The organism is bacterium (assembly GCA_020444325.1).
GTDB lineage: Bacteria > Bacteroidota > Ignavibacteria > SZUA-365 > SZUA-365 > BM516.
Window position 1 is genome coordinate 57,672 of sequence record JAHLLD010000005.1, and the last position, 230,686, is coordinate 288,357.

Annotated in this window: 184 protein-coding genes, 1 tRNA gene and 1 riboswitch (1 of these 186 running past the window's edge); of the genes, 87 read left to right on the plus strand and 98 right to left on the minus strand. The window is 57.3% G+C overall.

Annotated features, from left to right (window positions below):
• Positions 1-108, plus strand: partial view of a hypothetical protein gene (locus KQI65_08355; GenBank protein ID MCB2204747.1) — the final stretch only. It extends 960 nt beyond the left edge of the window; 108 of the gene's 1,068 nt are visible here — the last part of the coding sequence; the start codon falls outside the window, past its left edge; its stop codon occupies positions 106-108.
• 11 nt (positions 109-119) lie between these two features.
• On the opposite strand, the gene lgt is transcribed toward KQI65_08355, so the two are convergent.
• From lgt to KQI65_08370, 3 genes are all read right to left on the minus strand, one after another.
• On the minus strand, positions 120-905 hold the full coding sequence (lgt, locus tag KQI65_08360) for a prolipoprotein diacylglyceryl transferase (GenBank protein MCB2204748.1): 786 nt from the start codon (positions 903-905) through the stop codon (positions 120-122).
• 148 nt (positions 906-1,053) lie between these two features.
• Positions 1,054-4,068, minus strand: coding sequence for a S8 family serine peptidase (locus KQI65_08365; protein MCB2204749.1), 3,015 nt, complete (start codon positions 4,066-4,068; stop codon positions 1,054-1,056).
• A 167-nt stretch (positions 4,069-4,235) separates the two neighbouring features.
• The gene (locus tag KQI65_08370) at positions 4,236-7,241 is read right to left on the minus strand and encodes a S8 family serine peptidase (protein ID MCB2204750.1); all 3,006 of its coding nucleotides are present in this window, start codon (positions 7,239-7,241) and stop codon (positions 4,236-4,238) included.
• Positions 7,242-7,482: 241 nt separating this feature from the next.
• Here KQI65_08370 and KQI65_08375 point away from each other — a divergent pair, with 241 nt between their 5' ends.
• Positions 7,483-9,597 carry a S9 family peptidase gene (locus KQI65_08375; GenBank protein ID MCB2204751.1) on the plus strand — a complete coding sequence of 705 codons (2,115 nt, stop codon included), beginning with the start codon at positions 7,483-7,485 and terminating at the stop codon, positions 9,595-9,597.
• A 139-nt stretch (positions 9,598-9,736) separates the two neighbouring features.
• Here KQI65_08375 and KQI65_08380 read toward each other — a convergent pair whose 3' ends face one another.
• The 4 genes from KQI65_08380 to KQI65_08395 all read right to left on the minus strand — a co-directional run bounded on the left by KQI65_08380 (position 9,737) and on the right by KQI65_08395 (position 12,561).
• A complete protein-coding gene (locus tag KQI65_08380; GenBank protein MCB2204752.1) occupies positions 9,737-10,423 on the minus strand; it encodes a T9SS type A sorting domain-containing protein in 687 nt (228 codons plus the stop codon).
• Between the two features lie 430 nt (positions 10,424-10,853).
• On the minus strand, positions 10,854-11,288 hold the full coding sequence (locus tag KQI65_08385; GenBank protein ID MCB2204753.1) for an NUDIX hydrolase: 435 nt from the start codon (positions 11,286-11,288) through the stop codon (positions 10,854-10,856).
• A complete protein-coding gene (locus KQI65_08390) occupies positions 11,288-11,620 on the minus strand; it encodes a hypothetical protein (GenBank protein ID MCB2204754.1) in 333 nt (110 codons plus the stop codon). The genes KQI65_08385 and KQI65_08390 overlap by 1 nt, the downstream gene beginning before the upstream one ends.
• The gene (locus tag KQI65_08395; protein ID MCB2204755.1) at positions 11,617-12,561 is read right to left on the minus strand and encodes a hypothetical protein; all 945 of its coding nucleotides are present in this window, start codon (positions 12,559-12,561) and stop codon (positions 11,617-11,619) included. Before KQI65_08395 ends, KQI65_08390 begins: the two co-directional genes overlap by 4 nt.
• A 243-nt stretch (positions 12,562-12,804) precedes the next feature.
• Between KQI65_08395 and KQI65_08400 the strand changes: the two genes are divergently transcribed.
• The gene (locus KQI65_08400) at positions 12,805-14,769 is read left to right on the plus strand and encodes a hypothetical protein (GenBank protein ID MCB2204756.1); all 1,965 of its coding nucleotides are present in this window, start codon (positions 12,805-12,807) and stop codon (positions 14,767-14,769) included.
• 127 nt (positions 14,770-14,896) lie between these two features.
• Here the strand turns inward: KQI65_08400 and KQI65_08405 are convergent, their stop codons facing one another.
• From KQI65_08405 to KQI65_08415, 3 genes are all read right to left on the minus strand, one after another.
• Entirely contained in the window at positions 14,897-15,721 is an 825-nt protein-coding gene (locus tag KQI65_08405) for a hypothetical protein (GenBank protein ID MCB2204757.1), read from the minus strand.
• 369 nt (positions 15,722-16,090) lie between these two features.
• Positions 16,091-16,675 (minus strand): SIS domain-containing protein, encoded by a 585-nt coding sequence (locus KQI65_08410; GenBank protein ID MCB2204758.1) that lies wholly within the window; start codon positions 16,673-16,675, stop codon positions 16,091-16,093.
• Between the two features lie 11 nt (positions 16,676-16,686).
• The gene (locus KQI65_08415) at positions 16,687-18,213 is read right to left on the minus strand and encodes a fumarate hydratase (GenBank protein MCB2204759.1); all 1,527 of its coding nucleotides are present in this window, start codon (positions 18,211-18,213) and stop codon (positions 16,687-16,689) included.
• A gap of 184 nt (positions 18,214-18,397) precedes the next feature.
• Between KQI65_08415 and KQI65_08420 the strand changes: the two genes are divergently transcribed.
• Positions 18,398-18,871 carry a MarR family transcriptional regulator gene (locus KQI65_08420; GenBank protein MCB2204760.1) on the plus strand — a complete coding sequence of 158 codons (474 nt, stop codon included), beginning with the start codon at positions 18,398-18,400 and terminating at the stop codon, positions 18,869-18,871.
• 85 nt (positions 18,872-18,956) lie between these two features.
• Here KQI65_08420 and KQI65_08425 read toward each other — a convergent pair whose 3' ends face one another.
• Both KQI65_08425 and KQI65_08430 read right to left on the minus strand, forming a co-directional pair.
• The gene (locus KQI65_08425; protein ID MCB2204761.1) at positions 18,957-20,366 is read right to left on the minus strand and encodes a sodium:solute symporter family protein; all 1,410 of its coding nucleotides are present in this window, start codon (positions 20,364-20,366) and stop codon (positions 18,957-18,959) included.
• Positions 20,367-20,478: 112 nt separating this feature from the next.
• On the minus strand, positions 20,479-20,805 hold the full coding sequence (locus KQI65_08430) for a hypothetical protein (protein ID MCB2204762.1): 327 nt from the start codon (positions 20,803-20,805) through the stop codon (positions 20,479-20,481).
• A 287-nt stretch (positions 20,806-21,092) separates the two neighbouring features.
• Between KQI65_08430 and KQI65_08435 the strand changes: the two genes are divergently transcribed.
• Together KQI65_08435 and KQI65_08440 are read left to right on the plus strand one after the other, a co-directional pair.
• Entirely contained in the window at positions 21,093-23,390 is a 2,298-nt protein-coding gene (locus tag KQI65_08435; GenBank protein MCB2204763.1) for a pullulanase, read from the plus strand.
• A gap of 30 nt (positions 23,391-23,420) precedes the next feature.
• Entirely contained in the window at positions 23,421-24,257 is an 837-nt protein-coding gene (locus tag KQI65_08440) for a universal stress protein (protein MCB2204764.1), read from the plus strand.
• Between the two features lie 43 nt (positions 24,258-24,300).
• On the opposite strand, the gene KQI65_08445 is transcribed toward KQI65_08440, so the two are convergent.
• The 7 genes from KQI65_08445 to KQI65_08475 form a co-directional block, all read right to left on the minus strand.
• Positions 24,301-25,008: a hypothetical protein gene (locus KQI65_08445; GenBank protein ID MCB2204765.1), complete on the minus strand. Its 708-nt coding sequence runs from the start codon at positions 25,006-25,008 to the stop codon at positions 24,301-24,303.
• A 76-nt stretch (positions 25,009-25,084) separates the two neighbouring features.
• Positions 25,085-26,239: a flavodoxin-dependent (E)-4-hydroxy-3-methylbut-2-enyl-diphosphate synthase gene (gene ispG, locus KQI65_08450; protein ID MCB2204766.1), complete on the minus strand. Its 1,155-nt coding sequence runs from the start codon at positions 26,237-26,239 to the stop codon at positions 25,085-25,087.
• 45 nt (positions 26,240-26,284) lie between these two features.
• The gene (locus tag KQI65_08455; protein MCB2204767.1) at positions 26,285-27,106 is read right to left on the minus strand and encodes a rhomboid family intramembrane serine protease; all 822 of its coding nucleotides are present in this window, start codon (positions 27,104-27,106) and stop codon (positions 26,285-26,287) included.
• A gap of 182 nt (positions 27,107-27,288) precedes the next feature.
• Positions 27,289-28,488, minus strand: coding sequence for a phosphoglycerate kinase (locus tag KQI65_08460; GenBank protein MCB2204768.1), 1,200 nt, complete (start codon positions 28,486-28,488; stop codon positions 27,289-27,291).
• A 107-nt stretch (positions 28,489-28,595) separates the two neighbouring features.
• A complete protein-coding gene (gap, locus tag KQI65_08465; protein ID MCB2204769.1) occupies positions 28,596-29,585 on the minus strand; it encodes a type I glyceraldehyde-3-phosphate dehydrogenase in 990 nt (329 codons plus the stop codon).
• A gap of 108 nt (positions 29,586-29,693) precedes the next feature.
• Complete coding sequence (locus KQI65_08470; GenBank protein ID MCB2204770.1) at positions 29,694-31,106, minus strand: LCP family protein; 1,413 nt, start codon at positions 31,104-31,106, stop codon at positions 29,694-29,696.
• Positions 31,096-32,880 carry a B12-binding domain-containing protein gene (locus KQI65_08475; protein MCB2204771.1) on the minus strand — a complete coding sequence of 595 codons (1,785 nt, stop codon included), beginning with the start codon at positions 32,878-32,880 and terminating at the stop codon, positions 31,096-31,098. Before KQI65_08475 ends, KQI65_08470 begins: the two co-directional genes overlap by 11 nt.
• Before the next feature lie 214 nt (positions 32,881-33,094).
• On the opposite strand from KQI65_08475, the gene KQI65_08480 reads away from it, so the two are divergent.
• From KQI65_08480 to KQI65_08520, 9 genes are all read left to right on the plus strand, one after another.
• Positions 33,095-33,622, plus strand: a complete 528-nt coding sequence (locus KQI65_08480; protein MCB2204772.1) for an Rrf2 family transcriptional regulator — start codon at positions 33,095-33,097, stop codon at positions 33,620-33,622.
• Positions 33,623-33,816: 194 nt separating this feature from the next.
• On the plus strand, positions 33,817-35,142 hold the full coding sequence (gene miaB, locus KQI65_08485) for a tRNA (N6-isopentenyl adenosine(37)-C2)-methylthiotransferase MiaB (GenBank protein ID MCB2204773.1): 1,326 nt from the start codon (positions 33,817-33,819) through the stop codon (positions 35,140-35,142).
• A 25-nt stretch (positions 35,143-35,167) separates the two neighbouring features.
• A complete protein-coding gene (locus KQI65_08490) occupies positions 35,168-35,821 on the plus strand; it encodes an SPOR domain-containing protein (GenBank protein ID MCB2204774.1) in 654 nt (217 codons plus the stop codon).
• A gap of 10 nt (positions 35,822-35,831) precedes the next feature.
• On the plus strand, positions 35,832-36,629 hold the full coding sequence (locus KQI65_08495; protein ID MCB2204775.1) for an MBL fold metallo-hydrolase: 798 nt from the start codon (positions 35,832-35,834) through the stop codon (positions 36,627-36,629).
• Positions 36,620-37,774: a sigma 54-interacting transcriptional regulator gene (locus KQI65_08500; GenBank protein ID MCB2204776.1), complete on the plus strand. Its 1,155-nt coding sequence runs from the start codon at positions 36,620-36,622 to the stop codon at positions 37,772-37,774. Before KQI65_08495 ends, KQI65_08500 begins: the two co-directional genes overlap by 10 nt.
• Before the next feature lie 29 nt (positions 37,775-37,803).
• Positions 37,804-38,298, plus strand: a complete 495-nt coding sequence (locus KQI65_08505) for a hypothetical protein (GenBank protein MCB2204777.1) — start codon at positions 37,804-37,806, stop codon at positions 38,296-38,298.
• A 42-nt stretch (positions 38,299-38,340) separates the two neighbouring features.
• On the plus strand, positions 38,341-39,801 hold the full coding sequence (locus KQI65_08510) for a glycosyltransferase family 2 protein (GenBank protein ID MCB2204778.1): 1,461 nt from the start codon (positions 38,341-38,343) through the stop codon (positions 39,799-39,801).
• Positions 39,802-39,950: 149 nt separating this feature from the next.
• Positions 39,951-40,769 (plus strand): tetratricopeptide repeat protein, encoded by an 819-nt coding sequence (locus KQI65_08515; GenBank protein ID MCB2204779.1) that lies wholly within the window; start codon positions 39,951-39,953, stop codon positions 40,767-40,769.
• 15 nt (positions 40,770-40,784) lie between these two features.
• Positions 40,785-41,324, plus strand: coding sequence for a hydrolase (locus KQI65_08520; GenBank protein ID MCB2204780.1), 540 nt, complete (start codon positions 40,785-40,787; stop codon positions 41,322-41,324).
• 128 nt (positions 41,325-41,452) lie between these two features.
• On the opposite strand, the gene KQI65_08525 is transcribed toward KQI65_08520, so the two are convergent.
• From KQI65_08525 to KQI65_08540, 4 genes are all read right to left on the minus strand, one after another.
• Positions 41,453-43,573 (minus strand): insulinase family protein, encoded by a 2,121-nt coding sequence (locus KQI65_08525; GenBank protein MCB2204781.1) that lies wholly within the window; start codon positions 43,571-43,573, stop codon positions 41,453-41,455.
• Between the two features lie 31 nt (positions 43,574-43,604).
• Positions 43,605-44,933, minus strand: coding sequence for an insulinase family protein (locus tag KQI65_08530; GenBank protein MCB2204782.1), 1,329 nt, complete (start codon positions 44,931-44,933; stop codon positions 43,605-43,607).
• Positions 44,934-44,972: 39 nt separating this feature from the next.
• Positions 44,973-45,626, minus strand: coding sequence for an HAD family phosphatase (locus KQI65_08535; protein MCB2204783.1), 654 nt, complete (start codon positions 45,624-45,626; stop codon positions 44,973-44,975).
• A gap of 126 nt (positions 45,627-45,752) precedes the next feature.
• Positions 45,753-46,382, minus strand: coding sequence for a hypothetical protein (locus tag KQI65_08540; GenBank protein MCB2204784.1), 630 nt, complete (start codon positions 46,380-46,382; stop codon positions 45,753-45,755).
• Positions 46,383-46,969: 587 nt separating this feature from the next.
• On the opposite strand from KQI65_08540, the gene KQI65_08545 reads away from it, so the two are divergent.
• Complete coding sequence (locus tag KQI65_08545; GenBank protein MCB2204785.1) at positions 46,970-50,020, plus strand: T9SS type A sorting domain-containing protein; 3,051 nt, start codon at positions 46,970-46,972, stop codon at positions 50,018-50,020.
• A 15-nt stretch (positions 50,021-50,035) separates the two neighbouring features.
• Here KQI65_08545 and KQI65_08550 read toward each other — a convergent pair whose 3' ends face one another.
• From KQI65_08550 to KQI65_08615, 14 genes are all read right to left on the minus strand, one after another.
• Positions 50,036-50,458: a heme-binding domain-containing protein gene (locus tag KQI65_08550; protein MCB2204786.1), complete on the minus strand. Its 423-nt coding sequence runs from the start codon at positions 50,456-50,458 to the stop codon at positions 50,036-50,038.
• Positions 50,458-51,810: a UTP--glucose-1-phosphate uridylyltransferase gene (locus KQI65_08555; GenBank protein MCB2204787.1), complete on the minus strand. Its 1,353-nt coding sequence runs from the start codon at positions 51,808-51,810 to the stop codon at positions 50,458-50,460. The genes KQI65_08550 and KQI65_08555 overlap by 1 nt, the downstream gene beginning before the upstream one ends.
• Before the next feature lie 110 nt (positions 51,811-51,920).
• Positions 51,921-53,927 carry a choice-of-anchor D domain-containing protein gene (locus tag KQI65_08560; GenBank protein ID MCB2204788.1) on the minus strand — a complete coding sequence of 669 codons (2,007 nt, stop codon included), beginning with the start codon at positions 53,925-53,927 and terminating at the stop codon, positions 51,921-51,923.
• A 135-nt stretch (positions 53,928-54,062) separates the two neighbouring features.
• Entirely contained in the window at positions 54,063-55,355 is a 1,293-nt protein-coding gene (gene hemL, locus KQI65_08565) for a glutamate-1-semialdehyde 2,1-aminomutase (GenBank protein ID MCB2204789.1), read from the minus strand.
• Positions 55,356-55,436: 81 nt separating this feature from the next.
• Positions 55,437-56,138: a YceH family protein gene (locus KQI65_08570; GenBank protein ID MCB2204790.1), complete on the minus strand. Its 702-nt coding sequence runs from the start codon at positions 56,136-56,138 to the stop codon at positions 55,437-55,439.
• A gap of 119 nt (positions 56,139-56,257) precedes the next feature.
• Complete coding sequence (gene hemB, locus KQI65_08575; protein MCB2204791.1) at positions 56,258-57,259, minus strand: porphobilinogen synthase; 1,002 nt, start codon at positions 57,257-57,259, stop codon at positions 56,258-56,260.
• 240 nt (positions 57,260-57,499) lie between these two features.
• The gene (hemG, locus tag KQI65_08580; protein ID MCB2204792.1) at positions 57,500-58,888 is read right to left on the minus strand and encodes a protoporphyrinogen oxidase; all 1,389 of its coding nucleotides are present in this window, start codon (positions 58,886-58,888) and stop codon (positions 57,500-57,502) included.
• Complete coding sequence (gene hemH, locus KQI65_08585) at positions 58,885-59,898, minus strand: ferrochelatase (protein MCB2204793.1); 1,014 nt, start codon at positions 59,896-59,898, stop codon at positions 58,885-58,887. Before hemH ends, hemG begins: the two co-directional genes overlap by 4 nt.
• A gap of 158 nt (positions 59,899-60,056) precedes the next feature.
• The gene (hemN, locus tag KQI65_08590) at positions 60,057-61,454 is read right to left on the minus strand and encodes an oxygen-independent coproporphyrinogen III oxidase (GenBank protein ID MCB2204794.1); all 1,398 of its coding nucleotides are present in this window, start codon (positions 61,452-61,454) and stop codon (positions 60,057-60,059) included.
• A gap of 16 nt (positions 61,455-61,470) precedes the next feature.
• Positions 61,471-62,529, minus strand: a complete 1,059-nt coding sequence (gene hemE, locus KQI65_08595) for a uroporphyrinogen decarboxylase (GenBank protein ID MCB2204795.1) — start codon at positions 62,527-62,529, stop codon at positions 61,471-61,473.
• Between the two features lie 166 nt (positions 62,530-62,695).
• The gene (locus tag KQI65_08600; GenBank protein MCB2204796.1) at positions 62,696-63,451 is read right to left on the minus strand and encodes a uroporphyrinogen-III synthase; all 756 of its coding nucleotides are present in this window, start codon (positions 63,449-63,451) and stop codon (positions 62,696-62,698) included.
• 4 nt (positions 63,452-63,455) lie between these two features.
• Positions 63,456-64,391 carry a hydroxymethylbilane synthase gene (gene hemC, locus KQI65_08605; GenBank protein MCB2204797.1) on the minus strand — a complete coding sequence of 312 codons (936 nt, stop codon included), beginning with the start codon at positions 64,389-64,391 and terminating at the stop codon, positions 63,456-63,458.
• On the minus strand, positions 64,388-65,677 hold the full coding sequence (hemA, locus tag KQI65_08610; GenBank protein MCB2204798.1) for a glutamyl-tRNA reductase: 1,290 nt from the start codon (positions 65,675-65,677) through the stop codon (positions 64,388-64,390). The genes hemC and hemA overlap by 4 nt, the downstream gene beginning before the upstream one ends.
• A 56-nt stretch (positions 65,678-65,733) precedes the next feature.
• Positions 65,734-66,567, minus strand: coding sequence for a cytochrome c biogenesis protein (locus KQI65_08615; protein MCB2204799.1), 834 nt, complete (start codon positions 66,565-66,567; stop codon positions 65,734-65,736).
• A 313-nt stretch (positions 66,568-66,880) separates the two neighbouring features.
• Here KQI65_08615 and KQI65_08620 point away from each other — a divergent pair, with 313 nt between their 5' ends.
• The 3 genes from KQI65_08620 (at position 66,881) to KQI65_08630 (ending at position 71,720) form a co-directional block, all read left to right on the plus strand.
• Positions 66,881-68,059 (plus strand): helix-turn-helix domain-containing protein, encoded by a 1,179-nt coding sequence (locus tag KQI65_08620; protein MCB2204800.1) that lies wholly within the window; start codon positions 66,881-66,883, stop codon positions 68,057-68,059.
• Positions 68,060-68,211: 152 nt separating this feature from the next.
• Positions 68,212-68,979, plus strand: a complete 768-nt coding sequence (locus tag KQI65_08625) for a hypothetical protein (GenBank protein MCB2204801.1) — start codon at positions 68,212-68,214, stop codon at positions 68,977-68,979.
• A gap of 446 nt (positions 68,980-69,425) precedes the next feature.
• Positions 69,426-71,720 carry a TonB-dependent receptor gene (locus KQI65_08630; protein MCB2204802.1) on the plus strand — a complete coding sequence of 765 codons (2,295 nt, stop codon included), beginning with the start codon at positions 69,426-69,428 and terminating at the stop codon, positions 71,718-71,720.
• Positions 71,721-71,761: 41 nt separating this feature from the next.
• Here the strand turns inward: KQI65_08630 and KQI65_08635 are convergent, their stop codons facing one another.
• Complete coding sequence (locus KQI65_08635; GenBank protein ID MCB2204803.1) at positions 71,762-72,289, minus strand: hemerythrin domain-containing protein; 528 nt, start codon at positions 72,287-72,289, stop codon at positions 71,762-71,764.
• 270 nt (positions 72,290-72,559) lie between these two features.
• Here KQI65_08635 and KQI65_08640 point away from each other — a divergent pair, with 270 nt between their 5' ends.
• The 6 genes from KQI65_08640 (at position 72,560) to KQI65_08665 (ending at position 76,772) form a co-directional block, all read left to right on the plus strand.
• A complete protein-coding gene (locus KQI65_08640) occupies positions 72,560-73,273 on the plus strand; it encodes a flavodoxin family protein (protein ID MCB2204804.1) in 714 nt (237 codons plus the stop codon).
• A gap of 382 nt (positions 73,274-73,655) precedes the next feature.
• Positions 73,656-74,033: a hypothetical protein gene (locus KQI65_08645; GenBank protein MCB2204805.1), complete on the plus strand. Its 378-nt coding sequence runs from the start codon at positions 73,656-73,658 to the stop codon at positions 74,031-74,033.
• A 157-nt stretch (positions 74,034-74,190) separates the two neighbouring features.
• Positions 74,191-74,574: a nuclear transport factor 2 family protein gene (locus KQI65_08650; protein MCB2204806.1), complete on the plus strand. Its 384-nt coding sequence runs from the start codon at positions 74,191-74,193 to the stop codon at positions 74,572-74,574.
• A gap of 92 nt (positions 74,575-74,666) precedes the next feature.
• Positions 74,667-75,128 (plus strand): VOC family protein, encoded by a 462-nt coding sequence (locus tag KQI65_08655; GenBank protein MCB2204807.1) that lies wholly within the window; start codon positions 74,667-74,669, stop codon positions 75,126-75,128.
• A 40-nt stretch (positions 75,129-75,168) separates the two neighbouring features.
• On the plus strand, positions 75,169-75,645 hold the full coding sequence (locus tag KQI65_08660) for a DUF2306 domain-containing protein (GenBank protein ID MCB2204808.1): 477 nt from the start codon (positions 75,169-75,171) through the stop codon (positions 75,643-75,645).
• Between the two features lie 26 nt (positions 75,646-75,671).
• Positions 75,672-76,772, plus strand: a complete 1,101-nt coding sequence (locus KQI65_08665) for a diguanylate cyclase (GenBank protein ID MCB2204809.1) — start codon at positions 75,672-75,674, stop codon at positions 76,770-76,772.
• Between the two features lie 58 nt (positions 76,773-76,830).
• Here KQI65_08665 and KQI65_08670 read toward each other — a convergent pair whose 3' ends face one another.
• On the minus strand, positions 76,831-78,156 hold the full coding sequence (locus KQI65_08670; protein MCB2204810.1) for a DUF4041 domain-containing protein: 1,326 nt from the start codon (positions 78,154-78,156) through the stop codon (positions 76,831-76,833).
• A gap of 180 nt (positions 78,157-78,336) precedes the next feature.
• On the opposite strand from KQI65_08670, the gene KQI65_08675 reads away from it, so the two are divergent.
• From KQI65_08675 to KQI65_08690, 4 genes are all read left to right on the plus strand, one after another.
• Entirely contained in the window at positions 78,337-79,134 is a 798-nt protein-coding gene (locus tag KQI65_08675; protein MCB2204811.1) for a hypothetical protein, read from the plus strand.
• A complete protein-coding gene (locus KQI65_08680; protein MCB2204812.1) occupies positions 79,131-79,511 on the plus strand; it encodes a DUF5615 family PIN-like protein in 381 nt (126 codons plus the stop codon). Before KQI65_08675 ends, KQI65_08680 begins: the two co-directional genes overlap by 4 nt.
• A 52-nt stretch (positions 79,512-79,563) precedes the next feature.
• Positions 79,564-79,911, plus strand: coding sequence for a DUF3024 domain-containing protein (locus tag KQI65_08685; GenBank protein ID MCB2204813.1), 348 nt, complete (start codon positions 79,564-79,566; stop codon positions 79,909-79,911).
• 97 nt (positions 79,912-80,008) lie between these two features.
• The gene (locus KQI65_08690; protein ID MCB2204814.1) at positions 80,009-80,326 is read left to right on the plus strand and encodes a hypothetical protein; all 318 of its coding nucleotides are present in this window, start codon (positions 80,009-80,011) and stop codon (positions 80,324-80,326) included.
• A 77-nt stretch (positions 80,327-80,403) separates the two neighbouring features.
• On the opposite strand, the gene KQI65_08695 is transcribed toward KQI65_08690, so the two are convergent.
• Complete coding sequence (locus KQI65_08695) at positions 80,404-82,620, minus strand: T9SS type A sorting domain-containing protein (protein ID MCB2204815.1); 2,217 nt, start codon at positions 82,618-82,620, stop codon at positions 80,404-80,406.
• A gap of 202 nt (positions 82,621-82,822) precedes the next feature.
• Here KQI65_08695 and KQI65_08700 point away from each other — a divergent pair, with 202 nt between their 5' ends.
• The 16 genes from KQI65_08700 to KQI65_08775 all read left to right on the plus strand — a co-directional run bounded on the left by KQI65_08700 (position 82,823) and on the right by KQI65_08775 (position 96,425).
• Positions 82,823-83,494 (plus strand): hypothetical protein, encoded by a 672-nt coding sequence (locus KQI65_08700; protein ID MCB2204816.1) that lies wholly within the window; start codon positions 82,823-82,825, stop codon positions 83,492-83,494.
• 185 nt (positions 83,495-83,679) lie between these two features.
• A complete protein-coding gene (locus KQI65_08705; protein ID MCB2204817.1) occupies positions 83,680-84,537 on the plus strand; it encodes a YfiM family protein in 858 nt (285 codons plus the stop codon).
• Between the two features lie 57 nt (positions 84,538-84,594).
• Complete coding sequence (locus KQI65_08710; GenBank protein ID MCB2204818.1) at positions 84,595-85,608, plus strand: AraC family transcriptional regulator; 1,014 nt, start codon at positions 84,595-84,597, stop codon at positions 85,606-85,608.
• Positions 85,609-85,711: 103 nt separating this feature from the next.
• A complete protein-coding gene (locus tag KQI65_08715; protein MCB2204819.1) occupies positions 85,712-86,575 on the plus strand; it encodes an NAD(P)H-binding protein in 864 nt (287 codons plus the stop codon).
• Positions 86,576-86,579: 4 nt separating this feature from the next.
• Complete coding sequence (locus KQI65_08720; GenBank protein MCB2204820.1) at positions 86,580-87,074, plus strand: DUF1772 domain-containing protein; 495 nt, start codon at positions 86,580-86,582, stop codon at positions 87,072-87,074.
• 128 nt (positions 87,075-87,202) lie between these two features.
• Positions 87,203-87,565, plus strand: coding sequence for a YrdB family protein (locus KQI65_08725; protein ID MCB2204821.1), 363 nt, complete (start codon positions 87,203-87,205; stop codon positions 87,563-87,565).
• A complete protein-coding gene (locus KQI65_08730; protein MCB2204822.1) occupies positions 87,565-88,386 on the plus strand; it encodes a CPBP family intramembrane metalloprotease in 822 nt (273 codons plus the stop codon). Before KQI65_08725 ends, KQI65_08730 begins: the two co-directional genes overlap by 1 nt.
• 120 nt (positions 88,387-88,506) lie before the next feature.
• Positions 88,507-90,057, plus strand: coding sequence for a beta-lactamase family protein (locus tag KQI65_08735; GenBank protein ID MCB2204823.1), 1,551 nt, complete (start codon positions 88,507-88,509; stop codon positions 90,055-90,057).
• A 205-nt stretch (positions 90,058-90,262) separates the two neighbouring features.
• Positions 90,263-91,009 (plus strand): hypothetical protein, encoded by a 747-nt coding sequence (locus KQI65_08740; GenBank protein MCB2204824.1) that lies wholly within the window; start codon positions 90,263-90,265, stop codon positions 91,007-91,009.
• 21 nt (positions 91,010-91,030) lie between these two features.
• On the plus strand, positions 91,031-91,504 hold the full coding sequence (locus KQI65_08745; GenBank protein MCB2204825.1) for a GNAT family N-acetyltransferase: 474 nt from the start codon (positions 91,031-91,033) through the stop codon (positions 91,502-91,504).
• A gap of 37 nt (positions 91,505-91,541) precedes the next feature.
• On the plus strand, positions 91,542-91,940 hold the full coding sequence (locus KQI65_08750; protein ID MCB2204826.1) for a RidA family protein: 399 nt from the start codon (positions 91,542-91,544) through the stop codon (positions 91,938-91,940).
• Between the two features lie 60 nt (positions 91,941-92,000).
• Positions 92,001-92,741, plus strand: a complete 741-nt coding sequence (locus KQI65_08755) for a class I SAM-dependent methyltransferase (GenBank protein ID MCB2204827.1) — start codon at positions 92,001-92,003, stop codon at positions 92,739-92,741.
• 43 nt (positions 92,742-92,784) lie between these two features.
• Positions 92,785-92,964, plus strand: a complete 180-nt coding sequence (locus KQI65_08760; GenBank protein MCB2204828.1) for a DUF2200 domain-containing protein — start codon at positions 92,785-92,787, stop codon at positions 92,962-92,964.
• 36 nt (positions 92,965-93,000) lie between these two features.
• Entirely contained in the window at positions 93,001-93,237 is a 237-nt protein-coding gene (locus tag KQI65_08765) for a type II toxin-antitoxin system RelB/DinJ family antitoxin (GenBank protein MCB2204829.1), read from the plus strand.
• The gene (locus tag KQI65_08770) at positions 93,227-93,547 is read left to right on the plus strand and encodes a type II toxin-antitoxin system PemK/MazF family toxin (GenBank protein MCB2204830.1); all 321 of its coding nucleotides are present in this window, start codon (positions 93,227-93,229) and stop codon (positions 93,545-93,547) included. The genes KQI65_08765 and KQI65_08770 overlap by 11 nt, the downstream gene beginning before the upstream one ends.
• Before the next feature lie 229 nt (positions 93,548-93,776).
• Positions 93,777-96,425, plus strand: coding sequence for a hypothetical protein (locus KQI65_08775; protein ID MCB2204831.1), 2,649 nt, complete (start codon positions 93,777-93,779; stop codon positions 96,423-96,425).
• A gap of 302 nt (positions 96,426-96,727) precedes the next feature.
• Here the strand turns inward: KQI65_08775 and KQI65_08780 are convergent, their stop codons facing one another.
• The 8 genes from KQI65_08780 to KQI65_08815 all read right to left on the minus strand — a co-directional run bounded on the left by KQI65_08780 (position 96,728) and on the right by KQI65_08815 (position 109,098).
• The gene (locus KQI65_08780) at positions 96,728-97,162 is read right to left on the minus strand and encodes a hypothetical protein (GenBank protein ID MCB2204832.1); all 435 of its coding nucleotides are present in this window, start codon (positions 97,160-97,162) and stop codon (positions 96,728-96,730) included.
• Positions 97,163-97,650: 488 nt separating this feature from the next.
• On the minus strand, positions 97,651-99,411 hold the full coding sequence (locus KQI65_08785; GenBank protein MCB2204833.1) for a T9SS type A sorting domain-containing protein: 1,761 nt from the start codon (positions 99,409-99,411) through the stop codon (positions 97,651-97,653).
• Entirely contained in the window at positions 99,371-101,065 is a 1,695-nt protein-coding gene (locus KQI65_08790) for a T9SS type A sorting domain-containing protein (GenBank protein MCB2204834.1), read from the minus strand. Before KQI65_08790 ends, KQI65_08785 begins: the two co-directional genes overlap by 41 nt.
• 470 nt (positions 101,066-101,535) lie before the next feature.
• The gene (locus KQI65_08795) at positions 101,536-103,296 is read right to left on the minus strand and encodes a T9SS type A sorting domain-containing protein (GenBank protein ID MCB2204835.1); all 1,761 of its coding nucleotides are present in this window, start codon (positions 103,294-103,296) and stop codon (positions 101,536-101,538) included.
• Positions 103,256-105,016: a T9SS type A sorting domain-containing protein gene (locus KQI65_08800; GenBank protein MCB2204836.1), complete on the minus strand. Its 1,761-nt coding sequence runs from the start codon at positions 105,014-105,016 to the stop codon at positions 103,256-103,258. Before KQI65_08800 ends, KQI65_08795 begins: the two co-directional genes overlap by 41 nt.
• On the minus strand, positions 104,976-106,670 hold the full coding sequence (locus KQI65_08805) for a T9SS type A sorting domain-containing protein (protein ID MCB2204837.1): 1,695 nt from the start codon (positions 106,668-106,670) through the stop codon (positions 104,976-104,978). The genes KQI65_08800 and KQI65_08805 overlap by 41 nt, the downstream gene beginning before the upstream one ends.
• A 306-nt stretch (positions 106,671-106,976) precedes the next feature.
• Complete coding sequence (locus KQI65_08810; protein MCB2204838.1) at positions 106,977-107,411, minus strand: hypothetical protein; 435 nt, start codon at positions 107,409-107,411, stop codon at positions 106,977-106,979.
• A gap of 388 nt (positions 107,412-107,799) precedes the next feature.
• The gene (locus KQI65_08815; GenBank protein ID MCB2204839.1) at positions 107,800-109,098 is read right to left on the minus strand and encodes an aminotransferase class I/II-fold pyridoxal phosphate-dependent enzyme; all 1,299 of its coding nucleotides are present in this window, start codon (positions 109,096-109,098) and stop codon (positions 107,800-107,802) included.
• 240 nt (positions 109,099-109,338) lie between these two features.
• Between KQI65_08815 and galT the strand changes: the two genes are divergently transcribed.
• Positions 109,339-110,334, plus strand: coding sequence for a galactose-1-phosphate uridylyltransferase (galT, locus tag KQI65_08820; protein MCB2204840.1), 996 nt, complete (start codon positions 109,339-109,341; stop codon positions 110,332-110,334).
• A 53-nt stretch (positions 110,335-110,387) separates the two neighbouring features.
• On the opposite strand, the gene KQI65_08825 is transcribed toward galT, so the two are convergent.
• From KQI65_08825 to KQI65_08845, 5 genes are all read right to left on the minus strand, one after another.
• Entirely contained in the window at positions 110,388-111,635 is a 1,248-nt protein-coding gene (locus KQI65_08825) for an ATP-binding protein (GenBank protein ID MCB2204841.1), read from the minus strand.
• 183 nt (positions 111,636-111,818) lie between these two features.
• Entirely contained in the window at positions 111,819-112,607 is a 789-nt protein-coding gene (gene surE, locus KQI65_08830; GenBank protein ID MCB2204842.1) for a 5'/3'-nucleotidase SurE, read from the minus strand.
• Positions 112,608-112,803: 196 nt separating this feature from the next.
• Positions 112,804-113,118: a YbjQ family protein gene (locus KQI65_08835; protein ID MCB2204843.1), complete on the minus strand. Its 315-nt coding sequence runs from the start codon at positions 113,116-113,118 to the stop codon at positions 112,804-112,806.
• Positions 113,115-113,567: a hypothetical protein gene (locus KQI65_08840; GenBank protein MCB2204844.1), complete on the minus strand. Its 453-nt coding sequence runs from the start codon at positions 113,565-113,567 to the stop codon at positions 113,115-113,117. The genes KQI65_08835 and KQI65_08840 overlap by 4 nt, the downstream gene beginning before the upstream one ends.
• Entirely contained in the window at positions 113,564-114,121 is a 558-nt protein-coding gene (locus KQI65_08845) for a sigma-70 family RNA polymerase sigma factor (GenBank protein ID MCB2204845.1), read from the minus strand. The genes KQI65_08840 and KQI65_08845 overlap by 4 nt, the downstream gene beginning before the upstream one ends.
• Positions 114,122-114,432: 311 nt before the next feature.
• Here KQI65_08845 and KQI65_08850 point away from each other — a divergent pair, with 311 nt between their 5' ends.
• The 6 genes from KQI65_08850 to egtD all read left to right on the plus strand — a co-directional run bounded on the left by KQI65_08850 (position 114,433) and on the right by egtD (position 122,491).
• Entirely contained in the window at positions 114,433-115,221 is a 789-nt protein-coding gene (locus KQI65_08850) for a peptidylprolyl isomerase (GenBank protein MCB2204846.1), read from the plus strand.
• A 16-nt stretch (positions 115,222-115,237) separates the two neighbouring features.
• Positions 115,238-116,098, plus strand: a complete 861-nt coding sequence (locus KQI65_08855; GenBank protein ID MCB2204847.1) for a polyphosphate kinase 2 family protein — start codon at positions 115,238-115,240, stop codon at positions 116,096-116,098.
• Positions 116,099-116,275: 177 nt separating this feature from the next.
• Positions 116,276-118,324: a S9 family peptidase gene (locus KQI65_08860; protein MCB2204848.1), complete on the plus strand. Its 2,049-nt coding sequence runs from the start codon at positions 116,276-116,278 to the stop codon at positions 118,322-118,324.
• A gap of 3 nt (positions 118,325-118,327) precedes the next feature.
• Positions 118,328-120,181: a hypothetical protein gene (locus tag KQI65_08865; protein MCB2204849.1), complete on the plus strand. Its 1,854-nt coding sequence runs from the start codon at positions 118,328-118,330 to the stop codon at positions 120,179-120,181.
• 43 nt (positions 120,182-120,224) lie between these two features.
• Positions 120,225-121,541 carry an ergothioneine biosynthesis protein EgtB gene (gene egtB / locus KQI65_08870; protein ID MCB2204850.1) on the plus strand — a complete coding sequence of 439 codons (1,317 nt, stop codon included), beginning with the start codon at positions 120,225-120,227 and terminating at the stop codon, positions 121,539-121,541.
• Complete coding sequence (gene egtD / locus KQI65_08875) at positions 121,538-122,491, plus strand: L-histidine N(alpha)-methyltransferase (protein ID MCB2204851.1); 954 nt, start codon at positions 121,538-121,540, stop codon at positions 122,489-122,491. Before egtB ends, egtD begins: the two co-directional genes overlap by 4 nt.
• Before the next feature lie 99 nt (positions 122,492-122,590).
• Here the strand turns inward: egtD and KQI65_08880 are convergent, their stop codons facing one another.
• The 8 genes from KQI65_08880 to sprA all read right to left on the minus strand — a co-directional run bounded on the left by KQI65_08880 (position 122,591) and on the right by sprA (position 137,025).
• Positions 122,591-125,272: a RecQ family ATP-dependent DNA helicase gene (locus KQI65_08880; GenBank protein MCB2204852.1), complete on the minus strand. Its 2,682-nt coding sequence runs from the start codon at positions 125,270-125,272 to the stop codon at positions 122,591-122,593.
• Between the two features lie 116 nt (positions 125,273-125,388).
• A complete protein-coding gene (locus KQI65_08885) occupies positions 125,389-125,826 on the minus strand; it encodes a DUF1232 domain-containing protein (protein ID MCB2204853.1) in 438 nt (145 codons plus the stop codon).
• Positions 125,827-126,334: 508 nt separating this feature from the next.
• Positions 126,335-126,811, minus strand: coding sequence for a hypothetical protein (locus KQI65_08890; GenBank protein MCB2204854.1), 477 nt, complete (start codon positions 126,809-126,811; stop codon positions 126,335-126,337).
• Positions 126,812-126,879: 68 nt separating this feature from the next.
• Positions 126,880-127,494 (minus strand): hypothetical protein, encoded by a 615-nt coding sequence (locus tag KQI65_08895; GenBank protein ID MCB2204855.1) that lies wholly within the window; start codon positions 127,492-127,494, stop codon positions 126,880-126,882.
• A complete protein-coding gene (locus KQI65_08900) occupies positions 127,491-128,225 on the minus strand; it encodes a class I SAM-dependent methyltransferase (protein ID MCB2204856.1) in 735 nt (244 codons plus the stop codon). Before KQI65_08900 ends, KQI65_08895 begins: the two co-directional genes overlap by 4 nt.
• A gap of 20 nt (positions 128,226-128,245) precedes the next feature.
• Positions 128,246-128,842, minus strand: a complete 597-nt coding sequence (recR, locus tag KQI65_08905) for a recombination mediator RecR (GenBank protein ID MCB2204857.1) — start codon at positions 128,840-128,842, stop codon at positions 128,246-128,248.
• A 57-nt stretch (positions 128,843-128,899) separates the two neighbouring features.
• Positions 128,900-129,238 (minus strand): YbaB/EbfC family nucleoid-associated protein, encoded by a 339-nt coding sequence (locus tag KQI65_08910; protein MCB2204858.1) that lies wholly within the window; start codon positions 129,236-129,238, stop codon positions 128,900-128,902.
• Between the two features lie 170 nt (positions 129,239-129,408).
• A complete protein-coding gene (gene sprA, locus KQI65_08915) occupies positions 129,409-137,025 on the minus strand; it encodes a cell surface protein SprA (GenBank protein ID MCB2204859.1) in 7,617 nt (2,538 codons plus the stop codon).
• Between the two features lie 531 nt (positions 137,026-137,556).
• Between sprA and KQI65_08920 the strand changes: the two genes are divergently transcribed.
• The 12 genes from KQI65_08920 to KQI65_08975 all read left to right on the plus strand — a co-directional run bounded on the left by KQI65_08920 (position 137,557) and on the right by KQI65_08975 (position 159,715).
• Positions 137,557-139,305 (plus strand): LptF/LptG family permease, encoded by a 1,749-nt coding sequence (locus tag KQI65_08920; protein ID MCB2204860.1) that lies wholly within the window; start codon positions 137,557-137,559, stop codon positions 139,303-139,305.
• Positions 139,305-140,411, plus strand: a complete 1,107-nt coding sequence (gene lptG, locus KQI65_08925; protein ID MCB2204861.1) for an LPS export ABC transporter permease LptG — start codon at positions 139,305-139,307, stop codon at positions 140,409-140,411. Before KQI65_08920 ends, lptG begins: the two co-directional genes overlap by 1 nt.
• A 72-nt stretch (positions 140,412-140,483) precedes the next feature.
• Positions 140,484-140,921 (plus strand): 6-carboxytetrahydropterin synthase, encoded by a 438-nt coding sequence (locus KQI65_08930; GenBank protein MCB2204862.1) that lies wholly within the window; start codon positions 140,484-140,486, stop codon positions 140,919-140,921.
• A 119-nt stretch (positions 140,922-141,040) separates the two neighbouring features.
• Positions 141,041-141,694, plus strand: a complete 654-nt coding sequence (gene fsa, locus KQI65_08935; GenBank protein ID MCB2204863.1) for a fructose-6-phosphate aldolase — start codon at positions 141,041-141,043, stop codon at positions 141,692-141,694.
• 122 nt (positions 141,695-141,816) lie between these two features.
• Positions 141,817-142,902 carry a glycine cleavage system aminomethyltransferase GcvT gene (gene gcvT / locus KQI65_08940; protein MCB2204864.1) on the plus strand — a complete coding sequence of 362 codons (1,086 nt, stop codon included), beginning with the start codon at positions 141,817-141,819 and terminating at the stop codon, positions 142,900-142,902.
• Between the two features lie 42 nt (positions 142,903-142,944).
• Positions 142,945-145,770: a DNA translocase FtsK 4TM domain-containing protein gene (locus KQI65_08945; GenBank protein ID MCB2204865.1), complete on the plus strand. Its 2,826-nt coding sequence runs from the start codon at positions 142,945-142,947 to the stop codon at positions 145,768-145,770.
• A 10-nt stretch (positions 145,771-145,780) separates the two neighbouring features.
• A complete protein-coding gene (lolA, locus tag KQI65_08950) occupies positions 145,781-146,413 on the plus strand; it encodes an outer membrane lipoprotein chaperone LolA (protein MCB2204866.1) in 633 nt (210 codons plus the stop codon).
• Positions 146,414-146,893: 480 nt separating this feature from the next.
• Complete coding sequence (locus KQI65_08955; GenBank protein ID MCB2204867.1) at positions 146,894-155,995, plus strand: T9SS type A sorting domain-containing protein; 9,102 nt, start codon at positions 146,894-146,896, stop codon at positions 155,993-155,995.
• 104 nt (positions 155,996-156,099) lie between these two features.
• Positions 156,100-157,095 (plus strand): M20/M25/M40 family metallo-hydrolase, encoded by a 996-nt coding sequence (locus KQI65_08960; GenBank protein ID MCB2204868.1) that lies wholly within the window; start codon positions 156,100-156,102, stop codon positions 157,093-157,095.
• Positions 157,096-157,159: 64 nt separating this feature from the next.
• Positions 157,160-157,918: a 4-hydroxy-tetrahydrodipicolinate reductase gene (gene dapB, locus KQI65_08965; protein MCB2204869.1), complete on the plus strand. Its 759-nt coding sequence runs from the start codon at positions 157,160-157,162 to the stop codon at positions 157,916-157,918.
• Positions 157,899-158,792 carry a 4-hydroxy-tetrahydrodipicolinate synthase gene (gene dapA / locus KQI65_08970; GenBank protein MCB2204870.1) on the plus strand — a complete coding sequence of 298 codons (894 nt, stop codon included), beginning with the start codon at positions 157,899-157,901 and terminating at the stop codon, positions 158,790-158,792. The genes dapB and dapA overlap by 20 nt, the downstream gene beginning before the upstream one ends.
• Positions 158,789-159,715, plus strand: coding sequence for an LD-carboxypeptidase (locus tag KQI65_08975; protein MCB2204871.1), 927 nt, complete (start codon positions 158,789-158,791; stop codon positions 159,713-159,715). Before dapA ends, KQI65_08975 begins: the two co-directional genes overlap by 4 nt.
• A 21-nt stretch (positions 159,716-159,736) precedes the next feature.
• Here the strand turns inward: KQI65_08975 and KQI65_08980 are convergent, their stop codons facing one another.
• Positions 159,737-161,320, minus strand: coding sequence for a sodium-dependent transporter (locus tag KQI65_08980; GenBank protein ID MCB2204872.1), 1,584 nt, complete (start codon positions 161,318-161,320; stop codon positions 159,737-159,739).
• A gap of 296 nt (positions 161,321-161,616) precedes the next feature.
• Here KQI65_08980 and KQI65_08985 point away from each other — a divergent pair, with 296 nt between their 5' ends.
• The 8 genes from KQI65_08985 (at position 161,617) to KQI65_09020 (ending at position 171,339) form a co-directional block, all read left to right on the plus strand.
• Entirely contained in the window at positions 161,617-163,917 is a 2,301-nt protein-coding gene (locus KQI65_08985; GenBank protein ID MCB2204873.1) for a TonB-dependent receptor, read from the plus strand.
• 12 nt (positions 163,918-163,929) lie between these two features.
• Positions 163,930-164,826 carry a DUF4249 domain-containing protein gene (locus KQI65_08990; protein ID MCB2204874.1) on the plus strand — a complete coding sequence of 299 codons (897 nt, stop codon included), beginning with the start codon at positions 163,930-163,932 and terminating at the stop codon, positions 164,824-164,826.
• A gap of 38 nt (positions 164,827-164,864) precedes the next feature.
• On the plus strand, positions 164,865-165,701 hold the full coding sequence (locus KQI65_08995; GenBank protein MCB2204875.1) for an FRG domain-containing protein: 837 nt from the start codon (positions 164,865-164,867) through the stop codon (positions 165,699-165,701).
• A 27-nt stretch (positions 165,702-165,728) separates the two neighbouring features.
• Complete coding sequence (locus KQI65_09000; GenBank protein MCB2204876.1) at positions 165,729-166,145, plus strand: hypothetical protein; 417 nt, start codon at positions 165,729-165,731, stop codon at positions 166,143-166,145.
• Between the two features lie 248 nt (positions 166,146-166,393).
• Positions 166,394-167,911, plus strand: a complete 1,518-nt coding sequence (locus KQI65_09005) for an OmpA family protein (GenBank protein ID MCB2204877.1) — start codon at positions 166,394-166,396, stop codon at positions 167,909-167,911.
• Between the two features lie 164 nt (positions 167,912-168,075).
• On the plus strand, positions 168,076-169,446 hold the full coding sequence (locus KQI65_09010) for a sigma-54 dependent transcriptional regulator (protein MCB2204878.1): 1,371 nt from the start codon (positions 168,076-168,078) through the stop codon (positions 169,444-169,446).
• Between the two features lie 78 nt (positions 169,447-169,524).
• Complete coding sequence (locus tag KQI65_09015; protein MCB2204879.1) at positions 169,525-171,138, plus strand: hypothetical protein; 1,614 nt, start codon at positions 169,525-169,527, stop codon at positions 171,136-171,138.
• 33 nt (positions 171,139-171,171) lie between these two features.
• Positions 171,172-171,339, plus strand: a complete 168-nt coding sequence (locus KQI65_09020) for a hypothetical protein (GenBank protein ID MCB2204880.1) — start codon at positions 171,172-171,174, stop codon at positions 171,337-171,339.
• Between the two features lie 54 nt (positions 171,340-171,393).
• Here the strand turns inward: KQI65_09020 and KQI65_09025 are convergent, their stop codons facing one another.
• From KQI65_09025 to KQI65_09050, 6 genes are all read right to left on the minus strand, one after another.
• Complete coding sequence (locus KQI65_09025) at positions 171,394-172,842, minus strand: PQQ-dependent sugar dehydrogenase (GenBank protein ID MCB2204881.1); 1,449 nt, start codon at positions 172,840-172,842, stop codon at positions 171,394-171,396.
• Between the two features lie 243 nt (positions 172,843-173,085).
• Positions 173,086-173,448 carry a carboxymuconolactone decarboxylase family protein gene (locus tag KQI65_09030; GenBank protein ID MCB2204882.1) on the minus strand — a complete coding sequence of 121 codons (363 nt, stop codon included), beginning with the start codon at positions 173,446-173,448 and terminating at the stop codon, positions 173,086-173,088.
• Positions 173,449-173,460: 12 nt separating this feature from the next.
• Entirely contained in the window at positions 173,461-174,714 is a 1,254-nt protein-coding gene (pepT, locus tag KQI65_09035; GenBank protein ID MCB2204883.1) for a peptidase T, read from the minus strand.
• 272 nt (positions 174,715-174,986) lie between these two features.
• Positions 174,987-175,439, minus strand: a complete 453-nt coding sequence (locus KQI65_09040; GenBank protein ID MCB2204884.1) for a carboxypeptidase-like regulatory domain-containing protein — start codon at positions 175,437-175,439, stop codon at positions 174,987-174,989.
• 135 nt (positions 175,440-175,574) lie between these two features.
• On the minus strand, positions 175,575-176,810 hold the full coding sequence (locus KQI65_09045) for an ABC transporter permease (GenBank protein MCB2204885.1): 1,236 nt from the start codon (positions 176,808-176,810) through the stop codon (positions 175,575-175,577).
• Between the two features lie 243 nt (positions 176,811-177,053).
• Complete coding sequence (locus tag KQI65_09050; protein MCB2204886.1) at positions 177,054-178,232, minus strand: DMT family transporter; 1,179 nt, start codon at positions 178,230-178,232, stop codon at positions 177,054-177,056.
• Positions 178,233-178,382: 150 nt separating this feature from the next.
• Here KQI65_09050 and hypA point away from each other — a divergent pair, with 150 nt between their 5' ends.
• The 4 genes from hypA (at position 178,383) to KQI65_09070 (ending at position 182,603) form a co-directional block, all read left to right on the plus strand.
• Positions 178,383-178,727 carry a hydrogenase maturation nickel metallochaperone HypA gene (gene hypA, locus KQI65_09055; GenBank protein MCB2204887.1) on the plus strand — a complete coding sequence of 115 codons (345 nt, stop codon included), beginning with the start codon at positions 178,383-178,385 and terminating at the stop codon, positions 178,725-178,727.
• Between the two features lie 21 nt (positions 178,728-178,748).
• Positions 178,749-179,621 carry a hydrogenase nickel incorporation protein HypB gene (gene hypB, locus KQI65_09060; GenBank protein MCB2204888.1) on the plus strand — a complete coding sequence of 291 codons (873 nt, stop codon included), beginning with the start codon at positions 178,749-178,751 and terminating at the stop codon, positions 179,619-179,621.
• Positions 179,622-179,769: 148 nt separating this feature from the next.
• Positions 179,770-182,193: a TonB-dependent receptor gene (locus tag KQI65_09065; GenBank protein MCB2204889.1), complete on the plus strand. Its 2,424-nt coding sequence runs from the start codon at positions 179,770-179,772 to the stop codon at positions 182,191-182,193.
• Positions 182,194-182,231: 38 nt separating this feature from the next.
• Positions 182,232-182,603, plus strand: a complete 372-nt coding sequence (locus KQI65_09070; protein MCB2204890.1) for a VOC family protein — start codon at positions 182,232-182,234, stop codon at positions 182,601-182,603.
• Between the two features lie 31 nt (positions 182,604-182,634).
• On the opposite strand, the gene guaD is transcribed toward KQI65_09070, so the two are convergent.
• The 8 genes from guaD to hypF all read right to left on the minus strand — a co-directional run bounded on the left by guaD (position 182,635) and on the right by hypF (position 191,465).
• Complete coding sequence (guaD, locus tag KQI65_09075; GenBank protein ID MCB2204891.1) at positions 182,635-183,900, minus strand: guanine deaminase; 1,266 nt, start codon at positions 183,898-183,900, stop codon at positions 182,635-182,637.
• A gap of 1 nt (position 183,901) precedes the next feature.
• On the minus strand, positions 183,902-184,612 hold the full coding sequence (locus tag KQI65_09080; protein ID MCB2204892.1) for a sulfite exporter TauE/SafE family protein: 711 nt from the start codon (positions 184,610-184,612) through the stop codon (positions 183,902-183,904).
• Between the two features lie 42 nt (positions 184,613-184,654).
• On the minus strand, positions 184,655-185,116 hold the full coding sequence (gene dut, locus KQI65_09085; protein ID MCB2204893.1) for a dUTP diphosphatase: 462 nt from the start codon (positions 185,114-185,116) through the stop codon (positions 184,655-184,657).
• 82 nt (positions 185,117-185,198) lie between these two features.
• Positions 185,199-186,539 (minus strand): T9SS type A sorting domain-containing protein, encoded by a 1,341-nt coding sequence (locus KQI65_09090; protein ID MCB2204894.1) that lies wholly within the window; start codon positions 186,537-186,539, stop codon positions 185,199-185,201.
• A 168-nt stretch (positions 186,540-186,707) separates the two neighbouring features.
• Positions 186,708-187,718, minus strand: a complete 1,011-nt coding sequence (hypE, locus tag KQI65_09095; protein ID MCB2204895.1) for a hydrogenase expression/formation protein HypE — start codon at positions 187,716-187,718, stop codon at positions 186,708-186,710.
• A 55-nt stretch (positions 187,719-187,773) separates the two neighbouring features.
• The gene (gene hypD / locus KQI65_09100; protein ID MCB2204896.1) at positions 187,774-188,865 is read right to left on the minus strand and encodes a hydrogenase formation protein HypD; all 1,092 of its coding nucleotides are present in this window, start codon (positions 188,863-188,865) and stop codon (positions 187,774-187,776) included.
• Entirely contained in the window at positions 188,862-189,119 is a 258-nt protein-coding gene (locus KQI65_09105) for a HypC/HybG/HupF family hydrogenase formation chaperone (GenBank protein MCB2204897.1), read from the minus strand. The genes hypD and KQI65_09105 overlap by 4 nt, the downstream gene beginning before the upstream one ends.
• Positions 189,120-189,122: 3 nt before the next feature.
• On the minus strand, positions 189,123-191,465 hold the full coding sequence (hypF, locus tag KQI65_09110) for a carbamoyltransferase HypF (protein MCB2204898.1): 2,343 nt from the start codon (positions 191,463-191,465) through the stop codon (positions 189,123-189,125).
• 629 nt (positions 191,466-192,094) lie between these two features.
• Between hypF and KQI65_09115 the strand changes: the two genes are divergently transcribed.
• Positions 192,095-194,023 (plus strand): penicillin-binding protein, encoded by a 1,929-nt coding sequence (locus KQI65_09115; protein ID MCB2204899.1) that lies wholly within the window; start codon positions 192,095-192,097, stop codon positions 194,021-194,023.
• 105 nt (positions 194,024-194,128) lie between these two features.
• Here KQI65_09115 and KQI65_09120 read toward each other — a convergent pair whose 3' ends face one another.
• Complete coding sequence (locus KQI65_09120; GenBank protein ID MCB2204900.1) at positions 194,129-195,181, minus strand: hypothetical protein; 1,053 nt, start codon at positions 195,179-195,181, stop codon at positions 194,129-194,131.
• 31 nt (positions 195,182-195,212) lie between these two features.
• The gene (locus KQI65_09125) at positions 195,213-197,171 is read right to left on the minus strand and encodes a TonB-dependent receptor (protein MCB2204901.1); all 1,959 of its coding nucleotides are present in this window, start codon (positions 197,169-197,171) and stop codon (positions 195,213-195,215) included.
• A 106-nt stretch (positions 197,172-197,277) separates the two neighbouring features.
• A riboswitch (cobalamin riboswitch) is annotated at positions 197,278-197,478 on the minus strand.
• 235 nt (positions 197,479-197,713) lie between these two features.
• Between KQI65_09125 and KQI65_09130 the strand changes: the two genes are divergently transcribed.
• Both KQI65_09130 and KQI65_09135 read left to right on the plus strand, forming a co-directional pair.
• Positions 197,714-198,259: a hypothetical protein gene (locus tag KQI65_09130; GenBank protein ID MCB2204902.1), complete on the plus strand. Its 546-nt coding sequence runs from the start codon at positions 197,714-197,716 to the stop codon at positions 198,257-198,259.
• Positions 198,260-198,407: 148 nt separating this feature from the next.
• Positions 198,408-199,982 (plus strand): OmpA family protein, encoded by a 1,575-nt coding sequence (locus KQI65_09135; protein ID MCB2204903.1) that lies wholly within the window; start codon positions 198,408-198,410, stop codon positions 199,980-199,982.
• 267 nt (positions 199,983-200,249) lie between these two features.
• Here the strand turns inward: KQI65_09135 and tadA are convergent, their stop codons facing one another.
• Genes tadA through KQI65_09155 form a run of 4 tightly spaced genes read right to left on the minus strand, consistent with a single transcriptional unit; the run spans position 200,250 to position 203,075 of the window.
• The gene (gene tadA / locus KQI65_09140; GenBank protein ID MCB2204904.1) at positions 200,250-200,705 is read right to left on the minus strand and encodes a tRNA adenosine(34) deaminase TadA; all 456 of its coding nucleotides are present in this window, start codon (positions 200,703-200,705) and stop codon (positions 200,250-200,252) included.
• Complete coding sequence (locus KQI65_09145) at positions 200,705-201,313, minus strand: hypothetical protein (protein ID MCB2204905.1); 609 nt, start codon at positions 201,311-201,313, stop codon at positions 200,705-200,707. Before KQI65_09145 ends, tadA begins: the two co-directional genes overlap by 1 nt.
• A 1-nt stretch (position 201,314) precedes the next feature.
• Entirely contained in the window at positions 201,315-202,010 is a 696-nt protein-coding gene (locus tag KQI65_09150; GenBank protein ID MCB2204906.1) for a DUF1684 domain-containing protein, read from the minus strand.
• Positions 202,011-202,016: 6 nt separating this feature from the next.
• Positions 202,017-203,075, minus strand: a complete 1,059-nt coding sequence (locus tag KQI65_09155) for a PorV/PorQ family protein (GenBank protein ID MCB2204907.1) — start codon at positions 203,073-203,075, stop codon at positions 202,017-202,019.
• Between the two features lie 288 nt (positions 203,076-203,363).
• On the opposite strand from KQI65_09155, the gene KQI65_09160 reads away from it, so the two are divergent.
• A complete protein-coding gene (locus KQI65_09160) occupies positions 203,364-203,942 on the plus strand; it encodes a phosphatase PAP2 family protein (protein ID MCB2204908.1) in 579 nt (192 codons plus the stop codon).
• 213 nt (positions 203,943-204,155) lie between these two features.
• Here the strand turns inward: KQI65_09160 and KQI65_09165 are convergent, their stop codons facing one another.
• From KQI65_09165 to KQI65_09185, 5 genes are all read right to left on the minus strand, one after another.
• Positions 204,156-205,682, minus strand: coding sequence for a trypsin-like peptidase domain-containing protein (locus KQI65_09165; protein MCB2204909.1), 1,527 nt, complete (start codon positions 205,680-205,682; stop codon positions 204,156-204,158).
• Between the two features lie 157 nt (positions 205,683-205,839).
• A complete protein-coding gene (gene recO, locus KQI65_09170) occupies positions 205,840-206,571 on the minus strand; it encodes a DNA repair protein RecO (GenBank protein MCB2204910.1) in 732 nt (243 codons plus the stop codon).
• Positions 206,572-206,622: 51 nt separating this feature from the next.
• Positions 206,623-207,672, minus strand: coding sequence for an S-methyl-5-thioribose-1-phosphate isomerase (mtnA, locus tag KQI65_09175; GenBank protein MCB2204911.1), 1,050 nt, complete (start codon positions 207,670-207,672; stop codon positions 206,623-206,625).
• Positions 207,673-207,698: 26 nt separating this feature from the next.
• Positions 207,699-208,604 (minus strand): bifunctional hydroxymethylpyrimidine kinase/phosphomethylpyrimidine kinase, encoded by a 906-nt coding sequence (locus KQI65_09180; GenBank protein ID MCB2204912.1) that lies wholly within the window; start codon positions 208,602-208,604, stop codon positions 207,699-207,701.
• Positions 208,605-208,637: 33 nt separating this feature from the next.
• A complete protein-coding gene (locus tag KQI65_09185; GenBank protein ID MCB2204913.1) occupies positions 208,638-209,462 on the minus strand; it encodes an inositol monophosphatase in 825 nt (274 codons plus the stop codon).
• A 289-nt stretch (positions 209,463-209,751) separates the two neighbouring features.
• On the opposite strand from KQI65_09185, the gene KQI65_09190 reads away from it, so the two are divergent.
• Positions 209,752-210,798, plus strand: a complete 1,047-nt coding sequence (locus tag KQI65_09190) for a 6-phosphofructokinase (protein ID MCB2204914.1) — start codon at positions 209,752-209,754, stop codon at positions 210,796-210,798.
• 59 nt (positions 210,799-210,857) lie between these two features.
• Positions 210,858-212,813 carry an alpha-amylase gene (locus tag KQI65_09195; protein ID MCB2204915.1) on the plus strand — a complete coding sequence of 652 codons (1,956 nt, stop codon included), beginning with the start codon at positions 210,858-210,860 and terminating at the stop codon, positions 212,811-212,813.
• Positions 212,814-212,828: 15 nt separating this feature from the next.
• Here KQI65_09195 and KQI65_09200 read toward each other — a convergent pair whose 3' ends face one another.
• The 5 genes from KQI65_09200 to KQI65_09220 all read right to left on the minus strand — a co-directional run bounded on the left by KQI65_09200 (position 212,829) and on the right by KQI65_09220 (position 217,242).
• Positions 212,829-213,764 carry a mechanosensitive ion channel family protein gene (locus tag KQI65_09200; protein ID MCB2204916.1) on the minus strand — a complete coding sequence of 312 codons (936 nt, stop codon included), beginning with the start codon at positions 213,762-213,764 and terminating at the stop codon, positions 212,829-212,831.
• Positions 213,765-214,075: 311 nt separating this feature from the next.
• Positions 214,076-214,990 carry an aspartyl protease family protein gene (locus KQI65_09205; protein MCB2204917.1) on the minus strand — a complete coding sequence of 305 codons (915 nt, stop codon included), beginning with the start codon at positions 214,988-214,990 and terminating at the stop codon, positions 214,076-214,078.
• Positions 214,991-215,098: 108 nt separating this feature from the next.
• Positions 215,099-216,085 (minus strand): DUF4097 domain-containing protein, encoded by a 987-nt coding sequence (locus tag KQI65_09210; protein ID MCB2204918.1) that lies wholly within the window; start codon positions 216,083-216,085, stop codon positions 215,099-215,101.
• A gap of 12 nt (positions 216,086-216,097) precedes the next feature.
• Positions 216,098-216,676: a hypothetical protein gene (locus KQI65_09215; GenBank protein ID MCB2204919.1), complete on the minus strand. Its 579-nt coding sequence runs from the start codon at positions 216,674-216,676 to the stop codon at positions 216,098-216,100.
• Positions 216,673-217,242: an RNA polymerase sigma factor gene (locus KQI65_09220; protein MCB2204920.1), complete on the minus strand. Its 570-nt coding sequence runs from the start codon at positions 217,240-217,242 to the stop codon at positions 216,673-216,675. Before KQI65_09220 ends, KQI65_09215 begins: the two co-directional genes overlap by 4 nt.
• Before the next feature lie 333 nt (positions 217,243-217,575).
• On the opposite strand from KQI65_09220, the gene KQI65_09225 reads away from it, so the two are divergent.
• Positions 217,576-218,763 carry a PDZ domain-containing protein gene (locus KQI65_09225; protein MCB2204921.1) on the plus strand — a complete coding sequence of 396 codons (1,188 nt, stop codon included), beginning with the start codon at positions 217,576-217,578 and terminating at the stop codon, positions 218,761-218,763.
• A gap of 90 nt (positions 218,764-218,853) precedes the next feature.
• Here KQI65_09225 and KQI65_09230 read toward each other — a convergent pair whose 3' ends face one another.
• The 3 genes from KQI65_09230 to KQI65_09240 all read right to left on the minus strand — a co-directional run bounded on the left by KQI65_09230 (position 218,854) and on the right by KQI65_09240 (position 222,881).
• Positions 218,854-219,207 (minus strand): hypothetical protein, encoded by a 354-nt coding sequence (locus KQI65_09230; protein MCB2204922.1) that lies wholly within the window; start codon positions 219,205-219,207, stop codon positions 218,854-218,856.
• 9 nt (positions 219,208-219,216) lie between these two features.
• On the minus strand, positions 219,217-221,145 hold the full coding sequence (locus KQI65_09235; GenBank protein ID MCB2204923.1) for an alpha/beta fold hydrolase: 1,929 nt from the start codon (positions 221,143-221,145) through the stop codon (positions 219,217-219,219).
• Positions 221,146-221,450: 305 nt separating this feature from the next.
• Positions 221,451-222,881: a M23 family metallopeptidase gene (locus KQI65_09240; GenBank protein ID MCB2204924.1), complete on the minus strand. Its 1,431-nt coding sequence runs from the start codon at positions 222,879-222,881 to the stop codon at positions 221,451-221,453.
• Positions 222,882-222,972: 91 nt separating this feature from the next.
• On the opposite strand from KQI65_09240, the gene rnhC reads away from it, so the two are divergent.
• Positions 222,973-223,926, plus strand: coding sequence for a ribonuclease HIII (rnhC, locus tag KQI65_09245; GenBank protein MCB2204925.1), 954 nt, complete (start codon positions 222,973-222,975; stop codon positions 223,924-223,926).
• 127 nt (positions 223,927-224,053) lie between these two features.
• On the opposite strand, the gene KQI65_09250 is transcribed toward rnhC, so the two are convergent.
• Positions 224,054-224,130 (minus strand) — tRNA-Pro (locus KQI65_09250).
• Between the two features lie 100 nt (positions 224,131-224,230).
• On the minus strand, positions 224,231-224,626 hold the full coding sequence (locus KQI65_09255; GenBank protein ID MCB2204926.1) for a MerR family transcriptional regulator: 396 nt from the start codon (positions 224,624-224,626) through the stop codon (positions 224,231-224,233).
• A gap of 301 nt (positions 224,627-224,927) precedes the next feature.
• On the opposite strand from KQI65_09255, the gene KQI65_09260 reads away from it, so the two are divergent.
• From KQI65_09260 to KQI65_09270, 3 genes are read left to right on the plus strand one after another with little or no spacing between them, the layout of a single operon-like run.
• Positions 224,928-225,626 (plus strand): DUF4159 domain-containing protein, encoded by a 699-nt coding sequence (locus tag KQI65_09260; GenBank protein MCB2204927.1) that lies wholly within the window; start codon positions 224,928-224,930, stop codon positions 225,624-225,626.
• A gap of 11 nt (positions 225,627-225,637) precedes the next feature.
• On the plus strand, positions 225,638-229,039 hold the full coding sequence (locus KQI65_09265; protein ID MCB2204928.1) for a DUF4175 family protein: 3,402 nt from the start codon (positions 225,638-225,640) through the stop codon (positions 229,037-229,039).
• A gap of 23 nt (positions 229,040-229,062) precedes the next feature.
• The gene (locus KQI65_09270; GenBank protein ID MCB2204929.1) at positions 229,063-229,362 is read left to right on the plus strand and encodes an MTH1187 family thiamine-binding protein; all 300 of its coding nucleotides are present in this window, start codon (positions 229,063-229,065) and stop codon (positions 229,360-229,362) included.
• Positions 229,363-229,475: 113 nt separating this feature from the next.
• On the opposite strand, the gene KQI65_09275 is transcribed toward KQI65_09270, so the two are convergent.
• Entirely contained in the window at positions 229,476-230,525 is a 1,050-nt protein-coding gene (locus KQI65_09275; protein MCB2204930.1) for a BamA/TamA family outer membrane protein, read from the minus strand.
• Between the last annotated feature and the right edge of the window lie 161 nt (positions 230,526-230,686).

The window sequence follows — 230,686 nt, forward strand, 5'->3', positions numbered from 1 at the left end:
TTTGGCGCCTCACCATGGACACCGGGTGCCTGGTGCACCCTGACCGCACAGGGGAAGCTGATGGGAGGAATTACGATGCGATGGGTGCCCGGACTCGGACTGCGATGAAAGCCGCAGGGTTACGATTTCTCCTGTACAACCTCTTTTGCGTCACGCGTGATCAGCCAGACACCGAAGATCACAAGTGGAATACTCAACAGCTGTCCCATGGTAATCGGCATGGAGGGATCGAGGGTAGACTGTCCGGTCTTGAAGAATTCGAGCACAAAACGCGCACTGAATAGCATGGTGACCATGCTGCCCGTCATCTTTCCCTGCTTGTTGCCGAGTCCCCTGCGATACAGCGTCAGCATGATGAGGAAAATAATCAGATAGGCCAGTGCTTCGTATAGCTGTACGGGGTGACGGGGGATGGAGTCGACGCGGGAAAACACGACGGCCCAGGGCATATCGGTCGGCAGGCCGAGGATTTCCGAATTCATGAAGTTTCCGAGGCGTACGAATATCGCTGCCAGCGGTATGACAAGCGAAACCCTGTCCGCCACCCAGAGAAAGCTCGTTCCAGGCGTGCGGCGTGCGAAGAGGAGCAGGGCGATGATGATACCGGCCGCAGCGCCGTGACTGGCGAGCCCGCCTTCCCAGATCTTGAGGATTTCAATCGGATTGCTCAGGTAGAATTCCGGACTGTAGAAGAGACAATGTCCGAGTCGTGCGCCGACAACGACGGCGACGAACACGTAAAGGAACAGCCGGTTCAGTAGTTCATCACTGCGGTGCTCGCGGCGGAACACCCAGGCCATGATGGAGAAACTGCTGAGAAAGGCCAGGGAGAAAAGCAATCCATACCAGCGAATGTGAAGGCCGCCGATGGAGAGCAGTTCGGGATCGGGATTCCAGGTAAACATTGTGCCCAGTCAATAGTAAGGGAGGATGCGTGGCGTTGCGCCTGTCCATCAAGTATAACAAAAATTGCGCGGATTCACGGACAGCAGCGGGGGCAAAAAAAACCGGCGCGGAAACCGCGCCGGCATGCTACTCAGATGTTGTCCATACTCAGTGAATGAGCAGGAGATTGCTGACGGCGGCATGGCCACCGGCCTGCACACGGAGGAGGTAGGAACCCGCTGCGAGGCGACCTGTCGGGAGGCGGTAGCTGTGGCTGCCTGCGTCGAGTACTGCCTCAGCACCTTCGACGGCCAGGCGTCCGAGGTTGTCGTAGATATCCACGCGCACTGTGCTGCGCTGCTGCAGCGTGAATCCGACGGTCGCACCCTGGGCCGAAGCGACGGAGAGCGGATTGGGATACACGTAATCGATCTGGAAACCTTCCGCGGTCACAGGCATGTCAACACCGGTGGTCGGGTTCAGCGGATCGAAATCGGAGCGGTACTTGAAGATGTTGAGTCCCGCCGCATACACATCGGTAAAGGCGGAGTTCGTAAAGGAAGCCGAGGTGGTGATGTTGGAGAAGCCGCCGGGCACTGCCTGCACGGTCCAGCTCTCGCCGAGATCCGTTGTCACCCAGGCATTGCCGCCCTGGATGAACCAGATGCGCCTGCCGTCACGTTCGGCTTCGAGGGAGCCTCCCGTGTTGACTTCGATTGTCTGTATCTGATTCCAGGTGCTTCCACCGTCGGAGGTAACGGCGAGCATGTTGCTGCCGCCCTGGTTTTCCTGCGTGGTGAAGCGGACCATGCCGCGCAGATTATCCGCGAAAGCCATGTCGACACTGTGCTTGCTGGGAGTGGCAATCGCTTCCCAGGTCAGACCGCGGTCCGTCGAGCGGTACACCTTGCTGTTGTTGGTGCCGAACCAGAGCGAGTCTCCCGCTGCACCATAGCTGTTGTTCCACCCGGCCTCACCTGACGGAGCAGCGGGGGGATTCGGAATCTGCGTCCAGCTCACGCCGCCGTCAGTGGTGGTAGCGATACCCCAGACACCGGCTTTCGGGTCACCCTGGAAGATGCCGTTCATGTCATCGAACATGTGGATCCAGTTGACGAAGCCGGTGATGCTGCTGACGGAAACGCCAGTCCAGTTACTGCCACCGTTGGTGGTGCGATAAATCTCGGCGGCGCCGGTTGTCGGACCCGTACCGACGAGGGCGACGTTGCCCGAGCGTCCTTCAACGCAGTACACGCCTTTTCCACTGGGATATCCCGAACCGTTTGCCTGTGCCCAGGAGCCACCGCCGTTGAGGCTGCGCACCATGATATCCTGGTTGGACACATGCGCGTTGCCCCAGGTCGCGGTGAGTGTGGATGCATCGAGTCCGGTAAAATACGGAGCGCCGAATGCGAGCACGGCATGCCATGCGTCGGCCAGATAGATCGTGACGCTTCCGGTAACATAGTCGACGTACTCGCCATCCTCGATACGCACGCGCACGGGGATACTTCCTTCAGATGTGGCAGGAGTCTCCGACAGTGCGATATCGAACTCAATGGTTTTCGTGTCGAAGGTCGACATGCCGCTGATCGAAAACTCGGAGGTGCCGGCGGATGCTATGGACGCATCATCGAGGTCGACGTACGCCATCGCGCCGGATGACGTCGGCGCCAGTACATTTTCGATTTCCATGGTCACATGCGCCTGCTGTCCGGGTTCGGTGAAGCGGTAGCCGCCGCCATCGAAACTGACCTGGAAATCCTTGAGCCGGATTCCGGGAATATCATCCATGTTGGCATTGACCGACACTGCCTTGAAGGCATTGATGCGGCCGTAACGCTTGCTCTCAGGTGCTGTGCCGAAGGGATCACTGGTGACGCGGATCTGCGTTGCCACCTGGTCCGGCGTCCAGTCCGGATGCACGGCAAAAACCAGTGCAGCCACGCCGGCCGCGAGGGGAGAGGAGAAGGATGTTCCGGTAGGACTCGTATATCCACCGCTTTTGCGGGTGGTCAGGATGCCGTTACCGGGCGAGTACACATGCACACTGTTGCCGTAGGTGCACCAGTTCGACGCCGCACCGCTGGATTCGACAGAGCCTACGTTCAGGACGTGATTGAAGGAAGAGGGATAATGCGCCAGGTAGTCGTTGTCGACGGGGTCGTTCCCGGAGGAACCGACTACGAGAGCACCCATGTCGGTGACATCGTCGATAACGTCCTGCAGTGCGCGAATGAAGCTGCCGGTGCTGCCCCATGAGCAGTTGATGACCTTTGCACCCATCTGTCCCGCGTAAAGAATGCCTTCATACCCCGCACCGATTCCGCTGGAATTATCCGCTGCGGCCTTGATGGCGAGGATCTTTGCACTGAAACCACTGCCGGCGATGCCGATACCGTTGTCGGTACGTGCCGCGGCGCAGCCGGAAGTGTTCGTTCCATGTCCGAGTGCACCGTCCATGGGATCGTTGTCCGGGTTCGGACTCTGTGACGAACCGTTTCCGATGAAGTCCCATCCGTGCCAGTCATCGATTTTTCCGTTGCCGTCGTCGTCGACGCCGTTGTTGCTCAGTTCGCCATTCGTTCCCCATTCGCCGGGGTTCGTCCAGATATTCTCGGCGAGATCTTCATGCGTCCAGTCCACGCCTGAATCCACATCGCCGATGACGATGGTCGAGTCGCCTTTGGTAATATCCCAGGCTTCCCGGAGCTTGAGGACGGTCAGGGCCCACTGCGATCCCTGACGGGAATCGCTCGGGATATAATGGAAGGGAAAGATGTAGTACGGTTCCGCATATTCCACAGAAGCATCGTTTTCCAGTTCGTGCGCCAGCAGGGCGGGATGATCGGCTGACGTGTATCGCACCTTGATCATGCGGTCCACGTTGTATTGCTGCGCGGATGTTTTCTGCAGTCCCATCTGGCGGCTGCTGTTCATCAGCTCAACGCGTGTTGCGCCGATACGCTGCAGAATATTGTCGATGCCGGAGATGCCGAGACGGTCACCGCCGGTCGTAAATGTCGTTTGCGGGCGGAGCTTGATGATGATCAGGTTGGGTACAACCTGCATACCGTCACGTTGCTGTGATGCGGCTGACGACCTGTCGGGACTGTCAGCCAGCGTACTGAAGGTGCAGAACAGCAGAAGCACTGCCGTGCACAGAGAGATACAAAACTTCATGAGACACCATGGTTGAGATTTGGAGAGAGAGAGGCTAAATATCAAGGAAAGATAGTAAAAAACCGTGGTGAGAATAAAGTGGAATCGATTTCCGGAATCTGCCTCGCCCGGAAACGAAAGAAGGGTCCCGTGTGGGACCCTTCTCTTCATCTCGCTGCTGCGCAATGTCAGTTGAGAATGCGCACCGTCTTGCTGACGGAAAGATCAGATGATGTCATCCGCAGGACATAGCTGCCCGCGGCAAGTCCGGCAGTCGACAGTCGCGCCGTGTGGCTGCCTGCGTGCAGGGTTGCACGGAAGACGTGACGGACCTTGCGGCCGTTGATGTCGTACAGAGCCATTTCCACGGGCATGCTGTTCGCCACGTTGAACTCCACGGTGATGCCTTCGCCGGCTGAAGAAGCAGGCTGTGGATACAGTGAAGAGATACCGAGCTGCTGCGGCAGCTGCACGCCCGGTTCGTCGACGTCGAGAACCTGGCGGTGGGGACTGGTGTAGCGGAATACTTCGATGCCAGCGGCATAGACCTTGGAAACGGCACCGTCATTCCACTCTGCGGCGTCGCTGATGAAATCGAAATCCCACGGCGCGGGCTGCACTTCCCATGTGACGCCGACGTCCGTAGTCACGTAGGCATTATTGTCGGTGAACACCCAGAGTCGTTCGCCGAAACGCTCCCAGACGATAGAGCCGTAAGGGACGTCGAGGTTGCTGACGATGGTCCAGTTCTCACCACCGTCGGTGGTGAGTGCCAGGGTGTCAGTTCCTTCGTCGTTCTGTCGCGAGAAGCGTGCGGCGCCGACGAGTTCATCACGGAAGCTGATATCGATGGAATTCTTGCTGGGCGTCGGATAGCTCGTCCACGTTTCGCCACCATCGACAGTTTTGTAAATGATACTGCTGTTGGTGCCGAACCAGCCGACGTTCTCGTTGACGAAATCATAGGAATTATTCCAGCCTGCTTCTCCGCTGGCCGCTGTCAGCGGCGTGCTGACGGGTGACCAGCTGAAACCGCCGTCGGTGGTTTTTCCGATGGCCCAGTTGCCATCTTTCGGATCGCCCTGGAACACGCCGTTTGCCTGTGAGAACATGTGAATCCAGTTGACGAAAGGCGTCATGTTCGAAACGCTGGAGCCCGACCACGACTGTCCGCCATCGGTGGTGAGGTAGATCCCCGCGTTGCCGCTGACGGGACCCGTTCCTACCAGTGCGGTGAATTCATCGATACCGTCAATACAGTACACGCCTTCTCCGTTTGGATAGCCTGTACCGAAGGCGAAGAGCCAGCTGTCACCGCCGTCATTACTGCGCACGGCGATATCCTGCGTCGGAACACTGTTTTCGGTGAAGTCGCCGGCCACCCAGACCGTCCAGCGGTCAGGCGAGTCGATGGAATTCCACGGGTAGCGGAGATCGAGAACGGTATGCATCTCATCCGTCAGGTTCACGGTCACGCGGTCCATGTCGAAATCCTGGTAGCTGCCGTCGGTGAAGCTCAGCATGATGGGCACATAGCCTTCCGAGAGCTTGCTGTCGGCATTCAGCGTAAACGTGAAGTTGAGCGTTTTCGTGTCCATGGTCTGCATGGCGCCGAGCGAGGCAGAAGTCATATCGAGGGTGCCGTACATCGGGTCGACGGAAACTGTCACGCTGGCGTCGGTGGTCGGTGCGAGACGGTTTTCGATGACCATTTCGATGTCGACGGTTTCACCTGCCTGCGTTACTTCATTACTGGAGGCGCCCATGACGGTGAACGATTTGATGGCGAGCCCGGGGATATCGCTCATGGTCGCGTTCTGCGTAAGCGCATTCAGAGCGTTTGCGCGTCCATAATACGTGGCGTCGCGGCTGGTCCCGAACATGTCCGAGGTCACGCGAATCTGCTGCAGCACCTGGTCGGGAGTCCAGTCGGGATGGATCGCGAAAATGAGTGCCGCGAGACCCGACATGTGCGGAGCGGAAAAACTGGTGCCGGTGACATTCTGATACCCGAAGCTCATCCGGGCTGCGGTGATGTCGGTTCCCGGCGCGCAGACATGAATGGAGGTGCCGTAGGCGGACCAGGTTGAAGCCTCACCATTTTTTTCGACGGAGCTGACGGCGAGTACGTGATCGAGGCTGGCGGGAACGAAGGGATTGATGTCGTTGTCGATCGCGGAATTACCCGCGCCGCCGACGACCAGCACGCCGTTCGCGTGCGCATAGTTGATTTCATCCTGCAGCACCTGGCTGATCAGCGCATTGCTGCCCCAGCTGGCATTGATGATCTTGCAGCCCATATCGACGGCGTAGCGGATCGCGTTGTAGCCGGCGATGCCGGAGGAAGCGTCATCATTCTGCGCTTTGAGAGCGAGAATCTTCGTGTTATATCCCACACCGGCAATGCCCTTGCCATTGTTGGTACGCGCCGCTGCAATGGACGCGCCGCTTGTCCCATGTCCATCGAAATCCATGGGATCGTTGTCGGGATTCGGCGTCTGCGTCGTGCCGTTGCCGAGGAAGTCCCATCCATGCCAGTCATCGACATACCCGTTGTTGTCGTCGTCGATGCCATTATTGCTGAGCTCGCCATTGGTGCCGTATTCGTCCACATTGATGAACAGGCTGCCGACGAGATCCTCATGATTGTAATTGACACCGGTATCGATGTAGCCGATGACGATCGTGGAATCACCCTTGGTGATATCCCAGGCATCTTCCATTTTAAGCATGCTCAGGGCCCACTGCTGCGACAGACGCGGATCGTCGGGCGTGTGCAGGAGACGGAAATTGAGATAGGGTTCCGCGTACTCCACCGCGGGATCGCGCGCGAGTTCCTGCGCGAGCATGCGGGGAGAAGCATCGGTATCGTAACGCACGAGCATGATACGGGCGAGACTCGCTTCTTCACTGCTGCGATAGCTCTTGCGCAATGCAAGCTGCCGGTGCAGCGGTTCGATCGAGGTCGCACCGACGCGCTGAAGGATGCGGTCGAGGCTGCTGATGCCGAAAGCCGTAGCTCCCGGCTGCACGTTGTTGTGATCTTTGAGTTTTACAAAGACGAGGCCCGGTACGATGTCCGCATCTTTCACAGCGGCGCTGGAGGAGGAGGGACGCTCCACTTCCTTGGCGAAAACGCTGGAGGTAAACGCGAACAGTACGAGCATTGCGAGAATTGGTACGGCTTTTCGCATAAGCAATCCAGAATACTATGTGGAGAAACATGAGCTGTATTGCGATAATATAGTGTATGCGCGAGACAGACGTAAGAGCTTCCATGGAGGATTCCGTGGAAAAATTGGTACCCGGATACAGTCCCTGCCTCAGCACAGGCTGTGGCGAAGAGAGAGCTTGCGGATCGCTCGGCTTCATTTCCTTCACGCTTTGTCACTATTTTAGAGAATGACCATCTATTCTACGCATAGAGGAAACCTCATGAACAGAAAACCATATTTCCTTTTTCTCATCTTCTTCCTGCTGGCCGGTTCGATGGCCGCGCAGGAGGGGGTCACCAAGCGTCCCATTCCCGCCGATCTTCAGCAGAAGCTCAAGGAAAAGATCGAGGCGGAGACAAAGGAGAAGATGCACCTGATCACCGCCGAAGAGCTGCTGGCTCTCAAGCGGGTGTACGCGCCTTCGGTTTCACCGGATGGCAAATGGGTGCTGTACGGTGTCACCACACCGGATATCGAGGAGAACCGCAGCAACAGCGATCTTTACCTCGTTTCGGTGGACGGCAATACCACGAAACAGCTGACGACATCACCCGCAGCCGATTACAACGGCGTGTGGTCGCCGGATGGAAAACAGATCGCTTTTCTTTCCACACGTGAGGGTGCGCCACAGGTGTACGTGATTTCCCTCAGCGGAGGTGAGGCTCGTAAAGTCAGCGACATGGAGAACGGCGTGTCGAATCTCAGCTGGTCGCCCGACGGCGCGTACTTCGCGTTTACGTCGGACGTAAAGATGGATGAAACCGTTGCGGAGAAGTATCCCGATTACGCGAAGGCCAACGTGCGTATTTATGACCACATCCCGGTGCGTCACTGGGATGAATGGAATGACGAAAAATACCGGCACCTGTTTATTCTCCCGGCGGAGGGTCACGGTGAGGCACGTGACCTGATGGCAGGAGAACGCTATGAGACGCCGCTCAAACCGTTCGGCGGAGCCGAGCAGATTGCCTGGGCACCCGACGGCAGCGAAATCGCGTACGTATCGAAGAAAGTGGCGGATTACGCGGAAAGCACGAACTCCGACATTTATGTGGTGGATATTGCAAGCGGGAATACGCGCAACGTCACGGAAGGGATGCAGGGCTTTGATCGCGATCCCCTCTATTCACCCGATGGCCGCTGGATGGCCTTTCATTCGATGAAGCGTGCGGGACACGAGGCGGACAGGAATCGGCTCATGCTGCGCGACCGTTCGTCCGGTACCATCTCCGAACTCTCGAAAACCCTCGATCAGTGGGTGGGACACACGGTGTGGGCACCCGGCAGTGATGCGTTGTACTTCGCGGCGGAAGACGGCGCGACCGTGCAAATCTACCGCATGGAAGTCAGTGACGGCTCGTGGGAAATACTCACAGGCGGAGTGTACAATCATGACGGCGGACTCGATGTCACTCCCGATGGCGACATGCTCGTCTATGGACGCAGAAATTTCAATGCTCCCACGGAAATATATATGCAGGAAGCGGAGAAAGGCGCGCGCGCCTGGCCGCTGACCAGTCAGAACACCGCCAAGCTCATGACGCTGCGCGATGTGCGTATAGAAGAGCGCTGGATTACCAGCACCGACGGAAAGAAGGTGCAGACCTGGGTGGTGTATCCGCCGGACTTCGATCCCGCGAAAAAATATCCCCTGATCACGTACTGCCAGGGGGGACCCCAGGCAACGGTCAGCCAGTTTTTCAGCTTTGCCTGGAATTTCAAACTCATGGCCTCGAAGGGATATGTCGTCGTTGCGCCGAACCGGCGGGGACTCCCCGGGTTCGGGCAGGACTGGAATGATGCGATCAGCCAGGACTGGGGTGGCATGCCCATGCAGGATATTCTGGCTGCGACCGACGTCATGCTTGCGGAACCCTATATCGACCGCAGCCATGTCTCCGCCATCGGTGCCAGTGCGGGCGGCTACGCCGTCTTCTGGCTGGCCGGGAATCATGAAGGACGCTTCAGCAGCTTTGTTTCCCACTGCGGGGTGTTCAACCTCGAAAGTATGTATGGCGCCACGGAAGAATTGTGGTTCACCAACTGGGAAAACGGTGGTCCCTACTGGGATGCAAAGTTCAAGGCCAACTACGACAAGCATTCCCCGCATCGCTACGCGCAGAACTGGGACACCCCGATTCTCATTATTACAGGCGAACACGACTTCCGTGTGCCGTACACCCAGAGCCTCGAAGCATTCACCGTCGCACAGGTGAAAGGCATTCCTTCCGAGCTCATCGTCTATCCCAATGAAAATCACTGGGTGCTGCATCCGCAGGAGCAGCTGATCTGGTTCGATGAATTTTTCGATTTCATCGGGACGTATAAAAAGTAACCGCATCTGCGTCGCGGAAGCTGACGCGCAATGCAGCGAACGCAGCCTGCCGATGAACGTACAGGATACAAAAATGCCCCGTTTCCGCTCATGAACACGACGGATTCGGGGCATTCCTGTGCATGGACTGCCAGTGGTGTTACTTGAGCAGCACCATGCGCCTCATGGAATAAAACTCGTTGGCGCGTAGTCGGTAGAAATACACCCCGGAGGCAAGAAGCCGTCCATCGCCGTCGCGTCCGTTCCAGGTCGTGTTGTAGACACCGGCTTCAAGCTGCCGGTCGACAAGCACGCGCTGAAGTGCGCCGTTGGCGTCGTAGACATCGAGTCTTACGCTGGACGCCTGCGGCAGTTCAAAACGAATGGTCGTACTGGGATTGAAAGGATTGGGATAGTTACCGTCGAGGCTGTAGCCATGTGCCGCGGCATCAAGTCTCTCGACAGCGGTCGTCGAAGGAAAATCCGTAGGGTCGCCGGGATTGGTCACCAGGGAAGGGTCGCCCGGGAAAGGCTGTCCGATACGCCAGCTTCCGTCCGGATCCTGCAATTCCTCACCGTTGGTGAAACCGTCTCCATCAGAATCAAGCGCAGCCAGCGCTTCATTCCATTCAACCTGTCCGGCCGAACCGGGAACAGAGAGATGATTCGCTTCAACTTCCTGGCCGAAGGCGTTGCGCGGTCCGCCCCCGCCGGGATTGACGTGGCAGTTCGCACACGATTTCAGGGTGCCGTTCGGGATCTGCGGCGCGCGGAAGCCGCGGGCAACAAGAAATGTTGCCGAAGCGAAGACCATCAAAGCGGCAACAAGAAGAAACCGTTTGTACATATATCAACTCCGTGCAGTATGTGTGAGAAAACGAGCCATACCGAACGCTCCTCATTTCACATTGCGGAAGGCAGCATCCGGGTGCGCAGCAACGAACAGGAAAACCTCGAGACGAGAGGAGAAAGCTGCTGTTTGATCTGAAGATTTGAGGCGTCCTGTTCGTTGCTGCAACCGGAAAATAGCTGCATGGTACAACCCGCGTGCCGCGTTGACCATGGCTGAGTTCGACAGATGGCGGCAGAATACTCCCAGTCAGGCAACGAAGGATTCGCCGCTTGCGTAACAGATCGTTTGGCTCAGGATGTTCGTTACACCGGAATTTTAATTTGAATTAATTAAAATTCAAAGGAAATTTTTTTTGCCCCGCTGGGAATGTAACTTTTCCCCAATTCAGGATATATGGGGTCCGGGTTTGGGATGGAAGGGGAGATCAGCTGATGAAGCGGTCAAGATTTTTCAGGAAACGTTTGAGCATGCGGCGCAGGGCTTTGCGGTCTATCAGGTTGGCCGCCTCGCTCGCAGGCACCCAGAGGCGCTTCCGGTCGCGTTCTTCCTCCCAGTGTTTCTGTGTGCGTGTGACCTCCATCGCGTAGACCTGGATACGGCAGGTGCCGTTCCATTTTTCGCGATGGTATTCGCCGACAGCCTCCTGATGCACGACACCCTCGACGCCGGCTTCCTCGAGAGCTTCTTTTCGGGCGGAGGCGCGGGGTGAGAGTCCCGGTTCGATCACGCCTTTCGGGAAGATCCAGTGCTTTTTCCCTTTGCTGGTGATAAGGAGTATTTCCACACCGTGTTTCCCGCTGCGGAAAGGTATGACAGAGGATTGTTCATAGAACCAGGAAGGGACGGACGGTCGTGCCATTAGATGAGATAGAGAAGAAGAAAGATGAGATAAAACAGCAGAGTTACCACTGCGGCTACGGCCAGATTGCGTCCGAGCTGCTTCCATGGCGTCGCACCGAGGGCGAAGCCGTAGCGGGCAGCGATGCCCCCGGTAAACAGCATGATGCCGGCGTAGCCGATTGTGGCAGCCCCGAGTGCGGGGAAATCCGCCAGCAGTGCGAGGGCAGGACCAAGAAAAAACAGCAGCACGCCCGCGCCCGCGCAGATAACGTAGATCCGGGAGTCAGCATGATCGGTGCGGGAGTCAGCATGATCGGTGCGGGAGTCAGCATGATCGGTGCGTGCGGTCATTCCGCCTGTCCGCTGTTATCGACATCGCTGTGGTCGACATCGCTGTGGTCGACAGCGCCGCTGTCCTGCATGGCCGGCTGCGTGGCCGGCTGTTCGGGAGGTGCGGATTCAAGGGCTTTCTGCCGGTCGAGTTCGCGGTAGTCGATCTCCGATCCCATCATGCTGTGGGGAATGAGGAAGATGAGCAGCATGACCACCGATGCGCCCACGACGGCCCAGCGGCGCGCAGGATGTTCGCGCAGGCTGTCGGCTTTCCAAATTGTCGCCAGTGCGATCAACCACGCGACCAGTGCGATCAGCGTTTTATTATCCGTGAGATCCATGCCGAAGGGGAAACCCGTCCAATATGCACCAAATGCATATTTCTGGACGATGGGACCGAAGATGAAGCCTCCGATGATCAGGAACACCAGCGTGGAATACAGGAGTTTGCGCGGTTTGCCTTCGCGGCGAATTGCTTCGAGTCCCGCCCTCGTAGAGATCAGCATGGCAAGAAACATGGCGATGACATGGGGAAGCAGAACACCGATCGGCACGGCACCTTTAAAGCGTGTCACCACGGTCTCTTTTCCCGGCACGCGGACAATCCCGTCCTCATGCTCGAGTTCGACGAAGTATTCGAGTTTTCCCGCCGGGGGCTGATGCGGCAGACTGCCCAGCAGCGAATCCCCCTTCTGCACGAGTGCAACTCTGCTCCAGGGATCATCGGTTTTATAGCGGCGGTATACGACGCTGCCCGTCACTTCGCCACTCGGACTCCGCATGGGGATGACCTGGTCGCCATCTCCACCATGTGTGCGTGTCAGGGAGTAATCGACGGATTGTGTTCCCAGCGTCACGCTGCCGTCCACCGGATAGGTGGGACCGGTGGTTCGCTGGTAGTAGGCGGATGCGAGCGTGATGATCAGTGCCAGGATCCAAAGGAGAATACTTCGTGCCATGCTGCCTCTCAGTCTAACGGTTATCGTGCAATATCGTGCTGAAAGGCCGTTGAGTGCAATGTCATGCAGTGGAATTTCACGCGATGGTCCGTATTTTGCCAGATGCATGAACAAGTCTCTCACAAGGAACCGAGGATGTACATGAGAATCCGCTCCGCGTATGTGCTCCCGCTGCTCATTCTTCTGCTGGCAGCGTGCACGCGCACTACAGAACAACCCCAGGATATTCCCGCCAAAAGCATCATGGAGAACACCATCAACGAAACCATTCGACTGCTCGTCGAAGATCATGGAGAAGCCCACCGTGAACGCATCGAACAGGGGGTCAGGCAGACCGCCGCGATGTGGCGGGAAGACGACGGCAGCGCAGACCTGTTCACCGAATTCTGCCGGGCGCAGTTTATCACCGATGAAGATCAGCTGTTTGAAACCTTTCAGCGTTTCCAGCATAATCTCATGCTGATCGACGGGTATCTGACGGAAATGAACCGCGATCTCACCATTCCCCTGCAGCTCGATACCGGTCCCATCATGCCCGTGGACTACCTCTTCGGGGAATTCGCACCGCATGCCCATGTGAGCGAGGACATGTTCAGCACGAAGCTCGCTTTCGTGGCACTGCTCAATTTCCCGCTCACCACCCTCGAGCAGCGCCTGGAGAAAGGCGACGACTGGAGCAGGCGCAAGTGGGCGGAAGTGCGGCTGGCGCAGCGCTTCGGTACGCGTGTGCCCTCAGCCGCATCCCAGGCCGTGGCGGCAGCATACACGACGGCTGACACCTACATCAGCAGCTACAACATCGTCATGCACAATGTGGTCAACGCTGAGGGCGAACGCCTGTTTCCTGAAGGACTCAAGCTGATCTCCCACTGGGGACTGCGCGATGAGCTGAAGGCGCAGTATGCGAAGCCTGACGGACTCGCGCGGCAGAATCTCATCTACGAAATCATGGAGCGCATCATCGCACAGGAAATCCCCGCCGATGTCATCGACAATGATGACGTCGACTGGTATATCGACAACAACGTCGTCGTGCCAGCAGGGACTGCGCCGGATGCCGACGCCAAAGCCGCCGAACGCGAAGCGGATACCAGGTATGCCATGTGGCTCAAAGTATTCCAGGCCGAACGGCATGTAGACCCCTACCACCCGGACAATCCGACACACATTGCGCGGCGCTTCAACGATGATCGCGAAATACCGGAGGAGCAGGTCGAGCAGCTGCTGACGTCCGTGCTGAGTTCGCCGCTCATTGGCGAGACCGCGAAGCTCATCAAGGCACGCCTGGGACGCGATCTGCTCCCGTTCGATATCTGGTATCCGGGCTTCAAGAGCAAACCCCCGCTCACCGAAGACGAACTCGATCGCATCGTCGGAAAGAAATATCCTGACGTGCAGTCCTTCGAAGCGGATATCCCGAATATTCTCGGGAAGCTGGGCTTCGCACGCGAGAAGGCACAGTATCTCGCCTCCAAGATCAGCGTCGACGCTTCACGCGGCGCGGGACATGCGATGGGTGCGGGACGACTTGTCGACAATGCGCATCTGAGGACGCGCGTCCCTGAAGGCGGGATGAAATACAAGGGATACAACATCGCCGTGCATGAACTCGGCCACAATGTCGAGCAGGTGATGTCTTTCCAGATGATGGATTACCCGATGCTGCGAGGCGTGCCGAACACGGCATTTACGGAAGGATTCGCCTTTGTCTTCCAGTCGCGCGATCTCGACCTGCTTGGCCTCCGTGCACATGACCCAGACGCCGAGGCTACGAATGTGCTCGACATTCTCTGGTCGACCTACGAAATCGCAGGCGTTGCCCTGGTGGACATGCGCAGCTGGCGCTGGATGTATGATCATCCCGACGCTTCCCCGGCACAGTTGCGCGAAGCGGTCACCTCCATCGCAAAGGAAGTATGGAATGCATATTTCGCTCCGGTACTGGGAATGAAGGATGAACCGCTGCTCGCCATCTACTCACATACTATCGATGCGGGACTGTATACCCCTGATTATCCCATGGGACATATCATCGCCTTCCAGGTGGAAGAGTATCTCAAGGACAGGAAGCTCGCCGATGAAATGGAGCGCATGTGCAAGATCGGGAATCTGTCACCCGACCTGTGGATGCGCAAGGCCGTGGGTGCTCCCATCTCAGCGGAACCTCTGCTTGAGGCCGCCGCCACGGCACTGCAGCGACTGCGCTGACCGCGCGCGCAAGCAAGACGGATCGAAGTTTGATCAACAAAAAAAGGCGTCCCGGATGGGGACGCCTTTTGCGTTTCACTGTTTCCTGCGATTCTCCGTGTCCTGGGAATTCGCTGTTTCCCGCGAATCAGGACTGCAGCAGGATGAGATTTTCACTTCCGCGCACCGTCGTGATGCGGAGGAAGTACAGACCGGGCTGCAGCTGCGCTGTCCCGAACGGGATGATGTGGTGTCCCGCTTCCATCGGGGCATTGTTCAGCAGCGTGCGAAGCGGCTGTCCGAAGCGATCGAGAAGGGTGAGCGTGACGTCCGTCTGCTGATCGAGACCGAACGACACCGAACCATAATTCTCGAAGGGCATGCTGGAATTTTTCCAGATGCTGAAGGATTTCGGAACATTGTCCGGCGTGACCGAAATGACAGGGGAGACGATGTCCGTGCCACGTGCGCCGATCTGGCGCAGACGGTAGTACACCACCCCGTCGTCATGCAGCCGGTCATTGAACACATAGTTCCTCGCCACGCGCTGCCGGACGCTGTTCCGGAAATATTCGATACGTTCCCATGTGGGATGAGACTGTGTGCGACGCTCAAGCTCAAAACCCACCGACGCATTGTGCGTCGTCGTTTTCCACTCAAGCTGCACGAAATTACCGAAGCGTACTCCCGTAAATACGTGGAGGGCAGCTTCGTGTACGTTTCCAAGCGAACCCGACACATCGAATACCGGCTGCGCTTCAATGCCGCGGAAGCTCACGGGCTCACGAACGGCGGCGGCAGGGTGTGACGGGGTGCTGGCAGGCGAACCGCTCCACTCGGGCGCCTTGACGGTTGCAGGTTCCTCTGCGTGCAGCTCTGCAATCAGAGGAGCAGTGATGCTCTGGTCGAACGCCTGCGCTTTTGAAAGCACCGGCAGAAAGAGCAGCAAAGCGATAATTCCATGGCGAAACATGACAGTAATGTCCTTCGTCTGTGAATGTAACCGTTCGCTGGCAGGCAAACAGGTTGTACCAATACGTGTGTGGAGAGAGTGACGTAATGTACAACATATCTGGAATGAATCCAAATAATTTCATCGCGACATGCGAAAAATGTGCGGACTCTCATCAGGCAGGCGATTGAGACATCTCGCGATGACAGTTGAAGGAATGCAATCGCTGTGCCAATATGCAGAAACTGCATAAAACAGGTTGAAATGGGCAATCCACTGCTGGGCGTAGCGTTCGGAATCCGGACGCGGGACAAATGCGTGTTTGTAATCCGCACAAAAAAAAGGACCGGATTGCTGCTCCGGTCCTCATAATCGACGAAAAAACAATATTTATTTTTCGTAAAGCTGCGGAAACAGCGCGCGTTCCACGGTTTCGATGACGATATGGATGATCTTGATATGCAGTTCCTGGATGCGGTCGCTGGTGCTGCCGGGCACGATGATGGGGAGGTCGCAGAGTGGAAACAGTTTGCCTCCACCTTTTCCCAGCAGTCCGACGGTATACACGCCGCGATCCCTCGCTTCTTCGGCGGCGCGAATGAGATTCGGGGAATTTCCGCTCGTACTGAGCATGAGCAGCAGATCGCCCTCTCTGCCGAGTGCCTCGACCTGGCGCGCAAAAACCTCCGCATAGCCATAGTCGTTCGCCACGCAGCTCATGTGTCCCGGATCGCTGAATGCGAGTGCGGGAAGAGGGGGACGCTCACTGCGATAGCGACCGCTCCACTCTTCGGCGAAGTGCATGGCGTCACTCATCGAACCGCCATTGCCGCAGGACATCGCTTTTCCGTTCGCACGAAAGGTCGCGGCCAGTTTATCGGCAAAGAGCTGGACGCGGGGAAACTGCTCCCTGTCGGCCATAAAAAGTTCGAGGCAATCGCGTGCTTCTGTAAAGGACTGTTCCACCGTCGTCATGCTGTTTCCTGTCATTGTAACACATCCAGCTGCAATCCCTCGAGACGCTGTGCTGAATCATCCAGTACTTCCGCGTGCAGGGAATTGCCGTGGCTGTCCATGGTAACAATTGCGGCGAAGTCTTCGGTTTCAAACTGCCAGAGCGCTTCCGGGATGCCGAATTCCTCGAGGAAATTCACGCCGGTGACCTTTTTGATGGTCTCCGCATAATACTGTGCTGCGCCGCCGATGGCGTTGAGATACACCGCACCGAAATCCTTGAGTCCATCGAGCGTGCGCGGACCCATTCCACCCTTCCCGATAATCGCGCGCAGACCGAATTTCTTGATGATATCCGCCTGGTACGGTTCTTCACGGATACTGGTCGTGGGTCCCGCGGCCATGACGTGCCATTCGCCACTGTCATCCTGCAGCATGACAGGCCCGCAGTGATACAGCACGCCCCCGCTCAAATCCACCGGCGCATCGTGATCCATCAGATATTTGTGCAGGGCATCGCGTCCGGTGAACATTCTGCCGCTGATCAGTACGATGTCGCCTACTTTGAGGCTGCGCACCTGCTCTTCGGTGACCGGAGCCTGCAGACGCACTTCCTTTCCGGTAAGCGGAATTCCTTCGCTTTTCGCCATGCTGCGGGGATCGGCGTCCCGGTACAACCAGTCGTTGATCGCGCCGCTTGCAGGATCGACACGGACACCCAGGCGGCGGAAGGCCCAGCAGTCATAGGCGACCGAAACGAAGAAGCTCGCCGGCAGACGGTGATAGCTCCCGATCTTGCAGCCGATCAGCGTACTCGCGCCGCCGAAGCCCATCGGACCGATGTTGAGCTTGTTGGCGTTCTCCATGATATCCGCTTCGAGTTTTGCAAGCACGGGATCCGGGTTTGTGTCGTCGAGCTCGCGGAACAGCTGCTGTTTTGCCCCGGCATATCCGCCGGCGCGGTCGGATCCGACGGCAACGCCAATGGCGCCGACCGAACACCCCTGTCCCTGCGCCTGCCAGACGGCGTGCAGAATGCATTTGCGTACGCCTTCCAGGTCGCGGCCGGCTTTCCCGAGATGCTCCAGCTCCATCGGAAGGGAGTATTGAATATTTTTGTTCTCGCAGCCGCCGCCTTTGAGCACGAGCTTCACTTCGATGTCATCGCGCTCCCATTGCTCCCAGTAAAAGATGGGCGCGCCGCTACCGATGTTGTTGCCGCTGTTCTTCCCGGTGATCGGGTCCACCGTATTCGGCCGCAGCTTGCCGCGGCGCGTGGCCTCCTCGATCGCCCAGAGAATGTCTTTTTTCATCTCGAGCTGGTTGACGCCCACCGGTGTCTTGATTTTGAACGTCGGCATGCCGGTGTCCTGGCAGATCGCGCCCTCGTTTTCACAGGCCATGTCGATATTCCGTGCAATGGTCGAAAGCGCCATGGCGGCACGAGAGCCCTCTTCCTCACCGTCGAGAATGCCGTTCATCGCGCGGCGAACGTCAGCCGGAAGGTTGGTGGAAGTCTGAATGACAAGATCGAGCATGCTTTGACGAAACTGTTCCATGCGAAGCCTCATAGATTGAGTCGGGATAGCGGATTCATGTAGAAATGATACGACAAGCGGCAATCTGAATCAAACGTGCAGGTCCGGAATGTCATATAAATCACAAAAAGAGCTTTAAATGCTCTTGACATTTATTTGTCATAAAGATAAGTTGATAATAGCAAACTGTTATACGTGAGAACCCATGGAGCACGTAGACATTCAAAAACAAGCAGAACAGCTCGCGGATCTGACGCTGGGACTGGTTGGCACCTGCCACCGGAAACAGGAACGCATCGCGGAACGGGCAAATATTTCTCTCTCCGAGTTCAAGTGCCTCCGGGCCTTCCGGAACGACACGGAACTTTCGGTGAAAGATATCGCTCACCGTATGAGCCTGACCAGCAGCCGCTTGACACGTATTATTGACGGTCTCGTCAAGAAACGCTTCGTCACCCGGCACATTGATCCCGAGGACAGACGCATCATTAACGTTCGACTGACCAAGCAGGGCGAAATTATCGCGCGCAAGGTCAGCAACGACTGCACGCACATCTATGAACAGGTGCTGCAGACTGTCAATCCCGGGGAGCATGAAACGATAATCACCGCTATCTCCCAACTCTTCGACGCCATGCAAATTCGCACGGATTTCCTCGAGGAGTACACAGATAAGTGAATACCACAATAGTTGCAATTCGCAACTAATCGGTTCCTCAAATGTTTATGGACGCACCCATTCTGAAAGGAATGGGTGCGTTGTTTCATGAGCGCAGGCGACGTGTCCAGGCGTACACGTACACGAGCGTGGTGGCGGTGAGTCCGCCGTACATCGGCTCGATTCCGAGAGGGTACATCGGCGCACCATCGGCTGTGAGATGCAGCTGACCGGCGAGAAACGCGGTGCCGCTCAGAAGCAGTCCGGCGAGCATGGCGACGAAGGTCGGGGTTGCACCGATGGCGAGACGGGGATAGTAGCTCGTGGCGAGTGGGAGCAGTAGTGGAGGAATAAACAGCGTTCCGATCACATACCAGAGACTAATGATCGACGGGAACAGGAGCACGGCGGCAATCGAGAATGCGGCAGTGAACAGTATGCCCAGCTGCGTGTAGCGGGTGACGGACGCGTCATCGGTGCGTCCTGTCAGCGTTGCGAGTATATCGCGTCCCGCGGTCATTCCCGCGATGAAAGTCAGTCCGTCTGTCGTGGACATGACGGTGGCGAGCATGCCGATGTAAAACAGTCCTTTCGCCACCGACGGCAGTACTTCTTCCGCCAGCAGGGGAAAGGCCATCGAAGGCTGCGCAAGGTCAGGGAGCAGAGCGCGGGCATAGAGACCGGAGAGCGTTGTAATGCTGTCGAAGATGAACCAGCAGGCGACGGAGACATAGATGCCTCGCCGCGCAGTTTCCGGTGAACGCGCACTGAGCGTGAACTGATGGAACTGCGGTGCTACGAGCGTCCACAGCGCGATGAAGAACCAGACGAGGATGTACTGCCAGCTGTTGCCGCCGGTGAGTGTCAGGTGGGATGCGGGGAGGGCATCGGAGAGGAACGGCGCAATACCATGCACGGGAATGAGAAAGAGCAGCAGTATGAAAAATCCTGCAAACATGAGGAGGAATTGCAGGACGTCGGTACGCACGACGGCACGAAAGCCCCCGGTGAAGACATAGATGACGGACACCGCGGTGCCGACGAGCAAAGCAGGAAGAAGCGGCCAGCCGGTCACGACCTGCAGCAGCACGGCCAGCATGAGGACGTATGGTGCGGGCGAACTGTTGAAGAAAACCAGAACGGATCCGAGCAGTCCCGTCTTGCGGTCATACACCTGGTAGAGCTGGTCGGGGATGGAATAGCGCTCTGTCTTGCGAACCCGGTGCGCGAGGACGAGGGCGAAGACAATGGCGAAGATGTAGTACGGGAAGCCGAACACGAACCAGTTCGCGATGCCGTAGCGATACGTGAATTCGCCGACACCCAGAATGCCGCCGTACCAGGTACTGACCAGGGCGGCGACAAACGCCGGAAGCGTGAGCATGCGTCCCCCCAGAATGAATTCCTCGGAACTCCCCCTGTTTTTTGCTGCCCCGCGAAAACCGAGGTACAGCAGGAACAGGAGATATGCGGAAACGAGTATCCAGTCGACTGGGGAAAAATGAAGAAGGGTCAAGACAGATATATCTCAGATGTCATGCAATGCACATGCAAAATCAGGAGGAGGAGGGGAAAAAACAACGGGGCGTCCGTCGGACGCCCCGCTGCCAGCGAGTGAACGCTGATCATTACCGTAAGATGGTCTTGAGAATTTTCTTCTGAGCGGGATGCCGTTCACGGTAAAGGCGTTCCGAAAGCTGCTTGCTGTGCCTGTCGCTGTCGATCGTGATAAACACCAGTTTCTCCATGCAATGCTTGCATATACGTACCTTTTGCTCGCCCTCCATGTCGAGGAATTTCTTGAAGTACAGATCCTCGGCAGGAATGGGGTGACCGAATGCACATTCATGTTCCTTTTCGGAAACACCGGTGTGCCATTCGTACTGCTGGGAGGAGAGAGCGTTAAACCGTTTCAGGGAACGGAGAAACTCTTTTTCGGAATGATATACCGCCATAGATCAACTCCGGAATGTAACATGAGGTGGGACCAGCTCCCTGCATTCAGGCAAGAAGTGACGAGGATGCTGGCATGGACAGGCAATCTAACAAAAACAATGACAAATACGAGAGGCAGGAAAATTTTTTCTTCGCTGTCACGAAAACACGCCAAAAGGATGAAATCCTCTTCCTAATCCACTATATTGAGCGCAAAGTGTCAGTATAAGTGAGATCAGCAATGATCAAATGGGTCATCTGCGCCGCGATATGCCTTCAGGCATGTGCGGCAGCCTCGGAACATGGAATGGAGTCAGCAGCAGCAGGCATGCGCGCCGAACTGCGGTCTGAGCATGCGGTTCACATTCTGCACGATGTGAACGCATCGATTTCCGGGGAAGCCGGAGATTATCTCCTGCTGCGAGCGGATGGCACACGCATCCCGATCACATCCACAGAACGGGTAGCGGAAGGTGAACTGCAGCTTATACCGGCGTCGCCCATCGACATCCGGCGTGTGCATTATCTGCAGATCAAGGGACGCGAAGGCAGACTGCTCTGCCGTTTCGACGGATGGCTGCGCCATTGTGCTTCGGAGAAAAGACTTGGGGCGTGGTTCGACGAGAACCAGCACCGGACCATCGTGCGGGTATTTTCGCCGCGGGCCGACAGCGTACGGCTGTATCTCTACAAGCAACGCGCAGGAGGAGCCGCAGCGTCTGTGCACGCGATGGCAAGGGACGAGGATGGGATCTGGGAAATCACGCTCCCCCGGAATTATGAAACATGGTGGTATGACTTCACCGTCCATGGACCGGATGACCCGGGTAATGAGTTTTTCGAACAGGTGCCCGTGCATGTGACCGATCCCTACGCGCGGGTGTCGGACGACAGCTTCGGACGCGCCTGCATCTGGCCGCGCTCCGAGCCCGCACCGCCACTGGCGAGCGGTATTCCGCCGATGGAGGATCTTATTTCCTACGAAGTGCATGTGGAGGATTTTACGCTGGGGCTTCCGGGACTCGATCCTGCCCTCAGGGGCAGCTTCGCGGGGTTTGTCACGCCGGGACTCAGGAATAGCCGCGGTGAAGCTGTGGGCTTCGATTATCTCACCGATCTCGGGATCAATGCCGTGCACCTGATGCCCGTGCAGGAGTTCCTGCACTTTCCCGACAGCGAATGGCAGGCGGCGTTCGCAGACAATGATTACATGCGCGAACAGATGATAGACAGCAGTAATTATCAGTGGGGATACCGCACCACGCATGCCTTTGCTCTCGAAACACGCTACAGGCGCAAGGGCACGGAACGGGGCTCACAGAACAGGGATTTTCGCGACCTCGTCGCGGCGTTTCATGCGCGCGACATCGCCGTGATTGTCGACCTGGTGTTCAACCATACCGGGGAGCGCATGGATGGACGCGAGATGTATTTCAACTTCCGCGTTTTCGGCAAACATGCATATTACCGCACGAATGAAAACCTGGATTTCATTGGCGATTACGGGACCGAGACCAAGTCGGAAGATCGACCGATGACCGCGCGATGGATTTACGATCAGTGCCGCATGTTTGTCGATGAGTATGGTGTGGATGGCTTCCGCATCGATCTGGCGGGACTGACCGACGAGCAGACACTGCGCGAACTGCGCCGGAGACTGGGACCGGATATCATCATCTACGGAGAGCCGTGGATTGGATCTTCCGATCCTGCCTTTGAAGCCAATCCGGCATGGGACTGGTACAAGGAGGATGCACCGATCACCTATTTCCAGGATGACACGCGCAATGCACTGTGTGGTCCGCCTGACAACCCGCGCGACAAGCGGCACGACCGCGGATACGCGGGCGGCAATGGCGGACGCGATGCTGCGATGCATGCGATAGCCAACAGCTTTCGCTTTGAAGACAATCCCAACGAGGGTATCAACTATCTCGATATCCATGACAACTGGGCGCTGGCCGACAGGTTTGCAACGCGGGACTGGAATGGACTCGAAGGCGTGGATGAAGCTCGCGTACGTATCGCCGCCGCAATGCTGCTTACCTCACTTGGTCCCATCGTGCTTCATGGCGGAACGGAGATGCTGCGCAGTAAATCCGCGACACCGCTGGTGGAACTCATCGAACACACGGCGAGCGGTCCCATCTACATTCACGGCAAGCGTGATACGTACAACCTGCGCCGTCCCAATCTTTTTCTCTGGGAAACGGTGGGACAAAACACCGAAGATGGCGCTGCCTGTGACTACGGACGCATGCATGATTACTGGAGGGGACTGATACGCCTTCGCCGCAGTGACGACGGCAGCATGCTGCGCAGGGGAGAGCCGGTGCCGGAGGATTACATACAGTGGATTCTTCCTGATGACCCGATGCAACTGGGATATGTCATCGATGAAAGGATGGCTGTCCTTATCAATACGGACGACCGGGAGGCGGTCTTCAACGGTGTGGTACTGCCGGAAGGACGCTGGGAGCTGGTCGCTGCCGGAGACCGTGCGGGAACAGCGCTTCTCGGACAGGTTGAAGACAATGTGCTCGAAAGCGGCCGGCACGATCTTCGGCTCAACGCTACGGATGTGAAAATCTGGATACGTCGGTAGCATTTCTCTCTTCACAACGAGGAGATTGCCATGAGTAAACGCATTGTTGTGGGCCTCGACGGCTCATCGTATGCACAGAGCGCCCTGGAAATGGCGATGCGCCGTGCCAGGGTGTACGGGTCGACGATCATCGGCATGGCAGTCATTGATCGCCCCAGTATTGAACAAATCGCGGCGGGTGCGCAACCCGGGGCATTTCAGATGTCGGAAGTCACCGTGTCTTCCATGCTCAATGACGCCAAGCAGCATGCCGAGGAACTGATACTCCGCTTCCGCGAAACCTGCGACGGAGAATCCATCGCGCATGAGGACATCATTTACACCGGGACGCCGTGCCAGGGACTGCAGGAAGAGGCGAAAACGGCAGACCTGATCGTTATCGGTCTCCGCACCTTCTTTCACTATCCGACCAGGGAGGGTCCGGGCGATACGCTGGAACAGCTACTGAAGGATCCTGTCTGTCCCGTCCTGGCGCTGCCCGAAAAACACGCCCTGCCGCAGAATGTGATCATCGCCTACGATGGTTCGAATGGCGCGGCGCGGGCACTGCAGGCTTACGCGCATATCACGCCCGACATCCCGGAAATTTACCCGGTGACCCTGCTCTGCGTCGCATCGGATTATGACAAGAACAAGTATCATCTCGAGAAGGCCGCACGTTTCCTTCACGCGCACGGCATCGAAGCCCGGATGATGCTTCGGACCGGGAAACCATCGGAAGCCATCAAACAGGTGATCAAGGAATTGCATCCCGCGCTGGTCATTCTCGGACAGCCGCTGCGCCGCGGGCTATCCGAATACCTCTTCGGCAGTACCGCGCGCAGTATCATCCGCGACGGTAATATCCCCGTGTTCGTATACCACTGATCCTGGGCCGCAGGATCCTGGGCCGCACCCGGGCACGATTTCGTCAGTGCCGCGGGGGACGCGCAACTGCGAGCATGCGCACATCACGCACACCGTGCGCGTTGAGCAGATGCACGCAGCTGCTCATGGTCGCACCCGTGGTGATGACATCGTCGAGCAGGATGACCGGACGCTCTCCCAGCTGCTCCAGCGCCCGCGTATCCACTGCGAACGCATTGCGCACATTCACCTGTCGCTCTTCAATACTCAGTTTTGATGCCGACTGCGAAACGGTGTACAGGGGACGCCGAAGCAGGGTTGGCAGCAGTGCACAGCCGCTCTCCCGGCTCACCCCGTCGCAGATACAGGCGGCCTGATTGTAGCCGCGTTCGATTTGGCGGACGCGGTGCAGGGGAATGGGCAGAAGGACGGGTTCACCCGTGAGCAGGGGTGTGCCGAGCAGACGCTCACCGAGCAGGCGTCCCAGCCAGATTCCCACGCTGTGCATGCGGCGGTATTTGAGTGCATGGATGCAGCGCTCGATCACGCCGTCTTCCTCGAACTCATATCCCACATACATCATCGTGGCATCACAGACACATTGCAGCGAAGCAATATTCTGTTGTGAATGTTCAGCCGTCAGGGGCAGCGGATGCAGCTCGAGCATGCAATGGGGACAGAGGACGTCCCTCGCATGAAGACGCCGGTCGCAGCCGAGACAGCGAGGCGGAAACAGCACGTCGCAGAGCGCGTGCCAGATGAAAGGCAGCATATTTCTCCCTATGCTTGCGCGGCGCCATTATACGGGAGGCGCCACTGTTACCCGTGCGGTCCGTGCCGGACCACGATCAGTCCTGGGCCTGTGCGGCCTTTTCCTTCTCTTCTTCTGGAACGAACTTCATCGCTTCTTCATACACCGCGTCGATGATTTCGTCTTCTTTCAGACGGCGTACCACCTCGCCCTTGCGGTAGAGAATACCCACGCCCTTGCCCGCGGCGATGCCGATGTCGGCCTCGCTGGCCTCACCCGGTCCGTTGACCACACAACCGAGGAGTGCGATTTTTACCGGCTTGCGAATGCCGGCAAGACGCTCTTCAAGTTCGTTGGTGATGCGGAAGAGGTCGACTTCCAGGCGTCCGCAGGTGGGGCATGCGATAATTTCCACGTTGCGGGAAGCGAGTCCGAGCGAACGGAGAATTTCTTTTCCTACTTCAACTTCCCTGTACGGCTCGTCCGTCAGCGAGACGCGAATGGTATCGCCGATGCCTTCGGCCAGCAGTGTGCCGATGCCGACGGCAGACTTGATCGAACCGACGCGCGATGTGCCCGCCTCCGTAACGCCGAGGTGCAGCGGATAATCGGTGCGCTCGGCCAGCAGGCGATAGGCCTCGATCATCAGGCGCACGTCCGTGGATTTCACGGAAATGATGATATCACGGAAACCGAAATCTTCGCAGATGGTCGCATGCCGCATGGCGCTTTCGAACAGTGCCTCCGCGGTGGGATAACCGTGCTTTTCGAGGATGTCCTCTTCGAGGGATCCGGAGTTCACGCCGATGCGGATGGGAACGCCGCGATCTTTCGCCGCCCCGAGCACCTGGTGGATGCGATCGATGGAACCGATGTTCCCGGGATTGATGCGCACCTTGGCGACACCGGCCTTGATGGATTCCAGCGCGAAAATGTGATTGAAGTGGATATCGGCAACGACGGGAATGGGTGAGCCTTTCACGATGTCGGCCATCGCGGCGGCGGCTTTCTTGTCGTTGACGGTAATGCGGACGATGTCGCATCCTTCTTCCGCTGCGCGGTTGACCTGTGCGAGCGTCGCATCAACATCCGAGGTTTTCGTTTTTGTCATCGTCTGCACCGAAATCGGCGCATCGCCGCCGACCGGGATGTCGCCGATCCAGACCTTGCGTGTGTTACGACGCACGGTTTTTACCTGTGGCGGCTGCCACACCGGCGCATTCGGATCCTGTATGACGGGAATATCAATCATCGGTTTCGCTTTCTTTCTGTTGTGCTTATTCCGCTTCCGGCGTCCCTACTCCGCATCCTTGTCGGGATGTATACGCTTGCTGGCGTCGAGCAGGATGCTCTTTTCCTTTTCGGTCAGGCTTCCATATCCCGAAACACTGATTTTATCGAGAATTTCGTCAATGGCAGACTGGGACTCGTTGAACTTCTTGTCTTCGGTCTTCTTCCGCCCGCTCTCCTTGAAGTCGTAGAACTTCGCTTCGCGGGGTGAATTGTCCCATGAAGCCCGCTGTTTGGCGGATTTCCGCGCATCGATCTTCGCGAAAAATGAGTCCAGACGTCCTTTGCGATCGAGCAGCACCCATGCGATACCGAGCAATGCGCCCCCGAGATGCGCGACATGCGCGATGCCGTCGGCGGTTCCGGTCACGCCGTTGTAAACTTCGAGCAGCAGGAAAAAGCTGATCATGTACTTGGCGCGGACGGGGAAGAAGAAATACAGGTACACGTAGCGATCGGGGAAGATCATCGCGAAGGCGACCAGCACGGCGTACACGCCGCCCGAAGCGCCGATGGTCGGGCCCGTACCGGTGAACAGGGGTGCGATGAACAGGTTGGCGAGTCCGGCGGTGATACCGGCGGCCAGGTACATGCTCAGAAACTTTCGCGATCCCCAGATGTTTTCAAGTTCCATGCCGAACATCCAGAGCAGCAGCATGTTGAAAAAGATGTGCATGAAACCGCCATGGAGAAACATGTACGTGATCAGCTGCCATGGCATGAAACCCGCATCCAGCGGATGGAGGTACAGGTAGCGGATAATCCAGTAATTGAGCGGGACGCCGCCGAAGACAAGACCGCTGTCCGCGACGAGCTGTATCAGGAACATCGCCACGTTGATCATGAGCAGATTCTTGATCACGGGAGGAAAAAAACTGAATCCGCCAAACTGGGGCCGATAGTTACCGAAGGATCCTGGATAGGGTGACATGGTTTCCTTGTGTACTGTACTCTAGAGAAAAAACAGCCTCCGATCAGCGAACGTTCCGCCTGAGGGGAGGAGAGGGACTTTTACCCTCTGTCCGTCAGCGCTGCGACACCGGGAAGCGTTTTCCCTTCGAGGAATTCGAGGGATGCTCCTCCACCGGTGGAAACGTGTGAAACGCGGTCTGCAAGTCCGATCTGATTGATGGCTGCCGCGGAATCGCCACCGCCGATCACGGTCACCGCACCGTCATCCGTCGCCTCGACCAGCGCGTTGGCGATGGCCATGGTGCCTTTCGCGAAATTCGGCATCTCGAAGACGCCCATCGGACCGTTCCACACCACGGTTTTGCTCTCCTTGATATGACGCGAGAACAGCGCAATGGTTTCAGGTCCGATATCGAGTCCCATCATATTCGCCGGGATATCCGCCGCGCGGACGGTGTGGAATTCTGTGTCATTGTCGAATTTTTCGCCTACCACGGTATCGACCGGGATGACCAGCTGCTTGTTGCGCTGCATGGCCATTTCCATGATCTGCCGTGCGAGTTCCAGCTTGTCTTCCTCAAGCAGGGAATTACCGATTTCCATGCCCTGCGCCTTGAGAAAGGTAAACATCATCCCGCCGCCAATGAGCAGCACATCCACCTTTTCGAGCAGACTGGTGATGACATCGATCTTGCCGGAAATCTTTGCGCCGCCGAGAATGGCGGTGTAGGGACGCGCGGGGTGTCCGACGGCCTGGCCGAGATACTCGATTTCCTTTTCCATCAGGAGTCCGGCGAGATTCAGGTCCATGAAATGCGTCACACCTTCGGTGGATGCATGCGCGCGGTGCGCGGTGCCGAACGCGTCGTTGACGTACACATCGCCGAGCGCCGCCAGCTTCCTGGCAAAGTCTTCGTCGTTAGCAGTTTCCTCCGCATGGAAGCGCAGGTTTTCGAGCAGCAGCACCTGTCCCTTCTGCAGGGATGCAGCCATGCCGCGCACCGTATCGCCGATACAGTCGCCGGCAAAGGCCACCTCGCATTCGAGCAGTTCGGCAAGGCGAGTGGCAACGGGACGCAGGCTCATTGCAGGCTGGACCGTACCCTTGGGGCGTCCGAGATGACTCATCAGTATCACGGCCGCGCCTTTTTCGAGCAGTGCGTGAATGGTGGGCAGCGATGCCCTGATACGGGTGTCATCGGTGATTTCCTGCCGGTCGTTGAGCGGGACGTTGAAGTCCACACGCGTCAGTACGCGCTTTCCCTGAAGATCGGCATCCGATATCGTGCGTTTGTTCATGGGGAGCTCCTTTGCGGTTGCGATGCGAGAGCCCGGTACTGCTGGGCGGAAACGAAAAGTGAGGCCGAATGCCTCGGCCTCACTATATAATGTACGGGAAAAATCTGTTATCCCGCGATTTTCTTGACGAGGTCGACAACGCGGCAGGAATAGCCGAATTCGTTGTCATACCAGCCGACGACCTTGACCATGTTGCCGTTCACCATGGTGGAATCCACATCGAAAATGCAGGAATGCGTGTTGCCGACGATGTCGCTGGAGACGATGGGGTCGGTGCAGTATTCGAGAATGCCTTTCATCGGACCCTCGGCAGCGGCCTTCATTGCGGCATTGACCTCTTCGACCGTCACTTCTTTGTTCAGTGTGGCGACGAAGTCGGTGATGGAGCCGTCGGGCGTCGGCACGCGCAGCGCGAAACCGTCGAGACGTCCCGCCAGTTCGGGGATCACCTTGCCCACGGTACGTGCCGCACCGGTGGTGGTCGGAATGATGTTGGTCGCTGCGGCACGGGCGCGGCGCAGATCCTTGTGCGGGAGATCGAGCAGGCGCTGATCGTTGGTGTAGCTGTGCACAGTCGTCATCAGTCCCTTTTCCAGACCAAACGCGCTGTTGAGCACATGCACCATCGGTGCGAGGCAGTTGGTGGTGCAGGAGGCGTTGGAAACGATTTTTTCTTCACCGGTGAGCGAATCGTCGTTGACGCCGAGTACGATGGTGGCGTCGATTTCATCCTTTGCCGGAACGGTCAGCACCACTTTCTTCGCGCCGTTTTTCAGGTGATTGCTCACCTGTTCGCGCGTGCGGAAAATGCCGGTCGATTCGATGACCACATCCACATCGGTCCAATCCAGGTTCGCCGGATCACGCTCGGCCGTGATGCGGAGGCGATCACCGTTGATGATCAGATCGTTGCCGTCAACATCCACCGTTCCGTTGAAGCGGCCGTGAATCGAATCATATTTGAGAAGATGCGCGAGGGTCGGTGCGTCGGTCAGATCGTTAATGGAGACGAAGTCAAAACCGCCCAGTTCGATAGCCCGGCGGAAGACCAGACGTCCGATGCGGCCAAAACCGTTTATGCCAACTCGGATTGCCATGTTGCGTTCCTGTTCTTGGTGAAAAGGTCAGTGAAATTACTGCTCAGAACATCAAATTATTTCCCACGGGTGAGAATGTCAATTTTCGGACCTCGCGGGTAGGGATTTTTACGGCTGCTGCCGCAGCACACCCCGCTGAATGAGCAGATCTTCCGCTTCGCGTGCGGACCGCACGGCATCGGCGTTCGCCGTCTGTCCGAGCTTGCGGTACGCGAATTCCAGCAGCGAGGTCAGGGTGTCGCGGATGCCGATACGGCTCTGTTCGTCCTGTATCTGCAGCCAGGCGTGCTGTTCGTTGAGTCTGCGCAGGCGATACACGATTTTCCCCGGGTGCGTGCTGTCGCGCATGGCGCGCGTGTAGACGCGGCGGAGGTAGGCGGCGACATTCGGTGAGTCGCCGTTGCTGCCAAGACGGCGTTCCACGCGTGCGAGCGTATTGTGGATGGTGCTCGAATCGGCGACCATCTCCTTGAGCCGGATATTATTTCCGGGAGGCATGCGCAGCCGCACGGCATCTTCGCGATGCTGCGGGAAACCGCGCTTCTTGAGATTGTACACCAGTCCGAGACAGAAATCCTTGGTCAGATTGGTTGTCAGGAAATTGAGTCCCGCGGTAATGATCATATCTCCCGTGGCGCCGGTCAGCAGGGGAAATTTCCCGATGAGGTTCTGCCGCATGAACAGTGCCTGATTGTGTGCGCGCTGAATGTCGCCACCCGGCAGTGTGCGCCTTGTCCGCAGAAACTGCAGCGTACTGACCGGATCGCGGTATCCGAGAATCTCCATAATGCCCATCGCCTGACTGAAACCCACTTCCACGAAGTAGTTGACGGGTCCGCGCTGCGCGATTTTGGCAACCTTGCGCAGCAGGCGCTGGTTGTCGGTGGTCTTCGCGTTGGCAATGATGTTGAACGTCGTGGTGTCGGGGTAGCCGAGATCCGAGTATGTATCGCGGGGAATGGACATGATTTCCACGACGGCGCTGTCGGGATTGATGCTGACAAGATGCAGGGCGTCGGCGCGGGCATCGCGTGCGGAGAGACGGGAGTCGATGCCGATGATGAGGATGTTGATCAGGCGTCCGCCGACCGGGGGACGACGGGAGAGCCGCTGCAGTTGGGCATGCAGTGCGGAATCTCCTTCGATGGGACGCACAGGCAGACGGGCACGGCGCTCGTCTGTCAGCCGTTCGGCGTCTGATACCAGGGTGTCGCTGCGCGGCTGCTCCACTGCGGCGCTGCGCACACGATCCGCCACTTCCTCGAGATGCTCCTCTTCTGCCCACTGATACATCCCATCGGTCACATCCTTGGCAAGATACAGGGTCTCGCGCAGCACGTCACCCGGTCCGGGGATGCTGTGTATGGTGGAAGAGACGAACCACCAGGCGGTGATCACGACGGCGCTCCAGAAAAGGAAACGACCCATGAATCCCAGGAAACGGCGGAAACTGCCCTTCCCTTTCGTTCTTGCGTTTCCTGTGCTTTCGGTGCTCTCGGCGTTGTGGCCGCTATCTGACATTGAAATAACGTGCTTCGGAATGGTGAACGATAATTGCGCTGGTGCTCTGTTCGGGGACCAGCTGGAATTCCTCCGTCAGGGAGATATCAGCGCGCTCGGGGCGCAGCATGTCGAAAAGCTGCACCTGGTCTTCCAGGTTGGGACATGCCGGGTAGCCGAAGGAATAGCGCGATCCCTGGTATCCTTGCGAAAAGAGACGCTTGAGATCAGCGGCGTCACTGCCGGCGATGCCAAGTTCCTGACGGATGATTTTATGCCAGTATTCCGCCAGCGCTTCGGCGCATTCGACGCCGAGTCCATGGACATACAGATAATCCTGGTAACGATCCTGAGCGAACAGTGAAGCGGCGTATTCCGTGGCGCTGCGTCCCATTGTGACGATATGGAAGGCACAGATATCGGGGCCGCCTTCCTCCGCGGTGCGAAAATAATCCGCAAGACAAAGATAACGGTCGCGTTCCTGACGTGGAAATGTAAAGCGCTGCCAGGGTACAAGCTGTTCGATCGCATACTGCTTCCGGGGCCAGACCTCGTGCAGTGCGCTGCCATCGAGATCCGCGGGACGGTAGATGATCAGGTCGTCGCCTTCCGCGTGGCAGGGGAAATACCCGTACACCACGGCAGGCTGCAGCACGGCGTCGCGCTTGAGCTGCAGCTTCAATGCGGCGAGACGGGGATACACGATCTCGTCAAGCTCGCGCTGCACTTCCTCCGCATCGCGTCCGCTGCGGCGGAACTGCCACTGTCCGCGAATAAGCGCGCTCTCGTTGATGTATTCATAGACTTTCTCAAGCGCCACGTCTCGCACGATTTTACTGCCCAGGAACGGCGCGTCAGGCACGGGCACGTTTCGTGCCACCGCCGAGCGCCTGGGCGCCCCCGCAGGTACCGACGGCGGAATCCTGTCTGCCTCCTGCTTGCTCTGCACGCGCTCGGCGGCCGCGATTTTCGCCTCCATTCCCGTCAGTTCTTCCTCTTCGGCAGCTCCGTCGGCAGCGGAAGCGATGGTACCTCCTGCGATATCCTCCATCAGCCGCAGTCCGTCGAAGGCGTCCCGCGCATAGCGGAGTTCGCCGCCGTAGAGGGGACGCAAATCCTCTTCCACATAGCGGCGGGTGAGTGCGGCGCCGCCGAGAATGACTGGCAGCTGCAGTCCGCGCTGCTGCATGATTTCGAGATTCTCTTTCATGATGAGCGTCGATTTCACAAGCAGTCCGCTCATGCCCAGTGCATCTGCCCTGTGTTCGCGTACCGCGGTGAGCATGGTCTCGGCGGGCACCTTGATGCCGAGATTCACCACCCGGAAGCCGTTGTTCGTCAGGATGATGTCGACGAGATTCTTGCCGATGTCGTGCACGTCACCTTTGACCGTGGCCAGCACGATGCATGCCTTCTCGCTCTCCTCGCTCCTGTCCATATGCGGTTCGAGGAAGGTCACCGCGGCCTTCATGGTTTCTGCCGACTGCAGCACGAACGGCAGCTGCATCTGTCCCGAGCCGAACAGCTCGCCGACGGTTTTCATCCCGTCGAGCAGGATGCTGTTGATAATTGCGAGTGGCGGGTGCTCACGCAGGGCCGCTTCAAGATCGGCGTCGAGTCCGATGCGGTCTCCGTCGACAATACGCCGCTTGAGCCGCTCTTCGACCGGTGCATTCTCATCGGTTTCGCGTTCCTGCTGCATCGACTGTCCCGCCGCGTAATGTTCCATGAAGGCGACAAGGGGGTCGTAGCTGCAGGTACGGGAGGAACCGGTGCTCTTTGCGCGTTCGCTCATACAAATCCTTCGGGGTTTTTTTATCTGAAACTTTAAATATATGATTTGATGTTGTATTATCTGTGGTCACTCGATGGAGCAGAATTACCACGCGTCATTCCCGCATGAGTTTTTTACGCAGGACTTGACAAATCCGAAAAAAGCTCTTACATTTCCTACAAAAAGGTAATCAAATCTTTATTTATTAATTGCCCACCATCAAGGAGCGGTTGACGTGTTATACTCAAAGACAGCCCAGTACTCGATCCAGTCCATGTTGTTCATCGCGGCGAACAACTCCGAACAGAACATTCTCGTGCGCGACGTAGCAAAGGAACTGGGGTTGCCCTCATCGTTTCTGAGCAAAATCCTGCAGACGCTCAGCCGGTACGGTTTTCTCAATTCGGTCAAGGGACCCAAAGGCGGCTTTTCGCTTTCGGAGAAGGGCGCCGCATCGTCCATTGCGGAACTCGTCGCCGTTGTTGACGGTCCGATGAATTTCGACATGTGTCTCGCCGGGTTCAGCCCCTGCAGCGAAGAGAATGCCTGTCCGTTCCATAGCGAATGGAAACGTATTCGTGAAGAAATCCGTGAGCTGGTAAACAGCAAGAGCATTTTCGAACTCGCGAAGGAAATGCCCATCCGCTACCGTACGCTGCTGACCGGCGTTGCCGAGGAAGCTCCCGCAAAGAAGAAAAAAGCTGCGAAGAAGGCTCCCGCAAAGAAAGCAGCGAAAAAGGCGACCGCAAAGAAGAAGAAATAACACTTCTCTGCCATCAGATTGTGAAAACCGGACCCGCTCGCGGCGTCCGGTTTTTTTATGCCCGCAATGCGGGAAACAGACCGTATGCCGCAGGTGCGGAAACTCTCTATTGATTCTGCCAATCTGACTATCTATTTTACTAATCTATAAATTTTTCGCGCCGAAACCACTGACATTTTGACATACAGTACAGCATGCACAGATCCATATACATAGAGACTTACGGCTGTCAGATGAACTTCGCTGACACCGAGATCGTCAACGGCATTCTGCGTGAGCAGGGCTACGAGCTTTCGACGGAACTGGAAAGCGCGGATGCCATTTTCATGAACACCTGCGCGATACGCGATAACGCCGAGCAGAGGATTTACGGACGGCTTTCGAACTTCGAGCACCTGAAGAAGAAAAATCCGCATCTCGTCATCGGCATCCTGGGCTGCATGGCCGAGCGTCTGCGCAGCGATCTTCTCGACAGCAATGCATCGGTGGATATCGTGTGCGGACCGGACGAGTACCGCAGGCTGCCCGCGTTGATCGATGCTGCGTTTGAAGGTGAGAAGGGGATTCGCACGCAGCTTTCCCGCGTCGAGACGTACGACGACATCGTACCCCTGCGTACCGAAGGTATCAGTGCCTGGGTCGCCGTGATGCGCGGCTGTGACAAGTTCTGTACGTTCTGCGTCGTGCCGTTTACCAGGGGACGCGAACGCAGCCGGTCACTCGATGGTGTGGTCGGCGAGGTACGCGACCTGGTAGGCCGCGGCTTCCGCGAGGTGACGCTGCTGGGACAGAATGTGAACTCCTATATCGATGAGGGACGCGATTTCGCGGATCTGCTCATCGCGGTTTCCGAAATCGACCCTGCCCTCCGCGTTCGTTTCACGACCTCGCATCCGCAGGATATGTCCGACCGCCTGATCGCCGCCATTGCCGAACACGATAATATCTGCAACTATATTCATCTGCCGTTCCAGTCCGGCTCCGATCCGGTGCTCGAGGCCATGAACAGGACGTACACCCGCGAGCATTATCTGGGACTGGTGCGAAAAATCCGCGCCGCCATTCCCGATGTCGCACTGTCCACCGACGTCATCGCCGGCTTCCCGGGCGAGACGGAAGAGGACCATCAGCTGACGCTTTCGCTGATGGAGGAAGTTCGCTTCGACGGGGCGTTCATGTTCAAGTACTCGCCGCGTGAAAAGACGCGTGCCTGGAAAATGGGTGATACCGTTCCCGACGATGTCAAAGGCAGGCGCCTGGAAGAAATCATCGATCTGCAGCGCAGGATTTCCTATGAAATCAACCGCGAACAGATCGGTAGCGTCGAGGAAATCATGCTCGAGGGACCGAGCAAGCGCTCGGTCGAAGAGTGGATGGGACGTACCGGTACCAACAAAACCGTGATCGTGCCGCGCGGCGACTATCGCGCCGGTGACACGCTGCAGGTGCGTATCAAGAGCGCAACCTCTGCCACGCTGTTTGCTGAGGCTGTTGCCCGGCAGCAGGTCGAAGCCGCCTGAAACCAAACAGAGTCACTGCAAGACCATGCGTAACGCATACCTGATCCTCTTCGCCCTCTGTCTCCCCGCCCTTGTGCATGCGCAGGCGGGACGCAGTCTCGAAGCCCTGCTTGATCGTGTACGCGCCGGAGACCGACAGGAAGTGTCCGCCCTGCTGCCCGATCTGAAAAAAACACATGCCGACAAGGCAGGGGTGCTGTTCCTTGAAGCGCTGTGCGAAGAAAACGCCGAAAAGGCGCTCGATCTGTATCAACGCATTGTTGACGAACACCACGGCAGTTCCTGGGCGGATGATGCATTGCACCGGCTCTACCAGTACAGTTATGCAGTCGGTGCATATCGCACCGCACGCAGCTACCAGGAGCGACTCGACAAGGAGTACCCGCGTTCGCCCTACGCCTCGGCCAAAGCGACCGCGGCTGCGGAGGAAAAAAACGCGTCCGGCGCGAAGCAGTATTCGGTGCAGATCGGCGCATTCACGAAGAAGGAAGATGCGCAGCGCCGTATCGATGAATTGAAGAAGAAAGGATACACTGCGTATCTGCGTGAGAAAAGCGTGAAAGGTAAAACCGTGCACGCGGTTTGGCTGGGGATATTCCCGGAATACTCCCAGGCCCAGGCCTATGCCCGGAAATTCAAGGAACAGCAGGGTATCGACGCACTCGTGGTGCGGCGGTAAACCGATGGCGATGGAACTGACGTTCATCGGAACGGCATCGGGCGTTCCCGTCCCTCACCGGCGCCACAGCGCCGCACTGCTCCGTCACCGCGATAGCGCCGGACACGACACCGTGCTTTTGATCGATTGCGGTGAAGGAACGGCGGCTGCAATGACGGCACAGGAGCTGCAGCCGGATGCATTATGCACTATCTGCATAACGCATACGCATGCGGACCACGTGGCGGGACTTCCGATGTTGCTGCAGGGTCTGCATCTCGCGAAACGGACGGCGCCCCTTGATATTTTTGTGCCAACGGGACGCGAAGACTGGTTCCGCAGCATGCTCACGGGCATGTATATCCTGCCCGAGAAATGGTCTTTCCCGGTGCGGCTTCATCCTCTCGAGGATACGCAGCTGTCCGGCGGCAATCTTCGGATGCTGCCGCTGCCCAACCGTCACCTCGAACGCGTCCGCCCGCTGGCGGCGCAGCATCATATTCCCGCAGGGTCGTTTTCCCTGCGCTTTGAAAGTAAGGAGGAACGCCTGCTGCTCTCCTCCGATATTGCAGGAGTGGAGGATATCGCGGCGCATGCCGCACGGGTGGACATGCTGGTGATCGATTCCACGCATGTCCCTTTTGAAGACATCACACAGCTTGCAGACAGCAATGCGGAACTCGATATCGTCTGCACGCATATTCCCCCGGAGCTCGAAGTCGGGCTGCCCGCACTCGCGCAGGAAACGCGCGAGCGCTACGGTGGCCGCATCCGCTTCGCGGAGGACGGAATGCAAACGCACATCAAGCGGAAGCACGTATGGAAGTGACAGGAGGAGGACATAACATTGCGGCGGCTGATCGTCTGACCTTTCAGCGCAGGCATGGCATCATCGGCAAGTCGGTGGAAATGCGAGAGGTGGTCGAAACCATCATGCAAGTCGCACCGACCGATATCACCGTGCTCATCACCGGAGAAAGCGGTACGGGGAAGGAAGTTATCGCCAAGGCCATTCACAACGCGAGCCAGCGCAGTCACCGGAGATTCATTCCGGTCAACTGCGGTGCCATCCCCGAAGGAATTCTCGAAAGTGAATTGTTCGGCCACGAAAAAGGCGCCTTTACCGGTGCGGTCGAAGCGAGAAAAGGATATTTCGAGCTGGCGGACGGTGGGACGATTTTCCTCGATGAAATCGGCGATACCCCGATCTCAACCCAGGTCAAGCTGCTGCGCGTGCTCGAGAGCGGTGAATTCATGCGCGTCGGCTCGTCCGAGCCGCGGCATACCGACGTCCGTGTCATCGCGGCGACGAACAAGAATCTCGAGGAGGAAGTCCGTGCCCGCCGTTTCCGGCAGGACCTCTTCTTCCGCCTCCGTTCGGTCAACCTGCGTCTGCCGCCGCTTCGCAACCGTCGGGGCGACATTCCCCCGCTCGTCGAAGTCTTCCTCGCCGAACAGAATAACGCGGGCAGGGAAATCATGATTACCGATGACGGCATGAACGCCCTGATGCGGCACAGCTGGCCGGGGAATGTACGCGAGCTGCGCAATGTCATTGAAAGTGTCGCTGTGCTCGAGCGCGGCAACGTGGTCGACGAACAGACCGTGTCCAAATACATCCATGCCATCGAGGAGCCCCTCGATGACCGCGCGCTGCCCGTTCCCCTCGGAAAATCTTCGGAGCAGGCCGAGCGGGAGCTGATTTTCCGCATGCTTGTCGGACTCAAAAGCGACATCCAGGATCTGCATGAGCTGCTTGAGGATTTTCGCCATCAGCGACCCCTTTCCCTCCCCGTGCGCGAAGAGCAGCACGGGGATGAGATCCACCTCGACGGACACACGCTCCGCAGCCTGGAAGAGTCGCTGATTACCCGCACACTCGAACGATTTCACGGAAACCGACGCCTCGCTGCAGAGGCACTCGATATAAGTGAACGAACTTTGTACAGAAAAATCAAAGATTACGGACTCTAATGCATAGCTTGCGTTCGTTTCAGATTTCCTTGTATCTTAGTCTCATTATATTCAGTGCGGCCATCCTGGGTGGCTGCGCCTATTCATTTACAGGCGCTTCCGTCCCGGCTCACTGGAAAACGATTGCGATCCCGTTGTTCGACGACGACAGCGGTTTCGGACAGCCATCACTACGCGAGGATGTGACGAACATCCTGATTCAGAAGTTTCAGCAGGACAACACGCTGCAGATGGCCGACCGTCAGAATGCCAACGTCGAACTCAAGGGTGCCGTTACATCCGTTATCGCGGATCAGCCCATAGCCGTAGGTGAAGGAACGCAAGCGTCCCGCCTGCAGCTCAGTCTCAAAGCCAAAGTCACGCTCATTGATCACGTAAAGAACAAGGAGGTCTGGAGCAAGGATTTCTCCGCCACGGGCGATTACGCTGCGTCGGAGGGGCAATCCGGACGTGAAAACGGCTTACAGCAAGCCATTGAAAACATTACCGATGACATCTTGCTGGAAACCGTTTCTGCGTGGTAAATTTGAGTTTCCTTTTCACACGTGAGAGGTAATACCTTTACTATGGAAGAATTTATACTGGGTGCATACGTATTCTCACTGAGCATCCTGTTCCTGTTCGGATCACACGGCTTCGTGATGATCTACTATTACTTCAAGAACAGGGACAAGCGTCCGGTGGGGAGGTCATCTATGGACGAGTTGCCCAACGTGACCGTTCAGCTCCCGGTGTACAACGAGCTGTATGTCGTGGAGCGTCTGATCGACGCCGTATGCGCTCTCGACTATCCCAAAGACAAGCTTGAAATTCAGGTTCTCGATGATTCCAATGACGAGACCGTCGAAGTCGTTGCCAGCGCTGTTGAGGCGAAGGTGGCTGCCGGATTCGACATCGTCCAGGTTCGGCGTGAGAACAGAGTCGGTTTCAAGGCCGGAGCCCTCCGCCACGGGATGGCCATAGCCAAGGGTGAATTCATTGCCATTTTTGATGCCGATTTTGTCCCCAGGCCCAACTTCCTGCTCGATACGCTGCGTCATTTCACCAATGACCGCATCGGTATGGTGCAGACACGATGGGAACATCTGAACAACGAGTTTTCACTGCTGACGCGTGCCCAGGGTATCGCTCTGGACGGCCATTTCGTTATCGAACAGCAGGTGCGCAACAAGTCTGGCTTCTTCATCAATTTCAACGGTACCGCCGGCGTGTGGCGCCGCAGCTGCATCGAGGATGCAGGAAACTGGGAAGACGACACGCTGACCGAGGATCTCGATCTGAGTTATCGTGCCCAGCTCAAGGGCTGGAACTTCATCTTCCTCAATGATGTGACCTCCCCCGCGGAGTTGCCGTCTGAAATCAATGCGCTGAAATCGCAGCAGTTCCGCTGGACCAAAGGCGCCATCGAAACATCGAAGAAGATTCTCCCGAGAGTCTGGAAGTCCAAACTTCCGCTGCGCGTAAAATTGCAGTCGACCGTACACCTCACCAACAACCTCGTTTTCCCGTTCATTCTCCTGACAGGCATTCTCAACGTGCCGCTGGTGTTCATCAAGTCTACCGGCCGCCATGAGACCTTCTTTGCCTTCATGTCCATTTTCGTGCTGGCATTCATCAGCTCCTTCCTCTTTTATCTGTATTCGCAGAAGGATGTGTATACGGACTGGAAGAAGCGGATTTTCCTCTTCCCCCTCTTCATGTCGGGGAGCATGGGCTTTTCGGTAAACAATACCCGCGCGGTGCTTGAAGGACTCTTCAACCGCAAGAGCGCGTTTATCCGTACGCCGAAATTCCGCATCGAGAATGAGAAGGACACCTGGAAGAACAAGAAGTACCGGGCATCGACGAAGATTTCCCTCTATGTGGTCTTTGAAATCGTGCTCGCCTTGTACTGTTCCGTCGGCGTGGTTGCCTCACTCTGGTTCCTGGAAATCGCCGCCCTTCCGTTCCAGCTGCTCTTTTTCCTGGGCTTCGGACTGGTGGGCTATCTCTCCATTCGTCACGCGCTTTCGCCGCAGAGCACCTGACACGCATTGCGTCGCGCCAGGCGGTGCTGGACGCAGGAGGAAAGAGTACCGGACCTTGAAACTGATCTTCAATTGAAACACGATTCGCCACGGTGGAACGCACTACCGTGGCGAATTGCGTTCCACGCAAAATTCCCGATATTGAAGCAATGCAGGAATCTTACAACGGCATACTGACGGATATTCCCGGACTGGAACGCCATGTGGCGGCGCAGCCTGCGTCCCCGTTGTTCGCCCGGCTGGCATCCGCCTATATCAATGCGAATCGTCCCACCCAGGCCCTCAAGGTGTGTCTGCAGGGACTGCGATACCATCCCGGGTATCCGACGGGACTGCTGCTGACGGCGCGGGCGCAGGTCATGCTCAGGCAATACAGCGATGCCCGACAGAGCCTGCGTGAACTGCTGCGCATTCTGCCGGTATGTCCCGCGGCGCAGGCCCTGATGGAGCGGATGAAAGAGCTGGAACTGCAGTACCCGCCCTTTACCGCGGTCGCGGGCTCAAGCTTCGCGGAAACACCGGTGGAACGCATAGGGGAGCGGGAAGAGAAATGGAGCCGCAAGGAAGACATCCTTCCCGGTTTTGAAGTGCGTCGCCGCGAATCCGAGACGATAGCGGAGTCCGATCCGGCAAATGAACCTCTGCCGTCCACCGGAGGGACGCTGGACCTGGCAGGACTCGCAAGCCGCCTCGAGACCGCGCGCATCCCTGCACTGCCCGAAGAGGATATGCAGGAAGAGGTCGAGGAAGCTGGTCATGCAGAGATCGAAGAAGTGAATCTCGAAGGGAGACCGGTCACGGAAACGCTTATCATGATTTATGTGCAGCAGGGCAAGCTCAGGGAAGCCATCGATGCCTATCGCCGTCTTGCCGCGGTCAACGAAAATCGCCGCGCCGAGTTCGAGGAAAAAATCAGTCAGCTCGAGCTGCAGCTTCAACAGCAACGTCAAAACGAAAATCCAACATAGAGAAAGAGGTCACGCATGTTGACGACAGAACATGCCATGCTGCTCGTCATCGACGTGCAGGGCAAGCTGGCGGAGCTTGTACACCGCTCCGGCCAGGTGCAGAACAACACCCGTATTCTTATCGAGGGCAGCAAAGTGCTCGGACTCCCCGTTGTTGCCACCGAACAGTATCCGAAAGGACTCGGTCACACGGTCGACGCGGTAGCCTCCGCACTGGGCGACGCCCCGGTGATAGAGAAAAGCAGCTTCAGCTGCTGCGGTGAGCGTGATTTCGATCTCAAGCTCAATGAGCTTCACAAGACGGATATCATCGTGTGCGGCATCGAAACGCATGTCTGCGTGTACCAGACCGTACGCGATCTGCTGGCGCTTGGCTACAACGTGCACATCGTCACCGATGCCGTCTCGAGTCGCACCGAGGAGAACTGGAAACTGGGTGTTCGCAAATGTGAAACCCTCGGCGCGAAACTGACCAGTACCGAAATGCTGCTGTTCGAGCTGCTGCAGGTATCGGGTACCGAGCAGTTCAAGGCGATCTCGAAGCTGGTCAAGTAAGCAATTCCCCCCGAAAAAAATCGTCCCTCTGATCCCGGCGCTTCCGATTCGCGGAAGACAGGTGATCAGAGGGACGTTTTCAGTTCAGGTACTGTGGAATACCGTGTGCCGGTATTCCGCCTGCTGCATTAGTTTGCCGAGTAGGTAAAGATGCTTTCGTCGACGTCGATGTTGTGCTTGTAGGAAGTAACATCGGCGTTCATGGTCATCATCGGATTCTCGACAGTCATGTGATACGGAAGCATGACGCCATCGGTATCGCGGTAGTCGGAGTAGCGGTTCATGGTGGTGATCGGGCCCTGCGGCGTTTCCGCCGTTGTCGACTTTCCGATCAGCAGATAATTATCCGCATCGATGTACCATTCCTCCTGGGAATGCTGCTTCTGCATTTCGACGACGTAGACGACGCGTTTGTCCATGGATTTCTTCGCCTTGACCGTTGCGGTCCAGCCGAGTTCAGCCATGCGCAGTACGGGATTGAACTGTTCGTCTTCGATCATCGAGGCGAGTTCTTCACCGCTCATTTTCTGTGCTGGCTGACCGGGCTGCTGCACGGCGGCATGCACACCGTCGACCCACTGCTTGCTCTCCAGCATGCGCGTCTGACCGCCCATGTCGACGGAAAGCGTCACGGTCTGGAACTTCTTGCCGGGGGCCATGGTGGTTTCGCTGAGCACGCCCTCTGCCTGCGCCATGCCGAAATCGAGACTGACGTTCGCTTCCATCTGACGCGACGTGACGTCCTCGAGCTTCTCGCGTCCGCCGATCGCCGCAATGTGCTTCTTGATCAGCGTCGGGGCGTCAATGTCGACCTCGAAGGATTTCTCCGCCGAAACGGGGTGCATGTCGGTGTCGTACATCTTCACGGGACCGAACTGCTTGAGGCGGTCGGCGATGACGCTGGCGTCACCGACGGCAAGCAGCGCCACGTTCTGCGGGTCGAGGTATTTCTGCGCCATGTGCTGGACGTCATCGGTCGTGACGGCCATGAGGTTGCTGACGTAGTTACGGTAGTAATCGTCGGGCAGATCGTACAGATCGATATTCTGCACCATGGAGGCGATGCTGGAAGGATTCTCGAGACCGAGCAGGAAACGGCCACTGGCGTATTCCTTGTGCATGTCGAGAACGTCCTCATCCACTTTCTCATCCCGCATGCGATTCATTTCAAGAAGAATCTGCGTGAAGGCGGAATCGGTTGCGATGCGGCGGACCGATGCTGTGGCGTTCCACATGCCCGCGAAGCGGCGTCCTTCGATGCTGCTGTATGCGCCGTAGGTGAAGCCGTGCTTCTCGCGGAGGTTCGCGAACAGGCGTCCGCTGAAGCCACCGCCGAGGATCGAGTTCATCATCGACAGGGGAATGTAGTCCGGGTTGTTGCGCTGAATGCAGGAGGCGCTGACGGAAATCTCGGTCTGTGTCTGCGTTTTACCGAGATCCACCAGGTGCACGTCGCGTCCCATGATCACTTTCGGATCAGGGAAATTGTTCGTCGGCATGTTGCCCTGTTTCCAGTCGCCGAAATACTGCTTGACAATGGGAAGGATTTCATCCGGCGTCACATCACCAACGATGGCCAGCGAGGCGTTGTTGGGAATGAAGTACTTGTCGTGGAAGGAAACCAGGTCGTCGCGCGTGATGGCTTCAACGTCGGCTTCCGTCTGGAAATTCGAGTAGGGATTGGGGCTGTAGCCCACGGTGATCTGCAGGCGGCTCATGACGGCGTCGGGACTCTTATGCACGGTCTTGAGTCCACTCAGCGTCTGCTTCTGCAGCTTCTCGAGTTCATCCTGCGGGAAGCTGGGATTGTACAGCGCGTCGGTCATCAGTCCGAGCAGCTTTTCCATATGCTTTTTGAGGCCGGAGCCGTAGACGGACATCTGATCATCGGCAGCGGATGCGCCGATATTGAGTCCGAGGAAGTCGGCGGCCTTTGCGAATTCGAGTGAGCTCATGGATTTCGTACCCGAAGTCATCAGGTCGGTCGTGAATTCGGCGACACCGGAATGTGCGCCGTCATTCTCGCTGCCCGACTTGACGAGCAGGCGGAAGTTCACCACGGGCTCCGCGTGATTGGAGACGACGAAGACCTTCAGTCCGTTGTCGAGCTGCGTCTCATAGTATTCCGGGAAGGAGGCCTTGGGGGCCGGACCGGGTTCCGGTTGTTTTGATCGGTCGATCTGTGCCGTTGCCTGTCCTCCGACGAGAAGCAGGACCGCGGCGACGATGAATATGCGTAAGTGTTTCATTTGCTCTTTCCTGATATGCTCGTGAAGGATATTAGCTGTTTTTGTCCATGACGACGTACTTGACCACGTTCTTGCGGTTGGGTTTGAGATATTTCTGAGCAACGCGCTGAATATCTTCACGCGTCACATCCATGTACTTCTCAAGTTCCGTATTGACGAGATCGGTGTTGCCGTAAAACAGCGAATAGGAAGCCAGGCTGCGGAGCTTGTTATCGAGCGACAGGAAGCCGTGCGTAAACGACGTTTCCTTCGCATTGCGCACCTTGGTGAATTCCTCTTCGGTAATTCCTTCCTTCTGTACTTTCTGGATTTCATCGGTAATCGCGTTCTGAATGGTCTCGAAGTCGACCCCTGCGTTGGCGATGGCGATGAAACTGAACATGCCCGATTTGTCGAGCGGCATGCCGAAACTGGAAGCCTGCAGCGCGATCTGATCGGTATCGACCAGGCGCTGATACAGACGGGAGCTCTTGCCGTTCGAAAGCACGTCGCCCAGCAGCTCGAGCGCGTACGCATCGTCATTGCGATAGTCGACGGTGATATACGATTCGATGTATGCCGGAAGCGGGGTGACTTCTTCTTCAACGATCACTTCACGCGGTTCGGTCTGCTCGGGGATGACAACTTTGACGCGCTCCGGCTTGGGTCCGGCGGGAATGGAACCGAAATACTCTTTAATCCACTTCTTGGTCTGCGCGACGTCGAGGTCGCCGCCTACTACCAGGCAGGCGTTGTTGGGGATGTAGAACTTGTCGTGGAATTCACGGAATTCCTCGATGGACGCATTGTTGATGTCCTGCGCCTGACCGATGGGCATCCACTCGTACTGCGTGCCCTTGAAGGTGGTCTTGAACAGGTTGTCACCCAGCGTGCCGAAGGGACGTCCCTCATAGCGCTGCTTGAGTTCTTCCTTGACGACTTTGCGCTGGGTCTCGACGCCGAGGGAATCGATGACGAGATGCATCATGCGCTCGGATTCGATCCACAGTGCCAGCTCGAGCTGGTGGATCGGCACCTTGAAGAAATAATCGGTCTTGTCGAAGGAAGTGGACGCGTTGAGCACGCCGCCGGCTCCGGTGACCAGTTTGTCGATGGTGCCGCGCTTGATGTTTTCGGTGCCCTCGAACATGAGATGCTCGAAGAAATGGGCAAAACCGGTGCGGCCTTCGACCTCGTCCTTGGATCCGACGCGGTAAAGGCAGTAGGTCATGGCCGTCGGCGCGGTGCGGTCGACGTGCAGAATGACGCTGAGCCCGTTATCCAGCTTGTACTCTTCGTACTTGATGGGGGTGAAATCCTGCGCACTCGCGCTCGTGGCGAGCAGGAGGAGCAGGAGCAGAGAAAAAAGACGTTGTGTCATGTGAACAACCTCTGATGAAAAGAAAATGTATCGTGTCGTCTATTGTTCCTGGCGCCGAAACAGCCGGAGCCCCGGCAGTTCGCGGATTTCATGAATGATGATATCCGCCAGTCCGAGATACTCGCGTCCCAGCGTACTCTCCACCGCGACGCAGGTCATGCCCGCGTTTTTGGCGGACTCGATACCGAGCGGGGCGTTTTCAACCACCACGCATTCGGCAGGTTCGAGCTGCATGTGCTGCATCGGGGCGAGATAGGGATCGGGATTGGGTTTGGCGCGGTGGACTTCGTCACCGGTGATGAGGAAATCAAACAGTGCGCGGCGCTCGGGCGGCAGGGCGGCTTCCATGTTCTTTGTCGAAGATGCCGTCACCAGCGCCGTGCGGAAACCGCGATCGCGCATTTCCGCGATGACCTCGAACACATGCGGGAAATACTGCATGTTCACGATGGAACGATAGTACGCGCGCTTGCGCTCGATGAAATCTTCATGCTCTTCCGGGGGCAGCTGCACGCCGGCCTCCTCGAGAAAGGTCGGAAGAATTTCGCGTGAGGCGCGTCCCTCATGCAGCAGCACCGAATGTTCGGATACCGAACCACCCAGCTCCTGGAACATCTTGTCCCATGCCAGATAATGATAGTGGAGGGTATCGGCGATGACGCCGTCGAGGTCAAAAAAAACCGCCTGAATCATATCTTCAGTGTCCGGTGAAACAATATGCGGCGCTGCAGAACAGCAGGAAATCCCCGCACATCCATCAAGATACGAAGAATGGGCAAAAAAGTTATAGGGAGAAAACGGGTAGTATTTCGTGGGATATCAGATGAAAGGAAGGACGAAACGCAGCAGCAGCCAGGCCTGCAGGGAGGTGAAAAGGACGCCAGCGGCCGTGCCTGCAAGCACCTGCGGCAGATCGTGCGATCGCAGTGTGATGCGTGCCCAGCCGAGTGCCACGAGCAGAGGCAGCAGCCAGAGCAGCTGCCATCCGAAAACGGGAATCAGGAAGATGACGGGTCCCGAAAGTCCCATCATATGCGCACTTATCTTCCAGCGCAAATTGATGGCATAGAGCAGCAGCGTGTTGATGGTATAGCACCACATCAGTCCCCACACGAACACCGACGCATCGAGAAAGAGCAGGAACATCAGTCCCCCGAAGCTGATCCCCGCGCTGAGCAGATAGGGCTTGGTGCGCTGCAGCCGCTCGGGCACGTCATAGGCCGTCACCTGCTCCATTCGCTGCAGGTACAGCACATACGCAATCTGCAGTCCCCCGCTGCATGCCGCCGCCACCAGCCATATCACCACACGGTGAAAGATGCTGCCATGCTCATACGCCGCCACCAGCACCGCAAACACCGCCGCCGCCACTACCGGCGGTACCAGCGCCACCGACAGCCTGTGTGCGAATCGCTGCGTGCGTGTATCCGGTATCTGTGTTTCAGTCATGCGGTAAAATGCAGAAAATATCTGGATGGGCACAAAGACACGGAGGAAGTATTTGCCGCTTCGCGGCGGCGTTTGCGCTGCGCGCAGGTGTTTCGCCTTCGGCGAGGTGTTTTGCCCCGGTTCTTCGTCCCGCGTAGCGGGACAACCCCGTCCCGCGCAGCGGGACGCCAGCCGGAGCAACACCGCGAGAGCCGAAGGCGCGAGCATATGACAGCTGTAACCAAATTCCGCTCACCGTGTCTTGAATATGTCCGCCCAAAACTTGAGCTGGGCGCAGCCCATTTCATTGAAAAGCTTTACCTGTCGCGGCATGCTGATGTATGGCATGTCTGCTGATGACATTGCCGACCGGCATTCCATGATTCATTTGCAGCTCGGGTTGTACGATTGATTTGCAGGCCCATGGGAATGGAGGACCAGCAGCTGCAATACACGACGGCGCCAGCCGGAGCAACACCGTCCCGCGCAGCGGGACGCAGGCCGGGGCAACACCGCGACGCGCAGCGGAGCAACTCCCTTGAATGCAGGGGTGGCAAGCGTTATTATATGCTCTGGTTTCCTGCTATCAGCTTGATTACGGGGCGTTTATGTATCGCGTGTTCCTGACATCTTTACTGCTTGCATCCTTCCTGATACTGGCGTTGCGTGGACCAGCGGTCGCGCAGACACCGGAGTATGGAACGGGGACGCTGGAGGCGGGAAGGATGACGCTGACGGTTTCGCGTGCGGGACAGATAGCGCCGACGATTCAGGGTGTGCAGAAGGGATTGCTGTGGCCTGCGGGACCGGAGGGCACGCAGGAGGAGAACATTCGCATGCGCAGCATGCTGTTTTCCGCAACACCGGTGCTGGCAGGACGCGTGCGGGGGCAGCTGCGGGTCTCGGCAAGCTACTATCGGGACAATTATCTTCCCGGACCGATTCTTCCCGGACTCCGTACAGTCAATCCCTATGATTCGCGATACCGCCCGTTTGTTATTCGCATCGGGGGTGAGGCGGACAGGGATTTCGTCGAATGGCCGTATGAACTGGGAGCACCGGTGGACTCGGCGTTCGCGCCCGAGTTCTACGGCTCTCCGCAGATGTTCTGGGTGATGAACGATCTCGACAGCGCGGCCATGCGCGAGAATATCGGGAACGATCCGATGGGACTCGAACTGCGCTGCCTGGCTTTTCCGGCGACGGATCGGTCGTTCATCGGAACGGATGCCATGCTGCTGCAGTACACGTGGATCAACCACTCTCCCGATACCATCCACGATGCGTACGCCGGCTTTTTTGCCGACCCCGATCTGCGCGATGGCGGGGATGAGTACGCAGGCAGCGATTCGCTGGCGGCACTGGCATACGTGTACGACGATGATTACGTCGACCCGAAAGAAGAAGGCATGCCCACCGCATTCGGCATCTCCATGCTGCAGACGCCGGTCGTGCGTGGACTTCCTACCGACAGCGCGCGATGGAGCGCCGGTATGCTGCATGGCTTCCGTAATATTCCGGTGACTGCGGCCATTGTGCCATGGAAATCCCCGATCACGAATCCCGCCGCGGAACCCGAGATCGGCGCCGGGGCTGATGGCTGGTATGCGCTGCTGCAGGGCGAGGGACGCGGAACGGCAATACGGAATCCCCTTACGGGAATGCCCTCACGGTTCTGGTATTCCGGCAATCCCCTCAGCGGGGAAGGCTGGCAGATGGAAGACGGACTGCTGTTCGATAACGGGGAAACCGCCGCCGACGGCAGACCGCATGATCAGCGCATCATGGTGTCTGCCGGACCGTTCACCCTGCTGCCCGGCGATACGCAGCAGGTTGTCATCGCGATGATCGCTTCCCGTGCCGCGACGGGCAGAGCCGCGGCCTACCAGCTCCGCGACCGTGCAGATTTCCTGCGCCAGTATTATCAGCGGCACAATGCCATCGATTCGATCACCGCTGCTTCCGTGATTCCCGAAGCACTTCCTGCCGGTGGCGTGCGTCTGCGCTTCATCCTCCGCGGCGATGATGTGCTGGGAAGCGTACAGGGCGAGATCGTGTCTTCCGACGGCACGCTGCTGCAGCGCCTGCCGCTGACGGAAAGTATCAGCCAGGAATCCGCCAATTATTCCGGCAGCGTGGATATTCCCGAAGGCACCGACGGCGTCAACACGGCCTTTATCGTAACCATTGACGGCGAAACGCATCGGCTGCCCGGACGCGTTTCCATTCCTCTCGCAGGTGCCGTCGACGGTGGTGGCGCCGCTCTTCTGCAGGAGTATGATGGAAACGGCCGCATCGCGCCCGACGAAGATGCACACTGGATTCCCCGCCTGTATAACAGCACGCAGCTCCCGCTCGACCTTCGTCTCGAAGCCAGTCATCTCCCCTACACCGAGTGGATGAATTTCCCTGCATTGCCTGCGCGTACGACATCCCCGTCTGCTTCCTATCCCTGGCAGACGGAATACGGGTACCGCACCGTCCCTGTCGATACCGACAACTGGGGCACGGTGTTCGACAGTGTGCGCTTCGAGTACGATCTCTATGACGTCGAGAAAAATTCGTGGTGGCGGCTCAGCAACTGGGTGCAGGTAGACAGCACGGCGGAGGAGTGGTACGACCTTCTCATGACGCCCGTCATCACTGCGAGCGAGCAGCGTCCAGGGTTGATTCTCGAAAATCTCGAAGCGCTGCGTGACCGCAGCTATCTCGCCCGTATCTCCGAGGGACGCATGCTCTCGCTCTACGACAGCGCCTCCGGCACGCTGCTGTTCGAGGATTTCGGTCTCGATGAATTCAACGGCATGGCACCGATCGTCGATGGATTTCGTGTGGTGCGCGGTACCATCGGATCCTCGCGACAGGGCTATTTCTTCACCGATGTTGAGGGACTGCAGACTTCGGAATACGGGATGTGGCCGGCACCTGCGGGCACAAGTGTTTTCGCGAATGACGAACGAAGGGAATTCCGCATCGACTTCACGCTCGATGGACGCGAATACTGGCTTTTCGCGGACAGGGGATATGAGGGAAGGGTGCGCCTGCCGCTGCGTGCGTATATGAAAGAGGATGACGGGAGCTGGACGGCGGTGCAGGTGGCCCTGGTCGAAATGGGACCCGACATCCCCGATGGCGATCCGAATCCTGACGGCGGCGACTACCTGATGCTCTATCAACTTCCTTACCAGGCGGAGGGAAGACCCGATGTCGGCATTCTGCCGGAAAGTATAGCCGCATTTCCCGCCCCGCTGCTGCTGTACCTGAACGCTCTGCCCACCAGTGGTTCACTCAGCATCGAATATCCCATTCCTGTCATGCCGGGTGATGTGTTCGTGTTCAATCCCCGCCATGTGCTGCTCGCTGAAAGCAACAAGTCCCCCGAAGCCGCCACGCTGCATGCACCGACACCGATGCCTTTCACGCAGTGGACTTCAGTCGTTGTCGAACTGCAGCAGGCCGGGCAATTGCGGGCGGAGGTGTACAATACGCTGGGACAGCGGGTGGACGTTCTTTTCGATGGGATGCAGGAGAAGGGAAAACACCTGATGGTGTGGGATGGCTACTGGAACGACGGACGTATGGCGGAATCGGGCATGTACCTGCTGCGCGTGGAAACGGGAGGAAGGGAAATTTCAAGGAAACTGCTTCTGCTGCGCTGAACCGGCGCTGGAGTCCTATTTGTCAGCCCAGGTATAGATGAGCTGTTTTTCATGCTGCGTCAGCTCCGCTTCGCCATGCATAATGAGGTAAATCTGCAGTGGCATCTCATCCTCTTTCAGTACGTCGACAATCTCGCCCTTGACGTGATACTGCTTCCGTGCCTCGTAGGAAGACCACTCCGAAAAGTTCAGATGCTTGCGTCCTTCGACGACGTCATGACTGACCTGCCAGGCGATGGGGTTGATGTAGCTGTACCAGGGCCAGTTGGTCTCGTTGGAATGGCAATCGTAGCAGGCTTTGCGGAGAATGGTCTGTACCTCAGTTGAAACCTGCAGATCCCCGGTGACGGGAGGATTGCTGCGCTCGGGCTGCGGAATCTGCAGCAGCAGAATCATCAGAATGCCCCCGTAGAAAAAATACTTGATACCGCGATTCATCAGCTCTCCAATCTGCTTTCGTCCGCAATGTGCCGCTGTTCGCCATCAGGGACGCTGATGCGTACGTCGCCCTTGCAGCGGACCTCACTGCCGAAATATACATCGCCTTCTATGCGTAGGGAAGAACAGTGCAGCAGTGAGGGTGCGCCTGATGGAAAATGCGACTCGAGTTGGGATACGAATTTGTAGTGCTGTTTGTCGAGGACGATGTCGATGGTCGGCAGCGTCCGCACGGGATTCTGTACGATGCGATAGTCTTCTGTGAGCACGTAGGCGTCGGACCACACGGCGAGCAGATCGTCGGTGGTCTTCACCGGGGCGAAACGGCTGCGGGGCACCCGCAGTGCGGCTGCATTCTCGAAGAGTGAGATGGCCGCCCCCATGGCAGTTTCGAGCTGATATACCGCCGGCGAATCGGCGTTGCGGGGATCCAGCGTCTTGCTGTTCCGTATCAGCGGAAGCGGGAGAATGTTGTCATACCGCTCCAGTGTTTCCTTGAGTGCGCGCAGATCCAGCCAGAGTGAATTGGTGTTGAAATACCGGAACAGCGCGATATTCTGGAAATCATCTTTTTCGTCATCCGGACACTGTGCGCTCTCGCGGAGGGTAAGGCGCCCGTCTTTCAGCAGTGCCAGGTGTCCGCCCTTGCGGTCCGCCGGCGTGCGATCCGCCACTTCCATCATGAACGGAAGATTCTCGGCAGCGAAATACCCGAGAATGTCGATGTCGATGACAGCACCGAGATTGTCGGCGTTGCTCACGAAGGCATAGCGGATATCCATCGCCAGCAGTTGGTCGAGCAGTCCCGACGTCACCAGCGCGGTATAGATATCCCCATGTCCCGGGGGACACCATTCCAGGTCAGGCGTTTCTTCATGCATCGCAGGCTGCAGGTCTTCGACCAGCACCTTGGGGACGCGATGCTGCAGAAAGTCCAGCGGCAGCTCCCCGCGCAGCTCATCGTAGCCGGCAAGGGCTTCCAGGCTGTCTTCATGCGTGGCGAAACTGTTCATCAGCAGCAGCGGCACGCGGTGATTATGCACTTTCTGCATATGCAGCAGCTGCCGCGCTATCACATCGATGAAGCGCAGCTCATCCTTGACCGGGATAAGACTCTTCGCCCTGTCGAGCCCCATGCTCGTTCCGAGTCCGCCATTCAGCTTGATCACCACCGTATGTCCGAGAGCGTTTTCCCCCGCTTCCGTATATCCGCTCAGTTTTTCAGCATCCGGCACATCGTCGACCGGATCGATCTGCGATCGTGAAATGCTTCCCGTCGAACCGCTGAGCAGCTGCAGGAAATTCCTCTTGAACATGGTCGTGACCAGCGGATGCATGCCGGCCTCACGCATCTTCATTTCAAAGCTGCGAAAACTGTTGAGTCGTTCTCCCGGGTATTCGGACATCGGCGAAAGGTCTTTGGTGAATATGCAGATACTGCATAAAGTACGAAATGAGACCGTTATTTCACCACGATGAAGCGTCGTGTCCTTAATTGGCTGGGTGTTTTGAGCAGCAGGAAATACACGCCGCTGTTGAATTCGTTAACGTTGAAATTGTGCACATGCACACCGGGAGAAAGCGGCTCATGCAGAACGGTTCGAATAATTCTTCCGGCCGCATCATATATGATCAGTGAAGTCCTGCCTTCCTCGATGGTATGAAAGCGCACCTGCATGCTGCCGTTTCCCGGACTCGGATGAGGAGCTTCGAGAGACAGGAAACGTGAACCATCGAACAGTCGGGTGCCTCCGTCCTGGCAGAGGCCGGTCACTGCGGCATTGGACGCAGTGCCCGTCAGAGCAAAGGGACAGCTGCTCTGGATGGAGTCTACCCGCCAGGTCAGGGCGCAGGTCGTGTCGGTGCCGAGAAGGAAGAGAAAAGGAAGCATTGCCACAGTATCACTCTGGCCGGAAAGCTCCGCCTGCAGCGAGATCGTGCGAGTTGGCGCATCCCATGTGCCGCCGTCACCGAAGAGGGGATACAATGCGTGGCAGTCGATCTGCAATTGCCCATACACGACGGTGTTCTCCACGAGCAAGAAGCTGTCCCACTGCCTGATGCGGAGGGGAATCCACACCGTGTCGCCCGGCGTCCCGGTGACGGGGGGAATGTCGAGTGTGGCGGTCTGAAGTTCAGGACAGGCGTAGGCCGTGATTTCTCCAGCCGTTTCACAGTTGTCGATGATCAGTTGGATATCCGCAGACACAGTCCCCGTGCCTTCGGGATTGAACTGTATCTCTACATCCCGGGTGGACGAAGGAGGGATATTCATCGGTACCGGGGTCAGCAGCGTGAGGTTGTCGGAAGGCGTCATCCTCACTTCGAGCAGCACAGCGTTCTGCGTGCTGGAATGATTGATCAGATGCAGGCGCTGGGTGTCAGGGAGTCCATCCACCGAACGAAAGGTCATGGGAAGAGCGTCGATTTCCACGAAAGGACCGTCATACCGGGCTTGGATGGGGACGAGTGTAGTCGAATCCTTTCCGACGATGTTCAGGATAGCGCTGCGCAAGCCTGTGTCGGTAGGACGAAAAACCATGGTGATGTGAAGGCTGTCATGTGCCTGCAGAAGCCGTGGCGCGGGATTGTTGACAAGTGTGAACTCGTCGGCATTGCTGCCTGTCAGATAGAGTTCCTGTAGCGTGTAAAGCTCCGAGGTCGTGTTGTGCAGGACCACATCCGCTGTAAACACCGAATCGTCGAGACAGGGTCGCCGGGGGAATACAGGTCCCGTCCACTCAAGCGCGGGTGTGACCGGGGGCAGGATGTCACATGCGAGCGCTTCCGGGAGTCCGGTAACCACTTCGGGGGCTGTGACGCCGGTGGCCTCCAGGTCGTGTCCATAGCCGCTCGAATCTGCAAAGTTTCCGCAGAAGCTCCAGTAGCCCACGAGTCCGTCGCGTTCATCGAGCGGCAGACGATGGTTCATGTTTCTGCGGATTTCCGCTTCATTGAGATTCCGGCGCCAGTAGCGCACCTCATCGATCTCACCGACGAGGTAGGAGCCGCTCGGACTGTTGTAATAACCGCCAACGGCGAGTCCGGTACTTGCGTCGAAGCTTCGCGGAGAGAAGGTGGGACGTATACTCAGCTCACCGTCGATATACAATTCGGCGTAGCCGGCGGGACCATTGACGACAAGTGCGAGATGATACCAGCGCCCGGGCATGATCGACCCGGTCGGTGTGTAGAAATAAGAGTCCGGTGGGGACTTGGCCGTGATGAACGCCACACGCTGATTCTCATACCAGAGCTGCCAGTCGGACGGCTCTCCGGTGGAAACGTCTCTGGTAAGCAGAAGTCCGCTGCCGAGCACCCGTGTCCAGCATTCGATGGTGAATGACGGCAGCGCGAGATCCGGGGTGTCCCTGACCTGCAGCCACTGGCCTGAGCCGAGTGTCTTGAAGGCTTCGTTGTCACCGTATTCCTGTGCCTGTGCAAGCACGGGCGCAGCGGCAGCGAGCATCAGAGCAAGGAGTAAAACTCGTGCGCAGCGGAAGAGTGTTGTAGCGTAATTGCGCATCATGCCCCCCGGGAGACGATTCTACATCTGATACAGAATCTATGGAAAACGCCCCGGGCGCGAGCCCGGGGCGGATAATCAGCCGTTATTCTTGATAGCCTTGAGACTCTCGCGGTTGGCTTCGATGGTGCGGGCAATGTCTTCATCCGAATGCATGATGGAGACGAAGGCTGCTTCAAACTGCGCAGGAGCAAGATAGATGCCACGCTTGAGCATCTCGGAGAAGTAGCTGCCGTAGAGGCCGGTGTCGCAGGTTTTCGCGTCGTCCCAGTTCTGCACCTTCCGGTCGGTGAAGAACAGCGTCATCATCGAGCCCACACGGTTGCTGGTGTAGGGGAGTCCGAGCTCATCGACATTTGCCTGAATACCCTCGGCCAGCTTGCCCGACTGTGCGTCCAGTTTCAGATACAGCTCGGGATCTTCGGTGAGCAGGCGCAGGGTTTCGAGTCCCGCTGCCATTGCGAGGGGATTGCCCGAGAGCGTGCCGGCCTGGTACATGGGTCCTGCCGGAGCGACCATTTCCATGATATCGCGTCGACCGCCGTATGCGCCGACCGGGAGTCCGCCACCGATGATTTTCCCGAGCGTGGTCAGATCCGGTGTCACGCCATAAAGCTGCTGTGCGCCACCGGCAGAGACACGGAAGCCGGTCATGACTTCATCGAAGATCAGCAGGATGCCCTCACGTGTGCACAGCTCGCGCAGTCCGGTCAGGAATCCATCAACCGGCGGAACGCAGCCCATGTTGCCCACGATGGGTTCGAGGATGATGCAGGACACCTGCTCGGGGAATTCCTTGATCAGCGCTTCGACGGAAGAGATGTCGTTGTAGCGCGCCGTCAGCGTGTCGCCCGCAGTGGCGGGAGTGACGCCAGGGGAGTCGGGGAGTCCGAGTGTCGCTACGCCCGATCCCGCCTTGATGAGAAAGGAATCGCCGTGACCGTGGTAGCAGCCTTCGAACTTGATGATTTTGCTGCGCCCCGTGTAGGCGCGGGCGAGACGAATGGCGGACAGCGTGGCTTCGGTGCCGCTGTTGACCATGCGTACCATCTCGATGCTCGGTACGGTATCAATGATTTTCCGGGCGAGCAGATTCTCGATTTCCGTGGGGGCACCGAAACTGGTGGCGCGGTCGAGCTGCTCATGCAGCGCCTTGACCACACGCGGGTGTCCGTGACCGAGAATGAAGGGACCCCAGCTGCCGATGTAGTCGATGTAGCTGTTGCCGTCGACGTCGTAGAGATGACATCCTTCGGCACGTTCGAAAAACACGGGGTCGCCGCCCACGGCGCGGAATGCGCGCACGGGGGAATTGACACCGCCGGGCATGAGATTCACTGCTTCGGAAAAGAGTTGTGTACTGCGAGTCATGAGTATGGAGCTATGTTCGTGAGAAAACGGTAGAAAACGGCAGGGATAACCCTGCCGCGAAATGTGGGAAACGAAATGGCGTCAGGACATCCCGGCCATGTCGTCGTCGTAAAGATCTTCCTGCATGCCCATGACATCACCCTGTATCGCAGTCAGGATATTGCGGAGATACGTGATGTCTTTCTGCATGAAATGGATGGTTTCCTTGAGTCCTTCGATTTCCTTGCGCAGGGTACGGTGGGACTCTGGAGCCTCGTCAGCGCCTTCCTCGCCTTCTTCGTAGGTGTAGAAGAGATGGCGATAGCGCACTTCCTTTTGTCCCACCATGCGCGGCGCTTCTTCGAGGAAAGGCGTTTCCTTTTCAATGAGGCTGTTGATGCTGTGCTGCACCGCCTCACTGCTGGGGAAGTTGAACTGGCGTCCTGATTTGGCTTTGACTTCGGCTGCGGTCTGCGGTCCCCGCAGCATGATGATGCTCATCACCGTCGCCTGTGCGGGCGAGAGTCCGAGTCCATTTTGTCCCGCGCGGTGCATGTACTTGAGTGAGCGGCCGGTGCCCGATGCGAATGCCACGAGTCCCTTGCTGCGCAGATCCGTCAGCGCATCCTCCACCGTGATCTCATCATACGCGACGACGGGCTCCCTGCTGGTCTTCTGATTGCAGGCTGTCACCAGCGCGTTGAGTGTCATGGGGTAGTACTCGGGCGTCGCCTGGCTTTTCTCGATCAGGCAGCCGAGGACGCGGACTTCCTCGGGTGTCAGTGCGGGCAGTTGCTGTGTCATACGCTCCTCAGATGTGTTCACCAACCCTTCTCAGCTCTATCACCAACGAATTGTCTCATTCCATGCCCGCATGCAGTGCGCACGGATTGCGGACGCCGTGCTGCGTGCAATCGCGGCCGTTACTTCTTCAACAGCGCCGCGGCATCCATCGCGAAGTATGTCAGTATCATATCGGCGCCTGCGCGCTTGATGCTCATCAGCGATTCGAGCATGACGCGGTCGTGGTCGATCCAGTTGTTCATCGCACCGGCCTTGATCATCGCGTACTCACCGCTCACCTGGTAGGCGGCCGTGGGCATGCCGAACTCATCCTTCACCCGGCGGATGATATCGAGGTAGGGTCCCGCCGGTTTGACCATGACGATGTCGGCACCTTCTTCGATGTCGATGGCGACTTCACGCATGGCTTCATTACTGTTCGCGGGATCCATCTGATGCGAGCGGCGGTCGCCGAAAGCCGGGGCCGAGTCGGCCGCGTCGCGGAAGGGACCGTAGTAGCCGGAGCTGTACTTCGCGGCATACGACATGATGGGAAGATTCGTAAAGCCGTTGTCGTCGAGTGTCTCGCGAATCACGGCCACACGCCCGTCCATCATGTCCGACGGAGCCACCATGTCCGCACCCGCTTCCGCATGCGACAGCGCCTCACGCGCCAGCAGTTCCAGTGTTGCATCGTTGACGATCTCCTCACCGCGCACGATGCCGCAATGTCCATGCGAGGTGTATTCGCACATGCACACATCGGTGGTCACCACCAGCTCGGGCACGGCTTTCTTGATTTTTTTCACCGCCTGCTGCACGACGCCATGGGGATCCCAGGCCTCGGAGCCCACTTCATCCTTATGCTCCGGAATGCCGAAGAGAATCACCGACGGAATGCCCAGTTTGTACACCTTGCGGCATTCCTTGACCGCTTCGTCCACGCTCAGGTTGAACACGCCGGGCATGGAAACCACTTCCTTGCGCACGCCCTTGCCGGGCACCACAAACAGCGGGTAAATGAAATCATGCGGCGTCAGCACGGTTTCCCGCACCATCGACCGCAAACCTTCCGTCATGCGCGTCCTGCGCGTACGGATGAAATTTGTATACGGGGTGTAAATGGAATCGCCTGTCTGCATGGGGTATGTCGTCGTATATGTGGGAAAATCGGTATCTACGCGCAAAGTACGGATTCACGGAGTATTGGGAAAGCTCTATCGAAAGATGGAATGATGGAATAATGGAAATACTCATCGTCCCCACGCTCTGCGTGGGGACGGGACATTCCCGCCGCTCTGCGGCGATTCGCGTATTGAATGAACGCAGAGCGTTCCGGATTTGCGTCCCCACGCAGAGCGTGGGGACGATGATGACGATATCTACCGCTCCAGGAGCTTGTCAACCACTGCATGGGCGGACTTCACGCAGTCGCCGACGGAGATGCCGCCGCGGTAGTTGGCGCAGTAGTGGAGTCCTGCAAAGCGCTCTTCGACGGACTCGACCTGGGACATGCGTTCGAGGTGTCCGTGCACGTACTGCGGGATGGCGTGCTTCCAGGCGGTGACGTATGAGAAGTCCGGCTGCATGGGTGTACCGAGCAATGCGCGCTGCTCTTCGAGCGCAGTCTGCAGAATTTCCTCATCGGGCTTCAGCGCTTCTTCGGGCTGACGCATGCCGCCCACAAAGGTGGTCAGATGCACGCGTCCCACGGGTGCGCGATGCGTAAAAATCGTACTCGAGAAAATTGTGCCGAGTATCCGGCGCTGCTCCACTTTCGGGATGAGGAAACCGAAGCCGTCGAGCGCATGCATGTCCGGGGTGGGAGTAAAGCCGGTGATGACTTCCGCCACGGCGGGATAGGGGATAGCGGCGAGAGTCTCCTCCAGTTCAGGAGCGAAGTCGCGGCTCAAGGCGCCGGCGGGAGCCGCGGGCGTTGCAATGATGAGCGCAGGAGCGGTGAATACTTTTTCCTCACCGTCATGCAACGCTTCGATGCGATAGCTGTTCCCTGCGTCCGTTTTTTCCACCCGTATGTGCTGCACGTCGACGGAATGCAGTTTCTGCGGCAGCTTCGCGGCCAGCGCATCGGTGAGCGTCTGCATGCCGTCGACAAACGAGAACATGCGCGCGCGCTGCTTTTCCGCCTCGCCGCTGCGCTTGCGTTCGCGAGCGCCGCGTATCTGTCCCTTGATCAGTCCACCATATTTCTGCTCCAGCGCGAACAGCTTCGGGAAGGCCGCACGCACGCTGAGCTGATCGGGATCGCCTGCATACACGCCGGCGACGAAGGGATTGATGGCGTAGTCGAGAAATTCCTGTCCCAGTCGGCGGCGGACGAACTCGCTGACCGTTTCCTGTGAATCGGGTGCCGAGGCTTTGCGGAAAGGCTCGCCAAACAGCGCGAGCTTGGCGCCGAGGGAAAACAGCTTCGTGGAAAGGAAGGCGGGGGGAGACATGGGTAAGGGACGCAATTCTCCGTCGCGCAGGATGAACCTGTTCTTCGAGGCGTCCGATGCGTAGAGCTTGCGGTCTTCCACCCCGGCATCGCGAATGAGTTCGGTGAGCAGCGGCGTGGTTTCCAGCGTGGAGTTGGGGCCGGCTTCGATCAGCCATTCCCCGTCGCGATCGCTGCGGATGGCGCCGCCGAAACGCGGGGCTTTTTCGAGGAGAAGGACGCGGCGTCCCGCCTCCTGCAGCCGATAGGCGCAGGTGAGTCCGGAAATGCCGGCGCCGATGACAATGACGTCGGGCTGTGATGTGTCGTTCATAGGTGCTTCTTCTGTAATTCTTCCCTGCGCTGCATGCGCGTGATGATCTGCGACGAAAGCGCTTCGATATACTCGTCGGCGTCGTTGAGTGCGGGCATGATTTCGAAATGCTCGATGCCCGCCTGCATGGCGTCCTCTCGCAGATCGATGCCCAGCTCATGCAGCGTTTCAATGTGATCGGTGACAAAGGCAATGGGTACGACCAGCAGATCGCGCACGCCCGCAGCGGCGAGTTCTTTTGTTTTTTCCACGGTGTCAGGCGTCAGCCACTTGGCGGGACCCACTTTACTCTGGAAGCTCAGGTGATAGGGAAGTCCGTCATCGCGCCGCTGCATGACTTCTTCCATCGTTTCACGGATCTGGTGACTGTAGGGATCGCCTTCCTCGACCAGGCTTACGGGCGTGCCATGCGCGCTGAACAGCAGGGTGACGCCCGACCGCCTGTCGGCGGGAAAACGGGCGATACCTTCGTCGATGCGACGGTTCAGCGCCCGGATGAAGGCGTCATGCGTGGGATAGGCTTTCACGCTCTGCACTTTGAACGCGCGATTGCCCTGTGCCCGGTGCAGATCGCGCCAGGTCTTGAAGCAGGATCCCGTGGTGGTTTTCGAATAATGAGGATACAGCGGCATGAGGAAAACGCGGTCGTAGCCATCCTGCTGCAGCGACTGCATGGCTTCCTCAATGAAGGGATGCCAGTAGCTGAAGCCGACTTTCACGCGCACGCGGGTGCGATCGCCGTAGTGGGATTTCAGACGCTCTTCCAGCGCCAGCGCCTGCTGCTGCGAGAGTTCGGCAATCGGCGACTTCCCGCCGATCATCTCATAATTCTTTTTCACCACTTCCGCCCGGCGTTTTGCAATGAAGCGCGCCAGCGGCTTGCGTGCGAATTCCATTGGACCGAAGGAAATGATCTCCCGGTCCAGGAAGAGGTTCTCCAGAAACGGCCGCACGCTCTCCAGCGACGTCGGTCCGCCCATGTTCAGTAGTATGACACCGAGGTTGTCCATAGGGTCGTTTATCTAAGGTACATCGTCCCCACGCTCTGCGTGGGGACGCAAACATGAACGCTCTGCGTTCATCTGAACTGTGAATCGCCGCAGAGCGGCGGGGATGCTACGTCCCCACGCAGAGCGTGGGGACGATGAACACCAAAGACTGCGCCAACCTACACGGTTTTAGAAAACAGCTGCTTCTCCAGCTGCTCGGGCAGGTAGGCGTCGAACGCCATGGCCACGTTGCGGATGACCAGCACGCCCATTTCGCTGGTGGTGATGCGGTCGTCAGTGATCTGCACGATGCCGTCGTCTACCAGCTCGGTGAGACGCGGATAGGCGTCTGCGAAATATTCGTCGAAGACGATGTTGTATTTCTTCTCTATTGCGCGCTTGTCGAGTTCGAAGTCGCACATGAGCGTCATGATCACATCGCGGCGCAGCAAGTCGTCGTCCGACAGACGGTAGCCGACATGGGTGGCGGGACGACCTTCATCCATCGCCTCGTAATACTCGGGCAGCGTCTTCAGGTTCTGCGCGTACATGCGGTCGAACTGCCCGATACTCGTGATACCGAAGCCGTAGAGATCCGCTCCGGCATGTGTCGTGTATCCCTGGAAATTCCGGTACAGCGAACGGTTAGCCTGCGCCACGGCAAGTTCATTGTCGGGCTTGGCGAAATGGTCCATTCCCACGTAGCGGTAACCCGCGGCGTTGAGCATCTCGATGGTGCGCACCGTGATGCGCAGCTTCTCTTCGGGCGTCGGCAGGTCTTCGGCCTTGATGAGGGACATATGCTTTTTCATCCACGGCACATGCGCGTAGTTGAACACGGCGATGCGGTCGGGATCGATGTCGATGATGCGCTCCAGCGTTTCCTCGAAGGTCTCCACGGTCTGGAACGGCAGTCCGTAAATCAGGTCGAGGTTGATGCTCTCGAAGCCCAGCTCGCGCGCCCAGTCAAGCACCTCGCGTGTCATATCCTCAGGCTGGATGCGGTTGACGGCTTCCTGCACGCGGGGATTGAAATCCTGCACGCCCATGGACACCCGGTTGAAGCCGCCTTCCTTCAAGGCCACGAGATGATCGCGTGTCATTTCCCGCGGATCGATTTCCACCCCGGCTTCAATGTTTTCGGCGAAGGGAAAGAGCTTCTGCGTGTGGAAGGCCAGGTCGCGGATTTCGTCGGGATTCAGGTACGTGGGGGTGCCGCCGCCCCAGGCGATCTGCACGACCTCGCGGTCGGAGCGGATCATGGGACGCAGCATATCCATTTCCTTCTTCACGTACTGCACGTAGTTATTGATTTTTTTGCGGTCGCGCGTGACCATCATGTTGCAGCCGCAGAAATAGCAGAGGGTGTCGCAGAAGGGAATGTGGAAATACAGCGAAAGCGGCGGAGGATTTTCCGCGGCGTTCGTGCGTTCGACTTCCGCGAGGTAATCGTCGGAGGTGAAGTCCGTGGAAAACACCGGCGCGGTGGGATAACTGGTGTAGCGGGGACCCGGACGCGAATACTTCTTCAGCAGTCCGGTATCGAGATTCTGAAACTGATGTACGGCCGTACTCATGAGGTCCTTCTTTCTTTTATTCCTGTTCTTCCGCGCGGAGTTCGGTGGAAATTTCTTTCACTGCTTCGATCATGGCTATCGCGTGTGCGGGCGGCACGGTCGGCAGAATGCCGTGGCCGAGATTGAAAATGTGTCCGGGATGATTCCCGAAATATTCGAGAATGCGGCGCACTTCGGCGCGAATGCTGTCGGGGGAGGAATACAGCGCCACGGGATCCATGTTGCCCTGCAGCGCCACATGCGCACCGATCAGCGAGCGCACCTCGCCGATGTCCACGGTCCAATCGAGTCCCACCACATCCGCGCCGCTGCTGGCCATTTCCGCGAAACAGGCATTGGCGCCCTTGGCGAAAAGGATGACCGGCACGTCGCTGTTCGCTTTCACATGCTCGATGATCTGCATCATGTAGGGAAGGGAGAATTCGAGGAAGGCGTCCTTGCTCAGTATCCCCGCCCAGGAGTCGAAAATCTGCACGATGTCCGCTCCTGCTTTTGTCTGCAGCACGAGGTATTCGCTGACAGCCTTCGTCAGTTTCTCGAGCAGCGCATGCAGGGCGGTGGGATTGTCGTACAGCATGCCCTTCACGGTTTCGAAGTTTTTCGAACCACCGCCCTCGACGGCGTACGAAGCCAGCGTCCACGGTGCACCGGCAAAACCGATGAGCGGAACGCGGTCGTCGAGCTGCTTCTTGGTCAGCGCAAGCGCGTCGTACACATACTGCAGACGCTCGGGCGCCGCAGCGGCGTCGAGCTTTGCGATGTCGGCTTCCGAACGCAGGGGAGAGGGGAAACGCGGACCGCCTTTTCCTTCCTCCACCAGCAGTTCCATACCCATCGCTTCGGGAATGACGAGGATGTCGGAAAAAATGATCGCGGCGTCCACTCCCACGAGATCCACCGGCTGAATGGTGACTTCCGCCGCCAGCTCCGGCGTACGGCACAGCGTGAGGAAATCGGCCTTCGCGCGCACCGCGCGGTACTCGGGCAGATAGCGTCCCGCCTGCCGCATCATCCACACCGGTGTGCGTTCCGTTTTCTCCCGTCTCGCCGCCCTCAACAACAGATCATTCTTCATAAGATTCCATATTCCATATTACAGATATCAAATTGCAGATGTCAGATTACAGATTACAAACTCAGTAGGAGCAGGGATTGCTTCCTTCTGTGTGTTCAGGGGTGTTTACTCTTCCGCGGAAGCAATCCCTGAAAATTGCAATCTGTCATTTGCAATCTGCAATCTGTCATTCGTCCTGCATCGCCTCGGCGATGCTCTCCGCCAGGGATTCCGCGGTTTGTTGCGGGGCGATGATGTCGACCCGGAGTCCGCGGGATTCGGCTTCGGCCGCTGTGGTGTCGCCGATGACGGCGATGCGCGTTTCGAGCTGCGTCCACTGCGGGAGCGCCTCGCGAAACTGCCGCACGGCCGAGGGCGAAAAAAATGCGGCGCAGTCGAAAGCGTGCAGCGCGGCAGCCTGCTGCAGCTTCTCAATATCGGCGTCCAGTGCAGGCAGCGTACGATAGGCGGTGACCTGGTCGACGTCGGCTCCGCGCTCGCGAAGGACCTGCACGAGTTCATCGCGAGCGATATCCGATGTCGGCTGTAGGTAGCGCTTGCCGCGTACGTCGGACATTTCCTCGGCCAGCGTTGCGCCGTAGTAGGAGGAGGGGATGTCCTGCGTGTGCAATCCTGCCTCTTTCACTGCTGCGGCGGTTTTGGCTCCCACCACATGCAGCGGTGGAAGCATATGCTCTTCAATCCCGCAGTCCGGCAATCGGCGCGCGAACCAGCGCACAGCCTGCACGCTGGTGAGAATAATGCCGTCGTACTCGGCGAGCCTCGCGAGCGCGTCATCCAGCGGCGACCACGACTCCGGTGCCGCGATGCGGATCAGCGGGATGCGCATCGCCGTGATGCCGGCGTCCCGCAGTATGCGCTCGAATGCGGGCGTCGCTTCGGGACGGGTGTAAAGGACGCTGTGCATGCCGTCCTTCGCCATCGCGCTAGCCCTGCTCCTTGCGGATGGCGTCGAGTATCTCGCGCGCGCCATTGGCGAGCAGCTTGCGTCCCACGCGCCTGCCCAGTGCAGCGGCGGTGGCGGGATTCTGCGTTGTGCCGCGCGTATCGAGGCGCACGGTGCCGTCGACAGAAGCCACCATGGCATCGAGCGTCAGTTTGCCGTCAATCATGCGCGCCCAGGCGCCGATCGGAATCTGGCAGCCGCCTTCGAGTTCGTGCAGCAGCGCGCGTTCCGCAGCGGCAGCGGCGGCGGTGAGGTCATGATTGAGCGCGCGCACATAGCGCGCCGTCATCTCGTCGTCGTCGCGGATCTCGATGCCGAGCGCACCCTGTCCCACGGCGGGAAGCATGAGGTCGGTTGGAATGATCTGCGCGATGCGATTGGCCCAGCCCATGCGTTCGACGCCGGCATAGGCGAGCATCATGCCGTCCCATTTCGATTCCCGGAATTTCTTCATTCGCGTATTCAGGTTGCCGCGGATGTCGACGATTTCGAGATCGGGACGCAGGTGCTTGAGCTGCGCGGTGCGACGCAGACTGCCCGTGGCGATCACCGCGCCTTCGGGGAGGTCCTCAAGCGATTTCCATTTCTTCGAAATCAGCACGTCGTTGACCTTCTCGCGCGTAGTGATGGCCGCGATACGGAGTCCTTCAGGTGTCTCCGTCGGCAGATCCTTGAGACTGTGCACCGCGATATGCGCGCGTCCATCGAGCAGCGCATTTTCGATTTCCTTGGTGAACAGTCCTTTATCCCCGATTTTCGACAGGGCCTGGTCGAGGATTTTATCCCCTTTCGTCTTGAGCTTGAGCAGCTTCACTTCGAGGCTGCGGAAGCGTTTCTGCAGGCGGTCGCGAACGTATTCGGCCTGCCAGAGGGCGAGTGCGCTGTCGCGCGTGGCGATGACGAGCTGTGTTTTCATGAATCCTGTGAAGCTTGGTTATCCGAAGCCGCATCCTCCTCGCTCAGGTCGAACAGGTCGCGCACGAGCTGAATGCGGTTGCTGAGTTCCCCACTGTCCTGCGCCGGCTTGCGTATGCCGACCATGGTGGGATGCAGCAGTTTATTGATGATGCGCCGTGTGAGCATTTCCACGGCGTCGACGGACTCGGGATCGATCTTGTTGAGGAAACGCTGCATCTCGGCGGCGCGCACCTGTTCGAATTTCTCGCGCAGCTGCTGAATGGTGGGCGTGGCTTCCAGCGAATTGTACCAGAGGAAGAAGTTGACCACTTCCTCGGTGACGATGGATTCTGCCCGCGGCAGTTCCTGCCGGCGCTGTTCGAGATTCTGATCGATGATGTTCTGTATGGCGTCAAGGTCCTTGAGAAACACGTTCCCCAGCGTATTGATCTTCGGATCAATATCCCGCGGCACCGCGAGATCGAGCATGAGCAGGGGACGATTCTGCCGCTTCTTCATGGCCGACTTCACCATGTCGTAGGTGATCACCGGCTCAGTGGCCGAGGTGGCGGACACCACGATGTCGAATTCGGAGAGGACCTCACTGAAGCTTTCGAAGCGCAGCGGATGCGCATGCAGTTCTTCGGCCAGCGTGACAGCAGTTTCCCAGGTGCGGTTGGTGATGCTCATACGCTCGGCGCCTTTGCTCAGCAGGTGCCGGGCTGCGAGGGCGGAAGTTTCGCCCGAGCCGACGATAAGCACATTCTTGCGATGGAGGTCGGAGAAAATCTTGGTGGCGAGGTCCACCGCCGCGAAGCTGATGGACACCGCGCCGATACCGATGGCGGTTTCCGCGCGCACGCGTTTGCCCGCATGCAGCGCGCCCATGAAGGCATGGTTGAAAATGTTGCCTACGCTGCCGCGTTCGGCCGAAAGCTCGTACGCATGTTTGACCTGCGCGAGAATCTGCATGTCTCCCAGGATCTGCGAATCGATGGCCGACGACACCTTGAACAGATGGGAAATCGCACCGCAGGTGAAGAGGCGGAAGAAATGTTCATCCTTCAGCTTCTCTTCGGGACGCAGCGCGCGCAACGCATCGATCAGGCGTTGTCCATCAGTCTCATCATCCATCGTCACCGCATACAATTCCGTGCGGTTGCAGGTGGAGACAATGCTCGCTTCCTGAAACAGCGTGCCCGTGTACCGCGCGAGGAAATCACCGATTTCCTCCTCGGTCAGATGCAGGCATTCCCGGAGTTCAACGGGAGCGGTGTGGTGATTGACGCCGACAGCGTAAATCATGCCCGAAGCCCTTTCTCCTCTACTGTCCTGTCATCTCGTGTGCGCACAATTTCCTTTCACATGAAACGGTGGAATTCACTGAGAAACGCATTGACGACCGTCATCGACACAATGGCGAAGGCGAAACCGCCGATGGCGATTTTCACGATGCTCTTTCCGTCGACTTTCATCACGTAATGCGCGAGCAGCATGGCGGCATACAGCAGCCAGGAAATGCCCGTCGCGATGAGTTTGGGGTCGTGATACGAGAAATTATCATATACGAGCGGAAGCGAGATCACGCCGATGCCCATGGAGACAGTGAGGAAAAGGAATCCAACGAGGGACGAGAGCACCGTCATGTTCTCCAGGGTTTCGAGCGAGGGGAGGTTCTTGTAAATCGAACCGAAGCCGCCGCTTTTCAGCTCGCGATACATCAGCAGATACATCACGCCGTGCATGGCGCCGAGGGCGAAGCCCGCATAGCCAAAAATGGCGAAACTGACGTGGAATCCAACACCCATGTTGGAAAGCACGGGATTCGGATCGCCCGAGCTCGGCAGCTTCATGACGACGGAGGACACCAGCTCCAGCACCGCAGCCATGGTGAGTATGAACACTCCCGTCCCACGCTCGCCCGTGCGCAGCTCCAGTACCGTATAGGTCAGCGCCAGCGTAAAGGCGATCAGCGACATGATTTCGAACGGTGTCGTCACCATGCAGCGTCCATATTCCGCCGTATGCATGCCGATATAGAGGAAATGCGTGGTCACGGTGCCCAGCAGCAGCCGCGTCTTCCATTTCCCGGAAATCGCATCGCAGCGCTGGAAATCCATCGCATACATGAAGCTCGTCAGCACATATCCAACGGGCAGCAGCACTTCGGCTATACTATTTAAAAGATGTATCACGTACGCTTCCGTAATTCGGATACTGTAAATCAGAATAAAGTACGGAAAAATAGCAAAATAATGCAGTGCAATCCTCCGCACCTCATCGTCCCCACGCCCCTTCGTCCCCACGCTCTGCGTGGGGACGGGCATTCCCGCCGCTCTGCGGCGATTGCCGGAATATATGAACGCAGAGCGTTCAGGGTTTGCGTCCCCACGCTGGAGCGTGGGGACGATGCATGGAGCGTGGGGACGATGCATGGAGCGTGGGGACGATGCACAATCTGTGATCTGCATTCTGTCATCTGCGATCTGTAATCTGTAATTTGCGATCATGGAACAGATCAACAACGTGGCATTAATCCTGGGCATCGCGCAGAGCGCGTTCCTGGCGCTGCTGCTGAGGCGGCGGCACTGGAAGCTGTATGCGAACCGGGTGCTGGCGGCGCTGATGGCGCTGTATGGATTGATACTGCTGAATCTGCTGCTGCAGGACGTCGGCGCGTTCGAGGCGCATCCGAAGCTGTGGCTGCTGCTGAGCGGATTACCGCTGGCCACGGGTCCGCTGCACTACCTGTACGCCCGGCACCTGATCCATCCCGAGCGGCGGCTGCGTCCTGCGGACGTCATCCATCTCATTCCCTTCTTCCTCTACAAATTCTCCGAAGTCCCTCTGCTGTTCGCGACGGATGCGGCCATGGGACGGCTGCTGGCGGACGTGGCGGCGAGCGGACTCCCCACGCGCTTCCTCTATTTCAACTGGATCATCATCGTGCAGGGGGTGGGATATCTGAGCGGGACACTGCTCATGCTGCAGCGGCATGCGCACGGACTCGAAGATGTGGTTTCCTCCGCCGATCAGCTGCGCCTGACCTGGCTGCGCAATATCACGCTGCTCGCCCTGCTCGCCTGGCTGCTGTTCATGACAGAGTACATTTTCTATCTCAACGACATCCTCCTCGCCGAGCGCTTCGGTATTTCCGGTATTCTCGGCGGCGTGATGGTGTATGCGATGGGGTATATGGGACTCTCACGCTCCGAAGTGCTCGAGGCCCCGGCAATGTCCGCTTCAATGGAAGCCCTCTCGCATTACCGGGAAGCGGGTCCCACCGTCGTCGTTCCCCCGGCGTATGCGCGATCGGGACTCGCCGAAGAGCGCGCCATCGCCGCGGAAGGCGTGCTGCATGCGCTGCTGGAAGAGGAGCACGTGTATCGCGACAGTGGACTCACACTTCCTGCACTCGCCCAGCGCATGGAAATCTCTCCGCACAACCTCTCGGAAGTCATCAACACCCGCTTTGGACAGAATTTCTCGGATCTCATCAACAGCTATCGCGTGCGCGAGGTCAGCGAACGCCTCGCCGACCCGGAATCGCAGCAATTCACCATCCTCGCCATCGCTTTCGACGCCGGTTTCAATTCTAAAACCTCCTTCAACACCATTTTCAAGCGCCATACCGGCATGACGCCCTCCACCTGGCGTGAAACCCGTCTCAAATATGGCAGTGACTAGCCAGTTCTATAAATGACTCGCCAGTCATTATTCTGACCAAGCGGTCATTCGCCGAAAATTCACTCAAAACGCCCCCGAAATCTTGTATCCAGCCGATTTTCTTGCGATGTTTGGCGGAACGCATCCTTCCACGCATCCGGGGGACGAAGCTCATGCGCCATATTTCCATCCTTCTACTTTTCCATCTTTCCATTTTCCTGCTCACGCCCCAGCTCCAGGCCCAGCGGGTGAAGAAGGATACCGTGCCGAGGGATCCGGCCGGGACGTCGATGTTCGTGATGCCGACGGGAAGGACGCTGCCCGGGGGAACGGGGTCGATCGGACTCGCGGCGCCGTACATCCCGTACGCCGCGTACAGTGTTGCCGACAACTGGCAGATCAGTGCGGGCGGGGTGTATGTGTTCACCACCGTCGAGGATGTGGGTGAGGAATACTACTCCTACCTGTTCCTCAAGCACACGCTTTTCGACGACCGCGGCACCAGCATGGCTGTGGGCGGCGCGGTGATGTTCTGGGGAAGGGAGTCCGTCGATGGACCCTATCCCGGGTGGAAGCAGGTCGCCATTCCCGGCGGCTTCGCGGTGATGACATTCGGGACCGAGTCGAGCGCGCTGACGCTGGGACTCGGCTTCGCCAATATCGAAGGTGGCTTCGGGATCGGACTGCAGGAGGGACTGTTCTCGGGAATCGGACTCGGCTATGAAACGCGCATCGCGCCCGAGTGGAAACTCATGACAGAGCATTTCCTGAACGTCTTCGGCTCAGGCACCCTTCACACCTTCGGCGTGCGCTACATGGTCGGACGCGCAGCCTTCGACATGGGACTCATCGTCGTCCCCAATGGCGACGTCCAAATTCCCACCGGCACGAAGATTCCCCGTGCGCTGCCCATGGTGAGCGTGTCGATTCACATCGGGTAAACTTCGAGACCTCGTGCAAGTCTGATAGCAGGTAGTTTCGTCCCGCACGGCGGGACGAGGTGTTTCGCCTGCGGCGAGTTCTTTCGCCTGCGGCGAGGAGTTTCGCCTGCGGCGAGGAGTTTCGCCTGCGGCGAGGAGTTTCGCCTGCGGCGAGGAGTTTCGCCTGCGGCAAGGAGTTTCGCCTGCGGCAAGGTGTTTCGCCTGCGGCGAGTTCTTTCCTCCCCCGCCAAGCGGGGAGGAGGTATTTCTTCAAAAACTGCTCCGCGTCAGCGGAGCAAATGCCTGAGCGGAGCGAAAAGAACGCCGCGACAGCGGCAATACCCTTTTAACGAGTTCAATCCCAGAGGATAGTACTCCCACAGCGGGTTCCAACTGCTGGGATGGGGCTATGCGCGCGCGTATTAAGGCTATGTTGCGGACCTGTTTTTCATCAGGAAAGGAAATCCATGCGTCCGCTGTTCACCGCACTTCTGTTTTTCACCCTCATCATCTCATCCGTCCATGCACAGGAAAGTGCGCACGGCAGCATCCATGGAAGCGTGGTAGATACGCGAAGCGGACAGCCGCTGGCGGGAGCGAATGTGTATCTGCCGGATGCGCAGCGCGGTGCGGCGTCTGATGCGGACGGGAAGTTCAGAATCGAGGATATTCCGGCGGGAAGTTACCGCGTGCGTGTGAGTGCCATCGGTTATGAGACACTGATGCAGACGGACGTTATCGTGCGTCCCTCGCGCGGCACCGAACTCGTGCTGCGCCTTCGCGAGGCGGTGTTCGAAACGGGCGAGGTGGAAATCACGGCGGACTATTTCCGGCAGTCGGAGGAATCGTCCGTCAGCGCTGCGCAGTTTTCGGGGGAGGAAATCCGCCGCGCGCCCGGATCGGCAGGGGACGTCAGCCGCATCATGATGGTGCTGCCCTCGGTGGCCAAGGTGAACGATCAATCGAACAGTCTGATCGTGAGGGGAGGGAGTCCGCTCGAAAACGCCTTCTTCGTCGACGGCATTGAAGTACCCAACATCAATCACTTCCCGGCGCAGGGCGCGAGCGGGGGTCCGCTGGGCATGCTGCCGGTGGACATGATTCGCGAGGTGAACTTCATCGCCGGTGGCTTCCCCGTGCGATGGGGCGACCGGCTGTCGTCGGTAATGGACATCAGTTTCCGCGAGGGCAGCAGGGATGCACTGGAAGCGCAGGCGGATCTGAACTTTGTCGGATTTGGCGGGCTCGTGGAGGGACCGCTGGGCGCCGACGGTTCCTGGTTGCTCTCAGTCCGTCGCAGCTATCTCGACCTCATCGTATCCGCCATAGATATCGGCACCAGCGTCGCTCCGTGGTATGGCGATGCGTCCTTCAAGCTCGCGTATGACATTTCCCCGAAGCATCGCGTAAGTCTGCTCGCGCTGTGGAGCGATGATCACAACGACCCCGACGCCGAGACCGCGGCGGAAAACGACATGCAGTATTTCGGGCGGCAGGACATTTACAACGCGACGTCCGGCATCACCTGGCGCGCGCTGTGGGGAAAGGACACGTGGAGTGAGAGCAGTGTGTCGTGGACCGGCATGCGTTTTCGCGAGCATTTCCTGAAGACCGGATCCGAGGCGCTGCTGCTGGACAACAGGTCGGACGAACACTGGATCTCCCTCCGCACACGCACGCAGCATCGTTTCTCGCGAGAATTCAGCATCGAAGCCGGTGCAGACGCTAAGCTGCTGCGCAACAGTTATGACAATACGTACGGAGGAGTGCCGGATGTGCTGGGGGGAAGTCAGTCCGTCATACGCGCCCGCGGCGACGCCGACGGCAGTCTCTCAGGAATCTACGCGACGCTGCAGTTGACCCCCATCGAACGGCTCGACGTTTCGCTCGGACTCCGTGCCCAGCACAATTCCATCAATGAGAGCACGACGCTCGAACCCCGCGCATCCGCAGTGCTGCAGCTGACGCAGCGGTGGACGCTGAGCGCATCGGGGGGATTGTACACGCAGTCCCTCCCCCTGTTGCTGCTTTCCCAGAATCCTGCGCACCGGAATCTTCCCGATCCTCGTGCGCTGCACGGCGTACTCGGCACATCCTACCTGCTCACCGCCAGCACGCGCGTTTCGCTGGAGGGATACCTCAAGAAGTACGACCGTTTCCCGGTGGATCCCGCCGCGCCCGGACTCTTCGTGGTGGATGAGATGTCCTACCGTTACGGCTTCTTTTCCGCGCATGAACATCTCGTGCCTGAGGGAAAAGCCTTCTCGCGCGGACTCGAGCTCACCGTGCAGAAAAAACTTGCCGAAGATTTCTATGGCATGGCCAGCGCCGGATGGTCCACCGCCCGTTACACCGGACTCGACGGCATCGAGCGTGATCGCGCCTACGACAACCGTCTGCTCTTCAGCATCGAGGGCGGCTACAAGCCCAGTGCGGAATGGGAATGCAGTCTGCGCTGGATATACGCCGGCGGCGTTCCTTACACCCCCATCGACCTGGAAGCGTCGATTGCCGCGCGGCAGGAAGTCCTCGACCCCACCCGCATCAACGCCCTGCGCCACCCCGATTACCACAGCATGAACATCCGCATTGACCGCCGTTTCAATTTCTCCCGTTCCAGCCTCACCGCCTACATCTCCATCTGGAACCTCTACGACCGCCGCAACATCGCCGCCCACATCTACGATGACGAAAACAAATCCATCAAGACATTATACCAATGGGGCCTCCTCCCAATCTTTGGTATCGAATGGGAGATATAGAAGTACGTACACGTTAGCGACGTGCGAGCGAAGCGAGCACCTTATTTCCCTTCGTGACTCGGTGTCTTGGTGTCTTTGAGCTCACAAGATAATTTCTCCCAGTCATACCCGGCCCGTGCAATCATCTCCCTCGCATGCTCCATCGCATCCCCTTCGGGCACGGGCAGCTCCGGATCAGGATACTCCTGCATTTTTGCCAGTAATTCCGGCTGCTCGGTTTGCGAGCATTGATCCAGGACGTCATACATCGTGCGGTTCGTCTCCTCCAGCAGCTTATGCTTGTCGAGCAGTGCGCGTAGCACCGCCAGCACTTCCCCGGTCGGCTCCAGCACCAGCAGCGCGGCAATCGCGCTATGCTCATACTGAATCTGCCGGATGGCGAAGAATCCGCCTTCCGCCTTCTCCTTGATCAGCGGAATCACGAACTCCTCCTCGATCACCGCATGTCTGTACTGATAGAGACGAAAAACCTCGTACGCCTCCCTGTCCACCGTCCCATTTGGCGTTGCCGCCGCCAACAATGCATTGAGCCGTTTGTGATCATCGGTCAGATACGCAGAAGGAAGCATAACGCAGGTACTCTGCATTCGGTGGGACATCAGGCGCGATAAATTATTGAAAAAATAGAAATTATAAAATGCTGGATACGACGTTCCACCTCCGATGATCCTTCAAGTGCATAAGATCCGGACGCTGCTCAGAAGTAGCACTGCAGCAGCAGTGCGTTTCCCTCGGATATCCCCTTGCATTCGCGGAGTCATATCCCAATATTTCTCCTGTCATCATTTTATTGATTTTTTCAGCACGGCTATCGATCCGTGCTCAGAAAGAAGGCCATCATGAACGGATTTACAGACCTCCGTGCTCTATATATCAACACGTCGCTCAAGAAGAAACCGGAAGACAGTCATACGAGGCTGCTTCTCCGTGCCTCCGCCGAAATCATGCGGAAAAACGGGGTTGGTGTCGAATTCATACATTTCGCATCGCACGATGTTGCGCCGGGGGTGTACCCTGATATGACGGAGTACGGATTGGAGCGGGATGAATGGCCGGCGATCTGGGAGAAGGTGAAGGCGGCCGACATTCTGATTGTCGGAACGCCGATCTGGCTGGGAGAAGAGAGCTCGCTGTGCCGCCTGCTTATCGAACGGTTGTACGCAATGTCCGCTATGCTCAATGAGAAGGGACAGTCGATTTATTACGGAAAGGTCGGGGGCTGCGCCATCACTGGAAATGAGGATGGAATCAAACATACAGCGATGACCATCGGGTTCTCCCTCAATCACCTCGGGTACACCCTGCCGCCGCAGGCGGATTGCGGGTGGATTGGGGAAGCGGGTCCGGGTCCCTCATACGGCGATCCCACCGACGATGGGGGACGCGTCGGCTTCGACAACGACTTCACACAGCGAAACACGACCATCATGACCTGGAACTGCATGCATCTGGCACGGATGCTCAGGGAATCTGATGGAATTTCAAACGAAGGAAACAATCGTGAAGCGTGGAAAGCGGGTGAACGTTTCGGCTTCGAAAACCCGGCAGACTAGATTATTTCAACCATCCTGATTTTCACACAACAGCAGAGTGCCATCATGACCTCAGACGCGGAAGCGCACAGGAGCATTGTGATCGCTTTTTGCCACTGAAAGCATGGTTCCGGAAAGCTGGGCGGGGGGAACGTTTAGTGACTCGCTTATGTTATAAGGTAATAAGACGTTAAACCCTGATAAATAGCCGTTCCGGCGCGTCGCCAGATGCGTCCCCCGGCCCCTGCGGCCATTATTGATGAGGAACACTATTTGCGGTATCCGGGCGATTTCGGGGAACTGCTTGAACACCACGACTTGAACACTACCACGCGGCAATACACGGGAGCTGTTCCGCCTGACACCCATTATTCGGGTGAAATGTCTGTAAATAGAGGTTCCCATGTCTTACGAAGTTATCGTCGAAGAGTGTGACGGCGTGCTGCGAGTGCAGGTTAGTGGGGATAGAGCGGTTGGAAGCACTTCAAGGAACGCAGAATCCATGTTTCGCAAAATTTCGATTGCCAGTAAAGAAACGGGTCTTCATCGAATACTCGTGATCTCGAAAATCACGGGATCACTCTCTACGATGAGCGTTTTCGAAACAGCGGCATCGCTGGGTGAATACGGAATTGAGTTGGGATGGAGGATCGCGCTCGTGAATCTGGATTATCCATCTCGGATGCAACTGGAATTTGGAATGACTGTCGCTGTCAACAGAGGCACCGGCATAAAGATGTTCGACACGGAAAAGGAAGCCATGGAGTGGCTGACCAGCTGACACTGCCGAATGGCACTGAAGCTGCATTCCGTCGTTGCGAAGATCACTGCTCGAGTGGCGCCTTGAATTGCATTCCTGTGCGTTCTTGCATTTACAGGCGCAGGTGAGAATATTGACTTCATACCCCGCATATCTCACACAACAGCAGAGTGCCATCATGACTGCAGACGCGGAAGCAAACAAGAGCAACGCGATCGCCTTTTACCGCATGGCGTATTCCGGCGATCCGAAGGGCGCCGTCGAGAAATACGTCGGCGATGACTACATACAGCACAATCCACTGGTAGGGAACGGCAAGCAGTCTTTCATCGACTACTTCACCGAGATGCAGCAGCAGTACCCGGACAAATCAATCGAGTTCGTCCGCGCCGTTGCCGAAGGCGACCTCGTCGCCCTGCACACGCATCAGGTCTGGCCGGGCAACGACGAATGGGTGACGATGGACTTCTTCCGCTTCGACGCCGCCGGCAAAGTCGTCGAGCACTGGGACTGCATCCAGCAAATCCCATCCGAAACCAGGAACGGCAACACGATGTATTGAAACCGTATCCGCGGAACGGATACAATTCACAGTCCAAATGAGCCGGCGGCAGGGCTCAGCAGTATGCATAAAATTCCCAAGGAGATATACCGATGTCAAAAGTGACACCATTCCTGATGTTCAACGATCAGCTAGAAGCAGCAATTGAATTTTATACCGCGACGTTCCCTGATTCCAGAGTGGAGAACATCGCGCGTTCCGGGGATGACGGACCGATCACTTCCGCCGAATTCGTTATTGGCGGACAGTCCTTCATGGGCTACAACGGCGGTCCGCACTTCAATTTCTCCCAGGGATTCTCCCTGTTCGTCGACTGTGAAGACCAGGAGGAGGTTGACGAGTACTGGAACAAGCTCGTCGACGCCGGCGCGACCTCAATGCAGTGTGGCTGGATCACCGATCAGTTCGGTCTCACATGGCAGATTGTTCCGAGGCGTTTCATGGAACTCATCAACGATCAGAACCCTGACAAGGTAAAGGCCGTGATGGATGCCATGTTGAAGATGGTAAAGCTCGACGTTGCGGAACTCGAGGAAGCGTACGAACGGGCATGACGATCAGCGACGACAACGCGTACTTCTTGTGAGGAATCCGATGTGGGTAAAAGATGCAATCCTGACAGCACATGTCGTGTTCGGGACAGTCGCGCTGGTTCTTGGTCCCGTTGCGATGACGGCACGAAAGGTCCGGGGACTGCACACGGAAGTTGGTGAAGCGTATCACTGGGTCGTCCTTGGAGTGTGTTTATCCGCAGGCATCCTCTCCGTGATGGGTTGGAGTCGCATCTGGTGGTTTTTCCCGATCGCATCAGGTTCCTATGCCTTCGCGCTTCTGGGGTATGTGGCGGCCAAACGGCGCTGGAAGGGTTGGCTCGGCGCGCATCTGACCGGCCAGGGAGGTTCTTATATTGCGATGTGTACGGCACTGCTGGTTGTGAACTGGCAAAGCCTGACAGGAATCTATGGTATTGCCGCGCTTATCGCGTGGGTGCTTCCGACAATCATCGGCACACCAATAATTGCCTGGATCAGCCGCCAGGTGGCGCAGGGTAAGCGTCCAAAGCTGCGGTGACCAGGATAACAGTGAAAGGGACGAGAATGCATGCGAAGTGGACGCTCCTGCTGGTGATCCTGCTCTTCAGCTCCTGCTCGAGTCAGGACAATTCGGACGGAGACAGGAGCGAGAATTCAGATGATCGTGCAATGGAAATGAGCGTGGGGGAAAAGGATACGAGCCTGCAGCTGAGGTATACCAGCGGGATCACCGCCATCTACGAGGACAGCAAGGGACGCTTCTGGTTCGGAAGCCAGAACGAGGGCGTGTGCATGTACGATGGCAGCGGGTTCACGTACTATACAATGAGTGATGGACTGAGCAACAATCAGGTCCGTTCGATTCAGGAAGACCGGGACGGCGTCATCTGGTTCGGAACGGCCAACGGGATTACCAGTTTCGACGGAGAGAAGTTGGAGATTCGTACCGGGGGGAATCACGGAATCCCGGATCCCGTCTCAGGGAATACCTGGCAGATGGCGTCCGACGACCTCTGGTTTCTCGGCGACAGCGGGATGCATGCAGGCTACTCCGATGGACAGGGTACGTACCGGTATGATGGTCGATCGCTCACGTATCTGTCCTTCCCTCTGCCACCCGGAGCAAAGCGGGACGATAGCTATCTGGTCACCGGCATCGTGAAGGGACGCAACGGAACGGTCTGGTTCGCAACCTATCCGGCCGTGTTCGGATATGACGGACAATCCTTCACGATCATCAACGACAAGACCGCGGGAACCGGATCCGGAGCTGAACGACTTCATGTCCGCAGCATCTTCGAAGACAGCAGGGGACATCTCTGGATAGGCAACAACGGACTCGGCGTGCTGCACTACGACGGTGAGACCGTCACCAACTTTACCGAACAGCAAGGACTCAGCCTCAGGGAAAAAGGTCCGACCGGCTCCCTCGGCCGCATCTTCTCCATCGCGGAAGACGCCGCCGGCAACATCTGGTTCGGATCACGCGACAACGGCGCCTGGCGCTACGATGGTACGTCCCTGACAAACTTCACCATGAAGGACGGCCTGACCAGCAGCATGGTCTGGACCATCTACCGGGACAGCAAGGACGTCCTCTGGTTCGGCATGGCCGACGGCAGCGTATGCCGCTTCGATGGCGAGGGGTTTGACAGGACCTACTGATTCTCTTAGTGCATGTTTATGACAAAAACGAACGCTGAATTTTTTTATGACAGCAGGGCTATAATTCAGCAGGATACACCTCTTCAACTGGCTCCTTGCTCTTGTTGAGAGACTCGCGGAGCGCCTGAGTTTCCCTGTACTCTTTGGCCTCTGCAAGTTTCGTGAACTCAATTTCCGCATTCTCTTTGCGCACTTCGGTTTCAATGTCTGCAAGTGAAACGTCGAAATACTCTCGTCTCAGGTTAACGAGGTTGACTCGTTTGTCTTCAAATTTCTTGTGCAATGCATTCTCCAGGCTCGGTGCATCCTCTGAGAAAATCATTGCATGAACATCGAAGTTGAAAGGAACGGAAGCGTCGCCCAGCTCTTTTACGCGATCGAGTGGCTCCAATCGGCGAGTCATGCCAATTTTGTATACATTCTCTCCAAAGGAGCCAATGTTGGAGATAACGTACACATGACCTCGTTTGGTCTGCTCTGCCATTGAAAGTGCTCGCTGACCCTTTTCCTCTGCCTCTTTCAACTGCTGTTCTAATGCTTCCATTTCGGCTTTCAGCTTATCCAGTTCTTCGCCGCTCGCTTTCTCCACGTCCGCCCGCGCTTTTTCAAGAGCCTTTTTGTATCGAGCTTCTTCCTGCTCAGCATCTTTTTTCGCTTTTTCGAATTCCCTGCGTGCTTTTTCTTCCTCCCGCATCTCTTCACGGATACGACGCTGTTCCTCCTTCTCGTCCTGCAGTTTCTCCTGGTATTCATGGCTAACGTGAAGCTCGTCGATGCGCACCTGAAGATACTCGTCGGTAAGCCATATATTCATCGGCTCACCGGCTTTGTTTACCGCTTCGAACGACTTCCGGATTCGTGCTTCCATTCGATCGAAATTATTCCATTTTACCTTGGCAATGGCTGCATCGCACTCACCGTTAAAAGCACGTAGCATGAGTTTGGAGCTACGATTAATCATCTTTGTCCCTTCTGCTTTGCTGCCGCCAACTTGCCAGTTCGTCGGACAGATATAAGAAGTTTTGTCCCGAATCATCTGTTTTCTTTTGTCTTGAAGCTCATCGAGCTTCTTCTTGTATTTCTCAGATGAATCGAAACTGTATTGGGGTTCGTAGATACCAAAGGACTTCATTTCAAGATTGTCTTCAAGAATCTGAACCTCTTTCGATAGATTCTCGAAAACCTCTTTTTTCGCCTTGTACGAACTTCGCAGATCCTCGATTTCTTTCTCAGTTTCGCTAACCTGTTTCTTCCGATCGCGAACCTCTTTGTCAACATCGATTACGTCTTTGTACCGATTTTTAAGCTTCAGGTACGTGACCAGCAGAAAAATTGCCACCGCAAGAAACACGACCGCCAGAACGAGACTTATCTCTTCCAACATGCTCCACTCCATAATAGTTAGGCTAATAAGTGTTTATTATCCCGTATTGATGATATTTGGAAGTTAGCTCTGACGTGTTTTGAATGCAATGTCCGGTAACAGAATCGTTTGCTAAGGCTCCTCCGTTCGCAAGGCACGTGTACAGAACCAACAACTTTCTGCCATGCACAGTGAAAGCACTTGCGCAGCTACGGGTACGCGGTTAATTTTAGTCTCATTCAGGAACAACTCCTTGCCGGAGAGATGATAGATAACTTTGCATCAGCCACAGGAACTGTACGGGATCGGGACATCGAAGAGCTGGAAAGTGTGCTGGATGTACCTGCATATCCCGCTGCCGAGGCGGCCCGTCTCATTGGCTTGAAGGCGGACCGGGTCCGTCGCTGGCTGAAAGGATATACGTACGCACTACATGCCAGGCAGGTACATCAGAACCCGGTCGTATCAGGTTCGCAGGCGAGCGAGACGAGCTACGCTTCATTCCTCGATCTCATCGACCTGCTGTTCGTGAAGCAGTTTCTGGATCATGGGATCAGTCTTCAAAGGATCAGGAAAGCTCTGGACGAAGCTTCTCACATTCTTGAAACCCGACATTTCGCCCGGCAAAGTTTTTTCACGGATGGGAAAGATCTGTACCTGCAGGTCAAGGATCAGGGTGATGCGATTCTCGAGCTGTTGTCGGGAGGACAATGGGTTATCCCTGAAATCATCACCGAACTTGCACAGCAGATTGAGTTTGGCGAACATCTCGGGTTGGCGAGAAAGTGGTATCCGCTCGGAGGCGATCGTTCGATTGTGATCGATCCCTCTGTAGCTTATGGCCGACCTTCTATTGTCGGGAAAGGAGTCATGACGGCGAATGTCTATGATTTCTATCTTGCTGAAGGACGTGAGATTCGACCGACATGCAGATGGTTGGATCTTACCCAGAAGCAGGTTCAAGATGCAGTACAATTCGAGGAATCGCTCGCTGCATGAAAGCATTTGTGGACAATAACCTCAGTTCGAAGTTGGCTGCAGGTATGAAGGGATTCGGGGAGGACGTCGTTCATCTAAAAGAAATTTTTCCAGATGACACTCCAGACGCCGACTGGTTGCCATACGTCGGCCAGAATGATATGATTCTCGTTACACGTGATAATAAGATTCGTTGGAATCCTTCAGAGATTGCTGCATTTAAGGCGCATAATGTTGGTGCATTTTTCCTGAGTGGGAAAAAGCGTACAGCTTGCGAGTTGATACAACAACTCGTTCGCAACTACCCCAGAATGAAAGAGCTGGCGGGAAAGACGCGACGCCCTTTCATGTTTCGTGTGCCGCCTAATGGGACGAAAATCGAGCAGCTGCAACCTTGATCCTGCTTTCGGTATGCTTTGAGAATTGTTCATACTCCATCAAGGACCACTTATGGCATTGAGCGAGATTGAAATGAAGCATTGCGAGGCAGCGTTGTCGGCGTTCATCGAGAAGCGACGGCCACCTGCACATCTCCGAAGCCAGCTGGATCTTGCATACAGGATCGAGCGGCAAAGCGTGGAAATTCTGGAGATCCGCGCAGATTGGCGAAACCCCGCAAGAAAAATTGAGCGACCTGTGGCAAAGGCGACGTTCGTGAGGAGCCAGAATGTTTGGAGGATCTTCTGGCAGCGCGCTGACCTCAAATGGCATCGCTACGACCCGGATTCGGGAGTGGATCGCATTGAAGACGTTCTCCGCGTGATCGACATCGATGAGTTCGGCTGTTTCTTTGGATGACTGCTCCGTGCATGTTCCCTAGGCCGGCGGTATTGCGCAGAGTAGGAGACAACGCTGGCATGAATTGATCTACTGAACACGCTACCAAGGAGGGCGCATGAATATCCGCTTTGAATACATGTACCGGGACGCCGCGAACTACAAGCTCAGGGACGATGTGGTGTTTGCGAACAGGAACAACTTATCGGTAGATGCTCTGACCACGGAGATTCAGAAGGGACTGATTGACGGGGAGTTCTTTGTTGCAGAGGACGTTGGGATACCGCCCCTTAAGTTCGAGCGCTACGATCCTGATCTCGATCATGGCTGGCATTGGTTCAGTGAAGTCAGTCTGACGGACGATCAAGTCACGGATTCTGAGGGACGCGATATCAGTGAACTGATCTCTGCACTGCAATCCGTCGTGCAGCTTTAACTGCCGAAACTACTTTTCCGCTACGATTTATGCCACGCACCCACACTATGATGGGTCTGTGTAGTATTGTCGTGCTATCACTGCACGATAACCCTCCTCCTCAACGTCATTCCTTCCATCTGCGCGGTCAGAATGTATGATCCTGGTGGGATTGCAGGAAGCAGTACGTTGCGGGTGAGTTGGTTGGTGAAGTGAAGTTGGGTGTCCTGCCAGACTTGCTTGCCGAGGGTGTTGTAGAGGGTGAGGGTGACGGATTGGGTGCCCTCGGATTGCAGGGTGACGGTGAAGCTGCCGTTGCTGGGGTCGGGGTAGACGTTGAGTTGTGGGGTGTGGGGACTCACGGCGTCCAGGCCGAGTACAGTCACGGCGAAGGGGAGCGACATGGTACCGCAGCCGCTGGTGTCGGTGATGTACACGGTGTAGCTGCCGGGAAAGAGGATGAAGTGGCTTCGGCCGGTGCCGTTGGGGATGGGTTGTCCATCGAGATACCATTGCCAGGTGAGGGCGTCGACGGTGCGGAGGGTGTCGCCGATGCGTGTGATGGGGGGCACGGGGGGCGGATTCTTTTCCTCGATGCCGTACATGGCCGAGCGTCCCCAGCAGCCGTAGGGTCCGCGCACGTACACGTTGTAGTTTCCTCCCTTCGTGACGATGATGCTGCGCGTGGTGTCGCCGGTGCTCCAGCGGTATTGCGTCGAATCACGGTTGGCGGTCAGCAGGACGGTGTCGCCCGGACAGAATTTGAATCCACCGGTCACGGTGACGCCCGGATGGAAGACCGGGTAGTGCATGATGGTCACGCTGTCGGAAAAGGCGATGCGTCCAAGCGAATCACCCACGATCACGGTGTAGATTCCCGCACTTTTCGCGGTGCAGTAGCGGGACTTACTTCCATTGCTCCAGCTGTAGTCCTGCCAGCCCGCGCCGGCGTCCAGCTCGATGCTGTCTCCCTGGCAGATGGTGTGCGTTCCACCGGGTGTGATGGAAATGGGATCCAGCCTCATCTCGGCGCCGGGAACGGTGAACTGCATGGTGCAGGATTCACTCCATCCGGTGTCCGCCAGCACTTCCATGCTCAGGGTGTGCGATTTGTCAAAGCGCTCAAGACGCTGCCGCATTTCCCACTGCACGGTGGCGCTGCCGCCGGGGGGAATGGTTGACGGCTGCGTCAGCTTGGTGTCATTCCCCGGGAAATCGGGTCCGCTGAAGGCGAGGATGGAATACAGCTCTCTCTTCAGTTTTGCCTGCGCGTTGTACACGGTCTTGCTGCCGGGATTGTATACGGTGCCCGTCACGATGAACGGCATGGGTGCGGGCAATCCGGTGGCAGTGTCGATAAGGATATCCTGCACGCTGAGATCGCAGTTCAGCAGCACCGTACCCACGGCGGGAACATTCATCTTCGTGCAGCACGTGCTCCCCTGCGTGTTCGCAAACGTCGCGATCGCGCAGATGTCCAGCGTGTCTCGCTGCGCGCGCGGCTTCGCCCGCAGTATCCATTCCGCGGTAGCCTTGCCGTCGACAGGAACAATGTCCGGTGTCATGGGTTGCAAGGACTGCGCCGGACTGACCAGCGTAAATGCTGTGGTGTCGTAGGACAAACGGGCCATGGCGCCGGTGGCTTCCCGGCTGCCGTTGTTCGATACCTGCATGGAAACGAGAATGGAGTCGGGGTCGTACCTCTGTTGTGCTTCGGACCAGTGGATTCCCCGCGGTGCGCTGATGGAACACAGGATGTTCGGGTTACGCGGAAACAGGCATTGCGCGGAGCTGTCGATGCGCAGCGCATACTTGCTGGTGTCGATCTGCAGGTCGTAGGGATGCAGGGGGCCGCAGGTGAGGGTGTCCGGATCCGCTGTCTGGAATACGAGATGACAAAGTATGCCGTCGTATGGAATGCGCTTCCCCTCGAGGAATTCGATGCGGTGTCCCGCCCCAACCGGCGTAATACGTGACTGCACTCCGTTCAGAAGGAGTCCGTCCGATTGATCAATCCCGGTCAATTTCATCAGGGAAGTATCATAGCTCAGCACAAAGCTGAACGGGGGAATGCTGTCTACATAATTTTCCAGGCTGAGCCATATCGGAACCGGCGATCCGGCCAGTGAGGTTCCACCCATGATGCGCATGTGCAGCGAGGCTTTCGCGGCGGCTGGTGTCAGCGCATCTACACTTTCCTGCGCTTCGAGAGATTGTGGGAAAAGCAGCACGAGCAGCAGCAGGAGTATTCCCGCCAGACCTCTTCCAAGCGAATGATTGAGGGAAAAGGGGCGGACCGCAGGAATACGCAACATCGTTTCACCATGTGTTTGTGGGATCGCAATGCCAGAAAAACACGGAGTGCAGGACAAAGTTACAGCGGTATGATTCCTCAGGCCGATTTCCTAGATTGCCGATCGAGGATAAAGTTGTCGGAATCCGGTTCCACACGCTGTCACGTGAACGGCCGATTTCGAAGGCGATGACAGGTATCAGGCTCACGGAAATTCGAGAGTGATGGACACTGCATTTACTCAGACGGCGCGGCGCTTCGGGATTGCGTCCGCGATTATTCTCGCGACTCTGCTCGTGGCGTACGCGATTACGCTGGCCGTGGGATTCATGTCGCTGGAATCCCCGGATCAGCCCATCGGCGATCCGATGTTCACCATACTCGAAGTGCTCATCCTCACCATGATGCCCGCCATGGTGGCGCTCATGGTGGCGGTGCATACATGGACGCCAGTCTGCTTCAAGGTATTCAGTCTGACCGCGGTCGCGTTCATGTCCATGCTCGCTGTCGTGACATCCGCGCTGCATTTCCTCATACTCACGCTCAGCCGTCAGCCGGAGTTCGCTACGCTGTCTTCACTGCCGCTGCTCGTCGCCTTCAAATGGCCCTCCGTCGCCTACGCACTCGACATTCTCGCGTGGGATGTGTTCTTCGCACTCGCCATGCTGTTCGCCGCGCCGGTGTTCAGCGGCAGTGGGATTGCGCGGTCCGTACGCTACAGCATGATCACGAGCGGAGTGCTGGCATTGGCGGGACTCAGTGGCGTCGTCACCGGCGATATGCAGCTGCGGAATATCGGTATCGTCGGCTACCTCGGGGTGTTCCTCATTGTTGTCGTGCTCCTGGCCGTTCTTTTCCATCGCACTGCGCCGACTCCGTCGGAACGCGCGGAGTGATCAGCATGTGGCATCGATTGCCTCAGCAAAAAGAAGCGCGCAGACGATGCAGCGTTTTGCTTCCTGCCCGAAATCGGATCACGGCGTTCCTGCTGCTCTTCATGGTTTTTGCGCAGACAGCATATCTCGCAGCACAGACTCGTTCGGTAGCGGGGGATGGCAGTGCGATGGTGGAGCACATTGCGATGGCAGATCATCCTGCAATGGGCGACACAACGCACCAGCCATCCATCAACATATACACTGCGGCCGGAGTGACGGGTGCGTACTATGCGGCTTCACTGTTTGTGCTGAGCGAGACGTGGTATAAGGACAGAGAGTATGTGCCCTTCCATTTCTACAACGACAACAGGGCGTACCTGCAGGTGGACAAGATGGGACATGTGTTCGGTTCCTACGTCTACAGTTACATCGGCTTCCACCTTCTTCGGGAGTCGGGATTCAGCCGGGAGCAGTCGCTGCTCTACGGGGCGACGCTGGGACTCGTACTGCAGACGCCCGTCGAAATCATGGACGGTATTCATGAAGGCTACGGCTTTTCATGGGGGGATATGGCCGCCAACGCCGCGGGCTCAGCGCTGGTGTTGCTGCAGGAAGTGCTGTTCCGGGAGCAGCTCGTAACCTACAAGTTCAGCTACAGGGAATCCGACTACGCAGGCAAAGCGAACGGCTACCTCGGGACCAACACCTTCGACCGCGTATTCAATGATTACAACGGTCACACCTACTGGCTGTCCTGTCCCATCAACAAAATCGTACCGAACACGATCACGCCGGACTGGCTCAATATTGCCGTGGGATATGGGGCGAACGGGATGTACGGGGAGTTCACGAACAGAAGCGAATACAACGGCGTCACCATTCCCCCCGCCACGCGATACCGGCAGTACCTGCTTTCCCTCGACATCGACTGGAGCAGGATCGAGACGGACTCCAGCATCCTGAACATCATCCTGAAAGCGCTGACCTTCATCAAGCTTCCCTTCCCCGCACTGGAATACACGTCGGAAGGTGTGCTGAAGGGACATTACCTCTATTTCTGAATTCCCATGCCAATTTCGTAGGTTTGTTCTCTCACACCTATAGATAGGATTCGCGGCATGGGCAGCATCACGGCACTGTTTGTCAGGAAAGTACTGTGTGTTCTCGACACGGAGCGCAGCACGGATGCCATGCTGCGCTCGGTGGGGATTGAGCCGGACAGTCCGGTCGATCCCTCGCAGATGATTCCTGCGGATGAGTACTATGCACTACTCGAACGGGCCACCGAGGTCGATGCGCATCCGACGACGATTCCGTTGCGTGCGGGTGCGGCGATGCGGTGTGAGGACTACGGGGCGTTTGGACTGGCGTGGAAATCGGCTACCGATCTGCGTGGATCCTATGAGCGGGCCGAGCGCTATGCGCGTGTGCTGACAAGCGTTTCCAGGTATGAGGTGGAAGTGGTAACCGGGGGTGCGCTCATGCATCTGCACAGGGAGGGACGAAGACGCCTGGGTCTGCGGCTTTCCAATGAAGCGACTATCGCAAGTATCGCCGCGATCAGCCGCGAGGTTTCCACTGAAGCGTTCGCTCCGATGGCGGTGTACTTCAAGCATCCGGCGCCGGAATCGATCGCGGAACACGAAGCGTACTTCGGGTGTCCGGTACACTTTTCGTCCAATAAGGACGCGCTTCTTGTCTCGGATGCAGCTCTGCGCGTGCCGAACAGCGTTGGTGATGCGGGCATTTCCCGCTTCTTTGAATCGCATCTCGATGAGGAAGTGGCACGCATTGAAGACCATGACACGCTGGACCGGCAGGTCCGTCTGAACGTGTCGCAATCCCTCAGCGGGGGCGTCCCGACGCTCTCGGAAATCGCGAAAGGACTCGGCATGAGCAGCCGCACGCTGCAGCGAAGGTTGTCCGATCTCGGGTATACGTATCAGACGCTGGTGGATGATTCCCGCCGTCAGCTTGCGCAGCATCTGCTGCAGGAAAGCGACTTCTCCCTGGTCGATGTCGCGTTCATGACGGGCTTTTCAGAACAGAGTGCGTTTACACGCGCGTTCAAACGCTGGGAGGGACAAACCCCGCGTTCCTTCCGCATCGCTTCCCAATCCGATTCCCTCTAAAACCTCATCTGGCGCATGCTGCCAAAACGTTGGCGGGATGCGTCAAGAGTTCGTTGCCCGGGACTGGTATTATTCTCCTGTCATTCAACACAAGGAGAATACCATGAGTACTACTCGAAATACATCGCAGCTTCATGAAGGACGTACACTCGTGCTCGGCGGCACGGGGAAAACCGGCAGCAGGGTTGCGAGAGCACTGAAGGAGAAAGGCATGCCGGTTCGCATCGGATCGCGTTCCGCTTCCCCGGCGTTTGACTGGAGCAATGAAGCGGGGTGGGATGCCTGTCTGCAGGAAGTCGACGCGGTTTACATCAATTATGCGCCGGACCTTGCCATGCCCGGGGCGACGGATTCCATACAGGCCTTCGTCGATCGCGCCCGGAAGCATGGCGTCAAAAGGCTGGTCCTGCTCTCCGGCCGGGGCGAGCCGGAAGCGCAGGCCTGTGAACGCATTGTGCAGGAGAGCGGACTCGAATGGACCATCGTCCGCGCCAGCTGGCTCAATCAGAACTTCTCGGAGGGTGCATTTATCGACATGGTGCATGCCGGACAGATCACCCTACCGACAGGTGATGCGAAGGAACCGTTTGTCGATGTCGACGATATCGCTGAAGTCGTCGTCGCCGCGTTGTCCGAAACCGGTCATAGCGGCGAAGTATATGAACTCACGGGTCCGCAACTGATGACGTTCTCGGATGTCGCTGACGAACTCTCAAAAGCGACGGGTCGAGAAATCGCATACGTACAGATTACGCATGAGTCTTTCATCCAGGGCGTGAAGGAATCCGGTGCGCCGAAGGATGTGGTCTGGATGCTCGACTATCTTTTCGCGAGCGTGCTCGACGGACGCAATGCGTACCTGGCCGACGGCATCGAGCGCGCGCTGGGTCGTCCCCCGAAAGCCTTCACCGCCTATGCCCGTGAGGCTGCATCCACGGGCGTGTGGCAGACAGCAGTGCAGGGGTGACATCATGGATATTCTGCACATTGCCATAATACTGTCGGCGTTGCTCTGCTCCCTGGCTGCGGGACTCTCCCTCGCATTCGCCATCATCGTGATGCCGGGGATTCGTACACTTGATGACCATGACTATCTTCGCGCCTTTGCTGCGGTGGATCGCGTGATACAGAACCACAGCCTGCTGTTTATCCTCGTCTGGGGCGGTTCGATCGTCGCGGTCCTGATGATGCTCGTTCTTGGCTCCCTTCACGCGGAGGGAGCCTATCGGATGCTCATCTGGATCGCCACTGCTGCGTACTTTCTCGGCGTGCAGCTGCCGACTGTTGTGGTCAACGTCCCGCTGAACAACGCACTGCAACGCCATGACCTCGCAGCGATGTCCACTGAACAGCTCCGCATCGCTCGTGAAAACTTTGAACCACCCTGGGTCCGCTGGAACGCGATAAGGACGCTCTTCGCCGTACTCACGAGCGCAGTTCTGATCATCCTGGTATTCGGCCTGTGATCAGATCCGGGTTACCGGAACTTCACCCACCCATCGGAACTATTCCACGCCGAATCACGCTGTTTTGTATATGGCTCGATACGGTGGTGATGCATTCACCACCGTATCCGGGCCGGAAAGGACGCAGTATGGATACACTCAGCTTGGCACAGAAGCGCAACCTCACGCTTCGCGCACTGCTGGAAATGGGTATTGTCGCAGCACTCGGGTATTGGGGATATGTAACGGGCGATACGGCGGCATCCAGCATCGTCTTTCTCATCGTCTTCCCCGTCGTCGGCTTCGGAATCTGGGGCGCGATCGATTTTCATCAGCTCGGGAAACACGCCGAGTACTTCAGGCTCGGCGAGGAGCTCGTCATCTCACTACTCGCCGCCTATGGACTTTATGCCGCTGAAGCACCAGCGCTCGCGCTTCTCCTCGCCATCCTCACCATCGTCTATCATACACTGGTATACACATCCGGAGAAAGGTTGTTGAAGGAGCAGTGATGGCCGTCTCCTGGATGTCCATACTTCGCATCGTCATCGCTTATGTGATTTATTTCGCAGGCGCCATACTCACTGCATTCGGCATTCGCAGGTTCGCCGGCGATTTGCAGGACTTCACCGTTCGAAATTCTCCGCGTGTGCTGCTGCTTGGTGGACTCGCCAATGTCGTGATCATGCTCGCGATTCTTTCGCTTCTGCGTTTCTGGGATGAGAGACCGCTCTCCGCGCTAGGACTCGCTTTTGCTCCCACTGACTTCTTCGCCGCCATTGCCGGAATGCTTGCCACCTTCCTCCTGGCAGTTGCGTACCTTGCACTGCTGCATCGCACCAGGCGTATCGAATCGATTGAAATCGTGAAGCCGGTGGTAGTCCACTCGGATGTGATCAATCTGCTCATTGGTCTCAGCGTACTTGTGGCGATTGTGCTGCAGGAAGAAATTCTCAATCGTGGGTATCTCACGCTCAATCTCTTTCCCCTTGACCCGCTCGTGATCATCGTGGTATCCACCGCGACCTTTGTGCTGATTCATTTCCTGACCAATCGTGTGAGTCTGTATCAGGTGGTCAGCTGGACCATGGGTGGCCTGGTGCTGGTGACGGCGTACCTGCTCAGCGGCTCCCTCTGGCTTGCCGCCGCTCTGCATTACGCAAACGATGCCGCGAATATGTTGGTGTTCAACATCACGGGACAGTATTCCTTCATCAGAACGTCACCTTCACTGACCGAAGCGCAGCGCGCTGGATTCCGTGTTCTCTACGGTGTCGTGATTCTTTCTCTACTTGTTAGTTTCTATGGTGTGAAGTTCCATTTACCCGGATAGGAACGAGCACAGACTGTCGTTCCATCCTCCTTCACGAACGATGTTGGTATCCGTCCTACTTGTCCTGTATCTTGGAAATACAAAACTGGACATCTCACATCATGTGCAGGAGGCGGGGATATGCACGCCTTCCGAATTTTCCTTTTCATCACGTTCCCGGTCATCGCCCTGATCGGCTGCGGGAACACGGCCACGATGTCATATCCCGACGGGGAGGAAAGCGGAGTCAGGGAATCGGACCCGATCGAAGGGGTGTGGATCTGTACCGAGGAGACGGCGTCGCATTTCGGCTCGAACGTCGTGCGCAATGCGCTCTATCTTCGGCGGCACGCGGGGGATACACGGGATGCGGGCGATGGGCACAGTGTCCTGCAGGCGCAGGCCTGCTTCGTGCGCGATGGCGACTTCAGCATGACGTGGGAGCTGCGCGATGCGAGATATGATGAGGACGCGCGGCGTCTCACGATTCTCGATGCGGATGAAGACACGCTCATTGCGTATGCGGAAGGCAGCGGAGAGCGTCTCCGTGGCGCGATGCATTTTCAGGATGGCTCTGTCGATTCGCTCAGCTTCGTGCGGATGAACGATCCCGCGCTGGCGCAGCGCTGCTTCTTCCCTCTTCCACCGGATGCGGATGGACACTACACATACCATCCGCCCGACCAGCTCGAAGACGGCGTTCGTACAGCGACGCTGGGTGGACAGCACATGCGTGATGCGATGCGAAAGGTGATGGAGCGCATTCTCGGCATGGAGTTCGGGCATCTCGAGTCGCTGCTTATACTTCACCATGGCGCGCTCGTGGTGGAGGAGTATTTCTACGGCTTCGACCGCGACCGCCTGCATCGCATCAACTCCTGCACCAAAAGCGTCACCTCGCTGCTGCTGGGCAGTGCGCTCGAGCAGCATCCCGAAGTGCGCACCGATCAGCCGCTGTTCAGCCTGTTTCCGCGGCATGCGGAGCTGGGGTCCGGCTGGGGTGGAGCAATGACGCTCGCGCATGTGATGACCATGACGGCCGGATACGATACAGATGAAGGGGACGACCCGGATGAAGCGGACGATTGGGTGCGCGCACTTCTCGTCAGAAAACGAGTCCACCAGCCCGGCTCCACCTTCGCCTATGACAATGGCTGTACAGAGATTCTCTGTGCCCTCATCGAGCAGCTGGAAGGTGTGCCGGTGCATGATTATGCGAAACAGCGCCTCTTCGATCCGATGGGAATATCCACGTACAGCTGGACGCTCGCCGACAACGGGTTCCCGGAGTGTGCGAGCGGACTCCACTTGCGTCCGAGGGACATGGCGAAAATCGGATTGCTCGTGCTCAACAACGGCGCGTGGCAGGGGAAGCCGCTCATTCCTTCGGCATGGATCCGGGAATCCACCACTCCCCACGTCCGCGAAAGCGACTTCTTCGACTACGGCTATCAGTGGTGGTGCCGTTCAAAGGACAATAAGCACTGGTGGGAAAGGTCAGCCACACGCACAACTGAAGAACCCAGACTGGTCACCGCACTCGGGGCGGGGGGACAGTATATCATGGTGCTCCGCGACCTCGACATGGTCGTCGTCACCACGGCTTCGGACTACCACAGCGGGCACATCGCACGCAGTAAAATCCCCATGGTGATCGAAGCCATCGTCCCGGCACTGCTGAAAGGGAACTGATCCGCAGCGCCTCCTCTCTGACAATGGATTGCCATAAATGGAATGCCTTATATTGAAAGGCAACAACCATGAACGCATCTGGAATGCAGAACCATGCTTTGGGCGGTGTCCCCGGCACGAATTCTCATCGCTGGCGGTCTGTCGACATTGCGTTTCAGTGCGGATGTGGAAGGAGAGGAATGACTGCAGGATGAAAGGAGGATGAATGAAAACAGTATTCAGCATTTGCATAAGCGCACTGCTTCTGATCAGCGTGCTGCCGAGGGACGCGCGAGCGCAGGTGGATCTCGACATCGAAACCGGTGTCGCCATCTCCGGCTACAACGACGTTCGCGTGCCCGGCAAGGGCGGGACGGACATATCCCTCTCCGAAGAACTCGAAGCTGACCCCACAGCGTTTTACCGCATCCGCGTGCTGTATCATTTCAGCGAACGCCATCACCTGGGCGCGCTGTACGCACCGCTGACCATACACTCCGAAGGACAAATAAACCGTGCGCTTGTATTCGAAGGCGAAACCTTTCCGTCGAAGACGGCGCTGGAAACCTCGTACAAGTTCAATTCCTACCGCCTGTTTTACCGCTACGATTTTCTGCGCAGCGACGACCTCGAAATCGGCGCCGGTTTCACGGCGAAAATCCGCGACGCGCGTATCGCTGTCGAAGGCGGGGGACGCACATCCGAAAAAACCAACGTCGGCTTTGTGCCCATTATCAATTTCCGTCTGCTGTGGAAGTTCGCTGGCGACTTTGCGCTGTTGCTGGATGGGAACGCCCTCGCAGCACCGCAGGGCCGTGCCGAGGACGTGCTCGCCGCGCTGCTCTACCGCGTCAACGACCGGCTGCAGCTCAAGGCCGGCTACCGCATTCTCGAAGGCGGCGCCGACAACGACGAAGTCTACAGTTTTACCCTGATCAACTATGCCGCGGTCGGGGCGATTTACCAATTCTGACATGTTGGCGAAGGAAAGACGATGACGAGGACCATCCGGAAGTATCGCGAGACAGATCTGGAAGCTGTGATTTCCGCATGGGAAAGCACGCAGTCGCTTGCGCATCCTTTCCTGCCGGATGCGTTCCAGCAGCAGGAGAAGAAGAACATACGCGAACTCTATCTGCCGAATGCGGATACGTGGGTCGTGGAGGAGGACGGTCAGGTCGTCGGTTTCATTGCGCTCATCGGAAATGAAATCGGGGGATTGTTCGTGCAGCCTGCGCATCACGGCAGGAAACTGGGCAAGCAGCTGGTCGACAAAGCACGGGAGCTGCACGGCGATCTCGTCGTCGAAGTATTCGAGAAAAATGCCATCGGACGACATTTCTATGCGCAATATGGCTTCACAGAGATCGAGAGCAAGCTGCACCGGGAAACCGGAGAGGCAGTGCTGCGCCTCGAAATCAATGCAGACATCGCCAGGGAGCAGAGCACCGCTCCCCGATCTGCCTGATACGATCCCACCATTCGAACAACACCGGAGAAAGAGCATGCAACGACAGAACATCACATCAGGTGCGCCGTGGGAAGGCATCGTCGGATACTCGCGCGCGGTACGGGTGGGTCGCCACGTGCACGTGTCCGGAACCACCGCCACGACACCGGACGAAATCGCAGGCATCGGGGATCCGTACTTGCAGACGGTACAGACGATCAGGAATATCGAAGCCGCCCTCGCGCAGGCGGGTGCGACCCTGGCAGATGTTGTGCGCACACGCATCTACGTGACCGACATTTCCCAGTGGGAGGAAATCGGCCGCGCGCATAAGGAGTTCTTCGGCGACGTGCGTCCCGCCACCAGCATGGTGGAAGTGCGCAAACTCATCACACCCGACATTCTTGTCGAAATCGAGGTGGATGCGTATATAAGCGTTGAAGTACCAGCATAATGTGGTTGTCTGTACACACCCGCCCCCATCATTACGAATCACACGACGAAGGAATTCTCCATGGACATCCCACGTATCTTCACCATTACCGAAAGTGCACATCGCATTCACAACCCGTTCACCCCTGATAAATTTGTCACGCTCGGGACGGCGCTGCGATTGGAAGAGGAGCAGCATGTGCTCGACCTCGGCAGCGGGTCGGGGGAGATGCTCTGCACCTGGGCGCGTGACCACGGGATCACCGGTACCGGGGTGGATATGAGTCCGCTGTTCACCGAGCAGGCAAAAGCCCGCGCGGAAGAACTTGGTGTCGCCGATCGGCTCGAATTTATCCATGACGATGCAGCAGGATTTGTGGCCGAGGAGAAGGCCGATATCGCTGCCTGCATCGGCGCTACCTGGATCGGTGGGGGTGTGGCAGGTACCATCGAACTTCTCGAAAACAGCCTGCGCGAGGGAGGAATGATTCTCATCGGCGAACCGTACTGGCGGCAGCTGCCACCCTCGGCAGAAGTCGCGCAGGGATGTCTCGCACACGGAATTGACGACTATCTCCTGCTTCCGGATCTCCTTGCGTCGTTTCGCGATCTTGGCTGCGACGTGGTCGAGATGGTGCTGGCGGATCAGGACGGCTGGGATCGCTACGAGGCGGCCAAATGGCTCACGATGCGCCGGTGGCTGGATGCCAATCCCGGCGACGAGATGGCGGAAGAAGTCCGCACCAATCTGACCACGGAACCCACGCGCTATGCCGCGTACACACGTGAATACCTTGGCTGGGGTGTGTTCGCGCTGATGTGACGCTGATGCGTGCACACTTTGCAGACACGATGCCGAACGGTCCATTTCCTTCTTCGCCGAGGCTCCTGCAATGCATCCGAACACCACGCTCATCAAGGGCGTGGTCTGCGGCGTGCGCGTGGAGGATGTCGAAGACCCGCTCATGCAGAAAATCCGCTACATGGATAAGCTCATCGACGAGCTGGCACGCGGAAAGAAGATGGAGAAAATCCTGCGGGAATAGACTTGCGCATGTAGCACATTCTGACTACATTCGGACATGGCGAGAAAAGACACATATGTGAGAGCGCGGGTCGATGAACGTCTCAAGCGGGAATCTGAAGAGATTCTGCTCGCATTGGGATTGACCACCACCGATGCAATCAGGATTTTTCTCCATCAGGTACGGCTTACTAAGGGACTGCCATTTGATGTCCGTCTGAACGAAGACAACTCGGATATCCTTCTACCGAACTCAATGCGTAGGGAGGCATTGGATTCTTTCTATGACGACTGAACCGGGTCAAGTATTTATCGTTGATCTTGGCATGACCGCGAAACCGCGACCGATGCTGGTCGTTTCAAGGCGTGACGAGAATGCACCAAGAGCTTTAAGCGTTTGTGCACCGATTACAACAAGCAATCGGGGCAGCAGATATGAAATTGCCATCGGCAAACCTCGCTTCCTGCGAAGGCAGAGCTTTGTCAACCTCCAGGGTCTTCAAGCTATCCAGCATCACGAACTTGGAAAGCCACTCGGCATGCTGTCGAAGGAAAAGATGGATGAGGTGAAAAAGGCACTCAGCTGGATGTTAGATCTTCCTTGAGAAAACGTTCTGCAAGATGTACACAGTGATCTATCGCTGATACGATACCATGTGCCAGCTTTATGGGAATGAACCACCTCACCCTGGCAATTTCTTCCAGGTGCACATAAGCCATTGAATTGCTACCAGCTGAATTCGAGTCCGGCAGGATTGTGTGAAGTTTTTATGCAACTTCTGCATATTTCATGGGTTGGTATCACAACAGCCATCCCATAGTCAGCAGGATTCCATGCGCAGTTTCTCCAGCTTTCGACGAGTTTCCCTCCATTCCCTCATTTCCCTCCTTGCCCTCTGCTTCGCTGCCGCTGCAGTGCACGCACAGACCTTCGTCACCGTCGACGACAGCGTACTGGTGAAGGATGTGCGACGCTTCGGTATCAATGTCGGGTCGCGCTCGCAGTGGGGTGCGGCGCAATTCATGAAAAATCTGATCGACAATCCGGGCTTCGAGGCGGGACGATTTGCGTCCGTCGTGCTGGCTGAGGATGGGGCGTCGGTTTCGCTTTTCCCGATGGCGTTCTGGGACCCGGCGTGGAACAACGATCAGTATGGCGTCGGCTGGCCGGAGGATTTCTGGGATGGGGCCGAGTATGAAATCGTCTGGGGTGCGGCGAAGGGACGCAGCGGACAGGTGACGGATTTTTCGATCGCGGGGGGACAGAATGTGTTCACCCTCGATGGCAGCGGTGCGGCACCGGGACGGCTTGATGTGATGCTGCTTCGGGGAAAGGACATCCCGGGTTTCGGCGGGAATACCTCCGTTGCCGATGCCACCACGGTGCGGCCTGGGAGTCCGGGCCGGCAGTCCCTCCGCCTCACAAACGGCGGCTACGTCTACCGCTTTTACATGGATTCCCTCTGGCGCGACGGTGACCGCTCGGCCGGGAAGCTGCTCGTCATCAATGGCCAGTACCATTTCTCCATCTGGGCCAAGGCTGCCGCGGAAGGTGATGAACTGCGCGTGCGTTTCTTCCGCGAAGGTGAAGCGAATTTTCTCGACGAGCGCATCGCACTGACGACCGAATGGCAGCATATTGAGCGCAACTTCTTTGTGGCTGAGGGAGCGGATCCCGTCCGTGAATACACAGAAGAAGAATATCATCCCATCCTCGGCTTCCAGCTCGAGGCGTCCAGCAGCGGCTCCGAAGTGTGGGTCGATGATGTGGAACTGTACTCCACCGAGGATCAGAATCCCACGGTGTTCACCGACAGCTACGTCGACAGGTTGATGGAATTGCATCCGGGCATCCTGCGTTACTGGGGTGGACAGCTTGGCGCGTCGCTGGACGATCAGCTGGCTGCGCCGTTCGCGCGGCGCACGCATGGGTATTCCCCGAGAACACGTAATGCCGGATCCTGGCCGTACTCCCTGCACGAGTTTCTCGAACTGTGTGATTATGTGGATGCGGATCCGTGGTATGTGATGCCACCGACGTTTGCGCGCGAAGAGATTGAAGGACTCGTGGAATACCTTGCCGCTCCGGCAACGGCGGAATACCCGCGCGCGATGCAGCGGGCGGCGATGGGACACCCGGAGCCCTGGACGCGGCGCTTCACACGCATGCATATCGAATACGGGAATGAACTCTGGGGCGCGGCCAGCGGTGGTGATCCTTTCATGGGCGCATCCGTCAACGGCGGCGTGCGCCTCGGCAATATCGCCAGCGACCGCTTCGACCTCCTGCGCGCTGCGCCGCATTTCGATGGGTCCACCATGACACTGGTGATCGGGGGACAGGCGGGATACGCCGGTCGTCAGCGGGAAATCGTGCAGAACAGCAGTTCCCACGACGCTGTCGCACTCGCTCCGTATTTCGGTGTGCTCGATAGCTGGTCGAGCGACGAGGAAATCTTCCTTCCCCTCTTTGCCGCGCCTATTGCTTCAGCAGCGACAGGGGGAATGCATGAAAGCCGGGGATATCTCGATGAGGGTGGCGGGACGGGAATGTCCATCTACGAAATCAACTTCCACACCACGCATGGCAACGCGCCGATCGATGTGCGCAACGATTACCTGACCGGCGCCGGCGGTGCCATTGCGCTGCCGCTGAGCATGCTCGTCTACCAGCGCGATCTCGCGGTGCGGGATCAGTGCGCCTTCTCTTCGCTGCAGTATTCCTTCCGTCTCGAGAACGGCGACATGGCGCGGCTCTGGGGAATGCTGCGCGACGTGGAAGCCACCGGTCGCAAGCGTCCCACCTGGCTTGGCGTCGAACTCGTCAACCATGCCATCAAAGGCAACGCCATGCGCACAACGCAATCAGGCGAAAATCCCACCTGGCTGCAGGAGTCCATCAACGGAGTGGGAGAGGAAACACTGGTGGAGGAGATACAGTCCTTCGCCTTCGCCGACGGAAAACAGTGGTCCCTCGTACTCTTCAACCTCAGTCTCGACACCCCGCACCGGGTGGAATTCACCGTGCCCGGCGTTCCCAACGCCAACGCGCACTGGTATTCCATCGAGCCCGCATCCATACACGACGATAATGAAGACAGCACCACCATCGTCATCGACAGCACGCAGCTGACGGACTTCTACAACGGTTTCTCATTCGAACTGCAGCCGCACACCATACACGTATTCACCTGGGAAAACGAAGCCACATCCAGCGTAAGCATCCCGTTGCCCGGAGAATATGCACTTTCTGCATATTCCTCTGCTGGCAGCGTCCGCGTGCACTACGCGCTTCCCCGTACCCAGCACATCCGCCTCGACGCCTACGACCTCCTCGGCCGCCACATCCACACCCTCGCCGACCGCGAAACCACAGCAGGACAGCAGCAGCTCACCTGGCAGCCCGGTGCGTCCGGCACGTATTTACTGGTCATGCGAAGCGCGGAGGGAATGCGGAGTGTGAGGGTGGTGAGTACACGCTAGAGCCTCCGCTCCGCGGAGGCGCTGGAGCCGCTGGAGGCGCTGGAGCCGCTGGAGGCGCTGGAGCCGCTTCGGCCTTCGGCCTCAGCGTCGATCATCGTCCCCACGCTCCGCGTGGGGACGTCTTCCTCCCGCCGCTCTGCGGCGATTAAGAAGCACAATGAACGCAGAGCGTTCGAAGCGCGCGTCCCCACGCAGAGCGTGGGGACGATGGACGTCGCGTCAGCGACGCTCCCGCGCGCGGTATAAACAAAAGCACCCCGCCTCTTGGAGACGGGGTGCAGTCTTGAGAGACGCCGCGTTACTTACTTGCCCCGGCGGCCGTTGCCCTTGGGACCGGTTTCGTCACATTCGCCCGTGCCCGTTCCGGTACCTTCGCCGGCGTTTCCACCGCGCATACCGCGTTCACCGACGTTACCCGTGCCGGAACCCGGGACGTAGTCAGGATCCTGTCCGTTGGGGATACCGTCGCCGTCGGCGTCCGGTGCGTTGTCATTGATGCCGTCACCATCAGCGTCGACGAATCCGCGTCCGCTGATCGTGCCGGTGTAATCTTCATCGCGTCCGTTGGGGATACCGTCGCCGTCATCGTCCATGGCATTGTCATTGTAACCGTCGCCATTGGCGTCGACGAAGCCCTTACCATCAGGCTTGCCCTGAGCGTAAGTGTCCTGCGTGTTGATGACCGTGAGCGTGAGAGCGAAAGCGAAGAGAGCTGCGAGGGAAAGAATGCGTTTCATGATGAACTCCTGTTGAAAATGATTCGGTGCGTATTTGCGATTCTGTCCCTAAGCAAACCACAACCGTGCCAAAACCGAAAAACGCCGATTCCGGCGCATTTTCGATGATGACTCATCGGATGGAGTTCCATACTTGCAAGATTCGTCGAAGGGGGAGGCAAGGAATGTCGAGGGGGTCCCCCGCTTCGCGGGGGAAGTTGTTTCCACTCGACCCGCTACGCAGGTCTCGTGGAGTTTTTTTCTCCGCTGCGCGGAGAAGGTGTTTCTGCTTCGTCCTGCTTCGCATGACTTCGCAGAGTCATCGCGCCTTCGGCGCGCATTTGACAATCAAAACGCCCCGAAGGGGCAAGAACTCCACAAGTCCCGCGAAGCGGGACGCGGTGGAAAAAACGGCGCAGCCAAAAACTCCGCGACCTGTCCGCCACAGTTCGAGCGAAGCGAGAACGACGGCGGAAGCGGATCGCCGCGGAAACAACGCGCCGAAGGCGCTACCTCACGATAATCCCGCGTCCCTCAATGCTGTCCCCATGCGCAACGCTCACATGGTAGTAGCCTGCGCGTAGTTCAGGGAATGAAATCTGAATCAACGGATCCGGCTTGCTGATTTCGATGTCCTTTCGCAGCACAGTCTGTCCAAGTACATTCCGCAAATGGATGGTCGCTGGACCAGAACCTGAGTTCTTCAATCCGATGGTGAGTTGGCGGGTGCTGGGTGGAACGGGGTTGGGATAGATCTGGAAGGCGTCGCGCGAGGGAACGAAGGGTGTTTCCACATCCGTCAACATATCCGACGAGCCGAGATAAATCTGAAACCTGTGGTCCGCTTTGTTCTCTACTCCTCCGCCGCGCCCGAGTGTGATTACATCGTCATAGCCATCCCCATTCACATCTCCTGCATCGTGAGCGCCTGGTTCTACCCAATCTTCATCAGGTATTGTGCCGAAGTAGCCAATAGGCTCTCGCACCAGTCCCCACGGGGTCATAGGATAGAGGTAATACAATGTGCCCAAGGAGATGAAATAGGTTGCCCATCCAATCAAGATATCTCTCGTCCCGTCACCATTCATGTCTCCGACTGGACATATCACACGAGGACGAATATCCCCTCCGAATTCAGGTCTATAGTTGGGAATGGAATCATCAGGGACGGGATGCTGCGGCAGCTGTGCTGATCCGTGAAAAACGAGGACATCACCATAGGAAGTGCGAACAGCCTGATCAATGATGTCGTCGTAGCCATCCAGATCGATATCCATGATGTGGGAGAAAAACTTACTCGGGCTCCATCCGGAATCTGCGTGTAGCGTCCGGCCGATGCCGGTAAGATCAGCATTGTTCCCGGGGTAATAATCCCAGTATTCGGCTGTCCGCTGCTCAGTTGCGTCGTAGAAACCATAACACAGAATATCATCACAACCGTTGCCATCGAGATCCCCGGTCATCATCGTATGTGCAATCGCGTGGAAGCCGATCCCACGTTTTCTCGCGTAGAACTCCAGATCAGCCTGATCGTCCAGGAGCTTGCCACCGTACAGCAGGACGAGTTTTGCTCTCGATGGAAGGGATGTGTCAAGAACCTTGAACAACAGGTCCGTATATCCATCCCCGTTGAAGTCGAGAGTCTGAATCGCGCTGCGCTGCTCATCCTCGAAATCAAAGCACCCCCATCCGCTGGAATCCGGTCCGCGCAGCTCCATGTCAGGTTCAAAATTGAAATACGGCGGATTCGGATGGCGGAAGAACAGACGCACGCGACCCCGGTAGTCCGCATTGTAGACCTTGTCTCTCCAGCCTACGCCGGTAGCAATGTCGATTCGTCCATCTCCGTTGAAATCCCCGGACGCGAGTCCCGTGGAGCCACCGGGGAGAATGATCGCGGGGTCATGGTCCAGCGGATCCCCACCAAAGAAGATGAATGTCGTATCGAGCGACGCCGAAACAGCGAAATCGTCGTACCCATCGTCATTGATATCTCCCAGCTTGCAGAACCACCGTGCAAATCCTGGATGCTCCCCATGAACAACCTCGTCGTAGAGTTCGATTTGGTGTTTCGGGATGTCCGGCATGGCGGAAGGCGCGTACCCTGTACCTCTGTCCTGCGCGAAGGCCGCCGACCCAACGATTATCGAGAGCATGAGCAGTAGGCCTACGGCATACGCAAATTGCCTGCTGACCACTACGATGTTGAAGTTTATCTGCATGCGGCCCTCATCGTACAATAATTCCTCTTCCCTCAATCCTGTCCCCATGCGCAACGCTCACATGGTAGTAACCTGCGCGTAGTTCAGGGAATGAAATCTGAATCAACTGATCCGGCTTGCTGATTTCGATGTCCTTTCGCAGCACAGTCTGTCCAAGTACATTCCGCAAATGGATGGTCGCTGGACCAGAACCTGAGTTCTTCAATCCGATGGTGAGTTGGCGGGTGCTGGGTGGAACGGGGTTGGGATAGATCTGGAAGGCGTCGCGCGAGGGAACGAAGGGTGTTTCCACATCCGTCAACATATCCGACGAGCCGAGATAAATCTGAAACCTGTGGTCCGCTTTGTTCTCTACTCCTCCGCCGCGCCCGAGTGTGATTACATCGTCATATCCATCCCCATTCACATCTCCTGCATCGTGAGCTCCAGGAACGACCCTGTCTTCATCGGGTATCGTACCGAAGTAGCCGATGGGCTCTCGAACCAATCCCCACGGGGTCATTGGATAGAGATAGTACAACGTGCCCAAAGATATGAAATACGTAGCCCATCCTATAAGTAGATCTCTCGTTCCGTCGCCATTCATGTCTCCTACTGGACATATCACACGAGGACGAATATCCCCTCCAAATTCCGGAGTGTAATTTGGTATGGAATCATCAGGGACGGGATGCTGGGGCAACTGCGCCGATCCGTGAAAAACGAGGACATCACCATAGGAAGTGCGAACAGCCTGATCAATGATGTCGTCGTAGCCATCCAGATCGATATCCATGATGTGGGAGAAAAACTTACTCGGGCTCCATCCGGAATCTGCGTGTAGCGTCCGGCCGATGCCGGTAAGATCAGCATTGTTCCCGGGGTAATAATCCCAGTATTCGGCTGTCCGCTGCTCAGTTGCGTCGTAGAAACCATAACACAGAATATCATCACAACCGTTGCCATCGAGATCCCCGGTCATCATCGTATGTGCAATCGCGTGGAAGCCGATCCCACGTTTTCTCGCGTAGAACTCCAGATCAGCCTGATCGTCCAGGAGCTTGCCACCGTACAGCAGGACGAGTTTTGCTCTCGATGGAAGGGATGTGTCAAGAACCTTGAACAACAGGTCCGTATATCCATCCCCGTTGAAGTCGAGAGTCTGAATCGCGCTGCGCTGCTCATCCTCGAAATCAAAGCACCCCCATCCGCTGGAATCCGGTCCGCGCAGCTCCATGTCAGGTTCAAAATTGAAATACGGCGGATTCGGATGGCGGAAGAACAGACGCACGCGACCCCGGTAGTCCGCATTGTAGACCTTGTCTCTCCAGCCTACGCCGGTAGCAATGTCGATTCGTCCATCTCCGTTGAAATCCCCGGACGCGAGTCCCGTGGAGCCACCGGGGAGAATGATCGCGGGGTCATGGTCCAGCGGATCCCCACCAAAGAAGATGAATGTCGTATCGAGCGACGCCGAAACAGCGAAATCGTCGAATCCATCATCGTTGACATCTCCCAGCTTGCAGAACCACCGCGCAAATCCCGGATGCTCCCCATGAACAACTTCGTCGTAGAGTTCGATATGGTGTTTCGGGATATCCGGCATGGCGGAAGGCGCGTACCCTGTACCTCTGTCCTGCGCAGGATTCAGCTGGGCTTGCAGCTGAGTGCACGGAATGCACAGCTGGAAAACAGCAAAAACAATCACAAAAGCAATGCGCATGAAAACCCCGATATCATGTCGGAAGCATTGTATCAAATTTGCGGCAGCAGGTCAACCCTGCGTACCGGAAAGACACTTGGCCGTGATGGTCTGTTCCCAACGAAAAGTCCCGCGCTTTGCGGGGGCGTTGTTTCCACTCCACCTGCTACGCAGGTCTCGCGGAGTTCTTTTCTCCGCTGCGCGGAGAAGGTGTTTCTGCTTCGTCCTGCTTCGCATGACTTCGCAGAGTCATCGCGCCTTCAGCGCGCTTGAAGAATACCGCTACATCATCGTCCCCACGCTCTGCGTGGGGACGTTTTCAACTCGCCGCTCTGCGGCGACTAAGAGGCACAATGAACGCAGAGCGTTCGAAGCGCGCGTCCCCACGCAGAGCGTGGGGACGATGGCGACGCTACAACGTCCCGCTTCGCGGGAGAACTCCCGCGTGAGCGCAGCGAACTCCCGCGCGTCGCGACAGCGACGCTCCCGCGCTACCTCACGATTATCCCGCGTCCCTCAATCCTGTCCCCATGCGCAACGCTCACATGGTAGTAGCCTGCGCGTAGTTCAGGGAATGAAATCTGAATCAACGGATCCGGCTTGCTGATTTCGATGTCCTTTCGCAGCACAGTTTGTCCAAGGATATTTCGCAATAGAATGGTCGCTGGACCAGAACCTGAGTCTTTCAATCCGATGGTGAGTTGGCGGGTGCTGGGTGGAACGGGGTTGGGATAGATATGGAAGGCGTCGCGCGAGGGAACGAGGGGTGTTTCCACATCCGTCAACATATCCGACGAGCCGAGATAAATCTGGAATTTATAATTTTTATGTGATTCCACACCCCTTCCACGCCCAAGTGTAATTACATCATCATACCCATCTCCGTTTACATCCCCGGCATCATGTGCTCCAGGTACCACCCTGTCTTCATCAGGTATCGTGCCGAAGTAGCCGATTGGCTCCCGCACCAGGCCCCACGGGGTCATTGGATAGAGATAGTATAATGTGCCAGTAGATATAAAATATGTAGCCCATCCGATGAGTAGATCTCTCGTCCCGTCACCATTCATGTCTCCAACCGGGCATATGACACGCGGCTGAATATCACCTCCGAATTCAGGTGTATAGTTGGGAATGGAATCATTCGGCTCGGGATGCTGCGGTAAATCAGCAGTTCCGTGAAAAACGAGGACGTCACCATATGTCTTGTGGACTGCCTGATCAATGATATCGTCGTAGCCATCCAGATCGATATCCATGATGTGGGAGAAAAACTTACTCGGGCTCCATCCGGAATCTGCGTGTAGCGTCCGGCCGATGCCGGTAAGATCAGCATTGTTCCCGGGGTAATAATCCCAGTATTCGGCTGTCCGCTGCTCAGTTGCGTCGTAGAAACCATAACACAGAATATCATCACAACCGTTGCCATCGAGATCCCCGGTCATCATCGTATGTGCAATCGCGTGGAAGCCGATCCCACGTTTTCTCGCGTAGAACTCCAGATCAGCCTGATCGTCCAGGAGCTTGCCACCGTACAGCAGGACGAGTTTTGCTCTCGATGGAAGGGATGTGTCAAGAACCTTGAACAACAGGTCCGTATATCCATCCCCGTTGAAGTCGAGAGTCTGAATCGCGCTGCGCTGCTCATCCTCGAAATCAAAGCACCCCCATCCGCTGGAATCCGGTCCGCGCAGCTCCATGTCAGGTTCAAAATTGAAATACGGCGGATTCGGATGGCGGAAGAACAGACGCACGCGACCCCGGTAGTCCGCATTGTAGACCTTGTCTCTCCAGCCTACGCCGGTAGCAATGTCGATTCGTCCGTCTCCATTAAAATCCCCGGACGCGAGTCCTGTGGAGCCACCCGGAAGAATGATCGCGGGGTCATGGTCCAGCGGATCCCCTCCAAAGAAAATGAATGTTGTATCGAGCGACGCCGAGACAGCGAAATCGTCGTACCCATCGTCGTTGACATCGCCCAGCTTGCAGAACCACCGCGCAAATCCCGGATGCTCCCCATGAACAACCTCGTCGTAGAGTTCGATATGGTGTTTCGGGATGTCCGGCATGGCGGAAGGCGCGTACCCTGTACCTCTGTCCTGCGCGAAGGCCGCCGACCCAACGATTATCGAGAGCATGAGCAGTAGGCCTACGGCATACGCAAATTGCCTGCTGACCACTACGATGTTGAAGTTTATCTGCATGCGGCCCTCATCGTACAATAATTCCTCTTCCCTCAATCCTGTCCCCATGCGCAACGCTCACATGGTAGTAACCTGCGCGTAGTTCAGGGAATGAAATCTGAATCAACGGATCCGGCTTGCTGATTTCGATGTCCTTTCGCAGCACAGTTTGTCCAAGGATATTTCGCAATAGAATGGTCGCTGGACCAGAACCTGAGTCTTTCAATCCGATGGTGAGTTGGCGGGTGCTGGGTGGAACGGGGTTGGGATAGATCTGGAAGGCGTCGCGCGAGGGAACGAAGGGTGTTTCCACATCCGTCAACATATCCGACGAGCCGAGATAAATCTGAAACCTGTGGTCCGCTTTGTTCTCTACTCCTCCGCCGCGCCCGAGTGTGATTACATCGTCATAGCCATCCCCATTCACATCTCCTGCATCGTGAGCGCCTGGTTCTACCCAATCTTCATCAGGTATTGTGCCGAAGTAGCCAATAGGCTCTCGCACCAGTCCCCACGGGGTCATAGGATAGAGGTAATACAATGTGCCCAAGGAGATGAAATAGGTTGCCCATCCAATCAAGATATCTCTCGTCCCGTCACCATTCATGTCTCCGACTGGACATATCACACGAGGACGAATATCCCCTCCGAATTCAGGTCTATAGTTGGGAATGGAATCATCAGGGACGGGATGCTGCGGCAGCTGTGCTGATCCGTGAAAAACGAGGACATCACCATAGGAAGTGCGAACAGCCTGATCAATGATGTCGTCGTAGCCATCCAGATCGATATCCATGATGTGGGAGAAAAACTTACTCGGGCTCCATCCGGAATCTGCGTGTAGCGTCCGGCCGATGCCGGTAAGATCAGCATTGTTCCCGGGGTAATAATCCCAGTATTCGGCTGTCCGCTGCTCAGTTGCGTCGTAGAAACCATAACACAGAATATCATCACAACCGTTGCCATCGAGATCCCCGGTCATCATCGTATGTGCAATCGCGTGGAAGCCGATCCCACGTTTTCTCGCGTAGAACTCCAGATCAGCCTGATCGTCCAGGAGCTTGCCACCGTACAGCAGGACGAGTTTTGCTCTCGATGGAAGGGATGTGTCAAGAACCTTGAACAACAGGTCCGTATATCCATCCCCGTTGAAGTCGAGAGTCTGAATCGCGCTGCGCTGCTCATCCTCGAAATCAAAGCACCCCCATCCGCTGGAATCCGGTCCGCGCAGCTCCATGTCAGGTTCAAAATTGAAATACGGCGGATTCGGATGGCGGAAGAACAGACGCACGCGACCCCGGTAGTCCGCATTGTAGACCTTGTCTCTCCAGCCTACGCCGGTGGCAATGTCGATTCGTCCGTCTCCGTTGAAATCCCCGGAAGCGAGTCCTGTGGAGCCACCCGGAAGAATGATTGCGGGGTCATGGTCCAGCGGATCCCCACCGAAGAAGATGAATGTCGTATCGAGCGACGCCGAGACAGCGAAATCGTCGTATCCATCGTCATTGACATCTCCCAGCTTGCAGAACCACCGCGCAAATCCCGGATGCTCCCCATGAACAACTTCGTCGTAGAGTTCGATATGGTGTTTCGGGATATCCGGCATGGCGGAAGGCGCGTACCCTGTACCTCTGTTCTGCGCGAAAGCCGCCGACCCAACGATTATCGAGAGCATGAGCAGTCGGCCCACGGCATACGCAAATTGCCTGTTGAGTACTACTATGTTGAAGTTTATCTGCATGCGGCCCTCATCGTACAATAATACCTCGTCCCTCAATCCTGTCCCCATGCGCAACGCTCACATGGTAGTAGCCTGCGCGTAGTTCAGGGAATGAAATCTGAATCAACTGATCCGGCTTGCTGATTTCGATGTCCTTTCGCAGCACAGTCTGTCCAAGTACATTCCGCAAATGGATGGTCGCTGGACCAGAACCTGAGTTCTTCAATCCGATGGTGAGTTGGCGGGTGCTGGGTGGAACGGGGTTGGGATAGATCTGGAAGGCGTCGCGCGAGGGAACGAAGGGTGTTTCCACATCCGTCAACATATCCGACGAGCCGAGATAAATCTGAAACCTGTGGTCCGCTTTGTTCTCTACTCCTCCGCCGCGCCCGAGTGTGATTACATCGTCATAGCCATCCCCATTCACATCTCCTGCATCGTGAGCGCCTGGTTCTACCCAATCTTCATCAGGTATTGTGCCGAAGTAGCCAATAGGCTCTCGCACCAGTCCCCACGGGGTCATAGGATAGAGGTAATACAATGTGCCCAAGGAGATGAAATAGGTTGCCCATCCAATCAAGATATCTCTCGTCCCGTCACCATTCATGTCTCCGACTGGACATATCACACGAGGACGAATATCCCCTCCGAATTCAGGTCTATAGTTGGGAATGGAATCATCAGGGACGGGATGCTGCGGCAGCTGTGCTGATCCGTGAAAAACGAGGACATCACCATAGGAAGTGCGAACAGCCTGATCAATGATGTCGTCGTAGCCATCCAGATCGATATCCATGATGTGGGAGAAAAACTTACTCGGGCTCCATCCGGAATCTGCGTGTAGCGTCCGGCCGATGCCGGTAAGATCAGCATTGTTCCCGGGGTAATAATCCCAGTATTCGGCTGTCCGCTGCTCAGTTGCGTCGTAGAAACCATAACACAGAATATCATCACAACCGTTGCCATCGAGATCCCCGGTCATCATCGTATGTGCAATCGCGTGGAAGCCGATCCCACGTTTTCTCGCGTAGAACTCCAGATCAGCCTGATCGTCCAGGAGCTTGCCACCGTACAGCAGGACGAGTTTTGCTCTCGATGGAAGGGATGTGTCAAGAACCTTGAACAACAGGTCCGTATATCCATCCCCGTTGAAGTCGAGAGTCTGAATCGCGCTGCGCTGCTCATCCTCGAAATCAAAGCACCCCCATCCGCTGGAATCCGGTCCGCGCAGCTCCATGTCAGGTTCAAAATTGAAATACGGCGGATTCGGATGGCGGAAGAACAGACGCACGCGACCCCGGTAGTCCGCATTGTAGACCTTGTCTCTCCAGCCTACGCCGGTAGCAATGTCGATTCGTCCATCTCCGTTGAAATCCCCGGACGCGAGTCCCGTGGAGCCACCGGGGAGAATGATCGCGGGGTCATGGTCCAGCGGATCCCCACCAAAGAAGATGAATGTCGTATCGAGCGACGCCGAAACAGCGAAATCGTCGAATCCATCATCGTTGACATCTCCCAGCTTGCAGAACCACCGCGCAAATCCCGGATGCTCCCCATGAACAACTTCGTCGTAGAGTTCGATATGGTGTTTCGGGATATCCGGCATGGCGGAAGGCGCGTACCCTGTACCTCTGTCCTGCGCAGGATTCAGCTGGGCTTGCAGCTGAGTGCACGGAATGCACAGCTGGAAAACAGCAAAAACAATCACAAAAGCAATGCGCATGAAAACCCCGATATCATGTCGGAAGCATTGTATCAAATTTGCAGATGGCTTTCAAATCATAGTATCGGAAAGACACATGGTTGCTGTGACATGTTCCCAGTGAAAGTCACTCATCGTCCCCACGCTCCGCGTGGGGACGTCTTCCTCCCGCCGCTCTGCGGCGATTAAGAAGCACAATGAACGCAGAGCGTTCGAAGCGCGCGTCCCCACGCAGAGCGTGGGGACGATGGACAAAGACGCTCAGTACCAAACGAAGACACCCCGGAGATAACTCCGGGGTGTCGCGTAACCTTCAGTCCGAGCGCCTTACTTGCCCCGGCGGCCGTTGCCTTTGGGACCGGTTTCGTCACATTCGCCCGTGCCCGTTCCGCTACCTTCGCCGGCGTTTCCACCGCGCATACCGCGTTCACCGACGTTACCCGTGCCGGAACCAGGGACGTAGTCAGGATCCTGTCCGTTGGGGATGCCATCGCCATCGGCGTCCGGTGCATTGTCATTGATGCCGTCGCCATCAGCGTCGACGAATCCGCGTCCGCTGACCGTGCCGGTGTAATCTTCATCGCGACCATTGGGGATGCCGTCGCCGTCATCGTCCATGGCATTGTCATTGTAGCCGTCGCCATTGGCGTCGACGAAGCCCTTGCCATCAGGTTTGCCCTGGGCGTAAGTGTCCTGCGTGTTGATGACCGTGAGCGTGAGTGCGAAAGCGAAGAGAGCTGCGAGGGAAAGAATGCGTTTCATGATGAACTCCTGTTGAAAATGATTCGGTGCGTATTTGCGATTCTGTCCCTAAGCAAACCACAACCGTGCCAAAACCGAAAAACGCCGATTCCGGCGCATTTTCGATGATGACTCATCGGATGGAGTTCCATACTTGCAAGATTCGTCGAAGCGGGAGGCAAGGAATGTCGAAGGGCCCCCGCGATGCGGGGGCGTTGTTTTCACCAAATCATCGTCCCCACGCTCTGCGTGGGGACGTCTTCCTCTCGCCGCTCTGCGGCGATTAAGAGGCACAATGAACGCAGAGCGTTCGAAGCGCGCGTCCCCACGCAGAGCGTGGGGACGATGGAGCCAATAACTCCGCAAGAGCCGCGAAGCGGATCGCCGCGGAAACAACGCGCCAGCGGCGCTACGATAAGTGCTCTTCCACCGTCGCATGCAGGCGCTCCACCCAGTCTGCGTGCTCCGGCTTCATGAGGACGCTGCGAAGGACTGTGGTCCATTCGGCGTCGGCGTTGAGGTCGGGGTAGCGGGATTTGAGGAGGCCGGATTTCACGCGGAGTTTGCTGAGGTAGAGAGGGTTTTCCTTGTCTTCCATGGTGGCGGCAAAGAGGGCATCGCTGCGGTCGGAGATGGCGGTGGACGAGCGTGCGCCGTTGTCAGGGAAGAAGACGACGATGTCGAGTGAGGGTTCGAGCACGAGGGCTACGCGGTCGGAGGTGCGGATGAGTTCGCTCCAGTGCAGGGCGGCCTCGCGGCAGCGGCGAAGGACGCCACCGAGTCCGGCCCGGCTTTCCAGCGGCAGCATGCGCAGCGTCAGCCAAAGTGCGGCGGCCGAGGCACCGGCCCGCGAACACTCGAGACTGATTTCCCCGAGATGCAGATCGTCGGAAGTGAAGTAAGTGTAGGGCGAGTCGTGCACATAGTGCTTTCCCACCGAAGGATCTTTGAACAGCACGCAGCCGCAGCCGTAGGGCTGCAGTCCATGTTTGTGCGGATCCACCACGATGCTGTCGGCCTCGCCCATGGCGCCGAACACCGCGGCGTCCACGCCGTCCGAGCCATCATCGGCGATGAGACGGAAGAAGCCTCCGTAAGCGGAATCTACGTGCACGCGGAAGCCGTGCCGCTCGCCGAGTTCGAGAATGCGGGGAAGCGGATCGAGCGCACCGAGTCCTGTCGTTCCCAGCGTCGCCACCACCGTACCGATATCCTCGGAGAGACAGAGCTGGTGCAGCGCCTCCGCATCCATGCGTCCGCTGCTGTCGGTCGGCACTTCCACACCGCGGAGTCCGAGTACCTCGCACATGCGGCTGTGCGTGTAATGCGCCTGGTCCGAGAACGCCACGGCCTTGCCGGGATGTTCGCGCCGTGCGACCCACAGCGCTTCGAGATTGGCAATGGTGCCGCTGCTGGTGAGATGACCGAGATGCTCCGCGTAGCCGAACATCCGGGCCAGGTCGGCGGTGAGTTCCTTTTCGAGCTGACCGGTGGCGGGACCCCCGTCCAGCGCATGATTGTTCGGATTGATCAGCATGGCGGCGAGATAGCCCAGCACCGCGGCTTCATGCGGCGGCTTGAGCATCTGTCCCGCATACATCGGATGAAAGAACGGGTAATTGTCCTGCAGCTTCTCCTGCAGCGCCGCAATGCCGCGCCGCAGCGCCGCAGTATCCACCGCCAGCGATGCATCCTGTCCATACGGCATCCAACGGCCGCGAAATTCCCGCTGACCACGGACAATATCCGTCAGCAATGCTTCGAATTGTTCCAGCATGTGCGTCCCTCGTCTTCTCAGTTGTTCATCACTGGGAATATAGGGATTTCCGGTAACGGACGCTGTATTCACATGCTTTTGAATCGATTTCACTCTGGCAGGACTAACATCCGCGCCACTTTCTTCCTACATTGCTATCGAACGGAACACGTTGCACTGGACGGAGGCCGCATGTCGGAATTCAGGCAGAACCTGGCGACGAAGGAGTGGGTGATTATTGCGGGAGAGCGTGGGGAGCGTCCTCGGGATTATTCCTCGCCCGATGATCATAACGGAAATGTGCCGCAGCATCGCGAGGATTGTCCCTTCTGCGTGGGAAACGAGGAGGAGACAGGGGAAGAGCTGCTGCAGATCGGGGAGGGGAAGGACTGGAGCATCCGCTCGGTGCGCAACAAGTACAGCGCGCTGTATCCGGATCGCTCTGTGGAGCGGCAGAGTGAAGGACGATTTCTGAAATCCGACAGCTACGGTCACGCGGAGGTGATCATCGAATCTCCCCGCCACGATGCGACGCTGGCGACGCTCACGCAGTCCGAGCTGGAAGAACTCATCGCCGTCTACCGCCTGCGCCTGGCGGCCATCAGCCGGCTGCCGAACATTTCGATTGCCATGCTGTTCCGCAACTACGGATCACGCGCCGGTACCTCGCTCGAACATCCCCACACACAGATCATTGCTTCGCCCATCATTCCCCCGCACATCCGTGATCCCTTCCAGAAAGCAGCGCTGCATTACGACAGCTATGGCACCTGCGTGTACTGCGACATGGTGGAGGAAGAGCGCCGGCAGGCGACGCGCATGGTCTATGAGAACGAGCACTACGCCGTGTTTTGTCCCTTCGCCGCGCGCACGCCCTACGAGCTGCGTATTTATCCGAAGCGGCACAACGCCTGCTTTTTCTGGTCCGGCGAACACGAAATTCCCGCCCTGGCCCAGGCACTTTCGCGCACCCTCCGCGCGCTGCATCGCCGTCTCGGCAGCCCGAGCTACAACATGCTGCTGCGCACCTCACCCGTGGGCGATGAGGACGTACGCTACCTGCACTGGTACATGGTGATCGTCCCGCGCATCTCCACCCCCGCCGGCTTCGAAATGGGCAGCGGCATTTACATCAACACCGTCGCTCCCGAACAGAGCGCGGAAGAGTTGCGGGAGATGGTGGGTTGATTCTGCCGCTGGACGGTCAGCGGTGATGGCTGAATTCGCTACCAATCCCTCTCTCACGACCACAATGCCGAGATGGGCACGGCAACAAGGCGGTCACCGAAAGATAGTACAGTATCACCATCATACAGGACTATTCCCTGGGTGAACCGTTCACCGCTTGCGTCCCTGAGTTTTGTGAGTCCCTGAAAATCCTTCGGCACTACTGTTGAGGAAGCCTTCACTTCGATTCCGCTGAGCAAATTGCCACTTCGTTCCAGTACGATATCGACTTCCTTCTTGTCCTTATCTCGGAAGTGGTAGAAACGATGCCGATGTTCAGAGAATGACGCGAGGCGTCGGATTTCCTGATAGGCAAACGTTTCGAGAAGATGTCCGAAGAGGGTACGGTCATCGTGCAGACTTTCCTGGTTCGTGCTAAGCATCGCTGATGCAAGTCCTGTATCAACCATATGTAGCTTCGGCGTCTTTATCATCCGTGTGAGCCGGTTGCTGTGCCATGGGGGGATGAGTTCCAGAAGAAAGAGCGCCTCAAGTACGGCGATATATTCTCGGATCGTGGGGCGACTGAGTTCAAACGGGGAAGCCAGGTTTGTGCTTACGAATAACGAGCCGGTTTGCGCTGCTGCAACCTCCAGCAAGCGAGGAAGTACTTCAAACGAGCGTATTCGAGAGAAATCCCTCACATCCTTCTGCACCAGTGCCTCGCTGTATTGTTCGAGCCAGACTCTCCTTCGATGTTCAGATGAGCGAAGCACAGCTGGGGGAAAGCCCCCGGTGACGACTCTTCTCAACAGATCGTCCCCCTGTCTCTGTGTCTGCTTTGCATATTGGGATAAACCAAATACCGCATCGAGAAATGAAGGTGCTGAGCGCATGCGCATGATCTCCGCCTGCGCCAACGGTCCAAGTCTCAGTACTTCCATCCTTCCTGCCAGAGAATCCGACAGTTCTGGGAGCAATAAAACATTTGCGGATCCAGTCAACATTAATCTTCCGGGTTTGCGATCGCTGTCGATCATCTCCTTGATAGACCGGAATAACTTCGGGACCCTCTGAACCTCATCCAGGATCGCCTTCTCTGGCAACTCCTTGCAGAATCCAACGGGATCCGACACCGCCGAGGCGAGGATGTTTTCGTCATCAAAAGTCAGATACTGATATCCCAGCTCGTCCCCATACATTTTTACCAGGGTCGATTTCCCACACTGTCGCGGACCGTGGATAAGTACAACCGGAGTATCCTTGAGTGCCTCCTTCAGCCGGGGTAGTATGAAACGTGGAAACGGACCTCTGCTTTGCATGGCGCCAAGATGGGGATATGAAACAGGAGCGACTAAATGTAACTATTATGTCGACCAGATGAAAGTTTTGGCCCGTCCAGATGTAAATAACGATCCGACCAAATGAAAATTTAGGCCCGACCAGATGTAAATCTGTGAGCGAAGAAAGCCAGGGAAATGTGCGGTGGGAGAGGCTTCGCGGACTCAGCTCTTCCGTTTGCGGTGGAGGCGGGAGATGTTCCAGTCTTTCATCTGTTCGAAGAGGGTGTGGTCGGTGAGGCTGTAGTGGAGGGGAGTGACGGAGATCATGTTTTTGCGCAGGGCGGCGTCGTCGACGTCGGGGGTTTCGTCCCACACGTATTCGCCCACCAGCCAGTAGTAGTCGCGTCCCACGGGATCGCGACGGGCTTCGAAGCCATCGTCCCACCACGAGCGTCCCTGCTTTGTCAGTGCCACGCCCTGGATCTCGTCGGGAGGAACGGCGGGGACGTTGACGTTGAGCAGTGTGCCTTTGGGGAGTCCGTTTTTCAGGACTTCGGCGGACATCTTCCGCGCGAACGTGGCGGCGGCGCGCATGTCGGCTTTGAGCGAATGCGAGGCGAGGGAAAAGGCGATGGCGGGAATGCCCAGTACCGCGCCTTCGGTGGCGGCGGAGACGGTGCCCGAGTAAATGACGTTGACCGAAGTATTCATCCCGTGGTTGATGCCGGAGACGACGAGGTCGGGTTTGCGCTTCAGCAGCGTGCTCACGCCCAGCTTCACGCTGTCGGCCGGAGTCCCCTCCACCGCCCATCCCGAGAAATGCCTGCCGCGCTGTATGGGACGCGCACGCAGCGGCGTTTGCACCGTGATCGCGTGTCCCACCGCGCTCTGCTGCGTCGCAGGCGCCACCACCACGATATCCGCTATCGCCCGCAATGCCATCGCAAGCGCATAAATTCCCGGACTGTCATACCCATCATCATTCGAAACCAGAATCAAAGGACGCTTCATCGTCACATTCTCATGTATCCAACAACATCCCTCAATCTACAACACCGCGTCCTAAACCAAAACCGAACGCTGTTAGCGTTTCATTGAAAATGTTTCTTCACCCGCCGAAGTCCCGCGAAGCGGGACGAAGGCGGTCCATTTGTCCTCCGCGAAAATCCGTACGACCCGTGAGAATCAGTGTTCCCCTTGAGCGCACTTACTCAACTACCACGGCCGTCCCGTACACCAGAATCTCCGCCGCAGACTGCATCAGGAAGCTCGTCGCAAATCGTACATCCACCACGGCGTTCGCGCCAAGCGATTCGGCATCGGCCAGCATGCGGTCGATGGCCTGGTCGCGCGATTCGCCCATGAGCTTTGTGTATTCCTGGATTTCACCGCCGACGATGGTCTTGAATCCCGCAAGGATATCCTTGCCGATGTGCCGGGCGCGGATGGTGTTGCCGCGGACGACGCCGAGGGTTTTGACAATGGTTTTTCCTGCGATCTGGGATGAAGTTACGACGATCATCGCTGCACCTTTTTGTATTTGTCGTGGCGGGAAGTGAACCAGCGCTCACGGATGACGGAGAAGAGCAGGAGGAAGCTTCCACCTGCCAGTGTGAAAATACCGATTTTGACGATGAGCGGTGCCTGGGTATCCAGCCAGAGCTTCTCGACGAATTCCACCGCGCCGTAGCCGAGGAGCAGCAGGGCGCCTGCGGTGAACAGCAGCCAGGCGATGCCGCGCTCGGTGCGGTTGTACACGCCTTTCCAGTAGCCGTCCCACACCTCGGGAGCGGCTTCACTGAGTTTGAGATCCATGGTGGCCTCCTTGACCTTGCGGAATGCAATCCATTCCTGTTGACATTCTTCGTCCCGAAGGTAGTTATCGAATTCCGAGTGCTCGCTTCCGGCCAGTTCTCCGTCCAGTGCCTTCATCATCAGCATGCGGAAGCGGTCTGTTTCCATTCCTTTCATATCACATCCTCCAGCATTTCCTTCAGGTGCTTGCGTGCATAATACAGGCGCGACATCACGGTGCCGCGGGGGATTTCCAGCAGTTCGGCAATCTCATCGTAGCTGTAGCCGTCGAAATCACGTAGTACGATGATCTCACGTTCTTCGGCGCGCAGACGCTCGAGGGACCGGCGCACTTCCTCCCGCAGCATGGAGCGATCCGCAGCGGCGGCAGGGTCATCGGCAGTGTCGGCAACGTCGAACAGCGGCGTCATCGAGGAAAACGGTGCGGCCTGCGCGGCGCGGTCGCGCAGACGGTTCAGGCAGAGATTGCGCAGGATGCGGTAATACCAGGTGAAAAAACTGCGGCCGGGCTCGAATTTCCGTATCGCCGTCCACGCCCGTATGAACGCCTGCTGTGAGCAGTCCATCGCCTCGTCATGCGAACCCATCAGCGCCAGCGCCGAGTAATACGCCGGCTGCATGTACGTCCGCACGAGTTCCGCGTAGGCGTCGCGCTCGCCGGACTGTATCCGCCGGATCACTGCGTCGTCATTTCCTCTCGTTGCCTTCATTTCTTTCTGCTGCTCTCACAGTGCGATTGTTGTGGCGTTCCCTAATGATACCCGTGGGGTACGGATTTATTCAAGGGAGCGCGATTTATTTTCTGATAGGGAAAAATATTCCGAAGACGGGCGAAGATCAGCTTGCCACGGCGTAGTCGAGCGAAGCGAGGACGAAGACGGGTGTTCCCGTTGATTGCTTGCCAGCAGCATAGGATTGCCGTTTTGCTCCATACACGCAGGACCGGAACTCCACGGATTCTCCGCCAGTATCTGTATATTACTTCTTTACCCATCATGGATATGCAAAGGACAGGAAACATATGACACGAATCGCACTCGTCGCCGCCCTGCTCACCCTCCTTGCCACTGGCAGTTTCGCGCAGAGCAGCGACAAGCTGCTCGTTCTGATGAAAACCGAACTCGGGGATATCACCATTGAAATGTGGCCCGACATTGCGCCGAAGACGGTGGATAATTTCGTCGGACTGGCGATGGGAACAAAGGAATGGAAAGACCCGGACACGGGAGAAATGAAGAAGGAGCCGTTTTATGACGGACTCACCTTCCACCGCGTGATTGATGATTTCATGATTCAGGGCGGTTGTCCAAAAGGCGATGGCACGAGCGGACCGGGATACTCTTTCGAGGACGAATGCTTTGAAAAGGGCGAGGAGCTGAAGGGCGATATCACGGATGAAAACCAGGCCATCGTGGTTTTCCAGCAAATCCTCACACCGTATTTCCGCAATACGCCGGTGCCCGACACGGCGCTGGTCAGTATCGTCAAGGCCTGCGAAAAAGAGCAGAGCGGTCGTCCCATCATGGCTCATGACGTGGAATTCTACAAGAGTCGCACGGGACACAGTGAGCCGGTGTACGTGCCAGGCAAGCTGAAGGCGCAGGTCGCTTACGGCACCATCTGCATGGCCAATGCAGGACCCAACACCAACGGCTCGCAGTTTTTCATCGTCACGAAAAAGGCCGGCTGTGACTGGCTCGACGGCAAGCACACGGTGTTCGGCAAGGTCACCAAGGGCATGGACGTCGTGCACAAGATCGAGAAGAAAGGAAACGGCGTGAAAATCAAATCGGTGCGCGTTGTAGAATAACATACACGGAGCAGCCATGAAGCATGAACCCTTCGTCGTTCCCCATGACAGGGAAATCCGTCTCAAGGATTATGACACCGCGGATACCGGCGAATTCGAGCACAAAGCGGACGCAAAGAAAAAGCTGCAGAAGGACATCAGGCGGCTCGCCGAGCTGCAGGATGTGCTTTATGCACACGACAGCTACGCGCTGCTGCTGATATTCCAGGCAATGGATGCGGCGGGGAAGGACAGCACGATCAAACATGTGATGTCGGGCATCAATCCCCAGGGCTGCCAGGTCTACAGCTTCAAGGCGCCCTCGGCCGAGGAACTCGATCACAACTATCTCTGGCGCTGCATGAAGCGTGCGCCCGAACGTGGACGCATCGGAATTTTCAATCGCTCGTACTACGAGGAAGTTCTGGTCACCCGCGTCCATCCCGGGATCCTGGACGCACAGAAACTGCCGCCTTCGGCGCGCAAGCATGTGTGGAAGGCGCGCTACGAGGAAATCAACAATTACGAATCCTACCTCGTGCGCAACGGCACCCGCGTGCTGAAGTTCTTTCTCAACGTGTCGAAGGACGAACAGAAACGGCGCTTCCTGCGGCGCATCGATCGCCCGGAAAAGAACTGGAAGTTCTCTTCGAGTGACCTGCGCGAACGCGGGCACTGGCAGGATTACCAGCACGCCTATGAGGACATGTTCAATCACACCAGCACCGAGCACGCGCCCTGGCATATCATTCCCGCCGACCATAAATGGTTCATGCGCTGCGCCGTGGCTGATATTATCGTGAAGGAACTTGAATCGCTCGACCTGCATTACCCGAAGGTCAGCGACGATCACCGCGCGGAACTGCAGCGCATCCGCGCCGAGCTCGAGAAGGACTGAACGCTGTATGCACGTTCTGCATAATGCGCTGCCATGCGTTTATGCAGAATGTGCATATTTCTGATTTTGCGCCGGTAAATATGCAGAAACTGCATATTGCCGCGCCGTTTTTTATGCAGAAACTGCATAAATGCGGGTGGGTGGGATAGAAATTGTTGTTGAACGGAGCATTGCGATATGAAATACCGCTATTCCTTCCTTTCCATTTCCCTTTTCCTCTTTCTTTTCACTGCCGGACTCCAGGCCCAGCAGGGCGAGGCCATGTCGGCCGAGACGCTGTGGAAGATCAAGCGGGTGAGCGGACTCACGGTTTCTCCCGATGGCAGTACCGCGGCCGTGGTTGTCACCAGCTACGACATCGAGAGCAACGAAGGCAGCAGTGACATCTGGCTGATCGATGTCGCTTCGGGCTCGGCGCGGCAGTTTACTTCCGGCAAAGGTTCGGAAGGTGGTCCGGCCTGGAGTCCCGACGGCAGCCAGCTCGCCTTCGTCGCAAAGCGGGGTGAGGACGAGCGCGCGCAGCTCTACGTCATTCCCGTCGACGGCGGGGAAGCGCTGCGACTGACGGACATGCCCACAGGCGTCGGTGGGCTGCAGTGGTTTCCCGACGGCGAACGCATCGCATTTACTTCCTCGATTCTGCCCGGGATATGGGACGATTTCGATTCCCTCCGCACCGAAATCAAGCGGCGCAAGGAAAGCAAGGTCACGGCGAGAATCACCGAGAACCGCCTCTACCGCTACTGGGATCATTATCTGACCGATGGCTACCTCAAGCACATCTATGCGGTCAACGTCCGCAATCACCGGGTCACGAATCTCACGCCGGGGTACGATCGATACTTCAGTTATTCGGGCGGCGTGGATTACACGATTTCTCCTGACGGGAAAGAGATTGCCGTGAGCGGACTCACCACGGGTCCCCCATACGACGAGCTGTATTTCGATGTGTACGTGCTCCCGACCGACGGCAGCGGCGAGCTGCGCAGTGTGACGGCCGACAATCCCGCCGATGACTTTTCCCCGTATTACACGCATGACGGGAAATACCTGCTTTACGGCAGGCAGACGCGTACGGACATGAATGCAGAAAACGTCAAGCTCGTGCGCATGGACCGCAGCAGTGGAGAGATCGTTGAGGTCTGCCGTGATTTTGACCGGAGCGCTTCAGGCTGGACCACGGACGAAGACGACCGTACGGTGTATTTCACCGCGTCGCATTTCGGCAAGACCAGCGTGTTCTCGGCTCCCCTGAGCGGCGGCGCGGTATCCACCCTCCTGCACAACGGCGCGAACAGTAATCTGCAGGTGCATGATGGACGCATCGTCTTCCTCCACGAATCCCTCTCCGCGCCCGACGCCGTGTACAGCATGGACACCGACGGTGGCAATATGCGGAAGCTGTCGAATTTCAATGACGAGCTGCTCGCGAACGTGACCATGGGTCGCGTGGAAAACGCCTGGATCGAAGGCGCGGAAGGGGACAGCGTGCAGATGTACATTATCTATCCCCCGAACTTTGACGCTTCAAAGCGCTGGCCGCTGCTGGTGATGGTGCATGGTGGTCCCCACGGGGCCTTCCAGGACAACTTCCATCCCCGCTGGAATGCGCAGACCTTCGCAGCCGGCGGGTATGTGACCATCACCCCGAATTTCCACGGCTCGACAGGATTCGGTGAATACTTCGCCGACCGCATCAACGGCGAGCACCCACGACTGCCCTTCATCGATGTGATGAAGGCGACGGACGCGATGATCAAAAAGCCGTTCATCGATTCGACGCGCATGGCCGTGGCGGGCGGCAGCTACGGCGGGTACCTGGTGTCGTGGATCGGGGGACATACCGATCGCTACGCTGCCATCATCAATCACGCCGGCGTGTACAATCTCATGGCGCAGTTCGGATCGGACGTCACGCATCACCGCGACATTTCCTATGGCGGAACGCCGTGGGATGGACGCGACAATGTGCTGAAATGGAGTCCTTCACAGTACGCGGCCGACTACGTGACGCCGACGCTCATCATCCACGGCGAGAAAGATTACCGCGTGCCGTACGGACAGGCGCTCGAGATTTATGGCATGCTCAAGGCCAAGGGCGTTCCCGCCCGCCTGATTATTTATCCCGACGAAAATCACTGGGTGCTGCATGCGCAGAATTCCATTCACTGGTATGGACAGTTTCACGAATGGCTGCATCGCTGGATCGGCAGCGGCGGGAAATAACCCATGACATCACCGGCTGTGGATTTGCAGCAGCGGCTTGATCGCCGCATTGCCGCGATGCAGAAGCTGAGTACGCGCTTCGTGCAGGTGCGCGTTGTGCTCTTCCTGTTTTTCCTCGGCGGCTTCGGTCTGCCGCTTGCGCCTCCGCTTGTTGCAGGCTTTCTGACGCTCGTCGCAGTCGTGTTCTTCCTGGTGGCCGCGCGACACCGGCGCACCGACCGCAGCATCGAACGGCATCGGCTGTGGAAGGATATCAAGCGCGCGCAGCAGGCACGGCGTGCATTGCAATGGGAGCACCTTCCCGCTCCCGGAGTGCAGCGCGCCGAAGCGGATCATCCATTCGCGGGGGATATCGGCATTTTCGGTGACGCCTCGCTGCACCGGCTGCTCGATCTCTCCGTCTCCCGGCGCGGCAGCAGTCTGCTCGGAGAGTGGCTGACATGCACGGCTCCGGAACGTGAGGATATTCTCGCGCGGCAGCGGCTGGTGAAGGGCCTCGTTCCTCTTCGTCATTTCCGGGAACACATGCAGCTCGAATACGCAATGGTGTCGGGCGAGCGGCTCGACGGTGAAGCTTTTCTTGCATGGCTGCGCTCGGCCGAATTGCCCCGCACCATACGCTGGGTGCTGCCGCTCACGCTGCTGATCGCCGCGGCGAACCTCGTACTGTTTCTGCTGTGGGGATATGGCGTGACAGGTCCCTGGTTCATGCTCGGACTCTTCGCCTACGGCGCGGTGTATTTCGCCAACGGACGCGTGCGCGAAAGCTTCATGCTCACCGCCACGCAGCTGGATGCCGAACTCGGACGGCTGAAAACCGTGTTCCGCTTCATTGAGGATTATCCCACCGCGGGCAATGAGGCGCTGCAGGAATTGACCACTGCGTTTCATGCAGAGGACAAGCGTCCCTCGCGCCACATCCGCGGCATACTGCGCGATGTGATTGCGGCGGGACTCAGTATGAACCCGGTCATGATGCTGCTGCTCAATATCGCACTGCCGTGGGATTTCATCTTCGCTGCGCGGCTCGAGCGCAAACGGAAAGCCATCGAAAAGCTGCTGCCCGACTGGCTCGAAGCCCTGCAGCAGCTCGAAGCCCTGCAGTCCCTCGCCAACCTCGCCGCGCTGTATCCCGAGTATTCTTTTCCCGCATTGCTCGAGACGCCGGAAATCACCAGCGGTGAAAGCCGCAATCCGGCACCGGTGTATGAAGCCGAGCAGCTGGGACATCCGCTGATTCCCATTGATACGCGCGTGGCCAATGATTTCCGCGTCGACAGCATCGGTACGCTGTTCCTCGTCACCGGTTCAAACATGTCGGGGAAGAGCACCTTCCTGCGCACCGTCGGTATCAACTTCGCACTGGCATGGGCGGGGGGACCCGTCGCAGCGCGGCGTTTTTCTTCACGCCTTTTCCGCCTCTATACCTGCATCGAAATCAGCGATTCGCTGCGCGAAGGCGTGTCGTATTTCTATGCCGAGGTGCGGCGGCTGCGCCGGCTGCTCGAACAGCTGGACAGCGAAGGCGATGCGCATCCGCTGTTTTTCCTCATCGATGAGATTTTCAAGGGCACAAACAATATCGAGCGTCATGTCGGCGGCGAAGCATATCTCAAGGCGCTGGCGGGCAGGCATGGGACCGGCATCGTTTCCACGCACGACATCGAGCTGACCTCGCTCGAAGGCGGGGTTGAGGGACTGGTGAACATGCATTTCAGGGAGCAGGTGCGGGATGAGCGTATGGTGTTCGATTACACATTGCGCGAAGGACCCTGTCCCACAACCAACGCGCTGGTGATCATGCGGCTCGAGGGACTCCCCGTCCCGCCGGCAGCAAATTTGGAATCAAAGGACTGACACACTAACATAGACGCAGACAGCATTCCATTTTGAGGATAACATGACTGCGACATTGCAGCGCGATGCGGGATCGGGCATCGTGGAGTTTCCGCTCGAGGAAACGCTGGCACAGCGTTATCAGACCGTGCGCGCGTTTACCCATCAGCTGTGCGAAACGCTGGAAACCGAAGACTACGTCGTGCAGACCATGCCCGATGTGAGTCCCACCAAATGGCATCTCGCCCACACCTCCTGGTTTTTCGAAGCCTTCCTGCTTGACCGCTACGCGGATAATTATACATCACCACATCCGCAGTATTCCTTCCTGTTCAACAGTTACTACGTGCAGATCGGCGAACGCTTTCACCGTCCGCACAGGGGACTGCTGTCGCGTCCCACCGTGCGCGACATCTACGCCTACCGCGAACACGTTGACGCGGCGGTCATGGAATTAATCGACGGTGCGGATGCCGCGCTGCTGCGGGAAATTGAACCCATCATCACGTTGGGACTCAACCACGAACAGCAGCATCAGGAACTTCTGCTCACCGACATCAAGCATGTGCTTTCGGTCAATCCCCTGCGTCCCGCCTTTCTTCCCGCACCGGACTTTCCACAAGCGGAAACGGTTCCGTTGCGCTGGCTGGAATTCAAGGCGGGATTGCGGGAGATCGGCTATGAAGGCAGTGGCTTTTTCTATGACAATGAGGGTCCGCGGCATCAGCGTTTCATCCACGACTTCGCGCTGGCCTCGCGCGCTGTGACCTGCGGCGAGTACCTCCGGTTCATCGAAGATGACGGCTATCGGCGAGCGGAGCTGTGGCTTTCAGACGGCGCGGCGACCGTGGAGGCGGAAGGCTGGCAGGCACCGCTGTACTGGGAGAAGGTCGACGGCGTATGGCATCATTTCACGCTGCACGGTTTCGGGCCGGTGGATATGGCCCAGCCGGTCGTGCATGTCAGCCTGTACGAAGCGGACGCCTATGCGCGCTGGGCCGGAGCACGTCTGGCGGGGGAGGACGAATGGGAAGTCGCCGCTGCGTCCGACGCTGCCTCGCTTGAAGGACACTTTGCCGACGACGGGGTGTATCATCCACGCGCAACGGAGGGAAAGCAGGGACTGCAGCAAATGTTCGGGGATGTGTGGGAGTGGACGCGGAGTGCGTATGCGCCGTATCCCGGGTACACGCCTCCGCCGGGAGCCGTGGGCGAGTACAACGGGAAGTTCATGTCCAGCCAGGTCGTACTGCGCGGCGGATCCTGTGCCACGACACGAAATCATGTACGCAGCACGTACCGGAATTTTTTCCCCCCACACAGTCGCTGGCAGTTCATAGGGATACGTCTCGCAAAAGATGCAGAAGGAGGAGGACGATGAAAGCAACCAGGACATCGGTGGAACAGGAGCGTCAGCTCCTGCGCGAAGAACTTCTCGAGGGACTCCGGCAGCCGCAGAAAATGCTGCCGAGCAAGTATTTCTACGATGAGATCGGTTCGTCGCTGTTCGAGGAAATCTGTACGCTGAGGGAATACTATCCCACGCGCACGGAAATCAGCATCCTCCGCAACAACATCGATGACATCGCGCGACAGATGGGACGCAGCTGCCTGCTGATCGAATACGGCGCCGGGGCGAGCGTGAAAATTCGCCTGCTGCTCGACCATCTCCGCGGCATCGCGGCGTATGTGCCGATCGATATCTCCGGCGAGCATCTGCTGATGGCGGCTTCGGAATTGCGACGGGAATATCCGTCGCTGCACATTCTTCCTGTGCCTGCGGATTACACGCAGGATTATGAGCTGCCCGACATCGATGTGCCGCACGACAGGCGCGTGGTTTTCTTCCCCGGATCCACCATCGGGAATTTCACTCCTCCCGAGGCCCGCGAATTTCTCGGCCATATTGCCGAAGTGGTGGGGGACGACGGCGGACTGCTGATCGGGGTGGACCTCAAGAAAGATCTGAACGTGCTGGATGCAGCCTATAATGACGCTCGCGGTGTGACGGCGGATTTCAATCTCAACATGCTCGTGCGCCTCAACCGCGAGTTCGATGCGGATTTCGATCTTGACGCATTCCGGCACAGGGCGGTGTACAACGCGGGTGAAGGACGCATTGAAATGCACCTGATCAGCAAACGTGAACAGGTCGCGCATGTGGACGGTGAGCAAGTCATCTTCCACAGCGGGGAAAGCATCTGCACCGAGTACTCCTACAAGTACAGCATCGAGGAATTCGCCGCCCTGGCGAAGCCGTATTTCAATGTCGACCGGGTGTGGACCGATTCCCGCAACCTTTTCAGCGTGCAGTATCTCTCCGTACGCTGAGTCGAGCGCTCAGCTCATCCCTCGTGGACATACGATGCTGCACAATTATTCCGGCCAGTGCAGTAAGCCTCGCCGGTACGATCATCCTTGGGTGCCTGATTATTGCCTGCTGAGCATATGCTCCCTGTCGATCACGGCCAGCATGATGCGGATTTCCGCGAAGCTGACCTCGCTGTCGACGATTCCCTTGATCTTCTTGAGATTACTGTCGCGCAGTTTTCTCACCGCGCCGCGAATCTGATCCTGATGTGCCTGCGGCACGAGTGCATCGAGCTTGAACTGCATGCCACGCCGGATGATATCCGCCAGGTGATTCGACACCGTGCCTTCCGTCAATCCCCGCCGCTGCGCAATGTCGCCGAGTCCGAGTCCGCGCTCCGCCAGCTCCCACGTGCTGCGGAGTCCTGCCGGCAGCTCCGCGAACGCATCGCGACTCTTCTCCATGCTCTCCGACAGCGACTGTTCATGCAGATGATCGCCGATGGCGCCCAGCAGCTCGCGGCCGCATTTCTGGAAGGTCACCGGTCCCATACCCTCAATGGCGAGCGCTTCCTCGCGGCTTCGGGGACGCTGATCAGCCATCAGGCGCAGCACCTTGTCGGGTACCAGCGTGTGCGAGGGAACGTTGGCGGCGGCGGCCAGCCGGCGACGGACGGTCTTCAGCGCCTCGTACAGCACTGGGTCTTTCACACCGGTTTCCGCAGTTTCGCCGGGTGCGGGCAGCGGCATGGGTTTGACATCGTAGCCGAGATGCGCCCTGCCGATTTCGGTGATGTACACCGAGGGACGCAGTGAATCGCTTTTGGCCAGCCAGCCCTGCGCGATCAGCGCATCCATGATTTCCATGACATGCCGTTTGTCCACACTGCGCAGTTTGGCATAGCAGCTGGCTTCATGCAGGCGGAACTGCGCCAGTCGCTGCGTCTGCGCCCCGCGCAGTACGTCCACCAGTGTTGTGCGTCCGAAGCGTCCCCCGGTCTCGGCAGCGCAATGCAGCACGAGCGCATGGTAACGGTCGAAGAGATCCTGCCCGGTTTCCTCTTGCACGTCGATGGCGGTGGAGGTGCAGTTGTCGCATTTCCCGCAGACCCCTTCGATACCTTCCTCGTCGAAGTATTCCAGTATCATGTTGCGCCTGCAGGCCGCGCCGGTGATGTAATGTTCCATCGCCTGCAGCTTCTCGAGCTGATGCCGCATGCGACGCTGAATGCTGCTGTAGTCGATTTCGAGATCCGCGGCCTGCACGCGCTGACCGAGCAGTGCAATGCCGCTGCCGCGTCTTCCCGCCGTGAAATCGATGATGCGCTCGTCGTGCAGACGGCGCAGTGTGGGCATGAGATCTTCGACGTTGTAGCCGCTTTTCTGCGCGAGTTCGTCCATGTACAGCGGGACGGGATCGTAGAAGGCCGCACCGCCCACCACACGCAGCAGATGCACCATGACCGGCTGCAGCTCTGCCGGCGCAGTTTCTATCATCCACAGCCGCATGCGCTCGGGCGGGAGGAGGAATTGCACAGTCGACTCGCTGTACGATTCCTGTATGCGCCGGATGTAGCCCGAACGCTCCAGTACATCGAGTGACCCGCGCACCGCGGCCTCGGAAGTCTGCCCCAGCAATGCCGCGAGGGATGACGGTGTATGGGCGACGAGTCCGTCGAACGACTGTCCGAGCTGATTCCCGGCGAACTGATGCAGCTGCGCGTAGGTCTTCTGTATCAGTGTGCGGTCGGGGAAGGTGTTGCGAATGAAAAACTCGGGCAGCGAACGGTCTTTCGGATGATACAGCAGTGTGCAGACGCTCTCCTTACCGTCGCGTCCCGCACGTCCCGCCTCCTGATAATACTGCTCGAGCGTCGACGGCATGTCGTGATGTACCACGAAGCGCACATCCCTTTTGTCGATGCCCATGCCGAACGCCGTGGTCGCGACGATGACGCGCGTGCGTCCGTCCATGAAGCGATTCTGCACATCCTGCCGCGCGCCCGACTGCATCCCGCCGTGATACGACTCCGCGGCGATGCCATGCTGCCGCAGCATGATGGCGATTTCCTCGACATTGTTGCGCGTGCCCGCATAGACGATGCCGCAGTCGTCATTCGTGCAGAGGCGCAGGATTTCATCGCGCTTGTTCACTCCGCGCATCACCGCGAGCGTGAGATTGGCGCGGTTGAAACCGCGTACGATGACTTCGGGATTCTCCAGCGAGAGCTGATGCTGGATGTCCTGCCGCACATCGGGTGTGGCCGTGGCGGTGAGGGCGACGGTGAGGGGACTCCCGAGTTCGGCCAGCGCATCCTTGAGCTTCATGTAACTGGGACGAAAGTCATGTCCCCATTCGCTGATGCAATGCGCTTCGTCCACCGCGAACATCGCGATACGGATGCCCTTCATGCGCTCTATGAAAGTCTTGCTTTCAAAGCGCTCGGGCGCCACGTACATGAGTTTGTACCAGCCGTTGCGCGCCTTGTCGAGACGGGCGAGCACTTCCTGGTAATCGAGCATGGAATTGATGAAGGTGGCCTTGATGCGCGCGCGCTCCAGCGCGGCGACCTGGTCCTGCATCAATGAAATCAGTGGGGAAATGACAATGGTGAGTCCCTCGAACAGGACGGCCGGAATCTGGTAACAGATCGATTTCCCTCCGCCCGTCGGCATGACGGCGACAGTGTTTTTTCCCTCGAGAATGGTCTTGACGATATGATCCTGTCCGGGACGAAAGTTCTCGTACCCGAAATGATGGCGCAACGCCCTGAGGGCGTCGTCAAACGAAGCGTTCTGCATCATGTTCTCCCTATGCATGATTGATTGCTGTATGCGACGCGCGCTTCAGCACCTTCCCTGCGTAATTCGCAACAGTCGGGTGCTTCCCCGGTTCGGAAACGCGCGGTCACGATCGATCAGTCGAAGGCGATGTGTTCTTCCGGCTCCGGCCGTGGTGCGGGACGCGAAGCGGGCGCTTTGTGCTGCGCCGGTTCGGAAGGCATCTGGTAATACGGCGCCAGTTCGGCAGACATGAACTTGGTCACGGCGAGAATGACACCGAGATCATCGAGATAGCCTGCGAGGGGCGCGAAATCGGGAATGGCATCCAGCGGCGAGATGAAGTACAGCAGGGCGCCGACGACGATGGTCTTTTTCTGCCAGGGCACCGCCGCATCCGAGAAATAGCGGAACAGCGCGATCAAATCCTGTGCGAAGCGCAGCTTGTGTCCCACGCGCTCGAGCTTCTCCTCGAACTGTTCACCAACCTGTTTCGACTGGTGGCGGTACACTTCCTCGTCCTGCTCCCCTGAAATGTCATATCCCTCGAAATAGTCTTTCAGTTCCTTATCCATCGCTGTCCCTCGCTGCTGAATGATTGTCGTCTGGAACCCAAAAAATAGGAGGGCACATGGCAAAGAGCAAGGGAAAAGCCCGGCGGGGTGGAAAAAATCCTTCAGGATAGGGGAGGGCACAAAAAAAACCGTCCCGAAAACAGACACGGGACGGGAATGAATCTATATGAGGCTGTATTTGAAGCTCAGTGCAGCCGCAGTTTTGACAGAAGATTGCTCAGCGGCTTCATGAATGCATAGACGAGAGCGGCCGTTGAGTTTGCCCCGTGACGCGTAAGACTTCGAGGGTGTGCAATGGCGATGGCGCGTGAGCCGCGATTCCTGCTGCGTGCTTCTGTTATCATTTGCTGACCGACCATTGCTGCACTCCTATTACTGCTGAGACTACGAGGCAGTTATACTGTTGCAAATATCGCGCCAAAACCGCATTCCCGAATATGAGTCATATTCGGCGAGTTAAGATTTTTGTAATGTGAAAATGGGGAACGGGTTGTGAAGAATGTTCACGTCAGTAGTTCGATTCGTCTTTCCACTGCGTGATTTTCCAGGGGTCGGTGGAGAGGGTGCGCCGGAGGTCGAGCGACACGCGTCCATCGACGCGCACCACGTCGTTCGGATTGAAGGTGACGGTGAGATTGAAGCCACGCGTGACGCTGCTGCGGAGGGAGTCGCCGGAAAAGCCGACGATGTTGTTCCACACGAGATTGAGGCTGCTGGCGTTCTGGAAGAGATGCCAGGTAATGCGCATTTCCTCATCGCGTCCCCAGCTCTCATCCACCCGTCGCTCGTAGTCGCGATAGGTGAAAACGAAATCGTGCGCCAGCAGTCCCCCGTAAATCGTGGTATCCTTGAACGTGTACGCATAGCGGAAGTTCTGGAAGAGTCCGTCTACCGTCGTCTGATCGGTGATCAGACTGGCATCGCCACCCGTATCCTCATCCAGTGCGGGAGCAAAGGGATTGCACGCCGCAACGACGCCCAGCAGCAGCAGGGTGACGAGCAGCAACGGAGGCGTGAGGTGAAGCACCCGCGCCTGACGTCTCCGCGAAGGTTTCAATTTGCAAAGCGTCCTTTCCATTCGCTCCAGCTCGTTTCGTCATTGAGGGGGAGGTCGGTCCAGCGCGTAATGCTCCAGATGGAATTGCGGTCGGGGTGCATGATGAACTGCAGGCTGCCGCGCGCGGTTTCGGAGACGCTGCTCAGACCGTGACGGAAGTTGAGATCGTACTCGCCTTCGTATACGGCGGAGTCGGCCGCGATGACCGCGAAACTGCCCGTGAGGGAGAGGCTTGATGGCGCATCATCCTCGGCGAAGGCTTTCAAGGCGGCGAACCAGCCGCGTTCGCTCTGGAGGGACCAGTCTGCGAACGTCGTCGCATAGCGTCCCGCAGCGGCGGAAGTGGGAATGAATGTGTAGCGCTGACTGGAATTGAGTGTGTCGACCAGGCAGCGCAGGTAATTCTCGGTGTTCTTTTCCGCGATGGCGTTTTCGAGGTTGGCGAGGACGAGGTCGGGAGAAGTCGCCGGTACGAAGGTGGAACTGCCGCTGCTCGGGGGTTCGGGATCGCGCGTGCTGAACAGGTCACAGGCCGTCGCGGTGAACGCGAGCGTCAGCGACAGCGTAAGGACGCGAATGCGGTGCAGATACGTCGTTGCGGGTTTCATCATTCGGCCCGGGCGAACATCAGACAGCGGGGGGAGGCGTCGTCGAAGGCGCGGCCGTCATAATCACCGGCGACGCTATCGAGCACGAATCCATTTTTCTGGAACATACTGCGAAAATCGTCGAGGGTAAAGAGGCGCACGGATTCTTCGAACTGGTGTTCGCCGTCGTCGGAAGTGATGGTGATGCGTTTTTCGACGCGGTCGTCGTGGATGCGGCGCTCCTGGCGGACGAGTACGCCGTTCATGCGCTGTTCGCTTTGCGGAACAAGATCCGCGCGTACCTGCGCGGCGTTCAGGAAATCGAGAAGGTACATGCCGCCGCTTTTCATGCTGCGCCGCACACCTGCAATAACGGCGGCATTTTCTTCATCACTGCGAAAGTAGCCGAAGGCGGTGAACAGCTGCAGCACGGCGTCGAGGCTGTGCGGCGAAATCGGCAGCCGCCGCATATCGGCCTGCAGTAATTGCATGCTGCCGGCATAGCGCTGTGTTTTGCGCGCGGCGGCTGCGAGCAGGGTTGGGGAGAGGTCTGCGGCAAGGACGCGGGCGCCGCGCCTTGCAAGTTCGAAGGCATGCCTGCCGGTGCCGCAGGCCAGATCCAGGCAATAGCGGTCACGAACCGTGAGCGCGCGCTGTTCAAACAGGTCGATGGCGCGACGCGCTTCGCTGTCATCACGATGGGCATACAGCGCCATGTAATGCTCGTCGGCGAACCATCGCTTGTACCAGGACATGTGTGTTGGCCGGATTAAGTTCAGAGGTCGATGCGTCCTTCAAACGCGCGGGTGATCGTCGCCGCGTCGGTGAATTCGAGATCGCTTCCCATAGGGATACCGCGTGCGATACGCGTTGTGCGTACGCCCAGCGGCTTAAGCAGTTTGGAGAGATACAGTGTCGTGGCTTCGCCCTCGACGTTGGGATTCATCGCGAGAATGATTTCCTCGACTTCACCCGCCGCGCGGTCGAGCAGCTCGCGGACCGAGAGATCATCGGGTCCGATGCCCTCCAGCGGCGAAAGGCGTCCCCCGAGCACGTGATACATCCCGCGGAATTCATTGCCGCGTTCGATGGCGAATACGTCATTGGACTCTTCCACAACGCAGATCAGGCTGCGGTCGCGCTTGTGACTGGTGCAGATTGCGCAGGGATCGTCTTCGGTGATGTTGCAGCACACCGAGCAGGTGCGCACCTGGTCCTTGACCTGCAGCAGCGTCGTGGCCATCTGTTCGATTTCCTGGCGGGGACGCTTGAGCACGTACAGCGCGAGGCGCTGCGCGGTCTTTCGGCCGATGCCCGGGAGACGGGTGAATTCGGCGATGAGTGCATCGAGAGAAGGGGAGGTTGAGAGCATGCCTGGCCTGGGAGAATGAGATCAGGACCCGCGCCGCCGCGGGTCCACATGAATTGATCAGAGTCCGAGATTGCCGAGATCGAGACCGGGGATGTTCGGCAGCAGTCCCGACGTCGCACTGCCCATTTCTTCCTTGGCCATTTTCTGCGACTGGTCGATGGCTTTGTTTACTGCCGAAAGGATCAGGTCTTCGAGCAATTCCACGTCATCGGGCGTGACGACGCTTTTCTCGATGGAAATCTTGCGCACTTCCTGTTTGCCGTTCATGGTGACGCGCACCATGCCGCCGCCGACTTCCGCCGTGGTTTCGAGGTCGCGGAGTTTCTGCTGGGCTTCCGCCATGCGGCTTTGCAGTTCCTGCACGCGCGCCATCATATCCTGCATGTTGAGACTCATGGTATTTCTACTTCCTGCTGATGTGTATGCTTTGCATCCTGAAAACTCGTCATCATGCGACACAGTCGCAAGTACTGTTTTCCCTGCTGTTGATTCCTCCCCGAAAACTGTGGTCACCCGCTGCGGGGGATGTATGCCTGCTGCGAGGGATGTATGCCTGCTGCGGGGGATCAGGATCCCGCGATGGTGATGCGCATTTCCAGTCCGCCTTCATGCGTGGTGCTGCCCGGCACGCGGGAGCCGACCTCGGCATCGGGACTGGTACGCTGGTAGCGATAGAAGATCGAAGCCTGCACGCGCTGACTGATGCTGTAGCGGACGCGTGGTTCGATGCTGGTGCGTGTCATACCTTCGCGCGGCTGTCCATTTGTCAGGTTCTCCGGTGAGTACACCTGCGATGCGGTTTTGCTGAGCGTGAACGACAGCGTGAACTGAATGTCATTTTTCAGCGACAGTCCGAACATCGGCATTTCAAAGCCCGCTTTCTTGAATTCCGCGGTCAGCGAGAATTCATCGGTTTTGTCTTCCACGATGTTGCTCGATCCCGTATTGAGTGCGAAGCTGCCTTTCTTGTCCCAGCGCGTCTGCACGCTCAGGTCACCGCCCCATACCTGGTTGAACGACATGTTGACGCCAAGCAGTGGCTGGAAGCCGTAGCTGATTTTTTCGGTTTCCGTCTGCCGGCGACCGTTGTCCTGATCGTGGCGATAGGCCTGCGAGAAATTCGAGGAGTAGCGGTGCTCGAGGGAAATACGGTCGGCCAGGTTTTCGAGCAGACTCCATTTCTCGAGTCCATCCCAGCGGATGCCGTAGTTGAGACGCGGGAAATAACTGCCCAGCAATTCGCGCAGCCATGGCAGGGCTTCGAAGCCTTCTTCGAAGGCCACGGCCAGTTTTTCGGTATCCGTGCGTTTGTCCGTAAGATCGTTGAGCAGTGCCTGGTAGCGTTCGTTGACCGCATTCATGTTCGTGTTGAAAAGGCTGAACATGAGGAAGTCAGGGAAGGCCATGTACGAGCGCTCGAGCGTTCCCGTGACTTCAGAGCTGGCGATGGTCTGTCGTCCCGCGTCATCAACCTGAATCTGATAATTCTTGTTGAGCGACCAGCGCAGGTCCCAGTTCAGATCGAGGCGTGCACCTTCCCAGAGGGGACGGTTGGTTTTGATCGAGAAGGTGTTGCTCTGGGCATAGTTGTCGGAGTACACACCCTGGGGATTCGGGGCGCGGAGTCCACGCTCGTAATTCTCTATCCCGATGAAGGGGAAGGCGCTCTTGAAAGCGAGGCGGCCTGATGAAGGATTCGGGTCGCTGATCAAGCCGAGCTGATAGAGACGCGAGGGACCCTCGTCGGCGTTCGGGGGATTGCCGAAGGGGACGCTTCCCCAGAATGTGGAGAAGCCGCTTTCGCCGCGCACACCGGCCACCTGGCTGCGGTTTGTCTGATTGAAGGTGATGCCGATGTTGTCGTAATCGAGGAAGGGCACCTTGAGTCCGTAATACGCAATCTCACGGAAAATCGTCGAAAGATCCGATGGCGAACTATCTATCTCTTCCACTCCCTCGGACGCCATTTCCGCGCTCTGATTGCCGGTGAGCAGGTTCATGACTTCGCGGCGGGCGTTCTGTACTTCCTCGTTCAGCTGCACGATGCGTTCGAGATCTTCCTGGCTGGCGGATTTGTTCCGCAGATCGGCAAGTTCCGCTTCCTTCTCCACCATCGGTTCGAGGCGCGCGATCAGTTCTTCGGCCTTTGGTCCGTACTTCTCCTGCAGCACCTGGATAAGCTCGGTCATCGGCTTGTCCTTGTACTCCCGCAGAATGGCCTGCTGATCTTCCTGGGGAATCGGCTGCTCGGGCTTGTCCCAGTTTTTCGCGGAACTGCGGCGTCCCGGTGTTGGCTTCCTTTCCGGCGTGCTTACCGCTCCACCGGCGGACTTCTCAAACAGCGGCTCGAACAGTGTCTTGAGTTTGATATTCATCTGCGCGTTGAGCGTCGCGTTGTATCCCGCGGTGCGTCCCTGTGCCTGCTGCTGCAGGTTCTGTGCCCAGGTGTAGGAGACCTGATAGCTCGAGGTGAGGTCGACATAGCGGTCGAGTCCGAAGAAGCCGGGCACGACGGGACGACTCTGAAGGGCGAATTGCTGCTGATAGTCGGTGGGGAGTCCGAAGAAGAGTCCGCCATTACGCCCGAAGAAAATGTCGTTGAAGATGGCCGAGCTCTGCCGCTGCAGCACGATGGGCAGACTGAACTGGTCGTAGACGCGGTCACCGTTTTCATCGAGCAGGTACTGCGTTTCCAGGCTCGCCAGCGACGTGCGCATGTTCACATTGTAGCTTCCGCTCAGGTTGAGCAGGGATTCTTCCGACAGCGTGAAGGCGAGGTTGGCGTTCCGGTCATGCGTGAACGTTCGCGTGTAGGGAAGCGTGCGCACGGGATTGCGCTCCACTTCTTCGATGCGGGAACGCTCGAGTCCGGCAGCGGCGCCAAAACGCGAGGGCAGGAAATACCATTTCGCATCCTTGTAAAAATCGAGCAGGAAGATGCCGTCGAAAAGATCCTCAAACGGTTTGATATAGGCTTCCCTGCCGAAGTCATAGCCATATCCCACGCGGGCCTGCCACTGCCAGTTGCGGCGCGACTGCAGAATGGTGGAGCGCTCGCGCGTGATGGTGTAATTGTAACTCAGTTCGAGGCGGTTGACAATGTCCTGCACCAGCCAGCTTTCACCCGGCGCCTTGAGTTTCACGGTCGGGATGGCCCAGCTGTCGCGAATGCTCAGCGTCTGTGTCGCGATGCGCGCATTGCGCACGGCCTCATCAATCTCGCGCTGCGAGGCGCCGTCGTCGCGCATGCTCTGCGCCAGCGCATTCACCGAGGCCTCGACCTCGACATCCGGTTCGCCGGGCACGAGCAGCGGCTTGCTCAGATTTTCCGCATGCGAATAGGTGACGCGCATCTGCGTCCCTTTCCAGTCCTCCGGAAACGCCTTGTCGATATTCAGCGTGGTGGTCATGTTCCAGTTCGTTGTCCACGCGCGTGAAGTACTGAAGCGCTCCGATATCCCGTGGAAATAGGGATCGGAATGGCTGACGCTCGCGGAGATGTCGGCGATATCCGCCAGCCGCATATTCATTGACGCGTTGTAGGCATAGCCGTTCTGCGTATTGGGCTGAATCACACGCAGCTCGTTCACCCACACGCTGCCGGTAATATCATTGTCACTGACATTGCGCACACCCACGCTGATGAACTGCACGCCGACGAGATCCGGCGCCGCGCGTCCCGAGCGCTTGACACGGAACACCGTTGTTGGGTCATTCGGGTCGACAGGCACTGTTATCTCGAGATCTGTGGTGTCGAGCAGACTCTTGATCGAGGTCAGGGCGGCAAAATCAATATCCACTTCGTTGTCAGCATCCCAGCCCGGCTTGAGCAGCGTGCGGTACTCGTAGAAATTGGCGGTGTCGATGCCGAAGCGCATGACCAGCTCGGATTCGTTGTTGGCCAGGTTCGGATCACCATGCACGTACATCTTCAGTTTGCGGTAGTTGAAGAGGTCGATGCCGTTGCCGGGGAAGACGCGGTACGCTTCCTTCAGTGTGTCCGGCGGCATGTTCGTGAAATTGAGTGCAAGCGATTGCTCGTTGCCGTAAATCTCCTGGTCGGGACGCGTACGGTCGCGGGGACGAATCACACCGGGCGGCACGTCATACTCACCCGGATTGTCCTCGACGTTGACAACGGACACGGCGAACATCGGATCGTTGCGCAGACGCTCGTACCACTGATTGCCGACGAAGTTGAACTCGGCGATGCGCACGTTGACGGCGGTTTCCGGAGCGGGCGCGGGGGCGTCGGTCAGGAAGACGCGCATGTATTCGACATTGTCGAGCGAGGGCGTGCCGACGGATTCATCAGGCTCAGTCAGCGGGATGCGGAACTGATACCAGCCCTTGCTGCCGCCACCGACGACGTAGTCGTGGCCGCTGGCGAACGTCGTCGTATCGAGATCGATGACATAGCGGAAATAGTCGTTGGCCAGGTCGAGGTTGGCGTTGTTGTTGAGATCCTCGGTGTCGGGCGAAACGCCGGCCGGATCGTCTCCGTCGTAGTTGCCCTGCGTGCCATTGAACGTGCGCCAGGTGCCGGGATCGTAACCGTAGTTGTCGCCGCTTTCCCTGCCGTGCTGTGCAATTTCCTCAGCGTCCGTGAGCATGTCGAGACCGACATCCTCGCCCGGATTCACGATGCCGTTGCGAATGGAATTGGGCAGCACCTCATCCTCTGAATTCATCTCGCCGTTCGGGATGACGTCCTCGGAGATTTTTCCGAGATCAATGACCATTTTACCCGAGGTGGTATTCTCCACCTTCATCCAGAGCTCGATGTAGTTGAAGTTGCCGTCCACGAGATTGGTGGCATTCACAGGCAGCAGGCGCATGATGCCGGCCCAGTTGCTGCGTGCCTGTGAAGGCATGCCGCCGGTGGTTGCATCCGGCTCGACGTAATTGTACATACCGATTTCGGCCGGTCGATAGTCGAGGTCGAGCACGGTGACGCGCTGATCCTCGCGGGCGACGCTCTTTTCGGGCCAGATGTCCTTCACGCTCACGATGCGGTCGGATGATACGGAGATGGGGATGTTGTACCAGGAAAGCTGTGCGCGGTGCTCCTGCATGATCCTCGCTGAATCTGCACCCATGCCGGGCAGACTCACCGGGGGTGACGCAAGTTTCCAGACGGTGTAGGCAGTCTGCAGGGGAATGAAGATGCGCGAGCCTTCGAAGTCGTCCAGATAAGCGATGCCGGCGCCGCCGTCGGACGGAATGCTGCTGGTTTTGTTGCTTCCCTGCGGCATGACCACGGCAGCTTCGCCCTGCAGCATCAGCGAAGATTTTTCTTTCGTGGTAATGAATGGAAGGGTATTGAGTGCGTCGGTGATCACGGGCATGTCGAGCTGCGTTTTCGCGTCGATGCCGAACATGTCATTGCTGATCGGTTCTTCGCCGATGCGCACCTTGTCGCTGAGCGTTTTCTGACTCAGGCTCATGTAGGTGAAACCGGCGTACGAGTCGCGTCCCAGTTCCAGTTCACCGCGCGCGCCCATGAGGGTTTTCGAAGCGAAGGTGAACAGATCCTGCTTCTCGTATTCGATTTCCACCTTGGCGTCGGGCAGCAGTGCTTCTTCCTTCGTGATGCGCACTGAACCGACCTGGTAGTCGACGGTATAATCCACTCCCGGTGTCAGCGGTGACCCGTTGTACAGCACGCGCACCGAACCCTCGACGACGTTGAAGCCGAGATTGAAGGTCGAACTTCCGCCACCGCGGGTTCTACCCGCGATGATGATCTTATCCTGCGAGCTGAGGCGGGCCTGCGTTTTCGTCTGCTCGTACACCGCATCAAAACGGTATTGCTGGATAACGCTGGGATCGGCACCGGGGAAGATGGCCTGGTAATTCGTGAGCATGCCCTCGCCCCAGGGTTCCAGCGTCGGGAATATGATTTCACCGTAGGCCTGGTTGATGGTCAGGGCAGAAAAGTCAATTTTCTGATCGGCGTTATCAGATCCGTCGGCACTCGTCCAATCAAGTCCGAACAGGCGAATGAGATTTGCATCCGTCCCCGGCAGCGACGGTTCGTCGGGCGCGCCGCCGTTGCGGTACACGATTTTGAAATTGGCGATATCCTGCGGTGTCAGGTTACGCGTGTTGAGGGAATACACGCTGCGGAGCTTGTGTTTCCAGGCAGCCTTGAATGAAGGACCGAGGTTTTTCGGCTTCACCAGCTTGAGAATCATCCGCGACTGCAGCAGTTCGCCGTTGTCACCGGTATACGTCTGCAGCCTGTCATCGCCGGCAAAGGTTCCGTAGAAGAGATCGTCTTCCGGACCGTCCTCCCTGTTCTGCACGCGATAGGCGACGGCGACAACCTGGTCGTCCTGCAGGCTCTGCTTCAGGCGCAGGATACCGGTGGTTTTGTCAATCTCATAGTCCTTCGTCTCTTCCAGCCGCTTGAAAAGTCCCGCCTCGATCTTTCCCGATTCCGATATCGGCGCGTTGTTGGGGTCAAGCAGTCCATCCCAGGCTGGAAGGGCATCGCTTGCAGTGTACGAACCAAGCCTGACAGTGTCGATGAAGGCGACGGCCAGGCGCTCGTCGGGATCGGTCACCCCGCCGCTGCTCTGCGGACGCGATATCCACACTTCGATTTTCTTGATGAAGAGATCGGGGCGCACAACGACCGGTGACTTGCTTCCAGGGAAGACGACGCGGTGGTTGTAATAGGCTTCGTATGGGGAAACGTCACCAGACAGGGTTGACGGATCACGGTAACGCAGATCGATGAAGTAATAATTGTCGGAGTACTCGTAGGCGTGGCGTTCGAATTCCTGTTCTTCGGAACCGCCGTTGAGGGACTTGCGTGCGGATTCACCCTTTTTCTGCGAGGCGATGGCGGAGAGGCGGAAGGGTCCGGCCTTGAACTCGGCCTTGATGCCGAAGAGTGCGCCGCTTCCCTGCACGAGTGTGGAGGGCGTCTGCAGTGAGACGTTTCCGGCCTCGACCGACTGCACGATTTCGTCTTCGTAGCCCGTGTACTTGATCTTCAGCTGATTCTCGTAATCGAACGTGCGCTCGGTGCTCCAGTCGGCCTGAATACTCAGCTTGTCGCCCACGAGTCCGTTGACATTGATCTGCACGCGCTGTTTGAAGTTCGGGGAAAACTGCGTGGGCTGCAGGTAGACGGACTGCTGATCACTGTTCTCAATCTTGAAGCCGGCGTTGATATCGATGGTCCCGTTGATGCGCACGCTGATGCGGCTGCGGTCACCGAAAATGCTCATGAGCGGATTCGGCGAAACGGGAATGTCGATTTCCGTGATGTTCTTCAGCAGGTTCTGCAGCGCATCGCCTTTCTCGGTGCTGTACTCCGACGCCTTGCGCGCCGTGCGGCGCTCCCGCTCCCAGTTGTAGCGGCCCTGAATATAGTCCTGCAGCGACATGCGTATCGGCACACGTACATCGTGGCCATTGATCACCTCACGGATGAGGACTTCATCCTTTGTCGAATCGATGGTGATGATGCGGCGGATGCCTCCGGTGGGAGTGGCGTAGAGGGGCGATGTGCGGGAGGGGAAGGGATTTGCCACCGGTGAAGGACGCGGGCGCTGCGGCAGGAATTTCGCGCGGTTCGTGCTGTCCATCGGCGGGATATCCAGGCTGTCCATCTCCGCCGCGAGCGCACTCGCGAACGAACGCAGACGGAGTTCCGTCATGAAGTCATCCATCGCCCCGTCGCTGCCTGCCGCCTCATCCCTGTCGAAGAGCTGCATCAGGTCGAAGGATTTTTCTTCATCCTGCGCCTCTTCCGCGGGCTGCAATGCATCCTCACGCCGCAGGGCATCTTCGCGGCGCACGGTTGCATCCATCCCTCGTGCATATGCAGTTTCTGCATAATCATCCCGCTGCGGATATGCAGTTTCTGCATAATTATCCTGCTGCGAATATGCAGTTTCTGCATATTCGTGTCCCGCCATTTCCGCGCGCAGCGCCCCCGGCAGTGCCAGGTAGCGTGCCATGACGGCATGGGGTACCTGCGAGGGACGACCCGGGCGGTTCATTTCCGTGCCGTAGCCGGCCTGCACCCAGGCATCCCATTCCATCGCCGCTTCAATCGTGATGATGTCGACCGGGTATGCCGGTCCGACACTCGCCCCGAGAAACAGCAGGAAGGAGAAAGCGGATATGGCGAACAGCCGGAGGATGGAGCGTGCCTGAAAGAGCATAGCTTGCCGTCGCCCCGGCTGCGGGGTGGAATTACTCATACGTTTCGGATGGAACTTCAAACGTCTGCCGCCGTGCGAGTTACAGGTTTGTCTTACGCGGTAGAGATCAGTTCGATAGGAACCCTTGGCTTGTGAGACGTTTGTTTCGTGTGCGGGATGAAGCTGTCAGGGATAACATCCTGCAATTCCTGACAGTTATCCAATATGGAACCCAAAATTAGAAAGAGTTACCGAGTCGTGCAAGAAACAGATACGGAGAAATTCGGTATATTTTCGCTCCTGCAGGACCGGTTGCGAGAACCGGCAACGGCTGTTTCCCGGCGAGTCCGGCTGCCTCGCAACGAGCAGCGGTTTCTTCGGAACAAGCGATGGCACCTGCCGGGTAGAACGGTTCGCATGTTAGCGCTTCACATGCATTCATGCAATGGAAAAGTACATGCGCTCAGGAAACGGGTGCGTACCTGCAGGGAAGGCCCTGCGGACAGGCGCCACGCCTTCGGCATAAAAAAGGTGAGATACGATTAAGCAGACATGATTCTCTGGCGATACATACTGCGCGCGCATATCGGACCGTTCTTCTTCTCGAACGCGATCATCATTTTCCTTTTCCTCCTGCAGTTCCTCATGAAACGTGCGGGCGACCTGGTGGGGAAGGGACTGAGCGTGTGGGTTATCCTCGAACTGATTTCCCTCAATCTCGCGTGGATGCTGGTGCTGAGCGTGCCGATGTCCGTTCTCGTCGCCTCGCTTATGGCCTTCGGAAAACTTTCAGCGGACAATGAGATCACCATCATGCGTGCGAGCGGCATGAGCCTGTACCGCATGGTCGCGCCCGTGATTCTCGCGACGATGGTGGTGACGGGCTCGCTGATATGGTTCAACAACTCGGTGCTGCCCGACGCCAACGTGCGGCTGCAGACACTGATGACGGACATCATCCGCATCAAGCCCACGCTGTCACTGCAGGCCGGCGTATTCACTTCCGAACATGACCTGCCGAATTACCGCATCCTCGTGCGGCGCACGTTCGAGAACAGCAACGACCTCGAAGGCGTGACCATCTACGATCTCAGCGATCCGGAAAACAGCATCGTCGTGACGGCCAGGCATGGCACCGTGAATTTCTCGCCGGATTACAGCAGCGTGATCATGGATCTGCGCGACGGCGAAATTCATCAGCTCGACAACAAGACCATGAAGAAATACCGCAAGCTGCGCTTCAAACGGCATCGTGTGAACATGCCCGCCAGCGGCTTCGGCTTTACCCGCAGCGATGCGTCCCGCACCCGGCGCGACGACCGTACGATGAGCGCGGGCATGATGCAGGCCATTGTCGATTCCATCGACACGCTGCGCAGCGGCAAGATCGAAACCATGGAGCTGCGGCTCACCGATCAGCTGCGCGCCTACATTGCCGGCACACCGAAGTATTATTCCGCAGCCCCCACCTTCATCCCGAAGCTCCCCGAGCAGGAGCTGCCTCCCGGTCGGCGCAGTCAGCTTGCTGCGGGACGCAGCACGCTTGCGAATAAGACAGTGCATGCCGGTGAAGCGGGAAAACGTTTTGACGCCCGGCCGGACAGCGCAGATTCTTTTGCCCGGGATCCTTCCGCGGGTTGGACGGAAAAACTGGCCCGTACGAAACGCGCCTCGCAGTCAGATCGCGCTGCTTCCTCAGATCGCGCTGCTCCGTCTGATCGCGCTGCGCCTTCCGATCGCGCTGCCCGGGTGGACAGTGCGGCGTGGGCCGACAGTCTGGCACTGGCAGACAGTGTGGCGCTGGCAAGGCGGGAGGAGGCGAAGGCGGATTCGGTCAATGCGGCATTCCGCGCACTGACGGATGCGCGGCAGCTGCAGGCCAAGGCCCTGGCGGAATTTTCCGGGGTGGAATTCGACGAGAAGCAGATCGACCGGTATCTCGTGGAGATTTACAAGAAATATTCCATTCCCGTCGCCTGTCTGGTGTTCGTGCTCATCGGCGCGCCGCTGGGCATGATGGCGCGGCGTGGAGGATTCGGGATGGGCGCCGGACTCAGTCTCGGCTTCTTCCTTTTCTACTGGGCCTGTCTGATCGGAGGAGAGAAGCTCGCCGACCGCGGTGAGCTGTCGCCTTTCATGGGCATGTGGATCGCGAATATGATACTCGGTGTCATGGGCATACTGCTGACCATCCGCAGCGCAAAAGAAGCGCGGGTGATCGACTGGTCCATCTTCACCCGATTTATCCCCAAAAGCCTGCGCGGCGGCGACACCGCCGGCACCAATCCGCACGAGAGCTGATGCGCAAACTCGACCGCTACGTAGCCTGGCAGTTTATCAAGACCGTGCTTTTCGCCATCCTGGCGTTCAGCCTGATCTTCATTCTCGTCGACATGATCGAGAATCTCGATGATTTCATCGACCAGAACGTGCCCACGCATATCATCCTTCTCTACTACGCATATTTCCTCCCACGGATCTTTTCGCTCATGGTGCCCGTGGCCATGCTGCTGGCGGCGCTGTTCGTCGTCGGCAAGCTGAGCAACAACAACGAGCTGACCATCATCAAATGCGCGGGGGTGAGCCTGTATCGATTCATGGTACCGCTGCTGGGGATCGGACTCGTCGTCAGCCTGATGATGCTGGGCTTCGACGGCTGGCTGGTGCCGCATATCAATGCGGCGCGGCTCGGACTCGAACGCGAATACCTGAAAAAACACCGTGAGCTCGGCACGCGCTACAACATGTTCTTCCAGGAAAGCGGCAACCGCATTCTCACCATGGAGTATTTCGATGAGGAAAACGGCACGGCACGCCGCGTGAAGCTGCAGCGCTTCGATGAAAAAGATCCGACGATACTCCTCCACCGCTTCGACGGGTCATACATGGACTGGAAGCCCGACAGCGCGGTGTGGGTGCTGCATGACGTCATCGAACGCGATTTCAGCGTCGACACCACGCTGCCTGTGCAGCAGCGGGAGCATGTGCGCGAATACGACAGCCTTTCGCTCGGACACCTGGTGATCACGCCCGACATCATTCTGCGCATGCAGCAGAAGCCGGAGGAAATGGGACTCGAGGATTTCCGCGATTATATCGACAGGCAAAAGCGCGCAGGGAGCGATATCGCCCGTCTCATGGTCGATTATCACGGGAAAATCGCTTTTCCTTTCGCGTCCATCATCGTCGTCTTCTTCGGCGTCCCTTTCGCCTCGGTCAAACGGCGCAGCGGACTTGCCGTGCAGTTCGGAATCAGCATTTTCCTTCTATTTATATACCTCGTCAGTCAGAAGCTCAGCCAGATCTTCGGCTACAACGGCAATATTCCACCCCTGCTTGCCGCGTGGCTGCCCAACCTCCTGTTTTTCCTCGCCGGATCCATCATCATGGCGCGTGTGCAGAAATAGCCCTTGAATTGCAACGGGTGAATTCAATAACTTGCAAGACTGCACCGGTGAGTTTTGAAAAAAGGACTGCACATGACACCACGGACTCTCAAGATTGCGCGTGAATTTCACTGGGAAATGGGGCATCGCCTGCCCTTTCACACCAGCGGCTGCGCCAACATTCACGGGCACTCCTATCGCATGATGGTTGAAATCGAAGGCAGCTGTGACGAAAACGGCATGATGATGGATTACGGGGAGATGAAACGTCTCGTCGCGCCGCTTGTCGATCGCTTCGATCACTGCTTTCTCTGCGACGAAGGCGATGAACTGATGAAGTCCTTTCTCGCCGGCACCCCCTTCAAACACGTCATCGTTCCCTTCACCACGACGGCGGAAAACCTCGTTTTCCACTTCCTGGATGAACTCTGGAACGTCTTTCAGCCTTTCCGGCAAGTAACCGGCCTGCGCCTGCGGCTGCAGGAAACGGAAATATCCTATGCGGAGGCGTCACGCACCCGCGAAGGCTAATTTCCTGTCATGCAATGTTTTACGGCGATCAGTGAAAAACTATTGCATGTTGGATATCCGTTTCATACCTTCACTTGTTGGTTTGGCAACTTCACTTAAAGTATTTTTTGAGGTCTGCAATGAAATTTTTCATCGACAGTGCAAACATTGATGAAATTCGTGAGGCTGCCAGTCTTGGAATTCTCGACGGAGTCACCACCAATCCATCGCTGGTTGCGAAAGAGGGAAAGAATTTCCGCCAGCTGCTCGACGAGATACTCGCAATCGTCAATGGTCCTGTCAGCGCCGAAGTCGTTTCCACCGATGCCGAAGGCATTCTGAAGGAAGCGCGCGAGCTTGCCGCCATTCATGCGAACATCGTCGTGAAGGTTCCGCTGATACGCGAAGGCCTGAAGGCCGTGCGGCAGCTGACCGACGAGGGCATCAAGACCAACGTCACCCTGTGTTTCTCTCCGACGCAGGCGCTGCTGGCCGCCAAGGCCGGTGCCACCTACATCTCGCCGTTCATCGGTCGCCTCGATGACATCAGTCAGGACGGAATGGAACTGATTCAGCAAATCGTCACCATATATCAGAATTACGATTATCGCACGGAAGTGCTCGCCGCGAGCATACGGCATCCTTTACATGTGCTGGATGCGGCCATGATCGGCGCCGACGTCGCGACAATTCCATTCAAAATCATCAACCAAATGTTCAAGCATCCGCTGACCGACAGTGGTCTCGAGCGTTTTCTTGACGACTGGAAGAACAACGAGACCAAGCTCGTTTGATTGATGTGTGCGGCGCGCTGACGTCGTCACGGTGAAGTCACCGTCATGGTGAAAGACAATGGAGAGGCACACGCCTCTGAGCCCGATCACAGTTTTCTTACATAATTTTCCGGCTGACTGAAATGAAGCAAACGGCATTTCATGACATTCATGTGCGGCTCGGCGCCAAGATGGTGGAGTTCGCAGGGTATCACATGCCCATACAGTATGAGGGCATCATTGCAGAACACAAACGCGTGCGCAGCACCGTCGGTGTGTTCGACGTCTCGCATATGGGCGAGTTCGAAGTGCGCGGGAGCGGCGCGTTCGATTTCGTGCAGCGCATGACGACCAACGACGTGAGCAAGCTCGCCGAAGGCGGCGTGCAGTATTCGACCATGTGCTATGAGAACGGCGGCATCGTCGATGATCTGCTCGTCTACCACTGCGGCGATTATCTGCAGCTCGTGGTCAACGCATCCAATCTCGAAAAGGATTTCAACTGGCTGCAGAGTCATCTCGAGGGCGACGTGCAGCTGATCGACAAGAGTGATGAGACAGCGCTTCTCGCCGTGCAGGGGCCCCGTTCGCTCGACGCCATGCGCAAGATCACGAACATCGACGTCGATGACATTCCATACTATAACTGGCGTCCCGCCCAGGTTGCGGGTATCGACTGCATGTTCTCCCGCACCGGGTACACCGGTGAGCTGGGCTGCGAAATTTACTTCCCCAACGACGCGCAGATGGCGGAGAAGCTATGGAACGCCGTGTTCGAGGCAGGTGCGGAATTTGACATTCAGCCTGTCGGACTCGGTGCGCGCGACACGCTGCGCCTCGAAGTCGGCTTCTGTCTTTATGGCAACGACATCGACGAGACCACCAATCCCCTCGAAGCCAAGCTGGGCTGGATCACCAAGCTGAAGAAGGGTGCCTTCATGGGAAGCGACGCCATCGCAAAAGCGAAGGAAGCCGGACTGAAGCGCAAGCTGGTCGGCATGACGCTTGAGGAGCGTGCCATCCCACGTCACGGCTATAGCATCGCCATCGACGGGGAAGTCTGCGGCAGCGTGACCAGCGGCACCATGTCGCCCATGCTCGAGAAAGGCATTGCCATGGGCTACGTGCCGACCGAGCACGCCGATCCCGGTACCCCGGTGTCCATCATGATTCGCAACAAGGCCGTTCCGGCCATCGTCACAAAAGTGCCATTCGTGGAGAAGCAATAGGCAAGGAGAAACGCACACATAGCGTACTGTGCCTGAAACTGCGTGAGACGCAAGAGTACAAATAGCGACACGTCGACGAAGTCGACACGCAGCAGGCAGGGACTGGATTCGAAGCGCAAGCTGGACATCATCGGACTCCTGATGATCGCCTCCGCCATGCTCATCCTCCTCGCACTGCTGTCTCATTCCCATTCCGATGAAACCGTGGCGGACATCGGCTTCGGGGATTTTCTGCGCCTGTTCGCGGGTGATCCGGAAATCCAGGCCCGCGCCGATACCACGGCGAACTGGCTCGGACTGTTCGGCGCCATCATCGCGAACTTCTTCATCAATATCACCTTCGGCTATTTCGCCATTGTCTTTCCCGTACTGCTGATGCTCTGGGGATGGTCCATTCTTCGTCGGCGCGATCTGAAGGCGCTCGCCTACTATACCAATTACGGGCTGGTGCTGGTCTTTCTGCTTTCCACCTTCCTGGGACTGGTGCGTCTCGTCTCGTGGATGCCAGAGCTCTCGGTTTCGTGGTCGGGGAATATCGGTGATTTCGTCGCCGGGCTCATTTCCCGTCTCATCGGAACCACGGGCGGCATCATCGTGATACTGACTACCACGGTCGTTCTTGCGGTGGTCGTCGTGGACTATGATATCCAGGCCACGCTTGACCGTTTCAGGCGCATGCTGTCATACCTGCTCGATCTGCTCTCCGGCAAGGCCGGTGCGCTGTCGGGGAAGGCCGGTTCGCTGCATTCCGCTTTCCGCGCGGAACGCGAAGCCGCGCTGGCGGCCTCCGGCAACGAACAGCTTTCGATCGACGATGCCGCTTCGACTGAGGAAGACGAAGAGCAGCCGAAGCGCAGGCCGCGCCGTACCCTGCGGAGGAAGGATCTCGACATCCCGCCTCCGCCGCCGACGGAAGTTTCCATTTCCCGTCAGCGCGAGGAAGAGCGCACGCCGCTGCGCACTCCCGCGCAGGATGCGGATGATGAGGTGACCCCGCGATCAAACGGTACCATCTCGCGCGATGCCATTGAAGGATTGAGCGGGATATTCGGTATGGGGAAGAAGGAAGAAAAAGCTGCGAAGAAAATGGAAAAGGATTCCGCTCCGAAGTCTTCGGCGAAGCCGCGCGGTGACGCCGACCGGCCCGTGGACAGCAGTAATGTCCAGGCCGATACAGCGACGGGGGCAGAAACGCAGTCTGCCGGGAGTGTGAACAACGCGGATACGGCGGCGGGAGAAGAGAGCCCTCCCGCGCCGTCCCTTTCCGAGGTCGTCGCCAACGAGCACGAACGCAAGGCCGTGCAGGCGGCTGTCGCGCGCAAGGTGTCCGTGGCAGCGGACGGCGGGGATATCGATTCGATGAACAAGCAGCTGGCCGAAACCTCGCTGCGCTACCATTTCCCGTCCCCCGATCTGCTCGACAGGCAGGAACGCGTCGAAACGGTCAGTGACGAAGAATTGCGTGTCAAGGCCGACCAGGTCAAGGAAAAGCTGGGCGTCTTCGGCATTGGGATCAAGAGTATCAGCGTGACACCGGGTCCCGTCGTCACCCTCTTCGAACTCGTGCCCGACTCGAGTGTGAAGATCAGCAAAATCGTTTCGCTGGCCGACGACCTGGCGCTGGCACTCGCCGCGAAAGGCATTCGCATCATCGCGCCGATTCCCGGCAAGAGTGCGGTAGGAATTGAGATTCCGAACAACAAGCCCGAGTTCGTGAATTTCCGCAGCGTGGTCAGCGCGAAAGAGTTCACGAAATCTGACGGTCATCTGACACTCGGACTCGGGAAATCGATTACCGGCGACGTCATGTGCGACGATCTTGCGAAGATGCCGCATCTGCTGATTGCCGGTGCGACCGGTTCGGGAAAGAGTGTCGGGATCAACGTCATGATCAACAGTCTGCTCTTCCGCATGAAGCCGCAGCAGGTGAAGTTCGTGATGATCGATCCGAAGAAAATCGAACTTGCGCAGTACCGCGGGCTGAACCGTCATTTCCTCGCCACCTGTCCCGACATCGACGAGGAAATCATCACCGATTCCGCCAACGCCGTTATCGTGCTGAAGAGTCTCGAACTGGAAATGGACATGCGCTACACCAAGCTGGCGAAAGCCGGTGTGCGTCATGTCGATGATTACAACGAGAAGGTTCGCAGCGGCAAGGTGCATGACAGTGAGACGCTCAAGCATTATCAGCTGCCGTACATCGTCGTCATCATCGACGAGCTGGCGGACCTGATGATCACCGCGGCGCGGGAAGTCGAAGAGCCCATCGCACGGCTGGCGCAGCTTGCGCGTGCTGTTGGGATTCATCTCGTACTCGCGACGCAGCGTCCCTCGGTCGACGTCATCACCGGAGTGATCAAGGCGAATTTCCCGGCGCGTGTGGCCTATCAGGTGGCGAGCCGCATCGATTCGCGCACCGTGCTCGACGGTCCCGGCGCCGATCAGCTTCTCGGCAATGGTGACATGCTGTACCTGCCGAGCGGGCAGCCCAAGCCCATGCGCATACAGAATGCGTATCTCTCCACCGACGAAGTGGAACGTGTCGTCGAATTCATCAGCGATCAGCGCGGGTATCAGCGTCCCTACTCGCTGCCGTCGGTACGCGCGCAGCAGAAGGGCAAGTCGCGGGAAGAAGAAATCGGCACGGATGACCTCATGTTCGAAGCCGCGCGTCTGGTGGTGCGGCATCAGCAGGGAAGTGTCTCACTGCTGCAGCGGCGCCTCAAAATCGGATACTCCCGTGCGGCGCGCATCGTCGACCAGCTTGAAATGGCGGGTATTGTCGGTCCCTACGACGGGAGCAAAGCCCGCATGGTCATGGTAGAAGACGAAGAGCAACTTGAAGACATTCTGCAAACGCTGTAAGGAGTATCCCATGAAAACCAGATATCTGCTCTTCGTCCCGCTTCTCCTGCTTCCGCTCATGGTGGCCTGGGCCATCGACGCGCGGGAAATAATAGAAAACGTGCAGGAGCGCTACGATGACATCGGCGACGCCGTGATCACGTTCACGCAGAGCGTGCGATTCAAAGTTTCGAAAGCCGAACAGTCCGTCGAAGGAACCCTCTATTTCAAGAAGCCCGGGAAATACCGCATTGAAACCGAGGAACGCACCGTGGTGACGGACGGCAAAACCTCGTGGTCATGGAACCCGCGCAACCGTCAGCTCATCGTGGATAATTACCGCGAAGCGACGCATTCGCTCTCGCCCGAGCAGCTGCTGCTCAATTATCCGAAGGATTATTATTCCACCTTGATTGGAGAGGAACAGCTCGGCGGACGCACGGTGTACGTGCTCAAGCTCACACCGAAAGAGGACAATGCCTTTGCGACCGCGATGAAGATCTGGGTCAGCAGCGACTGGCTGATCAGGCAGGTGGAAATCACCGACGTCAACAGCGCCGTGACCACATATCGCATCACCGGCATCAAGGTTGACACGAAAATAGATGACGCGAAATTCGCATATACCGTACCAGATAAAGCCGAGGTAATTGATCTGCGTTGATCGCAGTACCGCTTCATCACCGTACATTTGCCGTACTTGAGTCCTGTTCGTCACATGAAGCGCCGCATATCGTCATTAATACGTCATAAGGCGGAAAACAAGGTGTCAGATAATTGACATCGGGCGGTATGCCACCATCAAAATCGTTGTTATAAAAGAACTTATTCGTTGGCAAGGTTCTTGCATTTTACCGTCAGGATAGGCGTGCGCCCTACCGGTGCCCCTGTTTGTGAAAAATTTGTCAGAGTGGAAGTCACTGTTGATTGAAATGTATGCGCTTGGTATATTACAGACTTCCAAAAATTGCAGACGAATGAAGATTGATAGATTAAGCATGCACACACATTAACACATAAATCGGAGGTTCAAGGTAAAGAAGGAATCAAGAAAGAAAACCAGCTTAGCATTAACCACCAGTATGTCCACCGCGTTTAACATGTCAATCCCGACCAAATCATTAATCAACAGGAGTATTTTCGAATGAAGAGAACCCTAACTTTTCTGTCCGTCTTTGCACTCGTGCTGCTCTTCGGATCCAGCGCGAACGCTCAGATTCGTACAGTGAGGGGCGACTTCTTCAACATCGTACGCACGATCGAGCAGACTGCTGACTCCGTGACCTTCGTCGCGGATACGCTGACGTTTGCTGACAACAGCGGCAACATCAACGACTTCAACAACAACGACTCCGTTGCTGTTATGTTCGTTCAGAACCGCTTCAAGATCGTGAACAACATGCTTACGCAGACGTTGTTCGATTACATTCGCGTACGTGTGGCATCGTCCAGTCCCGGTATGACCCTCGCCCATCAGGGCTACAATGGTGTCATCACCAACACCCAGCTTCCCCCGTTGAACGAAGCTGCCACGTCTGGACGCGACCTGGGTATCCGCCCGGTCTACCGCAACGTTGGAGATATTGCGTCTTCGAGTCCCTTCAACAGCGATCCGGCTGCCATTCGCCAGATTCTTTCCTTCCGGATTCAGAATCCGACTGGAAACGGCGATGTCATCCAGATGCGCAACATTTTCTTCAAACCGAACATTAATAACCTGACTGGTCTGGCCGTTCCTCCGGACACGACCAAGGACACGCTTCGTGCCTATCTGCTCGATGGAAGCAGTGGCAATCCGAGTGCGTATGGAAATGTGATTCCGAGTGGACAGTTCTCTGGTGGTACTGACCTCGCAATCGTCCGACTTCTTCCGGGTACCTCCCGCCTTCTCGTGTGGGTGAGTGACTCCGCGCAGGCAGTCGATGCTGGTGAATATATTGGTTCCTTTGGTGACTACTCTCGTGGCCGTTACTTCCTCGGTGACGATGGTCTGCCCTTTGACGCGACGAACACCTCTCATCAGGCGTTCCGTCCGGGTCCGACCCGTACCCTCGGAATGACCACGGTTCAGAACCCCGATTACGGCATGATGGTTGACGGACTGCCTCCCGAGCGCAATCCTCTCCGTCTGTCGAATCTCTATCAGGCACTCGCACCTGCAGCTTACACGCAGGGCGCCTGGTACAATGCACTGAACCCGAATCCCGTGAACGGACTTATCCCGCCGTACCGCGCCGGTGAGTCCAATGTCGCCTCCAATCCGTATCAGCCGGGTCTTGTGTCCTCCGCGATTGACACCCTGCGTTTCCTTGACGCATATGGCAACCGCACCTGGGATCGCATGACGCAGCCGAAACTGAAGGCACTTGCTTACACAATTCAGAACGTCGCTCCGGAAGATCGTACGGTCTATCTGAAGGGCGCGACCGCCGCTGACGATACCCTTCGCCAGTTCGGTCAGATTGTCTACCGTCGTCTTGCGTACACGCATGCCGACGTTGGTGTCAATCCTGGTGGTGTTGAGGATTCCGTGCGTATCTACGCATACGCCGACATCCAGTACACCGATCCCGGTGGCATCTCCCGCAACATCGCCGCAGTTGGCGATACCTCCGGTGGTTTCCCGCGTGAATACCTCACCGGTATCATGCCGAACGCCGTGCGCGCCCAGGAAGCATATCTCGATATGCAGTCCGGCGTTGCAAACAATGGCCGTACCAACGGTTCCATGTGGTATCCCGATGGCAGCGACAGCAACCCGATGGGTTACCGCTTCCCGGTTGACCCGATGGGTGTCAACTCTCTCCCGCCGACCGGTTCCAAGATCGTCGTGCGCCCGAACATTCCGCGCGCCATCGACATCATGCCGACCGACCAGTGGAAGGGTACTGCTGACAACAACTACCTGCGTCTCGACATCCTCGTGGCCGACGGTTTCGGCAACACCGTGGATGACAACGAGAAGTTCAAGTTCGAACTCTCGCCGTTCGGCATGATGGCCAACGGACTCAAGTACCGTCTCAACGGTATCTTCGATTCGCTTGTCAACCCGATTTCCCCGATCGTCGTTACCGGTGGAAACATTGACTCCGGTCGCGTCTTTGTTGGTACCTCCAACCTCGGACGCAACAACCGCGTGTTCCGTGCCGCTTCCGGTAGCAACAACATTGGTCCCTATCGTATCCGTGTCCGTTCGACCTACGCGTTCAACGACCGCGGCAACGATGTGACCGATCCCAATAAGCTTGATGTCAATCCGGGTACCGGATTTGCACATGTCAACTTCATCCCCGACGGCTCGCCGAACAACAACTTCGGCATCTGGTTCGGACCTGGCACCGGTTACAATGCCAACCTTGGAAAGAAGGTTGGACAGACCACCGCCATGGACTCCACCGACGTCGTTTGGGACGGTGTGAACTGGACGTACTTCCAGGGCCGTCAGCCGCGCGTTGAGCTCGTGATTGGCCGTGACGAAGCGTTCGTCGTGGGTCGCGTCGGTAACTACCGCAACCCGATCTTCGACAAGCTGTATATCCGTCTGACCGACATCTTCGGCAACCCGATGGATATCGCACCGTACTTCTATCCCAACACCAACAAGGTGTTTGTCGAGCTTCCCGACAACCAGCAGTACTGGCCGGCCACGACCGGTGCCAAGCGTTTCTACGCTTCGGTTTCCGCGAACGTCGCCCTCAGTGGTGCCAATGGTCGTGACAACCCCGAGAACGTGACCGATCCCAACACCGGTTCGCTCCTCGAGGCCGAGCTCGTCAACGTGGCAGCCGGAACGGCACTGCCGGGCATCCCCGGTGACATTCCGGTCGCATACAACTACAACGCCGTGCGTTTCTTCCTGCGCGCCCCGCAGAACGTCACCAAGCTGAGCCTCGCCGGTACCGACGTGGTTCGCCTGCGTGCCCACCTGCAGCTGCAGACGATTCCTGGCGTTGGTGACTTCTCGATCCAGTCCGCGATCGGTGAAGTCAGTGTGATTCCTGACGTCGTCAGCACTGTCGAGATCTTCAAGTCCACTGGCAAGCCTGCCGGTGCGTCTGTTCCTCTTGGCAACTGGGGCCCGGGTACCGTGGCAGACCGCACTGCGGCTCTGTTCCCGACCGGAACTCCGGTGGATGCTGCCGAGTCCAACGAATTCTATAAGGGATACTTCTTCCGTTCGACCGGCGCCGATGTGCCGCCCTCGACCGCGCAGGACTTCCCCTCCGTCTTTGAGCCGATGGGTTATTCTGACCAGGGTATCGGTAGCTTCCAGGCCAGCGGCGTTGATCTCGATCACGACGCGACCGCTCCGATCCCGATGGATACTATTGTTGTCTCCGAGCACAACAAGCAGGTCCGTATCGTCGCTCGTCTCCTTGACCGCTTCCAGAACCCCGTCGGCGGACGCCTGACGAAGTTCTTTGTCGAGAGCGAGACCGTGCCCGTCACTCCGCCGAAGACCCAGCTCCAGAGCACGACCCAGCGTGGTGGCTTTGGTGAGTTTGGTCAGGTCTTCATTACTGATGATACGCTGAAGCGTTCCACCATCGGTGACACCGCCCAGGCAGGCTGGGTCTCCGCATACTTCGTCTCCGGTCGCGTTGGCTGGCAGATCGTTCGTATCGCGATGACTCCGGATACGCTGGCATTTGATCTCACCGACAAGGGCCGCAACCTCGGCGAAGGTACTGCCGTTGGTCCCAGCATGCGTGGTTTCGCACCTCGCGTCATCATCCCGATCTACCAGAAGTCTGACACGACCGTGCGCGTGGAGATCTTCCCGTACACCGCTGCGGCGACCTCCCCGATTCCGCTTCCGGTCGACCTCGTGAAGCTGCAGGTTCTTGAGCATCACTCGGTTTACGCAGACGCTGGTGCTTCCTTTGGACAGATCAACAACTATGCGCCGAAGTTCCACGCATATTCCGCCAACCCGCTTGCGCAGGAAGATCGTGCGACGCACTTCAATGTTGTTGCAAACACCAATATCCGTCCGTACATCCCGGATACCCTTGGCCTGACGGTCAACGATCCGACGAATGTGGACGCAGTCACTGCCGGCCGTACCGTCACGCTTCTCGTGCGCGAATATGACCGCTTTGGCAACCTCGTTGACAACTTCACCGAGTTTGAAGATACCGCCCGTGTCCGCTTCCGTATGTGGGGCGAGAACTGGTCCGCACCGCCTCAGCCGTACACGGCAGGTGGAGCCGGAACCATTGCTCCTGCACTCGACTGGACGCGTGACGAGTACGGCCCGATGCGTAAGGCCCGCTATCGTCACACCAAGGTTGGTAACCTCGTCTCTGGTGTCCATATCAACCAGACCTCCTTCTTCAACGCTCTTGAGCTTCCGACGCCGAAGCTGGCGAATGCCACGATGTTCATCGAAGCCACTGCCACGGCAGTTCTGCCGGGTCAGGGACCGACGAACATTCATCGTGACACCGTCAAGGTCGTCTCGGTTCTCAAGGACCCGACCCGCTTTGACATCCTTCGTGCCGGTCAGGACTTCGCGGCCCTCGGCCCGGGTCTCGGTACTGTTGGACTCTTTGAGCTTCAGGGACCGCCTGAGGATCGTCTCCCGAGCACGGTCCGTAACATCGGTCTGCCCCCGGGTGCCGACGTTAACCAGCACGGCCTCACCGACCAGGGTGTCGATAACATCCTGATCTCCCAGGTCTACAAGCGTAACGTCAGTCCGAAGCCTGTCGGTAAGTATGAAGTCGTCAACGACGACAACGTGCCTCTTGACAAGGATGGCGATCCTCTGTACACCGCTACGGGCGACGTCAATCCTGATTTCGAGCGCGATCCGCACTCGGGTCTCCCCGTGTTCGTCAAGCTCGACGCATATAACAACCTCAATCCGCAGACCTCGCCGAACGATCGCTACAACGACCTGAACAATGGCGGCAGCCAGTACACTGTGCCGTCTGGTGCACGTCGTGACGGTACGATCTTCGACATCACCATTGCTGGTGGTGGCGACGGCATCGGTACCGGTGGTGTCACTCAGAACTGGGATCCGCAGGGCAACCAGTACGACGATCGTCGTCCTGTCCTCATGCGCGTCACCCCGGTCTGGGAAAATGATCCCCCGATGGGCGGCAACGCCTATGTGGTCGCCGGTCAGAGCCGTGAATACGGCCGTCTGTATGCGGATACCATTTACACCTATACCGGTACGCTCTCCCCGCTGAAGACTGGTGCAACCCGCGCCGAACTCATGGGTACCCGTACTGACCTTGGCGAGCCTGGCTTCTACAAGCCGACTGGCGAAGGCGACCGCATCACGCGTGTCAGCATCGGCGCATGGCAGCCGAGTGACTACTTCCGTGCCGGTCTCCCGCACCGTCCGGTTAATGGCCAGCTCCCGCCGCTGAACACCTTCCGTACCCGCTTCGGCGTTGGTATGAGTGGTGGTTCCACGGCAACTGGTGATGTCTTTGGTGACTTCAACCGTCGCGTTGCTCTGCTTGGTAGCGCCTTCGGTCGTGAAATCAGCGTCGCTGGCAACAGCAGCCTGACCTTCGCACCGGGTGCCTTCCTGCGCATCGTTGACTCCACCGCCGAGCAGGTCGTTGACCTCCGCGTCGTTGACCCGACGCTGCAGGATATGGCCGGCAACACCGTGGACGATACGCTGAGCTATGACCATGCGAAGATGACGGTTGTCCGTCGTTCCAATCGCCTCAATCCCTTCAATCCCCTGTTCCATCTCGATGACACGTACTATGACCTGAACATCGCAGATATCCAGGGTCCGAACCTGAACGTCGATCGTATCGGCGAACTTCCGCTGCAGCGCACCAACCGTGCAACCCACGGTCTCATGGCCGCCGCTGTCCGCCAGTTCTTCGGTCCGGCGCGTTACAGCCGTCTGCGTCACACCTTCGTGGTCGTGCCGTATCGTATCGCCTATACCTCGATCTTCCCGTCGAGCTATGACATCACGGCGAATACGTTTGACAAGTCGACTCTCCCGGTTGGTATCCTTCCGGTCCAGGCCGACATCGACACGCTTCCGCGCGTGAGCCCGATGTTCTACGCCGATCCGTATGGAACGCCGATCAACGAGTTCGAAATCTTCTCCCGTCTCTATGGACAGATCGCACACGGTGCGACGACCGACCAGATCCCGAACAACGTGGGTACCCCGTACGCACGTCCTGACACCATCTTCCGCGATGAGTGGTACACCTATGCAGTCACTCCGTATGACCGCTATGGTAACCTCAACATGCGTGACACGATGTATGTCAATCTTGGTACGCGTCACACCACGTGGGAATTCACCAACGTTTCCGCCATGGGCGCCTCCGGTAACCTGGAGATCGCTGGTGGTGGCCGTTACTTCTCGGCCAAGCCTGTCGGCTTCCCGCAGAACACGAACCTCCGTCAGGATTCGCTGATTCTGTATAACCTGTCGCTGGTCAGTGCCGGTAACCGTAACGACTTCGTTGGAATGAAGCCGGATGACAAGCGTCTCGGAACAGCAGTCGGTGATCGTGCCGGTGTTGCCATCCGCGACGGTATCCTCCCCGCGAACGCGATTGCAGTTCGCCCTGTGAACATCAAGAAGCCGTTTGCACCTGGTGCATTTACGCTGAGTGCCCCGACTCTGCAGAACACCGCACTGTTCCGTATGGATCACACCGGTAACTGCACGGATACCAGCGGCCAGGCCGTTGACGGTACCGCGATGGACATGCTGCGCCTCCAGTGGGGTGAAGCAACGTGGAGCGATCCTGCATACAACAACCCCAATGACACCATTCGCTACGAGTGGTATGGAATCATCGACAGTGTCGGTACGATGGGCAACAAGACTCTGACCGTCAGCATCCTTGCGGATGACGAAGGCCGGAAGCCGTCGCTCACTCTCTCCGGTGACAAGGTCCGCGAACTGCTGTTCCGCCCGAACATGCTTCCGCAGCCGAACCAGGATTCCCTGGTGATGCGCGTGAAGTGGTTCGTCCGCGCCTTCAGCAAGATCGCCGGTCTCGAAACCTACTCCGACACCGCTGGTGTCTCCGTCCGCAATACCCCGAACTCCCCGGTCACGCCTCCGCTTGTGATCTCCATCAATCGTCTCCCGGACAATCCGCCGACGGCTGTCCAGCCGCCTGACGGTGGTACCGAGTTCGTTGATGGTACCGCACCGCTGTCCGTGCTGTGGAGTGCCGCCAGTGATATCAACAACCGCAAGGGCGATGACCTTGACGGTGCACCGAATCCTGCCGGCGATCCCGGACCGTTCATGGTCTACAACCCGACGACCCGCGTTTGGGAACTTGATCCCGCACGTACGATTGACACACTGTCCTACCAGTTTGTCGGTCGCGTCGTGAGCACCTTCCCTGTGGGCAAGGGCGCACCGATCGGCACGATGCTCGTCATCAACGCCGGTGCCTCCACGGGTATCCAGATCCCGACGACCGATCTCGACGCTCTGTTTGCCGGATTCTCTTCGGATCCTGCCAGCACCAGCGCCGACTCCGTCAAGATCGAATGGTTCGTGTACACGAAGGACTTCAACGTCAACGACGATCTGCCTCTCGAGCAGGTTGAGTTCCCGTTTGTGCCTGGTATCCATGTGAATCCGGATTCCACGGCCCTCAACGGTGACACCAGCCGTTGGAGCCCGACCAGCTGTCAGCCGCACTGGATCGTGAGTGGTCCCTTCCGTCTCAACCTCACCAAGCTGAAAGGCGGCGGTGTTGAGATTGATCCGATCGCTGGTGATCCCGACATCAACGCAAAGGTTGGTGAGGAAGTGTGCTTCACGCTGACGGCACGCGACGAGAATGGTAACATCATCCGTGACTGGGATTCCCCCAGCCAGAACAACCCGGCAACCGAACTCACGCTCAATGGTTCCTTCGCGAACACTGACACGAGCACGGTCAGCTGGAATGCGGATCCGGACGGCTACACGTACGCCCTGATTTCGCAGGATGGTACTGCTCTCACGCAGATCAACGATTCGACCTGGTCAATTCCGGCCTCCGCATTTACGGATGGCGTCGCCACTATCTGCCTGGTTCACACCAAGTCGGACAAGGGCGTCACCATCGAGGTCAGCCCGGTCGTTGCTAACCTGAATCAGACCTCAGCGACGATGAACTTCGACGCTGATGAAATCACCAACTACCTGGTCGATCTTACCGGTGCGCCGAACGAGACTGACGACGACGTCTATCTCCTCCGCCGCTATGAGATCGTGGTGTCGCCGCGTGACCGCTTCCTCAACGTTGTTGATGGCGAGACGATCCGCACCGACTTCACGGCTCGCTTCCCGGGTGAGTTCGATCAGAACCAGCCTGGCCTCTCCGACATCTTCGCCGGTTCCGTCTTTATCAAGGGCACGACGAATTACTTCCTCGCGTCCCGGATCAAGCGTCTCGACGCAGACATGGATGAGCGCCAGTGGGTCGAAGCATATGCTTCGAGCGATAACATGATCAAGGGTCGTACGAATCCGTACCAGGTCCTTAACCACGCCCCGTATGAGTTCGCTCTGCAGGAGCCGGCAGACAACACTGAGCTTAAGCTTCAGGCAGCTGCCATCCAGCAGGAATTCAACTGGGTCAAGGCCTCCCCGCAGGATCCGTACAATAACATCCAGGTGTCGCGCTTTAACATCAATGATGTTCAGTCCGACGTCGTCACCTACAAGATCAAGTTCCTCGACGGTGTCTCCCTGACCCGTGCACAGGTCTTTGAATCTGACGACAACGGTATGGAAGCGACGTTCACGAGCAATCACGGACAGCTTGCTGGCCTGATCGACGTGATCTCTGGTATCCCGACGACCAAGGAACTCGAAATTGTGTGGTACGTTGAGGCAACGGACGGACTGTATATCACGAAGTCCACCCCGCCGACCAACGACCCGCGTGACGGTTTCCATCTCAAACTGGTGAAGGAAGGCATCCTGGATATCAATCCTGGTGTCGCCCCGGCGAGCTACTCGCTTGGCCAGAACTACCCGAACCCCTTCAACCCGACTACGACGATCAGCTATGACATGTCGAAGTCCGGTCAGGTTAACCTGGAAGTCTATGACCTCCTCGGTAACAAGATCAAGACTCTCGTCAATGACAACATGGCTGCTGGCTCGTACCAGGTTATGTGGGATGCCACCAACGATATGGGTGTGCAGGTGCCTTCGGGCAACTACCTCATCAAGATGGTTGCTGGCGACTTCGTCAAGACTCGCAAGATGACTCTGATGAAGTAATCGGTTAGGGAAGGTTTCACCTCCCGACTAAGTGTCCCGTCCCATTGCTTCGGCAGTGGGACGGGACGCTTTTTTTTTCTCCCCACTCTGATATATTGCGCAGTATGGATATTGCTGACCGTATTGCCGCTCTTATTAATATTCCCTCCATCACAGGCGACGAAGCTGCCGTCCTGGAATACCTCGAGACAGTACTCATGGATATGGGGCTCCCCGTGCATCGCGAAGCAGTCTCGGAAAGGCGGTGGAACCTCTATGCAGGCTGGGAGGACGCAATGCCTGTCGTCTTCTGTACCCATGTCGATACCGTCCCGCCGTTCTTTCCCGCCAGTGTTGCTGAAGGACGCGTGATCGGACGCGGTGCCTGCGATACCAAGGGCATCATGACAGCCATGCTTGAAGCCGGCAGGCGGCTTATCGCGGAAGGGGCACGTCCCTCATACCTCTTCGTCGTCGGAGAGGAGACCGACAGCGTGGGCGCGAAAACTGCGGCAGCCTCTGGACGCCCTGCACGCGCAATTGTCGTCGGCGAGCCAACGGATAATCATCTCGCGACGGGACACAAGGGCGTGCTCAGCTATACGTTGAAAACGCATGGCGTCGCGTCACACTCTGCCTATCCTGAAAGAGGTTCCTCGGCAGTGCATCTTCTGCTCGATCTGGTACAGCAGATACGGGAAAAGGACTGGGGGCACAGTGCTGTTCTCGGCGATGCGACACTCAATATCGGCCAGATAAATGGTGGGATCGCCATGAATACCTTCGCACCTGAAGCGGAGGCCAGCTTTATGCATCGCATCGTGGATAACGCACAGCAGCGCAGGGAAGAACTGCTGACGCTCGTCGGTGACCGGGCTGAAATCACCTTCCATTCGGTATCCGAGCCACAACTGCTCACCACGGTAGAAGGATTTGAGCAGAAAGCGGTGAACTTCGGGACGGACATCCCGTACCTGACCGCTATGGCACCGTGTCTGCTCCTGGGACCAGGCTCCGTGCACGATGCACATACCGACCATGAATCCATCTCCATCGAGGAAGTCGGCGAAGCGGTGGACCTGTACATCAGATTGTATCACGCGCTGTCAGCGACGGATTGACGCTTGTGAATCGGTATGGTGCAGGACGGAAAAGGAATTTGTTTGATCAACGCATGACAGGAACATGAAAGACCGACCGCGCATTGCACTCATCGGCTACGGCCGTATGGGTCGGGTTATTCACGACATTCTCAGGGAGAGGAGCTGGCCGGATCCGATGATCATCGACCCCGGTGTGAAGGACGCCGTCTCGTCAGTCGAAGAAGCGGACCTGAGTTCTGTTGACGTTTGCGTTGAGTTCACGGAACCATCGCAGGCAACAGACAATATTCTCACGGTGCTGCGAAAGGATGGCGTTGTGGTGACAGGGAGTACGGGCTGGCAGGATCGCAGCGAGGAAGTTCGCGCGGCAGCACAGCAGAGCAAGGGAGCCGTATTGCACGCGAGCAATTTTTCACTCGGCGTCGCCGTCTTCAACGCCGTCATCGCGCATGCTGCGGAACTGATCGGTCGCTTTCCGCAATACGATGTCAGCCTGCATGAGACCCATCATCGCGGGAAAAAGGATGTCCCCAGCGGAACCGCTGTCATGCTTGCCGACAGTATTGTACGTATGCATGCAGGCAAGGGACGAAGTGCGATGCTGCCCGAGGAGGGTCCCTACGCGGAGGACACGCTGTATATCAGTGCGGCACGTACCGGGACCGTTTTCGGTGAGCACACAGTGACCATCGACAGTGCTGCGGATCAGCTGCAATTTACGCATCGCGCGAAAACCCGCAGGGGCTTCGCGGAAGGAGCGCTGACCGCCGCGCAATGGCTAGCCGGAAAACAAGGATATTACACCCTGGAGGATATGCTCGATGAAATCTTTGCGTCTTAAAGGAGTGGGCACCGCTCTCGTTACCCCGTTTACGCCGGACAATCAGCTTGACATTGAAGCCATACAGCGGTTGGCACGCAGGCAGATTGAAGCGGGTGTCGACATGCTTGTTCCGTGCGGAACGACCGGCGAAGCCGTCACGCTGAGCGCTGCGGAGTACGAACAGGTGCTGCGTTCCGTCGTTGAGGCTACGGAGCAGCGCGTTCCCGTCATCGCCGGAGCAGGGTCCAATTCGACGGAAAAAACGATCGAAACCGCAAAGCAGGCAGCCTCCTGCGGAGTGGACGCCCTGCTTGTTGTCGGACCGTATTACAACAAGCCGACGGCGGAAGGGTATTACCAGCATTTCCGGGCTGTCGCGAAAGCGGTGGATCTTCCCATCGTCATGTACAACGTGCCGGGCAGGACAGGCGGCAATATTGACGCGGCGACGCAGCTGCGCATCGCGGAAATCGAGAACGTGGTTGCCGTCAAGGAGGCCAGCGGCAATCTCGCGCAGCAGTACCAAGTGCTTCGCGCACGGCCCGAAGGTTTCGCCGTGCTCTCCGGCGACGATAATCTCGTGCTGCCGCAGATCGCTGCGGGACTCGACGGTGTGATCTCCGTCGCTTCGAATGAAGTGCCCGAGGAGTTTGCGCGCATGGTGCATTATGCGATGGATGGGGATTTCGACTCCGCACGTGTCCTGCACTACCGCCTGCTCGATCTGCTTGACGGGAATTTCATGGAGTCGAGTCCGATTCCCGTGAAAACCGCCATGGCGATGATGGGACTGTGTTCGGATGTGCTGCGTTTGCCGATGGTGCCACTGCGGGAAGAGAACATTTCCAGATTGCGTGATATCCTTGTCGCACTTGATCTCGTCAGGGAGTGAAATCACTCAGGATTCCACAGCGACTGAAAAAGGGCGACCTGATCGGAGTGATTTCTCCATCGAGTCCTTCCCGTTACCCCGAGCGCATCACGCGGGGCATTACCTACCTGATGTCGCAGGGATTTTACGTGCGTCTCGGCATGAGTGTGGAAACGCAGGATGGGTATCTCGCCGGGTCTGACGCGCTTCGTGCACAGGATATTCATGAGATGTTTGAGGATGAACGCGTCGGAGCGATTCTCTGTACGCGCGGGGGATACGGAGCGGGACGCCTGCTCGACCATCTCGATTACGACCTCATTCGTGCGCATCCGAAGATTCTGGTGGGCTTCAGCGATGTCACGGCGCTGTCCATGGCCATTATTGCGCGAAGCGGATTGCTGAGCTTTCACGGTCCGATGGTCGCCGCGGAATTCGGCGTCGGTCCCACGGAAATCGCGGAACTTGCGTTCTGGAGCATGCTCATGGATAGAAGGACGCAGCGTGAACTCGCTTTCGGTGGGGAGGAGGCACTCGTCGAAGGTACTGCGGAAGGCATGCTCATTGGCGGAAATCTTGCAGTCTATGCAAGCATGATCGGCAGTCCCTACCTCCCGGATCCGAGTGGCTGTATTCTCTTTCTCGAAGATGTCGGTGAGAACGTCTACCGCCTCGATCGCATGCTGCTGCAGCTCAAGCATGCCGGAGTGCTCAACGCTGTTGCCGGAGTGGTACTGGGCAGTTTCACCGCCATCCCTGAAGATGAGCCGAACCGTGAACTCATCACCGTTCTGCGCGAATATCTGCTTCCCCTCCAGGTGCCCGTGATGACCGGTTTCCCCTTCGGTCACATTCCTGACAAAGTCACCCTGCCATTGGGAGCGCAGGTGACTCTCGATACAGCAAAACGACAGCTCACCGTGCGGCAAGCTGTCGTTTCCTGACATTCAGAATACATACGGTCGCTACCCATGTGCCCCTGACTGTGCACGCCGCTTTTTCCGTTTCCACGCGAGATGCACGAGCAGGCAGAGAAAGAGGAAAAGCCCGACCATCAATGCCCTGGCGCCCCAGATGTAGGGCACGTCGGCTTCAGCAACAGGATTTCCCGTCGGTGTCTTGTTGAGCATGAGGATGTCCCACGCATCCTGATAGAACCACACGCCCATGATAATCAGCAGGTAGAGCGGGGTAACATATTTGATGACGTATTTGAAGAAATGCGGGACGCGAATGTCTGCGCCGGCATTGATCTCCTCCCAGGCGCGATCGATTTTGAACACCCAGGCAAAGAGAATGATTTCGATGGTTGCGAAGACGACGAGTCCAAACGTGCCAGTCCAGTAGTCCATCTCATCGAGGAAGCCGTGACCGAGGAAAAACACGACAGGCTGCACGCAGATGATGACGAGTGCCGCGAGGGAAATCACGGCCCGGCGATGCGTCATGCCGAACTGGTTTTTCATGAAGGCAACGATGGGCTGTCCCATGGCCACCGACGAGGTGATACCGGCGACGAAGAGGAGGAGGAACCAGAGCGCCCCGAAGAGCTGTCCCAACGGGATCTTCCCGAAAATGACTGGCATGGAAACGAAGCCGAGATCGAAGGCACCGCCGGAAGCGATGACCTTTGTCATATCGAGACCGAAGAAGGCGACAGCAACAGGGATGGCGATACTTCCACCGAGCACCACTTCCACAAATTCATTCGTCGCGGCTGTGGTCAGTCCGCTCAGTGCGATGTCATCCTTCGGACGCAGATAGCTGGCGTAGGCGTGAATGGTGCCCATCCCCACGCTGAGGGTGAAGAAAATCTGTCCCGCAGCTGCGATCCACACACTGGCTTTCCCGAGTTCACTGAAGTTCGGCTGCCAAATGTAGGAAAGCCCGTTGGCGATACTGTTTTCCGGCATGGAGGGGTCAGGCACGCCGAGCGTGAAAACGCGAATAAGCAGGATGATTGCGAAGACAAAGAGCATCGGCATGGCGAACTTCGCCAGTTTCTCGATGCCGGCGCTGAGGCCTTTCCACAGTACGAAGAAATTCACCATGAAGGTGAAGAGCATGAGGCCGTATGCTGGCCACACCGATGTGAAATGCGCACCGTCCTCGAGTCCCTGATAACTCGAGAGAAAACCGCGCATGGCATCGAGCGTATCCTCACCGTGATAGAGTCCGGTCATGCTGAAAATGCTGTATCCCAGCGTCCATGACTCGATATACGTGTAGTAGATGAGGATGACCATGGAGATGAGCAGTCCCATGACCCCGAGGTATTTCGCGATCGGGTTATTCCAGAGCACGTCGAACATGCCCGGGGCGCTGCCGTGACCATATTTCCCTCCATGCCTGCCGATACCCCATTCCACCCACATCAGGGGTATCCCGAGCAGGAGGAAGGCGATGAAATACGGGATCATGAAGGCGCCGCCGCCGTTTGATGCGGCCTGCACGGGGAAGCGCAGGAAATTTCCGAGTCCGATGGCATTACCTGCCACGGCCAGGATCAATCCGAAACGCGACCCCCATTGCTCTTTTTCCTGGGACATAAATTGACCTTTGCGAGTGACGGAGACTGCAGCTATCCCTTGTCTGTGCGAAGGAATGTATCTGAATATTGAAAAAAGCTAAGAAAATGCAGGTGCTTTTCCAATGTCAGGGCAGCGGAACAGGGCAACTTTTTATGCCCCGCGCCGTACATGGAAACGATGCGTCTCAGGGAGACGTTTGTAACTGTACCGGTTACGCGCATGAAATGCTTGTGGGAGCCCCCTTCTGCGGTGCTGTACTGCAGCTGAAATTCTGCGCCGTTCCCGGATATTCACAACACAGGATCAGGTATCAGATGAAACACCCAGCCTGGCTCGGTGCACTATGTATAGCGCTTCTCCTCCCGCAGCTGCTGCTGGCAGCCGCAGAAGGAGATTCCCCTTCCACCGTGGCTGACAACGCGACCATCAACGGGTATGTCAGGGATGCGGAAACCGGTGAGACCCTCGTCGGTGCGACCGTCATGCTCGCGGGAACGAATATGGGCACGATCACCAACAAGAGCGGGTACTATTCCATTTCGAATATTACCCCCGGTGCTTACACGGTCATTTACAGCTTTATCGGATATGACCGCAAGGAAATGAAAATCGAGCTTACAAAGCGGGAATCCCGCAGAATCGATATTGACATGGCGCCGGAAGCATTTCGTATGGACGAGGTGGTTGTGGAAGGCGATCGCATGGACGACAAGCGGCAGATTTCCGTGAGCCGCGTCAACATACCAATCCGCCAGATCACGCAGCTGCGTATCGGCGGGGAAGCGGACGTGTTCCGTTCACTGCAGTACCTGCCGGGTGTGCTTTCCTCTTCGCAGATTTCCAGCGGACTGTATATCAGGGGAGGATCGCCCGATCAGACACTGGTGCTGCTCGATGGGTCCACCGTCTACAATCCCACCCACCTTTTCGGATTTTTCTCGACGTTCAATCCCGATGCTATCAAGGATGTGGATTTGATCAAGGGTGGATTTCCGGCAGAGTACGGCGGCAGGATGACCGCAGTGCTCGACATGGTGCAGAAAGACGGTAATCGCAACGAAGTGGGGGGGACGGCGTATCTCGGACTCATTTCCTCGCGGCTCTCGGCTGATGGTCCTGTCGGCAACGGTTCATGGTTCTTCGGCGTACGCCGCACATACATCGATCTGCTTACCAATCTTATCGAGACGCCGGAAGACCCGCTGCCGAATTATTTCTTCTATGACATCAATGGCAAGATCAGCCAGGACTTCGGCGCGAACGACAAGCTGTTTCTCAGTGGCTTCACCTCTGAGGACGCACTGGAATTCAACAATAATGCAGGCTTCAACGGGGAACTCGGTATCAGTAACCGAGCCCTGTCGACACGATGGACGCATCTGTTCGGAGACAATCTTTTCAGCGTGTTCAATTTCAGCTGGAGCCGCTACCGCAACAGTTTCAATTCCCGGAACGCGGGATTTGAAACCGAGGTGGAAAACGTCATCCAGGACTACACGCTCAAAGGCAACATGGAATGGTTTGTGAACACGGACTGGACGATCAAATCGGGCTTCGAACTCAGTCATTATGATCTTACCTACATGCAGAATTTCTCGGGGAACGCCGATTCCACCGCCGATGACGGCTCACGAAGCGGCGGCCGCCTGAATATTGAGGACTTTGACAATACGGCGGCGGGATTTGTGCAGTCCAATTACCAGTTCAGCAATCTGTTTTCGCTGCAGACGGGACTGCGCGTCAATTACTATGAGCACCGCAACCTGTTCAAGGTCGATCCGCGTATTGCCGCACGCTATCAGATGAGCAGCGATGTTGCCATCAAGGCTGCGTTCGGTGTCTACCACCAGTATTTCCGTCTGGCCTCTCTGCCCGATTTCAGCTTCTTCGACACCTGGCTGCCGACGGACAGCACGGTGGATCCCAGCCGTGCCATTCATTATGTGCTCGGAGTGGAAACGAAGCCGTTCGAAGATATGGATTTCAATGTGGAGGTGTATTACAAGGACCTCTATCACATCAGCGAGCTCAAGCAGTTTCAGACGCAGGGGACGACGGTCCGCGACTTTTTCTATGATGGACGCGGTGAAGCCTATGGCATCGAGTTCTTCCTGCAGAAGAAAAGTGGCCGTTTCACCGGCTGGGCGGGATACGCCCTGGGTTGGATCAATACGCGTTTTGAGGAATTGAACGGCGGACGCTACTTCCGTCCCAAATGGGACCGGCGTCATGATTTCAAAATCGTGGGTCAGTACAAACTCAGCGACCACTGGGATGTCAGCGCGACGTTCACCTTTCAGACGGGACAGTCGTACACCGGTCAGACCTCACGCCTGGAAACGCGTCTCCCGGGATCGGATTACGGCAAGGGGCTGACCGTTCCGGCCGAACGCTACGGACTGCGTCTCCCGCCCTCGCATCAGCTCAATCTGAACGGCAGTTATCACACGACGATGTTCGGCCTGCCAACAACACTGCTCATTGATATTTACAACGTCTATTCGCGACGTGATATCTGGTTCCGCTACTACGACACCACCGGGGAAGTCACCAAGGTGGAAGACGTACTGCTGCTCCCGATACTTCCCAGCATCGCAATAGAAATAAAGTTTTAAGGGCCTGATGACATGAAGAAGTTCACTGCACATTCGACATTCTCTCTGCTCTTGCCGGCGCTGGCGCTGCTGCTGCTTTCCGCATGTGAAGACACGCCGCCGACGGAATACGATCCGGCACCGTTTCTTGAAGCCTATCTCATTGTCGACGAACCGATCGAGGGTATCGTCGTGGCCATTTCCCAGCCGATCACCGAGGCTTTCACCTATCAGAACATGATTGTCACCGATGCGAACGTCGTGCTCACCGAGGGCGACAACACATATACGCTGCAGTATGTGGTTGAGGACGGAAGGGGCAGCTACCGCTATCCCGACAGCACGGTAAAGGTTCTGCCCGCAACCCCGTACCGTATTCGCGTCAGTCTGCAGGACGGCACCGTCATGACCGCGGAAACCGTTACTCCGGAGCGTATTGCCTGGGTCACGCCCCCGCGTGAGGTATTGCAGTATCCGCAGGATACCACGAGGCTCGTCAGTCCTGATTCCCTCCGTATCGACTGGACGCCAGGAAATTCCGTCGAATATATCGTGCGTGTGCGCGCTCTCGATACACTGGGGTACGGAAAGTATCTGACTCCTCCCACGGAAGAGATCAACGGACGCACGAATAATATTCCCTTCGAAGAGCCGGATGATCCGACGTTCTACACGCTTACACGCTGGGGCTTCGTACAGACCAGTGACGCGCCCACGGTCTGGGCGGCGTTCCGCTGGTATGGCAGAAACGACGTCAGCATTCTCGCTCCCGACACGCCCATGCTCGAATGGTTCAAGGCCACGCAATGGGGAGGACGGAGCGTCCAGTACCGCGATCAGTTCAGCAATGTGCAGGGAGGACTCGGAATTCTGGCCTCCGCCAGTGTTGTTTCGCAGGAGGTGTTTGTACTGAAACGTAAAAAACAGTAACATCTAGTCTGTGTCAGGGCTATTCAAGATGTTATCACATGTCCCAGGATGTCAGTACAATAGTAGTCCATAGCTGGAACGAACTCGTCGACGCGCTCTTTGCCAATTCCTGGAAAGAGAATATCGAGCGTTTTCGCTCTGATTTCGCGTTTCGCGGGCTTTCGGACTCCGCATACGAACTGCAGAGCAGTCTCATGCGTCTGGGTGGGGACTTCGTGCGCCTCGAAAAACATCTCATGCGGAATTTCCGCAAGTACGCGCATAGAAACGTTGTCGAAAAAGACAGCATCTGGAACTGGCTATCTGTTGCACAGCATCACGGTCTCCCGACGCGATTGATGGACTGGACGTACAGTCCCTTTATCGCCATGCATTTCGCCACGTGCAACGTGACGCGTTTCGATACGGATGGAGTAATATGGTGTGTCGACTACGTGCGGGCGCATGAACTGCTCCCTCCCGCACTGCGGCGTCTGCTGGTTGAAGAAGGCTGCAACGCCTTCACCGTGCAGCTTCTCACCGAGGGTGCACAGCGGCTTGAAGAGTTTGATCATCTTTCCAACGATCAATTCGTCGTCTTTTTCGAGCCACCCTCGCTCGATGATCGCATCGTAAACCAGTATGCGCTTTTTTCCATGCTATCTCATCCGGGACACGGTCTCGATACATGGCTTTTGCAGCACACCGACCTGTACCGCAGGGTGATCATCCCGGCGGAGCTCAAGTGGGAGGTGCGTGACAAACTCGATCAGGCAAATATCAGTGAACGCGTGCTGTTTCCCGGTCTCGACGGACTCTGCGCATGGCTGCAGCGGCATTACAGCCCCAAATTCATGTCGGAAACAGCACCGGATGCGCTGAACCGCATTGTTTGAACTCAGCACGCAGGAAGAAGGTATTTCATGAAACTTATCCGCTACGCCATTCGCAAGGACGACCTGCACCAGCTCCTGCACACCATCGGTGTGCTGCGCGATGAGGAGCGGCTGCTCGCTGTCAATAATATCGATCTGGCCACCGTGGAACAGGATATCGTGATCATCACCGTCAGCACTGACCTCGGTCGGTCGAAGCCGGGACAGCTTGATGACTGGACGGATAAGGAAATTCAGGAGCGCTACGCGGAATTGAGTATTCTTGAAGACGCCGCACGCAAGCAGCTGCGGCAGACGGAGGAAGAAATGCAGGCGCTGCGTCTCGAACGTGACAAGCGCTCATCCGACATGGATCTGTCTGACGACGGCATCCCCGGAACAGTGGAAATGAATATCTGGGAACAGGTTCGCAAGCTGCTCGGTGGGCAGAATCCTGCTTCCTGATCTTCACTCGATGTTGCATGATCGAACATATTCCGGATTTCATTGCGTCGTACTGAGATTTAGTTGAGGAAAAAACTTGCATGTTTCCTTTTCGGACGTTTTCTTTGTATGTATTCTAACAAATGCCGATTTTTGACTTCTGCAACATTTTATCCAGGACCCTGAAGCAATCGGGTGCATGAGGCTTTCAGAGTCCGGTAGAGACCATCATTGCAATCTCAGCGGAAGGAACTCATCAAGGAGCTATTATGAACAAGGTCTTAACAGTCATGACGCTTTTTGCGCTGCTTTCCGGGGTTAGCCTGGCCCAGGAAGACACGACAGCTGTGCAGCGGCAGAATCGTCCATATGATGCGGATTTTTCCAGGCCACAAACCTTCGGGTTCGGGCTTGGGTTGTCCCTGAATCGCTTCGCCGGCGATCTTCAGGACGGCACCAACTTCCCGGGCGCTGAAACGGATTGGGCAATTGGTATCAACGCACATGCACTTTGGCGTTTCGCGGATGCCGGTGATTTTGCCACCCTGCATTTGCTCGGCCGCATCATGTACTCTCCCGTCTCATCGTCGCATACCAGCGACAACTTTTCGTTTGAGTACAGTGACAACCTTCTGCATTTCATCGGAGCGCTGGAAATGCAGCTGTTCCCGGAATACGACCTGCGTCCCTACGGATATGCCGGCTTCGGTTTCATTGCCTTCAACCCGGATATTTCTGGTAACGCAAAGTTCATGAGGGCACTCAACGACAACTTGGTCGAGGAATCCGGATCCCTCACACTGCCACTCGGTGTGGGTCTGACATGGACGCTTTCCGAGCGCCTCGATTTCTTTGCCGAATATCTCAAGACGCTGACCTTCACTGATGCGCTCGACAAGTGGGAAGCTGAAGACAATGACAACTACAACCAGGTCACCTTCGGACTCACGTTCTACCTCGGTGAACGTAAAGAGCCGGTGCAGCCGGAAGCCCCGATACCGCCGGCACCGAAAGACACGGACGGTGATGGACTCCTTGATGAAGATGAAACGGCAATCTACAATACCGATCCGAACAATCGTGATACTGATGGTGATGGTCTGATCGACGGTGAAGAGGTCAACAGGTACAAGACGGATCCCACCCTGCGGGATACGGATTATGATCGTCTTCTCGATGGTGAGGAAGTGAATACCCACAAGACCGATCCTCTGGCGAAGGATACCGATCAGGATGGATGTTCCGACGGTGATGAGGTGATGGACATGAACACCAATCCACTCGCCGTGGATACCGATGGTGATGAGCTCAATGACTGTGATGAGAAGAATGTGTATCGCACCAATCCGCTGATCAAGGATACGGACGGTGACGGCGCAATGGACGGGAAGGAAGTCCGCGACGGTACCGATCCTCTTATCGCTGACGTTCTGCAGATCGAAGAGAGCGGCGAACTCGTGCTCGAAGGTGTCAACTTCGAGACCAATTCCGCTGTGATCACGCAGGACTCCGATGAGATTCTGCGGAAGGCGCTGAACACGCTTCGCACGAACCCCGATCTCAAAGTCGAGATTCAGGGGCACACCGATGACGTCGGCAGCAATGCCGCCAACCAGCGTTTGAGTGAACGCCGTGCGAATTCCGTGCGCGACTGGCTCATTCAGAACGGTATTGACGGAAATCGTATGACGGCACGTGGCTACGGTGAAGATAACCCGCTGGTGCCCAATGATTCACCTGAGAACCGTGCGCGCAATCGCCGCATTCAGTTCCGCGTCATCCAGTAACAATTTTCATGGACGGAGCACTATGTGCTCCGTCCATACCGTTCTTTCGCTCTTTTCCCTTCTCGTTGCGTGCGAGATTTCGCCCTGACAGTGTGATGTATGTTGGTAGGAAGGCAGGTTATGGTAGGCTAAGAAACGGATCCCCAACACATACGGATTGAGCCATGGCCAAGCATCGCATTTTTTTGATCGTGCAAGAAGACTCCGTCCGGAAAGCGGTTCAGCAGAAACTCCAGAAGTCGTGGGGTTACGATGTTCAAACGTTTTCCAATGGAGACGCAGCACTGGGGGCCTTCGACACGCCTCCTGACGTCGCGCTGCTTGAACGAAACGTCACCGGGGTGGATGGGGAAGATATTTTCAGGGAACTGCGCACGCAGCATCCGTGGCTTCCTGTCGTTCTGCTGGCGGAGGAGGACGAGGTTAACACGAGGGATATCAGCGTATCGGGAGCGGCTGATATACTCACCATGCCGATTGATTATTCACGTCTTGAAGTTTCCCTGCAAAACGCTCTTCGCTACTCCGTGCTGTCACAGGAAGCGCAGCGATTGCGTGAAGAGCTTGAGGAACATATTCACAGTGAGCATGTCGTTGCGGATTCACGTGAAATGCAGCTGGTGCTGCGCCTGATCGAGAAACTGCATGGGAAGGAAGTTCCCGTTCTGCTCACCGGTGAAAATGGCAGTGGAAGAGATGAAGTCGCTCGCGCAATTCACCTGGCGAGTCCGAGGAAAACCGGTCCCTTCATCACGGTCTCCTGCGCCAATATCCCGGAAGAGGACCTCGGGGCGACCCTGTTCGGTTTCGAAGCTGGAAGCCAGGAATCCGCACAGCGGCGCATCGGCGCACTGGAGGAAGCACATAATGGCACGGTGTACATCAGCGAAATATCGGCACTCACACCGGATCAGCAGTTGGAACTGCATACAGCCATGCAGCGGAAAATGCTTCGCCGTATCGGGGGAAGTACCGAATACCGGAGCAATTTCCGGCTCGTCGCGGCTTCAAGCGAAAATCTGAAAGAGAAGGTACGCACCAAGGAATTCCGTAGCGATCTGTATTACGTGCTCGCATCCTATCCGATTCACGTGCCCCCGCTGCGTGAGCGGGGTGCGGATATCATGCGGCTGGCAGAGCATTATCTGCGGCAGACTGCGGAAAAGCATAAGCTCAAAATGCGTGGGTTCTCCCGTGAGGCCGTCGAGGCCATGTACCACTACCCATGGCCCGGAAATGTACGCGAACTCGAATCCACAGTTGAATCCGCCGTGCTGGCCAGCGGAGGCGGTATCGTCAGCCTTCAGCACCTTCCCGTGACGGTACATCCGTTCAAGGACGCCACCATGGAGCTTGAAACCGAAGGCCGCCTGTTCCACGACGACAAAATCGTGTCTCTCGACCGCATCAAGGAACAGGCCGTGCGCCGCGCGATAGAGATATCCCGTGGAAATCTCGCGCAGACTGCACGGGAACTCGATATCAGCCGGTCGACGCTGTACAAGCTGATTGAGAAATACGGCGTAAAACTCTGACACTGCCACATCTGGACAACGCTGCTGCGTAGAGTATACCCTGACACCATACTGCTGCGCAGCAGCGTTTGATATTTCATGCGATTTCAACTTTCACTTCCATATCACCATACGCAGCAGGATCTCGAGCAGGCTGTCAGGCGTCATCTCGGCCACCGTGCGGACTTTCGCATCCTGAAGCGGAGTATCGATGCCCGTCAGCACCGGAATATCCGAGTGGAGTATTCCCTGACGACGGAGCTGGAGGACCCCGTGCGCGAGCTGCGTGCGCAAATCAACGGCAGCGCGGCAGCACTCGCACCGCAGACCGAGGTGCAGCGTCCCCTCGTCGTTGGCAGCGGTCCCGGAGGCATTTTCTGCGCATGGTGGCTGCACCTGCATGGTTTTCGTCCCATCCTGCTTGAACAGGGTCCCCCGATGCGTGAGCGCATTCGCGATATGGCCCGCTTCATGAAGCATGGGGAACTGCATCCGCGCTCAAATATCTGTTTCGGCGCAGGCGGTGCAGGAACCTACAGTGATGGTAAGCTGATCACGCGCATTCGCTCTCCATATATTCCCTTCGTCATGCAGACCTTCGTGGACTACGGCGCACCGGATGACATCCGCTACCTGTACAATCCCCACCTCGGATCAAACCGCATTCGCCAGTGCATGACGCGCATGCTCGATGACATGCAGCGTCGGGGCATCGACATACGCTACAACACGCGGTTTACCGGATACGTGACAGGGGGGAATGGGAATATCATCGCGGTGGAGACCGAGGAGGGACGCATCGACGGCGTGGATGCCCTTTTCCTCGCGACGGGACATTCCGCTCGCGATGTGTACACCCTGCTGCGCGCGCAGGATGTCGCAATGAGTCTGAAGGAATTTGCCGTCGGTGTGCGCGTCGAGCATCCCGCGACCGTGGTAAACAGCATGCAGTACGGCCGACACTACGCGGAGAAGTATCCGGGCATCGAGACCGCACAGTATCGGCTGGCGAAGACCTGGAAGGAAGAACAGCGCGCCGTATACTCGTTCTGCATGTGTCCCGGAGGCTATGTGCTCAACGCCAGCTCCGATACCACAGGCGTGGTCACCAATGGCATGAGTAACTACCGGAAAAGCGGGAGATTTTCGAATGCCGCGATCGTGGTGAATGTCTCCACGCAGGACCTGAGCAGGGCGGGATATGACGGTGTCGATGCAGGACTGCAACTGCAGAGAGAGTTGGAGGAGAAGTTCCGAGCCGCGGTGAATTCGCCATCGTCGAGCCACGTGGTGCCAGGTCAGCGGCTGCAGGATTTTCTCAGCGGCAGCGCAAGCAGTTCCCTGGGCGATTCATCCTGCGTAAACCCTGTCGCACCGGCACCGCTGCATGCGCTCTTCCCGCAATTCGTCAGCGATGGACTTCGCCGCGGCTTCAGTACCTTCGACAGAAAAATGCGGGGATTTGCGACTGGGGGCCAGGCGCAGGTGTTCGGTATCGAAAGCCGGACCTCGGCTCCATATCGCATAGAAAGGGACGCCACATCACTGCAGTCACTTACGCATGCAAATCTGTATCCTGTGGGTGAAGGAGCAGGATATGCCGGAGGCATCACCTCCGCTGCCATCGATGGAATCCGCTGCGCTGAGGCCTGGCTGCATTCCCTCTCTGGAATTGAAAACCCCGCTGGCAGAACAGATGAAAACGCAAAATGAAGAATATGATAGTACCAATATCCCGGAGAGACTATGTCGCTCAATGAAATCACGACACTCATCTTCACGGTGCTGACGCTGGTATTTGCTGTGTGGGGATTTTCGTTGTTCGCGCGGATGGCGGGCAAGGTTATCCGTGCACTGGACGTATACATCGCGAAAAACAGCGACGATGCCCCAGCCGGAGTCGAGAAGGAATGAGAAACCCGCCCCCGGCAGCGCCGGGAACGGGCAAGTGACAACATACTGGCGTCATTATTCCATCACGAGCAGCTTTTTGCTCAGCTGCACGCCTTCTGACCGCAGTGCATAGATATATACTCCGGGACTCAGATCGGCTGTTGCGATACGGAAACGATGTGTGCCGGCATCGAAGCGTCCCTCCGCCACGACACGTAGCTGACGTCCCAGCGTATCATAAAGCGCAAGCTGCATTTCCTGCTGCGCCGGGAGTCCGACACGCACCGTAACAGCATCGGCCGCGCCACGCAGCGCCGGACTGGGGTAGCTCGAGGAAAGAAAAACATCTTCAGGAATGCCGTTCGGAGCGGCGTTAGTTGAGGTGACCGTTGGCGTGAATCGGAAGATGCCGCCACCGAAACTGCAAATGTACAGCTCACCGTTTTCGTCGACTCCGAATGAAGATATGTTCTCACTGGAGGCGAGCAGCAGCTCATTTTCCACGTCATCGGGACCGTTATAGGTCAGTCCCCAGATACGTCCCGACACGAAATCCGCATAAACGTATTGACCCTTCAGTTCAGGTACGTTCTCGCCGCGGTAGACATATCCCCCTGTAATCGAGGCGCCTTCGCTGCGGCCGTATTCGACGATGGGGAGCTCCAGTCCCGTCTGGTCACATCCTGATGAGGGATTGAAGCAGGCGAAGCCTTCCATGATACGCCATCCGTAGTTTTTTCCCTTTTCGATAATATCGACTTCCTCATATTTATTCTGTCCGACATCGCCGGCCCACAGCCGCCCCGTCTCCGGGTCGAAGCTGAAGCGCCACGGATTCCGCAATCCGTACGCATAGATCTCCTCAGCCCAGCCCTCGCTGTTCCCGGCGAATGGATTATCCTCAGGAATCGCGTATTGCATTCCCGCGCCGCTGTTATCGACATCGATGCGGAGTATTTTCCCCAGCAGCACCGAACGATTCTGCCCGTTGTTTTGCGGATCTCCGCCCGAGCCACCGTCTCCGGTTGCGATGTAGAGATAACCGTCAGGTCCAAAGGCGAGTTGTCCGCCATTATGATTGCTGAACGGCTGCTCGAAGCTGAGCAGTACGGTCTCGCTTTCCGGGTCGGCGACATTCGGATTGTCGGCCGATACGCTGTAGCGCGCGATGACATTGCGCCGGGGATTGCTGGCCGAATAGTTCACATAGAAGTACCCGTTTTCGGCATAGGAGGGATGGAAGGCCAGTCCGAGCAGACCTTCTTCATTGCCACCGTCGTTGACGCGGGCCCGGATGTCGAGGAACACATCCGCCTCCGCAGATTCAGGGTCGTTCGGAAACACGAAGATGCGTCCCGCCTGCTCGACGACGAACAGCCGGTCACTGCCGTCACCCGCATGCTGCAGGTCGACGGGACGATTAAAACCGAGTTGAGGGAAAGCGTTTTCTATCGGGAATTGCGCACGCGCTGCTGCCGTGATGCCGAGCATCAGCACGAACGCCATGAGGAAACGACGATGCATACGGAGTCTCCGTTTGTTATTGTTCTGTGCGGTTCACGTTGTTCTTGTTACTCTGAGACAACAAGTCGAAAGGGAGGACTGGTTCCGTGGGAGCTACGCTGCGGTTGGGATAAAAAAACGCCCCAGCGGGGAGCGGGGGCGTTACCAAGCGTTTATTCTAATCCCGGTAGGGAGGGCCGAGATTAGAGCAATTGGCGCAATCAATCTAATACATTCAACTGCAAAAGTAAAGGGAGTGAAGGGTCACTCTCCCGTCTCCTGTGCCGTATCAAGCAACGTATCGAGCATCTCGAAGCCGTAGCGGAGGTGCGGAATAACAATGCTGCCACCGATGACCAGCGCTATGTTCATGGCCTCCATGATCTCTTCCTTGCTTGCGCCTTCGGTGACGCAGCGGTCGAGATGATAGAATATGCAGTCGTTACAGCGCAGTACCATCGAACCGACGAGTCCCATCAACTCCTTCATCTTCACCGGAAGCGCACCTTCACGGTACGCCCCGGTATCGAGTGCGAAGAAGCGGTTGAACTCTTTCATTCCCGCACCGAGAATGCGCTCGTTCATTTCCGTGCGATAGAGGCGGGTATCCGCGATGTTTTTGCTCATGCGACCGTCCCGTTACGCTTTCTCTTCGTAGAGTGCCGCGATATTCACGATGGTCTGCACGGCCTTCTCCATATCCTGCACGCTGGCCCATTCCGTCTTGCTGTGGAAGCTGTGCTCACCGGCGAAGATGTTCGGGCAGGGCAGTCCCATGTACGAAAGGCGCGCACCATCGGTGCCGCCGCGGATGCTGCCGATTTCAGGCGTGATGCCGGCGCGCTTCATCGCTTCCTCGGCCATGGCCAGGACCTGGGGATGGTCGTCGAGCACATAGCGCATGTTGCGGTAGGATTCCTGTACGGTAACTTCCGCCGAACCCTTCGGGAATTCCGAGACCGTTTCGTCCACCAGGCGGCGGATAAAGGCTTCCTGCTCGCGCAGTTCTTCCGCCGTGAAGGCGCGCAGGAGGAATTTGATCGTCGTCGTTTCAATGCCGCCTTCAATGGTGTGCGGGTGCACATACGGCTCCTTCTTTTCCGTGGTCTCGGGCGAAAGCGAATCCTTCGGCAGTTTCTCGATAAAGCGCGATGCCATTTTCACGCTGTTGACCAGCCTGTCTTTCGCAAAGCCCGGGTGAATGCTTACGCCCTCGAACACGACGGTGAGGGAATCGGCACAGAAGGTTTCATTCTCGATCGTGCCGAGCTGCTCGCCATCCACCGTATAGGCATACTTTGCGCCGAATTTCTGCACATCGAAATACTTCGCGCCCTGACCGACTTCCTCATCGGGTGTGATGCAGATGCGCACGGTGCCATGTTTGACTTCCGGATGCGTGAGCAGAAAATGGGCCGCATCGAAAATCTCGGCGATGCCCGCCTTGTTGTCCGCTCCCAGCAGCGTGGTGCCGTCAGCGGTGATGATGGTTTCTCCGACTTTATCCGCCAGCAGCGGATTGTCGGCAACACTGATGACGATGCTGTTATCCGCCGGCAGCACGATGTCCTTGCCGTCGTAATTCTCATGCAGCACGGCCTTGACGTTTTCACCCGTAACGTCGGGAGAGGTATCCATATGCGCGATAAAGCCGATGGTCGGGACATCGGACTTATCGGTATTCGCCGGGATGGTGGCCATGACATATCCGTAGCCATCCATTTCAGCGTCTGTGAGTCCCATCGACTGCAGTTCCTTGACCAGGTCCGCCCCGAGCACTTTCTGTTTTTCCGTGCTGGGGAAGGTCTCGGAGTTTTCATCGGACTGCGTGTCGTATTTCACATAGCGCAGGAAGCGTTCGACGCAGGTGTACGTGTAGTCGGCTGGAATCATGGGGTAACCTCTGGTGAAGTGTACGATTGTCTAGATTCTGTAAGATAGGAAATTTCGAAGTTCGGGGAAGGGGCTGAGTGCGATCAATGGGAACACAGATTTGACGGATTGGGACGGATTCTCACAGAGGGGGGCGGGAACACCCGGCTTCGTCCTCGCTACGCTCGGACTACGCCGCGGCAGGCCGGATTCTCACTGATCGTACGGATTTTCGCGGAGGAGGGGTGGGGCCCCCGCGTTGCGGGGCCGGGAGAGAGGTACGAAAGGTCCTGTCATAGGTTTGGAAGTCGCCTGATGTCCTCCCAGGTTACCATGGATCGGAAATTTGTATGATCCTTGTTGAACAGTTGCTTATATACACGATCGATATCGCGTCTCGCTCGAGTGTATGTTGATTCGATCTCAATGGCGCCAACATCAGTTGATGAAGTGGCGCTGTCGACTTCGATGAGAAACTCTAATTTTCGGTAGCCGATGTAGCTTGTTTTAACGGTCAGGAAGCGTGGAAGCGCAGTCTCTTTAAGAATGATAATAAATCCTCCGTTTGCACCAGTAGCGGCTCCGGGATATCGAAATGAACTGTCGGAAATGGAGTGGTATTCAATGATGACATTTGCGCCGATGATAGGTTCGCGGGTAATCTTGTCTACGACTTCACCGCTGATGCGGTATTCCTGTGCATGGAGGAATACAGGGAGAAGGAGGAGTATGATGAGATAGCGCATGGTCCCTCCGGTGGCGTTGGTTCAAGTCATGGCGGCTGTAGTATGGACACGCTGGCAGGCGATGGGTTACAGGAGCCGCTGGGCTACAGGGCGCGCTGGGTTGCCTAGAGGACGCTCTTTGTTGCAGCCAGTGTGCTATTCGTAGCGCAGGGCTTCGATGGGATCGAGGTTAGAGGCTTTCCAGGCGGGGTAGACGCCGAAGGCGATGCCGATGAGCGAGGTGACGACGAGTCCGAGAAGCGCCCAGCCGATAGGCAGGACGGGAGGGATGTCGAGCATGAGGGCGAGTATGTTACCGCCTCCAAGTCCCATGGCGATCCCGATGAGTCCGCCGATCTGGCAGATGACGACGGCTTCGATGAGGAACTGGGTGAGTATGGTGCGGCGGGTGGCGCCGATGGCTTTGCGTACCCCGATTTCACGTGTGCGTTCGCTCACGGAGACCAGCATGATGTTCATGATGCCGATGCCGGCAGCCAGCAGGGCAATGGCGGAAACGGCGCCGGTGCCGGCGCGAATCAGGAAGGTCAGGCTGTTGACTTCGGAGATGAGGGATTCGTTGGAGACAATTTCAAAGTCATTGTCATCTCCGGGCTGCACGCGGCGCACGGCGCGCAGCAGTCCGATAATCTCGTCCGTCATGGCGTCGTAGGTATCCTGGTTGGGTGCCTTTGCCTGGATGTTGACACGTCGCGCCTTCCCGTATTCGTTCGAGAACGTAGTCAGCGGCATCAGCACGAAATTGTCCGCATTGCCACCGAACATGCCGCCCTTGGGCTCGACCACGCCAATCACGCGCATGGGAACACCATCGACGCGCACCTGCTTGTCGAGAGGATATTCATTCGGAAACAGCATATCAACCACGCCCTGTCCGAGTACCGCGACGTTGCGCGCATACTGCAGTTCCTGCTCGTTGAAGACGCGCCCGAATTTCATATCACGATTCGTGGTATAAATGATCTCGGGTGTGCCGCCGATGATCTGCACGTTGGGATTGGTTTTCCGGTTGCGGTATTTGACGAGTCCACCCCAGTCGTTCGCCTGCACGTTGACGTAGGAGGCCAGACGACTCTTGTCGCGCACGTAATATCCCTGGTCAATGGTAATGTCTTTTCGATTCCGGTACTTCTGGCGGTCGCCCGGACCGTGCGACATGGCGGGATACTTCTGTATCAGCAGGGTGTTGGAGCCGAGGACGTTGAAACTGGATTCAATACTGTCCTGCAGCACACTGATGCCCGTCATAACGCCAATGAAGGAAAAGACACCAATCACAACGCCGAGCAGCGTCAGAAACGCGCGCAGCTTGTTCGCCTTGAGGGCCGCCCAGGCCATGGCGATACTTTCTGTGATGTCAATCGAACGCATGCTCTATCCCGAAAAATCGAATACCACAATATACCATACACGCTTCCCTCACCCAAGACAGAACGGAGGCCCCAGAGCTGGATTATGCAGTTTCTGCATATTTCCACGCATCGAAATATGCAGAAACTGCATATTATCGCCGGTCGGGATATGCAGGATGTGCATAATCAGGGCAGCCTACCTGCCATCGAACGCATTTATGAGACGCAGCAAGTGGGGACAGGTTTCGCCCGGGCAGGAAAATTATTTCTCTCGAATTGCCGATCTATCCGGCGAAGCAGGATTCCCCGGCGAAGCGGGGTTTCCGGGAGCAGCGGGGTTTCCGGGAGCAGCGGGGTTTCCGGGAGCAGCGGGGGTTCCGGGAGCAGCGGGGGTTCCGGGAGCGGCGGAACGGAAGGTGATCCAGAGCAATCCGGCGACGATAAGAATGAAACCGAGCACTTCACGGAGGCCGAATTGTTCTCCGAGCAGGAAGACGGCGAGCGTGGAAGCGACCACGGGCTGCAGCGTGGTGTAGGTGGCGACGAGGGTGGACGAGGAGCGCTTGATTGCCCAGGTATTGAGCAGGTAGTTGATCAGCGTGGGGAAAAGGACGACGTACACGATGCCCAGCAGCGCGAGCGAGGGAAGGTCGGACCAGGGAACGGCGATCAGATCGGGTGCGGCGACGATAAGAACGCCGCTGCCGCCGAAAACGAAGCTCCAAGCCGTGACAGTCAGCGGGGGAATGCGCAGCAGGACGGGACGCGCCAGCACGAGAAATACGGCGTAGCTGAGACAGTTGACCAGTACCATCAGGTTGCCGACCACGGTCTGTTCACTGAACGACAGCTGCGTGACACGCAGCATGATCAGTGCGCCCGCCACCGCCAGTCCGATACCCAGGCTGCGACGCCAGGTGATGCGCTCGATTCCCATGATCATGGCCACGCCGACCGTGAACACCGGGATCGAAGGCATGAGAATCGACGCGTTCGTGGCGGTGGTGTGATCGAGTCCGGTAATGAACAGCAGCTGATTGGCGAACACGCCGAAAAAGCCCAGCATCGCGAGACGGAGATAATCCCTGCCCTTCGGACGCACGTCGTCGAAGCGCAGCGCCAGCAGCATGATGATCGGACCGGCGAAGAGCACCCGCATCCCGGCCAGCGCCAGCGGCTCCACATGTCCCAGCACATACTTCCCGAACACGCTGAACGCTCCGAATATCACCTGCACGAGCAACAGTGCCACATGCACGCGCACATCTATGTTCCCGGACGATCTCATCGCCACAATGTACGGAGAATACAGATTACAGATTTCAAATTGCAGATCGCAGATGACAAACTCATCGTCCTCACGCTCTGCGTGGGGACGTATTCCACCGCCGCTCTGCGGCGATTCGTCAAAGGAAATGAACGCGGAGCGTTCGGATGCCACGTCCCCACGCGGAGCGTGGGGACGATGAACGAGCGTGGGGACGATGTGGAAACCTGCAATCTGGAATTTGCAATCTGGAATTCGTATTCCACTGTTTGTGACGGGGCATTTTCGTAAATTTACATGATGTGAAACCGTGGAGTGCGCCTGATGCACGAGTTGTCCATAGCCGAACAGATACTGGATATCGCGAATGAGTATACGGGACGCGAAGGCGTCACGGCTGTGAAGGAAATCGAGCTGGAAATAGGGACACTCTCCGGTATTGAAATAGACGCGCTGACCTTCGCACTCGATGCCGTGAAAAAGGATACGGTGCTGCATGCAGCGAAGGTGACCATTATCGACGTTCCTGCGAAAGCCCGTTGTGAGGATTGTGGTGAAGTATTCCTGCTCGAGGATTTCTTCTCCCCCTGTCCCTCCTGCGCGGCGTTTCATACCGAGACGATACAGGGTCAGGAACTGCGCGTCAAATCCCTTATTGTTGACGAATGATTCAAGAGCGAAGGACCTATCATGTGTGACACTTGCGGCTGCACACAGCCAGACGAAGCAGTAACAATTCGCCGCGCCGGCGCGGAAGAACACGAACATCACGAACATAGCCACGATCACCGGGGACATAGCCACGATCACCACCATCATGACCATGCACATGATCATCATCACGACCATGATCATTCGCATGAGCATGATCATTCACATGAACATCCTCACCAGCATGGTGATGCGGGACGCAGTATTGCTGTGGAAACGGACATCCTGCAGAAGAACAATCTTCTGGCGGAACGCAACCGCGGCTATTTCCTGGCAAAGAATATTCTTGCGCTGAACCTGGTCAGCAGTCCGGGTTCCGGCAAGACTTCGTTGCTCGAACGCAGCATCCGCGAACTGCAGGGCTCAATGCCGGTATCCGTGATCGAAGGCGATCAGCAGACGATGAACGACGCCAACCGTATTCGTGAAGCTGGCGCACCTGTCGTGCAGGTTAACACCGGCAACGGCTGTCATCTCGACAGCGACATGGTGCTGCGCGCGGTGCGTGAGCTGCAGCCGGAAGAGAACAGCGTACTGATGATCGAGAACGTCGGCAATCTCGTCTGTCCGTCTCTCTTCGATCTCGGCGAGGCCCGTCGTGTGGTCATCATGAGTGTGACCGAGGGCGAGGACAAACCGCTGAAGTATCCGAACATGTTCCGCAGTTCGCAGCTCTGCGTGATCAACAAGATCGACCTGCTGCCGCATCTCGATTACGACCTGGAGAAGGCGAAGGAATACGCCCTGCAGGTCAACCATCACCTCGAGTTCATCGAAGTCTCGGTGAAAACCGGCGAGGGCATGGCAGAGTGGATCGACTGGCTGCGAAAGCAGGTCGCAGCCGGCGCGTAGAATCCACAGGTGCGTAAAGGCCTTGGAAGGTGCGTAAAGGCCTTGGAAGGTGCGTAGAGGCCTTGGAAGGTGCGTAAAGGCCGCGGACAGCGACTGAAAGGGTGGCATTGTATCGAAAGGGAAGTATCATCAAGGAAAGGATGTCCGGATGAAATCGTGCCACTGCCATTTCGCCTGTGTTGTCGCACTGTTTCTGTTTCTCGCTCCAATCCTGTCTGCTCAGCAGATCACCGTGCTCGAGAAAACAACACTCGAGCCCATCGATAATGTCACCGTACGTAATACCCGCAGCGGGACCTCGACGCTGAGCGATGCGAAAGGACGCGCGATGCTGGAGCAGGCCACACCCGGCGACACGCTCGTTCTGCAGCATCTCGCCTACTTCCCTCTGCGCACCACGCTGGCGGAGATTGAGCGCAAGGCGGGACGCGTGCTGATGACGGAGCGGCTTCTCAATCTCGATGAAGTTGTCGTTTCCGCCAACAAATGGGAACAGAAACGCAGGGATATTCCCAACGATATCGAAACGATCGCTCCACGTGAAATCGCATTCCGCAATCCGCAGACGGCGGCGGATATGCTTGGAGCATTGAACGGTGTGTTCGTGCAGAAAAGCCAGATGGGTGGCGGCAGCCCCAATTTCAGGGGCTTCGAAGGGAACAAGGTGCTCATCGTCGTCGACGGTGTGCGCATGAACAATGCGATATTTCGTGCGGGACACCTGCAGAACGTGATTCTGCTCGACCCTGCAAATCTCGAGGATGCGGAAGTGCTGTTCGGTCCGGGTTCGGTCATTTACGGCAGTGATGCGCTGGGAGGGGTAATGGATTTCCACACGCTCTCTCCGCGCCTGGGCGCAAGCGACGAATCCGAAATCACGGGACACAGTTTCGTGCGCTATGCCATGGCGAACCTTGAGAAAACCGGGCATGTCGATTTCAACCTCGGCTTCAGCCGCTTCGCTTCCGTGACCAGTCTGACTTTCAATGACTACGGGGATATGCGCTCGGGAAATATCCACAATCCGTTTTATTCGGACTGGGGAAAGCGCTTCGAGTATGTCCAGCGCATCAGCGATGAAGATATCATCGTGCAGAACGACAATCCCAACGTGCAGAAGTTCACCGGCTACAGCCAGGTCAACATGCTGCAGAAGCTGCGCTACAGTCCTGATGCCCTCACCAGCTTCACATACGGCTTCCACTACAGTAACAGCTCCGACATTCCCCGCTACGATCGCCTGTCGGAATACCGCAATGGTTCGCTGCGCTTTGCGGAATGGAAGTACGGTCCGCAAACGTGGATGCTGCATTCGCTCACGGCGGAATTGAACAGTGCCACTGCATTGTACGATCAGCTGCGCATCGTCGGTGCCTGGCAGCAGTTCGATGAGGACCGCATCGATCGCTCTTTCGGTAGCGCTGATGAGAGGCACCGCGAGGAGGATGTCAGCGTCGCATCGATCAATATCGATGCGAACCTGAAATTCGACAGGGATGATTCCCATCAGCTGTTTTACGGAGCGGAGGCCGTGTACAATGATGCCGCGTCGCAGGGATATATCGTGGATATCGAAACAGGCGCACAGCGTGCGACGTCATCCCGCTATCCCGACGGTGGCAGTACGATGAGCACCTTTGCTGCATACGCGACCTGGCGCTGGCGTTTCGCGCAGGCGTGGACGCTCAGCAGCGGCATGCGCTACTCCCGCGTACTGCTCACTTCGAAATTCGTGAGCAAGGAGTTTTACGATTTTCCCTTTGACGAACTGGTGGTGAACACCGGCGCGCTCAATGGGTCGCTTGGACTCGTGTTTCATCCCGAACCCGATCTCACCATCAACGCAAACCTTTCTTCAGGCTTCCGCGCGCCCAATGTCGACGATGTCGGAAAGGTGTTCGATTCCACACCCGGAAGCGTCGTCGTTCCCAACCCTGATCTCTCCCCCGAGTACGCCTGGAACGCAGAACTCGGCATCGAGCAGGCGCTGGCTTCCAACGTTCATCTGCATGTCGTAGGCTGGTACACGCTGCTGACCGATGCCGTCGTGCGGAGGGACTTCCGTTTCAACGGGCAGGATTCCATCATGTACGATGGCGTGCTGAGCCAGGTGCGGGCGAACGTAAATGCGGCGGAGGCGCATATCTACGGCAGCAGCATCAGCCTGTATGCGGATATTACCGCTGCGTTCTCGTTGAAGTCGTCGCTGACATGGACGTACGGACGAGATCTGTCGGAGGATGTCCCACTCGCGGGAATCGCACCGGTGTTCGGGGAGACGCGACTGCTGTTCCGCGACAACCGCTTCAGGGCGGCCTTTTCCCTCCGCTACAACGGGTGGAAACATATCACCGAGTATTCACCGACGGGCGAGGACAACCAGGAAGACGCCACCGTGCACGGCACACCTGCGTGGATGACGCTGAACGTGCAGACTTCGTATCAGCTGAGTGAACTATTCCAGATCAACGCCGCCGTCGAAAACATTCTCGACGAGCACTACCGTCCCTTCTCCTCCGGCGTGAGCGCCGCGGGACGCAATCTTGTACTTGCGCTTCGGGCGAGCTTTTAATATTCTGCCTTTTCGTCACTCACATGGAAAGGACAGCTATGCAGCTCGGCAATTTTTCCGTCAGCCTGGCGGTGAAGGATATACACGCTTCGAAGGCGTTTTACGAGAGACTCGGTTTCAGCACGTTCGGTGGAGACATCACGCAGAACTGGCTGATCATGAAAAACGGGGAGGTGGTGATTGGACTGTTTCAGGGCATGTTCGAAAAGAACACGCTCACGTTTAATCCGGGGTGGGACAGCAATGCGCAGACGGTGGAGGGATTCACCGATATCCGCGTCCTGCAGCAGAAGCTGAAATCCGAGGGCGTTGATTTAGCGGTGGAGGCGGACGAAAGCGGAAGCGGTCCGGCGAGCTTCATGCTGTTCGACCCGGATGGCAATCCCATCCTCTTCGATCAGCACGTCTGACGACTGCACACAGTATGTTCCCGGGGAAAGATCAGCTGGCGTAAATCTGTTCGCCCGCGCTCCAGGTTGCGCGAACGGCAGTGTCATGTGCGCGATACACCAGGGCGGATGCGATTTCGACGTCGGACAATTCCGCCAACGCTTTCCCGCGGCCGAATTTCCTTTCGACTTCGACGCTGATCATGTCGGCATATTTCCCGGGCTGCAGACTGCCGATGTCATCAGAGAGTCCGAGCGCGTTCGCGCCGCCGAGTGTGGCGTGATACAGGGGCAGGAAGGGGTGAAGACTGCGCGCCTGTACGTATGACATTGCTCGCATGATATGGAACATGCTTACGGTGGTGCCTGCGCCGACGTCGGAACCGAGTCCGACACGCAGTCCGGACGCCTCATGCAGCTCCAGCGGGAAGCGGCCGCTTCCGAGAAACAGATTTGAATCCGGGCAGTGCGCGACGGAGCAGTCATGCTCCTGCAGCTGCCGCATCTGCGCCTCATCGGTGTGGAGGTTGTGTCCGAGCACGGTGCGGGAGGAGAGGAGTCCGGCCTGGCGATACACATCCGTGTAATGTGCGGCGCCGGGAAACAGCTCCTTCACGCGCGCAATTTCGGCAGGGGTTTCATTCAGATGCGTCTGCACATAGGTGTCGTGCTTATGCGCCAGCTGGGCCGCACCCGCCAGCAGTTCGGGAGAACAGGTGGGGGCGAAACGGGGAGTGATGGCGTAGGCGAGTTTCGTGGTTTTGCGATGCCAGCGCTCGATGATTTCTTCCGACGCCCTGAGCGCGCTGTCCGCATCCAGCAGCAGTTCTTCGGGGGCGTGCCTGTCCATCAGCACATTGCCGAGAATGACGCGTATTCCCGCCCGTTCGGCTTCCTCGAAGGCAATATGCGTTGCTGAAGGGTGGACGGTGCCGTATACCATGGCGGTGGTGGTGCCGGATTGCCTGAGTTCCGCGAAGAAGCGTTGCGCGACATCGCGTGCGACGGCATCGTCGGCGAAGCGCAGTTCTTCGGGGTAAATGAAACGGTCGAGCCACTCGAGCAGTGTTGCTCCGAATTTCCCGCGACAGTCGAACTGCGGCAGATGCACATGCGCATCGACGAAGCCCGGGAGCAGGACGTGTGCGCTGCGCTGCTCGGGTAATGCGGAGAATTCTTCGGGCAGCTGGACCTCGTCCCCGCAGTAGAGTATGCGTCCTTCAGCGCTTACCACAACCGCACCATGCGGATGCCAGGCGATGCGATCCCGCGCAAGCGGAGTCACTACCGGGGCGTGGATGCGGAAGGGAGCATTCATGTTACAATCCGAACACCTGTATGGCGAGTCCGCTCGAAGCGATAATGCCACCCGCAATGGCATGCGTATAGCGTTCCATCGTTTTGAGCGGAAGCCGGGCGATGCCGTGACTGACCAGCCATACCATGCCCATCATCGTGGTGATGGTGACGATGCCGAACACGGTGGAGACGAGCAGGATGCCGAAACTGCTTTCCTGCGCGGCGGGATACATGAGGATGGGGATCAGGGGTTCGCAGGGACCGAGGACGAAAATGGTGAACAGCGCCCAGGTCGTCATGGTTTTGTGATGACTGCTGCGATGCGATTTTCGCGCGAAGAGATGGGTGTGCTCGTGCTGATGCACGGTGCCGTCTTCGTGCTCATGTTCATGAACATGCATACGGCCTTTCATCGCGACCTTCAATCCCCAGAGCCCGTAAATGATACCGAAAGCGATAAGGACCCAGGCAGCGAATTCCCCACGCACACCCTCGATGAATTCGAGTTTATGCAGGGCGACGCCGAAGAGTACGCCGGCAAAGCCGAGAAGGACGGAGGAAAGAACGTGTCCGATGCCGCAGAGAAAGGTGATGAACATGGTCTTGCGCTGCGACCATTTCTGCGCCTGCGACATCATGATGAAGGGCAGGTAGTGATCGGGACCGATCAATGTATGGATGAAGCCGATGGAGGCAGCGGTCCCTGTTAGAAGCCAGATACTTTCATTCATGGTTTTCGGGCGGCTCTGCGCCGCATGCTTGATCCAAATATGTCAGTGCGTGCCGCTGTGGCCGAAGCCGCCTGCGCCGCGCTGCGTGTCGTTGAGTGACGGAACTTCTTCCCACTGTACCTGTGTGACCGGCGCCACGATCAGCTGCGCAATGCGCTCCCCGCGCTGTATCGTGTACGGCTTCTTGCTGATGTTGGACATGATGACGCGTATCTCGCCACGGTAGTCGGCATCAATGGTGCCCGGACTGTTCGGGAGAATGAGTCCGTGCTTGAGCGCGAGTCCGCTCCTGGGACGCACCTGCGCCTCGTAATCAGCGGGAAGCTCTATGGCAAGGTTTGTCGGTACTGCTACGATATCGCCGGGATGCAGCTCAAGCTGCTCCTCAATGGCCGCGCGAAGATCCACACCTGCAGATTGTTCGGTGGCGTAGGAGGGGAGGGGGATGTCGTCGAAACCGTCCTGCACACGGGTGATACGAACGGAAATATGCTGCTGCGTCATTTTATCCTGTCATTCGGTACAGAGAAAAGGCCGGTGCATGCACCGGCCTTCAAAAATACGGAGAAAATGGGACTTCTGCCGATTAGCGCACGACGGCGATTTTCTGTGTGAGCGTCCTGCCTTCGACCTGGAAACGCACGAAGTAATTCCCACTGCGCAGCACCTCGTTGCCGGGATACCAGGCTGCCTCATGCACCCCTGCATCCTGCACGTAATCGGTGACGAGGGCGATCTCGCGTCCCAGCATGTCATGCACGCTGATGCGCACATGCGCCTGTCGCGGCATGCTGTAACGGAAGTGTGCATTGTCAGTTACGGAAAGGTTGAGGGGATTCGGGAACGCGGACTGCAGCTCGAACCGGGCATCGGAAAGATCCGTCATGTGCACCTGCACGGCGGCATAGTCATAGGTGCTGCCGTCGAAATCCGTCTGCCTGAGTCTGTACCAGTAGACCGGCGCAATACCTTCAGCTCGGTCCTGTGCGGATGGAATATCCACATAGCTGTAATCATGCGGTTCCATCGAAGTTCCGTAGCCATGGACGAAGCCCCGCGATTCCCAGGGTCCTTCCTTGGACTGTGCACGCAGGATCTCGAAGTGGAAATTGTTGGTTTCCGTCTCGGTACGCCATCGCAGATTGACAACGTTATCGATGGCGGAAGCATTGAAATTGCTCAGCTCCACGGGGATCCATTTGTCGCAGCAAATCCGTGCCTCCATCACCATATCGGCACTGACGCCGATGGCGGTGGATGCCGGGACGATAGCTGTTGGAGAAGTGAACTTGAAACTATGTCCATTCCCCGTGCTGTACTGACTTGGCGTCGTGAAACGGTATTTCACGACATGCCCGGTGTCCACCTTGACCTGATAGCCGATCAGGAGACTGGGGACGGGATTCTGGACAATGGGACGCACGTTGAAGGGAGGGACCACGGGAGGATCGATTTCGAAGTAACCGTAATTCCTGCCGGTATGTGCAATGAAATACGTGCTGTAAACCGTGTTGTAGGGAGAGGTGCCCTTGCGCACGAAAAAGCGAATGGTGTCTTTGGATGTGACAGGGGCATTCAGCAGTTCAAAATCAATCTTTACCGTCCACACCGTGCAGACCTTGGCCTGCGTGGTGGTGGGGGGGACGGGAACGAACATCGCCCATTCCGACGTATTGGGTCCCGTCTCGGAATAAAAATAATTCGTCGCGGACACATCATTCTGGTAATAGATGAAGTAGGGACAGATAAAAGGCAGCTGCGCGGACTTGGCGAAGCTTTCGGTCGCGAGATGCGAGAACGGCGAATTATCTGCCAATCTGGAAACTCCCTCGCGGAACGGCTGATCCGTATTTCCGGATGCCTGTTCCTGGGACAGCGTTACCGCCGGAAGCAGAAAAATCACGGCCGCAATCAATGTGAGTTTCATAGGCGTCTCAACCTCCGTACAACGATGAATATCCGGCGTAACGGCAATGGCCGCCGGCTTCGAATATGCTCTGCGTGCAATGAAGCAAAATAGAAAACACCTTGTCCCCTGTCAACGGCAATTCATGGTACCCCGCCTGCACCCGGGTCAGCTGTTCAGTCTGGACACTCAGCAGATGCGCGGCAGCATTTCTCCACTCAGGACGTTGATGATGCGCGTTCCACCAATCGGCGTGCGCATGCGAACGATACCGGGCCGGTCTTCGACGACATGGCCGATGCGGCAGGCGTGCTTCCCCTCGGGAAGTTCCCGCATGGCAGAAAGGATGCTTTCTGCTGCTTCTTCAGGAACGATGGCAATCAGTTTCCCCTCGTTTGCGAGGTACAGCGGATCGAGTCCGAGAAGTTCGCAGGCGCCATTGACTTCTGCGCTGATGGGAAGCGCCGTTTCTTCGATGTGTATGCCCACGCGCGACTGCGTGGCGATTTCATTCAGCGTGGTGGCGATGCCCCCACGTGTGGGATCGCGCATGACGCGGATGTCCTTCGTCACCTCGAGCATGCGTGCAACCAGACGATGCAGGGGCTGGGTGTCGCTGACCACGGGAGTGCTGAACTGCACACCCCGGCGCTCGGACATGACGGCAACGCCGTGATCACCGAGACTGCCGGAGACGAGGACGGCATCGCCCGGACGCGCATTGTGTCCATCGATGTGTACATCCTCTGCCACCAGTCCGACACCTGAAGTATTGATGAACATTTTGTCGCAACTGCCGCGTTCGACCACTTTCGTATCGCCGGTCACGAGGGGCACCCCGGCTTCATCCGCCGCACGCTTCATGTTCGCGACGATGCGTTCGAGCAGCTCCATCTCCAGTCCCTCTTCGAGGATCATACCGACCGAGAGTCCGAGCGGCTTTGCCCCGCCAACGGCGAGATCGTTGATGGTGCCATGCACGGCGAGCTCCCCGATGCTTCCACCCGGAAACTCCAGCGGCTGCACGACATAGGAATCCGTCGTAAACGCAATGCGTCCCCCGGGATTCTCGAACAGCGCCTGGTCATTGCCCTGGCGCAGATATGGATTGTCGAACGCCGGGAGGAAAAGCTCCTGTATGAGATCGTGCATCATGCTGCCGCCGCTGCCGTGGGCGAGCAGAATCTGTTTGTGCTTCATTCCTTGAATCCTGTTGTCATGCTTCGTGTCGGTTGCTCATGCATCGCCCGACGGCTTATGCCAGCTGCCGCTGGTAGTGATAATAGGCCGCGCAGCTGCCCTCGCTCGAGACCATGCAGGGACCGAGTGGGGATTCCGGCGTGCAGGCCGTGCCGAACACCTTGCATTCATGCGGGGTGATGACGCCGCGCAGTACTTCGCCACAACGGCAGGCGGGATGCTCCTCACTGTCTTCCACCGTGATGTCGAAACGCCGGTCAGCATCGAAATCTGCGAATTCTTCGCGCAGCACGAGTCCGCTTTCCGGTATGATGCCGAAGCCGCGCCACCCCGCCTCATCGAGGGTGAATACCTCCTCGACGGCTCCCCAGGCTTTGCGGTTTCCTTCAGGACGCACGACGCGGCTATAGGTGTTGACGAGTGCAGGACGCCGCTGCTCGTGCATTTCCATGATGGCATCGGTGGCGGCGAGCAGATCAAGGGGCTCAAAGCCGCTGATGGCGACGGGGATGCCATGCTCTTCGGGAAGAAAACGCCAGGCGTCGGAGCCGATGATGGAGGACACGTGTCCCGGACCAATCACGCCGTCGACCTTCACCTCACCCATGGCGAGCAGGGCACGCGCGCCGGGGATGGTCAGTTTCATGACCGAGCAGATGCTGAAGTTCTTCAACCCCCTTTTCCGGGCCTGCAGCACAGCTGCCGCAGCCGCTGGTGCCGTGGTCTCGAAGCCGATGGCGAAAAAGACGATTTCCCTGTCCGGTTGCTCTTCGGCGAGCTTGAGCGCATCGAGTGTGGAGTAGACGATTTCAACCGGGTAGCCCTGTGCACGTACCTGCATGAGGCTTTCGCGGCTGCCCGGCACTTTCAGCATGTCGCCGTAAGTGGTGATGGTGACTCCCGGAGTTTTCGCCAGCGCAACGGCGCGGTCGAGATCGGCATTGGAGGTGACGCAGACGGGACAGCCGGGTCCCGAGAGCATGCGCACGCTTTCGGGCATGACCGAACGGATGCCGCTGCGGAAAATCGCGACCGTGTGTCCACCGCAGAATTCCATGATGGAAATATCCCCCGTATTGCGCCGGTGGATGCGCTCGATAATGCTGCGGGCGCGCTCGCTGTCGCGAAACGCCGTGAGAACACTCATACCAGGGGATCCTCGCCTTCCGGTACTTCCTCATCGAGCAGCGACATTTCCTCGAACATGGCGAGGGTGCGTGCGGCTTCTTCCTCATCGATTTTCTCGATGGCGTAGCCGACGTGGATGAGAACGTAATCGCCCGGAGCGGCGTCGCCGTCGAGCACCATGAGACTGATTTCTCTCTGCGTGCCGCTGATGTCGACCAGCGCCATGTTGTCATCACGCAGTTCAAGAACTTTGGCGGGAACAGCCAGACACATGTACTAACCTCGTAATGTTTGTTGCGCGATCACCGCCTGACCCAGGGCAATACCGCCGTCGTTGGCGGGTACCTCGGTATGGGTGAGGACGGTGAATCCGCGATCCGTAAGTGCGCGCTGCATACCTTCGAGCAGCAGTGCGTTCTGAAATGATCCGCCCGAGAGTGCGACGGTGCGCAGTCCGCTTGCTGCGGCGATTTCCTCTATCGCCTGCACGCAGCCACTGATGACTGCGGCATGAAAACGCGCTGAAACGATGCCGGGGGAAATCCCGACATGTATATCCTCTGTAATTTCCCGAATTGCGGGCAAAAAGGAAAGCACAATCGGCCGCCCTTCGGGATGCTGAATTTCGGTGGTGTAGGGGCGCCGGAACGCCTCATCGGTTGCTGTGCCCGCTGCGAATTCCAGCGCAATGGCCGCCTGCGCCTCGAAATCCACCGTGTCATGCAGTCCCACCAGCGACGCGACGGCGTCGAAGAGACGTCCGCAGCTCGACGTGAGCGGCGCATTGATGTTTTCTTCCAGGGAAAACCGTACGGCCTGCAGTTCGTCTTTCGTCCGGCGGACGGACCAGTCTTCAAGCGCATCGAACGCCTCTGTCCCGAATGCTGCGTGCAGCAGCGATGCTGCCATGCGCCAGGGCGCGCGTACGGCGGCATTGGCGCCCGGCATGGCCGTGGTCATGAAATGTCCCATGCGCTCATATCCCTTCGCGGATCCCAGGAGGAATTCTCCACCCCATATCGTACAGTCGGTGCCATATCCCGTTCCATCGAGAATGACGCCGATGGCGTCTTCCCCGCTGCGGCCGTTTTCCGCCAGGCATGCGGCCAGATGCGCGTGATGATGCTGTACTGGAATGCGGGGCAGTGGTGCGAGACGCCGCTGCAGTTCGCTCGGCAGCAGGCCGCGGCTCCACTGCGTACCGAGATAATCGGGATGCAGGTCGTGGGCGATGGCAGCGGGTTCGACGGCGAAGATATCGAGAAGATGTGTAACGCTTTCCTCGAAGAACCCGAGTGCTTCGAGATTTTCCAGGTCGCCGACATGCTGCGTCAGGAAAGCTGCGCGTCCCTTCGTGACGCAGGCAGTGTTTTTCAGCTCCGCTCCCACGGCGAGTACGGAAGGTGCGGGAGAGGGGAGAAGAACGGGACGCGGCACGTAACCGCGTGCGCGGCGCATGGGACGCGGCTCGGAGGCGATCACGCGGAATACCGAATCGTCGCAACGCTGCAGGATTTCACGGTTGTGATGCAGGAAGGCGTCGGCAATGTCTTCGAGCCGCGTCGCCGCTTCGCTGCGCCGAATGCATATCGGTTCTTCACTGATGTTGCCGCTTGTCATCACCAGTATGTCCGCCTCACCATCGAGGAGGATATGATGCAGCGGGGTGTAGGGCAGCATGACGCCGAGGGTCGGATTGTCGAGTGAGACCGATGGTGCGATCCCATGTCTCTCGCGCAGCTGCAGAATGACGATGGGGCGCTGGGGTGATTGCAGCAGCGCCTCTTCCTCCGTGCTGCAGGTGCAGATACGGCGCACGGCTTCGACATCACGCAGCATGACCGCGAGTGGTTTCTGATACCGGTGTTTGCGCACACGCAGCAGATGCACGGCATGTTCATTCTTCGCATCCACGGCGAGGTGGTATCCGCCAAGCCCCCGCAGAGCAAGTATGCGTCCCTCTGCCACTTCCCGCTGTCCGGCACGCAATGCGGCATCGCCCTCGAGATCCACATCGCAGCCATGCAGGCGCGCGTTGCGAACGAATTTAAGCGTGGGACCGCAGACGGGACAGGCGTTGGGTTGGGCATGAAAGCGCCGGTTGTCGGGATCTCCGTATTCCCTCGCGCAGTCTTCGCACATCGGGAAATCTTTCATCGAGGTGCTGGGACGATCGTAGGGAATCGATGCAGTGATGGTGTAGCGTGGACCGCAGTTCGTGCAGTTGGTGAAGGGATAACGATAGCGCCGGTTTTCCGGATCACGGATGTCCGCCAGGCAATCGTCGCAGGTCGCCACATCTGCCGGGATCATGGCCGACGCTACCGGAGTTCCCTCACTTGCGACGATGACGAAATCCGTCTCCTCCCGTCCCGCCAACGCTTCTTCGTGCACATCGGTCACCAGCACCAACGGCGGTGCTTCCCGGATGAGGCGGGGAACAAATTCATCAACACGAACACCCTGCACCTCGATAGTGACGCCATCCCCGTCATTGCGCACAAATCCCGTAAGCGCACAATCTTTCGCCAGCCGGTACACGTAAGGACGAAATCCCACACCCTGCACAATCCCTTCAACCCGTACACGCTTCCGCACTATATGATCCAATCCGGCCATCCTCTAAAATACGCAAATTGCAGATGACAGATTGCAGATTGCAGATCTCAGATTGCAGATTGCAAATTGCAGATGACAGATTGCAGATTGCAGATGACAGATTGCAGATTGCAGATTGCAGATCTCAGATTGCAGATCTCAGATTGCAGATTGCAGATCTCAGATTGCAGATATCAGATTACAGATTGCAGATATCAGATTACAGATTACAGATTGCAAACTCAGTTGGAGCGGGGATTGCTTCCCTGCGCGTGTCCCCGGATGTCAGCATGAAGCCCGGAAGCAATTCCTGATACTCGGTATGCAATGGAAAGATTGAATAATGGAAAAATGGAAACATCACCGCGATGTCATATTTCCATTTTTCAATCGTTCCATATTTCCATACTCAGCGCATTCCTCCCCACCTTGCCGATCGGGGATTACTTCCATGCATTGAGCAGACATCCCGGAACACACTGAGGGAAGCAATCCCCGCTCCTGGGGAGTTTGCCATCTGATATCTGCCATCTGACATCTGCAATCTGACATCTGCAATCTGATATCTGCAATCTGCAATCTGCAATCTGACATCTGCCATAGTACCCGCTGGGTGCACGGTTTTTGTTGAGGGGAATTGCGATATTTACATGATGCGAGTAAGTGGCTATGTAGCGATTATGATGATGTTGTGTGCGACGGTGGCGTCGGCGCAGGATTTGCCGCCGATCGAACTGCCGTATGCGTCGTACGCGCTCACGGCGGACGGTGAGGTGCTTGGATATTACGGCGAGCAGAGGCGCGTGGAGCTGCGCAGCACGGGATCGGTTTCGCCCTGGGTCATTCGCTGCCTGCTGGCGACCGAGGACAGGGATTTCTACAATCATGACGGGGTGTCGATCAAGGGATTGGGACGCGCGGTTATCGAAACGCTCACGGGCAATACGCAGGGCGGAAGCACGCTGACCATGCAGCTGGCGCGCAATCTCTTCCTTTCACATGAACGCTCGATTTCACGCAAGCTGAAAGAAATCGATCTGGCGCGCGATCTCGAGAAAAAATTCAGCAAGGACGAGCTGTTGCTGCTGTATCTGAACACCGTGTATTTCGGCAGCGGAAATTACGGGATATGGGCGGCTGCAAGGGAATATTTTGACAAGGATCCGGCCAAGCTGAACATCACCGAAAGCGCATTGCTGGTGGGACTGCTCAAATCCCCCGAAGGCTACAATCCGCTCAAGCATCCCGGGAAAGCGAAGTCGCGTCGTAATGAAGTGCTGCACAATCTCGTGGAGGTCGAGCGTATCTCCGCCGCTGAGTATGCAGAATTGCGGGAAAAGGACCTGGATCTGCACCCGCGAAGCATCGAGGCGGGACATTTTGCGGAGTGGGTGCGGCGCGAAGCGGTGCGTCTGCTCGAAGACAAGGACGTTTCCCTGTCGAAGGATCAGCTGCGCATTTATACAACGCTGGACAGCAGGATGCAGGATGCGGCAGAATCGGCGGTGCAGGAGCAGTGGAAGGAGTTGCCCGAATCCATGCGTGACGTACAGGTCGGCGCTGCGCTGCTCGATGTGCACAGCGGAGCCGTGCGGGCCATGATCGGGGGCAATCCTGAGGCAGAAGCACGCGGACTCAATCACGCCACACAGATTCAGCGCCAACCTGGATCTTCGTTCAAACCCTTTCTCTACGCGTCGCTGCTCGAACAGGGTTACACACTCGCGACACCAGTGATGGACAGTCCCATCGTCGTCGATTCCGGCCTGGCATGGGAATGGCGTCCGATGAATGATTCCGACACGAGCAGTAACCGTCTGCTCCCCCTGCGTTACGGACTGCAGCGATCGCTCAACCTCGTCGCCGCACATGCCATGGTGGAACGCACCGATCCCGAACGCGTCGCCGCCTTTGCGCATCGCATGGGTATTGAGAGCGAACTGCGTCCCTTCCCCTCACTCGCGCTCGGCACCTCCGAAGTATCACCCATCGAGATGGCAGACGGCTATGCTACCTTTGCCTCGATGGGACACCGTGCCCGGCCCTTCAGTATTTCGCGTATTCTGAACAAGCATGGACGTGTGCTCTATCGCGCGCGGCCGGATACGGCGACGGTGCTTGATTCCGCGACGGCGTTTTTGATCACTGACGGACTGCAGGCTGTGGTTGACAGTGGTACGGCGACATCGGTACGGCGGTATTACGCGGGTCCCGCCGCCGGCAAAACAGGAACGACGCAGAACTCCACCGATGCCTGGTTTGTGGGATATACCCCGTCTTTCAGTATGGCGGTGTGGGTGGGATTCGATGATGCTTCACACAAACTGCGTGGCGCGTTCCGCTACGGTGGCACCGTGGCTGCGCCGATCTGGGCTCGCACAATGGCGCATATCGTTGACACCACTGCAGCCGACAGCGCTTTCGTGCAGCCGTCCACGGTTGAGTATCTCCCCCTCTGCAAGGAAACCGGGCTCATCGCGACGGACGATTGTCCCGACACCGCCCTCTATCCCGTCAATACCACACTGCTCCCCGCAGAATGCGACGAACACGGCGGCGGCTGGTTCTTCGGCTGGTAAGGGACTCTGAAATATGCAGATTCTGCATATTTGCGAGCTGTTTTTTATGCAGAAACTGCATAATGGAATGACCGGAGGGTCTGTTTTTCGCTCCGGGAGATGCTGTCAGGGATACAGCAGCATGCTTCCGGGAACGACACCTGCGGAAATGCTCCCGATTTCGCTACCTTCGTATGAGTAATATCCCACCGAACCTGCCTGCACGTAATCCTTCGCGTCGCTGACGTAGATGCGCTGATCCGCGGTGTCGATGAGCAGTCCATAGAAATACCCGGGGATGAAATCTGCCGTGACGGTTTTGGAGGCGAGATGGATGCGCGTGACCCCTGTGCCGCCGAGGGTGTAGAGATACCCCCTGTCATCGCGCACCAGACGCGACGGGTGTCCCCCGAGTTCGAGGGAATCGATGACGGTGAGTTTCCCGGTGTCGATGATGTAGAGTGAGCCCGGGGTATCGTCGTTCGGATCGTTGAAATCCCCGTAATCACCGTTGCAAAGCACAGCCACGGCGTCGTCGGTCAACGGGATTATCGTCGTCGGACCATCACCGACAAGGAGCGTGCGACGGACGCTGTTTGAATCGGGAACGACAACGGATACAGTGTTGTCGGATCCGAAGCCACTGTTGGCAACATAGAGCAGCCCTCTGCTGATGGCCATGCCGTCAGGATTGTTTCCGACGCTGATTTCCGCGGTGAGCGTCCCTGATGCAGGATCGACGACGGACACGGAATTTCGGTAGAGATTACTGATGAATCCCTTGCCATTATCGGCGAAGACGATACTGCGTGGACTCGCACCGTCCAGACATTCGATGCTCATGACAGGCGTCCATTCCGCCAGGTCCATAACCTCAATGCGGTGGGAGTTGTTGACGACGATATACAACCTGCCATCATGAGCCGTGAGACTGTTGCCGACATCGCCAAGGGGACGACCGGCGGCGCCCGAAAATACGTTCTGCGAAACGCGGTTCGAATCCGGAAGGAAAACACTCAGCGAAGCATTGGCTCGCTGGAACGTCCCTTCATTGAGAATGTACAGTCCCCGTGCCGTCTCGGGTATTGGCTGGGGCTCCGTGGCATCGTCTTCGGAGCAGGCGGTGAATGTGATGGAAACTGCGATGATACTGAACAGAATGGGGAGCAGGCGTTTCATGGAATTCCCTTGCATGCGGATTGGTGCGTGATTATAGGATGGAAGTGGTGAGTATGGCCCGGAAATGACGCCCGGGCATGGGGTAAAAGGCGACGACTTCGTATGCGCTGTCGAAAGCGTTGCGCAGTTCGAGCCGGAGATCGCCACGGAGTCCGACAACGTTCATTCCCACTGTCACCGCTGCATCAAGGACGGCATGCGCAGGCAGGGAAGCATCGTTGCTCTCTGTGTAGTAGCGTCTGCCGAGTACGCGCAACGTGGTGGATAGTGACAGATCCTGCGTGGCGGACCATGCCAGAAGGGCTGCGCCGCTCAAGCGGGGCACGTAAATCAACTGTTTGCCCTGTGTCGCATCGCCGGGGAAGGAGGCGTTCATCTTCCTCGCGTTCATCCACTGGCCACTGAGGCGGAGGCGCAGGCGATCGCGGAGCAGCTGCAGCATCGCAGTTGCTTCAACGCCGCGGGAGAGTACGTGCTGTACGTTTTGCGGTATCCAGTATATACCCTGCCCCGGCGCCCAGACAATTTTGTCGGTGATGTCGTGATGGAAAAATGTCAGGTCGGCAGATGCGAGGACGTTGCCGGGAGTACAGGTGAGTCCTGCTTCCCAGGCAGTGGAGTATTCAGGGCGGAGTGTGGGGTTGCCTCCTTCACGCCAGTAGAGCTGGTTGAAGGTCGGTGCGCTGAAACCCATCGACCAGCGAGCGCGAAACGCAAGCAGTTCGGGCAGCACGCCCAGATGCATCCCGAGCGAGGGCAGGAATTCATCAAATTGGCGGATTCCCGTCCTGTCGTCGATATGCTCATAACGCAGTGAGGGAAAAACATGCAGTGGAAGTTTGTTGCTGCCGATGCGAATTTCCGCAGCAGTGAAGGCGGCATATGTGCTGCGCTGCGGGCGATCACGCACCTCGGCGCTTTCCAGCTTGTCCACACGTGCTTCCACGCCACCGACAAGTTTGTGGGCATCGGCAATGGACTCCTCCCATGCGAGGGTGAGCGACGCCTGGCTGTTGCCATATTCACTGTTGAGGGCTTCCCCGGCCACCACGAGCGAAGGGTCGCTGTAGCGCTGCATCGAGCTTCGTCCCCCGAGCGCAGCTCGCAGCCGTCCGGTGGGTGTCATTTCCCAGTCCGCCTGCAGCGACAGCAGCAGGGCGTCGTCCGTCTGGCGGGCGCGGCCCTGAGCGGTGGAGAAAACAGCGCCGGGAGTACCGCTCTCAAACCTGTGCGCATCGACATACAGTGAAATCGTGGCATCCGGCAGCAGAAGATCGCCACCGGCGTTGAAGCTTCTGCGCAGGACATCGGCATTGCGGCGTGTGAGAGGATGATCACTCCACGCGGGCGTGAATGAATAGTCGTTATCCGCTTCCTGGTAAGAGAAATCGACAAACGCGCGTCCACGCGCACCCTGGACACCAGCTGATGCCGCTGCCTGCTTCCAGCCGAACCCTCCATACCCCAGGCGGAAGGACGGTTGAATGGCATGCTGCGCGGTGACGATGTTGACCACACCACCGAGTGCGTTGCTGCCGTACAGTGCCGCAAAGCCCCCGCGTGTAATTTCCACGCGGTCGACCTGGCGCAGTGAAAGCTGTCCCATATCCACCAGTGCGTTCTGCGCGGCGTTGATGCGTACCCCGTTCAGCAGAACCAGCGTGTATTCGGCTCCGAGTCCGCGAAGCGATGCCAGTTGCAGCGCGCCGCTGCCTCCGTAATCGCGTACCGTTCCGCCGGGTGACATGGCCACCAGCTCTGAGACGGCATCCACCGGGAGACGTTCGATGTCGCGCGCGGCAAACACCTCGGTCGCGGCCGGCGCATGAGCAAGCGCGGTCGGGAAACGCGTCGCTGTCACCGTGACCTGTTCACCGTAAGCGTAGAACAGCGTATCGTCATCGCCGAGACGCATCTGCGCAGGCAGCGTCGAGGTGAAGACGAAACTCGCGGCAGCGAAAATACATAAATGAAAAACCCGCAGGGTCATGATATATCCTGGCCTGCGGGGAAGTGCAAACGAAAAAACCCGTGTCGAATGACAACGGGAGTAAGGGAGCGATGGCGCGCACGTCATCAGGAACCTCACCCGCGAAGGCCTGTAATTTGTCCATGGCAGGTCTCCTGACTCGCGGCGTGCGCAATGCTCTTCCGAGTGCGCCGTTCACACCCCTTCCCGGATCACTCCAGTGGTTATCGGTATGAACTCAACGTCGCTCACAGTTGCGGGGCAGCTGCCGATTTGCACGGCATTCCCGTTTTCATCCCGTGAGGGAACCATGGATGGTTGTCAAAGAACGCAACTGTAACCTACAAGTTCGGATGGCAGATTGCAAATTACAGATTGCAGATTACAGATTACAGATTGCAGATTACAGATTACAGATTGCAGATTACAGATTGCAGATTACAGATTACAGATTGCAAATTGTAGAGGGAGTGCCCCGGTTGAGGACTTTCCCATGGATGCCATCTTCCTCGAGTGCATCAAGGATGAACAGGCGGAAGCTTCGTAACAATAGGAATGACACAATGATCAAAACCATTGCCCAGGCGCGCGATTTCGTGAAAAAAACGAAAGTCTGCACGGTGTTCCCAAGCGAAAAGGTGGAGCATACCTCGCTCTGGGAGCACGTGGACCTTCCGGACAAGAAGCCCGGGGAAGCAGGATGGGGGGAGAAGATGCACGCTGTGTGGACATGGAAAACGCGACTGCCCGCGGAGTATCCGGACGATATCTACTACGGAAAGATCAAAGGGGGCTTCGCTGTACTGATGGACAGGAAGCACATGGCGGAAACGCATTTCCCGGCAGCGTACCGACCCGTCCGTACGCTCACCCCGCTGGCGCGGCATATCAACGAACTGGTCGAGCAGCAGCCATGGGATACGACAACGCTGCGCCGCATGGTGATGGAGGACATCGCCTGCAGTAAGAGCCAGTTCGACACCGCGCTGAAAAACCTTCAGATCACCATGAATATCGTCCGCCTGAATGATCCCCGCGCCGAGCAGGATACCTGGGTGCCCTTCCGGGAACTGTACCTCGATGTCTGGCAGCGGTATGCAGAGGAGTGACGGACTATACGCGGAGAATGGAGGTTTGCTACCAGGGGGTATGCGCGCGGAATGCTGAAAATCCCCCGATCCGGTCGCATTTAAGGTGAATACTGCTTATACTCCAGATGAGTCTATCCTTTTTCTTGAGACATACAATGGAGGAGCTATGAAGCAGACAATTGCAGGGATTGGACTGGTCTGTCTCATCGTAGTTTGTATGAGCGACACGGTCAACGCACAGTTCATCGATCAGGGCTTCGGTGCCGGATTCAGCTATGGTGGAACCCAGGGGAATACCGAAGAAAACAACGGCCGAATCAACTATATCGCCCGGGGATATCTGCGTACCGGACTGCTGCCGCACATTGCTGCGGAGTTGGGATTCTCAAGCGGCCGGATAAATGGGAAGACGTTTGAGAGTCGCGTCCATTCTGCAGAACTCAGGGCCCTCTACAGTCCATTTGATATTGGTCCTTCAAATCTCTACCTGTATGCCGGTATTGGATCGTTGCACTCGCAGCACTATGACATCAGTGACGATCTCCACCGCTACAAGGGGGATGATCCGGCAATGGCGTTCATACCGGTGGGACTCGGATACCAGACCATATTGCGCAGCCGCGTGGCGCTTGAACTTTACGGTGGCTGGAATTACCTGTTGAGTGACTGGCTGAACAGCATTGCCTCAGGTGTCGACGACGAGTTCTGGACATTCTCCATCGGATTGACTTGGATAGGTGAGGGAGGAGATGCGGACAGTGATGGGGATGGTCTGCTGAACAGCGAAGAGCGGGAGCTTGGTACCGATCCCAACAATCCCGATACGGACGAAGACGGATTGAAGGATGGTGCCGAAGTGCATTCACACAGCACGAATCCACTGTTGGCGGATACTGACGGAGACGGATTGAAGGACGGAACTGAAGTGCTGGACGCAAATTCCAATCCGCTGCTGCCCGATACGGATGGAGACGGGCTAACGGACGGTGCGGAGGTCCTGACGCACAAGACAAACCCGACTGCTGCTGATACTGATGGTGATGGACTCGGTGACGGCGATGAAGTCAATCGTTATAAGACCAATCCTCTGAATGCGGATACTGATGGCGATGGCTTGGCAGATGGACCGGAGGTTTCGAAACACAAAACCGATCCGTTGAAAAAAGATACCGACGGGGATACGCTTACCGATGGCGAGGAAGTGCAGAAATATTCCTGTAATCCACTTTCCATTGATACCGACAGTGACGGACTCAAGGATGGTGATGAAGTTCACACGCATCGTACGCGTCCGGATGTTATGGATACGGACAAGGGATCGGTCGGAGATGGTGACGAGGTGAAGCGTGGCACAGATCCTCTCGACCCGGCTGATGATGTTCAGCTCGAAGCTGAGGTCGGACAGGCGCTTGTTCTCGAGGGAATCGTTTTCAATACCGGAAGTGCGGACATCCTGCCGGAATCGGAAGGCATACTCAAGAAGGCATACAACACGTTGAAGTTCAATCCTGAGATTGTTGTCGAAATCCACGGTCATACCGACAGCCGCGGAAGTAGAGCCTTGAATATGCGCCTGTCACGTCAGCGTGCGGAGGCCGTCCTTGAATGGCTGGCCGCTCGTGGAATTGATCCCGAGAGACTTTCAGCAAAGGGCTTCGGTCCCGACAAGCCAGCGGCGAGCAATGATACCGAGGAGGGACGCGCGAAAAATCGCCGCATTGAATTCGTGCGCACAAAATAGCGCATCTCTGTAATCGCAGACCGCGGAAGGCAAACTCAACTGGAGCGGGGCTTGCTTCCCTCCGCGTGTTCCGGGTGCCTGTGGATTGCACGGAAGTAATCCCTGCTTACTGGCTGCGAATGGAAAGATGGAAATATCGAAGAATGGAAATATGACATCACGGCATATTTCCATTCTTCCATCTTTCAATATTTCCATCACGCATGGATCATGCGCGGAGAATGAACGCTTGCTGACAGGGGGTGTGCGCGCGAAAGGCGAGGGGATCTACTTCCGGAGGCGGGCGAAGAAGCTGCGGAGAAGAGCGGTGGATTTGTCGTCGAGGATGCCGGGAATGACGTGGACGATGTGATTGAGTCGGTGGTCTTCGACGATATTGCGGAGGGTGCCGCAGGCGCCGGCTTTTGCGTCGTAGGCGCCGAAGACGAGCGTGGGGATACGGGCGAGGACGATGGCTCCGGCGCACATGGCGCAGGGCTCGAGCGTGACATACAGCGTACAGTTCTTCAGCTGCTTGTCGCCAAGGGTGTTGGCGGCCGCGGTGATGGCGATGATTTCGGCGTGTGCCGTGGGGTCATGCAGCTGTTCGTTCTGATTGTAGCCCTTACCGATGATGCGTCCCTCGTGCACGACGATAGCACCGACGGGGACTTCCTCTTCCTCGTAGGCACGTTCCGCCTGGCGCAGGGCCTGTTCCATCCAGCGTTCATGGTCGGTTTGCATCAGCGGGCCACGAGTGAGGCGAGAACGGTTTGCTGTACTTCGAAGAGGCGGCGGTTTTCTGCGGGAGTCACGGAAACGGTAGCCGGGTACAACGTGCATTCAAGGTATCTGCTGCCACTGTCGAAAACGACGACGCGCACGACGGGCTGAGCGGCACCGACACGATACTCGTATGCAGCGCTGATGCGATCGCCGACTTTGAACAGTTCGACGGGCTGTACCACGGTGACAGAGTCTTCGGCGTTGCGCTCCTTCAGACTGAGGCTGACCTTGGCAACGGCTTCGATGCCGTCTTTTTTCAGCGTCTGGTACAGTGCCGGATCCATCTGCAGCGGTGTGAAGGAGATCGAAGCGGAATAATCATCGCGCACCAGCCAGAGCAGAATGGACGGCGCGTTCTTCGCATCGGAAGTTTTGCTCCAGCCCTCGGGACGCAGCACGCGCAGACTGCCATCCTCCGAGGAGACATAGTCTTTCGACAGTTCGGCGGAGGCTGCGTAGCGGTACTTGGGCCAGCTGCGTTCTTCGACCTTCACGGTTTTTTCTCCGCCACCACAGGCGGAGAGAAGGATGAGCAGAAGAAACAGAAACGAATAACGCGTGCGCATGCTATTTCCCATGGTAGAGAGGATAGATTTTTTCTCCCGCAGGAATCGGGATGGTCAGGGCATTCTCGGGTGGGGGAATGGGACAGTCATACCGTTCGTTGTAGGCGCAGTAGGGACTGTAGGCGTAGTTGAAATCCAGGAACACGGAATCGGCGTAGATTTCCTCGATATCGAGATAGCGGCCGCCGCCGTAAGTCTCCGCACCGCTGGTGTTGTCGGTGAAGGGGATGAACCAGTAATTGCCGTCGCTCGTGTCTTTCGGCGCGTATACCTGCAGGGCGAAATCCTCACCATTGATCGAGAAGGGCAGTTCGCCGATATGCAGCATCTGACGGGGACGATCCTGCGAGGTGGCGATGACCACCTCCTCCGCATCCTCGAGGGGACGCAGGGCGGTGAGGAAGGCATACCGCTTGTCTACGGGGAAATAGTCGAGTCCGCTGAAAAACTCCATATCCGACGCCTTGATGGGGGTGTTGGGACTGGTCATCAGGTACTTGTCCTTCTCGAGCCTGTCCTTACGCACTTCCAGTGAGTAGACGTCCTGTGTTTCCATGTCCTCCTGCCTGTCGGCGGATTTTTCTTCCGGTGAACCGCAGCCGGTCAGGCTGAAGGCGGTCAGGAGGATGAAGGAAAGAAGGAATGTAAAAACCGCGAGTCTATGCTCGCGGTATGAATATCGTTGCGATGTGTACATGCGTGCTTACTCTGTACGTGAGAATTTCTTTTCCTCGAGCACCAGGCGCAGCGAGATTCGATGCGAGGCGTCCTTGAATTCGCTGAACAGGGCATTTTGTCCGAAGGCATAATCAAGATACAATTTCGGGAGATGAATTCCCGCACCGAAGGTCAGCAGCTGCTTGCTGTCGTGCTTGTCGTCGAAAAAGACGTCACTGAGTCCACCCCGGAGGGCGAACACATCGCGGAAGCGGTATTCGAGTCCGACATGTGGATTGATACTCACCGGTCCCAGGTTCACCGTCGAGGCAAACTCGCGTCCCTCGCCCATCATCTCGAGATCCAGCGTCGGAAGGATTCGTCCGCCAAGCGCTTCGATGGCATAGGCCGCACCGACACGCACCGTGGGGGAAACGAGTTCATTGCGTCCGGTACTCCATGCCATCAAGGTCGTGGTCACGTCCTGCACCGAGGCGCCGAGCATGAGCTTATCACTCATGCGGTATTGTGCACCGATATCGAAGCCGACACCCATGGCATTTTCGTCATGCAGGTCACGGCGCAGCAGTTTCAGGTTCACGCCGAGTGCAAGCCTGTCATTCGCATTGTAGGCGTAGGTGAGGTACCCGACCCAGTCGGTGGCACTGAAGTATTCGACCTTGGAAGGATCGATGCGGTCGTTGGGATCGAGCTGACCGTTTCCGTCCAGATCGATCAGTGCGTTGCGCGTATCAGCGATATCGTCTACGCCTGAGCGCGTGATGGAAAGCGCGAGTGTGTATTTCTCACCGAACGGCCAGGCCACACCGCCATAATTGTAGCTGAGCAATCCGCCGAAGCGCTGCTCGTGCATCAGTCCGATTTCCGGGTAGGTCGTGCGCATGAGTCCGGCAGGATTCCAGTATGCCGACGTAATGTCATCGACCGCGGCGACATGTGCCCCGCCCATCGCCAGCCCCCGGCTTCCGAAACCGGTCGCCATGAAATCACCGGCATATTTCGCTACCGTCGTCTGTGCCTGAAGGCTCGATACACCCATCAGCAACGCGGCCGCGAAGAGGAAGACCTTGAATGTTGTACGCATATGCATATCCTCGGTGAGAAGTACTGAGAAATATGGGGAAGAGAAGAGAGTGAAGCAAGTCCGAAACCGGAGTATGATTACGCAGATTATTCGCAGAGGGAATTCGCAACGCAGATTTTCGCAGGGAGACGTCATGAATTTTCCTCTGCGTAACTCCGCGGGTACTCCGCGATAATCTGCGTTGCTCTTCAACCCGCGACAAATCTGCGTTCCTCTTTCAATCTGCGAAATCTCTCTTATTTTTGACACATGAGTCGAGCGTATGCTACAGGCAGATATGTGGGGATTATGGCCGCGTGTTATGCGGTGTGGGTGGGACTGTATTATCTGACGGGGTGGATCGGGGAAGTGCGGGGAGCGGTGTTCGATCCGTCGCTGGGGGTGGACAGCGAACTGCCATTCTGGTCCGGCGCGGTATACGTGTATCTTCTGGCCTATGTGATTGTGCTCGGTCTTTTTTTTGTCAGGCGGGATCCGGCGTTTCTCAACCGGGCATTCCTGGCGTTTATCAGCATGAACCTGTTCGCATTTCTGCTTTTTGCCCTGTTCCCGGCTGAAGGCCCCCCGCGTCCGGCAGTGACGGAGCTCAGCAATTCGATTGTAGTTTTCATGCAGAGTATCGATGCGCGGTGGAATGCGTTTCCCAGCCTGCATGTCGCGAATCCCTGGCTGGTGGCGCTGCTTGCGCTGCGGGAGCGTCCCAAAGCCCCTGTCAGCCTGCTCCTTCTCCTGCTCGCCATCGCGATATCCCTTTCAACCCTCCTCATCCGGCAGCATTACATCCTCGATGTGCTCGGGGGATTCGCCCTCGCAGTGCTCGTCTTCGCCATCTTCCATCGTCTCCGTATCTCCTCCAACCCCTGGTAAATCTATCTGGGGGAACACGGATCTTCACGGGTGAAGCGGATTAGTGGGAACACCGATTACACCGATTGGACTGATTCTCACGGAAGTTTGTGGAAGCGAAATGCTCCTCATTTCCGTGAAAATCAGTCCAATCTGTTTACTCCGTGTTCCCACTAATCCGTGAGATCAGAGCTGTCCGTGTTCCCCTCTTCGATGCCCGTGTTCCCACTGATATTATTCGATCGGGGCTTTGAGGGGGGCAAAGCCTTCATTGCCATTGGGATCTTCGAAGCGGAAGAGTACGGATTCACCATCATCGAGCTTGTCGACGAAGTTCTTGAACTCCGAGACGTTGTCGATGGGGACGCGGCGGCCCTTGCGAATGGCTTCGAAAATCACGGTGCCCTGCGGCAGATTATTTTCGAAGGCCTTGCCCGGACGCTGGACGTCGGTGACGAGCACGCCCTTTTTGCGATCGAAAGTCTCGCGTGCTTTTTCATCGAGGGGCTTGATGGTGAAACCACTGTCTTTGAATTTCAGCGGTTCCGATCTCTCGATTTTCACATCATTCGAGCTCTCATCTTCAGCCAGCGTTTTCTCGTCTTCATCGCGCCCTTCCAGGGTCACGGTTTTCGAGATGTACTTTCCATCGCGCCAGATCTTGAGCATCACTTTGTCGCCGGGGTGCTTCATACCGACGCGTGCCTGAAGCTGATTCGAGGTTTCAACCGCACGGCCGTCCACCTCAACGATGGCGTCGCCGCTCTCGAGTCCGGCCTTCGCTGCGGCACCGTCCTTGACGAGACTCTGCACGAGCACGCCCTGGTACACGTCCATTCCGAGTGCGTCCGCGGTCTTGGCGTCGACGTCCTTGATACGGATGCCGATATATCCTCGCACGAATTTCCCGTCACGGATCAGGGCTTTCGCGACCACCTTGGCAAGGTTGATCGGGACGGCGAAACCGAGATAGGTGCCCTGCATGGCGCCGGCGATCGCGGTATTGACGCCGATCACCTGTCCACTGAGATTGACCAGGGCGCCGCCGCTGTTCCCGGGATTGATGGCCGCATCGGTCTGGATGAAGTTTTCGATGCCATAGCCCTGGCGGTCGCGCATGATGCCGATGTTGCGGCTGATGGCGGAAACAATGCCCGCGGTCACCGTGGAGGTGAGTCCGAGCGGATTACCAACGGCGAGTACCCAGTCTCCGGGACGAATTTCATCGCTGTTGCCCAGCGATGCGGCGGAGAGGCCTGTTTCATCAATTTTGATGACAGCGATATCCGTGTTCTCATCCTCGCCGATCAGGCGGGCGGTGTATTCGCGGTTATCGTGCAGCGTCACGGTGATGCCGTCTTCGATGACGTTTTCGACCACGTGACGATTGGTCATGATGTAGCCGTCATCCGAGATGATGATGCCGGAACCGGCACCTGAGCTGTAAGGCTGCTTGTCGCTGTCTTCCGGCTGACGGTTGAAAGGCCAGCCCCGGAAAAACTGATGGGGGTTATTGTTCTCCACACGCGTTTTCACACTGATGTAGACAACCTGGGGTGTGACGATCTGGGAGACGTTGCGGAAGGTCTCGTTCAACGATGCAGCGTCAGCAGGCGGCGTGTATGGAGCGCTGCTGTTGAACTCTGTATTTGTATCAGCAAAGGAGAGATTCGCGCCACTGAAGCTGCTGACCAGCACGGCGCCGAAAAGAATCCCCGTACTCACAAGGATAATTGCTGTGAGAACTGTGCGTTTTGACATGATCTGTTCCTCCTGTCAGAGTACCGACAATAAGTAGTTGTGCTTCAAGTCCAAGACGATACCAATTACAGTAACAACAAATCGGTCATAAAAATTGCGTTGGTGAGACAATACTGTCGAAAGTCGATGCCGGAGGCTGCCGACACAGCGTGAAACCTCAGCTGAAAATATCGAGCATGGGGAGGGACTTCACCTGGCGCATCTCCGGTATATGTGATGCAATATGCCTGTGTAAAAGATTCAAACCTTCCCGGGCTGCATGCGGCGACATATTCAAACGGTACACCTGTGAAACATCGTGTTGATCAATCCAGGCCAGGGCGCGCACGGTTTCGATTCCCGTCTCCATACTGTCGAGCGCCGGGGGACAGGAGGCGCAGGTAAATCCGCCGTTGGTCAGCGAGAACGCCGCCTTGCCGTGCAATGCCGTTTCCTCACTGAAGGACGTTCTGCATCGAATGCAGTGATGCGCGTCGAGACCGAATCCCATCACCTCGGAGAGGCGGTAGAGATAGTGAAGAAGAACGTTGACGGGACGCACATCCTCCGCGTCCAGCGCCTCAAGCGCATGCAGCAGCACATCATACAGTTCTTCATGCGCTTCCTCCCCGTGTACGGTGGCGTAAAGGAATTCCAGAACAGCGAATCCGTACATGAGCCTGTCGGGACCGTCGACCACACGCCTGTACTGGCGTATCAGGTCTGCCTGGGAAAGCAGCTGCAGTTCGCGCTGCTCTTTCGTGTAAATGACGGCGTCTGACCGGCTCATCAGGTCGAGCGCCGCGCCGAATTTCGCCTTACTGCTGCGCGCTCCTTTGACAATGACGCTCATGCGCCCGAAATCGCGCGTGTACAGTGTGAGAATGCGGCTTGTTTCGCCATACTTCATGCTTCTCAACACTATGCATTCAGTTTTGACGATCATACGGCTAAAATGTTCCTACGGAAAAAGTGCGAGGAGGGTTTCGGTGTAGGGAGGGGCACAAATTCCCCTCTCCGTGATTATGCCGGTGATGAGGTCGGCGGGAGTGACATCGAACGCTGGCGTGTACGTTGCGGCGTCCTCAGGGGCGATACGCAGCGATCCGCACATGGTCAGCTCGTCGCCCTCGCGTTCCTCGATGGGAATATGGTCTCCGGTAGCGAGTGCGGGATCGATCGTCGAGAGCGGGGCCGTGATGTAAAACGGAATCCCGTGGTGGCGGGCGGCTACCGCGAGTCCGTACGTCCCGATTTTGTTCGCGGAATCCCCGTTCGCCGCGATGCGATCTGCGCCGGTGATGGCGACCTGCACGCGTCCCTGCCGCATGAGCATGGCCGCGGTGCTGTCGCTGATCAGCGTTGCCGGGATACCGGATTTTTCCAGCTCCCACATCGTGAGACGGGCACCCTGGAGCAGGGGACGCGTTTCGTCGGCATATACGTGAATGTCTTTTCCCGCTGTATGGGCCGCGAGGAGAACGCTGAAGGCCGTGCCCGTTCCGCCGGTGGCCAGGGCGCCGGTGTTGCAGTGCGTAATCACGCCTGCTCCGTGGGGAATGATCTCCATGCCATGCCTGCCCATCGCGGTACAGCGACGTGCGTCGTCGTCATGGATTGCCCGTGCCTCCGTTTCCAGTGCCGCACAGAGGGCGGCGGGATCGGGTGTTGATCGGATGATGGTGCGCATGCGATCCAGCGCCCAGAAGAGATTGACGGCAGTGGGACGCGTGGCAGCGAATTCCTCGCATATCTGTAGGAGTACGGTCTGCGCATCGGGCGGCGGCACCTGGCCTGCGAGCAGCTGTTCGCGCGCGGCGAGCGTGACGCCGTAGGCGGCGGCGATACCGATCAGGGGGGCACCACGTACGCGCAGACTGCGTATGGCTTCCAGCATGACGCGATAATCCGCCGTTTCGACGATGCGTTCTTCGCGCGGCAGCGCGGTCTGGTCGAGAAAGCGCAGCGACGCCGGGGTGAGTTCTATTACCGGGGGACGAGAAGGTTCCATAGCACGGTGTCCTCGTCTGTGGATGGTCAGAATGTGCTCATGACGCGAAACGCATTGAAGCGCTCGCTGATCTGTTCCTGCGTGAGCTCACGAATGCCCTCGATGGAAAATTCCTCGACGCAATGCGAGGCGAGGACGCTGCCATAAACGACCGCCTTGCGCATGTTGGCGACGCTGATGTCGTTGGTGCGGTCAAGCCAGCCGATGAATCCTCCCGCAAAGGTATCGCCCGCGCCCGTTGGATCCTTGATCGCTTCAAGCGGGAAGGCAGGGACAGTGAAGTAGTTGTCTTTTGACATCAGTACCGCGCCATGCTCGCCTTTTTTGATGACGACGACGGAGGGACCCATGCGGAGCATTTTCTTTCCGGCCTCGATGAGGTTGCTTTTCTTCGTGAGCATGCGGGCTTCTTCATCATTGAGTATCAGCACGTGCACACGCTTGATCACCTCTTTCAGCTCCTTGAGACTGATGTCGATCCACAGGTTCATCGTGTCGCAGACCACGAGCTTCGGTTCCTCGATCTGATCGAGCACTTCCATCTGAAGGGAAGGATGGATATTCCCAAGAAGGACGTACTCGCTCTGTTTCCAGGCATCCGGAATGACGGGGTGGAAATCCTCGAACACGCCGAGTTCGGTATACAGCGTGTCGCGGGTATTCATATCGTCATGATAGCGTCCCCCCCAGCTGAAGGTTTTTCCTTCCTCCACGCGTACGAGTCCGAGAAGATCGACATTGCGCGAGGTGAGATAATCGACATGCTTCTGCGGGAAATCATTGCCGACGATGCCCACGAAGCGCACCTGTTCGGTCAGATAGCTGGCCGCGATCGAACAGAAGGTGGCGGAACCGCCAAGGGCCTGTTCCATTTTTCCAAAAGGGGTTTCGAGGTAGTCGAGTGCGACGGATCCGACGATGAGGACGCTCATTATTCTGCTCCTGTTTCCACGATGGTTGTGGCGCTATCCGCGCCGGTTGACGGTAATCGAAAGCGATTTGGCTTCCTCGAGCACGCGCAGCATCTCATCATGAATGCGTCCGTTGCTTGCGAGGAAGGGCAATTCGTAAATGTCGTGTTTCTGGCCTTCGAAGCCAGACACACGTCCCCCGGCCTCCTCGACCAGCAGTTCTCCCGCCGCTTTGTCCCATGGCTGCAGCGAGACTTCCCAGAAGCCGTCGAGCCGTCCCGCGGCCACGTATGCGCAGTCCAGCGCCGCACTGCCCAGGCGCCGGATGGCCTGCGCTTCCTTGAGAAAGGCGATGAAGCGCTCATAGCAGTAATTGGGATTTTCCCTGATGTTATACGGAAATCCCGTGACCAGCATCGACGTTTCGACGCGATCGGCGTCCGACACGTGTATGCGTTCATCGTTGAGGAAGGCGCCACCGCCGCGCGTGGCATGAAACAGTTCATCGCGCATCGGATCGTAGATGACGCCGACGATGATGCTTCCCTCGAACTCCACGGCAATGGAAATGCTGAAAATGGGAAACGCATGGGTGAAGTTCGTCGTGCCGTCAAGAGGATCGATGATCCAGCGGTACGGCGCGTCGCCCGCATGTGCGCCGCTTTCTTCGCCGAGAATCGCATGATCCGGCCAATCGGCCAGGATGCGCCTGACGATGCTCGCTTCCGCATTGCGGTCGGCTTCCGTCACCAGGTTGAACTGCTGATTGTTTTTGACCTCGATATGCCGCAGGTCGCCGAGATGATGCAGAAGAATCTCTCCCGCCTCCCGCGCTGCCGCTCTCGCAGTCTGCAATATGTCATTCTGTACAAGTGTCATCAGTCAGGTAAAATACGGAACATCGGGGTAAAACCGTAAAGAGGGCCGCTGTCGGCATCCGTGATTACCGCATGTGCCCTGCTGCGGCCCGCTTGAGACCCCGATTGCATCGGGATCGCGGGAGTCGCCGATTGCATCGGCGACGCAGGAGGCTGACGCCGCCCGAGCGTTCCGCCCGGCGGAACTCACGCGCCGTACTCGGCACAATACCCCCCCCCTGTACACTGAGCATCTGATTCACTATTTTAATCGGGAACGCAAACACTCTACCATCAGAAGGTATGCAGATATGAAGATAGGGGTGCTTACGGGCGGCGGCGACTGCCCCGGCCTGAATCCTGTTATTCGCGCTGTCGTGCGCACGTCACTGAAACTCGGTCATGAAACCATCGGCTTCCGCCACGGCTGGAAGGGCGTTGTTGAAAACATCACCATGCCGCTGGGACGCGAAGAGGTCAGCGGAATTTTACACCGCGGCGGCACGATACTCGGCACATCACGTACGAATGTCTATAAAATGGAGAACGGCGAGCAGAAGGCGCTCGAAACGTTCGAGCAGAACGGACTCGACGCACTGATTCCGATCGGCGGCGAAGACACGCTCGGTGTTGCCGTGCGCCTGGCGAAAGCCGGCGTCAAGCTCGTCGGTGTGCCCAAGACCATCGACAATGATTTGATGGGAACGGACTTCACCTTCGGCTTCGATACTTCGGTAAATGTGGCGATGGAAGCCATCGATCGCCTGCACACGACGGCGGAAAGTCACAGCCGCGTGCTGGTCGTGGAGGTGATGGGACGCCATGCCGGATGGATCGCCTGGTATGCGGGCATCGCGGGCGGCGGCGACGTCATCCTCGTTCCGGAACATCCGTTCAGTGTGGAAGAGGTCTGCGATCGCATCAAGCGGCGCCATGATACCGGAAAAAATTTCAGCATCGTCGTGGTCTCGGAAGGCGCAAAGGTGGCGACGGAGGAAGCGACGGATGAGGATGGCAGCTACGTGCTTTCCAGCATGAAAAAAGATGCGTTCGGACATGTCATGCTCGGCGGCGTGGCAAAAGTACTCGCCGATGAAATTGAAGACCGTCTCGGTTTCGAGACGCGGCATACGGTGCTGGGACATATTCAGCGCGGTGGATCGCCCACAGCGTTTGACCGTGTGCTCGGGACCCGCTACGGCGTGCGTGCGGCGGAACTCGTGCATGAAGGACGATTCGGCCGCATGGTTGCACTGCAGAGCAACAAGATTGTGGATATCGACATCAACGACATCTCCGGCGCTATCAAGGAACTCGATCCCGACCTCTACAAGGTTGCCGAGTACTTCAGCGACTGACCGGCGGATCACACAATTCACGGGATTACGATTCAGAATTACGGCTGAACGGGAAGCTTATGATCAACGCATTACAGACGCTGCGTGACAGGGTCGCGGAGCTGGAAGGACAGATGGCAGGGAACGACTACCACGTCCCCTCGCTGTGGGTCAATCCTGTCGCACAGGAAGGCGATCGCGTCGTTGCGGTCAACGCCGCGGCATTTTTTCGCGCAGGGATGGACGCCATTCTCGAGCATGAGGATGAATCTCCGGAAATGCAGGGATCGGCAGGTGAATGGACGAAAGAGGCCGTCGTGTATAACATGTTCACCAGGCTGACCTCCGCCTGGGATCATAATGGGGATGGTTCCGTCGGAATCGAGGATCTCCCCGGCGGATTCCGTGAAACCGGCACCTTCCTGAAATCCATCGTCCAGCTGCCCTACCTGAAGAAGATGGGCATCAACACGATTCACCTGCTTCCCGTCACCGCTATCGGCAGCGACGGTAACAAGGGAAGTCTCGGTTCACCGTATGCAATTCGCAATCCGTACAAGCTAGACGAACGGCTGGGAGAATCTTTCCACGAACTCGGTGTGGAAGCGGAGTTCGCGGCCTTCGTCGAAGCGGCGCATCGCCTCGGCATGCGCGTGGTGATGGAATTCGTGTTCCGTACCGCATCGAAGGATTCAGACTGGATTCTCGATCATCCCAACTGGTTCTACTGGATCGACGCGGAGATCCCCGATCGCAGCGATGACAATCCGGACGGCTACGGCAACCCCCGCTTCAGTGAAGACGAACTGCAGGTGATCAATCAGCGCGTGCGCCGAAACGACCATAGCAGTCTGCCTCCCCCGGGAATGGCATACCGCAACATGTTCAAGGACATGCCGCTCGAAATCGAGCAGGACGGGGATCGCATGATCGGGGTGATGGAAGACGGCAGCCGCGTGCGTATTCCCGGCGCCTTCGCCGACTGGCCACCCGACGATGTGCAGCCACCGTGGAATGATGTGACCTACCTGAAGCTGTACGATCACTCCAGCTTCAATTATATCGCCTACAACACCATCCGGATTTACGATTCCCGTCTCGCACAGATCGACAACGAGAATCGCGGACTGTGGAACACCATTATCAATATCATCCCGCATTACCAGAAGAATTTCAGTATCGACGGGGTGATGATCGATATGGGACATGCATTGCCGCGCCGTCTGAAACAGAGCATCGTCGACCGCGCGCGCAAGGTGGATCCGGATTTTGCGTTCTGGGAAGAAAACTTCGCGATCTCCGCGCGCAGCAGACAGGAGGGCTACAACGCCACGGTCGGTTACCTGTGGAGTGATGAGCATATTGCCGCGAAGCTTCGGGAGTTTCTGAAAATGCTCGAAGGCACGGATGTGCCGGTGCCGTTTTTTGCAACCCCGGAAACGCACAACACGCCACGTGCCGCGAAACGTGAAGGGGGTATGGCATTCAGTCGCATGACGCTGTGTGTCAACGCCTTCCTCCCCGCCGTGCTCTTTCTGCACCAGGGATACGAACTCGGCGAAACCTACCCGGTGAACACCGGACTCGGATTCACACCGGACGAAATCGCGGAATTGCCGTCGCACATGCTTCCGCTGTTCAGTGAGTCGGCGCTGTGCTGGAACAATGCGGATGAAATGAGCGACCTGGTGGGACGCGTGGTCGCCATCCGCAGACAGTGGCAGGACATCATCACCAATCCTTCGCAGCAAACCTTCAAACTGTTCGAGACCACCGATCCCAGGGTCCTCTGCTTCGTTCGTCAGTCACCCGACGGTGAGCGCGCGATGGCCGTGGCAGTGAATACCGACTGCGGCGAGGCCGCCCGCGCCGATGTTTGGCTCAATGCAGAGTACGACATCCTCACCGATGAAATCAGCGGTGCGGAAGTTCAGAAAAATGATCAGGAGGCGTTCGCGCTCGATCTTCAGCCTGGACAGGGCATGGTGTTTGAACTGCGCATGCCGAAACTGGAGATCGAGGAATTCACTCCCTAACGGTATCGCAGAGCATCAGGAGTCTGGCTGCTCGCCGGCTTCGTTATTCCTGTAGTAGCGTATCGTCGGATATGCGAGATCGATGTGCTCTTCGGTCGCAAAACCTGAGAGGATCGCTTCCCACAGTTCCTGTCGGCGTCCCCGGCGCTTGCGTGGTTCCACCAGATAGCGCAGTGTGAGATTGACGCCGCTGTCTTTGACGGACGTATACACGGTAGGGGATAACGTGCTGTAGTGAATCATGAATTTCCGGCTGGCGTTGAGTATCCCCTTTTGCGCCTGTTCGGTCATGATTGTTCCGTGCTCCTCCACGATCTCCAGCAACAGCTTTTTTGCCCGCTGCCAGTCACTTTCGAAGGTGATAAGGACGGGCATCTCATCCCAGATGTACTGAAACCCCTTGGTGAAGTTGATCTGCGGCGTGTTGAATATCGACCCGTTCGGGATATGAATCACACGCCCGGTGCTCTGATCAGCATCGACCCAGTTGCCGATCTCGTTCAGCGTGAACTGAAAGAGGCGGATATCGATGACGTCGCCGGCATGATCGCCGACCTGTATGCGATCTCCGACTTCGAAGGGCCGTCGCCACAGGATGAATACCCAACCCGCAATGTCCGCCAGCACATCCTTCAGGGCGATAGCGATACCGGCCGACACCAGTCCGAGAAACGTGGCCAGCGACTGAATGCCCTCGAACCATACGCGTCCGATGATGAGCAGACCGAGTCCGACACTGATGTACGTACTGGTTTTCTGCCACTGATATCGTGTGCGCACATCCGTGGTACGCCGCCGCACGACTTTCATGGTGGCGAAACGCAGCAGCCAGAGTACAACAATGACAAGCAGGGATTTGAGAATTTTCACCTGCAGGTCGGGAGGGAGTCCGATGACTTCCTCCAACCATGTGACCAGGGTATCAAGCGGTGTGAGCAGAATTTCGTGCATAATCGTCTCGCCGCTGATGAACGGGGTTCCCCGTGGAATTGGGATTACCCCGGGAATATAGGAATTCGGAATGAAGAATGGCGAACGGGGGAATGAAGCTGCGGGGAAGGGGACGAGAAAAAAACAGGAATGGGACGAGGAAACAGCTGCAGGGCCTGCCCCGGCTGCGTCCCATCTGAGAGGACGCAGCCGGGAGCCTTTGATCAATGTCAGGGACGCAGTTTGAGGGAATCAGCGATGTGCCGCCAGTCGAGTGCAGCGACATTACCATCGTCGTGCACGGCGATGATCGCTCCTCAGGTGGTCGTGGGTTACTGCTCGATCATGCGCAGTGATCCATCCGTGAAATTGAACTGCACCGACTGCATGCGGGCGAAGAAGTCGTTGCCGAGGAGTACGGCGGTGGTGGACTCAGGGAGGGTCTTGAACACGGGCAGCTCACCGATGTGCAGCGGTGTCTCCTCAAATTCCCTGTCGCCCAGCGTGATGGTGAGCGGTTCGGCTTCGCGTACGGTCACCGTGTTGCCATCGAGTGTCGTAATACTGCGGTTGGAGCCCGGGACGGCGGTCGCACCGGCGGCACGTACGGTCTTGAGCGGGATATACGAAACGGGGGAGCCGGTGTCGAAAAGGAAATCAGCTTTGTGTCCATGAAGCTTGCCGGCGACCATGATATATCCGCCGACGACATTCATCGGCATTTCAATGGCGTCGGGCACGCTCTTGCGTGCGCGGCTTTTCAGCATGAGGGTGGGATTATCGCCGAAGCTGAACTGCGCGATTTCTGCACGACGAAGCATGTCCGTCCCGAGTACGCCCGCAATTGTCCTTCCTCCAATGTTCGGCATGTCCTCAAGCACGACCACGGCAGCGTCTGCAAACTGCAGTCCGCCGACTGACAGCGATGCAATATGCGTGCGTCCCACGATCTCTTTCGAGAGTCCGAATCCACCCAGCGCGGTATGATAGCGCGGTGCGGCGAGGGGATCGGCATTGCCCTGCAGTTGTTCGATTTTCGTGTCGGCCACAAATGCGCGGCTGACAGCAGTTGTGTTCACGGCAAGGTCTACGGCAAAGCAGGCACTGCTCCCATCAGGCATGGTGGTTTTCGCGAGCAGATATCCGTCTTCCTCGATGAGAGGCATCTCACCATAGACGTTCTGTGCACCGGCAGTTGCGGCAAGCACGAACAGGCACAGTGCGGCAAATACGATGGTTCGTTTCATGTCTGTATCTCCGGATGAACGAGAAGAAATGAGCGGCATGAGGGCAATTCCGCCCCGATTATCCGGTATACGGGGCGAGCGCCGGAAAGATTCACCGGCAATTCAGTGCTATTCCTCTTCAATCGAAATGGAACCGAAACTGCTGGAAAGCGCTATTTTATCTTTCCCATTCCCGATTTTCCCGTATTTCTTTTCTCCCATGTCTCCCGGACCTTTTTTCCCTTTCTCCTTCAAATCGAAATCGGAATCGATGGAACCGAAGGAAGCCTCGGCCCGGATTTCCCCCGAGAATTTTTTATTCAGCGTCACCTCGATGCTGCCATAAGAGCTATTGATCTTGCCACTCCGCATCCCGATAACTTCAACCGATCCCATGGAGGATTCGATGTCGAGGAAGCCACTGACTTCGGAGAGTTCCATGTCACCGTATGAGCTGGCGAAGCGTCCGCCCTCGATATGATGCGCAATGAGTCTGCCCATTTTCACCTGTGCCTGCGTCTCCCCACGAATGCCGGCCAGCGTCACATCGCCGAAGGAATTGTACACGCGGATGTTCGCGCATTTCTGAAGCTCGAGGGTTCCAAAACCGCTCTGCGCTTTTACGGATCCCGTGATACCCAGGATAGTCACATCGCCGAATTTGCTCTCAAGGTCGAGGTGGCTTTTTGAAGGTGCGGTGACCTGCACGTCTATGGTGATATTCCGATGCTCACCGTCGTCGTCATCCATGTCCGGCGGCAGTCCAGTCCGTACGCTGACGCTGTTCCCCTTCTCTTTGATTTCCACCCGCGCCGCTTCGGCGATGCGCTTGGCCTCCTGTTCGGAGTTTGCGTCGACTCGGACCTTGACGACGACGTTGACAGCATCGGGTCCATCGGGATACACATGAAGCGTCGATTTGTCACCGGAACGGCGACCCGACTCGATCGTGGCGCCGTGCGGCTGCACGTTCACGGATCCGAAACGACTGTCGATTATGATAGCAGGAGCCGACGTGGTCTTGAATGATTTTTTCACCACGCGCTCATAATCCTGCGCCTTTAGAGCGGAGGTGAGCAGCAGAAGTGGTGCGATGAAAATGATGAATGCTCTCATGATATGGTCCCCTTATTGGGCTCGTGTAACCATTGCCTGCAGAGTATGCTGGAGGTCGGTGTATGCAGCCAGCAGGTAATGCTGCACTTCCGGGTTCGCGCCGTTTTTCTTGAGGGCGGTTTTGCACTCGGCGATGGATTCGCGAAGCAGCGCAATTTTCTTTTTCTGAAGTTCGACGAATTCGGGATGAAGGTTGTCTTCACTTTCCTCTGCGAGTACGGCGAGTTTGCCGATCGCGCGTTCGTAGTAGAAGATCGCCTGTTCGATGTCACTCTGTGCGTCGAGAAGCATGGCATCCCTGCTTTGCGCGACAGGGACTTCCGTATCGTGGCGAGTGTACTCGCCGAGGAGATACCAGCTCATGGCGACACCGACGAGAATGGTGACTGTATAGAACAGCAGTGTCTTTGCGGGAATACTGAAGGTCTGGGCAAGGCGCTGCAGCAGACCGCTCTCCGGTGTGGCCGCAGCATTGCGCTGCTCTTCGCGCAGTGATTTCTCAATGCGCGACCAGAGTGCGTCGTCGGGCGTGTGCTTCGGAAGCTGCCGGACGGTGCGTTCGATGTCGTCGTCACGATGCTGCTGTTTCATTCCTGCACCTCGGAATCATATATGCCGCGCCGCGCGAGTCCATCTTTCAGATGCGTGCGTGCGCGATGGTAAGAAGATTTAGATGTGCCGGTGCTGATACGCAGCACGTCGGCGATTTCCGCATGCGTCATGCCCTCCTGCGCGTAGAGCAGGAACACGGCTTTCTGCAGGTCGGGCAGTCCGGCGATTTCTTTTTCAATCAGTTCCCGCAGCAGTACGTCACCGGAAGCCTCCGGCGTGCCGGGATGCGTGACTTCGTCACTGAAGTCGATGCTGCGTTCACTGCTGCGGCGGGGACGCTTGCTGCTGATGCAGACGTTCATGAGGATTCTGTACATCCACGACGAGAGACTGGCATCGCGGCGAAAGCTGCGCATGCCGCGATACATGTTGACGAAGGTCTCCTGCAATGCATCTTCCGCGTCCTCCCGGTTCCCGTGGAAACGGTACGCGAGCGTGTACATCGGTGTTTTCCATTGCTCGTACAGTTCGCGAAACGCAAAGATGTCCCCCTCCACGCAGCGGTCGAGCAAGGCGGTGTCGGCATGAACAGCGGGGAGAGACATTGCAGCTTCTCCGGGTAACATGGTGATATGACAGCTTCCTGCACGCATGAGTGCCTTCCACGCGTTAAGACGCTGTGAAAGGTAAAAGGGTTGCAGGTGTGTACGGCAATCGCCGAAAAATATGAAAAAGCGGGAAGAAGTGTCTCTGAGGGATCTTTCCGGGTCCGCGATGGATCTTTCCGTGTCAGCCCTGGAACTTTCCGTGTCAGCCCTGGAACTTTCCGGGCATGTTCTCGTCTAATTTCCCTCAACGGCAACTTCCAAACGCCACGCAGCGAAAGCCAAGGCAACAACTACGATTATGAAGCGATTGTACACAAACGGAGATCAGACATGAAAAGAATATGGATTATTGTTCCCCTGCTGCTCATAGTCGCCGTGACCGGTTACCAGGTTGTCGGCCATGCACAAGGGATGCGTGGCGGAGATGAAAACGCGGTGAAGAAAGGCGGTACCTGGCTGGGTGTGAAGCTCAAATCCGTCGAAAAAATCATCGACGGGAAAGTGGATCGCATCGAAGGCGCACTGGTGGACGATGTGATTGATGATGGTCCGGCAGACTCCGCCGGCATTGAGGCGGGTGACGTTATCATTGCCATGAACAACGTGGAGATTGAAGACGCCGAGGACCTTGTCGAAGCACTCGGCGATGCGGATCCTGGCGATGTGGTGAAAATGACATTGCTGCGGGACGGCGAGCAGAAAACGCTCGACGTGCGCCTGGGCGAACGCACACAGCGCGTGTTCGCCATACGCAAGCGCATCGAGCGTCCCAGGGTGTTTAACGTCCCGAATCCCCCGCGTGCGCCGCATATGCAGTGGATGCAGCGCGGCACCTACGGCTTCCACCTGCAGACGCTCAACGATCAGCTGGCCGAGTATTTCGGTGCACCCGAAGGCAAAGGCGTGCTGATTGAAAAGGTGCGGGAAGACAGTGATGCCGAGAAGGCGGGCTTCAAAGCGGGTGACGTGATCGTGTACGCGGGAAAGAAAACCGTTGAAAATGTCAGCGACTTCAAGCATGTGCTTGGTGCGTACGATCCGGGCGAAATGATCCCCGTGAAAATTCTCCGCAAGGGAAAGAGCATGACGATTGATCTCAAGTCGCGCGAAATGGATGACCAGCACGAAATGCTCATGCAGCAGTTCGGGGATGACCTGGAATTCGAATTCGACGGCGATGACGCTGATGTCATGATGCACATGCAGGCGTTGAAAGGACTGAAGGGGCTGAAAGCGCTTAAGGGACTCAAGGCGCTAAAAGGCCTCGAGGGATTGAAAGGTCTGTACGCACTCAAGGCGCTTGAGAATGCGGATTTCGATATGAATATAGATGTGGATCTCGATGAGCTGGAAGACGGCATGCGGGAAATGCGCATCCATCTCAACGGGAAAGAGCTGGAACTCGATGAACTGCAGGAGGAACTGCGGGAAGAACTCGAGCAGCTCGAGCATAACATCGACATCGAGGTTTCGGAGGATGAGGAGGGCGGTGTGCAGATCCGTGCACGCAAGATCTAACCGATCATCACAACACACAGTACACAACGCCCCCGTCCGGCATTTGCAGAACGGGGGCGCTGCGTTTACAGGGAATATGTTCCTACGCGACTACTCGCTGATTCGTGATTGCCCGCTTTCGCGCTGTGCGCGGTAGGCAGCGCGCGTTCTCGCCTTTTCCATCTGTCGTGCGATGATGAGTTCCGCAAGAGCCGGGGCAATATCCGGCAGCGGTGTATCATTGAACACGCGGGAAACGGCCGCTTCCGAGACATCCACGCGGTAGAGGATATGCATCAGATGCTCGGTGTTCCCGCTGAGTAATTCCACGATGCGTTCGATGAGCATGGAGCGGAAGCGCTGCTCGCGCTCCTCGTCCGTCATGTCCTGCAGGGGAAGATCACCCAGATCGAATTGTGTGGAAATCACCCGGCTGCTGTCGAGAAATATTCCGGCCTCACGCATGCTCTTTCCTCATTTCAGCAAAAAGTCTTCGAGAAACAGTATCGCTGCCCACTGGAAATAATCGCGGTTGTTCTTCTTGCGGAAACCGTGTCCTTCATCCTTCGCGAACATTGTCCACACAGGGATGCCGTTTCCTGCGACAGCTTTCACAATTTGCCGTGCCTCGCTGGCAGGGACACGGGGATCGTTTTCACCCTGGGCGACGAAAAGGGGACTGCGGATTTTTTCGGCGTTGTTCGAAGGCGAGATCTTTTCCAGGAAGGCGCGCATGTCGGGATCGCGTTCGTCGCCGTATTCAACGCGCCGCAGGTCACGGCGGTAGTCCTGCGTGTTTTCGAGGAAGGTGACGAAGTTCGAGATGCCCACGACGTCGATGCCGCAGCGGATGCGCTCGGGATAGGTGGTCAGCGAAGCCAGCACCATGTAGCCGCCGTAGGAGCCACCGAGCACGGCGACGCGATCGGCGTCGAGATCGGGTTGTGCGGCGATCCAGTCGAGCAGCGCTCCGATATCCTGCACCGAATGTTCCCGGTTGAAACCGTTGTCAAGTGCCAGCCAGGTCTTGCCGTAGCCCGTGGAACCGCGGACGTTGGGATAGATGACGGCGCAGCCGAGTTCGTTGACCCAGTACTGCGTCATCGAAGAAAAGCGCGGACGCGATTGTCCCTCGGGTCCCCCATGGATATTAATGATGACCGGGTGTTTGCTGTTGCCGTTTCCGGGCCTGTAAATGAAGGCCGGGATTTCACGCGTCTTACCGTCGACCGCATCGAAGGTCGGATAGTGAATGAACTCAGGAGTCGCAAAAGAGGATGTGTTGAGTCCGCCCACCTCACTTGTTGTCCATCTTGTCATCGTTCCTTCCGGCAGACGCATCACCCAGACGTCCGTCGGACTATCCGCGGCATTGATATTAAGCGCCAGCATGCTGGCATCTTCGTTGAAACTGAGTCCCCCGATGAGTCCCACCGGAATCGGTTCGAACACCACAGGTTTCATATCCGGCATACTGAACAGATGCAGCGTGCTCACGCCGTTTTCGTTGAGCGTGTAGGCCAGGTAGCGTCCGTCATCGGAGAGGGACAGGTTTTCGATATTCCACCGCAGGTCCGGAGTCAAATTCCGCCGCTCTCCACTCGCGAGATCCATCGCATGGAGCTGCTGGAATTCGTCGTCCTCATCCGATGTGTAATACAGCGTCGTGCCATCCGCCGCGAAGGCGAAGTTTCCGTAATACACCTTCGCATCTTCCTTGAAGAGTGGTGTCATATCCTTCGATTCGAGATTCGCGAGATAGGGATGCGTGATGTTCGCGGAGATGTAGCGCATCACGATCATGCGGTTGTCGTCATGCGCCCAGGCGACGCCGTACCATGAACCCTCCCGTTCGGTAAGACGCCAGGTGTCAGCGGGCGCGTCCGGATTCATGATCCACACGTCGGTGTCCTTCCCGTTGCGGCGATTGCTCGAATACGAGAATACACCGCTGTTGTGGGACCAGTACGCACCACTGTTGCGGCTCTTGCCGTCCGTCAGCATGCGCGTCGAGCCCGTCGAACGATCGAAGTAGAAGATCTGGTAGAACTCCCCGCCGCCGATATCCCTGCTGAAGCAGAAGCCGTTATGTCCTTCACGGGGATCGGTGCTGGCGCCGCCAACGGGTTCTTCAAAGAATGTGAGCTGCTGCCGTGCTGCGCCCGGCGCAGCCACGTGATGAATCTGCGCGGTGTTGCCGAAACGCGTCGAGATGTACATGCCCTCGCCGGAAGGATCCCAGTCCGCAAATCCCGCGCTGCGCACGTTCAGATACTGATTCGTGCGGTCAATAACGCGCTGCGGTATGTCGGGGATACCCGTGACTTCAAGATTGTCACCGGGAGTGAATTGGGCGAAGGATGTCGAGGAAAGCAGGAAAATGAGGAGGAAAATTGGAAGCATACGTTTCATGAAGTGCTCCGGTTGTATGGGGGGAGGTGCGTTTATGCTTCACTACGGCCCGAAATGCCACAGGTTTCGCAGCTGGAATCCCGGAAACCTCGCTGAGTCGGGCAATGCCCCGTTTTGGCGGCAAATGATGCTTCCCGGCCGGCATTTATTCGATTTGACCGACGCGTACGGGTTCTGATTGCGCTGTACACCTGGTGACTGCGCAGTTTTGCAGATGACTGCGCAGTTTTGCAGATGACTGGCCAGTTCCGGAAATGACTGGAGGCGAAAATCAGCTGAAAAACGCCGAATTGTACTCAGGAATGCTGTTTTTCGCCGCTTCGGGACGCTTTTTCGTTGTCGGGACGCATTTTCGGCGCCTGGCGGAGCCGGTCGTTCTCAGATGGTGACGATTTCAGTTCTCCGGGACTTCGGGCGCCGGCAATAGCGTTACGCGGAGCGCTGCCCACGCGCCGGGGGGTGTATTGCCAGACGCTGTCGATGCGCTGCATTTCCGCCTGGAACGGGGGCATCTGTTCTTCCGACAGCCGTTTGAGCGAGGGGTTCTTGACCTTGCGAGGCTGCGTGAATTTCCCGTGCACGAGGTATTCGAAATGCAGGTGGGGACCGGTGCTGTAGCCCGTGCTGCCCACCGCGCCGATGGTCTGATGCTGATGGACGGACTGTCCCCTGCGCACAAAGATCTTCGAGAGATGTCCATATCGCGTTTTCACGGCGCCGGAATGCTGAATTTCGATGGTGTTTCCATACCCGCCTTTTCTTCCCGCAAACGCGACGGTTCCGGAGCCAACGGCCCAGACCGGGGTGCCATGCGGCGCGGCGTAATCGATGCCCGTATGCATTTTTCGTTTGCCGCTGATCGGATGCGTGCGCATGCCGTAGCCCGAAGTGACGCGCAGAATGCTCAGCGGCGAGCGCATGAAAGCCTTCTGCAGGTTTTCGCCGTCGGGAGCGAAATAGCCCGGACCGTCCTTTTCTCCTGCATCATAGCGGTAGCCGGTCACGCGTCCCGTGAGCGCGCCTTCATACTCCGCGGCGAGTATTGCACCATAGCCGACGATGTCATCGCCGAGCATGTGTTTCTCCACGAGAATGCGGAAATGATCGCCCACGCGGGGATCGAAAATGAAGTCGATGTCATAGCCGAGGACGTCCACATAATCGGCCACCAGCTGCGGCTTCTCGCCCATGCTGAGGATGGTCTGATACACCGATGTGTGCACATCGCCCTCGATGGAGAGCAGCTCGGTCTCGACCGGTGTTTCCCAGGTGCTGGCGTGTAAATGGAAAGTACTGTCGCGGCGTATCCAGTATGAATGCAGGCGGTCGCTGTCATAGCGGAAGGCGTAGAGGAGTCCGGCGCTGTCTACCTGCGCGGTGAACGTCTGTCCGGGACGGCACATGCGGAAGTTGAAGTCGACGTCTGTCAGATGTTTCTGTATGGTGTCGGCTACGGGACGCGCGATGCCGGCGCCGAGCATGGCAGTGACAAAGGGCATGTTCGGTTCGATCCTGCCCCGGAATTCCTCGAGTCCCATGCCCGCCGGATCCTCGGCCATCGTGGGAGCGACCGGGGCCGGTGGCGTTTTCTCCGGCTGCGCGGTTTCCGCCTCACCGCCTGAGAGCAGCCAGATCGTTGTGAATACCGCGACGAGCAGTCCCGCGATGAGTCCGACCGACGTCGAAAGTCTGTTACGTTCTATAAGGGAAGAAAAATCTCGTTTCATTCTCAAAAAATACACCCAATGGGAAATGTGTGTCAAATCGGTGAGAGTGTTACTTTGACGGTCTGTATCGATCAACGTTCCCGGATGCGACATGCCCACCCCGATAGAAACCGCAGAAAAACATCTCGATGAAATCCTGAACCGCTGCACCGCGGCTGGAATCATGGTGGGTCCCACCGTCGAGAAGGACTGGAACGTTGAAGCGGAAGTGACCAACGGGGTGAAAAAGGCGAAGGTGCTGGTCTATTTCAACAACAAGGGCAAGCTCACCCCGAAGGTGCAGGGGAAGAAGGATCCATTCACCGAGCTGGTGAAGTTGCAGCTGCATGGGGACGAGCCCCTGCGCAGCGCGTTTCTGCCCGAGAAGGTGGATCGCTGGATCGGGGTGGACGAATCGGGGAAAGGTGATTACTTCGGTCCGATGGTCGCCGCGGGCGTGCTGCTGACGCCCGACAGCCTGCTGCGCCTGCGTCCCCTGCTGTTGCGCGACAGCAAGGAAATGCTCGCTTCCGGTATCCGCACGGCGGCGAAGGAAATCCGCAGCATCTGTGCAGATCATTACTCAATCGTCACCGTCATGCCCGAGCGTTACAACCAGTTCATGCAGGAAAAAAGCTTCGGACACAATTCCCAGCGCATCCTGGCCTGGATGCATGCGCGTGTGATCGAGAACCTGCTCGAGCAGCATGAGGGCGTGCAGCATGCCATCTGCGACAAGTTCGCGAACGTGTCGGTGATTGATCGCGCGCTGATGACAAAGGGACGCGGTATCACCGTGCATCAGCATGTCCGTGCCGAGGCCGACCCCGCTGTCGCCGCCGCCGCCGTCCTCGCCCGCGATGAATTCGTGCGGCGCATGGCGCTGCTCGAAGATCAGGCTGGCTGCAAACTTCCGCTGGGTGCCTCCAATGAAAGCGCCATCCTGCAGTCCGCAAAGCACATCGTCTCCGCCCACGGCAGCAGCGCACTGCGCTCCTACGCCAAGCTGCATTTCAAGACGACGGAAAAAATGGCGGGCAAACTGGGAAGCGGGGAGCTGTTCTGATTCTGCGCCAGCGGGGGTGTGCCGAAGGCAGATTATCGTGGAGTGAGTTGCGTGAGCGATCTGAGGAAGCAGACAATGCAGAAAACGCAGAAAAGCCATCCGTATGGATGGCTTTTCGTTTTCGTGCTGGTCGGAACGGCGGGATTTGAACCCGCGACCCCTACCACCCCAAGGTAGTGCGCTACCGGGCTGCGCCACGTTCCGAACCGTCGCATCCGCAGATGCGAGATTTCAAATATACAACAAATGCGGAAAAAAAACCTAATGGAATCGTGTCTGTCGTGCGCGGGTGCGCGGCGGAGTATCAGCCGCGGATGCGTTCGCGGAGGTCTTCGAGGAACTGGCGGACCTTGAGCAGATCCTGGCGGAGTTTGCCTTCAGGCTCAAACACGAGGGCGGTCTGTGCGGGATCCATCTCTTCTTCTTCCTGCCCGAAATCGTGCTCCTGTCCGGGAGTGTACGTTTTCAGCACCTGCTTCGCACCTTCGATGGTGTAGCGCTCATCGCGCAGCAGTTTCTTGATGAAGAGAATGAGCTGGATGTCCTTGTTCGTGTAAATGCGGTTGCCGGCCCGGTTTTTGGCGGGTTTCAGCTCATCGAACTCGGACTCCCAGTAACGCAGGACGTACTGTTCCAGGTTCGTGATTTTGCTCACCTCGCTGATCGAGTAGTAGAGCTTTTTGATGGAAAAATCCTTCATGAGCCACCGGGCGCTTGTGGAGCGATAGCAGAATGTAACTATCCGAAATTGAACATGCAACACGCCTTGCGGTACAGGGGCTTGTGAAGTCGTGTCCCTAATCCTTGATTCCCGCATCTGCTACCGCTGGCATCATCATGCGTAACATGAAGTTGTCGTGCCGTCGGAATGCAAAACGGGAGCGGGATGATGCCCCGATGTCGTCCATCAGAAGACAACATGCTGCCACGAATATTCACCTTGCGCTGAACACGGGGGCATGGTAACTTTCTTGACTATGAAATGTCGACACGCACCTTCCATGCAGCATATCTTGCGCGCTTCGGCGCTGATTCTCCTGTTCTTCGGACTGTTTTCCCTCGTCTCCGTTGACGTCCTCGCGCAGTCCGTCGCCAAGCAGAGCAGCCGTTTCGTCATCGCCCGCCTCAAATACGAGGGAGGCGGCGACTGGTACAACGATCCCTCCAGCGAGCTCAACATGCTGCGCTTCCTCAAACAGCACACCGATATCGATGTGGATGTCCGCACGGAAGTCGATGTGGAAGTGGGCAGCGAGAAGCTGTTTTCCTATCCATTCGTATTCATGACGGGACACGGAAGCGTGAGTCTGACGGATCGCGAGGTACGAAACCTCCGCGCGTATCTCGAGAACGGCGGCTTCCTGTACGTGGATGACGATTACGGCTTCGACAAGGCCTTTCGGCGGGAAATCAAAAAGGTCTTTCCCGACAAGGAGCTGGTGGAACTGCCCTTCGATCACGGCATTTATCACAATCATTTCGATTTTCCGAACGGTCTCCCCAAGATTCATGAGCACGACAAGAAAGCCCCGCAGGGCTTCGGGATTTTTCATGAGGGAAGACTGGTGGTGTTTTATACGTATGAGACGAACCTGGCCGACGGCTGGGCTGACCCCGATGTGCACAAGGACCCCGAAGCAGTTCGCCTGAAGTCCCTTCAAATGGGATTGAACATCATCGTGTGGGCGCTGACGCATTGAAAGGAACTGGTATGCAGGACGAACATAAACTGAAAAACTACAATGCCATCATGGATGCGCTGCGCGGTGTGCGCGCAGCCGAAGAGCGCGTCGCGCTGTATCGAGGACTCCTTCTTACACTCGGGGCTGTAGCAGGAATCGTGCTTGTTGCTTCCGTACTCGAAGCCGTGATGTATTTCGGGATTGAAGGACGCACGGTGCTGTTCGCGCTTTCCGCGGCGGGTGTCCTGACCGCCGCCGGCATCTTTCTGCTTCCTGCGCTGGCACCCCGTTTTTCGGCGTCCCGTCGCAAGAGCGAGGACACCGTCGCACTCGAAGTGGGAGCGAAATTCCCCGAGATCCGTGACCGCCTGCTCAATGCCATGCAGGTGTTCCGTGAAATGCGCAAGGAAAAGCATGTGGCGTGGTCGCCGCAGCTTGTCGATGCAGGCTTCAGTGATGTGTCCGCTGCCTTCGAGCGGCTGGATCTCGCTCCGGTCATCGATCGTGCGCCGCTGCGCAGGGCCGCGCGCAATGCCGTCATTTTTCTCGGCGTCACCGTCCTCGCCTTCGCCATGCTCCCTTCCACACTGGGTGGGGCGTTCTGGCATGTGCTGCAGTTCCGCACGGACTTCGCTCCTCCCGCACCGTTCGAATTCATGGTCATTCCCGGCGACATCGAAGCCGTGAAAGGCGAGAAGCTGACGCTGGAAGCCACCACCTCTGCCGACGAGCAGCCGGAGATTACCTTCCACGTCCGCGAGGACGAACAGGAAGAATTTGACGCCGTGCCGACGGCCCGCGACAGCAGCGGCATGTGGATGCATGAAATCACGGGCGTCCGCCGTTCCCTGGTGTATTACGCTGAGGCGGCGGGCTACCGCAGTCGGCAGTATCGCATCGATGTCGTGGATCGTCCCTTCGTGCGCTCGCTGCGCACAAGGCTCACCTTCCCGTCCTATGCCAAACTCTCCCCGCGCTACCTCGACGATAACGTCGGCGACGTCGCGGCACTGGCCGGCACGCGCGTAACGCTTGACGTTGCACTCAGCAAGGAAGTGCAAGACGCACGCCTGGTATTCAGCGACAGCAGCGAGCAGGAGATGGAGGTGACGGATCTCCGTGCGCAGGCATCCTTCGTGTTGAAAAAGGACGCATCGTATCATGTGGCGCTCAAGGATGTCAACGGCATCGCCAACGCCAATCCGATTGAATACAGTCTGACCGTGCTGCCGGACCAGGGTCCGACAGTCGACATCATCGAACCGGGGAGAAACAGCAATCTCGACGAGAGCATGCGTCTGGCGCTGCTGATCCGCATCGCGGATGATTACGGTTTCTCGAAGCTGGTTCTCAAGTATCGTCTCGCCGCCTCACGCTATGAAAAAGCGCAGGAGGATTATTCCTCGATTACCATTCCGCTGCCATCGGCACGCGAACGTGAAATGGAAGTTCCATGGATTTGGAATCTCACATCGCTCAACCTCGTGCCTGAGGATGTGGTGAATTACTTCGTGGAGATCTACGACAACGACAACATCAACGGACCCAAAGTCGGCCGCAGCCAGATTTACTCGCTCCGTCTGCCATCGCTCGAGGAAGTGTTCGCCAAAGCGGATGCCGAGCAGGAGAAGGCCGTGGAGAACCTGGAAGAAACACTCAAGGCGGCTGAGGACGTACAGCGTGAACTCGATCAGCTGCGCCAGGAGATGAAGCAGCAGAACGCGGAGAAGCTCGACTGGCAGCAGCAGAAGAAAGTCGAGGAGCTGATGAAGCGGCAGGACAAAATGATGCGCGACGTCAAGGACGTCAACGAGCAGCTGAGCAAACTGCAGGAGGAAATGCAGAAGCAGAACATGCTCTCGGAAGAGACCGTGCAGAAGTACCAGGAACTCGAAGAGCTCATGAAGGAAGTCGACGCTCCCGAGCTGCGCGAGGCGCATGAGAAGATGAAGGAAATGATGAAGCAGATGAGTCCCGAGCAGATGAAAGACGCGCTCGAGAATTTCAGCTTCAACGAGGAGAATTTCCGCAAGAGCATCGAACGCACCATCGATCTGCTCAAGCGCATACAGATCGAACAGAAAGTCGACGAGCTGGCAAAGCGGGCAGAGGAGATGGCCAAGCAGCAGGAAGATCTCGCGCAGCGCACGGAAAACGCGGATCCGAAGAACCAGTCGCAGCTCGATCGTCTCGCCGAGGAACAGCGGGAGATGAAGAAGCAGATGGACGCGATGGACCGCGAGATGAAAGAGCTGATGAAGAAGATGGAGGAGTTCCCGCAGGAAATGCCGCTCAATGAGATGAAGGAAGCGCAGGCGGAAATGAATCTTTCGCAGATGCAGCAGTCGATGAATCAGTCTGCCGGACAGTGCCAGGGCGGCAACTGCAAGGGCGCTTCAAAGCAGCAGAAGAAGATGGCGCAGCAGATGCGCAAGTTCCAGAAGAAGATGGAACAGGTCAAGAAGAAGATGAGCCAGAACATGCAGCAGATGGTCAAGCGCGGCTTTCAGAAGGCGCTGAAGGAAGTGCTGGAGATGTCGAAGAAGCAGGAGGACCTGAAGAATCGCGTGCAGAACATGCCGGCGAATTCTCCGCAGTTCCGTGAAGCCACGCGCGAACAGATGGAACTCATGGAGCAGCTCAATCAGACCGGGAATGAACTGATGGAGCTGGCGAAAAAGACTTTCGCCGTCAATCAGAAAATGGCCAAGCACCTCGGTCAGGCCATGAAGAAGATGGAGCAGTCCATGAACAGCATGCAGAACCGCGATCAACGATCCGGCGGACAGCAGCAGGGCGGGGCCATGGCGGAACTTAACGAAGCAGCCAAACAGCTCGCGCAGGCCATGCAGAAATCCTCGCAGGGTGGCAGCTCGCAGGGCGGCTCACTTCTCCAGCAGCTCCGCCAGATGGCGCAGCAGCAGATGGATATCAACGCGAACATGCCGACGCCGTCTTCGGGACAGAGTTCAATGCAGGAACGGCAGCAGATCCAGCGTCTCATGCAGCAGCAGGCCGCCGTGCAGAAATCACTGCAAGAGCTGAACGAAGAAGCCAAGCGCAGTGATGAAGGAAAGCGTCTCGCAGGCGATCTCGAACGTATCGCAGAAGAAATGCAGGAAGTCGTGCGCGACATGCAGCAGAATAACGTCAATCCCAACACACGGCAGAAGCAGGAGCGCATCCTCTCTCGACTGCTTGACGCTTCACGCTCCATGCGTGAGAGGGACTGGGAGAAACGCCGTCGCTCGCGTGCGGGTGAAGATGTGGCGCGCCGCACGCCCGGACAGCTGTCTGACGAACTCACCGATCCCAGCGAAGCGATTCGCTCAGATCTGCAGAAGGCAGTCAGCGAAGGCTACGCCCGCGATTACGAAGTGCTCATTCGCAAGTATTTCGAGAAACTCGAAAGCGTCATCACCGAAGAATAATATCAGGAGCAGGCAGAGATAGCATGCATATTATCGCCGATCTCATGATCGTCCCACTCGGCGTGGGCATCTCCGTTTCCCCCTACGTCGCAGCCTGCGAGAAAATCCTCAAGGAAGCAGGACTGCAAACCCGCCTCCACGCCTACGGCACCAACATCGAAGGTGAATGGGACGATGTCTTCGCCGCCGTCAAGCGCTGCCACGAAGTCATCCACGAAATGGGCGCGCCCCGCGTCTCCTCCAGCATGAAATTCGGCACCCGCACCGACCGCATGCAAACCATGGAGGATAAGATTCGGAGTGTAGAGGATAAGCTGGAATAAAGAGGAACGCAGATTTTCGCAAATGTACCGCAGATTTTCGCAGAGTAGACTTCAGTAAGTTTTACTCGGCGATAATCTGCGTAAAATCACCAAAAATCTGCGTTCCTCTTCTCTTAGAACAACTGCCCGAAGTTCAGATAAAACCCCATGGCATCTGCACTGTAGCCGATGTCTGCGCGGGTGACGAAGGTGTCGAGGATGAGTCGGAGTCCGGCCACGGGGGTGAGCATCCAGCGGTTGCCTGTGAGGTCCTGGAAACTGTGGGCGACACTGCCAGCGTCCACGCCGACGATGCCTGCAAGACTGCGGTAGATGGGGAAGCGGAGTTCGCCATTTACAACAATGCTGTTGCGATCGAGGAAGCGGTCGCGCGGAATGCCGCGGACGGTCGCGTTGCCCCCGATGGGCAGCATGTGCTGCACGGGAATATCACCCCCAAGCATCGATTGCATTCCCACACGCATTGCCGCGATGACACTGCGCCAGGAGGTGTAGTACTGTCCCCACACCCCGAGCCGTGTCCAGTCCTTCCCCAGTGGCGTGAGGGCAACCGCCTGTTCCATTTCCGCGGAGAGCACCGTGCCCTGCGAAGGATTGAGTGTGCTGTTGCGCGTGTCATGCCGCAACTGCAGCGTCAGGGAAGTGAGATCCACGCTTGAGGAATTGCTCTCAAGCCCCTGCAGTCGGCTGCTGCTTTCCCAGCCGTAGGACCATGTGCGTTTGAAACGCAGCATCGCCTGTCCCACGATCTCGGGAGTAAAGCCCCGGCTGACGGCAGCGGTGAGTTCAAAGGGTTCGAGCGTATAGAATTCCCTGTCCTCAAAGCGCGCATCCGCACCCACCCCGAAGAAGCTGCTGTGTATCATCTTGTCGTAATCGGCCACCACATCCAACGCAAAGGGATAGGCGATTCCCTGTCGCAATTCCGCATCGAAGGATGAATATCCCAGTCGCACCCAGCGCTCGCCCTTCGTGCTCATGAACAGCGTCACATCGAATGACTCCTCATTCCCCAGCGCATTGCGCAGCACGCCCTTGTATCCCGCCCCGAAACCCGTATCCGTATCATACATCAGAATGGGCAGATGATTGAATGCGCTTTCATGCTCCTGGGCAAACAGCGCAGCAGGCAGCAGCAGTATCAGAAGTATCCGGGCATACATGGCATCCTCCAGTAGTTGGTGACAACATATGACCGGGGGAGGCGGGAGTTGTCATGGTGCTGTCAAAATGCAACCACAGATTTCACAGATTCGCACACAGATTCCACAAACGATCTTGAAAAAGCATTCTGTGAAATCTGTGCCTGAATCTGTGCAATCTG

Excerpts from the sequence above, each read along its gene's own strand:
- lgt (MCB2204748.1), bottom strand. The coding sequence starts at position 905 with ATGTTTACCTGGAATCCCGATCCCGAACTGCTCTCCATCGGCGGCCTT.
- KQI65_08365 (MCB2204749.1), bottom strand. The coding sequence starts at position 4,068 with ATGAAGTTTTGTATCTCTCTGTGCACGGCAGTGCTTCTGCTGTTCTGC.
- KQI65_08370 (MCB2204750.1), bottom strand. The coding sequence starts at position 7,241 with ATGCGAAAAGCCGTACCAATTCTCGCAATGCTCGTACTGTTCGCGTTT.
- KQI65_08375 (MCB2204751.1), top strand. The coding sequence starts at position 7,483 with ATGAACAGAAAACCATATTTCCTTTTTCTCATCTTCTTCCTGCTGGCC.
- KQI65_08380 (MCB2204752.1), bottom strand. The coding sequence starts at position 10,423 with ATGTACAAACGGTTTCTTCTTGTTGCCGCTTTGATGGTCTTCGCTTCG.
- KQI65_08385 (MCB2204753.1), bottom strand. The coding sequence starts at position 11,288 with ATGGCACGACCGTCCGTCCCTTCCTGGTTCTATGAACAATCCTCTGTC.
- KQI65_08390 (MCB2204754.1), bottom strand. The coding sequence starts at position 11,620 with ATGACCGCACGCACCGATCATGCTGACTCCCGCACCGATCATGCTGAC.
- KQI65_08395 (MCB2204755.1), bottom strand. The coding sequence starts at position 12,561 with ATGGCACGAAGTATTCTCCTTTGGATCCTGGCACTGATCATCACGCTC.
- KQI65_08400 (MCB2204756.1), top strand. The coding sequence starts at position 12,805 with ATGGAGAACACCATCAACGAAACCATTCGACTGCTCGTCGAAGATCAT.
- KQI65_08405 (MCB2204757.1), bottom strand. The coding sequence starts at position 15,721 with ATGTTTCGCCATGGAATTATCGCTTTGCTGCTCTTTCTGCCGGTGCTT.
- KQI65_08410 (MCB2204758.1), bottom strand. The coding sequence starts at position 16,675 with ATGACGACGGTGGAACAGTCCTTTACAGAAGCACGCGATTGCCTCGAA.
- KQI65_08415 (MCB2204759.1), bottom strand. The coding sequence starts at position 18,213 with ATGGAACAGTTTCGTCAAAGCATGCTCGATCTTGTCATTCAGACTTCC.
- KQI65_08420 (MCB2204760.1), top strand. The coding sequence starts at position 18,398 with ATGGAGCACGTAGACATTCAAAAACAAGCAGAACAGCTCGCGGATCTG.
- KQI65_08430 (MCB2204762.1), bottom strand. The coding sequence starts at position 20,805 with ATGGCGGTATATCATTCCGAAAAAGAGTTTCTCCGTTCCCTGAAACGG.
- KQI65_08435 (MCB2204763.1), top strand. The coding sequence starts at position 21,093 with ATGGAGTCAGCAGCAGCAGGCATGCGCGCCGAACTGCGGTCTGAGCAT.
- KQI65_08440 (MCB2204764.1), top strand. The coding sequence starts at position 23,421 with ATGAGTAAACGCATTGTTGTGGGCCTCGACGGCTCATCGTATGCACAG.
- KQI65_08445 (MCB2204765.1), bottom strand. The coding sequence starts at position 25,008 with ATGCTGCCTTTCATCTGGCACGCGCTCTGCGACGTGCTGTTTCCGCCT.
- ispG (MCB2204766.1), bottom strand. The coding sequence starts at position 26,239 with ATGATTGATATTCCCGTCATACAGGATCCGAATGCGCCGGTGTGGCAG.
- KQI65_08455 (MCB2204767.1), bottom strand. The coding sequence starts at position 27,106 with ATGTTCCTGATACAGCTCGTCGCGGACAGCGGTCTTGTCTTCGGCGGC.
- KQI65_08460 (MCB2204768.1), bottom strand. The coding sequence starts at position 28,488 with ATGAACAAACGCACGATATCGGATGCCGATCTTCAGGGAAAGCGCGTA.
- gap (MCB2204769.1), bottom strand. The coding sequence starts at position 29,585 with ATGGCAATCCGAGTTGGCATAAACGGTTTTGGCCGCATCGGACGTCTG.
- KQI65_08470 (MCB2204770.1), bottom strand. The coding sequence starts at position 31,106 with ATGTCAGATAGCGGCCACAACGCCGAGAGCACCGAAAGCACAGGAAAC.
- KQI65_08475 (MCB2204771.1), bottom strand. The coding sequence starts at position 32,880 with ATGAGCGAACGCGCAAAGAGCACCGGTTCCTCCCGTACCTGCAGCTAC.
- miaB (MCB2204773.1), top strand. The coding sequence starts at position 33,817 with ATGCACAGATCCATATACATAGAGACTTACGGCTGTCAGATGAACTTC.
- KQI65_08490 (MCB2204774.1), top strand. The coding sequence starts at position 35,168 with ATGCGTAACGCATACCTGATCCTCTTCGCCCTCTGTCTCCCCGCCCTT.
- KQI65_08495 (MCB2204775.1), top strand. The coding sequence starts at position 35,832 with ATGGAACTGACGTTCATCGGAACGGCATCGGGCGTTCCCGTCCCTCAC.
- KQI65_08500 (MCB2204776.1), top strand. The coding sequence starts at position 36,620 with ATGGAAGTGACAGGAGGAGGACATAACATTGCGGCGGCTGATCGTCTG.
- KQI65_08510 (MCB2204778.1), top strand. The coding sequence starts at position 38,341 with ATGGAAGAATTTATACTGGGTGCATACGTATTCTCACTGAGCATCCTG.
- KQI65_08515 (MCB2204779.1), top strand. The coding sequence starts at position 39,951 with ATGCAGGAATCTTACAACGGCATACTGACGGATATTCCCGGACTGGAA.
- KQI65_08520 (MCB2204780.1), top strand. The coding sequence starts at position 40,785 with ATGTTGACGACAGAACATGCCATGCTGCTCGTCATCGACGTGCAGGGC.
- KQI65_08525 (MCB2204781.1), bottom strand. The coding sequence starts at position 43,573 with ATGAAACACTTACGCATATTCATCGTCGCCGCGGTCCTGCTTCTCGTC.
- KQI65_08530 (MCB2204782.1), bottom strand. The coding sequence starts at position 44,933 with ATGACACAACGTCTTTTTTCTCTGCTCCTGCTCCTCCTGCTCGCCACG.
- KQI65_08535 (MCB2204783.1), bottom strand. The coding sequence starts at position 45,626 with ATGATTCAGGCGGTTTTTTTTGACCTCGACGGCGTCATCGCCGATACC.
- KQI65_08540 (MCB2204784.1), bottom strand. The coding sequence starts at position 46,382 with ATGACTGAAACACAGATACCGGATACACGCACGCAGCGATTCGCACAC.
- KQI65_08545 (MCB2204785.1), top strand. The coding sequence starts at position 46,970 with ATGTATCGCGTGTTCCTGACATCTTTACTGCTTGCATCCTTCCTGATA.
- KQI65_08550 (MCB2204786.1), bottom strand. The coding sequence starts at position 50,458 with ATGAATCGCGGTATCAAGTATTTTTTCTACGGGGGCATTCTGATGATT.
- KQI65_08555 (MCB2204787.1), bottom strand. The coding sequence starts at position 51,810 with ATGCGTGAGGCCGGCATGCATCCGCTGGTCACGACCATGTTCAAGAGG.
- KQI65_08560 (MCB2204788.1), bottom strand. The coding sequence starts at position 53,927 with ATGCTCGCTGCCGCTGCGCCCGTGCTTGCACAGGCACAGGAATACGGT.
- hemL (MCB2204789.1), bottom strand. The coding sequence starts at position 55,355 with ATGACTCGCAGTACACAACTCTTTTCCGAAGCAGTGAATCTCATGCCC.
- KQI65_08570 (MCB2204790.1), bottom strand. The coding sequence starts at position 56,138 with ATGACACAGCAACTGCCCGCACTGACACCCGAGGAAGTCCGCGTCCTC.
- hemB (MCB2204791.1), bottom strand. The coding sequence starts at position 57,259 with ATGCAGACAGGCGATTCCATTTACACCCCGTATACAAATTTCATCCGT.
- hemG (MCB2204792.1), bottom strand. The coding sequence starts at position 58,888 with ATGAACGACACATCACAGCCCGACGTCATTGTCATCGGCGCCGGCATT.
- hemH (MCB2204793.1), bottom strand. The coding sequence starts at position 59,898 with ATGGACAACCTCGGTGTCATACTACTGAACATGGGCGGACCGACGTCG.
- hemN (MCB2204794.1), bottom strand. The coding sequence starts at position 61,454 with ATGAGTACGGCCGTACATCAGTTTCAGAATCTCGATACCGGACTGCTG.
- hemE (MCB2204795.1), bottom strand. The coding sequence starts at position 62,529 with ATGAAGAATGATCTGTTGTTGAGGGCGGCGAGACGGGAGAAAACGGAA.
- KQI65_08600 (MCB2204796.1), bottom strand. The coding sequence starts at position 63,451 with ATGGCGAAGGACGGCATGCACAGCGTCCTTTACACCCGTCCCGAAGCG.
- hemC (MCB2204797.1), bottom strand. The coding sequence starts at position 64,391 with ATGAAAACACAGCTCGTCATCGCCACGCGCGACAGCGCACTCGCCCTC.
- hemA (MCB2204798.1), bottom strand. The coding sequence starts at position 65,677 with ATGATTTACGCTGTCGGCGTCAATCACCACACCGCTCCCGTTGAACTC.
- KQI65_08620 (MCB2204800.1), top strand. The coding sequence starts at position 66,881 with ATGGAACAGATCAACAACGTGGCATTAATCCTGGGCATCGCGCAGAGC.
- KQI65_08625 (MCB2204801.1), top strand. The coding sequence starts at position 68,212 with ATGCGCCATATTTCCATCCTTCTACTTTTCCATCTTTCCATTTTCCTG.
- KQI65_08630 (MCB2204802.1), top strand. The coding sequence starts at position 69,426 with ATGCGTCCGCTGTTCACCGCACTTCTGTTTTTCACCCTCATCATCTCA.
- KQI65_08635 (MCB2204803.1), bottom strand. The coding sequence starts at position 72,289 with ATGCTTCCTTCTGCGTATCTGACCGATGATCACAAACGGCTCAATGCA.
- KQI65_08640 (MCB2204804.1), top strand. The coding sequence starts at position 72,560 with ATGAACGGATTTACAGACCTCCGTGCTCTATATATCAACACGTCGCTC.
- KQI65_08645 (MCB2204805.1), top strand. The coding sequence starts at position 73,656 with ATGTCTTACGAAGTTATCGTCGAAGAGTGTGACGGCGTGCTGCGAGTG.
- KQI65_08650 (MCB2204806.1), top strand. The coding sequence starts at position 74,191 with ATGACTGCAGACGCGGAAGCAAACAAGAGCAACGCGATCGCCTTTTAC.
- KQI65_08655 (MCB2204807.1), top strand. The coding sequence starts at position 74,667 with ATGTCAAAAGTGACACCATTCCTGATGTTCAACGATCAGCTAGAAGCA.
- KQI65_08660 (MCB2204808.1), top strand. The coding sequence starts at position 75,169 with ATGTGGGTAAAAGATGCAATCCTGACAGCACATGTCGTGTTCGGGACA.
- KQI65_08665 (MCB2204809.1), top strand. The coding sequence starts at position 75,672 with ATGCATGCGAAGTGGACGCTCCTGCTGGTGATCCTGCTCTTCAGCTCC.
- KQI65_08670 (MCB2204810.1), bottom strand. The coding sequence starts at position 78,156 with ATGTTGGAAGAGATAAGTCTCGTTCTGGCGGTCGTGTTTCTTGCGGTG.
- KQI65_08680 (MCB2204812.1), top strand. The coding sequence starts at position 79,131 with ATGAAAGCATTTGTGGACAATAACCTCAGTTCGAAGTTGGCTGCAGGT.
- KQI65_08685 (MCB2204813.1), top strand. The coding sequence starts at position 79,564 with ATGGCATTGAGCGAGATTGAAATGAAGCATTGCGAGGCAGCGTTGTCG.
- KQI65_08690 (MCB2204814.1), top strand. The coding sequence starts at position 80,009 with ATGAATATCCGCTTTGAATACATGTACCGGGACGCCGCGAACTACAAG.
- KQI65_08695 (MCB2204815.1), bottom strand. The coding sequence starts at position 82,620 with ATGTTGCGTATTCCTGCGGTCCGCCCCTTTTCCCTCAATCATTCGCTT.
- KQI65_08700 (MCB2204816.1), top strand. The coding sequence starts at position 82,823 with ATGGACACTGCATTTACTCAGACGGCGCGGCGCTTCGGGATTGCGTCC.
- KQI65_08705 (MCB2204817.1), top strand. The coding sequence starts at position 83,680 with ATGGCAGATCATCCTGCAATGGGCGACACAACGCACCAGCCATCCATC.
- KQI65_08710 (MCB2204818.1), top strand. The coding sequence starts at position 84,595 with ATGGGCAGCATCACGGCACTGTTTGTCAGGAAAGTACTGTGTGTTCTC.
- KQI65_08715 (MCB2204819.1), top strand. The coding sequence starts at position 85,712 with ATGAGTACTACTCGAAATACATCGCAGCTTCATGAAGGACGTACACTC.
- KQI65_08720 (MCB2204820.1), top strand. The coding sequence starts at position 86,580 with ATGGATATTCTGCACATTGCCATAATACTGTCGGCGTTGCTCTGCTCC.
- KQI65_08725 (MCB2204821.1), top strand. The coding sequence starts at position 87,203 with ATGGATACACTCAGCTTGGCACAGAAGCGCAACCTCACGCTTCGCGCA.
- KQI65_08730 (MCB2204822.1), top strand. The coding sequence starts at position 87,565 with ATGGCCGTCTCCTGGATGTCCATACTTCGCATCGTCATCGCTTATGTG.
- KQI65_08735 (MCB2204823.1), top strand. The coding sequence starts at position 88,507 with ATGCACGCCTTCCGAATTTTCCTTTTCATCACGTTCCCGGTCATCGCC.
- KQI65_08740 (MCB2204824.1), top strand. The coding sequence starts at position 90,263 with ATGAAAACAGTATTCAGCATTTGCATAAGCGCACTGCTTCTGATCAGC.
- KQI65_08745 (MCB2204825.1), top strand. The coding sequence starts at position 91,031 with ATGACGAGGACCATCCGGAAGTATCGCGAGACAGATCTGGAAGCTGTG.
- KQI65_08750 (MCB2204826.1), top strand. The coding sequence starts at position 91,542 with ATGCAACGACAGAACATCACATCAGGTGCGCCGTGGGAAGGCATCGTC.
- KQI65_08755 (MCB2204827.1), top strand. The coding sequence starts at position 92,001 with ATGGACATCCCACGTATCTTCACCATTACCGAAAGTGCACATCGCATT.
- KQI65_08765 (MCB2204829.1), top strand. The coding sequence starts at position 93,001 with ATGGCGAGAAAAGACACATATGTGAGAGCGCGGGTCGATGAACGTCTC.
- KQI65_08770 (MCB2204830.1), top strand. The coding sequence starts at position 93,227 with ATGACGACTGAACCGGGTCAAGTATTTATCGTTGATCTTGGCATGACC.
- KQI65_08775 (MCB2204831.1), top strand. The coding sequence starts at position 93,777 with ATGCGCAGTTTCTCCAGCTTTCGACGAGTTTCCCTCCATTCCCTCATT.
- KQI65_08780 (MCB2204832.1), bottom strand. The coding sequence starts at position 97,162 with ATGAAACGCATTCTTTCCCTCGCAGCTCTCTTCGCTTTCGCTCTCACG.
- KQI65_08785 (MCB2204833.1), bottom strand. The coding sequence starts at position 99,411 with ATGGGGACAGGATTGAGGGAAGAGGAATTATTGTACGATGAGGGCCGC.
- KQI65_08790 (MCB2204834.1), bottom strand. The coding sequence starts at position 101,065 with ATGCGCATTGCTTTTGTGATTGTTTTTGCTGTTTTCCAGCTGTGCATT.
- KQI65_08795 (MCB2204835.1), bottom strand. The coding sequence starts at position 103,296 with ATGGGGACAGGATTGAGGGAAGAGGAATTATTGTACGATGAGGGCCGC.
- KQI65_08800 (MCB2204836.1), bottom strand. The coding sequence starts at position 105,016 with ATGGGGACAGGATTGAGGGACGAGGTATTATTGTACGATGAGGGCCGC.
- KQI65_08805 (MCB2204837.1), bottom strand. The coding sequence starts at position 106,670 with ATGCGCATTGCTTTTGTGATTGTTTTTGCTGTTTTCCAGCTGTGCATT.
- KQI65_08810 (MCB2204838.1), bottom strand. The coding sequence starts at position 107,411 with ATGAAACGCATTCTTTCCCTCGCAGCTCTCTTCGCTTTCGCACTCACG.
- KQI65_08815 (MCB2204839.1), bottom strand. The coding sequence starts at position 109,098 with ATGCCGTATGGACAGGATGCATCGCTGGCGGTGGATACTGCGGCGCTG.
- galT (MCB2204840.1), top strand. The coding sequence starts at position 109,339 with ATGTCGGAATTCAGGCAGAACCTGGCGACGAAGGAGTGGGTGATTATT.
- KQI65_08825 (MCB2204841.1), bottom strand. The coding sequence starts at position 111,635 with ATGCAAAGCAGAGGTCCGTTTCCACGTTTCATACTACCCCGGCTGAAG.
- surE (MCB2204842.1), bottom strand. The coding sequence starts at position 112,607 with ATGAAGCGTCCTTTGATTCTGGTTTCGAATGATGATGGGTATGACAGT.
- KQI65_08835 (MCB2204843.1), bottom strand. The coding sequence starts at position 113,118 with ATGATCGTCGTAACTTCATCCCAGATCGCAGGAAAAACCATTGTCAAA.
- KQI65_08840 (MCB2204844.1), bottom strand. The coding sequence starts at position 113,567 with ATGAAAGGAATGGAAACAGACCGCTTCCGCATGCTGATGATGAAGGCA.
- KQI65_08845 (MCB2204845.1), bottom strand. The coding sequence starts at position 114,121 with ATGAAGGCAACGAGAGGAAATGACGACGCAGTGATCCGGCGGATACAG.
- KQI65_08850 (MCB2204846.1), top strand. The coding sequence starts at position 114,433 with ATGACACGAATCGCACTCGTCGCCGCCCTGCTCACCCTCCTTGCCACT.
- KQI65_08855 (MCB2204847.1), top strand. The coding sequence starts at position 115,238 with ATGAAGCATGAACCCTTCGTCGTTCCCCATGACAGGGAAATCCGTCTC.
- KQI65_08860 (MCB2204848.1), top strand. The coding sequence starts at position 116,276 with ATGAAATACCGCTATTCCTTCCTTTCCATTTCCCTTTTCCTCTTTCTT.
- KQI65_08865 (MCB2204849.1), top strand. The coding sequence starts at position 118,328 with ATGACATCACCGGCTGTGGATTTGCAGCAGCGGCTTGATCGCCGCATT.
- egtB (MCB2204850.1), top strand. The coding sequence starts at position 120,225 with ATGACTGCGACATTGCAGCGCGATGCGGGATCGGGCATCGTGGAGTTT.
- egtD (MCB2204851.1), top strand. The coding sequence starts at position 121,538 with ATGAAAGCAACCAGGACATCGGTGGAACAGGAGCGTCAGCTCCTGCGC.
- KQI65_08880 (MCB2204852.1), bottom strand. The coding sequence starts at position 125,272 with ATGCAGAACGCTTCGTTTGACGACGCCCTCAGGGCGTTGCGCCATCAT.
- KQI65_08885 (MCB2204853.1), bottom strand. The coding sequence starts at position 125,826 with ATGGATAAGGAACTGAAAGACTATTTCGAGGGATATGACATTTCAGGG.
- KQI65_08895 (MCB2204855.1), bottom strand. The coding sequence starts at position 127,494 with ATGATGAAACCCGCAACGACGTATCTGCACCGCATTCGCGTCCTTACG.
- KQI65_08900 (MCB2204856.1), bottom strand. The coding sequence starts at position 128,225 with ATGTCCTGGTACAAGCGATGGTTCGCCGACGAGCATTACATGGCGCTG.
- recR (MCB2204857.1), bottom strand. The coding sequence starts at position 128,842 with ATGCTCTCAACCTCCCCTTCTCTCGATGCACTCATCGCCGAATTCACC.
- KQI65_08910 (MCB2204858.1), bottom strand. The coding sequence starts at position 129,238 with ATGAGTCTCAACATGCAGGATATGATGGCGCGCGTGCAGGAACTGCAA.
- sprA (MCB2204859.1), bottom strand. The coding sequence starts at position 137,025 with ATGCTCTTTCAGGCACGCTCCATCCTCCGGCTGTTCGCCATATCCGCT.
- KQI65_08920 (MCB2204860.1), top strand. The coding sequence starts at position 137,557 with ATGATTCTCTGGCGATACATACTGCGCGCGCATATCGGACCGTTCTTC.
- lptG (MCB2204861.1), top strand. The coding sequence starts at position 139,305 with ATGCGCAAACTCGACCGCTACGTAGCCTGGCAGTTTATCAAGACCGTG.
- KQI65_08930 (MCB2204862.1), top strand. The coding sequence starts at position 140,484 with ATGACACCACGGACTCTCAAGATTGCGCGTGAATTTCACTGGGAAATG.
- fsa (MCB2204863.1), top strand. The coding sequence starts at position 141,041 with ATGAAATTTTTCATCGACAGTGCAAACATTGATGAAATTCGTGAGGCT.
- gcvT (MCB2204864.1), top strand. The coding sequence starts at position 141,817 with ATGAAGCAAACGGCATTTCATGACATTCATGTGCGGCTCGGCGCCAAG.
- lolA (MCB2204866.1), top strand. The coding sequence starts at position 145,781 with ATGAAAACCAGATATCTGCTCTTCGTCCCGCTTCTCCTGCTTCCGCTC.
- KQI65_08955 (MCB2204867.1), top strand. The coding sequence starts at position 146,894 with ATGAAGAGAACCCTAACTTTTCTGTCCGTCTTTGCACTCGTGCTGCTC.
- KQI65_08960 (MCB2204868.1), top strand. The coding sequence starts at position 156,100 with ATGGATATTGCTGACCGTATTGCCGCTCTTATTAATATTCCCTCCATC.
- dapB (MCB2204869.1), top strand. The coding sequence starts at position 157,160 with ATGAAAGACCGACCGCGCATTGCACTCATCGGCTACGGCCGTATGGGT.
- dapA (MCB2204870.1), top strand. The coding sequence starts at position 157,899 with ATGAAATCTTTGCGTCTTAAAGGAGTGGGCACCGCTCTCGTTACCCCG.
- KQI65_08980 (MCB2204872.1), bottom strand. The coding sequence starts at position 161,320 with ATGTCCCAGGAAAAAGAGCAATGGGGGTCGCGTTTCGGATTGATCCTG.
- KQI65_08985 (MCB2204873.1), top strand. The coding sequence starts at position 161,617 with ATGAAACACCCAGCCTGGCTCGGTGCACTATGTATAGCGCTTCTCCTC.
- KQI65_08990 (MCB2204874.1), top strand. The coding sequence starts at position 163,930 with ATGAAGAAGTTCACTGCACATTCGACATTCTCTCTGCTCTTGCCGGCG.
- KQI65_08995 (MCB2204875.1), top strand. The coding sequence starts at position 164,865 with ATGTCCCAGGATGTCAGTACAATAGTAGTCCATAGCTGGAACGAACTC.
- KQI65_09000 (MCB2204876.1), top strand. The coding sequence starts at position 165,729 with ATGAAACTTATCCGCTACGCCATTCGCAAGGACGACCTGCACCAGCTC.
- KQI65_09005 (MCB2204877.1), top strand. The coding sequence starts at position 166,394 with ATGAACAAGGTCTTAACAGTCATGACGCTTTTTGCGCTGCTTTCCGGG.
- KQI65_09010 (MCB2204878.1), top strand. The coding sequence starts at position 168,076 with ATGGCCAAGCATCGCATTTTTTTGATCGTGCAAGAAGACTCCGTCCGG.
- KQI65_09015 (MCB2204879.1), top strand. The coding sequence starts at position 169,525 with ATGCGATTTCAACTTTCACTTCCATATCACCATACGCAGCAGGATCTC.
- KQI65_09020 (MCB2204880.1), top strand. The coding sequence starts at position 171,172 with ATGTCGCTCAATGAAATCACGACACTCATCTTCACGGTGCTGACGCTG.
- KQI65_09025 (MCB2204881.1), bottom strand. The coding sequence starts at position 172,842 with ATGCATCGTCGTTTCCTCATGGCGTTCGTGCTGATGCTCGGCATCACG.
- KQI65_09030 (MCB2204882.1), bottom strand. The coding sequence starts at position 173,448 with ATGAGCAAAAACATCGCGGATACCCGCCTCTATCGCACGGAAATGAAC.
- pepT (MCB2204883.1), bottom strand. The coding sequence starts at position 174,714 with ATGATTCCAGCCGACTACACGTACACCTGCGTCGAACGCTTCCTGCGC.
- KQI65_09040 (MCB2204884.1), bottom strand. The coding sequence starts at position 175,439 with ATGCGCTATCTCATCATACTCCTCCTTCTCCCTGTATTCCTCCATGCA.
- KQI65_09045 (MCB2204885.1), bottom strand. The coding sequence starts at position 176,810 with ATGCGTTCGATTGACATCACAGAAAGTATCGCCATGGCCTGGGCGGCC.
- hypA (MCB2204887.1), top strand. The coding sequence starts at position 178,383 with ATGCACGAGTTGTCCATAGCCGAACAGATACTGGATATCGCGAATGAG.
- hypB (MCB2204888.1), top strand. The coding sequence starts at position 178,749 with ATGTGTGACACTTGCGGCTGCACACAGCCAGACGAAGCAGTAACAATT.
- KQI65_09065 (MCB2204889.1), top strand. The coding sequence starts at position 179,770 with ATGAAATCGTGCCACTGCCATTTCGCCTGTGTTGTCGCACTGTTTCTG.
- KQI65_09070 (MCB2204890.1), top strand. The coding sequence starts at position 182,232 with ATGCAGCTCGGCAATTTTTCCGTCAGCCTGGCGGTGAAGGATATACAC.
- guaD (MCB2204891.1), bottom strand. The coding sequence starts at position 183,900 with ATGAATGCTCCCTTCCGCATCCACGCCCCGGTAGTGACTCCGCTTGCG.
- KQI65_09080 (MCB2204892.1), bottom strand. The coding sequence starts at position 184,612 with ATGAATGAAAGTATCTGGCTTCTAACAGGGACCGCTGCCTCCATCGGC.
- dut (MCB2204893.1), bottom strand. The coding sequence starts at position 185,116 with ATGACGCAGCAGCATATTTCCGTTCGTATCACCCGTGTGCAGGACGGT.
- KQI65_09090 (MCB2204894.1), bottom strand. The coding sequence starts at position 186,539 with ATGAAACTCACATTGATTGCGGCCGTGATTTTTCTGCTTCCGGCGGTA.
- hypE (MCB2204895.1), bottom strand. The coding sequence starts at position 187,718 with ATGAAGCACAAACAGATTCTGCTCGCCCACGGCAGCGGCGGCAGCATG.
- hypD (MCB2204896.1), bottom strand. The coding sequence starts at position 188,865 with ATGAGTGTTCTCACGGCGTTTCGCGACAGCGAGCGCGCCCGCAGCATT.
- KQI65_09105 (MCB2204897.1), bottom strand. The coding sequence starts at position 189,119 with ATGTGTCTGGCTGTTCCCGCCAAAGTTCTTGAACTGCGTGATGACAAC.
- hypF (MCB2204898.1), bottom strand. The coding sequence starts at position 191,465 with ATGGCCGGATTGGATCATATAGTGCGGAAGCGTGTACGGGTTGAAGGG.
- KQI65_09115 (MCB2204899.1), top strand. The coding sequence starts at position 192,095 with ATGATGCGAGTAAGTGGCTATGTAGCGATTATGATGATGTTGTGTGCG.
- KQI65_09120 (MCB2204900.1), bottom strand. The coding sequence starts at position 195,181 with ATGAAACGCCTGCTCCCCATTCTGTTCAGTATCATCGCAGTTTCCATC.
- KQI65_09125 (MCB2204901.1), bottom strand. The coding sequence starts at position 197,171 with ATGACCCTGCGGGTTTTTCATTTATGTATTTTCGCTGCCGCGAGTTTC.
- KQI65_09130 (MCB2204902.1), top strand. The coding sequence starts at position 197,714 with ATGATCAAAACCATTGCCCAGGCGCGCGATTTCGTGAAAAAAACGAAA.
- KQI65_09135 (MCB2204903.1), top strand. The coding sequence starts at position 198,408 with ATGAAGCAGACAATTGCAGGGATTGGACTGGTCTGTCTCATCGTAGTT.
- tadA (MCB2204904.1), bottom strand. The coding sequence starts at position 200,705 with ATGCAAACCGACCATGAACGCTGGATGGAACAGGCCCTGCGCCAGGCG.
- KQI65_09145 (MCB2204905.1), bottom strand. The coding sequence starts at position 201,313 with ATGCGCACGCGTTATTCGTTTCTGTTTCTTCTGCTCATCCTTCTCTCC.
- KQI65_09150 (MCB2204906.1), bottom strand. The coding sequence starts at position 202,010 with ATGTACACATCGCAACGATATTCATACCGCGAGCATAGACTCGCGGTT.
- KQI65_09155 (MCB2204907.1), bottom strand. The coding sequence starts at position 203,075 with ATGCGTACAACATTCAAGGTCTTCCTCTTCGCGGCCGCGTTGCTGATG.
- KQI65_09160 (MCB2204908.1), top strand. The coding sequence starts at position 203,364 with ATGGCCGCGTGTTATGCGGTGTGGGTGGGACTGTATTATCTGACGGGG.
- KQI65_09165 (MCB2204909.1), bottom strand. The coding sequence starts at position 205,682 with ATGTCAAAACGCACAGTTCTCACAGCAATTATCCTTGTGAGTACGGGG.
- recO (MCB2204910.1), bottom strand. The coding sequence starts at position 206,571 with ATGAAGTATGGCGAAACAAGCCGCATTCTCACACTGTACACGCGCGAT.
- mtnA (MCB2204911.1), bottom strand. The coding sequence starts at position 207,672 with ATGGAACCTTCTCGTCCCCCGGTAATAGAACTCACCCCGGCGTCGCTG.
- KQI65_09180 (MCB2204912.1), bottom strand. The coding sequence starts at position 208,604 with ATGAGCGTCCTCATCGTCGGATCCGTCGCACTCGACTACCTCGAAACC.
- KQI65_09185 (MCB2204913.1), bottom strand. The coding sequence starts at position 209,462 with ATGACACTTGTACAGAATGACATATTGCAGACTGCGAGAGCGGCAGCG.
- KQI65_09190 (MCB2204914.1), top strand. The coding sequence starts at position 209,752 with ATGAAGATAGGGGTGCTTACGGGCGGCGGCGACTGCCCCGGCCTGAAT.
- KQI65_09195 (MCB2204915.1), top strand. The coding sequence starts at position 210,858 with ATGATCAACGCATTACAGACGCTGCGTGACAGGGTCGCGGAGCTGGAA.
- KQI65_09200 (MCB2204916.1), bottom strand. The coding sequence starts at position 213,764 with ATGCACGAAATTCTGCTCACACCGCTTGATACCCTGGTCACATGGTTG.
- KQI65_09205 (MCB2204917.1), bottom strand. The coding sequence starts at position 214,990 with ATGAAACGAACCATCGTATTTGCCGCACTGTGCCTGTTCGTGCTTGCC.
- KQI65_09210 (MCB2204918.1), bottom strand. The coding sequence starts at position 216,085 with ATGAGAGCATTCATCATTTTCATCGCACCACTTCTGCTGCTCACCTCC.
- KQI65_09215 (MCB2204919.1), bottom strand. The coding sequence starts at position 216,676 with ATGAAACAGCAGCATCGTGACGACGACATCGAACGCACCGTCCGGCAG.
- KQI65_09220 (MCB2204920.1), bottom strand. The coding sequence starts at position 217,242 with ATGTCTCTCCCCGCTGTTCATGCCGACACCGCCTTGCTCGACCGCTGC.
- KQI65_09225 (MCB2204921.1), top strand. The coding sequence starts at position 217,576 with ATGAAAAGAATATGGATTATTGTTCCCCTGCTGCTCATAGTCGCCGTG.
- KQI65_09230 (MCB2204922.1), bottom strand. The coding sequence starts at position 219,207 with ATGCGTGAGGCCGGAATATTTCTCGACAGCAGCCGGGTGATTTCCACA.
- KQI65_09235 (MCB2204923.1), bottom strand. The coding sequence starts at position 221,145 with ATGCTTCCAATTTTCCTCCTCATTTTCCTGCTTTCCTCGACATCCTTC.
- KQI65_09240 (MCB2204924.1), bottom strand. The coding sequence starts at position 222,881 with ATGAAACGAGATTTTTCTTCCCTTATAGAACGTAACAGACTTTCGACG.
- rnhC (MCB2204925.1), top strand. The coding sequence starts at position 222,973 with ATGCCCACCCCGATAGAAACCGCAGAAAAACATCTCGATGAAATCCTG.
- KQI65_09255 (MCB2204926.1), bottom strand. The coding sequence starts at position 224,626 with ATGAAGGATTTTTCCATCAAAAAGCTCTACTACTCGATCAGCGAGGTG.
- KQI65_09260 (MCB2204927.1), top strand. The coding sequence starts at position 224,928 with ATGCAGCATATCTTGCGCGCTTCGGCGCTGATTCTCCTGTTCTTCGGA.
- KQI65_09265 (MCB2204928.1), top strand. The coding sequence starts at position 225,638 with ATGCAGGACGAACATAAACTGAAAAACTACAATGCCATCATGGATGCG.
- KQI65_09270 (MCB2204929.1), top strand. The coding sequence starts at position 229,063 with ATGCATATTATCGCCGATCTCATGATCGTCCCACTCGGCGTGGGCATC.
- KQI65_09275 (MCB2204930.1), bottom strand. The coding sequence starts at position 230,525 with ATGTATGCCCGGATACTTCTGATACTGCTGCTGCCTGCTGCGCTGTTT.